Annotated in this window: 183 protein-coding genes, 1 tRNA gene and 3 pseudogenes (2 of these 187 only partly in view); 118 read left to right on the forward strand and 69 right to left on the reverse strand. The window is 61.8% G+C overall.

The window, feature by feature from the left end; all coding sequences use genetic code 11:
- Together ACN9M3_RS15585 and ACN9M3_RS15590 are read right to left on the reverse strand one after the other, a co-directional pair.
- Positions 1-175, reverse strand: the start of a protein-coding gene (locus tag ACN9M3_RS15585; protein ID WP_426323644.1) for an ABC transporter substrate-binding protein. The gene continues 824 nt to the left of window position 1, outside the view; 175 of the gene's 999 nt are visible here — the first part of the coding sequence; it begins with the start codon at positions 173-175; its stop codon lies off the left edge, out of view.
- Positions 176-177: 2 nt separating this feature from the next.
- Complete coding sequence (locus ACN9M3_RS15590; protein WP_426323646.1) at positions 178-2,577, reverse strand: penicillin-binding protein 1A; 2,400 nt, start codon at positions 2,575-2,577, stop codon at positions 178-180.
- A gap of 107 nt (positions 2,578-2,684) precedes the next feature.
- Here ACN9M3_RS15590 and ACN9M3_RS15595 point away from each other — a divergent pair, with 107 nt between their 5' ends.
- From ACN9M3_RS15595 to glpD, 3 genes are read left to right on the forward strand one after another with little or no spacing between them, the layout of a single operon-like run.
- Positions 2,685-4,916: an OPT family oligopeptide transporter gene (locus ACN9M3_RS15595; RefSeq protein WP_426323648.1), complete on the forward strand. Its 2,232-nt coding sequence runs from the start codon at positions 2,685-2,687 to the stop codon at positions 4,914-4,916.
- A 13-nt stretch (positions 4,917-4,929) separates the two neighbouring features.
- On the forward strand, positions 4,930-6,207 hold the full coding sequence (locus ACN9M3_RS15600) for an amidohydrolase family protein (RefSeq protein WP_426323650.1): 1,278 nt from the start codon (positions 4,930-4,932) through the stop codon (positions 6,205-6,207).
- A gap of 11 nt (positions 6,208-6,218) precedes the next feature.
- Complete coding sequence (gene glpD / locus ACN9M3_RS15605; RefSeq protein ID WP_426323652.1) at positions 6,219-7,730, forward strand: glycerol-3-phosphate dehydrogenase; 1,512 nt, start codon at positions 6,219-6,221, stop codon at positions 7,728-7,730.
- Between the two features lie 65 nt (positions 7,731-7,795).
- Here glpD and ACN9M3_RS15610 read toward each other — a convergent pair whose 3' ends face one another.
- Positions 7,796-9,301 (reverse strand): peptide MFS transporter, encoded by a 1,506-nt coding sequence (locus tag ACN9M3_RS15610; protein ID WP_426323654.1) that lies wholly within the window; start codon positions 9,299-9,301, stop codon positions 7,796-7,798.
- Between the two features lie 181 nt (positions 9,302-9,482).
- On the opposite strand from ACN9M3_RS15610, the gene ppnN reads away from it, so the two are divergent.
- Positions 9,483-10,853 (forward strand): nucleotide 5'-monophosphate nucleosidase PpnN, encoded by a 1,371-nt coding sequence (gene ppnN / locus ACN9M3_RS15615; RefSeq protein WP_426323656.1) that lies wholly within the window; start codon positions 9,483-9,485, stop codon positions 10,851-10,853.
- A gap of 72 nt (positions 10,854-10,925) precedes the next feature.
- Here ppnN and lysS read toward each other — a convergent pair whose 3' ends face one another.
- From lysS to ACN9M3_RS15660, 9 genes and pseudogenes are all read right to left on the reverse strand, one after another.
- Complete coding sequence (lysS, locus tag ACN9M3_RS15620; protein ID WP_426323766.1) at positions 10,926-12,464, reverse strand: lysine--tRNA ligase; 1,539 nt, start codon at positions 12,462-12,464, stop codon at positions 10,926-10,928.
- A 111-nt stretch (positions 12,465-12,575) separates the two neighbouring features.
- Positions 12,576-13,130 (reverse strand): annotated as a pseudogene (locus tag ACN9M3_RS15625) (HAD family hydrolase); the annotation flags it as partial.
- Between the two features lie 3 nt (positions 13,131-13,133).
- Positions 13,134-14,238 (reverse strand): peptide chain release factor 2 gene (gene prfB, locus ACN9M3_RS15630; RefSeq protein WP_426172047.1). Its coding sequence is split into 2 segments (ribosomal slippage): positions 13,134-14,156 and positions 14,158-14,238, totalling 1,104 coding nucleotides; the frame shifts between segments, so codons are not numbered across the junction.
- A gap of 70 nt (positions 14,239-14,308) precedes the next feature.
- Entirely contained in the window at positions 14,309-14,695 is a 387-nt protein-coding gene (locus ACN9M3_RS15635) for a DUF6916 family protein (RefSeq protein ID WP_426317866.1), read from the reverse strand.
- Between the two features lie 3 nt (positions 14,696-14,698).
- Entirely contained in the window at positions 14,699-15,175 is a 477-nt protein-coding gene (locus ACN9M3_RS15640) for a GNAT family N-acetyltransferase (RefSeq protein WP_426317867.1), read from the reverse strand.
- A 6-nt stretch (positions 15,176-15,181) separates the two neighbouring features.
- Positions 15,182-15,703, reverse strand: a complete 522-nt coding sequence (locus ACN9M3_RS15645; protein ID WP_426317868.1) for a phage tail protein — start codon at positions 15,701-15,703, stop codon at positions 15,182-15,184.
- A gap of 14 nt (positions 15,704-15,717) precedes the next feature.
- Entirely contained in the window at positions 15,718-16,260 is a 543-nt protein-coding gene (locus ACN9M3_RS15650; protein WP_426317869.1) for a phage tail protein, read from the reverse strand.
- A 19-nt stretch (positions 16,261-16,279) separates the two neighbouring features.
- The gene (locus ACN9M3_RS15655; protein WP_426317870.1) at positions 16,280-16,789 is read right to left on the reverse strand and encodes a phage tail protein; all 510 of its coding nucleotides are present in this window, start codon (positions 16,787-16,789) and stop codon (positions 16,280-16,282) included.
- Between the two features lie 66 nt (positions 16,790-16,855).
- Positions 16,856-17,476, reverse strand: coding sequence for a PEP-CTERM sorting domain-containing protein (locus tag ACN9M3_RS15660; protein WP_426317871.1), 621 nt, complete (start codon positions 17,474-17,476; stop codon positions 16,856-16,858).
- Between the two features lie 230 nt (positions 17,477-17,706).
- On the opposite strand from ACN9M3_RS15660, the gene ACN9M3_RS15665 reads away from it, so the two are divergent.
- Positions 17,707-19,707: a bifunctional 2',3'-cyclic-nucleotide 2'-phosphodiesterase/3'-nucleotidase gene (locus ACN9M3_RS15665; protein ID WP_426317872.1), complete on the forward strand. Its 2,001-nt coding sequence runs from the start codon at positions 17,707-17,709 to the stop codon at positions 19,705-19,707.
- 756 nt (positions 19,708-20,463) lie between these two features.
- On the opposite strand, the gene ACN9M3_RS15670 is transcribed toward ACN9M3_RS15665, so the two are convergent.
- Genes ACN9M3_RS15670 through ACN9M3_RS15680 form a run of 3 tightly spaced genes read right to left on the reverse strand, consistent with a single transcriptional unit; the run spans position 20,464 to position 21,915 of the window.
- Positions 20,464-20,784 carry a DUF2288 domain-containing protein gene (locus tag ACN9M3_RS15670; RefSeq protein ID WP_426317873.1) on the reverse strand — a complete coding sequence of 107 codons (321 nt, stop codon included), beginning with the start codon at positions 20,782-20,784 and terminating at the stop codon, positions 20,464-20,466.
- 9 nt (positions 20,785-20,793) lie between these two features.
- Positions 20,794-21,477 (reverse strand): RES family NAD+ phosphorylase, encoded by a 684-nt coding sequence (locus ACN9M3_RS15675; RefSeq protein WP_426317874.1) that lies wholly within the window; start codon positions 21,475-21,477, stop codon positions 20,794-20,796.
- Complete coding sequence (locus ACN9M3_RS15680; RefSeq protein ID WP_426172061.1) at positions 21,478-21,915, reverse strand: MbcA/ParS/Xre antitoxin family protein; 438 nt, start codon at positions 21,913-21,915, stop codon at positions 21,478-21,480.
- 195 nt (positions 21,916-22,110) lie between these two features.
- On the opposite strand from ACN9M3_RS15680, the pseudogene ACN9M3_RS15685 reads away from it, so the two are divergent.
- The 4 genes and pseudogenes from ACN9M3_RS15685 to ACN9M3_RS15700 all read left to right on the forward strand — a co-directional run.
- Positions 22,111-22,257, forward strand: a pseudogene (locus tag ACN9M3_RS15685) (type VI secretion system baseplate subunit TssF); the annotation flags it as partial.
- 6 nt (positions 22,258-22,263) lie between these two features.
- Positions 22,264-23,490, forward strand: a complete 1,227-nt coding sequence (locus ACN9M3_RS15690; RefSeq protein ID WP_426323768.1) for a type VI secretion system baseplate subunit TssF — start codon at positions 22,264-22,266, stop codon at positions 23,488-23,490.
- Positions 23,454-24,263 (forward strand): type VI secretion system baseplate subunit TssG, encoded by an 810-nt coding sequence (locus tag ACN9M3_RS15695; protein ID WP_426317875.1) that lies wholly within the window; start codon positions 23,454-23,456, stop codon positions 24,261-24,263. The genes ACN9M3_RS15690 and ACN9M3_RS15695 overlap by 37 nt, the downstream gene beginning before the upstream one ends.
- Before the next feature lie 32 nt (positions 24,264-24,295).
- Complete coding sequence (locus ACN9M3_RS15700; RefSeq protein ID WP_426317876.1) at positions 24,296-24,748, forward strand: YybH family protein; 453 nt, start codon at positions 24,296-24,298, stop codon at positions 24,746-24,748.
- On the opposite strand, the gene recJ is transcribed toward ACN9M3_RS15700, so the two are convergent.
- Together recJ and ACN9M3_RS15710 are read right to left on the reverse strand one after the other, a co-directional pair.
- Positions 24,749-26,443 (reverse strand): single-stranded-DNA-specific exonuclease RecJ, encoded by a 1,695-nt coding sequence (recJ, locus tag ACN9M3_RS15705; RefSeq protein ID WP_426317877.1) that lies wholly within the window; start codon positions 26,441-26,443, stop codon positions 24,749-24,751.
- Positions 26,440-27,429 (reverse strand): hypothetical protein, encoded by a 990-nt coding sequence (locus ACN9M3_RS15710; protein ID WP_426317878.1) that lies wholly within the window; start codon positions 27,427-27,429, stop codon positions 26,440-26,442. Before ACN9M3_RS15710 ends, recJ begins: the two co-directional genes overlap by 4 nt.
- A 26-nt stretch (positions 27,430-27,455) precedes the next feature.
- On the opposite strand from ACN9M3_RS15710, the gene ACN9M3_RS15715 reads away from it, so the two are divergent.
- From ACN9M3_RS15715 to ACN9M3_RS15740, 6 genes are all read left to right on the forward strand, one after another.
- Entirely contained in the window at positions 27,456-28,745 is a 1,290-nt protein-coding gene (locus ACN9M3_RS15715) for a lipoprotein-releasing ABC transporter permease subunit (RefSeq protein WP_426172070.1), read from the forward strand.
- On the forward strand, positions 28,738-30,000 hold the full coding sequence (locus tag ACN9M3_RS15720) for a lipoprotein-releasing ABC transporter permease subunit (RefSeq protein ID WP_426317879.1): 1,263 nt from the start codon (positions 28,738-28,740) through the stop codon (positions 29,998-30,000). Before ACN9M3_RS15715 ends, ACN9M3_RS15720 begins: the two co-directional genes overlap by 8 nt.
- Entirely contained in the window at positions 29,993-30,670 is a 678-nt protein-coding gene (gene lolD, locus ACN9M3_RS15725) for a lipoprotein-releasing ABC transporter ATP-binding protein LolD (protein WP_426317880.1), read from the forward strand. The genes ACN9M3_RS15720 and lolD overlap by 8 nt, the downstream gene beginning before the upstream one ends.
- A gap of 10 nt (positions 30,671-30,680) precedes the next feature.
- Positions 30,681-31,484: a TatD family hydrolase gene (locus tag ACN9M3_RS15730; RefSeq protein ID WP_426172074.1), complete on the forward strand. Its 804-nt coding sequence runs from the start codon at positions 30,681-30,683 to the stop codon at positions 31,482-31,484.
- A 26-nt stretch (positions 31,485-31,510) separates the two neighbouring features.
- Entirely contained in the window at positions 31,511-33,997 is a 2,487-nt protein-coding gene (locus tag ACN9M3_RS15735) for a DNA internalization-related competence protein ComEC/Rec2 (RefSeq protein WP_426317881.1), read from the forward strand.
- Positions 33,998-34,102: 105 nt separating this feature from the next.
- Positions 34,103-35,554 carry a hypothetical protein gene (locus tag ACN9M3_RS15740; RefSeq protein WP_426317882.1) on the forward strand — a complete coding sequence of 484 codons (1,452 nt, stop codon included), beginning with the start codon at positions 34,103-34,105 and terminating at the stop codon, positions 35,552-35,554.
- Here ACN9M3_RS15740 and ACN9M3_RS15745 read toward each other — a convergent pair.
- Positions 35,539-37,005 (reverse strand): rhomboid family intramembrane serine protease, encoded by a 1,467-nt coding sequence (locus ACN9M3_RS15745; protein WP_426317883.1) that lies wholly within the window; start codon positions 37,003-37,005, stop codon positions 35,539-35,541. The two genes, ACN9M3_RS15740 and ACN9M3_RS15745, sit on opposite strands and share 16 nt — an antisense overlap.
- 159 nt (positions 37,006-37,164) lie before the next feature.
- Here ACN9M3_RS15745 and ACN9M3_RS15750 point away from each other — a divergent pair, with 159 nt between their 5' ends.
- Together ACN9M3_RS15750 and dcd are read left to right on the forward strand one after the other, a co-directional pair.
- Positions 37,165-38,004, forward strand: coding sequence for an alpha/beta fold hydrolase (locus ACN9M3_RS15750; protein ID WP_426172080.1), 840 nt, complete (start codon positions 37,165-37,167; stop codon positions 38,002-38,004).
- 41 nt (positions 38,005-38,045) lie between these two features.
- The gene (gene dcd, locus ACN9M3_RS15755; RefSeq protein WP_090443665.1) at positions 38,046-38,612 is read left to right on the forward strand and encodes a dCTP deaminase; all 567 of its coding nucleotides are present in this window, start codon (positions 38,046-38,048) and stop codon (positions 38,610-38,612) included.
- A 3-nt stretch (positions 38,613-38,615) separates the two neighbouring features.
- Here the strand turns inward: dcd and ACN9M3_RS15760 are convergent, their stop codons facing one another.
- Together ACN9M3_RS15760 and ACN9M3_RS15765 are read right to left on the reverse strand one after the other, a co-directional pair.
- Positions 38,616-40,127, reverse strand: coding sequence for a HAMP domain-containing sensor histidine kinase (locus ACN9M3_RS15760; protein ID WP_426317884.1), 1,512 nt, complete (start codon positions 40,125-40,127; stop codon positions 38,616-38,618).
- Positions 40,128-40,130: 3 nt separating this feature from the next.
- Positions 40,131-40,814 carry a response regulator gene (locus ACN9M3_RS15765; RefSeq protein WP_426172213.1) on the reverse strand — a complete coding sequence of 228 codons (684 nt, stop codon included), beginning with the start codon at positions 40,812-40,814 and terminating at the stop codon, positions 40,131-40,133.
- A 127-nt stretch (positions 40,815-40,941) separates the two neighbouring features.
- Between ACN9M3_RS15765 and ACN9M3_RS15770 the strand changes: the two genes are divergently transcribed.
- The 9 genes from ACN9M3_RS15770 to ACN9M3_RS15810 all read left to right on the forward strand — a co-directional run bounded on the left by ACN9M3_RS15770 (position 40,942) and on the right by ACN9M3_RS15810 (position 50,461).
- Positions 40,942-41,451 carry a Spy/CpxP family protein refolding chaperone gene (locus tag ACN9M3_RS15770; RefSeq protein WP_426317885.1) on the forward strand — a complete coding sequence of 170 codons (510 nt, stop codon included), beginning with the start codon at positions 40,942-40,944 and terminating at the stop codon, positions 41,449-41,451.
- Positions 41,441-41,965, forward strand: a complete 525-nt coding sequence (locus tag ACN9M3_RS15775) for a hypothetical protein (protein ID WP_426317886.1) — start codon at positions 41,441-41,443, stop codon at positions 41,963-41,965. The genes ACN9M3_RS15770 and ACN9M3_RS15775 overlap by 11 nt, the downstream gene beginning before the upstream one ends.
- A gap of 13 nt (positions 41,966-41,978) precedes the next feature.
- A complete protein-coding gene (locus tag ACN9M3_RS15780; RefSeq protein ID WP_426317887.1) occupies positions 41,979-42,836 on the forward strand; it encodes an intradiol ring-cleavage dioxygenase in 858 nt (285 codons plus the stop codon).
- Between the two features lie 151 nt (positions 42,837-42,987).
- Positions 42,988-44,160, forward strand: coding sequence for a hypothetical protein (locus ACN9M3_RS15785; protein ID WP_426317888.1), 1,173 nt, complete (start codon positions 42,988-42,990; stop codon positions 44,158-44,160).
- A gap of 5 nt (positions 44,161-44,165) precedes the next feature.
- Positions 44,166-45,425 carry a hypothetical protein gene (locus ACN9M3_RS15790; RefSeq protein ID WP_426172090.1) on the forward strand — a complete coding sequence of 420 codons (1,260 nt, stop codon included), beginning with the start codon at positions 44,166-44,168 and terminating at the stop codon, positions 45,423-45,425.
- A gap of 13 nt (positions 45,426-45,438) precedes the next feature.
- On the forward strand, positions 45,439-47,616 hold the full coding sequence (locus ACN9M3_RS15795) for an 8-amino-7-oxononanoate synthase (RefSeq protein WP_426161390.1): 2,178 nt from the start codon (positions 45,439-45,441) through the stop codon (positions 47,614-47,616).
- Between the two features lie 7 nt (positions 47,617-47,623).
- Positions 47,624-48,661, forward strand: coding sequence for an aminotransferase class I/II-fold pyridoxal phosphate-dependent enzyme (locus tag ACN9M3_RS15800; protein ID WP_426317889.1), 1,038 nt, complete (start codon positions 47,624-47,626; stop codon positions 48,659-48,661).
- Complete coding sequence (locus ACN9M3_RS15805; RefSeq protein ID WP_426161392.1) at positions 48,654-49,736, forward strand: hypothetical protein; 1,083 nt, start codon at positions 48,654-48,656, stop codon at positions 49,734-49,736. The genes ACN9M3_RS15800 and ACN9M3_RS15805 overlap by 8 nt, the downstream gene beginning before the upstream one ends.
- Positions 49,733-50,461: an amidohydrolase family protein gene (locus tag ACN9M3_RS15810; RefSeq protein WP_426161393.1), complete on the forward strand. Its 729-nt coding sequence runs from the start codon at positions 49,733-49,735 to the stop codon at positions 50,459-50,461. The genes ACN9M3_RS15805 and ACN9M3_RS15810 overlap by 4 nt, the downstream gene beginning before the upstream one ends.
- Here ACN9M3_RS15810 and ACN9M3_RS15815 read toward each other — a convergent pair.
- The 4 genes from ACN9M3_RS15815 to ACN9M3_RS15830 all read right to left on the reverse strand — a co-directional run bounded on the left by ACN9M3_RS15815 (position 50,458) and on the right by ACN9M3_RS15830 (position 55,297).
- A complete protein-coding gene (locus ACN9M3_RS15815) occupies positions 50,458-51,795 on the reverse strand; it encodes a sigma 54-interacting transcriptional regulator (RefSeq protein ID WP_426161394.1) in 1,338 nt (445 codons plus the stop codon). The genes ACN9M3_RS15810 and ACN9M3_RS15815 overlap by 4 nt on opposite strands.
- Positions 51,796-51,909: 114 nt before the next feature.
- Positions 51,910-54,165, reverse strand: a complete 2,256-nt coding sequence (locus tag ACN9M3_RS15820) for an Orn/Lys/Arg decarboxylase N-terminal domain-containing protein (protein WP_426161395.1) — start codon at positions 54,163-54,165, stop codon at positions 51,910-51,912.
- A gap of 83 nt (positions 54,166-54,248) precedes the next feature.
- Positions 54,249-54,812 carry a DUF4337 domain-containing protein gene (locus tag ACN9M3_RS15825; RefSeq protein WP_426161396.1) on the reverse strand — a complete coding sequence of 188 codons (564 nt, stop codon included), beginning with the start codon at positions 54,810-54,812 and terminating at the stop codon, positions 54,249-54,251.
- Between the two features lie 2 nt (positions 54,813-54,814).
- Positions 54,815-55,297: a dihydrofolate reductase gene (locus tag ACN9M3_RS15830; protein ID WP_426161397.1), complete on the reverse strand. Its 483-nt coding sequence runs from the start codon at positions 55,295-55,297 to the stop codon at positions 54,815-54,817.
- Between the two features lie 214 nt (positions 55,298-55,511).
- Between ACN9M3_RS15830 and carA the strand changes: the two genes are divergently transcribed.
- The 4 genes from carA to ACN9M3_RS15850 are packed head-to-tail and all read left to right on the forward strand — an operon-like array spanning position 55,512 to position 63,757.
- Complete coding sequence (gene carA / locus ACN9M3_RS15835) at positions 55,512-56,669, forward strand: glutamine-hydrolyzing carbamoyl-phosphate synthase small subunit (RefSeq protein ID WP_426317890.1); 1,158 nt, start codon at positions 55,512-55,514, stop codon at positions 56,667-56,669.
- Positions 56,662-60,480: a carbamoyl-phosphate synthase large subunit gene (carB, locus tag ACN9M3_RS15840; protein ID WP_426317891.1), complete on the forward strand. Its 3,819-nt coding sequence runs from the start codon at positions 56,662-56,664 to the stop codon at positions 60,478-60,480. Before carA ends, carB begins: the two co-directional genes overlap by 8 nt.
- 3 nt (positions 60,481-60,483) lie before the next feature.
- Positions 60,484-62,217 (forward strand): methyl-accepting chemotaxis protein, encoded by a 1,734-nt coding sequence (locus ACN9M3_RS15845; protein WP_426317892.1) that lies wholly within the window; start codon positions 60,484-60,486, stop codon positions 62,215-62,217.
- Positions 62,218-62,230: 13 nt separating this feature from the next.
- Positions 62,231-63,757, forward strand: a complete 1,527-nt coding sequence (locus tag ACN9M3_RS15850; protein ID WP_426317893.1) for a M48 family metallopeptidase — start codon at positions 62,231-62,233, stop codon at positions 63,755-63,757.
- On the opposite strand, the gene ACN9M3_RS15855 is transcribed toward ACN9M3_RS15850, so the two are convergent.
- From ACN9M3_RS15855 to wrbA, 10 genes are read right to left on the reverse strand one after another with little or no spacing between them, the layout of a single operon-like run.
- Positions 63,754-64,725, reverse strand: a complete 972-nt coding sequence (locus ACN9M3_RS15855) for a thymidylate synthase (RefSeq protein WP_426317894.1) — start codon at positions 64,723-64,725, stop codon at positions 63,754-63,756. The genes ACN9M3_RS15850 and ACN9M3_RS15855 overlap by 4 nt on opposite strands.
- 12 nt (positions 64,726-64,737) lie before the next feature.
- A complete protein-coding gene (locus ACN9M3_RS15860) occupies positions 64,738-66,288 on the reverse strand; it encodes a DEAD/DEAH box helicase (protein ID WP_426317895.1) in 1,551 nt (516 codons plus the stop codon).
- Positions 66,285-67,364 (reverse strand): threonine aldolase family protein, encoded by a 1,080-nt coding sequence (locus ACN9M3_RS15865; protein ID WP_426317896.1) that lies wholly within the window; start codon positions 67,362-67,364, stop codon positions 66,285-66,287. The genes ACN9M3_RS15860 and ACN9M3_RS15865 overlap by 4 nt, the downstream gene beginning before the upstream one ends.
- An 8-nt stretch (positions 67,365-67,372) precedes the next feature.
- A complete protein-coding gene (locus tag ACN9M3_RS15870) occupies positions 67,373-69,190 on the reverse strand; it encodes an ABC transporter transmembrane domain-containing protein (protein WP_426317897.1) in 1,818 nt (605 codons plus the stop codon).
- Positions 69,191-69,210: 20 nt separating this feature from the next.
- Positions 69,211-70,278 (reverse strand): lipocalin-like domain-containing protein, encoded by a 1,068-nt coding sequence (locus tag ACN9M3_RS15875; protein ID WP_426317898.1) that lies wholly within the window; start codon positions 70,276-70,278, stop codon positions 69,211-69,213.
- Positions 70,278-72,848, reverse strand: coding sequence for an FtsX-like permease family protein (locus tag ACN9M3_RS15880; protein WP_426317899.1), 2,571 nt, complete (start codon positions 72,846-72,848; stop codon positions 70,278-70,280). The genes ACN9M3_RS15875 and ACN9M3_RS15880 overlap by 1 nt, the downstream gene beginning before the upstream one ends.
- Positions 72,836-73,261 (reverse strand): DUF4124 domain-containing protein, encoded by a 426-nt coding sequence (locus tag ACN9M3_RS15885; protein ID WP_426317900.1) that lies wholly within the window; start codon positions 73,259-73,261, stop codon positions 72,836-72,838. Before ACN9M3_RS15885 ends, ACN9M3_RS15880 begins: the two co-directional genes overlap by 13 nt.
- Positions 73,258-74,670, reverse strand: a complete 1,413-nt coding sequence (locus ACN9M3_RS15890) for an FAD-binding oxidoreductase (RefSeq protein ID WP_426317901.1) — start codon at positions 74,668-74,670, stop codon at positions 73,258-73,260. Before ACN9M3_RS15890 ends, ACN9M3_RS15885 begins: the two co-directional genes overlap by 4 nt.
- A gap of 2 nt (positions 74,671-74,672) precedes the next feature.
- On the reverse strand, positions 74,673-75,074 hold the full coding sequence (locus ACN9M3_RS15895; RefSeq protein WP_426317902.1) for a DUF2069 domain-containing protein: 402 nt from the start codon (positions 75,072-75,074) through the stop codon (positions 74,673-74,675).
- A complete protein-coding gene (wrbA, locus tag ACN9M3_RS15900; protein ID WP_426161411.1) occupies positions 75,067-75,681 on the reverse strand; it encodes an NAD(P)H:quinone oxidoreductase in 615 nt (204 codons plus the stop codon). The genes ACN9M3_RS15895 and wrbA overlap by 8 nt, the downstream gene beginning before the upstream one ends.
- Positions 75,682-75,734: 53 nt before the next feature.
- On the opposite strand from wrbA, the gene ACN9M3_RS15905 reads away from it, so the two are divergent.
- Positions 75,735-77,087: a YihY family inner membrane protein gene (locus ACN9M3_RS15905; RefSeq protein WP_426317903.1), complete on the forward strand. Its 1,353-nt coding sequence runs from the start codon at positions 75,735-75,737 to the stop codon at positions 77,085-77,087.
- A gap of 9 nt (positions 77,088-77,096) precedes the next feature.
- On the opposite strand, the gene ACN9M3_RS15910 is transcribed toward ACN9M3_RS15905, so the two are convergent.
- Positions 77,097-77,885 carry an alpha/beta fold hydrolase gene (locus ACN9M3_RS15910; protein WP_426317904.1) on the reverse strand — a complete coding sequence of 263 codons (789 nt, stop codon included), beginning with the start codon at positions 77,883-77,885 and terminating at the stop codon, positions 77,097-77,099.
- 2 nt (positions 77,886-77,887) lie between these two features.
- Positions 77,888-79,198, reverse strand: coding sequence for an O-acetylhomoserine aminocarboxypropyltransferase (locus ACN9M3_RS15915; RefSeq protein WP_426317905.1), 1,311 nt, complete (start codon positions 79,196-79,198; stop codon positions 77,888-77,890).
- A gap of 145 nt (positions 79,199-79,343) precedes the next feature.
- Here ACN9M3_RS15915 and ACN9M3_RS15920 point away from each other — a divergent pair, with 145 nt between their 5' ends.
- The 8 genes from ACN9M3_RS15920 (at position 79,344) to ACN9M3_RS15955 (ending at position 85,074) form a co-directional block, all read left to right on the forward strand.
- Entirely contained in the window at positions 79,344-79,802 is a 459-nt protein-coding gene (locus ACN9M3_RS15920) for a CBS domain-containing protein (RefSeq protein ID WP_426161414.1), read from the forward strand.
- A gap of 91 nt (positions 79,803-79,893) precedes the next feature.
- On the forward strand, positions 79,894-80,412 hold the full coding sequence (locus tag ACN9M3_RS15925) for a GNAT family N-acetyltransferase (RefSeq protein ID WP_426161415.1): 519 nt from the start codon (positions 79,894-79,896) through the stop codon (positions 80,410-80,412).
- Positions 80,413-80,554: 142 nt separating this feature from the next.
- Complete coding sequence (locus ACN9M3_RS15930) at positions 80,555-81,196, forward strand: DUF6000 family protein (RefSeq protein WP_426317906.1); 642 nt, start codon at positions 80,555-80,557, stop codon at positions 81,194-81,196.
- A 145-nt stretch (positions 81,197-81,341) separates the two neighbouring features.
- Positions 81,342-82,343 carry a hypothetical protein gene (locus tag ACN9M3_RS15935; RefSeq protein ID WP_426317907.1) on the forward strand — a complete coding sequence of 334 codons (1,002 nt, stop codon included), beginning with the start codon at positions 81,342-81,344 and terminating at the stop codon, positions 82,341-82,343.
- Positions 82,344-82,459: 116 nt separating this feature from the next.
- Entirely contained in the window at positions 82,460-83,509 is a 1,050-nt protein-coding gene (locus ACN9M3_RS15940; RefSeq protein WP_426317908.1) for an IS481 family transposase, read from the forward strand.
- Between the two features lie 227 nt (positions 83,510-83,736).
- Positions 83,737-84,039, forward strand: a complete 303-nt coding sequence (locus ACN9M3_RS15945) for a cyclic-phosphate processing receiver domain-containing protein (protein WP_426161418.1) — start codon at positions 83,737-83,739, stop codon at positions 84,037-84,039.
- Positions 84,040-84,098: 59 nt separating this feature from the next.
- Positions 84,099-84,662, forward strand: a complete 564-nt coding sequence (locus ACN9M3_RS15950) for a DUF4303 domain-containing protein (RefSeq protein WP_426161419.1) — start codon at positions 84,099-84,101, stop codon at positions 84,660-84,662.
- 103 nt (positions 84,663-84,765) lie between these two features.
- Complete coding sequence (locus tag ACN9M3_RS15955; RefSeq protein ID WP_426317909.1) at positions 84,766-85,074, forward strand: hypothetical protein; 309 nt, start codon at positions 84,766-84,768, stop codon at positions 85,072-85,074.
- Positions 85,075-85,645: 571 nt separating this feature from the next.
- Here the strand turns inward: ACN9M3_RS15955 and ACN9M3_RS15960 are convergent.
- A protein-coding gene (locus ACN9M3_RS15960; RefSeq protein ID WP_426317910.1) for an IS3 family transposase occupies positions 85,646-86,814 on the reverse strand; the annotation gives its coding sequence in 2 pieces (ribosomal slippage) (positions 85,646-86,547 and positions 86,547-86,814; 1,170 coding nt in all).
- 130 nt (positions 86,815-86,944) lie between these two features.
- Between ACN9M3_RS15960 and ACN9M3_RS15965 the strand changes: the two genes are divergently transcribed.
- Both ACN9M3_RS15965 and ACN9M3_RS15970 read left to right on the forward strand, forming a co-directional pair.
- Positions 86,945-87,358 carry a hypothetical protein gene (locus ACN9M3_RS15965; RefSeq protein ID WP_426161421.1) on the forward strand — a complete coding sequence of 138 codons (414 nt, stop codon included), beginning with the start codon at positions 86,945-86,947 and terminating at the stop codon, positions 87,356-87,358.
- A 185-nt stretch (positions 87,359-87,543) separates the two neighbouring features.
- On the forward strand, positions 87,544-88,968 hold the full coding sequence (locus tag ACN9M3_RS15970; protein WP_426317911.1) for a hypothetical protein: 1,425 nt from the start codon (positions 87,544-87,546) through the stop codon (positions 88,966-88,968).
- Between the two features lie 318 nt (positions 88,969-89,286).
- Here the strand turns inward: ACN9M3_RS15970 and ACN9M3_RS15975 are convergent, their stop codons facing one another.
- Positions 89,287-91,548, reverse strand: coding sequence for a GGDEF/EAL domain-containing response regulator (locus tag ACN9M3_RS15975; RefSeq protein ID WP_426317912.1), 2,262 nt, complete (start codon positions 91,546-91,548; stop codon positions 89,287-89,289).
- 213 nt (positions 91,549-91,761) lie between these two features.
- Here ACN9M3_RS15975 and aroC point away from each other — a divergent pair, with 213 nt between their 5' ends.
- A complete protein-coding gene (gene aroC, locus ACN9M3_RS15980; RefSeq protein ID WP_426317913.1) occupies positions 91,762-92,862 on the forward strand; it encodes a chorismate synthase in 1,101 nt (366 codons plus the stop codon).
- Entirely contained in the window at positions 92,817-94,001 is a 1,185-nt protein-coding gene (locus tag ACN9M3_RS15985) for an MFS transporter (protein ID WP_426317914.1), read from the forward strand. Before aroC ends, ACN9M3_RS15985 begins: the two co-directional genes overlap by 46 nt.
- A gap of 3 nt (positions 94,002-94,004) precedes the next feature.
- Here ACN9M3_RS15985 and ACN9M3_RS15990 read toward each other — a convergent pair whose 3' ends face one another.
- Both ACN9M3_RS15990 and ACN9M3_RS15995 read right to left on the reverse strand, forming a co-directional pair.
- Positions 94,005-95,483: an HDOD domain-containing protein gene (locus ACN9M3_RS15990; RefSeq protein WP_426161426.1), complete on the reverse strand. Its 1,479-nt coding sequence runs from the start codon at positions 95,481-95,483 to the stop codon at positions 94,005-94,007.
- Positions 95,480-97,213 carry a putative bifunctional diguanylate cyclase/phosphodiesterase gene (locus tag ACN9M3_RS15995; RefSeq protein WP_426317915.1) on the reverse strand — a complete coding sequence of 578 codons (1,734 nt, stop codon included), beginning with the start codon at positions 97,211-97,213 and terminating at the stop codon, positions 95,480-95,482. Before ACN9M3_RS15995 ends, ACN9M3_RS15990 begins: the two co-directional genes overlap by 4 nt.
- Positions 97,214-97,460: 247 nt before the next feature.
- On the opposite strand from ACN9M3_RS15995, the gene ACN9M3_RS16000 reads away from it, so the two are divergent.
- The 4 genes from ACN9M3_RS16000 to ACN9M3_RS16015 all read left to right on the forward strand — a co-directional run bounded on the left by ACN9M3_RS16000 (position 97,461) and on the right by ACN9M3_RS16015 (position 100,600).
- A complete protein-coding gene (locus ACN9M3_RS16000; protein ID WP_426317916.1) occupies positions 97,461-99,143 on the forward strand; it encodes an isovaleryl-CoA dehydrogenase in 1,683 nt (560 codons plus the stop codon).
- A 45-nt stretch (positions 99,144-99,188) separates the two neighbouring features.
- Positions 99,189-99,839, forward strand: coding sequence for a uracil phosphoribosyltransferase (gene upp / locus ACN9M3_RS16005; protein WP_426161429.1), 651 nt, complete (start codon positions 99,189-99,191; stop codon positions 99,837-99,839).
- 3 nt (positions 99,840-99,842) lie between these two features.
- Positions 99,843-100,196: an Hpt domain-containing protein gene (locus ACN9M3_RS16010; RefSeq protein ID WP_426317917.1), complete on the forward strand. Its 354-nt coding sequence runs from the start codon at positions 99,843-99,845 to the stop codon at positions 100,194-100,196.
- Between the two features lie 200 nt (positions 100,197-100,396).
- A complete protein-coding gene (locus tag ACN9M3_RS16015; RefSeq protein ID WP_130314543.1) occupies positions 100,397-100,600 on the forward strand; it encodes a cold-shock protein in 204 nt (67 codons plus the stop codon).
- A 111-nt stretch (positions 100,601-100,711) separates the two neighbouring features.
- On the opposite strand, the gene ACN9M3_RS16020 is transcribed toward ACN9M3_RS16015, so the two are convergent.
- Entirely contained in the window at positions 100,712-101,617 is a 906-nt protein-coding gene (locus tag ACN9M3_RS16020; RefSeq protein ID WP_426317918.1) for a LysR family transcriptional regulator, read from the reverse strand.
- Between the two features lie 124 nt (positions 101,618-101,741).
- Between ACN9M3_RS16020 and aceB the strand changes: the two genes are divergently transcribed.
- A complete protein-coding gene (aceB, locus tag ACN9M3_RS16025) occupies positions 101,742-103,331 on the forward strand; it encodes a malate synthase A (protein WP_426317919.1) in 1,590 nt (529 codons plus the stop codon).
- 159 nt (positions 103,332-103,490) lie between these two features.
- Here aceB and ACN9M3_RS16030 read toward each other — a convergent pair whose 3' ends face one another.
- Complete coding sequence (locus ACN9M3_RS16030; protein WP_426161433.1) at positions 103,491-104,141, reverse strand: 2-hydroxychromene-2-carboxylate isomerase; 651 nt, start codon at positions 104,139-104,141, stop codon at positions 103,491-103,493.
- 13 nt (positions 104,142-104,154) lie between these two features.
- Positions 104,155-104,940, reverse strand: a complete 786-nt coding sequence (gloB, locus tag ACN9M3_RS16035; RefSeq protein ID WP_426317920.1) for a hydroxyacylglutathione hydrolase — start codon at positions 104,938-104,940, stop codon at positions 104,155-104,157.
- A 20-nt stretch (positions 104,941-104,960) separates the two neighbouring features.
- Between gloB and ACN9M3_RS16040 the strand changes: the two genes are divergently transcribed.
- From ACN9M3_RS16040 to ACN9M3_RS16070, 7 genes are all read left to right on the forward strand, one after another.
- Positions 104,961-105,740 (forward strand): class I SAM-dependent methyltransferase, encoded by a 780-nt coding sequence (locus ACN9M3_RS16040; RefSeq protein ID WP_426161435.1) that lies wholly within the window; start codon positions 104,961-104,963, stop codon positions 105,738-105,740.
- On the forward strand, positions 105,733-106,173 hold the full coding sequence (gene rnhA, locus ACN9M3_RS16045) for a ribonuclease HI (protein WP_426161436.1): 441 nt from the start codon (positions 105,733-105,735) through the stop codon (positions 106,171-106,173). The genes ACN9M3_RS16040 and rnhA overlap by 8 nt, the downstream gene beginning before the upstream one ends.
- Positions 106,174-106,218: 45 nt before the next feature.
- Positions 106,219-106,920: a DNA polymerase III subunit epsilon gene (dnaQ, locus tag ACN9M3_RS16050; protein WP_426161437.1), complete on the forward strand. Its 702-nt coding sequence runs from the start codon at positions 106,219-106,221 to the stop codon at positions 106,918-106,920.
- A gap of 12 nt (positions 106,921-106,932) precedes the next feature.
- Positions 106,933-107,007, forward strand: a tRNA-Val gene (locus ACN9M3_RS16055).
- Positions 107,008-108,069: 1,062 nt separating this feature from the next.
- The gene (locus ACN9M3_RS16060) at positions 108,070-109,104 is read left to right on the forward strand and encodes a sensor histidine kinase (RefSeq protein ID WP_426317921.1); all 1,035 of its coding nucleotides are present in this window, start codon (positions 108,070-108,072) and stop codon (positions 109,102-109,104) included.
- Positions 109,101-109,853 carry a LytR/AlgR family response regulator transcription factor gene (locus ACN9M3_RS16065; RefSeq protein WP_426317922.1) on the forward strand — a complete coding sequence of 251 codons (753 nt, stop codon included), beginning with the start codon at positions 109,101-109,103 and terminating at the stop codon, positions 109,851-109,853. Before ACN9M3_RS16060 ends, ACN9M3_RS16065 begins: the two co-directional genes overlap by 4 nt.
- 18 nt (positions 109,854-109,871) lie before the next feature.
- Positions 109,872-110,966 (forward strand): S41 family peptidase, encoded by a 1,095-nt coding sequence (locus ACN9M3_RS16070; RefSeq protein WP_426317923.1) that lies wholly within the window; start codon positions 109,872-109,874, stop codon positions 110,964-110,966.
- 151 nt (positions 110,967-111,117) lie between these two features.
- Here ACN9M3_RS16070 and ACN9M3_RS16075 read toward each other — a convergent pair whose 3' ends face one another.
- On the reverse strand, positions 111,118-111,846 hold the full coding sequence (locus ACN9M3_RS16075) for a hypothetical protein (protein WP_426317924.1): 729 nt from the start codon (positions 111,844-111,846) through the stop codon (positions 111,118-111,120).
- A 348-nt stretch (positions 111,847-112,194) separates the two neighbouring features.
- On the opposite strand from ACN9M3_RS16075, the gene ACN9M3_RS16080 reads away from it, so the two are divergent.
- From ACN9M3_RS16080 to ACN9M3_RS16170, 19 genes are all read left to right on the forward strand, one after another.
- Positions 112,195-113,346, forward strand: coding sequence for an FHA domain-containing protein (locus ACN9M3_RS16080; protein ID WP_426161442.1), 1,152 nt, complete (start codon positions 112,195-112,197; stop codon positions 113,344-113,346).
- Positions 113,343-113,597 carry a hypothetical protein gene (locus ACN9M3_RS16085; RefSeq protein WP_426317925.1) on the forward strand — a complete coding sequence of 85 codons (255 nt, stop codon included), beginning with the start codon at positions 113,343-113,345 and terminating at the stop codon, positions 113,595-113,597. Before ACN9M3_RS16080 ends, ACN9M3_RS16085 begins: the two co-directional genes overlap by 4 nt.
- Positions 113,598-113,718: 121 nt before the next feature.
- Entirely contained in the window at positions 113,719-113,949 is a 231-nt protein-coding gene (locus ACN9M3_RS16090; protein ID WP_426161444.1) for a hypothetical protein, read from the forward strand.
- A 14-nt stretch (positions 113,950-113,963) separates the two neighbouring features.
- Positions 113,964-114,458, forward strand: coding sequence for a tetratricopeptide repeat protein (locus tag ACN9M3_RS16095; RefSeq protein WP_426317926.1), 495 nt, complete (start codon positions 113,964-113,966; stop codon positions 114,456-114,458).
- A 16-nt stretch (positions 114,459-114,474) separates the two neighbouring features.
- Positions 114,475-114,855 carry a hypothetical protein gene (locus ACN9M3_RS16100; protein WP_426317927.1) on the forward strand — a complete coding sequence of 127 codons (381 nt, stop codon included), beginning with the start codon at positions 114,475-114,477 and terminating at the stop codon, positions 114,853-114,855.
- Positions 114,856-114,869: 14 nt separating this feature from the next.
- Positions 114,870-115,712 (forward strand): type III secretion system inner membrane ring lipoprotein SctJ, encoded by an 843-nt coding sequence (gene sctJ, locus ACN9M3_RS16105; protein ID WP_426317928.1) that lies wholly within the window; start codon positions 114,870-114,872, stop codon positions 115,710-115,712.
- Positions 115,709-116,479 (forward strand): SctK family type III secretion system sorting platform protein, encoded by a 771-nt coding sequence (locus tag ACN9M3_RS16110; RefSeq protein ID WP_426317929.1) that lies wholly within the window; start codon positions 115,709-115,711, stop codon positions 116,477-116,479. Before sctJ ends, ACN9M3_RS16110 begins: the two co-directional genes overlap by 4 nt.
- Positions 116,476-117,111: a type III secretion system stator protein SctL gene (sctL, locus tag ACN9M3_RS16115; protein WP_426317930.1), complete on the forward strand. Its 636-nt coding sequence runs from the start codon at positions 116,476-116,478 to the stop codon at positions 117,109-117,111. Before ACN9M3_RS16110 ends, sctL begins: the two co-directional genes overlap by 4 nt.
- 13 nt (positions 117,112-117,124) lie before the next feature.
- Entirely contained in the window at positions 117,125-118,447 is a 1,323-nt protein-coding gene (locus ACN9M3_RS16120) for a FliI/YscN family ATPase (protein ID WP_426317931.1), read from the forward strand.
- 14 nt (positions 118,448-118,461) lie between these two features.
- Complete coding sequence (locus ACN9M3_RS16125) at positions 118,462-118,965, forward strand: hypothetical protein (RefSeq protein WP_426161451.1); 504 nt, start codon at positions 118,462-118,464, stop codon at positions 118,963-118,965.
- Complete coding sequence (locus ACN9M3_RS16130; protein ID WP_426317932.1) at positions 118,958-119,686, forward strand: hypothetical protein; 729 nt, start codon at positions 118,958-118,960, stop codon at positions 119,684-119,686. The genes ACN9M3_RS16125 and ACN9M3_RS16130 overlap by 8 nt, the downstream gene beginning before the upstream one ends.
- Positions 119,683-120,738 carry a FliM/FliN family flagellar motor switch protein gene (locus tag ACN9M3_RS16135; protein ID WP_426317933.1) on the forward strand — a complete coding sequence of 352 codons (1,056 nt, stop codon included), beginning with the start codon at positions 119,683-119,685 and terminating at the stop codon, positions 120,736-120,738. Before ACN9M3_RS16130 ends, ACN9M3_RS16135 begins: the two co-directional genes overlap by 4 nt.
- A gap of 32 nt (positions 120,739-120,770) precedes the next feature.
- Entirely contained in the window at positions 120,771-121,418 is a 648-nt protein-coding gene (sctR, locus tag ACN9M3_RS16140) for a type III secretion system export apparatus subunit SctR (protein WP_426161454.1), read from the forward strand.
- Positions 121,419-121,427: 9 nt separating this feature from the next.
- Positions 121,428-121,694, forward strand: a complete 267-nt coding sequence (gene sctS / locus ACN9M3_RS16145) for a type III secretion system export apparatus subunit SctS (protein ID WP_426317934.1) — start codon at positions 121,428-121,430, stop codon at positions 121,692-121,694.
- A 2-nt stretch (positions 121,695-121,696) separates the two neighbouring features.
- On the forward strand, positions 121,697-122,494 hold the full coding sequence (sctT, locus tag ACN9M3_RS16150) for a type III secretion system export apparatus subunit SctT (RefSeq protein ID WP_426317935.1): 798 nt from the start codon (positions 121,697-121,699) through the stop codon (positions 122,492-122,494).
- Positions 122,487-123,569 (forward strand): EscU/YscU/HrcU family type III secretion system export apparatus switch protein, encoded by a 1,083-nt coding sequence (locus tag ACN9M3_RS16155; protein ID WP_426317936.1) that lies wholly within the window; start codon positions 122,487-122,489, stop codon positions 123,567-123,569. Before sctT ends, ACN9M3_RS16155 begins: the two co-directional genes overlap by 8 nt.
- The gene (gene sctV, locus ACN9M3_RS16160) at positions 123,566-125,665 is read left to right on the forward strand and encodes a type III secretion system export apparatus subunit SctV (RefSeq protein WP_426317937.1); all 2,100 of its coding nucleotides are present in this window, start codon (positions 123,566-123,568) and stop codon (positions 125,663-125,665) included. Before ACN9M3_RS16155 ends, sctV begins: the two co-directional genes overlap by 4 nt.
- A 50-nt stretch (positions 125,666-125,715) precedes the next feature.
- Entirely contained in the window at positions 125,716-129,762 is a 4,047-nt protein-coding gene (locus tag ACN9M3_RS16165) for a hypothetical protein (RefSeq protein WP_426317938.1), read from the forward strand.
- A 381-nt stretch (positions 129,763-130,143) separates the two neighbouring features.
- Positions 130,144-132,798 carry a LuxR C-terminal-related transcriptional regulator gene (locus ACN9M3_RS16170; RefSeq protein WP_426317939.1) on the forward strand — a complete coding sequence of 885 codons (2,655 nt, stop codon included), beginning with the start codon at positions 130,144-130,146 and terminating at the stop codon, positions 132,796-132,798.
- Between the two features lie 67 nt (positions 132,799-132,865).
- Here ACN9M3_RS16170 and ACN9M3_RS16175 read toward each other — a convergent pair whose 3' ends face one another.
- Positions 132,866-133,627 carry a hypothetical protein gene (locus ACN9M3_RS16175; protein ID WP_426317940.1) on the reverse strand — a complete coding sequence of 254 codons (762 nt, stop codon included), beginning with the start codon at positions 133,625-133,627 and terminating at the stop codon, positions 132,866-132,868.
- A 6-nt stretch (positions 133,628-133,633) separates the two neighbouring features.
- Here ACN9M3_RS16175 and ACN9M3_RS16180 point away from each other — a divergent pair, with 6 nt between their 5' ends.
- On the forward strand, positions 133,634-134,053 hold the full coding sequence (locus ACN9M3_RS16180) for a hypothetical protein (RefSeq protein ID WP_426317941.1): 420 nt from the start codon (positions 133,634-133,636) through the stop codon (positions 134,051-134,053).
- A 39-nt stretch (positions 134,054-134,092) separates the two neighbouring features.
- Here the strand turns inward: ACN9M3_RS16180 and ACN9M3_RS16185 are convergent, their stop codons facing one another.
- Positions 134,093-135,334, reverse strand: coding sequence for a glycosyltransferase family 4 protein (locus tag ACN9M3_RS16185; protein ID WP_426317942.1), 1,242 nt, complete (start codon positions 135,332-135,334; stop codon positions 134,093-134,095).
- Positions 135,335-135,465: 131 nt separating this feature from the next.
- On the opposite strand from ACN9M3_RS16185, the gene ACN9M3_RS16190 reads away from it, so the two are divergent.
- Both ACN9M3_RS16190 and ACN9M3_RS16195 read left to right on the forward strand, forming a co-directional pair.
- Positions 135,466-155,718 (forward strand): calcium-binding protein, encoded by a 20,253-nt coding sequence (locus tag ACN9M3_RS16190; RefSeq protein WP_426317943.1) that lies wholly within the window; start codon positions 135,466-135,468, stop codon positions 155,716-155,718.
- Between the two features lie 67 nt (positions 155,719-155,785).
- Positions 155,786-156,214: a hypothetical protein gene (locus ACN9M3_RS16195; protein ID WP_426317944.1), complete on the forward strand. Its 429-nt coding sequence runs from the start codon at positions 155,786-155,788 to the stop codon at positions 156,212-156,214.
- Between the two features lie 300 nt (positions 156,215-156,514).
- Here the strand turns inward: ACN9M3_RS16195 and tnpC are convergent, their stop codons facing one another.
- The 3 genes and pseudogenes from tnpC to tnpA all read right to left on the reverse strand — a co-directional run.
- The gene (gene tnpC, locus ACN9M3_RS16200; RefSeq protein ID WP_426317945.1) at positions 156,515-158,062 is read right to left on the reverse strand and encodes an IS66 family transposase; all 1,548 of its coding nucleotides are present in this window, start codon (positions 158,060-158,062) and stop codon (positions 156,515-156,517) included.
- 30 nt (positions 158,063-158,092) lie between these two features.
- Positions 158,093-158,440 carry an IS66 family insertion sequence element accessory protein TnpB gene (gene tnpB, locus ACN9M3_RS16205; RefSeq protein ID WP_426317946.1) on the reverse strand — a complete coding sequence of 116 codons (348 nt, stop codon included), beginning with the start codon at positions 158,438-158,440 and terminating at the stop codon, positions 158,093-158,095.
- Positions 158,437-158,736 (reverse strand): annotated as a pseudogene (tnpA, locus tag ACN9M3_RS16210) (IS66-like element accessory protein TnpA); the annotation flags it as partial. The pseudogene tnpA and the gene tnpB, both read right to left, overlap by 4 nt.
- 915 nt (positions 158,737-159,651) lie before the next feature.
- On the opposite strand from tnpA, the gene ACN9M3_RS16215 reads away from it, so the two are divergent.
- Positions 159,652-162,930, forward strand: a complete 3,279-nt coding sequence (locus ACN9M3_RS16215; protein ID WP_426317947.1) for a hypothetical protein — start codon at positions 159,652-159,654, stop codon at positions 162,928-162,930.
- Here ACN9M3_RS16215 and ACN9M3_RS16220 read toward each other — a convergent pair.
- Positions 162,917-164,070, reverse strand: a protein-coding gene (locus ACN9M3_RS16220) for an IS3 family transposase (protein WP_426317948.1) whose coding sequence is annotated in 2 segments (ribosomal slippage) — positions 162,917-163,809 and positions 163,809-164,070 — 1,155 coding nt in all. Because the reading frame shifts where the segments join, the coding sequence is not laid out codon by codon here. The genes ACN9M3_RS16215 and ACN9M3_RS16220 overlap by 14 nt on opposite strands.
- A gap of 167 nt (positions 164,071-164,237) precedes the next feature.
- On the opposite strand from ACN9M3_RS16220, the gene ACN9M3_RS16225 reads away from it, so the two are divergent.
- The 3 genes from ACN9M3_RS16225 to ACN9M3_RS16235 all read left to right on the forward strand — a co-directional run bounded on the left by ACN9M3_RS16225 (position 164,238) and on the right by ACN9M3_RS16235 (position 167,210).
- A complete protein-coding gene (locus ACN9M3_RS16225; protein WP_426317949.1) occupies positions 164,238-165,071 on the forward strand; it encodes a hypothetical protein in 834 nt (277 codons plus the stop codon).
- Between the two features lie 526 nt (positions 165,072-165,597).
- Positions 165,598-166,755 carry a polymorphic toxin type 43 domain-containing protein gene (locus ACN9M3_RS16230; RefSeq protein ID WP_426317950.1) on the forward strand — a complete coding sequence of 386 codons (1,158 nt, stop codon included), beginning with the start codon at positions 165,598-165,600 and terminating at the stop codon, positions 166,753-166,755.
- Positions 166,752-167,210, forward strand: coding sequence for a hypothetical protein (locus ACN9M3_RS16235; RefSeq protein ID WP_426317951.1), 459 nt, complete (start codon positions 166,752-166,754; stop codon positions 167,208-167,210). Before ACN9M3_RS16230 ends, ACN9M3_RS16235 begins: the two co-directional genes overlap by 4 nt.
- A 128-nt stretch (positions 167,211-167,338) precedes the next feature.
- Here the strand turns inward: ACN9M3_RS16235 and ACN9M3_RS16240 are convergent, their stop codons facing one another.
- Positions 167,339-167,731 carry a helix-turn-helix domain-containing protein gene (locus ACN9M3_RS16240; RefSeq protein WP_426161470.1) on the reverse strand — a complete coding sequence of 131 codons (393 nt, stop codon included), beginning with the start codon at positions 167,729-167,731 and terminating at the stop codon, positions 167,339-167,341.
- A gap of 114 nt (positions 167,732-167,845) precedes the next feature.
- Between ACN9M3_RS16240 and ACN9M3_RS16245 the strand changes: the two genes are divergently transcribed.
- The 8 genes from ACN9M3_RS16245 (at position 167,846) to ACN9M3_RS16280 (ending at position 175,666) form a co-directional block, all read left to right on the forward strand.
- The gene (locus ACN9M3_RS16245; RefSeq protein WP_426317952.1) at positions 167,846-170,785 is read left to right on the forward strand and encodes a CHC2 zinc finger domain-containing protein; all 2,940 of its coding nucleotides are present in this window, start codon (positions 167,846-167,848) and stop codon (positions 170,783-170,785) included.
- Between the two features lies 1 nt (position 170,786).
- On the forward strand, positions 170,787-171,905 hold the full coding sequence (gene xerC / locus ACN9M3_RS16250; protein ID WP_426161472.1) for a site-specific tyrosine recombinase XerC: 1,119 nt from the start codon (positions 170,787-170,789) through the stop codon (positions 171,903-171,905).
- Positions 171,906-171,952: 47 nt separating this feature from the next.
- Positions 171,953-172,210 carry a hypothetical protein gene (locus ACN9M3_RS16255; RefSeq protein ID WP_426161473.1) on the forward strand — a complete coding sequence of 86 codons (258 nt, stop codon included), beginning with the start codon at positions 171,953-171,955 and terminating at the stop codon, positions 172,208-172,210.
- A 40-nt stretch (positions 172,211-172,250) separates the two neighbouring features.
- Positions 172,251-172,406, forward strand: coding sequence for a YhfG family protein (locus tag ACN9M3_RS16260; protein WP_426161474.1), 156 nt, complete (start codon positions 172,251-172,253; stop codon positions 172,404-172,406).
- On the forward strand, positions 172,396-172,989 hold the full coding sequence (locus tag ACN9M3_RS16265; protein ID WP_426317953.1) for a putative adenosine monophosphate-protein transferase Fic: 594 nt from the start codon (positions 172,396-172,398) through the stop codon (positions 172,987-172,989). The genes ACN9M3_RS16260 and ACN9M3_RS16265 overlap by 11 nt, the downstream gene beginning before the upstream one ends.
- Positions 172,990-173,786: 797 nt before the next feature.
- Positions 173,787-173,948, forward strand: a complete 162-nt coding sequence (locus ACN9M3_RS16270) for a hypothetical protein (RefSeq protein ID WP_426161476.1) — start codon at positions 173,787-173,789, stop codon at positions 173,946-173,948.
- Between the two features lie 14 nt (positions 173,949-173,962).
- Positions 173,963-175,213 carry a hypothetical protein gene (locus ACN9M3_RS16275; RefSeq protein ID WP_426317954.1) on the forward strand — a complete coding sequence of 417 codons (1,251 nt, stop codon included), beginning with the start codon at positions 173,963-173,965 and terminating at the stop codon, positions 175,211-175,213.
- 3 nt (positions 175,214-175,216) lie between these two features.
- Positions 175,217-175,666, forward strand: coding sequence for a hypothetical protein (locus tag ACN9M3_RS16280; protein ID WP_426317955.1), 450 nt, complete (start codon positions 175,217-175,219; stop codon positions 175,664-175,666).
- A gap of 105 nt (positions 175,667-175,771) precedes the next feature.
- Here the strand turns inward: ACN9M3_RS16280 and ACN9M3_RS16285 are convergent, their stop codons facing one another.
- Entirely contained in the window at positions 175,772-176,164 is a 393-nt protein-coding gene (locus tag ACN9M3_RS16285) for a helix-turn-helix domain-containing protein (protein ID WP_426317956.1), read from the reverse strand.
- 114 nt (positions 176,165-176,278) lie between these two features.
- On the opposite strand from ACN9M3_RS16285, the gene ACN9M3_RS16290 reads away from it, so the two are divergent.
- The 7 genes from ACN9M3_RS16290 (at position 176,279) to ACN9M3_RS16320 (ending at position 183,580) form a co-directional block, all read left to right on the forward strand.
- On the forward strand, positions 176,279-179,215 hold the full coding sequence (locus ACN9M3_RS16290; RefSeq protein WP_426317957.1) for a CHC2 zinc finger domain-containing protein: 2,937 nt from the start codon (positions 176,279-176,281) through the stop codon (positions 179,213-179,215).
- Position 179,216: 1 nt separating this feature from the next.
- Positions 179,217-180,335 (forward strand): site-specific tyrosine recombinase XerC, encoded by a 1,119-nt coding sequence (xerC, locus tag ACN9M3_RS16295; RefSeq protein ID WP_426317958.1) that lies wholly within the window; start codon positions 179,217-179,219, stop codon positions 180,333-180,335.
- A gap of 47 nt (positions 180,336-180,382) precedes the next feature.
- Entirely contained in the window at positions 180,383-180,640 is a 258-nt protein-coding gene (locus tag ACN9M3_RS16300) for a hypothetical protein (protein WP_426317959.1), read from the forward strand.
- 40 nt (positions 180,641-180,680) lie between these two features.
- Complete coding sequence (locus tag ACN9M3_RS16305; RefSeq protein ID WP_426317960.1) at positions 180,681-180,836, forward strand: YhfG family protein; 156 nt, start codon at positions 180,681-180,683, stop codon at positions 180,834-180,836.
- Complete coding sequence (locus ACN9M3_RS16310; protein ID WP_426317961.1) at positions 180,826-181,419, forward strand: putative adenosine monophosphate-protein transferase Fic; 594 nt, start codon at positions 180,826-180,828, stop codon at positions 181,417-181,419. Before ACN9M3_RS16305 ends, ACN9M3_RS16310 begins: the two co-directional genes overlap by 11 nt.
- A gap of 797 nt (positions 181,420-182,216) precedes the next feature.
- Entirely contained in the window at positions 182,217-182,378 is a 162-nt protein-coding gene (locus ACN9M3_RS16315; protein ID WP_426161476.1) for a hypothetical protein, read from the forward strand.
- Positions 182,379-182,392: 14 nt separating this feature from the next.
- Complete coding sequence (locus tag ACN9M3_RS16320; protein ID WP_426317962.1) at positions 182,393-183,580, forward strand: hypothetical protein; 1,188 nt, start codon at positions 182,393-182,395, stop codon at positions 183,578-183,580.
- 27 nt (positions 183,581-183,607) lie between these two features.
- Here the strand turns inward: ACN9M3_RS16320 and ACN9M3_RS16325 are convergent, their stop codons facing one another.
- Positions 183,608-184,840, reverse strand: a complete 1,233-nt coding sequence (locus ACN9M3_RS16325) for an ABC transporter substrate-binding protein (protein WP_426317963.1) — start codon at positions 184,838-184,840, stop codon at positions 183,608-183,610.
- Between the two features lie 149 nt (positions 184,841-184,989).
- Here ACN9M3_RS16325 and ACN9M3_RS16330 point away from each other — a divergent pair, with 149 nt between their 5' ends.
- The 3 genes from ACN9M3_RS16330 to ACN9M3_RS16340 all read left to right on the forward strand — a co-directional run bounded on the left by ACN9M3_RS16330 (position 184,990) and on the right by ACN9M3_RS16340 (position 188,638).
- Entirely contained in the window at positions 184,990-186,777 is a 1,788-nt protein-coding gene (locus tag ACN9M3_RS16330; protein WP_426317964.1) for an ABC transporter ATP-binding protein/permease, read from the forward strand.
- Between the two features lie 432 nt (positions 186,778-187,209).
- Positions 187,210-187,605, forward strand: coding sequence for a PEP-CTERM sorting domain-containing protein (locus tag ACN9M3_RS16335; protein ID WP_426161487.1), 396 nt, complete (start codon positions 187,210-187,212; stop codon positions 187,603-187,605).
- The gene (locus ACN9M3_RS16340; RefSeq protein WP_426317965.1) at positions 187,598-188,638 is read left to right on the forward strand and encodes a CAP domain-containing protein; all 1,041 of its coding nucleotides are present in this window, start codon (positions 187,598-187,600) and stop codon (positions 188,636-188,638) included. Before ACN9M3_RS16335 ends, ACN9M3_RS16340 begins: the two co-directional genes overlap by 8 nt.
- Positions 188,639-188,688: 50 nt before the next feature.
- Here ACN9M3_RS16340 and ACN9M3_RS16345 read toward each other — a convergent pair whose 3' ends face one another.
- Positions 188,689-189,723, reverse strand: coding sequence for a flavodoxin family protein (locus ACN9M3_RS16345; protein WP_426323770.1), 1,035 nt, complete (start codon positions 189,721-189,723; stop codon positions 188,689-188,691).
- Between the two features lie 165 nt (positions 189,724-189,888).
- Between ACN9M3_RS16345 and ACN9M3_RS16350 the strand changes: the two genes are divergently transcribed.
- Positions 189,889-190,095, forward strand: a complete 207-nt coding sequence (locus tag ACN9M3_RS16350; RefSeq protein WP_426317966.1) for a DUF3079 domain-containing protein — start codon at positions 189,889-189,891, stop codon at positions 190,093-190,095.
- A gap of 7 nt (positions 190,096-190,102) precedes the next feature.
- Here ACN9M3_RS16350 and ACN9M3_RS16355 read toward each other — a convergent pair whose 3' ends face one another.
- Complete coding sequence (locus tag ACN9M3_RS16355; RefSeq protein WP_426161491.1) at positions 190,103-191,458, reverse strand: TonB C-terminal domain-containing protein; 1,356 nt, start codon at positions 191,456-191,458, stop codon at positions 190,103-190,105.
- A 1-nt stretch (position 191,459) separates the two neighbouring features.
- Positions 191,460-193,172: a molecular chaperone HscC gene (locus tag ACN9M3_RS16360; RefSeq protein WP_426172217.1), complete on the reverse strand. Its 1,713-nt coding sequence runs from the start codon at positions 193,170-193,172 to the stop codon at positions 191,460-191,462.
- A 195-nt stretch (positions 193,173-193,367) separates the two neighbouring features.
- Here ACN9M3_RS16360 and ACN9M3_RS16365 point away from each other — a divergent pair, with 195 nt between their 5' ends.
- Complete coding sequence (locus ACN9M3_RS16365; protein ID WP_426161492.1) at positions 193,368-193,814, forward strand: Hsp20/alpha crystallin family protein; 447 nt, start codon at positions 193,368-193,370, stop codon at positions 193,812-193,814.
- Here the strand turns inward: ACN9M3_RS16365 and ACN9M3_RS16370 are convergent.
- Positions 193,811-195,748: an ATP-binding protein gene (locus ACN9M3_RS16370; protein ID WP_426161493.1), complete on the reverse strand. Its 1,938-nt coding sequence runs from the start codon at positions 195,746-195,748 to the stop codon at positions 193,811-193,813. The two genes, ACN9M3_RS16365 and ACN9M3_RS16370, sit on opposite strands and share 4 nt — an antisense overlap.
- Positions 195,749-195,847: 99 nt before the next feature.
- Here ACN9M3_RS16370 and ACN9M3_RS16375 point away from each other — a divergent pair, with 99 nt between their 5' ends.
- Positions 195,848-196,495, forward strand: a complete 648-nt coding sequence (locus ACN9M3_RS16375; RefSeq protein ID WP_426317967.1) for a hypothetical protein — start codon at positions 195,848-195,850, stop codon at positions 196,493-196,495.
- Here the strand turns inward: ACN9M3_RS16375 and ACN9M3_RS16380 are convergent.
- Positions 196,492-196,752, reverse strand: a complete 261-nt coding sequence (locus ACN9M3_RS16380) for a TraR/DksA family transcriptional regulator (protein ID WP_426161495.1) — start codon at positions 196,750-196,752, stop codon at positions 196,492-196,494. The two genes, ACN9M3_RS16375 and ACN9M3_RS16380, sit on opposite strands and share 4 nt — an antisense overlap.
- Before the next feature lie 174 nt (positions 196,753-196,926).
- On the opposite strand from ACN9M3_RS16380, the gene ACN9M3_RS16385 reads away from it, so the two are divergent.
- The 5 genes from ACN9M3_RS16385 to fnr all read left to right on the forward strand — a co-directional run bounded on the left by ACN9M3_RS16385 (position 196,927) and on the right by fnr (position 201,430).
- Positions 196,927-198,417 carry a sensor histidine kinase gene (locus ACN9M3_RS16385; RefSeq protein ID WP_426317968.1) on the forward strand — a complete coding sequence of 497 codons (1,491 nt, stop codon included), beginning with the start codon at positions 196,927-196,929 and terminating at the stop codon, positions 198,415-198,417.
- Positions 198,414-198,827: a response regulator gene (locus tag ACN9M3_RS16390; RefSeq protein WP_426161497.1), complete on the forward strand. Its 414-nt coding sequence runs from the start codon at positions 198,414-198,416 to the stop codon at positions 198,825-198,827. Before ACN9M3_RS16385 ends, ACN9M3_RS16390 begins: the two co-directional genes overlap by 4 nt.
- On the forward strand, positions 198,824-199,927 hold the full coding sequence (locus tag ACN9M3_RS16395; RefSeq protein WP_426161498.1) for a response regulator: 1,104 nt from the start codon (positions 198,824-198,826) through the stop codon (positions 199,925-199,927). The genes ACN9M3_RS16390 and ACN9M3_RS16395 overlap by 4 nt, the downstream gene beginning before the upstream one ends.
- Positions 199,920-200,555: a response regulator gene (locus ACN9M3_RS16400; RefSeq protein WP_426161499.1), complete on the forward strand. Its 636-nt coding sequence runs from the start codon at positions 199,920-199,922 to the stop codon at positions 200,553-200,555. The genes ACN9M3_RS16395 and ACN9M3_RS16400 overlap by 8 nt, the downstream gene beginning before the upstream one ends.
- Before the next feature lie 101 nt (positions 200,556-200,656).
- Positions 200,657-201,430: a fumarate/nitrate reduction transcriptional regulator Fnr gene (fnr, locus tag ACN9M3_RS16405; protein WP_426161500.1), complete on the forward strand. Its 774-nt coding sequence runs from the start codon at positions 200,657-200,659 to the stop codon at positions 201,428-201,430.
- A gap of 60 nt (positions 201,431-201,490) precedes the next feature.
- Here fnr and ACN9M3_RS16410 read toward each other — a convergent pair whose 3' ends face one another.
- The 4 genes from ACN9M3_RS16410 to ACN9M3_RS16425 all read right to left on the reverse strand — a co-directional run bounded on the left by ACN9M3_RS16410 (position 201,491) and on the right by ACN9M3_RS16425 (position 203,662).
- Positions 201,491-201,862 carry a carboxymuconolactone decarboxylase family protein gene (locus ACN9M3_RS16410; RefSeq protein ID WP_426161501.1) on the reverse strand — a complete coding sequence of 124 codons (372 nt, stop codon included), beginning with the start codon at positions 201,860-201,862 and terminating at the stop codon, positions 201,491-201,493.
- Positions 201,816-202,265: a MerR family transcriptional regulator gene (locus ACN9M3_RS16415; RefSeq protein WP_426161502.1), complete on the reverse strand. Its 450-nt coding sequence runs from the start codon at positions 202,263-202,265 to the stop codon at positions 201,816-201,818. The genes ACN9M3_RS16410 and ACN9M3_RS16415 overlap by 47 nt, the downstream gene beginning before the upstream one ends.
- 45 nt (positions 202,266-202,310) lie before the next feature.
- Positions 202,311-202,697 (reverse strand): bacteriohemerythrin, encoded by a 387-nt coding sequence (locus ACN9M3_RS16420; RefSeq protein ID WP_426161503.1) that lies wholly within the window; start codon positions 202,695-202,697, stop codon positions 202,311-202,313.
- Between the two features lie 65 nt (positions 202,698-202,762).
- On the reverse strand, positions 202,763-203,662 hold the full coding sequence (locus ACN9M3_RS16425) for a LysR substrate-binding domain-containing protein (protein ID WP_426317969.1): 900 nt from the start codon (positions 203,660-203,662) through the stop codon (positions 202,763-202,765).
- Positions 203,663-203,758: 96 nt separating this feature from the next.
- On the opposite strand from ACN9M3_RS16425, the gene ACN9M3_RS16430 reads away from it, so the two are divergent.
- Positions 203,759-204,613, forward strand: coding sequence for an aldo/keto reductase family oxidoreductase (locus ACN9M3_RS16430; RefSeq protein ID WP_426317970.1), 855 nt, complete (start codon positions 203,759-203,761; stop codon positions 204,611-204,613).
- 8 nt (positions 204,614-204,621) lie between these two features.
- Here the strand turns inward: ACN9M3_RS16430 and ACN9M3_RS16435 are convergent, their stop codons facing one another.
- Positions 204,622-205,086: a DUF1854 domain-containing protein gene (locus ACN9M3_RS16435; RefSeq protein WP_426161505.1), complete on the reverse strand. Its 465-nt coding sequence runs from the start codon at positions 205,084-205,086 to the stop codon at positions 204,622-204,624.
- Positions 205,079-207,358 carry an ABC transporter ATP-binding protein gene (locus tag ACN9M3_RS16440; protein ID WP_426317971.1) on the reverse strand — a complete coding sequence of 760 codons (2,280 nt, stop codon included), beginning with the start codon at positions 207,356-207,358 and terminating at the stop codon, positions 205,079-205,081. Before ACN9M3_RS16440 ends, ACN9M3_RS16435 begins: the two co-directional genes overlap by 8 nt.
- A gap of 105 nt (positions 207,359-207,463) precedes the next feature.
- Here ACN9M3_RS16440 and cphA (ACN9M3_RS16445) point away from each other — a divergent pair, with 105 nt between their 5' ends.
- Positions 207,464-209,641, forward strand: coding sequence for a cyanophycin synthetase (cphA, locus tag ACN9M3_RS16445; RefSeq protein WP_426317972.1), 2,178 nt, complete (start codon positions 207,464-207,466; stop codon positions 209,639-209,641).
- Between the two features lie 12 nt (positions 209,642-209,653).
- On the forward strand, positions 209,654-212,224 hold the full coding sequence (cphA, locus tag ACN9M3_RS16450; protein ID WP_426317973.1) for a cyanophycin synthetase: 2,571 nt from the start codon (positions 209,654-209,656) through the stop codon (positions 212,222-212,224).
- 172 nt (positions 212,225-212,396) lie between these two features.
- Here cphA (ACN9M3_RS16450) and ACN9M3_RS16455 read toward each other — a convergent pair whose 3' ends face one another.
- Positions 212,397-213,488, reverse strand: coding sequence for a LacI family DNA-binding transcriptional regulator (locus ACN9M3_RS16455; protein WP_426161509.1), 1,092 nt, complete (start codon positions 213,486-213,488; stop codon positions 212,397-212,399).
- 169 nt (positions 213,489-213,657) lie between these two features.
- Here ACN9M3_RS16455 and ACN9M3_RS16460 point away from each other — a divergent pair, with 169 nt between their 5' ends.
- From ACN9M3_RS16460 to ACN9M3_RS16475, 4 genes are all read left to right on the forward strand, one after another.
- Entirely contained in the window at positions 213,658-214,908 is a 1,251-nt protein-coding gene (locus ACN9M3_RS16460) for an Hsp70 family protein (protein WP_426323773.1), read from the forward strand.
- Between the two features lie 19 nt (positions 214,909-214,927).
- A complete protein-coding gene (locus ACN9M3_RS16465) occupies positions 214,928-215,284 on the forward strand; it encodes a hypothetical protein (protein ID WP_426317974.1) in 357 nt (118 codons plus the stop codon).
- Positions 215,285-215,365: 81 nt separating this feature from the next.
- On the forward strand, positions 215,366-217,345 hold the full coding sequence (locus ACN9M3_RS16470; protein ID WP_426317975.1) for a TonB-dependent receptor: 1,980 nt from the start codon (positions 215,366-215,368) through the stop codon (positions 217,343-217,345).
- Positions 217,346-217,420: 75 nt separating this feature from the next.
- Entirely contained in the window at positions 217,421-218,392 is a 972-nt protein-coding gene (locus ACN9M3_RS16475; protein WP_426317976.1) for a tetratricopeptide repeat protein, read from the forward strand.
- Between the two features lie 6 nt (positions 218,393-218,398).
- Here the strand turns inward: ACN9M3_RS16475 and ACN9M3_RS16480 are convergent, their stop codons facing one another.
- On the reverse strand, positions 218,399-218,965 hold the full coding sequence (locus ACN9M3_RS16480; protein ID WP_426317977.1) for a hypothetical protein: 567 nt from the start codon (positions 218,963-218,965) through the stop codon (positions 218,399-218,401).
- A 14-nt stretch (positions 218,966-218,979) separates the two neighbouring features.
- The gene (locus tag ACN9M3_RS16485) at positions 218,980-220,746 is read right to left on the reverse strand and encodes a GGDEF domain-containing protein (RefSeq protein WP_426323775.1); all 1,767 of its coding nucleotides are present in this window, start codon (positions 220,744-220,746) and stop codon (positions 218,980-218,982) included.
- Between the two features lie 180 nt (positions 220,747-220,926).
- On the opposite strand from ACN9M3_RS16485, the gene ACN9M3_RS16490 reads away from it, so the two are divergent.
- From ACN9M3_RS16490 to ACN9M3_RS16505, 4 genes are all read left to right on the forward strand, one after another.
- Positions 220,927-221,559 (forward strand): methylamine utilization protein, encoded by a 633-nt coding sequence (locus ACN9M3_RS16490; RefSeq protein WP_426161514.1) that lies wholly within the window; start codon positions 220,927-220,929, stop codon positions 221,557-221,559.
- A gap of 2 nt (positions 221,560-221,561) precedes the next feature.
- Positions 221,562-223,937: a putative bifunctional diguanylate cyclase/phosphodiesterase gene (locus ACN9M3_RS16495; protein WP_426161515.1), complete on the forward strand. Its 2,376-nt coding sequence runs from the start codon at positions 221,562-221,564 to the stop codon at positions 223,935-223,937.
- Positions 223,938-224,027: 90 nt separating this feature from the next.
- Positions 224,028-226,199, forward strand: coding sequence for a prolyl oligopeptidase family serine peptidase (locus ACN9M3_RS16500; protein ID WP_426317978.1), 2,172 nt, complete (start codon positions 224,028-224,030; stop codon positions 226,197-226,199).
- 2 nt (positions 226,200-226,201) lie between these two features.
- Positions 226,202-228,607 (forward strand): zinc-dependent metalloprotease, encoded by a 2,406-nt coding sequence (locus ACN9M3_RS16505; protein ID WP_426317979.1) that lies wholly within the window; start codon positions 226,202-226,204, stop codon positions 228,605-228,607.
- Between the two features lie 16 nt (positions 228,608-228,623).
- On the opposite strand, the gene ACN9M3_RS16510 is transcribed toward ACN9M3_RS16505, so the two are convergent.
- Entirely contained in the window at positions 228,624-230,003 is a 1,380-nt protein-coding gene (locus ACN9M3_RS16510; RefSeq protein WP_426317980.1) for a hypothetical protein, read from the reverse strand.
- 82 nt (positions 230,004-230,085) lie between these two features.
- Positions 230,086-230,686 carry the 3' end of a hypothetical protein gene (locus ACN9M3_RS16515; RefSeq protein ID WP_426317981.1) on the reverse strand. The gene runs 797 nt beyond the window's last position, so 601 of the gene's 1,398 nt are visible here — the last part of the coding sequence; the start codon falls outside the window, past its right edge; its stop codon occupies positions 230,086-230,088.

Below are 230,686 nucleotides of genomic sequence, written 5' to 3' on the forward strand. Positions count from 1 at the left end.
TGAACCATTGGAGAAAGCCGGCTTCAACGTCGGTCTCGCCGCGGAACAGGATCATGTAGATGCGCGGGACATGCGGGCTCGCGCTGTGCGCGCAGGCTGCGGGGGCGAAGGCCAGCGCTGCCGCGGCGCCGAGCAGGCGCCGGCGCCGGAACGATGGAGCCCTTTGGCCCGGCATGTTCAAGTACCTGCCGGGGCTTGCTGTTGCGGGACCTGCTGCAGCGCGGGCTGGTTCGGTGGCGCTGGCTGCGTTGGTGCAGCCGGCGCGGCCGGTTGCTGCGGGGCGCCGTCGGCCGGGGCTGGTGGCTCGCCTTCCGCCGGAACGTCGCCCATGTCGATCGCCAGCACGGTCGGGTCGCTGGCATATTCTTCCAGCAGCCAGTCGCCGTTCAACTGCACCACGCCTTCGGGTACCGGACGGTCGAGCGCTGGATGCTTCGGCAGCGCCGAGCGCATATAGTCCATCCAGATCGGCAGCGACAGGGTTGCGCCAAACTCGCGGCCGCCCAGCGACTTCGGATCGTCATAACCCATCCAGGCCACTGCCGCCACGCCGCCCCCGTAGCCGGCGAACCAGCCGTCGAAGGAGTCGCTGGTGGTGCCGGTCTTGCCGGCCAGGTCGGGGCGGCCCAGGCGGCCGGCCGCTGCGCCGGTGCCGCTGCGGGCAACGTCGCGCATCATGCTGTCCATGATGAACACGTTGCGCTCGTCAAGCACGCGCTCGCCGGCAGTGGCCGGCGCGGGCGGCTCGATATCCATGACGAGCACGCCCTTGGCGTCGGTCACGCGGGAGATCAGGTAGGGAGTAGCCTTGTAGCCGCCGTTGGCGAAGACTGCATAGGCGCCCGCCAGTTGCAGCGGCGTGACGGCGCCGGTGCCGAGCGCCATGGTGAAGTTCTTCGAATGGCGCGAGAGGTCGAAGCCGAAGCGGGCCAGGTAGGCGTGCGTGTCGTCCAGGCCAGAGGCGCGCAGGATGCGCACCGAAGGCACGTTCTTCGATGCCGCCAGCGAGCGGCGCATGGTGACCTGGCCGTCGAACTTGCCATCGTCGTTTTGCGGCTTCCACGGCTGTCCGATCGAGCTGCCCGGCAGTTCCAGCGGTTCGTCGGCGATTACCGTGCCGGGACCGAAGCCCTTGGACACTGCAGCGGAGTAGATGAATGGCTTGATCGAGGAACCGGGCTGGCGCCAGGCCTGCGTCACGTGGTTGAACTTTTGCAGGCCGTAGTCGAAGCCGCCGACCATGGCCTGGTAGGCGCCGGTATTGGCATCCAGCGCCACGAAGGCAGCCGCGACCTGCGGCACCTGGGTGATGGCCCAGCCTTTCTTTTCGGTCTGCATGACGCGGATCACCGCGCCGGGACGGATCGCGGAAGCAGGCTTGGCCTTGCTGGACAGTGCGGACGCGGCCAGTTTCAGGCCCTCGCCGCTGATCGACAGCACGTCGCCGTCCGACGTTTCGGCCTTGACCAGGGTAGGGCTGGCTTCCAGCACCACGGCCGGAACCAGGCCGTCGCTGACCACGCGCTTGCCCAGCACCTCGTCGATGGCGTCGCCGCGTTCTTCTTCGTCGGCGGGCAATTCAATATAGGTTTCCGGGCCGCGGTAGCCGTGGCGCTGGTCGTAGGCCAGCACGTTGCGGCGCACGGAGTCGTAGGCCGCTTCCTGGTCGCGCGACTGGATGGTGGTGTAGACGTTGATGCCCTTGGTGTAGCTCTCTTCCTTGAACTGCGCGAAGACAGCCTGGCGCGCCAGTTCGGCCACGTATTCGGCGTGGACGTCGAACTCCTGGCCGCGGTGGTTGATGTGCAGCTGTTCCTTCTTCGCCTTTTCGTACTGGGCTTCGGTAATGTATTCGAGTTCGAACATGCGACGCAGCACCACCTGCTGGCGCGAGCGCGCTTTCTTCGGATTGACGGCAGGGTTGTTGCGCGAAGGGTTTTGCGGCAGGCCTGCCAGCATCGCCGTTTCGGCGATCGACAATTCCTTCAGCGATTTGCCGAAGTAAGCCTGGGCGGCGCTGGCGAAGCCATAGGAGCGCTGGCCCAGGTAGATATTGTTCATGTACAGCTCGAGGATCTTGTCCTTGTCCAGCGCATCCTCGATGCGGTAGGCGAGCATGGCCTCGGCCAGCTTGCGGGAGATGAATTTGTCCTTGCTGAGATAGAAGTCGCGCGCCACCTGCATGGTGATCGTCGAGCCGCCCTGGCGGAAGCTGCCGCGCAAGTTGGCGCGGGCGGCGCCCAGCACGCGCTTCCAGTCAATGCCGCCGTGTTCATAGAAGCGCGAGTCTTCAATTGCCAGCACGGCCTTCTTCATCAGCTCCGGCACCTGGTCGATCGGCGTGAAGTCGCGGTGTTCCTCGCCGAATTCGCCGATCAGCACCTTGTCTGCCGTGTAGATGCGCAGCGGGATCTTGGGGCGGTAATCTGTGACCGCTTCCAGCGTTGGCAGGTTGGGGCGGATCACGAAGGCGGCATAGCAGGCCAGGGCGATGCCGCCGGCCAGGGCGACGAGGCCTGCGCCGATGCTGGCGCGGATGACGTTACGGCGGTTCAGCCAGGAAGGACGATTGATCAAATCAGCTCTCTCGATTGCTAAGTCGGGGCATTATAGACTACTCGATAGTTGGTACTTCATTGCTATTTATGCCATAGTCCTAGGTGTTTTAGTCTAAAAGGATTCACGTGTTCCGTCCCTATATCCCCGACGAGGCGCGGCTGCCGGAAATGACGTTCCGCGCCTTGTTCCTCGGAACCTTGCTGGGCATGGTGTTTGGCGCTTCTTCGTTGTACCTGGTCCTCAAGGTGGGCCTGACCGTCAGCGCTTCGATTCCCGTCGCAGTCATTGCAATCACTTTCTTCGGCCTGGCCAAAAAACTGGGCGGCAAGGATGCCAGCATCCTGGAAAACAGCATCGCGCAGACCGCCGGTTCTGCCGGCGAATCGATTGCGTTCGGCCTGGGCGTGACCATGCCGGCCATCCTGATCCTGGGCTTTGAACTGGAAATCTGGCGCGTCATGCTGGTGGGCGTGCTGGGCGGCCTGCTGGGCATCCTCATGATGATTCCGATGCGCCGCACCATGATCGTGGACCAGCACCACGAGCTGAAGTTCCCCGAGGGGACCGCTTGCGCCGAGGTGCTGAAGGCCGCGGCCAGCGATTCCTCGCGCCAGGCGGCCGGTGAACCGGTGCAGGGCGAGTCCGACGCGGCGCGCGACGCACGCCGCCGCGCACGGCTGATCTTCGGCGGCTTTGGCATCGGGCTGCTGTACAAGGCGCTCAACGTGTCCTTCAAAGGCTGGAAGGACACGCCGGAAGTCGTGCTGGGCGCGCCGCTGAAGGGCGGTTCGATCGGCGCCGAAGTGTCGCCGGAGCTGCTGGGCGTGGGCTACATCATCGGCCCCCGCATTGCACTGACCATGACAGCGGGCGGCGTGCTGTCCTACCTGCTGCTGATCCCGATGATCAGGTTCTTCGGCGACCCGCTCACCACCATCCTGGCGCCGGCCACCATGCTCATTTCCGACATGGGGCCGGACGATGTGCGCGGCGCCTATATCCTGTACATCGGCGCCGGTGCTGTGGCGGCGGGCGGCCTGATCGCGCTGCTGCGTGCAATGCCGATGATCTGGCGCAGCCTGGCGGCCGGCCTGTCCGGCGTGGGCAAGGGCAGCAAAGCCGACGCTACACGCCGCACCGAGCAGGATATCCCGATGAAGTGGGTGGTGCTGGGTTGCCTGGGCCTGATCGCGGTGATTACGGCGTCCGCGCCGCTGCATATGAATTTGCTGGGCGCCTTGCTGATCCTGGTGTTCGGCTTCCTGTTCTCCACGGTTTCCTCGCGCCTGACCGGCGAGATCGGTTCTTCTTCCAACCCGACCTCCGGCATGGCGGTGGCGACGCTGCTGTTTACCTGCCTGATTTTCCTGATGGTCGGCTGGACCGGCGGCCAGTATTACGTCACGGCGCTGTCGGTGGGGGCGATCGTCTGCATCGCCTCGGCCAACGCCGGCACGGTGTCGCAAGACCTGAAGACCGGCTTCCTGGTCGGTTCCACGCCGCGCCTGCAGCAGTACGCCATGCTGGTCGGCTCGCTGGCATCGGCCCTGCTGCTCGGTCCCATCCTGCTGCAACTGAATAATTCCAGCACGGTCTATGTGCCGGCGGCCCAGGTTGCGCCGGGACTGGCGACCGATGCCTCGCGGCTCACGGCGAGCGCGCGCCTGGAGGGGCCGCAGGCGGCCGGCGACAGCACTACCTACAAGGTGTGGCAGAAGCCGGATGCGCAAGGCGGGCCGGAGGGCAAATACCTGGTCGCGCCGGACGGCAAGGCGGTCTGGTTCGTCGATCCGGGCATCAACGGCACGCACCACAAGCGCCCGGACGGCACCGAGGTGCGCAAATACGATGCGCCGAAGGCGGTGCTGGTGTCGTACATTATCAAGGGCATCCTCGACCAGCAACTGCCCTGGACGCTGGTGATGCTGGGCGTGATGATTGCGTTGGTGCTGGAGATGTCGGGCGTGCAGTCGCTGTCGTTTGCCGTGGGCGTGTACCTGCCGCTGTCGGCCACGCTGCCGATTGCGGTGGGCGGCGTGCTGCGCTGGCTGGCCGACCGCCGCAACAACAGGCTGCCGCAATATGCAGGCATGAACGAGGAAGAGCTGCAGGCGGCTGGCGACCGCAGCGAAGGCGTGCTGCTGGCCTCCGGCTACATCGCCGGCGGCGCCCTGGCCGGCATTGTGATCGCCATCACGGCAGGCGTGATGCCCAATTTCGATGCCGCGGTGACCGCGTGGGCCGAAAACAGCAATCCTTTCTTCAGCGGACCGGCGGCCGATTTGCTGTCCTTGCTGCCTTATGCTGTAATCATGGCGCTGCTCCTGTGGGCGGCGCGAGAAAAATCCACACCTTAAAGGAGACTGGGCGATGAGGAAACTGGGTGCGGCGGGCCTGCTGTTGACGATGGGAGCGGCCAGCGCCGCCACGCAAACGGTCGACTGCGGCCGCCTGCTGGACGTCAAGGCCGGTGTCTGGCGCGAGAAGGTCACGGTGCATATCGAGAACGGCTCGGTGAAGGCGATCGAGCCCACCCAAGGCAAGGGCGACGTGGACCTGGGAGCCATGTCCTGCATGCCGGGCTTCATCGACATGCACGTGCACCTGACCAGCCAGACGCAGCCCCAGGTCGAAGCCTTGCGCGGCCAGATGACGCTGGACGCCATCGACCGCGCCTATGACTCGGTCGCCTTTGCCGAACGCACGCTGAAAGCCGGCTTCACCACGGTACGCGACCTTGGCGCCAACGAGGGCCTGAACATTGCGATGAAGCGCGCCATCAATACCGGCGCCATCGTCGGCCCGCGCATGTTCACCGCCGGCAAAGCCATCGCCACCACCGGCGGCCACGCCGACCCAAGCAACGGCCAGTCGCGCGAATTGCGCCACCTGCATGGCACGCCGGGACCGGACGAAGGCGTGATCAACAGTCCCGATGAAGCGCGCCAGGCGGTGCGCGCTCGCTACCAGGAAGGTGCGGACGTTATCAAGATCACCGCCACCGGCGGTGTCCTCAGCCAGGCCAGCAGCGGCATGAACTCGCAGTTTGACGACGCTGAACTGAAAGCGCTGATCGCTGCCGCCAGGGATTACGGCTTCAAGGTCGCCGCGCATGCCCACGGTGCGGATGGCATGAAGCGCGCACTGAGGGCGGGCGTGGACTCGATCGAGCACGGCACTTTCATGGACGACGAAGCGATTGCCTTGTTCAAGAAGACCGGTGGCTGGTATGTGCCGACCATCAGCGCCGGCCGCTATGTGGCGGACAAGGCGAAGGAGCCGAACTACTATTCGCCGCTGGTACGCCCCAAGGCTGCAGCCATCGGGCCGCAGATCCAGGGTACTTTTACCCGGGCCTACAAGGCTGGCGTGAAGATCGCCTTCGGCACCGACGCTGGCGTGTTCCCGCACGGCGAGAACGCAAAGGAATTCGCCTACATGGTGGAGGCGGGCATGCCGGCGCTGGAAGCAATCCGTTCGGCCACGCTCGGCGCCGCCTCGCTGCTGGGCCAGTCCAGCCGCCTGGGGGCGCTGGAGCCGGGTTTCGCGGCCGATATCGTGGCGGTGGCCGGCGATCCATTGAAGGACATCACCCTGCTGCAGAAGGTAGGATTCGTGATGAAGGAAGGCGTTGTTTATAAACTGTAATCGGGGAGCGCATGGCGGACGTAGATTGCGATGTACTGGTAGTTGGCGGCGGGATCAATGGGGCGGGCATCGCCCGCGACGCGGCGGGCCGCGGCCTGTGCGTCGTCCTGTGCGAGAAGGACGACCTGGCGTCGCATACCTCGTCTGCCTCCACCAAGCTGATTCACGGTGGCCTGCGCTACCTTGAGTACTATGAATTCCGGCTGGTGCGCAAGGCGCTGGCCGAACGCGAAGTGCTGTTGCGCAGCGCGCCGCACATCATGTGGCCCATGCGTTTTGTGATGCCGCACGACGCCGGGCAGCGTCCCGCGCTGCTGATCCGTGCCGGACTTTTCCTCTACGATATGCTGGCCAAGCGCGAGCTGCTGCCCGGCTCGCGCGGCATCAACCTGCGTTGCCATCCTGCGGGGCGGCCGCTGAAGGAAACCTACACTGCCGGCTTCGAATACTCCGACGGCTGGGTGGACGATGCCCGGCTGGTCGTCCTCAATGCCGTTGATGCCTGTGCCAAAGGTGCATGCATCCTGACCCGAACCAGTTGCGTCGGCGTCGAGCGTCATGCCGATCACTGGGTGGCGACGCTGCGCAAGGCCGACGGCACTGAAAAGCGGATCACCACCCGTGCCGTGGTCAATGCAGCCGGGCCCTGGGCGCAGTCTTTCATCCAGTCGGCAGGCGGCAAGCAGCAGTCGCGCCATTTGCGGCTGGTCAAAGGCAGCCATATCGTGGTGCGCCGCATCTTCGAGCATGACCAGGCGTATATCTTCCAGAACAAGGATGGGCGCATTGTGTTTGCCATCCCGTATGAACGCGACTTCACGCTGATCGGCACCACCGACCTTGAATACAAGGGCGACCCGCAGCGCGTGACGATCGACGAAAGCGAGATCCGCTACTTGTGCGAACTGGCCAGCGGTTACTTCCGCGAGCCGGTGCGCCCGGCCGACGTGGTGTGGACCTACGCCGGCGTGCGCCCATTGCTGGAAGATGCCGCAGCCGACGCCAAGGCCGTGACGCGCGACTATTTCCTGGAGTTGGACAAGGAAGGCGCGCCGCTGCTGAACATCTTCGGCGGCAAGATCACGACGTTCCGCAAGCTGGCCGAGGATGCGGTGGACATCCTTTGCAAGACGCTTGGCCGGCCTGAAAAAGGCTGGACCGAAAGGGCTTGCCTGCCAGGCGGCGACCTGTTTGGCGCCATGCCGCAGAATCGTTCAGTGCAGGAGTTTTGCGCCTGGGCCGCCGCCGTGCAGGTGAAGTACGACTGGCTGCCGCAGGAGCTGGTGAAGCGGTATGTGCGCGCATATGGCACACGGGTGCACACCCTGCTCGAAGGCTGTGCATCGCTGGCGGACATGGGGGAGGAAATCCTGCCCGGCGTGTACGCGGCGGAAGTAAACTACCTGCGCCGCAAGGAATGGGCAGTGACGGCTGCCGACATCCTGTGGCGCCGTTCCAAGCTCGGCCTGCATTTGCCGGCAGGAGCCGAAGCCCGGCTCGACGCCTGGCTGGCAGCGAACTGAAACAAAAAAAGGCAGCCGAAGCTGCCTTTTTTGTTGCCTGATAAATGGGGTGCGTCCCCATTTATTTATTTGACGCCGTGCATCAGTTTCTGGATGACCGGGGCGAGGACGAACAGCAGCACGCCGCCGCCGATCAGGATCCAGAAGCCCTGGGTGTAGCCGGTCAGCGCCGATTCCACGGTCATGCCATGTTCGCCGGACATCATCGATGCGACGATGCCGGACAGGTTGTTGCCGATGCCGGTGGACAGGAACCAGCCGCCCATGCCCATGCCGACCAGGCGGGTCGGAGCCAGCTTGGTCACCATCGACAGGCCGATCGGGGACAGGCACAGCTCACCGATGGACTGGATCACGTAGACCATGAACAGGGTCCAGAACGGAATCATCCTCTTGTCGTCGACCAGGTGGGTCAGCGCGTACATCAGCAGGCCGAAAGCCAGGCCGTTACCGATGATACCGAGGGCGAACTTGCGCGGGATCGATGGGTTCTTGCCGCGTTTGCCCATCCAGACCCATACCGCTGCCACGACTGGCGCGAAGAAGATGATGGCGAGCGAGTTCACGGACTGGAACCAGGCGGTCGGGAAGATCATGAAGCCCAGGTCGCGGTTCACGATCTCGTCAGCCAGGAAGGTGAACGAGGAACCTGCCTGTTCGAAGAAGCACCAGAACATGATGTTGAAGGCGAAGATCACCATCATGGCGATGGTCTTGTCGCGGGACACGGGACCGTTGCGCACACCTTCCACGATCAGCATCACAACCAGGATCAGGAACAGCACGGTCAGCACGCCCTGCAGTTTTTCCGCGCCCAGCGCCAGCAGGGAGTACACGACAGGAATCATGGCCAGCGCGCCCAGCGCCACGTAGGCGATGCGCATCGGGCTCTTGGCTTCCGGTGCCGGTTCGCCAATGCCCTTCAGGCCGCGGCGGCCCAGGTAGAACCAGAACAGCGAAATGATCATGCCGACGCCGGCGGAAATGAACACGATCTTGTAGGCCGGCGTATTGCCGGTGTTGAAGACCTTCTGCGCCAGAAGCTGGGTAACGATCGGGGCCAGGAAGCCGCCGACGTTGATGCCCATGTAGAAGATGGTGAAGCCGGAATCGCGGCGGGTATCGCCCAGCGAATACAGCTTGCCGACCATGGTCGAGATATTCGGCTTGAACATGCCGTTACCGACGATGATCGTCGCCAGGCCGAACTTGAAGATCGTCGGATCGGGAATCGCAATCATGAACAGGCCAGCTGCCATGAAGCTGGCGCCGACCAGGATAGAACGCTGGTAACCAAGTATGCGGTCGGCAACGTAGCCGCCGAACAGCGCACCGGCATACACCAGCGCCAGGTAGGAACCGTAAGTCAGGTTGGCTGCTGCCTGGCCCGACTTGTCGCCATGGTAGAACTCGGAAACGACGTACAGTACCAGCGCCCAGCGAATCCCGTAAAACGCAAAGCGTTCCCAAAATTCGGACATGAACAGCATCCAGAGCGGAGCAGGGTGACCCATGATCTGCCTGAATTCAGGGATCTTAGCCTCAGTGGTTTGCGTGATAGGACCGCTCATGCGGTTTCTCCTGGTCGAAAAAAGCCGAATTGTAATCCACCCCGCACGGTTAAGGGCAAATTCGCGTGCTGCAAAGCAGCATTGTGGTATGTTTGCCAAGCTTGCGTCTGTGAATCGGCATACCAAGAGCGTATATTGAAGGTGCGGCGCCCCAAAAGTTAAATAAAAGGATTTACGTATCATGGACAGCAACGTTGTCGATACTCTCATTGCTCCGGAGGGCAGGCTGGAAGTCCTGTCCAAGGCGGAGGTGGTCCAATTGCTCGACTCGGGCAAAGGCGGCCTCTATAACATCTTTCGCAACTGCGCCCTGGCGGTGCTGAATTGCGGCAGCACGATCGACGATGGAAAGGAATTGCTGGATCGCTTCAAGTCGTTTGACATCAACATCCTGCAGCGCGAGCGCGGCATCAAGCTGGAAATCAAGGGCGCCCCGGCGATCGCCTTCGTCGACGGCAAGATGATCAAGGGCATCCACGAGCACCTGTTTGCGGTGCTGCGCGATATCGTCTTTGTCAGCAACGAAGTCACGGGCAATCCGAAGTTCGACCTGGCCCGCAGCGAGGGCATCACCGATGCGGTGTTCCATATCCTGCGCAATGCCAATGTGCTGAAGCCGCAGCTTAACCCGAACCTGGTGGTGTGCTGGGGCGGGCACTCGATCAATCGCGCCGAATACAACTACTCGAAGGAAGTGGGCTACCAGCTCGGCCTGCGGGGACTGGACATCTGCACCGGCTGCGGCCCGGGGGCGATGAAGGGGCCGATGAAGGGGGCCACCATTGGCCATGCCAAGCAGCGCTTTACCGGCGGGCGTTACCTGGGCATTACGGAGCCGGGCATCATCGCCGCGGAATCGCCAAACCCGATCGTGAACGACCTGGTGATCATGCCCGATATCGAAAAGCGCCTGGAGGCTTTCGTGCGTGTCGGCCACGGCATTTGCGTGTTCCCCGGCGGCGCGGGCACGGCGGAGGAAATCCTGTATATCCTCGGCATTCTGCTGCATCCGGACAATGCGGAAATCCCGTTCCCGCTGATCTTCACCGGGCCTGAAACTGCGCGCGAGTACTTTGTGCAGATCAATGAGTTCATCGGCCTGACCCTCGGCGCCGAGGCGCAAAAGCGCTACAAGATCATCGTCGATGACCCGGAGCTGGTGGCGCAGGAGATGCAGGAAGGGATGAAGCAGGTGCGCGAATTCCGCAAGGCGCGTTCGGACGCCTATTACTTCAACTGGGCGCTGAAGATCGACGACGAGTTCCAGCGCCCGTTTGCGCCGACGCACGAAAACATGCGCAACCTGAGCTTGCACAAGAACCAGCCGGTGCATGTGCTGGCGGCGAACTTGCGCCGGGCTTTCTCCGGCGTGGTGGCGGGCAATGTGAAGGAAGAGGGCATCCGCACCATCGAAAAGTATGGCCACTTCGAGATCCACGGCGACAAGGAAATCATGGGGCCGATGGATGCGCTGCTGGCATCGTTCGTGGCGCAAAGCCGGATGAAGCTGGCGGGCAAGGCGTACACGCCTTGCTACCGGGTGATCCAGTAAAACAGCTGAGCCCGTGTCACACCCTGGGGTCTGACCCCAAGGTGTGACACGGGCTCGTGCGTATGGCTGGTTTTAGTCTTCTTTACGCAGGTGCGGGAACAGCAGCACGTCGCGGATGTTCGGCGAGTCGGTCAGCAACATCATCAGGCGGTCGATGCCGATGCCGCAGCCGCCGGCTGGCGGCATGCCGTATTCCAGCGCGCGGATGAAGTCGGCGTCGTAGTACATCGCTTCGTCGTCGCCGGCTTCCTTGGCCTTCATCTGGGCCAGGAAACGTGCCGACTGGTCTTCGGCGTCGTTCAACTCGGAGAAGCCGTTGGCGATTTCGCGTCCCACCATGAACAGTTCGAAGCGCTCGGTGATGCCTTCGCGGGTGTCGGAAGCGCGGGCCAGCGGCGACACTTCGATCGGGTAGTCGATGATGAAGGTCGGTTCCCAGAGCTGCGCTTCGGCGGTTTCCTCGAACAGCGCCAGTTGCAGCGCGCCCAGGCCGGCGGTGGCGAATGGCTTCACGCCGAATTTCAGCAGTTCGGCCTTCAGGAAGGCGACGTCGTTCAGTTGCGCTTCGGTGTAGCCCGGCGCGTACTTGTTGATGGCGCCGCAGATGGTCAGGCGCTGGAACGGCTTCGACAGGTCCAGTTCACGGCCGCCGTAGGTCAGCACGGCGGTGCCCTTGGCGTCGATCGCCGCCTGGCGGATCACCTTCTCGGTGAAGTCCATGATCCATTCGTAGTCGGTGTAGGCCGCGTAGAACTCCATCATGGTGAATTCAGGGTTGTGACGGACCGACACGCCTTCGTTGCGGAAGTTGCGGTTGATCTCGAACACCCGGTCGAAGCCGCCCACCACCAGGCGCTTCAGGTACAGCTCGGGTGCGATACGCATGAACATCTGCATGTCCAGCGCGTTGTGGTGGGTAATGAATGGCTTGGCCGACGCGCCGCCCGGGATCGGGTGCAGCATCGGGGTTTCGACTTCCATGAATTCGTTCGCTTCCATGAAGCGGCGGATCGAGGAGATCGCAGCGGTGCGCGCCTTGAAGGTGCGGCGGGTTTCTTCGCTGGTGATCAGGTCGACGTAGCGCTGGCGGTATTTGGTTTCCTGGTCGGCCAGGCCGTGGAATTTGTCCGGCAGCGGGCGCAGGGCCTTGGTGATCAGCTTGATCTCGCTGACTTTCACGGTCAGTTCATCGGTCTTGGTCTTGAACAGGGTGCCGGTCACGCCCAGGATGTCGCCCAGGTCCCAGCCGCGGAAGGCTTCCATTGCCTCTTCGCCGGTGGTGTCCACGGTGACGTAGATCTGGATGCGGCCGTCGGCTTTCTGGCCGGAGGCGTCCTGCAGGGTCGCGAATGCGGCTTTCTTGCCGGCTTCGCGGCGCAGCATCATGCGGCCGGCGATGACGACGGGAACCGGCTCGGCTTCCAGCTCTTCACGGGTCTTTTCGCCGTACTGCACGTGCAGGTCGGCAGCTTTGTGCTGAGGGCGGAAATCGTTAGGGAAGGCGACGCTCTGTTTCTCGCGGATGGCGGCCAGCTTGGCGCGGCGCTCGGCGATGATCTTGTTGTCGTCCTGGCCTGGTGCCTGGTCTTGCACTTGGTTTTCCGTAGTCATGTTTTTGGTGGTGGTCAGTTTATTGATATCGATTTCGCTGAAGTCGCGTGCAATGCAGATCACATTGTCGAACGCCTTAAACGCTTCAGCAGGCAAAGTGGTTGTCAGGACGACGCAGCGCATGCCGGCTCGGCGCGCTGCTTCCACGCCCAAAGGCGCGTCCTCGAACACGATGCAGTGCGCCGGATCGGCGCCGCAGCGTTCGGCCGCCAGCAGGAACACGTCGGGTTCCGGCTTGCCGCGTTTGACGTCGGCGGCGCCGACGACGGTGTCGAACTGCGGGCGCACACCCAGGCCGTCCAGCGTGAAGTCCACGTTGCAGGGCGGGGCGGCGGTGCCGACCGCCAGGCGGATGCCGGCGGCTCGCGCTTCGTTCACCAGGGTGACGAAGCCTTTGACCGCACGCAGGTGCGGCCCGTAGATTTCGCGGTACAGCACTTCCTTCTCGTCGATCAGCGCGGTCACGTCGTCATGCGCCAAGTCCTCGCCGAGGTATTGGCGCATGATTTCGTGGCCGGTGCGGCCGGCGGTGGCGGCAAAGAATGCCGCTTCGTCGACAGCATGGCCGCGGCGGCTGAAGAATTCCAGCCACGAGCGGGTGTGGAAACCCATGTTGTCGACGATGGTGCCGTCCATGTCGAAGATGAAGGCGCGCTGCTGCGTCATTGCTTAGATGCCTTGCTTCAGGGACGCGGAGATGAAGTCGTCCAGGTCGCCGTCCAGCACGCCCTTGGTGTTGCCGGTCTCGAAGTTGGTGCGCAGGTCCTTGATGCGGGACTGGTCCAGCACGTAGGAGCGGATCTGGTGGCCCCAGCCGACGTCGGTCTTGGAGTCTTCCAGCGACTGCTGTTCGCTCATGCGCTTGCGCAGTTCCAGTTCGTACAGCTTGGCCTTCAGCATGTCCATCGCTTCGGCCTTGTTGCGGTGCTGCGAGCGGTCGTTCTGGCACTGCACGACAATGCCGGACGGGCCGTGCGTGATACGCACCGCGGAGTCGGTCTTGTTAATGTGCTGGCCGCCGGCGCCGGATGCGCGGTAGGTATCGATGCGCAGGTCGGCCGGGTTGATTTCGATCTCGATCGAGTCATCCACTTCCGGATAGACGAACAGCGACACGAAGGAGGTGTGGCGGCCGCCGGAGGAGTCGAACGGCGACTTGCGCACCAGGCGGTGCACGCCGGTCTCGGTGCGCAGGTGGCCATAGGCGTATTCGCCGTCCACTTTCAGGGTGGCGGTCTTGATGCCGGCAACTTCGCCCTCGGACTCTTCCATCACTTCGACCTTGAAGCCCTTGCGTTCGCAATAGCGCAGGTACTGGCGCAGCAGCATGGAGGCCCAGTCCTGGGCTTCGGTACCGCCGGCGCCAGCCTGGATGTCGATGAAGCAGTTGTTCGGATCCATCGGATTGCTGAACATCCGGCGGAATTCCATCTGTTCGATGGTCTTCTGGATTTCTGCGGTATCCGCAATCACGGCTTCGAGCGTATCGTCGTCGCCTTCTTCCTTGCCCATCGCGAACAGTTCGTTCATGTCGCGCAGGTCGCTTTCTGCCTTTTGCAAGGTCAGGACCACGCCTTCGAGGGCTTTCTTCTCGCGGCCCATATCCTGGGCTTTTTTCGGGTCATTCCAAACGGCCGGATCTTCCAGTTCGGCGTTCAGTTGTTCCAGTTTCTCCGACTTCTTATCGAAGTCAAAGATACCTCCGAAGTTCGGCTTCGCGGGTGGTCAGGTCCGCGAGCAGGTTGGCGAGGGAATTGATGCGTTCAGCTTCCATGGTTTTTCAGGTCTGATAGTTGTTAAATCGAACCTGAAATTATACCTCAGAGGCTGGCGCATCGGGCAGCTCACACAAGCAGGCTGAATTCGGCGCGGTAGAGGGCGCCCCGGCCGCTCGCCGGGCCGCGGCCAGCCGGTTCCATGAAGATGGACAGGCGTCCGGAAAGTGGGTTGTCGATTTCATAAATCCCGGCGTCCAGGCCGGGCGCGCCGCTGAAGAGCAGGGTGAACTGCTCCTGGTGGGGCGCTTCCTTGCCCGGGCGCACGGCGTGCAGGTCGAGCGAAGTGCCGCGCATGCCCTGGTAGGCGATGAATTGCTGGCCAACCAGGTCGCGGAAGCCGGCCATGCGCAGGGTGGACGGCGTAGGCGGCAGGGTGGCCAGCGATGCGGCGCGGGCGACGGCCGGGGCGCCGACCAGGCTTCCGGCGGCGAGGATGAAGTTGCGACGTTCCATGACTTATTCCTTTAACAAGATAGGTTGCCATTCCATGGACAGGTGCATGCCCTCGGTCGCGCCAGGCTGGAATCCGAGCCGGCGGTACAGATCGCCCGCTGGATTGCCGTGCAATACATGCAAGCGCAAGGGCAGCCCTGATTGCTGGCTCTCGTCCTGCAGCCGGGCCAGCAGGCGGCTGCCGATGCCCTGGCCGCGGCAGGAGGGACTCAGGCTGATGTCGACCAGGCGGATCTCGTCCCGGCTGCGCGCCACGTACAGGCGGCCGGCCGCAGCGCCGTCGGCCAGCACGATGTTTTCTTCCAGGCCGGGGAAGCGGCGGCGGTAGTCGGTCACCTGGGCTTCGTTTTGCATGCAAACCAGCATGGCCCTGACATTCGGGTCGAGGACGGCAAGGTCCTCGCGTGTGCTTTCCACCAGCGCCAGCAGGAAGGGCTGGTCACCGGCTTCAACGGGCCGCAAAGTGAGCTGGCTGTGCATGTTCAATCAGCTGCGTGGAGGGTAAATGCCGGTGAGGGCAATGATGAAGTTAACCACCAGGTAAGGCTGCAAATTGTTGTGGGGGCTGCTGCCGCCGGCAACGCCGAGAGGTCCTTCCGGCGATGGCGCCACGGCGGCGGCATCGTGGTAAGGGGCGCTGACCGTGATCGGCTTGGCAAGCAGGGCGTTTGCGGGCGATTGCACCGTGGCGCTCGTGTTGGAGGCTGACATGCCGTGGCTGTGCGACGGCATCTGAAGCGCGGTCAGCGCAGTGCTTGCCTCGCCGCCTTGTTCACCCAGGTCGCGCGGGCTCAGGCCAGGACCGGCCCCAGCGTGCATCGGGATGCGCTGGCGCAGGTCCGGGAGCGCGAAGTTGGTCTTGCCATTGCCGCCGTAAGTGGTGCCGAGAATGGAAAACAGTGCCGTGTTCTGCGCAATGGGAAGAAGCTGGCCATTGCACATTGCCCAGCCCACGGGTGCGAAATTCCCGCTGAACATGCGGACTTCGCCGATATAACGCTCTGCCATGCTGGACTCCTCGACTAGCTCTGCGAAGGGAAGATGCCTTCAATGGCGATGATGAAGCTGAGCGCCAGGAAGGGAGCCATATTGTTATGGGACTGGTTGCCGCCGGCCGGCTGGATCGCCTGGGGCGACATGGGCACCATGCTGGAGCCGGCCGGCGCGTAAAACTTGGGCTTGGCCGGCGCGGCCGGAACATAGGTTGTTGGCCCGGTCAGGTTGATGCCGGTCCCGGTGGCGGGCGGCACGGCGGTGCTGGCACTGGCGCTATGGTTGTGCGATGGGAGCTGGTTGCTGGCCAGGGTCACTGTCTCGACGCCCGCCTGCTGGCCCATGACATAGGTGTTGGCGGTTCCCGGTTGCGTGCCCTGGTGCAGCGGCACGCGGCCGCGCAGGTCCGGCAGCGCAAAGGTGGTTTGACCGTTACCGCCATAGGTGGTGCCGATCAGGGCAAACAGGGCTGTGTTCTGTGCGATCGGCAGCAGGCTGCCGTCGCAAAAAGCCCAGCCAAGGGGCGGGAAGTTACCCGCGAACAGGCGAATCTCGCCGATGAAGTTGTCCATGTGCCGGCTCCGGTCTGGTTCAGCTCTGCGACGGGAAAATGCCCTGCAGCGCGATGATGAAGTTGACAGTCAGGTAGGGCTGCATGTTGTCGTGCGGCTGGCCGGCGCCGGCATTGCCCACCGTGGCGGGTGCCAGCGTTGCGGTGCCGTCCTGCGGCGCGTAGTAGTTGAGCGCCCCGGCTTCGACGTTGCCGAGCACGCGCCCGGAGGGATCGGCCTGGTGGCTGACGGCTGTGGAAATGCCCAGGGCGTGGGTATGCGCCGGCATTTCACTGGCGATCAGGGTGTGGCTGGCTTCGCCTCCCTGCTGGCCCAGGTTGAAGCTGGCGTGCACGTGGGCCGGAACCCGGCCGCGCAGGTCGGGCAGGGCGAATGTGGTCTGCCCGTTGCCGCCGTAAGTGGTGCCAAGTATGGAGAACAGGGCCTGGTTCTGGTTGATCGGGAGGATCTGGCCATTGCACAGGGCCCAGCCCTTGGGCGCAAAGCTAAATCCCGTCATCCTGATTTCTGCGAGATACGGTTCAGACATGCAGCCTCCTTGCAGGTGCAGACGCCCCGGCCGGGGCGTTGCGGCCGATTCAGTGGATGGAAGGGGTCAGGAGCGGATGGCGCGCCGGCGGCTCAAGCGCATGGCCATCAGGCCGCCCGCCAGCAAGGCCAGGGTGGCGGGTTCGGGTACGCCAGGGCCGCCCGGATCATTGGGGCCGCGCAGGAACTCAAGGCTGATGTTGTCGAGCTGGTTCCAGAAGATCGGGTCGTTGTTGAAGTTGCCGAACTCGAGGATCGTGCTGTTGCTGAGCGCAGTGACGATCAGGGTGTGGGTGCCCCAATCGCCGGTAATATCCGATTCATTGAAGACGGTGGATGCGCCGAATTTGACCTGGGCCTGGTTATCGGGCGGGAATTGCGGATCTGCAGTCCAGCGCTGCAAGTCGAACTTCAACTGGTAGGTAGCGCCCGCGATCGTGGCGATGGTTTGCTGCAGGAAGCCAAGCTCGGTGGTGTTGAAGTCGCCGAACACGCGGTTGCTGGCGTTTGACAGCGGCGAACCTGTGGGATCGGTGCCGAAGGCCTGGCCGCCGCCGCCGGGGCTGACCAGCGTCCACATGCTGTAGTCGAGGTTTTCGAAATCACCGTTCGTGACCAGGTTGGGGCCAGCTTGCGCAAGTGATGCAGTCAGGAGCAGGATGGCGGTCAGTGCGGCACGGATTTTCATGGCTTGTTCCTTTTGGCGGATGGCTGAAGGTTGAGGTGGATCATACGACTGCGTATTGACAATCGAACATTTATTTGCGTCAACGTGGCGCTTTTGCAAAGATTCCATATAATTTTGCAAGCCGGTCTGCCTTGACCCAGAGTGCAATCTGCAATTCTTTAGATTGCAAGGGCTATAACAATGGCGCGTGGCAAATATTCATCAGTAAATTTCAGACTAAAAGACAGTTAATGCGCATCCAATTCCTCGCGCCCGCAGCCGTCCTGCTGGCGGGCTGCAGCAGCATTCCAGCGATACCGCCGCAAGGTTCGCAAGCCACTTTCGTGATTCTCGAGACGACGGACTTGCACGCCAACGTGCGCAGTTACGACTACTACAAGCTGGCGCCCGACGCCTCGCTGGGGCTGGAGCGCACGGCGACCCTGATCCGCCAGGCGCGCAAGGAATTCCCGAATACACTGCTGCTCGATAATGGCGACGCCATCCAGGGCACGGCGCTGGGCGACTACCAGGCATTGGTGGCGCCGGTCGGATGCGGCCAGACGCTGGCCATCTACAAGGCCATGAATGCCCTGGGCTTCGAAGGCGGCTCGGTTGGCAACCACGAATTCAACTGGGGTCTGGATTACCTGGGGCAGGTCACCGCCAGCCGCTTCGGCGCGGCAGGCGCTTCGGTGCGCGCCCAGCCTTGCGCGGGCCCGGCCTTTCCGGTGGTGCTGGCAAATGTGGTCGACGCCCGCACCGGCATTCCGCTATTCGAGCCGTACCGCATCCTTGAAAAACGCGTTAGCGCGACCGGGCCGGATGGCAAGCCGATTGCCGCGACGGTGAAGATCGGCATCATCGGCTTTACCACGCCCGCCATCATGGGTTGGGACAAGCGCTGGCTGGAAGGCCGCGTGCGCACGGAAGGGTGGCGCGAGACGGCGCAACGCTACATTCCCGAGATGCGCGCCAAAGGGGCAGAGGTGGTCGTAGCGATCTCGCATGCGGGGCTGGATGGTGCTGCCTATGTGCCGTCAATGGAAAACGGCAGCCTGCACCTGGCGCAGGTGCCGGGCATTGACGCGCTGCTGCTGGGGCATTCGCATGACGTGTTCCCCAACGCGGCGAGCAAGACAGCCGCCTTCAACCTGCCGGATGTCGATAAAGTGCAGGGGCGGGTGCATGGCGTGCCGACAGTGATGCCGGGCCTGTGGGGCAAGCATCTCGGCGTGATCCAGCTCGCGCTGCGCCATGACGGCAAGCGCTGGGTGTCCGACGCCGGTGCGGCGAAAGTCGACACCCGCAGCATCCAGCGTCCCGACCGCAGCTTCGTCGAACCGGACCCGGAAATCGCCGCGCTGGTGAAAGCCGAACATGAGGCGACCATCGCCTACGTCAAAACGCCGATTGGCGATACGGACTTCCGCATGTCCGCTTACTTTGCCGATGTCGGCGACGTATCGGCGATCCAGGTAGTGAACCAGGCGCAGGCCGATTATGTGCGCCGCCATATCCAGGCCAGCATGCCCCAATATGCCCGGTTGCCGGTGCTGTCGATGTCAGCGCCGTTCAAGACTGGCGCGGCTGGCGTGGCCGATTACACCGACGTGGCGCCGGGCAAGCTGGCCCTGAACAACGCGGCAGACCTTTACCTGTACCCGAACGACCTGCACGCCGTGAAGGTCGACGGCGCGACGCTGAAGGCCTGGCTGGAGAAGGCCGCCGGCCGCTTCAACACCATCGATCCAACCCGCAGCGAGCCGCAGGAGCTGGTGAACACCGGCTTCGCGGGTTTCAATTTCGATATGCTGACGGACCCTGATGTGCACTACCAGATCGACGTGACGCAAGCTCCCGGCCAGCGCATCAAAGGCCTGACATGGCGCGGCCAGCCGGTGCGGGCAGACCAGGAATTCATCGTCGCAACCAATAACTTCCGGGCCAGCGGTGGCGGCGGTTTCCCGGGACTGGATGGTAGCAAGACCATTTTTGCGTCACCGGACAACAACCGTGCGGTACTGATCGACTACATCAAGTCGGTACAGCACTTGACCCGCCGGGCCAATGGCTCGGCGCGCAGTTGGCACTTCGAGCCGGTAAAGACGAATGGGCCAGTGCTGTTCCGATCCGGCCCGCACAATTTGCGTCTAGCGCAAGAAATGGGTCTCGTTGGTATTTCTTATTGGCGCGAAGATGATGGCGGCGGAAAGGGGTATTTTATCTATGCAATTGACTTATCAAAGTGATACTTTGCATTAGGTGCATGAATAGAGAGAAAGGATGAATTTTTGTATATTGTATTCGTCTATTTCGATATTTTCGTACTTGAGGCAATAATCAGCAATTTTTTTAACCATCAGAACATTCGTGCTATGCATCCATTCCGTGCTACCGACCTGAGTCATAGTTTTCGCTTTTAGTACCGCCTGCAATACTTTCCCTAGATCGGACGTGATGGATATCTGAATTGACATTGCGCTGGGGCCGAGAGTAATTGGCTTCACTTTTATGATGTCGTCGTCATATCTAAACTTAATGAATCGGAACGATGGGTTGTGGGTCGTGTACCCGACTCTGACCTTCTCCAGGTCTGAGTTGGTCGTAATTCCGAATTTGCAAAATGCGCCCCGCGAATTGTCCTCGTGAACCACGGAACTCAAGCCCTTATCGCCAATATCCGGAGAAATAACAAAATAGCAATACCCCATAGCCAGCCTCGCAGATGATAAAATTTGAAGGATTCAAGGCGAGCGGAAAGCTCTTGCGTCTTGACTAGGTCGTTCTTGCGACTAATCAAGTTCGCCGAAATTCAGGGTACAGTTTGATCTCCGCGTAACACAAGTAACAGCGTGTGCAGTCGGGGCGCTTATGGAAGAATGTTGTACGCTGTCGGGGGAGTGTCACGTCTGCAGGATGGTCATGGTCGCAAATGCGACCGACCGTTGGCGTATTGGTGATTCATTTGGAGCGTCGGCTGGCGAATTGGCATCGCACTGCCAGATTCAGTGATGTTTCCGCTTCTCCTGCTGGACGAGAATAAACGGGCTGACGACGCTGGCCCACAGGTTGGCGTTGCTGGCGATCCATTCCTGGCACTGCTGGTCGGAGACCTTGGCAAGCTGGCCGGCCTCCATCCATGCCGAAATGCTGGCCTTGTCGTCGTGGGCGATGCGCACGGCGACGTCCACCAGGTCCAGTTCATCGGCCACCCACACCACATTGCCCTGGGCGAAGTGCTTCAGCAGTTCGCTCCACGGGATGCGTGCGGTTTCGCGGTTGACTTTGGCGCGGAGTTCCGCGTCTTTTTCTGGTTTCAGCTGCATTTTCAACTCTTAAATCGTGGGAATCTGCTCGACGATGGCCGTCGGCGAACCCCGCCATGTTAACCGATACGCCGGGCCTTTGCGAACATTGCCCACCAGCGCTGGGCGGAAGCACGCCAGGTTGGTCCCGCCAGCGCGGCGCACGCTTGGATAGATGATGCCGGTGGAGCCTTCGGTCAGCAGGCTGCGCGCCAGCCGTTGCGAGGCGACGTAGCTGTCCGGGTCCAGGCAAGCGGCATATTCGGGCTGGCCGCAGATGTCGTGGAACTGGGCGCTGAAGTCCGAGAGCAGGGCCTGATAGCTGACGCTGTCGTCGAAACGGTCGATTTCGGCGTATTCCACGGTCTTGTGGAAGATCACTTCCGCCAGCGCCGTTTCGTGCTCGAAGGCGCAATACCAGGCGCCGCGCTGCCCGTCGTTGAAGCGGCTGCCTTGCGGACGGGCGTAGGTAAAGGCCGCATTGATGCTGCGGTAATTGGGGACGTAATAAACCAGTTCTTCGATACCGATACCGATAGCGCCGCCGTGTTCGGCGCGCAGGCGGGCATTGGTGGCGTTATCGAGTTCAAACAGCTGGTGCAGCTCGGCGTCGTTATCGGCGAGGGCGGCCAGCACGGAATCTTCTTTATAGACGAAGCGCGACGGAATCAAGCGCACGGTGTCGAATTGGCGCAGCAGGCGAAATGGCGGCAATTACAGGCCTCCGCGACGAGCGTCGAGCAACTGGCGCACGGTTTGCATGGCGAGCAGGCCGCCGGCTTCCATGTAATCGAGCGGGGTTCGGCCGCCGAAAATGCTGTTGCGGTTGGCAAGGCTGACCCACTCGTCAGCCAGCTTGTCGCCGTAAATGATGTGCAGCGACTTGTAGATGCCAAGCAGGTAGGAAATACGGGTAATGCGGTCGACTTCAAGCACGCGGTCGGGGTGCTTTTTCCACTCATAGAAGGCGCTGCTGGACAGGCCGCCCAGCAATTCGCGGGCGTCGTCGTCGCGTAACTTCCAGGCGGCGACCAGTTTGAAAAAGCCCTTGAGGGCGGCGTGCGACAGGCGTTCACGTTCTTCTTTGCGACTCAGGTCGACTGGTTGAGGAATCGTGTATTCGCTGTCGGGGTAGGCAAATGCGGGATTCATATGTCCTCCGTTTGTGGATTATTTATACTCCATTTCCGTATTTGTTTCAAGTTGAATGTGTTTGTGCAGTGTCAAAACGCGGTTTGCTGCCCGCTGCCAATATTGCATTAAATCATCGAACAAGGGCGCGCGATGGAGAAAATGCTTGCTGCGCTGGAGGGCCAACTGCGACGATTCGCGACGAATGCCGGCAGCATGGCTGAGCGGCATCCCGGCTTGGCGGAGCAGCTTGGCTTCCGCGATTGGCCGCAGGACGCCCATGTCGACCGGTTGGTGCAGGGCGTTGCCACCCTCCACGCGCGGACGGCACTGGCCTTGCAGAGGGCGCGTTGCCAGCAGGATGAGCATTTGCTGGAATTGCATTTCCCGGGGCAGTTGCAACCGTTCCCGGCGTGCTGGATTGGCTTGGCGCCTGCTGCAGGGCCGGCCGCAGCAATCGTCTCCGCCAGTTACCACCACGGCCCGCAGGCCTCGGTCGAATTGGTGCTTGATCTCGGCAAGGCCATTCGCCCGGGCGGCCCTGCCAACGCCCTGGACATCTTCATTGACGGTGACGCCGCTTTCAGTGCGGCCTTGCGCAGTGTCTTGCTTGGCGAGACAGGCTCGGCGCCTGCCCTTCGCGGGAATGATGCCGGCGAGTGGCTGCCGATTGCTCGCTGGCCATTCGAGCCATCAGGCCTTGATCCTGTGGAAGCGCTGCTCCACCGTGCGCCTGGCGCGCATGCCGGGCTGGCGCTGCTGCGCGAGTACTTCACTTTTCCCGCGCGCTTCAATATCCTGCGCCTTGACCTGTCGCCCTTTGCAGGCGCCAGGAGCGCGAAACTGAGGCTGCCGGCGCCCCCGGCGCGCCTCCTGCAGGCACTGCAAGCGGGCCACCTGCGCGCCGGCTGGACGGCGCGCGCCTGTCTGCAGCGTGTCGCCGCTTCGCCCATCCGCATCGATGGGCGCCGAACCGAATACCTGCTGTCGGTCCCGCCCGAACTGGAGATCTTCAGCATTGACCGGGTCCATGTCGGCGGTGCGGAGGACGTGGGATGGAGCGTGCGCAATGTCGACGATGCACCGGCAGGCCATGAATGGCGCATCGCCTTCCACGGCGCGTACGCCTGGCCGGCCGGCACAGTCGCATCGGTCGACGTGACCTGCTGCGAGCGCGACAAAGTGCTGGCACGGCCGGCTCGAGGTCCCGGCTGCCGCTGGCAGCTCAACGCCTTGCTGGCGCTGGACCGCCTGCCGCTTGATGCCGATGCCTTGCGCGAACTGATGGCCAGCCAGGCAATCGATCATTCCCCGGCGAGCCGCGCAATCATCAGCGCAGTGAGAGGGCTGGAGTTGCGGCCCGCGCTGTTGTGCCCCGGCCGCGCCTCGCCGCTTGCTGGCACTGAAATCCGATTGCAAGTCGAGGAAGGGGCATTCGCAGGCTGCGGCATGCTGCTGTTCGCGCAAGTCATGGACCGCTTCTTCGGCGAGTGCGCGCACATGAACACATTTAGCCGGCTGGTCCTGGTGTCGGCCGCCACCGGAGAGGAGCTGATGCGATGCAAAGCGAGGAACGCCGGCAAGCTGATGGAATGATCGCGGCCGATGCAACCGGATATGCCATCTTCCAGCTGGCAGGAATGCTTGGCGCGCCGGAATGGCGCAACAGCCTGTCCCTGGCATTCCCCGCCTGCGACGTGGTTGCGCTGGACAGCAGAGCGGTCACTCCAGGGTGCATAGGCTTGCTCGGCATGGCGGGCGCGCTGCCGTACTACTACACGGAGGCCGTGGCGCGCGCCGCCGGCGCCGAGGCACGCGCCTTCATCGACCTGTTGTCGGCGCCGGCAATCGATGCATTTTGCGCCGCATGGCGTGAAGGCCGTCCTGAATACACACCCTTGCCGCAATTGCCGCTCCAGCGCGGCCCGCTCAGGGCAAGGGCGCTCGGAGAGCGGCTTTCGCATGCCCTCGGCGTGCCGGTATGGATCGAGCAGTTTGCCGGGCGCTGGGAAATGCTGCCGCCAGGGCAGGCCAGCGCCCTCGGAAGCGGCAAAGCATGCTGCGGCGACGGGGCGCTCCTCGGCGAACGCCTGTGGCGGATCGATAGCGCCGTGCAGGTCCATGTCGGCCCGCTTGACGCGCAATCGGCCCAGGCATTCCTGCCCGGCGGCAGGGACGCGCTGGCATTGGGCCGGCTATGGCGGGCCTCCGCGGAGGATAGCGGCATCCAGGCCGAGGCTCGTGTACACCTTGGCGCTGGCGTGAGCGCAGTTGCGCAACTGGGTGCCGTGGCACGCCTGGGACATGACGCGCTGTTGGCCACGCAGCCGCCCGGCGAAAGGGATGACTTGCGCTACCGGCTTTGCTAGTATTTGGCCAGAAAACAAAGCGAGGAGGCAGAATGAAGAAGATGATCCCGCTGCTGGCGTTTGCGGCGACGGCTGCGTGCACCACCATCAAGGCACCGCCCAGTAACGCGGAGTTGAAACAGCAGGTCGCCGATACCGAGCGCGCCTTCGCGGCCACCATGGCCAGGCGCGATCATCAGGCATTCGCCTCCTTCCTGGCGGACGAGGCGATTTTCTACAGCGGCCCCAAGGTCTTGCGCGGCAGGGATACCGTAGCCGCCGAATGGAAAGCGTTTTATGAAAAGCCGGAAGCCCCGTTCAGCTGGGAGCCGGACCAGGTCGAAGTACTCGACTCCGGCACCCTGGCGCATTCGTCCGGCCCGGTGCGCGACCAGCAAGGCAAGGTTACCGGCCGATTCAACTCCGTCTGGCGGCAGGAAGCGCCAGGCAAATGGCGCATCGTGTTCGACAAAGGCGAACGTGTTTGCGATTGCAGGAAGCCGTAATCAAGCCGGTTCGGCGTGCTCCACCAGCAACTGGACGCGGGTCACGCCGTTGTATTCATTGGCATCCAGGCGGAAGGCCACGCGCGCCCGTTCGCCCAGCGCATCGGTATGGCCGAACCAGATGGCGTCGTAGCGTATGCCTTTCTTTTCCAGCATCAGCTTAAGGTGGCGGTCCTTCAGGATGCGCTGGCTTAGCACGCGGAATTCATCGCAGAAGACCGGCGGCGCAAAGCCCTGGCCCCATACCTGGCCATCCAGCAGTTCAATGAACTGGGTGGTGTAGCAGTTGTCTTCCAAGGGACCATCGGTTTCGACCACCCGCTCCAGTTGCGATTCGCTCAGCCAGGCCTGGCCGACCGCTTCGAAGGCGGCGCAGAAATGCTCGAAGGCTTCGGCGCGCAAGCTAAGGCCCGCTGCCATGGCATGGCCGCCGAACTTGTCGATCACGCCAGGCGCCCGCTTGGATACCAGGTCCAGCGCGTCGCGCAGGTGGAAGCCGGGGATCGAACGGCCGGAACCCTTGATCATGCCGTCGCCCGCAGGGGCAAAGGTGATGGTGGGGCGGTAGAAGCGTTCTTTCAGGCGCGAGGCCACGATGCCGATCACGCCCTGGTGCCAGCTATCGTCGTAGACGCAAATCGTGGTGCTGTCTGCGGGCTGGAAATCGTCCAGGTGCAGCAGGGCGGCGTCCTGCATCTCCGCCTCGATCTCGCGGCGCTTCAGGTTGATGTCGTTAAGCTGCTGCGCCAGTTCCCAGGCGCGCGTCTCGTCGTCCGTCAGCAGGCATTCGATGCCGAGCGACATGTCTTCCAGCCGGCCTGCTGCGTTCAGCCGCGGGCCGAGAGCGAAGCCGAGGTCGAAAGGAGAGGCGGTGCGCACGGCGCGTCCGGAAACGCGGAACAGGGCAGCCACGCCGGCATGCATACGGCCGGCGCGCATGCGCTTCAGTCCCTGGGCGACGAGGATGCGGTTATTGGCGTCCAGGCGCACCACGTCGGCGACCGTGCCGAGGGCGACCAGGTCCAGCAGTGAATCGAGCTTTGGCTGCGACTGTGCGTCGAACACGCCGCGGCGGCGCATTTCGGCGCGCAGCGCCAGCAGCACGTAGAACACCACGCCCACGCCGGCCAGGTGCTTGGACGGGAAGCCGCAAGCGGGCTGGTTGGGGTTCACGATGACGCGGGCGTCGGGCAGGCTGTCGCCGGGCAGGTGGTGGTCGGTCACGACGACGTCGATGCCGCGCCGTTTGGCTTCTGCCACGCCTTCGATGCTGGCAATGCCGTTATCGACGGTAATGATGATGTCGGGCGCTTTCTCACGCGCGGTCAGGTCGACGATTTCCGGCGTCAGTCCGTAGCCGTATGCGAAGCGGTTGGGAACGATGAAGTCCACCTTGGCGCCCATGGCGCGCAAGCCGCGAATGGCGGTGGCGCAGGCAGTGGCGCCGTCGCAGTCGTAGTCGGCAACGATGACCATGCGTTTGCCGGCAGCGATGGAGTCGGCCAGGAATTCGGCGGCCCGGTCGATGTGCAGCAGGCCGGAGGGCTGGATCAGCGCAGCCAGTTCGCTGGAGATTTCTGCCGGGTTGTTCAAGCCCCGCGCGGCAAACAGGCGGGCCAGCACAGGGTGGATGCCGCCCTGGCGCAGCAGTTCGGCTTCCTGCGACGGGCATGGACGGATGGCGATACGGGTCATTGCGTGAGGTTCTTCAGGTTCTGTGCGCGCCAGAATTTGCGCAGCGCGGCTTTGCTGGTGCGGATTTCAGTCCAGCCTTCGCGGCTGGTCAGGATCATTGTCAGTTCATTTGTGCTGCCGTTGCGCAGGGCGGCCAGCAAGGGGGAGAACCATTCGTGTTCCAGTTGCTGCATGGCGCCCAGCCAGGCGCCCCAGTCATTGCCGGCGCCCATGGGAATCAGGTGGGGCAGGACGACCGGTCCATGTGCCCCGGGCGCGGCCGCAGTGCTGCCCGCCGAGAGGGCTTTCAGCCAGGAAGGCACGGCCGCCGCCGCGGGCGTGGCTACGGCCATCGGCTGGTGCTCGGCCATGGGGGCTTCCGCCTGTGCGCCGCCCCACATCCAGAACGAATTCACGGGCGCAAGGCCGCGCTGCTGGCGGGCTTCGTTGACGGAATGCTCGTGCCACAGCATCTGGATCTCATTTTGCAGCTTCTTGAAGGCCAGGGCGTTCGGGCCGGCCGGCATCCAGTCGGCCAGGTTGCTGCCCATGGCGGCATCGGGCGAGGCGGCATCCAGGCCTTGCCAGCCATCGGCGCGCATGAACCAGGTCTCGGCGTCGCCCCAAAGCAGTTCATCGAAAAACGGCCTGGCCAGGTCGAACAGCACGCGCGAATCCGCCTCGTCCAGGCGCAAACGGCGCGAATCGGCCAGGACCAGGTGGTTGCGGGCGAGCTGGATGTGGACCGGATGGACGATGAACCAATAGCCTTCCTTAGGCGCCAGGCCGAAGCCGCGCATGACGGCTGCGGCAAGGCCGCCGCGCGCACGGGCCAGCCATGCTTCATGCGGCAATATGCGGCTATCGTCGGCGATAACATGCTTTTCCAGCAAGCTATTGCGTGAAAGTAACATCGCCAGGGACGGCGCCTGCAGGTTGCGGGAGAGTTCCGGGGCCAGTTCGGCGGGCGGCAATGCGAAGGGGAGGACGACGGTCGTGGAAGCCATGCGGCATTGTAGTGGAAACTCTTTATATGGCAAACTGCGGGCTTTACTGTGTCAATTTATTAAAAATGCCGTTTGAATGGCTGGTTGGCTTGCGCTACACACGCGCTGGCAGGCGCAATGGGCGCAATAGCTTTATCTCTTTTATCTCCGCGATTTCGATGGCAGGCATCGCTCTTGGCGTCACGGCCTTGATTGTCGTGCTATCGGTCTATAACGGCTTCCAGACGGTGGTGACCGAGCGCATGGTTTCCGTGCTTGGGCATGTGGAAGTCTATGAAGTGAGTGGGGCCGGCCTGGGCGACTGGCGTGCCACCGCGGCTTTGGCGGCCCGCAACCCGCAGGTGAAGGGGGCAGCGCCGTTCATCGAATTGCAAGGGATGCTCGTGCATGGCGGCGACTTGATGCGTCCTTCCATCGTGCGCGGCATCCTGCCGGGCGAAGAACCCAGGGTTTCCGATATCGGTAAGCAGATGAAACAAGGCGCGCTGGAGCTCTTGCAGCCCGGCTCTTCCCACATCATCCTCGGTGCGGAACTGGCCAATGAACTGGAAGTGAAGCCGGGCGACAAGGTGGCGCTGGCGATGGCACAGGGGAATTCCACCTCCAACATGGCGCCCACTCTGCACTCCTTCACCGTGGCGGGCACTTTCGAATCCGGCCACAACGAGTTCGACTCCGCGCTGGCGCTGATCCACCTGGCGGACGCCCAGGAACTGATCAACGTTGCCGGCCCGTTCGGCATGCGCCTGCGTTTGCAGGATATGCAGAAGGCTCCAGCCGTGGCGAATGAACTGCGCACCGTTTTGCCGGGCCAGTTGGTGATTCGTGACTGGACCAAGCTCAATGCCGGCTGGTTCGCAGCTGTGAAGTCGCAAAAGAACATGATGTTCATAATCCTGACCTTGATCATCGCGGTAGCAGCCTTCAACCTGGTCGCCACGCTGGTGATGACGGTGACCGACAAGCAGGCCGATATCGCCATCCTGCGCACGCTTGGGGCATCGCCGTTTTCCATCATGAAGATCTTCGTGGTCCAGGGAGCCCTGGTGGGAGTGGCCGGCACGGCCATCGGCGTTGTCTGCGGCGTTCTGCTGGCACTGAACGTAGGGACTATCGTGGGCGGGCTGGAAAGCCTTTTCGGCGTGCACTTCCTGTCCAAGGAAATCTATTTCATCAGTGCCGTGCCTTCGGACCTGCGCTGGGGCGATGTCGCCTCGATTGGCGTAACGTCCTTGCTGCTGGCACTTGTCTCGACCCTCTACCCAAGCTGGTGGGCCGCCCGCGTCAAACCTGCGGAGGCCCTGCGTTATGAGTAAAAACCTGCCTTTCGAATGGATCGTCGGCCTGCGCTATACCCGTGCGGGCAAGCGCAATAGCCGCAACAGCTTCATTTCCTTCATTTCGCTGATTTCAGTCGGCGGCATCGCGCTTGGCGTCGGCGCCATGATCATCATCCTGTCGGTGATGAACGGCTTCCGCAAGGACGTCACGGGCCGCATGTTGTCGGTACTGGCCCACGTGGAGGTCTTCGAACGGGGCACGAGCTTGCCGGACTGGCAAGACCTGGCCAAAAAGCTGCGAGCCAATCCTGAAGTGAAGGGCGCCGCGCCGTTCGTGCAGGCCGAGGCCATGCTGTCGCACGGCGGCGAGGCGCTGCGGCCCGCGGTCGTGCGCGGCGTGCTGCCCGAGGTGGAGCCGAACGTGTCCGACCTGGCAAAGACTACCCGTTACGGCAGTTTCAACGACCTGAAGGCGGGTGAGTTCCGCATCGTCCTGGGCATCGACATGGCCCGCGCCTTGCAAGTCAATCTCGGCGACAAGGTCACCATGGTGCTGCCGCAGGGGACCGTGACCCCGGCCGGCATCGTGCCGCGCATGCGCACCTTCACCGTGGCCGGCGTTTTCGTGGCGGGGCACCAGAAGTTCGACGAAAGCATGGCCTTCATCCATCTCGAGGATGCCCGGAAGCTACTGAGACTTGAAGGCCCGGCGGGCCTGCGCCTGCGCCTGGCGGACATGCATCGCGCGCCTGAAGTGGCTGGCGAGCTGCAAAAGCTGGTGCCAAAGGAAATGACTGTACGGGATTGGTCAAAACTCAATGCGACCTGGTTCGCAGCGGTGCAAACTGAAAAGCGCATGATGTTCGTGGTGCTGGCGCTGATCGTGGCGGTAGCGGCTTTCAACCTCGTCTCGACCTTGGTCATGACCGTGACCGACAAGCAGGCCGATATCGCCATCCTGCGCACGATCGGCGCTTCGCCGCGCTCGATCCAGAAGATCTTCGTGATCCAGGGCGCGTTGGTCGGCTTGCTCGGCGCCGTGCTTGGCGTGGCCGGCGGCGTCTTGGTGTCGCTGAATATCGACGTCATTGTTCCATTTATTGAAAACCTCCTGGGAGTGCAGTTCTTGCCTAAAGATATATACACAATCAGCTCCGTGCCATCGGACATGCATTGGTCCGATGTTGGCGTGATCGGCGTGGTTGCCGTGTTGCTGGCGTTCGTGGCGACCTTGTACCCGAGCCGCTGGGCGGCCAACGTCAAACCTGCGGAGGCGCTGCGCTATGAGTAATGTGTTGACCTGCCGCGACCTCGGCAAGACCTTCACCCAGGGCAGTTACAGGGTCAAGGTGCTGGAAAAGATCAACCTGTCGGTCGCGCGCGGCGAACGCGTGGCGATTGTCGGGGCTTCGGGCTCAGGCAAGTCGACGCTGCTGCACCTGCTGGGCGGCCTGGATACGCCAACCAGCGGCAACGTGGTACTGAAAGGGAGCGACTTCGCTTCGATGAACGAGGCGGCGCGCGGCGACCTGCGCAACCGCGAGTTGGGCTTCGTCTACCAGTTCCATCACCTGCTGCCGGAATTCTCGGCACTGGACAACGTGGCAATGCCTTTGCTGATCCGTCGCGTCAAGCGCGCAGAGGCGGAGCAGGCGGCGCGTGAAATGCTGGCGCGCGTGGGCCTGGAAAAGCGCGTAACGCACGTGCCGGGCGAGCTCTCCGGCGGCGAACGCCAGCGCGTGGCCCTGGCGCGCGCGCTGGTAACGCAACCCGCTTGCGTGCTGGCCGATGAGCCGACCGGCAACCTGGATCATTCGACCGCGGAGAAGGTGTTCGACCTGATGCTCGAGCTGTCGCGCACGCTGGGCACGGCCTTCATCATTGTCACCCACGACGCAAGCCTGGCGGAGCGCTGCGACCGCATGCTGCGCCTGACCGACGAAGGCTTGAATCCTGCCTGAGGACCGCGCCATGTGGATCGATACCCATTGCCACCTTGACGCGCACGAATTCGGCGGCCAATCGCTGGCGCTGGCTGCGCGGGCGCAGGAACGCGGCGTGGGGATGGTGGTGATACCTGCGGTCGACAGCGCCAATTTTCCGGTGGTGCGCGAGCTGGCGCACCAGGCGCCGAATGCCAGTTACGCGCTGGGCATCCATCCCATCTACGTGCCGCATGCCGTGGAGGACGACCTGGCGTACATGCGCGAGGCCGTAGCGCAGGCGATGGACGATCCGCGCTTCGTGGCGGTCGGCGAGATTGGCCTGGATTTCTTTATTCCCATGCTGTGCGAGCCGGATATGCGCGAGAAGCAGGTGTTCTTCCTGCGCGAACAGCTCAAGATCGCACGGGATTTCGAATTGCCGGTGCTGTGCCATGTGCGCAAGTCGCAGGACCAGGTGCTGAAGCATGTGCGGCAGGTGGGGCCAGCGGGCGGCATCGCACACGCGTTCAACGGCAGTTTCCAGCAGGCGCAGGCCTATATCGATGCGGGCTTCAAGCTGGGGTTTGGCGGCAACCTGACTTTTACCCGCGCGCTGCAGATCCGCCGCCTGGCGGCTGAATTGCCGCTGTCCTCCATCGTCGTTGAGACGGATGCGCCGGACATTGCGCCTTCCTGGGTGCACCCGGGCGTGAACACGCCGGCCGAGGTCGCAGGGATCGGCGAAGCGCTGGCGGCCTTGCGTGGCGAGGAGCCAGCCGGGGTCGCTACGGCGACAACGCAAAATGCGTTGGATGTGATGCCGCGCTTGCGGGCCTTGATGGCCGCCTGACCGGCCAGCCAGCCGGGGAGGGGGAGATGCGCTGCGCAATCCTCGGCCTGATCGGCGGCGTGGCGTGGCTGCAGGGGCAGGCAGCCTTGCCGGGAGCGGGCGTCCAGCTGGCCTGCGTGCTCGGCGCGGTGCTCGCTGCCCTGGCCGTCCTGGTGCCTGCGTGGCGCGCCCGCCTGGCCTTTTCCTTCCTGCGCGCAGGACTTGCCGCTACGGCCGGTGCACTGGCCGGTTTCGCCTGGGCCGCCCTGGTCGCACAAGGCGCCCTGTCCGATGAACTTGCAAAGGCGGACGAGGGCCGCGACTTCGAGATCGTCGGCACGATCGACAGCCTGCCAAGCCGGCAGGACGGCAGCATTCGCTTCAATTTTGCCGTTGAATCGCCATCGGCCGTTCCGCCCCGTATCGTCCTGTCTTGGTATGCCGGGCCGCGCGCTGGCGGCGGCGCGCCGCCGCCCGAACTGCTGCCGGGCGAGCGCTGGCGCCTCAAAGTTCGCCTGCAGCGGCCGCATGGCAATGCCAACCCCTTTGGATTCGACTATGAATTGTGGCTGCTGGAGCAGGGTATCCGCGCCACAGGGTATGTGCGGGCCGAGGGCAGCAACGAACGGCTGGCCGGTTTCATGCCGACCGCGCACAACGCCGTCGGGCGCGCCCGTTACGCAATCCGCGAGCATATCAACGCTGCGTTGCCGGATGCGCGCTATGCGGGCGTGATAGTCGCGCTGGCAATGGGCGACCAGCGCGCGATCTCGCCGCAGGACTGGCAAGTGTTCAGCCGCACGGGGATTTCGCATCTCGTTTCCATATCAGGTTTGCACATCACCATGATCGCCGGCCTGGTGGCATGGCTGGCCGGCTGGCTTTGGCGAAAATCGTTTTTCATGCCGGAATGGCAGTTGCCGTTGCTGCTGCCTGCGGCGCGGCTGGCAGTGATTGCCGGCTTTTTTGCAGCGTGGGGCTACGTGGCGCTGGCGGGTTTCGGGGTGCCGGCGCAGCGCACTTTGTACATGCTGGCCGTGGTGGCGCTCGCGGTATGGCTGGACCGGCTGTCAGCCATTTCGCATGTGCTGGCCCTGGCCGCAGCCGTGGTGGTAATTCTCGACCCTTGGGCGGTGATGTGGCCGGGATTCTGGCTGTCGTTTGGCGCAGTCGCTGCGATCCTGTACGCGACGGTGGGCCGGTTGTCGCCTGGAGGCTCCGGGCCGGCCGCCGAAGTCGCAACGGGTGCAGCGTCGGCGATGCCCATTGATGGCGATTCGAAGCCCGGTGGCAGGTGGAAAGCGGCATGGTTCATCCGCCTGCGCGAGAACCTGCGCCTGGCTGCCGTAACGCAGGTCGCAGTGACTGTCGGCCTTGTTCCGCTGACGATGCTGCTGTTTTCTCAAGTCTCCTTGATCAGCCCACTGGCGAACGCCATCGCCATCCCCGCCATCAGCCTGCTGGTCACGCCGCTGGCGCTTGCGGGCAGCGTCTTGCCGGCCCCTTTGGCCGCGCCGGTGCTGCAATGCGCGCACTGGCTGCTGGAGTCGCTGCTCGACGTGTTGCAATGGCTCTCGGCCCAGCCACTGGCCGTGTGGTCCGCCCCCACGCCGGCCTGGCCCATTTTTGTCTTCGCCCTTGCCGGAACGGCCTGGATGCTGGCGCCTCGCGGCTGGCCCCTGCGCTGGCTCGGCCTGGCCTGCTGGCTGCCCCTGCTGTCCGCACAGCCGGAAAGCCCGCCGGCCGGCGAGTTGCGCGTCATCGCCTTCGATGTAGGGCAGGGCATGGCCATGCTGGTTGAAACGAGCGGTCATCGCCTGTTGTATGACACCGGCCCGGCCTACACCCCCGAAACTAACGGCGGCAACCGGGTAATTCTCCCTTACTTGCGGGCGCGCGGCATCAACGCCCTGGACGGAATGATCGTCACCCACAGCGACACTGACCATTCCGGCGGCGCCCTGGCGATATTGCGCGACATCCGTACCGGCTGGGTGCTGTCATCGCTGCCGGCCGGTCACCCGATCGCGGAAGCGTCGCCGCGGCACGCGCACTGCCTGGCGGGGCAACAATGGGAGTGGGACGGCATCCGCTTCGAAATGCTGCACCCGTCGGCCGCCAGCTATGAAGACCCGGGCCTGAAGCCCAATGCCCGCGGCTGTACGCTGCGCATCGCGGCGAGGAGCGGCAGCTTGCTGCTGCCGGCCGATATTGAAGCCAAGCAGGAAGCAGCGCTGGTAGCGGCTGTGCCGGACAAGCTGCGTGCCGATGTGCTCCTTGTGCCCCATCATGGCAGCGGCACCTCGTCGACCCCGGCCTTCCTGGCTGCGGTACGGCCGCAGCACGGGATTTTCCAGCTCGGTTACCGCAACCGCTACCACCATCCGCGTGCCGACGTGCTGCAACGATACGTGGACCTGGGCGCCGGCATCTGGCGCACCGACGAGGCGGGCGCAGTGTCGCTGGCGTTCGGTGATCGAACGGACGTCAGCGCATGGCGCGCGCAACATCCGCGTTACTGGCATGGGCGCTGACCGATGCCGGGATGTGCTTGATGACAACGTTATTATGGTATTTGCCACAAATCAATGTTATCATCTTGACTATTTGACTATCGTTCGAGCGGAAGGTGCAGCATCGTGGCAACTGATTATTGCGGGTATCACGCGGACAGGGCAGCAAACTGGAATTGCGTCGCTTGCGACACGCTCCTGTGCCAGGAGTGCTTCCCGGCCTCGCCCCAGGCGACCCATTCGCTGTATTGCACGCTGTGCACCGGCAAGATGCGCTACCTCGGCGTCGGCAATGCGCAGCCCTCGTTCTGGTCGCAGATGCCCCGCTTCTTCGCCTATCCGTTTGCGCTGAACGGATTGATTTTCCTCGCCTTGCTCGCCGGCCTGGCCAGCGCATCGGCGAAACTGTTCGACCCGCACAGCATCCTGATCTTCCTGCCGATTTTCATCGTGGTTGCGCTGGGCATCCGGCAAAGCCTGCGCGTGATCGAGTTTTGCAGCCAGGGCAGGACGCGGCCGCCCAGCATTGCCGACCTGTTCGACGGCAATCCCACGACGCTCAAGATGCTTGGATTGATGCTGGCCTATGGCATCCTCGTGGTCTGCCTGGGGCGCTTCGGCTTGCCCGGCGCCGCCATGATTATCTGCCTCTCGGGCTTGCTGCCGGCCAGCATCATGCTGCTGGCGATCCACGGTACCTTGCGGGACGCCCTCGATCCCATCCAGGTAGTGCAACTGGCATGGCGCATCGGCTGGTCCTATCTCGGCCTGCTTCTGGTCTTGCTCATCACCGCGCAAGGCCCGGAACGGGCGATTGGACTCATGCCTGCTGCAACACTGACTCACCTGGCGGAGCACTATCCCTACGTGCTCATCGCAATCCTCGTCGCAAGCACTGCCTATTTCAACATGGTCATGGGCGCGATGATGGGATACCTGCTGTTCCAGCACCACGAAGACCTGGGCATCGAGCCGGACGACGAGCATGCGGCCGGTCCTGCGGACGATCGCGCCCTGGAGCTGGCCCGTGCGGTGATACTGGTGCGGGAATCGCGTTACCCGGACGCGCTGCGGCACATGGCCGGCATGGTCGCCGACTACCCGAATGACCTGCATGTCCTCGATTATCATCACAAGCTGCTCTGCCAGTCGCGCGGCGACCCGGACCGCGTGCAGCTGCATACCGAGCGCTATCTCCAGGCCTTGCTCGACATGCAGCGCAAGAGCCGCATGATCGCCGTCCTGGAAGCAGCATGCCAGGTGGTGCCGCAGTACAAGCCGAAAAGCATCGCCGTGCGGCGGGCCTTGGCGGAGGAGTACTTTATCCAGAAGCGGTTCAAGCCGGCGATTGCGCTGATTGGCATGCTGCACAAGGAGGCGCCGACCAGCGACGAGCTGCCGGCGGCCTATTACCTGCTGGCGCGCATCTACTCGGAAGGCTTGCGCGACGATGGCAAGGCCGTCATGATCCTCGATTTCCTGCTGAAGCAGCATGCCGGCCATGCCATCGCCGGCGAGGTCGAGAAATACCGCAAGGTGGTCCTGTCGCTCGGGCAGATGAGTCAGGCGACCGTGTGAGTGGCCAATTGGCGCGCTTCTTCCGAATCGGGGAAGCGCTCCCGTAACTGGTCGCGGTAGCGCTGCGCCTGCGCCGTCAGCCGTGCCTTGGCGGACAGGTTGGCCACCGACTGCAAGATTCTTGGCATCATCTCGTGCCGGCATTGCCGTTCCAGCAGGCGTTCGGCCAGGACGGCGAGCGGCTTGATATGCTCGACGCGTCCGAGGCGCGGCGCCAGCAGGAGCGACACCGACTCCGTCAGCGCGGGTGTCGCGCCACCGTTCCCGGTGTATGCATGCGCCACCTCTTCGATCAGTTCTTGCAGCGCCGGATCGCGGGCGGCATTGCCGGCCTGCTTGAACAAGGCGTGCACGGTCTCATGATATTGCCGGCTCTCGGGCGAGATTTTCACGACGCCATACAAGGCGCGCCACGCACGCGCATCATGCGGGTGCGCCTTGACCAACTGCGCAGCCGCCTGTCGCGCTTCATCCAGCTTCATCTTGACGACCAGCTCCTGAATCCGCGACAGCGCGGACTTGAATGGCGCGTCGTGGTCAATCTTCTCGACAAAATCGCGGTTGTACTTGAGGCCCAGGCGCATCCAGAGGGCCAGCAGCACGTAGCCGAACAACAGTCCGCCCGTATGGGCCCAGTGCGCTATCCCGTCATTGCCGTTGCTCGCCCCGAACAACTCATAGCCGACCCAGATGGGAAAGACGATGAGGGCCGGTGCCCGCAGCTGTCCGGTGAAGAAAATCACGTTGTAGAAGAAGTTGATTTTTCTCAGGCCGTACACGGCGATATACATGCCCATCAAGCCCGATATCGCACCCGACGCACCCACGACGCCGTGATCGGTACCAAGGTTCGACATCCAGAACAACAAAGTGCCGCCCAGTCCGCTGCACAGGTAGAGCAAGAGGAATACACCGCGCCCGATCGCGATCTCCAAGGCAAAGCCGAACAGGAACAGGAATACCATATTCCCCAGCAGGTGGCCAAAGTCGCCGTGCAGGAACATACTGGTGATCCAGGTATCCCAGCGCGCTTCCCTGGCATTGAACGCATACGCCTTGCCGCTGACAGAATTGACCACTTGTTCGAAGCGGCTGCGATCCTCCCGCCATTCAGGGTCGCCGTCCAGCTCCTGGTGCAAAGCCTGGGAGAATTGCGAATCGTAGGCCGCATACTGGAACTGCGCGTCGCGCAGCTGCGGCGTGGCCTGGTCACCAGCCGCATCGAGATCCTCCCGCAACTCGGGTTTTGTACGGCTCAGGTAGTGGCGAAATGGCTCTTTCTCGCGCTCATAGAGGCCTGATTCGACATACCACCGATAGGACTGCTCCACCCGTTGCGGGTCTTTGCTCTGATAGAAAAAGAAGATCAGGACGTTGACGAGGATGAGCAGCAGAGTCGCAACGGGCGGATTTTTCCAATCGGGCCGGTTTTCTACGGGGACAATAATCATGAAAGGGGCGCTATGCTGTACAAGAGGCACATTTTATTGCTATTTGGATATTTCTCAAAGGTGTGCGTCCTTGTCCGCTACTGGCATGGGAGGTGATCCTGAGCGATAATTACATGCTTTGCACGAAACACTTGTTGCCATTGCTTTTAGTGTAAGTAAATGACGAAACCGAAAGTCCATTTCGCCCACGCGAACAGTTACCCGGCAGGGACCTACCGCCAATTCTTCGAGTACCTCGGACAGGATTTCGATGTGCAGGCGCTCGACATGCACGGCCATAACCCTCGTTATCCGGTGGAAGATGGCTGGGCCAAGCTGGTCGAGGAACTGATCGCAGAGCTCGAAACACGCTACCAGAAGGAACCGGTGATCCTGGTCGGCCACTCGCTTGGGGGGCTGCTTAGCCTGATGGCTGCGGCTCAGCGCCCTGAGCTGGTGCGCTGCGTGGTGATGCTCGATTCCCCCGTGGTTGCCGGCTGGCGCGCCCAATTCTGGCGCCTGTTCAAAGGCACCCGCTTCTCCGACCGTTATTCCCCGGCGCGCTTCTCGGCCAAGCGCCGCAACGTCTGGGCGAGCCACAAGGAAGCATTGCGTCACTTCGCCAGCAAGGAAATCTTCGGCGCCTGGGCGCCCGGCGTCCTGCTCGATTACCTGGAACACGGCCTGGTCGAACATCCGGAAGGCGTTCAACTGCGCTTCAGCCGCGAAACCGAAACCGCAATCTACCGCAGCCTGCCGCACCATATCGGCACGCTGGTGAAAGGCCAGTTCCCAGTGCCGGTGGGCTATGTGGCGGGCGACAACTCCATGGAGAACCGGCAGGCCGGCCTGGAACACACGCGCAAGCTGGTGGGGCGCAATTTCCGCATGATGCGCGGTTCCCACCTGTTCCCGATGGAGATGCCGCGCCTCGCGGCCGAAATGACACGCGATCTGATCCGCCAGATGCTGGGCAGCGAGCTGCAGGCCGGGGAAGCGCCCCAGCGCATGCGCGCCTGATGTAAAATCCGCACCATTATTTAAACCAGAAAGCACCTGCGATGACGATTAAAAGCGACAAATGGATACGCCGCATGGCGGAACAACACGGCATGATCGAGCCGTATGAGCCCGGCCAGGTACGTGCCGTGGACGGCCGCAAGGTGATTTCCTACGGCACTTCCTCCTACGGCTACGACATTCGTTGTGCCGATGAATTCAAGGTGTTCACCAACATTAACAGCACCATCGTCGATCCGAAAAACTTCGATTCGAACTCCTTCGTCGACGTGAAGAGCGATGTCTGCATCATTCCGCCGAATTCCTTCGCGCTGGCCCGTACCATCGAGTATTTCCGCATTCCGCGCAATGTACTGACCGTTTGCCTGGGCAAGTCGACCTATGCGCGTTGCGGCATCATCGTCAACGTGACCCCGTTCGAGCCCGAGTGGGAAGGCTATGTAACGCTGGAATTCTCGAACACCACCCCGTTGCCAGCCAAGATCTACGCCGGCGAAGGCTGCGCCCAAGTGCTGTTCTTCGAGAGCGACGAAATCTGCGAAACCTCGTACAAGGACCGCAACGGCAAGTACCAGGGCCAGCATGGCGTGACCCTGCCGAAGGCTTGAGCGTCAGGCACTGAGCAAAGGGAGCGAGAGCTCCACACAAAGCCCGCCGCCGGTTCGATTGGCGGCGGCGATGCGGCCGCCGTGCTGCTGTACCACCTGCTGGGCGATTGCAAGGCCCAGTCCATGTCCATCCACGTCCTTTTCCGTGTTGCTGCTGCGGTAGAAGGGCTGGAAAATCTTCCCCAGGTCTTCCTGTGCCACCCCCGGCCCGTTGTCCATGACGCGGATGCGGATGAAGCGCGCATCGAGCGCGGTTTCCACTTCTACCTTGCCGCCGGCGGGGCTGTGCTTGATCGCGTTGCGGACCACGTTTTCGATGGCGCGCGCCAGCAATTCGGGCTGGCCGGTCAGCTGTGCGTCGGCGGTGCCGCTGAAATGCACTTCGCGGCCGTTGGTGGCAGCTTCGAATTTTGCATCCTGCACGATGTCGTCGAGCAGTTCGCCGATGCTGAATTCCTGCTTTGGCGCGTCGAAGGCGCCGGCTTCCAGGCGCGACAGGGTCAGCAGTTCGCCGACCAGCTTGTCCATTCGTACGCTTTCGCGCTCGATGCGCTCCATCGAGGCGGCCGTCTTTTCCGGCTGCTGGTGGGCCAGGCCGATAGCCGCCTGCAGGCGGGCCAGCGGTGAGCGCAGTTCGTGCGAGACGTCGTGCAGGAGATTCTTCTGGCCGTCAAGCAGGGCGCGCAGGCGGCCGGTCATGCGGTCGAAATCGCGGCCCAGGGTGGTGAGTTCGTCGCCGCCGGCGCGTGGCTTGGCGGTGAAGCGCGGCGCGAGGTCGCCGCTGGCTGCAGCGTCGAAGGCCTGGCGTAATGCGCGGATGGGGCGCGCAAAGTACCAGGCGAGCAAGGCGGCGAACAGCAGGCTTGCCAGCACGGCGGCGCCAATGGGGATAAAGGGCGTCAGTGGCCGGAAGCGGGGTGGGGGAGCGCCTGCACCGGCGCCGGGTGGCGGCTCGGGCGGCTGCTGGCCCGCGGCGTGTGGAATCGCCGGCCCGTCCGGTGGAGGCGCTGAAGGGCGGCGGCTGTCCGGGCGGCGGAAGGCGCGCGGGTCCAGGCCGGGGATGCCCGATCCTGCAAGCAGGGTACGGGAGTCGGGCGCGTCCAGCGTGCCCTGGTGGCGCCGCGAAGGCAGGAACAGCAGGTAACGCTGGCCGTCTGGCGCAGTCACCTGGCGCACGCCGCGCGGGTCCGGGCTAACGAGCATTTTCTGCGCTTCGGACAGCATGCTTGGCGTCGTGATGCGCCCCAGCAACTCCTTGCCATCGTCGCCAACGGCATACACGCGATGCCGCGGCATATTCTCCAGCAACTGGCGCAAGCCGTCGGTGCCGCCAAAGGCCAGGGTCGCGGCGGCGGATTCGATCGACATCTCCGCCGGCGGACCGGTCTCGATATCGGAAGGCCGCGCTTCAGCGGCAGCGCGCGCCTTGAGCCACACGGCGCCGCCGATTGCGGCGGTGGCTGCGACCTGGGCGAGCAGGATCGAAAAGAAGAACTTCCAGAAAAGACGGCCCACGGCTTACTCCCGGATCAGCTGATAGCCGAGGCGGTACACGGTTTGCAGGCAGGAGCGCCCGTCCGAAATGGAACCGAGCTTGTGGCGCAAGCTGCTCATATGGACGTCGATATTGCGGTCGAAGCGCGCCATCGGCCGCCCCAGCCCCTGCTCGGACAGCACGTTCTTGCTCACCGGCTTGCCGGCATTGCGCGCCAATACTTCGAGCAGGTTGAATTCGGTGCTGGTCAGCTCCAGCGGCACGCCGCCCCAGGCAGCGCGGCGCTGCTCGGGCCACATGGTGAGCTGGCCGACAACCAGCGGCCCGGAGCCCGTATCCGGCACGGCCTGCGTGCGGCGCAGGATGGCCCGGATGCGCGCCGTCAGTTCGCGCGGCGTGCACGGCTTGGTCACGTAATCGTCCGCGCCCAGTTCGAGGCCGACAATGCGGTCGGTATCGTCGCCGCGCGCGGTCAGCATCAGGATCGGCATCTGGCTCACGGCCCGGATCCGGCGCAGCGTTTCGAGGCCGTTCATGCGCGGCATCATCACATCGAGAACGGCAATGGCGAACGCCCCGGTCAGCGCACGGGTGGTGCCGGTTTCGCCATCGTGGGCGGTACTGACCTCGAAGCCTTCCTGCTCCAGGTATTCCTGGAACATGCCGACCAGTTCGACGTCATCGTCAATCAACAGGACCTTGTTCATGGCGCCCATGATAACAAAACGCTCCTGCCGGGTTGCTCCATCTTTACACGTTTTTACCTGCCACTTACGGCGCTTTACAGGCTGTAGCCAGAGAATGGAATCTCACCATCACCACTGGAGATTCACAATGAAGAAGAGCAAATTGACCCAGCTGCTGCTGGCCGCCGCAATGACCCTGCCGCTGCTGGCCGGGGCGGAAGAAAACCTGCCAGCTGAGGGCGAACACCCGCAGCTTGCAGGCCCGCAGCCGGAAGGCCCTCGCGGAGAATTTCCTGGCCGCCATCGCGGCGGGCACTTCGGCGCCCCCGGTTTGCCATTCCTGCATAGACTCGAACTGTCCGAGAGCCAGGAAGACAAGCTTTTCCAGCTGATGCACAACCAGGCGCCTTACCTGCGCGAGCAGCAGCGCGCCCACGAGAAGGCAATGCGCGCCCTGCATGACATGCGCAATGCCGAGAAATTCGATGACGCGGCCGCGGCCAAGCTGGCCCAAGCCGCGGCACAGGCGGAGGCCAACCTGACCCTGGCCCATATCCGTACCCACCAGAAGGTGCTGGCCCTGCTGACCCCTGAGCAGCGCAAGCAGCTGGACGAACGCAAGGCGCGTCGCCAGCAAGGAGGCTTCAATGAACGTTAATTCGATCAGCTCCAGCAGCTTTGCCGGCCAACTGGCCGCCAGCGGCAGCGGGCAGGCGCGCCAGGCGCCACCGCCTCCGCCGCCCGGACCGCCGCCGGGAGAGGGCGGTTTCGTCAACGCGATCGGCTCGGCGCTGGAATCGCTCGGCGTAACCGATGTCGCCGCCACCGACAAGGAAAGCGCCGCTTCGGCCCTGGGCAGCTTCCTCCAGGAGCTGATGTCGTCCCTGCACGAACAGGGCGAGGCAAATGGCGGACAAGGAGAGGAGCACGGTGGCCCGGGAGGCCCCGGCCGCCTGGCCGAAGACCTGCAAAGCCTGATCTCGTCGCTGCAAAGCGACGATACCGAAAGCGGCGAGGCTTCGCCGCTGGAGACTTCGTTCTCGTCCCTGCTGTCCGCGCTTGGCGGCGACAGCAGCGATTCGCAGTCCAGGCTGACGACGTTCCTGCAAGCGCTGGCCGACAAGCTGCCGCAAGCAGGCAGCAGCGGCAACCTGATCAACACCACGGCATAAAAAGGAGAATCTTATGGACGCGCATGACCACGGCCTGGCCGCAGACCTGGAAGCAATGATGAACATGGGCAGCACCCGGCGCCGCTCGCTGCGTTGGCTGCTGGCCGGCGCGGCCACGCTGCCGCTGATCGCCTGTGGCGGCGGCTCGGACAGCACGAGCACTGGCAGCAGCGCCAGCAGCGGCAGCAGCACGGGCGCCGGCAGCACCGGCACCACGACCGGAAGCTGTACCGTCATTCCTGAAGAAACCGGCGGGCCTTATCCTGGCGACGGCACCAACAGCAATGCGAGCGGCATCGTCAACGTATTGACGCAGACCGGCGTGGTGCGCAGCGACATCCGAAGCAGTTTCAACGGCGCCAGCGGCACAGCCGGCGGCATCCCATTGACGATCAAGCTGAAGATCGTCAATGCGAACAATAGCTGCGGTGCTGCCGGCGAGTTCGCGGTCTACCTGTGGCACTGCGACCGCGAAGGGCGCTATTCGCTGTATTCGAGCGGGGTGGCGGACCAGAACTACCTGCGCGGCGTGCAGGGAGCGGACGCCAATGGCGAGCTGTCCTTCACCACCATCTTCCCGGGATGTTACGACGGCCGCATGCCGCACGTGCACTTCGAGGTATATCGCAGCCTGGCGCAAAGCAGCAGCGCCGCCAATCGCATCAAGACTTCGCAATTCACCTTCCCGATGGCGACGTTGAACGAAGTGTATGCCACGTCGGGTTACAGCAGTTCCGCAAGCAACCTGTCGCGCATCAGCTATGCCACCGACAATATCTTCAGCGATGGCCATTCCCTGCAACTTGTCACGATCAGCGGCAACGTCACCGACGGCTACGTCGCCACGTTGACGGCGGCTGTCGCCGCCTGATCTTCCCTCGGGGCGAAGCCGGCTTCGCTCCGCATCCCCGTTTTTCGCCATTCCCCGAAACCGCTTTCGCCGCGGCCAGCGCTTCCCCGAGGGGGAGGCGCTGGCACACGCCTTGCAATGCTCCCAGCATGGTTTAGGCAATGGAGAAAGCATGGACCGTCTGCTCAGCTATCGGCCGGAACTCGAACTGTCCCCGGCGGCGCCACAGGCAACATGGCGCGATGAAAGCCTGCCGCAAGCAGCAGAACTGCTGGCGGCGCGGCGCGAGGGGCGCCTGCCGGCCTGGTTTCGCCATGTGGCGCCCGGCCTGGACGGCGTGCTGCCCAAGCTTGCCGACCAGGTGCTGTCGGCGGGTCCCAGGGCCGGCCGCATGCTCGGCATGGAGCTTGAGGGCCTGAGCGCCGAGGACCGCGAGTTCGAAACGGCACGCCAGTTCATGCGTTTTGCCGGGCTGGCAGCGCGCCGTGCCAGGCAGGCTGCCCGCGGCGATCCCCGCCAGGTGCGGCGCGCCGCGCTGAACATCGCGGCCAAGCAGTACGCACCAGGGCTGCTGCCCACCATCGTATCCATCATGGAACGGCATCCCGTTCCACCATCCGCAGCATCACATCAAAGGGGGCTAATCATGCATGACATCGACCGTACCACCCTGGAATTCGGCAACGAAACTTCCTATGAAGGCGAGTATGAGTTTGGCGAATCGGAATGGGGCGGCGAAATGGGCCAGCAAGGGATGCTGACCGAAGCCGAGGAAATGGAACTGGCCAGCGAACTGCTGTCGGTGACCAATGAAGCGGAACTGGAACAGTTCCTGGGCAGCTTCCTGAAGAAGGCGGCATCGTTCGCCGGCAACGTGATCCGCTCGCCGGTCGGCAAGGCCATCGGCGGCGCACTGAAAGGCGTGGCCAAGAAAGCGCTGCCGCTGGCCGGCGGCGCGATTGGCGGCTACTTCGGCGGCCCGCTGGGCGCCAAGATCGGCAGCGGCCTGGCGTCGGCTGCCGGTAGCGCCCTCGGGCTGGAGGCCGAAGGAGAGGTGTCCGGCGAGGACCGCGAGTTCGACGGCGCACGCACCTTCGTCAAGGTGGCTGCCGACACCGTCAACCGCGCAGCCCAGGCGCGCGGCGGCGATCCGCGCCAGATTGCCATGCAGGCGGCGACGGCGGCCGTCCGCCAGCACGCACCGGGCCTGCTGGCGCGTGCCGGGCAGCAGGGCGCCCAGCAGGGGGCAGCCGGGCGCGGCATGGGAGGCATGGCCGGCGCGATGCACGGCAATTCCGGACGCTGGGTGCGCCAGGGCCGCAAAATCGTCCTGTACGGAGCTTGAGCCAAATGAGCCCGTACGCCGCCTGGATGCTGGCACAGGAGGCGCGGTCCTTGCTGACGCGCCTGGCCCGGGTGCTGCCATTCGCCCTGATCGAGCCGATGGTGCCGGCTGCCGCCTTGCTGCCGCGGGCGCAGCTTGGCATCGATCGCCAGCTCGTGGCGGGGCGGCGCGAGCTGCGGGCGATGGTGCGCGGCTTCCTGCACTGGTTGCGCAGCCCCGCCGGGCGGCGCGCCAGCCCGGCGCATGCCCAGCGCCGCTTCACGTTCCTGCGCATGAAGTTCAATGCGGCGCTGATCCAGTTCGACATGTTCAACGACGTGGTGACGCAGCGCAGCGAACATCGCTACGGCGTATGGCTGGCAGGACTGGACGTCGCGTCGGCCGACGCCCTGGCCCTGCGCGGCGGCTACTACACGCCGCCGCCGGTGGTGTGCTACCTCGATCGCGGACCGGGGGCTGCTATCCGCCGCGCCCGCACGCGCCTGCCGGGCGGCGGCGACAATCCCGTCGCCATCATTCGGGTACCGCGCGAACGCATGGTTGGCGCCAGCATTGCGTCTTCCTTGTTCCATGAGGTGGGACACCAGGGCGCGGCGCTGCTGGACCTTGTGAACTCGCTGCGCCCGGTCCTGCAATCGCTGCAGTCCGGCGCCACCGGGCCGGCGCAGGTGTGGAAGTTGTGGGAGCGCTGGATTTCCGAAATCGTCGCCGACTTCTGGTCGCTGGGCAGGGTCGGCGTGGCTGCCACCCACGGCCTGATCGGCGTGGTCAGCCTGCCGCGCATTTTCGTCTTCCGCATCAATATCGACGACCCGCATCCGGTGCCCTGGATCCGGGTGCTCCTGAGCTGCGCAATGGGCGAGCAGCTCTACCCGCATCCGCAGTGGCAGCGCATGGCGCGCTTGTGGGAATCCTACTATCCCCTCGATGGCGTGCCGGAGGCCGACCGGCAACTGCTGATGGCCTTGCGCGATTCGATGCCGGCGCTGGCCGGCCTGCTGGCCAATCACCGTCCGGCCTTGCTGCGCGGTGCTTCGCTGCCGCAGGCGCTGCAGGTGGATCTGCGGCAGCCGGCCTACCTGGCGTTGCTGTTCCGGCTGTGGCAGCGCAAGCCCGAGCGCATGTACCAGGCTTCGCCGGTGCTGGTGTTCGCCGTGATCGGCCAGGCGCGTGCGGACGGCATCCTGAGCCCGGAACACGAAAGCATCCTGCTGGGGCGCCTGCTGACGCACTGGGCCCTTCGCAATACCTTGACTGATATTTGAGGAGAGTTCCATCATGACCAAAACGAGTGCGGCGGCCGCAGGAAAAAGCGGCAAAATCGATGTCAACGTGCGGGCCCGGATCTCGGACAATCGCTGGGTCCCGGTGGTGCATGCGCACCTGCTGCTGATGCAGCCTTCCGATGCGCAGGTGAAGCAGCTGCAATTGCTCAATGAGGACAAGGGCACGCCGGAAGAGGCGCGCAAGATGATGGCTGCCTGGCCCGTGCTGCGGCCGACCCATACCGGTCCGAATGGCCATGCGCGCTTCGACGGGCTGGAGATCGGCACCTACTACGTGGTCTTCAACAACGCCACCCCCTTCGACAAGGACTTCATGCGGTTCAACCGGGTCGACATCCTGGCCACCGACACGCGCGGCGAAACCGAATTCCTGCTGGACCCGCCATTCCGGCTCGAACCGGTCTTCTTTGCCAACGGCGACAACCAGGACCGGCCGCACGGATTGGTGGGCGATACTGTCTGGGTCTCGGTGGCGCACAGCGTGGCAGGACTGGGCAACCCGATGGAAGGCATGTATTACGTGCCGGAGCCGCCACTGCAAAGCCAGGCGCTGAAAGGCGTCAAGTCGAGCATGCGCCTGAACGCCACCGGCTCCACCGAGGTGGCGGTCAATGTCTACATGGCTGCGCTGGAGCCGGACGGCGTCACGCCGGACCCGAATGATGCCGCCCACTACCGCGCCTCGGAACCGATCATCGTCGACGAAGGCAGCGCGACCCAGGTGAGCGGCACGATCACCACCCAGGCGTCGCGTACGGAAGCGGAGTTCCGTCCCGTGCTTGCGCACTGGACCCTGATCCGCAACAGCGCCGATGCACTGTCATTCAATACGTACAAGCTGTTCATCGACCACCTGTTCTGCAACGATGCCGGCGGCGACGTGCCCGAGTTCGAGCGCAGCCGCTTCGACGAAAAGGAACGCGCATTCCGGCTGCTGGAGAAGCGGCGCACCCTGCCTTTCAGCGACTCGGATTCCTACCGTGTGCTGAAGGCCGCCACCGAAGCCTTCGTGATGGTGAACTGCGGCGTGCTGCGCACACCGTATGCGTTCCGGCCGCAGGAAGACGCCGATTACCTGGACCGGCGCGACCTGCCGGGGGACCGCAAGCTGGAGGATGAACTGGTCAAGCGCTACCTGACGTCGCTGGATCCGAAAACCCGCATCCTGCCTTACCTGGCGCTGATCCGCAGCAAGCTGCCGGACGTGCGCATCCACATGGACCACAAGGACCACCACGATGCCGAATTGTGCGCGGGCTTCATCCGTGACCGGCTGGTCAACCCCTGCATGATGGAGCTGATCTGGTCCTATTGGCAGGAAGAGGGCATGCTGGTGCAGACCATGAACGCGATCACGCGCCGCTTCCAGAACGTGCGCTCGCCGGCGCACGGCAACGGCCTCGACCCGCTGGCCAATATGGAAGTGGACATGCTGCGGCCCTTGAACAACCTGCTGTGGGGTTATGTACAGGATGAACAGCACCGCCTGAGCGTGGTGCGCCGCAATTACGAGTACGACCATCACTACGGCATCCACCTGGATGGAAGGGCGGTACGCGATTTCCGTCCGGCCGACAGCCGCTCCAAGTTCGTCGAGGCCTTCCACAACCTGCTGCGCCAGCTGATGCCGTTCTACCGCCAGGACGACGACACCACCGTCAAGGCCGACGCCTTCCCGATCCTGAATGCGCTGAAGGAAGTGCACCTGATCCTGTCGCAGGGCGCGCACAACCAGTTCGGCGACCTGCCGTCCACCGCGCGCATCGAAATGCTGATGCAGCAATGGATGCTGGCGCGTCCGGAATTCCGCGAATTCCTGCCGACGCGGCTGATGGTGGCGCATCCCGAACCGTGGATGGACCGCGTCGATGCAATGAAGAAGGTGCAGGGCTGGAGCGACACCAGCATCGCCCATTTCCGCGACCTGGCCATGTTCGGCGAACAGTTGCTGCTGTCGATCCGCTATACCCACTGGAGCGACGTGTACGACCCCACCGAGGCGTTTGCGTGGGCCCGCTTCTGGCGTCCGCAGGCGCAGGGCTATATGCACGCCTACCGTGCGGTGACAGGTGTCGACCTGACCTCGGAAGTCGCCAACCCCAAACTGGAAGCAACCATGCCGTCGGTGCTGCTGCGGCAGCGGCTGGAGGCCATGCCGCGCTCGGCGTGAGGCGGCGGTGCGCACCGACTTCACCAGTGCGCTGTACCTGGGCATGCGGCATGCCGCGCAGACGCTGCCTGCCTGGGACGAGCTGACTTTGGGAAAGCCGGCGGCGCTGGAGCCGGTGCCGGGCGAGACGGAACTGGGCGCCAGCCTGGCGCGCCTGATGGACTGCGAGGCCGCCTGCCTGCTGACTTCCAGCCTGCACCTGTTCTGGGACCTGTTCGGCTGGCTGGCGCCGGCACGGGTGGCGCTGCTGGTCGACAGCGCGGCATATCCGGTGGCACGCTGGGGCGCCGAGCGCGCGAGCGCACAGGGCGTGCCGCTGCAATGCTTCAGCCACTGCAATGCGGCCCAGGCCGCGGCGCTTGGGCGGCGCTGGCGCGAAGCAGGGCGCAGGCCGGTGATCCTGTCGGATGGCTATACGCCGGGCGATGCCGCCGCACCGCCGCTGGCGGCGTATGCCGACATCGCCGATGCATACGGCGGCTTGCTGCTGCTGGACGACACCCAGGCGCTTGGCGTCGCCGGCCTGGATGGGGGCGGATCGGTGGCCGAGCATGGCCTTGGCGGCGCACCGGTACTGGTGGGCGCCTCGATGGCCAAGGGCTTTGGCGCGCCGCTGGCGGTGCTGGCGGGGCCGCGCAAGCTGCTCGGCGGCTTCTTGTCAGCCAGCGAAACGCGGGTCCATTGCAGCCCGCCTTCGGTGGCGGCGATTGCAGCCGGCCGCTGTGCGCTGGACGCCAACCGCCGGTTGGGCCGGGCCTTGCGCGAGCGGCTGCGCGAGCGGATTGCGCAATTGCAGGCGAACCTGGCCGGTTTCGGGATCGCCTGCATGGGAGGCGATTTCCCGGTCCAGCGAATCGCGCTGCCGCCCTTGTGCGATGGCGAGGCGTTACGCAGCGAGCTTTCGCTGGCAGGTATTGAAGTGCTGTTGCAGGGGACACCGGCAAGGCAGGTCCTGACGTTGCTGCTGCGGGCTGACCACAGCGCACAGGAAGTCGCCTATGCCGCCCGCTCGATCGGACAACTGATGGAGGTGCTGCATGTTTGAGACAATGGAATTCGAATGGCGGCCCAAAGGCGGCCGCTCAATGGGTCGGGGCCGCACCCGTCCCGCCCGCAAAGTCCGCCCGGCGCCCGTGGTTGGCGGGGCCTGGCCTTACCGCGTGCCGGTATTCGAGCCGCTGCCGCTGCTCGAACCGCCAGCGGGCGACGAACCTGGTCCCGATGAAGGAGACGGCGACGGTGAAGTGCCGCCGACCATCGCTGCGGCTGTGGGGCGGATGCCGCCCGCCCTGCAGCCTGCCTATGCGCTCGTCGCTCCGCTCGATCGGGCGCCCAGCGACCCGCGCACGCACGGGCCGGGGCTGTACTACCTTGAATTCACGGTCAACGGCCAGCGCCGGGGCTATAGCGGACAGGCGCGCCACATGGGCCAGCGCCTGGCGCAACACCGGATCTGCGCGGGCATGATGGGCATCCGGCCATCCGAAGTCAGCGTGTATGTCGCGGCCAACCTGGCGGACGATGCGGACCGCCGCCGGCGCGAACGGACCCTGCACGACACGATGTTCAGGCACCACCAGGGCGTGCTGACCAACCAGCGCCGCGAACTGGAGTTCGAGGTGCTGGGCGAGGAGCACGAAGCGCCCTGCGGCTGCAAGCGCTGCCAGCATGGTCCGTTCAGCTCCGAGCAGGAAATGGAACTGGCGATGGAACTGCTCGGCGTGCAGAGCGAGGAGGAGATGGAGCAATTCCTGGGCAAGATGTTCAAGGGCGTCTGGAACGGCATCAAGAAAGTGGCGAAGCCCTTGGGCGGCATCCTGAAAGGGATCGCGAAAAAGGCCTTGCCCTTTGTCGGCGGTGCGCTCGGCTCCTTCATTCCGATTCCGGGCGTCGGCACGGCCCTGGGCCGCGCGCTGGGCGGGGCGCTGAGCAATGCCCTGGAAATGGAAATGCAGGAGATGCCGGAAGTGGACCGCGAGCTGGAAATGGCGCGCCGTTTCGTGCGCATTGCCGGCAGCGCCGCGCAGGCTGCCGGCGACAGCGATGGCAGCCCGCAAGCGGTCCGGCGCGCCGTGCTCGATGCCTTGCGGTCCCATGCCCCGCAGTTCGGCAAGTCATGATCATCGACTGCCATTGCCACGCAGGCCCCGGCGACGGCTTGACCGGCCCCTGGGACAGCGACGCCGCGCTGGGCCGCTACGCCCGGCGCGCGCGTGAAGCCGGCATCGATCGCACGGTGCTGCTGGCCGCCTTCCATTCCGATTACGGCGCCGCCAATGCCGGCGTGGCGCGCCTGGTGGCGGCGCACCCGGAACGCTACCTCGCCTTTGCCTTCGTGCACGCCCGTCGCGATGCCGGGCGGATTGCAGCGCTGGTACGCAAGGCGGTCGAGGAATACGGATTCGTCGGCATCAAGCTGCACCGGCATGACGCCCCGATCACGGGCGAGGTCTGCGAGGTGGCGCGGCACTTCGGGCTTCCGGTGCTGTACGACCCGGTCGGCGTGACTTCGGTGGCCGAACTGCTGGCAGGACAATATCCCGACGTGAACTTCATCTTGCCCCACCTTGGCAGCTTTGCCGACGACTGGGCGGCGCAACTGGCGCTGATCGACCACCTGGCGCGCCATCGCAACATCTACACCGACAGCGCCGGCGTGCGCCGCTTCGACCTGCTGGAGCAGGCGATCCGCCGCGCCGGCGCACACAAGGTCCTGTTCGGGACCGACGGGCCGTGGCTGCACCCCGGCGTGGAACTGGAAAAGATCCGCTTGCTGCGGCTGGGGGCAGGGGACGAAGGCCTGGTCCTGGGCGGCAACCTGCTGCGCCTCATCGGCCGCGGCTAGGCCGGCGCACTGCGTGCCTTGCGGCGCAATTGCAGCGTGCGGTCGGTCACGCCCAGGCGCAGGGCGGCGCGCTGGTTGTTGTCGCCCTCCTGCTGCAGCACCAGCTGGATGGCCGTGTCGGTAGCCGCCTGGCCGATGCGCGAGAGGCTGACGCCAAGGTCGACGGCGCGTCCAATGGCGTTGATGAAAGCCGCGTCGGGCCAGCAGGCGCCGCCCCCGGCGGGGCGTTCCTCGGGCGGCACATCGCCGATGGTGATCGGCCCGGGTCCGATATGGCGATGCCAGAGCCGCGCCACCGTCTGGCGCAGGTCGCGCACATTGCCGGGATAGCTGCGCGTAAGCAGGTATTGGCGCACGGCCGGATCGAGTTCGACATCCTGCCCGCCAAGCTGGCGCAGGAAGTGCTGCACCAGCGGCAGGATATCGCCTTGCCGTTCGCGCAGCGCCGGCGTCCGGCAGCGCCATGCGGCGATGCGGTAATACAGGTCGGCGCGAAAGGCGCCGCGCTGGACCTCCGCCTCCAGGTCGCGATTGGTGGCGCACACCAGGCGAAAGCGAGTCGGATGCCAGTCATTGCTGCCGACACGCCGGTATTGCTGTTCCTGGATGACGCGCAGGAGCTGCGCCTGTAGCGCCAGCGGCAATTCGCCCACTTCATCAAGGAACAATACGCCGCCGTTGGCTGCGGCAAAGGCGCCGTCGCGCGCGCTGTAGGCGCCAGTGAATGCGCCGCGTTCATGCCCGAACAATTCGCTGCCGGCCAGCTCCGGCGACAGCGTGGTGCAATCGACGACAGTGAGCGGCCCGGGGCCGCCATGCAGGCGATGTATGGCCTGGGCCAGCAAATCCTTGCCGGTGCCGGTCTCGCCGGTGATGAGGACCGGGGAATCGGTGAAGGCCGCCACTTCCACCAGGTTTTGCAGCATGCGCCGCCAGGGCGCGCTTTGCCCGACCAGGCAGGCGCGTATGCGGTCGGAAGACATGAGCTGGGCCACTTCGTGCCAGCGCTGCAGGCGGGCCAGTACCTGCGGCAGGATTGCCTCGCCAGTGCGCCACAGGATCAGGTCGGAAGCCCCGGCCGCCAGCACTTCCCACATGGCGTCGGCCGCCAGTTCGGCAGGTTCGCAGCAGATGGCCAGCATTTGCGGCGCGCCCGCCGCTTGCAGGTTGGCGGCCAGTTCGCCGTCCCACTGCCTGAACAGGAAAATGGAAGCGTCGCTTTCCTGCGGTGCTTCGATGAGGGATACGCCAGCGTCGGACAAGTCTGTCCGCAGCCTGTTGCTGGCATTTGCCGGCGCCTTCGCGGTCGCCAGGATGCAAGCTGAAAGCGCCATTTAGTCGCCCCTCCTGAAAGGACAGGACGTCAACTATAGTGCGAATTCAGGAAGCGTAGCGTTGAGCTTGCTCAATCGTGCGCCGCGGTGCGGCGCACGATCCACAGTGCAGATTTATTGCTTGACGCAGTCGACGAAGTAGTCTTTGCGGCCATTTACTTCGCGCTTCACGAGGCCGTGCACGTCGGTCTCGAAACCTGGGAAGCGTTCATTGAAGTCGCGCGCGAAACGCAGGTAGTCCACGATGGTCTTGTTGAAGCGCTCGCCCGGGATCAGCAGCGGAATGCCCGGCGGGTAAGGCGTCAGCAGGATCGACGTGATGCGGCCTTCCAGGTCGTCCAGCGCCACGCGTTCGATTTCGCGGTGCGCCATCTTGGCGAATGCGTCCGACGGTTTCATGGCAGGCACCATGTCCGACAGGTACATCTCGGTGGTCAGGCGCGCCACGTCGTAGGCCTTGTAGAAGTCGTGGATCTGCTGGCACAGGTCGCGCAGGCCCATTTGTTCGTAGCGCGGGTTGGCAGCCGAGAACTCCGGCAGGATGCGCCACATCGGGGCGTTCTTGTCGTAGTCGTCCTTGAACTGTTGCAGCGCGGTCAGCAGAGTGTTCCAGCGGCCTTTGGTGATGCCGATGGTGAACATGATGAAGAAGGAGTACAGGCCGCACTTCTCGACGATCACCCCGTGTTCCGCCAGGTACTTGGTCACGATCGAGGCCGGGATGCCGGTCTCGCCGAACTGGCCGTCCAGCGACAGGCCCGGGTTGACGATGGTGGCCTTGATCGGGTCCAGCATGTTGAAGCCCGGCTTCAGGTCGCCGAAGCCGTGCCACTTCTTGCTCTCTTCGGTGAAGATCCAGTCTTCCTGCGAGCCGATGCCTTCTTCGGCGAAGCTGTCCGGGCCCCAGACCTTGAACCACCAGTCCTGGCCCCATTCCTCGTCGATCTTCTTCATCGCGCGGCGGAAGTCCAGCGCTTCCAGGATGGATTCTTCCACCAGGGCGGTGCCGCCCGGCGCTTCCATCATGGCCGCCGCCACGTCGCAGGAGGCGATGATCGAATACTGCGGCGAGGTCGAGGTGTGCATCAGGTAGGCCTCGTTGAAGGCATCCTTGTCCAGCTTCACGGTCTCGGAGTCGCGCACCAGAACCTGCGAAGCCTGGGACAGGCCGGCCAGCAGCTTGTGGGTCGACTGGGTCGAGAAGATCATCGACTCCTTGGCGCGCGGACGGTCCTTGCCGATCGCGTGCATGTTCTTGTAGAAGTCGTGGAAGGTGGCGTGCGGCAGCCAGGCTTCGTCGAAGTGCAGGGTGTCGATCTTGCCGTCCAACATTTCGCGCAGGGTTTCCACGTTGTAGACCACGCCGTCGTAGGTCGACTGCGTAATGGTCAGGATGCGCGGCTTCTTGTTGGCCGCAGCCTGGGCGAACGGGTTGTTGGCGATCTTGCGCTCGATGCTCTCCATCGAGAATTCTTCCAGCGGGATCGGGCCGATGATGCCCAGGTTGTTCCGGGTCGGCATCAGGAACACGGGGATCGCGCCGCACATGATGATCGAGTGCAGGATCGATTTGTGACAGTTGCGGTCCACCACGACGATGTCGCCCGGCGCCACGGTCGAATGCCACACCATCTTGTTGGAGGTGGAAGTGCCGTTGGTGACGAAGTAGGCGTGGTCGGCGTTGTAGATGCGGGCGGCGTTGCGCTCGGACGCGGCGACCGGGCCGGTGTGGTCCAGCAGCTGGCCCAGTTCCTCCACCGCGTTGCAGACGTCGGCGCGCAGCATGTTCTCGCCGAAGAACTGGTGGAACATCTGGCCGATCGGCGACTTCAGGAAGGCCACGCCGCCGGAGTGGCCAGGGCAGTGCCAGGAGTAGGAGCCGTCGTTCGCGTAGTGCACCAGGGCGCGGAAGAAGGGCGGCGCCAGGCTGTCCAGGTAGGACTTGGCTTCGCGGATGATGTGGCGCGCCACGAATTCCGGGGTGTCCTCGAACATGTGGATGAAGCCGTGCAGCTCGCGCAGGATATCGTTAGGGATATGGCGCGAAGTGCGGGTTTCGCCGTACAGGTAGATCGGGATGTCGGCGTTCTTGTGGCGGATCTCGGAAACGAAGGCGCGCAGGGAAGCCAGCGCGAAGTCGGTTTCTTCCGGGGTGCCGCCGCCGAACTCTTCGTCGTCGATCGACAGCACGAAGGCCGAGGCGCGCGACTGCTGCTGCGCAAACTGCGCCAGGTCGCCGTAGCTGGTCACACCCAGGACGTCCATGCCTTCGTTTTCCATCGCCGCGGCCAGGGCGCGAATACCCAGGCCGGACGTGTTCTCGGAACGGAAATCCTCGTCGATGATGACGATGGGGAAGCGGAATTTCATCGATGTTCTCCAGGCGCGACCAAGCGCCTCAAAAAAATAAGACCGGGAGTATCGCAGAAAACATTCCCCGGTGGTGGATTTTTTTACAGCATTGCCAGCACGCCGAGGCCAAGGCCTACCGCGGCCACGCCGTAGGTGGCATACATCAGCCATTTACGGTTGGTCAGCAGGGTGATTGCGGCCAGCGCAATAGCAATTTGTTCAGCCGTGGTAGCCAGCGCCCATTGGTGGTGCTTGTGCAGGGCATGGTCGGATTTATGGTCCCATTCGGCCGACTTGGCTTCCCACTCCTCGGCATCTTTCTTGATTGCCGACTTTTCTTCCTTGTAGCGCGCCACTTCCGCTTCGTAACGCTTCGGATCGACGTTCGGCAGGGTCATGGCCAGTTCGGCCAGGTTCTGCTTGGACGACTTGGCCTGGTAGTAGTTCCAGCGGTTGGACGCTTCGGTCTTGGCGATGGCCGCATTGTTCTTGAACAGGGCGGCATCGTTCTGCGTGGCCCCGCCCTGGTAGCCGAAGATGGCGCCCACGGTGGCCAGGATAGCCGTCGTCACGGCGATATTGCCGGAGAATTTGTCGTTGCTATGTGCTGCGTGTTCCACGGCGTGGTCGTGCGGGCCGTGGACGTGGAAACCGTGTCCGGACATGTTTAGTTCCTGCTAAAGCTAATGAATGAATAAGGCAGCCCGGCTGCCGAAACGTGATCCTCGCGCGCCACTTCCCGCCATTGGCCGGCAGCCAGCGCGGGGAAGAAGGCGTCGCACTCGTAGCTGCGGCCGATGCGGGTGATGACAAGCCTGTCAACCAGCGGCAAGGCTTGCTGGTAGACCTGCGCGCCGCCGATCACGAAAGCCTCGTCGGCGCCGGCGACCAGGGCCTGCGCTTCTTCCAGCGAGCCGACGCGTTCCACGCCCTCGTGCCGCCAATCGGCATTGCGGCTGATGACGATATTGCGGCGGTTGGGCAAAGGCCGGCCGATCGAATCGAAGGTCTTGCGGCCCATGATAATCGGATGGCCGGAAGTGAGGCGCTTGAAGTGCGCCAGGTCTTCCGGCAAGTGCCATGGAAGAGTGTTGTTGATACCTATGCCATTGCTGGAGTCAGTGGCAACGATGATGGTCAATTTTGTCATGGCCGACATTATATATCGGAGCACTTTGCACTTCGGTCACGTTGCGGAATTGCGCCACCGCAATTTATTTTCGCGCCCGAACAGGGCCTTGTGAAATTTGGATAGTTTTGGCGGGGGTGTGCCGGCGTATCGTAGCTTCCAGCGCGCTAGGAATTACTGCTGAGTAATTCTGTTTATTGGTTTTATAACGATATGGACCCCAGGAGAACCCCTGATGAAACACCCACTCAAGCATCCCAATGGGAATGCCGGGCGCGCTATTCTCGCATTGGCTGATGGCACCCTGTTCGAAGGCATCTCGATCGGTGCCAACGCGTCGACAGCCGGCGAAGTCGTATTCAATACCGCCATGAGCGGGTACCAGGAAATCCTGAGCGACCCAAGCTACAGCCGCCAGATTGTCACGCTGACCTATCCGCATATCGGCAACACGGGCGTCAACCGTGAAGACGGCGAAGCGCCGTTGATCCATGCGGCCGGCCTGGTGGTGAAGGACCTGCCTTTCATGGCCTCGAACTTCCGCAGCGAGCAGGACCTGTCGAGCTGGTTGACGGAGCAGGGCGTGGTGGCGATTGCAGGCATCGATACCCGCAAGCTGACCCGCATCCTGCGCGAGAAGGGCGCCCAGTCCGGCGCCATCATCGCCGGCGGCGCGGCGGAGGAAGCGCTGCGCCTGGCGCGCGAATTTCCGGGCCTGTCGGGCATGGACCTGGCGCAAACCGTCAGCACCGCCGCCCCTTATGAATGGACCGAGACCGAATGGATGCTGGGCCAGGGCCACGGCCGCCAGATGCAGCCGCGCTGCCACGTGGTCGCCTACGACTTCGGCGTGAAGGCGAATATCCTGCGCATGCTGGCCCAGCGCGGCTGCCGCGTCACGGTGCTGCCCGCGAAAGCCGGCGCCGCCGCCGCGCTGGCACTGAACCCGGACGGCATCTTCCTGTCGAACGGGCCGGGCGACCCGCAACCCTGCGATTACGCGATCGAAGCCGCGCGCGAACTGATCGAGCGCGGCGTGCCGACCTTCGGCATCTGCCTTGGGCACCAGATCATGGCGCTCGCTTCCGGCGCCCGCACCATGAAAATGAAATTCGGCCACCACGGCGCCAACCACCCCGTACAGGATATCGAAACCGGTCGCGTAATGATCACTTCCCAGAACCACGGCTTTGCCGTCGATCCCGATTCGCTGCCGAATAACTGCGCAGTCACGCATATTTCCCTGTTCGACGGTTCGTTGCAAGGCTTCCGCCGCACCGACAAGCCGGCGTTCTGCTTCCAGGGCCACCCCGAGGCGTCGCCCGGGCCGCACGACCTGGCGCCGCTGTTCGACCGTTTCGTGAGCATGATGGAGGGCGCACGCCATGGCTAAGCGTACCGACATCAAGCGCATCCTGATCATTGGCGCCGGCCCGATCGTGATCGGCCAGGCATGCGAATTCGATTATTCCGGCGCTCAGGCTTGCAAGGCCCTGCGCGAAGAAGGCTATGAAGTGGTGCTGGTCAACAGCAACCCGGCTACCATCATGACCGATCCGGGCATGGCCGACGTGACCTATATCGAGCCGATCACCTGGGAAACCGTGGCACGCATCATCGAGAAAGAGCGCCCGCAAGCCGTGCTGCCTACCATGGGCGGCCAGACCGCGCTGAATTGCGCGCTGGACCTGCATCGCCACGGCGTCCTGGAAAGCTTCAACGTGGAGCTGATCGGCGCCACGCCGGAAGCCATCGACCGCGCGGAGGACCGCGCCAAGTTCAAGGCAGCCATGGAGCGCATCGGCCTGCAGTCGGCCCGTTCCGGCATCGCCCACACCATGGCCGAAGCCTGGCAGGCGCAGGAACGCCTCGGCTTCCCGGTGATTATCCGTCCGTCCTTCACCATGGGCGGCAGCGGCGGCGGCATCGCCCGCAATGCCGATGAATTCACCGCCATCTGCCTGCGCGGCCTGGAGCTGTCGCCGACTTCCGAATTGCTGATCGAAGAATCGCTGATCGGCTGGAAGGAATTCGAGATGGAAGTGGTGCGCGACCGCAAGGACAACTGCATCATCGTCTGCTCGATCGAGAACCTGGACCCGATGGGCGTGCATACCGGCGATTCGATCACCGTAGCCCCGGCGCAGACCCTGACCGACAAGGAATACCAGATCATGCGCGACGCGTCGCTGAACGTGCTGCGCGAGATCGGCGTCGATACCGGCGGATCGAACGTGCAGTTCGCGGTCAACCCGCAAGACGGGCGCATGATCGTGATCGAGATGAACCCGCGCGTGTCGCGCTCCTCGGCGCTCGCTTCCAAGGCCACCGGCTTCCCGATCGCCCGCGTGGCCGCCAAGCTGGCGGTGGGCTTTACGCTGGACGAGCTGCAAAACGATATCACCGGCGGCGCCACCCCGGCTTCGTTCGAACCTGCGATCGACTACGTGGTCACCAAGATCCCGCGCTTCGCCTTCGAGAAATTCGCCGGCGCGAATGACCGCCTGACCACGCAGATGAAGTCCGTGGGCGAAGTGATGGCCATGGGGCGCACTTTCCAGGAATCGTTCCAGAAGGCGCTGCGCGGCCTGGATATCGGCGTGGACGGCCTGCAGCGCATCGCCACCGGCCGCGACGTGATCGAACAGGAACTGCGCCTGCCGGGCCCGCAACGCATCTGGTACGTCGGCGAAGCATTCGCGCAAGGCATGTCGCTGGCGGAGGTGAACCGCCTTTCCCATATCGACCCGTGGTTCCTGGCCCAGATCCATGACCTGGTGGAAGTCGAGGAATGGGTGGCTTCCCAGCAGCTGGGCGGTTTCGACCGCGACGTGCTGCGCCGCCTGAAACAGCAAGGCTTCAGCGACCGCCGCCTGGCGCACCTGCTGGGCGTGCATGAAGACGCGGTGCGCAAGCAGCGCCACGCCCAGGGCATCCGTCCGGTGTACAAGCGCGTCGACACCTGTGCCGGCGAGTTCGCGACCCGCACCGCCTATATGTATTCGACCTACGACGAGGAATGCGAGGCACAGCCGACCGGCGCTCGCAAGATCATGGTTCTGGGCGGGGGCCCGAACCGGATCGGCCAGGGCATCGAATTCGATTACTGCTGCGTGCATGCCGCGCTGGCGATGCGCGAGGATGGCTACGAGACCATCATGGTGAACTGCAACCCGGAAACCGTGTCGACTGATTACGATACCTCCGACCGCCTGTATTTCGAATCGTTGACGCTGGAGGACGTACTGGAAATCGTCGCCATCGAAAAGCCCGAAGGCGTGATCGTGCAGTACGGCGGCCAGACCCCGCTCAAGCTGGCCCTGGCGCTGGAGGCGAACGGCGTGCCGATCATCGGCACCTCGCCCGACATGATCGACGCCGCCGAGGACCGCGAACGCTTCCAGAAACTGCTGTTCGAGCTGGACCTGCGCCAGCCTTCGAACCGCACCGCCCGCAACGAGCAGCAAGCCGTGGCCATGGCCGAGGAGATCGGCTACCCGCTGGTGGTGCGCCCATCGTACGTGCTGGGCGGCCGCGCCATGGAAATCGTGCACGAACGGGCCGACCTGGAGCGCTACATGCGCGAGGCGGTCAAGGTCTCGCACGACTCGCCGGTGCTGCTGGATCGCTTCCTGAACGATGCCATCGAGGTGGACGTGGACTGCGTCAGCGACGGCGCCGACGTGGTGATCGGCGGCGTGATGGAACACGTGGAACAGGCCGGCATCCACTCGGGCGATTCGGCCTGCAGCCTGCCTCCCTATTCGCTGTCCGAGGCCACCGTGGCCGAGATCAAGCGCCAGACCGTGCGCCTGGCGCGCGGCCTGAACGTGGTCGGCCTGATGAACGTGCAGTTCGCGGTGCAGCGCCAGAAAGCCGACGGCCGCATGCTGGACCGGATCTTCGTGCTGGAAGTGAATCCGCGCGCTTCGCGCACCGTACCGTTTGTATCGAAGGCGACCGGCGTGCAGCTGGCCAAGGTCGCAGCGCGCTGCATGGCCGGCCGTTCGCTCGCTGAGCAGGGCGTTACCGCGGAAGTGATTCCGCCTTATTACAGCGTCAAGGAGTCTGTATTGCCATTTGCGAAGTTCCCGGGCGTTGACACCATCCTTGGGCCGGAAATGAAATCCACCGGCGAAGTGATGGGGACCGGAACCACCTTCGGCGAGGCTTTCTTGAAGGCTGAACTGGGCGCCGGCGTGCGCATCCCGCTGGCGGGCTATGTCTATATGCGCGTGCGCAAGGCCGACCAGGCGCGCGCTGTCGCCTTGGGCCGCGAGCTGGCCGATGCCGGCTACCAGCTGTGCGCCAGCGAAGTGACTGCCGCAGTGCTGGAAGCAGGCGAGGTGCCCGTCAACACCATCGAGGACGAAACCCTGCTTGGCCTGCTGGCCCTGCGCGAGATCGCCATGGCCGTGGTCACGGTGGACGAGAAGCGCATCGCCATTGCGGCCACGCGCAGCCTGCGCACTGCGGCGCTGGCCTCGGGCACCGTGATGTTTACCACCATTGCAGCGGCCGAGGCAGCGGCGGAGGCGCGCAAGCACGCCGGCAACACCGCCGTGCGTTCGCTGCAGGAGCTGCATGCCATGGGCGGCAGCGAACGGCGCGAGGTGCCGCCGCCCGCGCCGCGTCCCGTGCCGGGCGCCGCGGACCTGGCAGCGGCAGCCTGGCAAATGCCGGAGCGCCGTGCGCAATCGCGCCAGCGCAGCGTCGGCGTGGAGCCGCTGAAAGTCTTCATCCGCCAGCCCTTCACGGAATCGGACGAACGCCAGCAGCGCATGATCGGTGAAATCATGCAGATGATCGACAGCGCCAACGGCCTGCCGCACGTCTTCGACTACCTCACCGGCTTGCAGGCCGAGAGCGCGGAAACCTTCCGCTCCTCGTTCGAGCGCAAGCAGGGCCTTCCTTTCACGCCGCAGAATTTCCGCCGCCACCGGCTTGCATTGCTGGACCAGGCGGACGTCATGGTCAACATCCGCGTCGGAATGAGCGAAAGCAGTGCATTCGAGTTGAGCTATCACATATTCAAGGGCCGCCGAACGCCTATCCTGTTCCTGGTGTGGAAGGGCGCGCCGATCAAAACCACGCTGCTGCGCGAACTCGACGACCTGGTGGATATCACCTACATCGAGTTCGAGGACGTCTCGGAGTTGCGTGGCCGTTTGCATCAGTTTTTCAAATGTTTGGTAAAGGAGTGAGCGATGTTCAATAATTTCAAGATCAAGACCCTGCTGGTTGGTGTGCTGGGTTTGCTGATTGGCCTGCTGGCGATTATTGGCGGCCTCGGAATCCTGAGCGCGGAGCGCTCGGTCGGACTGGTGAAAGACGTGACGGTCTCCAACCAGAAGAACATCGCGGAGCGCAATGCTATTCGCCTGGACATGGAAACGGGCCGCAGCCAGATCCTGCAGGCCTTGCAGCACAATCCTGAACTGGCCTGGAGCAAGCTGCACGACCACCCGCTGACCAACCACTTCAACATCGTCGACGAAGTCACGGCGCGCGTGAACAAGCGCTGGGAAGGCTACCTGGCCAGCATCAAGTTGCCGGAGGAGCGCAAGCTGGCCGAAGACTGGTTCGCCAAGAGCGACGGCCTGGGCGTTGAGCACGTCCGTGCCGCCACCGCCGCCGTCAGGGAAGGGCGCTGGGACGATGCGGAAACGGTGCTGATCAAGAAACTCAACCCGTCCTACCGCCTTGGCGACGGCGCACTGAAAGCGCTGTCCGAGCACGCCGACAAGCGCATCGAGGCCGATGCCGCCGCGGTCGCGGCCGGCCTGAGCCGCAACAGCACCACCGTCACCGTGGTCCTGGCCGGCGGCCTGGCGTTGAGCGTGTTCGCCGGCCTGGTGCTGCTGAAGGCGATTTCCGAGCCGCTGGCGGAAGCCATGGACGTGGCGCACCGCGTCGCCGATGGCGACCTGAAAGGCCAGGCCACCAAGCATGCGGACAACGAATTCGGCGAATTGCTGCGCGCCCTGGACAAGATGCGCGACAACCTGGCCGCCATCGTGGCCGAAGTACGCGGCGGCAGCGACACGATCTCCAGCGCGTCGGCGCAGATCGCGGCCGGCAATATGGACTTGTCCGACCGCACCGGCGAACAGGCCGCCTCGCTGGAAGAAACCGCCTCCTCGATGGAAGAACTGACCAGCACCGTGCGCCAGAACGCCGACAATGCGCGCCAGGCCAACCAGCTTGCCGTTTCGGCATCATCGGTGGCGACCAAGGGCGGGGAAGTGGTTGAACAGGTGGTGGCAACCATGGGCTCGATCAACGAGTCGTCCAACAAGATCGTGGACATCATCGCGGTCATCGACGGTATCGCCTTCCAGACCAATATCCTGGCCCTGAATGCGGCCGTGGAAGCTGCCCGGGCCGGCGAGCAGGGCCGCGGCTTCGCGGTGGTTGCCAGCGAGGTGCGCAACCTGGCGCAGCGTTCGGCCGCTGCCGCCAAGGAAATCAAGCAGTTGATCGACGATTCTGTTGGCAAAGTGGAAAGTGGCGCCAAGCTGGTCAACCAGGCCGGACACACAATGAAGGAAATCGTGTCGAGCATTCAGCGCGTGACTGATATCATGGGGGAAATTACCAGTGCTACGCAGGAACAAACTGCCGGCCTGGAACAAATCCACCAGGCCATCACCGAGATGGATACAATCACCCAGCAGAACGTGGCGCTGGTGGAAGAGGCAGCTTCGGCGTCGACGGCCCTGCAAGACCAGGCCAACAGCCTGTCGAAAGTTGTCAGCGTGTTCCAGATCGACAGCGAGCGCCGCGAGCATCCTGCCGCCGTGCAGGCCCGCGCCGTGATCCAGGCAGTACGCACCAAGCCTGCATTGCCAGCCAAGGCCAGGCCGGTGCAGCGCGACGGCAAGGGAGCCGCATCGCGCAAGGTTGCCAATAGCGAGGTAGGAGACTGGGAAGAGTTTTAATGAAGGAGCATGATTGGAATACAAAGCGTTTGAGCACTTAGTCCGACGGCTGGAGCTGGATTCAAATTCCAGCCCGGAAGCCTTCCGCCGCAAGGTATTTGCCATCAGCCTGGCCGCCTATGCAACCCTGTTCGGGTTGCTGGCCGGGCTGCTTGCGTTATTCGCCATGCTGGTGCAATGGGCAATCGAGTCGCACCGTGCCTTTGCGATGATCAAGGCTGGCCTGGCCGGCCTGTTCCTCCTTTCCCTGATCTTTGTCATCCTGCGCGTGATGCTCATGCGACTGGACCCGCCGACCGGGCGTGAACTGGTCCGCGATGAAGCGCCCAAGCTGTTCGATATCCTCGAAAAGCTGTACGGCAAGCTGAATGGCCCGCGTATCGAGCACGTGCTGATTACAGACGAATACAATGCGGCGATCGTGCAGCATGCCCGATTCGGCATTTTCGGGGGCTACCGCAACTACCTGCTGGTTGGGCTGCCGTTCCTGCTCGGCTCCACGCCGAAGGAGATGCTGGCCGTGCTGGCCCACGAATACGGCCACCTGTGCGGCGACCACGCCAAAGGGTCCACCAGGATCTATCGCCAGCGCCGCCTGTTCGTCGCCATGTACCAGCACCTGGAGAGCAGTGCGGACGACAATGTCGTGAGCGCGGCGATCGTGCGCGCCCTGAAGCGCTTCTTCCCTTATTACAGCGCCTATACCTTCGTCCTGTCGCGCCAGGACGAATACGAGGCCGACCAGACCGCCGTCGACATGGCTGGCCACACGGCGACCTCCCAGATGCTGGTACGCGCCCGCCTGCTCGGCGACTGGATTGCCCGCGACTTCTGGCCCAGCATGTACGAGAACGCGGATCGGCTGGAGCGTCCGCCGTTCATGCCGTTCTCCTCCATGCGCCTGGCGATCAAGGCCAACTACGACGAATGGGCCACCAGGAAGGCGCTGGACGCCGCCTGGGCCACGCGTTCGGATCTTGACGACACCCATCCCTGCCTGCGCGAGCGGCTCGATGCCATCGAAATGGCGCCGGTCCTGCCGCCGCCGGTCGATACCTGCGCTGCAGACGTGATGCTGGCCTCCGGCGTCGGCAAGAAACTGGAAGCGGAGCTGGACCAGGATTGGTGGGACGTCAATTCGCGCGGCTGGGTTCACCGCTTCCGCCAGGTGCAGAATTCCCGTGTCCGCATCGGCGAGCTGTCGGCATCGCCGCTGTCGAAACTTTCGGTGCAGGATTTGCTGGAGCTGGCGTCGTTGAAGCTGGACTTCGAAGACACCGCGTCCGCCAAGCCGGCGCTGGTCGAATTGATGAAGCGCGGCGGCGGCCCGTATCCGCGCGCCTCGCTGATGTATGGACGCGTGCTGGTGGCCGAAGGCGACCGCCGTGGCGTCGACCACCTGCGCGAGGCCGCGCTGAATGAGCCGCGCCTGCTGGAGGAAGCCGCACAACGCGGCTACCAGTTCTTGCTGGAGAGGGACGGCGAAGCCGTTGCCAACCGCTGGTGGGGCAGCATCGTGCCCCAGGACGAACCGGCTTAAACGGCCATCGGCGCCGTCAGCGGCGCGTGGTGCTGGTAGCCTTCCAGCGTGAAGTCGGAAGGCTCGATCTTCTCCAGCCACTCCGGTTCGTACTTGCCGGTCTCGGCGAAAGCGGGTACGCGGCTATTGATGTGCAGTCGCGGCAGCGGCAGCGGCTCGCGCTTCAACTGCTCCTGCACCATGTCCATGTGGTTCTCGTAAATGTGCGCATCGCCGATAAAGTAGCTGAACCAGCGCGGCTGGTAGCCGGTCAGGCGGGCCACCAGGTGCAGCAGGGCGGCGCCTTCTGCGATATTGAAGGGCGTGCCCAGGCCGATATCGTTGCTGCGCACGTACAGGCACAGGGAGATCTCGCGCGTCGTAGCGTTCGGGATGAACTGGTACAGCAGGTGGCAGGCCGGCAGCGCCACCTGGTCCAGCACGGCCGGGTTCCAGCCGTGGAACAGGATGCGGCGGCTGGAGGGGTTGTTGACGATGGTGTCCAGGCATTCGCGCAACTGGTCGATGGCCTTGTACATCAACACTTTCTGCACGCCGTCTTCGTCCAGCGGGGCGACCTGGCGGAAGCCGTTGCGTTCTGCGTCCGCAATCTGCGCGGCGGCGGTGGCGTCCAGCACCTTGTAGCCCGGCCACTGGCGCCACTGCACGCCGTACACCGGGCCCAGGTCGTCAGTGCCGGTACGGTGCGGGTTGGCCAGCCATTGGGCGTTTTCATTGGCGTTCTGGTCCCACACCTTGCAGCCCAGGGCGCGGAAGTCGGCGGCGCTGCGCGAGGCGCGCAGGAAGGCGCACAGCTCGCCAACCACCGATTTGAAGGCCAGCTTCTTGGTCGTCACGGCAGGGAAGCCGTCGTTCATGTCAAAGCGCATCATCGCGCCCGGCACGCTGAGGGTGCGGATGCCGGTGCGGTTGTCCTGCCAGCTTCCTTGTTCCAGCACGGTGCTGATCAATTCCTTGTACTGCTTCATGCGATTCTCCGTTTATCGTTTGTTGCCGCGGCCGCCGGGCTTGGAAGCTGCGCGGCCGGCGGCGCGTGCTGCCGACTTGGCGCCGCGCGTGGCGGTCACCACGACTTTGCCGCCGCCACTCGGGCCCACGGCGCCAGCGCCGCCGCGGTTTCCGTTAGCGCCACTGCCGGCGCCGGGGCTTCCGGCGCGTGCGCCATAGATTGGTCCGCGCGAGCGTTCTTTTTCCTTTGGCGGCAGTTCTTCTTTCAGCCCGCCGAAACCGCCTGCCGGACGAGGGGTGTCATCGCGGGCTGGCTGCTGCTTGGCGGCCGCTCGCTGCGTGGGGCCGGTTGCCGTCCCTTTGGCCGGCCTGGTTGCGCCGCGGGCAGGCCTGGCGCCGGCGGTCCGTGATGCGGGCGCGCTCGGCGTGCCGGTCGAAGGCACGCGATGGTCCGCCTCGAAGCCCGCTTCTTCCTGACGCGGCAAGACCGCGCCTGTCAGCTTTTCGATTGCACGCAGCAGTTCGACTTCGTCGGCGCAAACGAGCGACACTGCCTCACCCTCGGCGCCGGCACGGCCGGTGCGGCCGATGCGGTGGACATAATCCTCGGCCACGGTCGGCAGGTCGAAATTGACCACCAGCGGCAGGGCTTCGATATCCAGGCCCCGGGCTGCAACGTCGGTCGCCACCAGGATCTGCACATCGTTGGCCTTGAAGCGCTTCAGCGCCTTGATGCGTGCCGGCTGCGGCTTGTCGCCATGGATTGAATCGGCCGGGATGCCTTGGCCCTGCAACAGGCCAAGCAACTGCTCGACACCCTTGCGTGTCTTGACGAAGACCAGGACCTGGCCCCAGCCCTCCTTGCGCAGCAGGTGCACGAACAGCTCCGGCTTGCTGCGCTTGTCGGTGGTGAACACCAGCTGGCGCACGGTGCGCGCTGCCGTGTTAGGAGCGCTGGCCTGGACGGTGAGCGGGTCGCGCAGCAACTGCCTGGCCATCGCCCGGATTGATTCCGGCATGGTGGCCGAGAACAGCAGGGTCTGGCGCTCGACCGGGAGTGCGGCAAACAGCAAATCCAGGTCGGCTGCAAAGCCCAGGTCCAGCATGCGGTCGGCTTCGTCCAGCACCAGGGCGGTCAACTGGCCGAACTCCAGCGCACCTTTGCGATGGAGGTCGAGCAGGCGGCCGGGCGTGGCCACCAGCACATCCAGTCCCTTGCGCAGTTTTGCCAGCTGCGGCTCGATCGGCACGCCGCCATAGGCGACAGCGGAACGCAGCGGCAAGTTGAAGCCGTACGTATGGAAGCTCTGGTACACCTGGTCGGCCAGTTCGCGCGTCGGAACCAGCACCAGGCAGCGCGCGTGGTTGGGGGCGGCCTGGTCGCCTTCCATGGCCAGGCGCTGCAGCAGGGGCAGGGCGAAAGCGGCGGTCTTGCCGGTACCGGTTTGTGCGGCGGCCAGCAGGTCGCGGCCGGCCAGGATTGCGGGAATGGCTTGTTTCTGAATTGGCGTCGGCGTCTTGTAGCCGATCGAATCGAGTGTGCGAAGGAGCCCGTCAATCAGGTCCAGCGAAGCAAAACTCATAGCGCGTCGCTCCATAAAGTGAGGGCGTGGCGGACTTGTTCGTCCGATAGTGCAAGCAGGTTATCGCCGACATACCATTCGGTATAGCTGGCGCCGGACAGTTGCGCGTGGGTTGCGCGGTTGAGCAGCCACACGCCATGCTGCGCAGCGATCTCGTTGCGGATCTGCAGCAGGCGGTCGCGCTCGACCGGCACATGGATATGCAACATGTTCGCATGCGGCCGCGCAGGATTGGCGCGCAGCCGGGGGTAGTCGCGCAAGGTGTCGTACAGCCATTGCGTACGGCGGAAATATTCGGGCATGGCCGCCAGCCGTGCATCGAACTCCATGGCAGCGCTGACCACGTAGGGCGTGCGGTGGATCACGTTGCCGCCCTGGCGGCGGAACCATTCCTGCGCACGGGCGATGAAGTCACGGCTGCCCAGCAGCATGGCGCCGCCCAGGCCGCCGATGCCCTTGTAAAGCGAAACGTAGACGCTATCGAAGCCCGCCGCCACCTCGGCCGGCGCTCGGCCGTAGCCGGCAGCAGCCTCCCACAGGCGCGCACCATCCATGTGCAAGTGGATGCCATGTTCGCGGCAGTGGGACTTGATCGCCGCCAGCTCGTCCCAGCGCGGCGACTGGCCGCCCAGTTCACGCGCCGGCAGTTCGAGCGCCACGGCTGCCAGCCGGTCGGGCACGGCCTGCAAATCTGCGAGCGTGAAGGGGCGGTGCAGGTCGCCCAGCTGGATGGCCTGGAAGTGGTCCAGCAGCTGGTGGTTGCTGCGTTCATGCTTGAAGATGTGCGCTGTCGGGTGCAGGCCCACCAGGCGGCTGCCGCGCTCCATGCAGGCCAGGCGCAGTGCCGTGACCTGGGTCATGGTGCCGGTGATGCAGAAGGCCGCGGCCTCGAAGCCCAGCAGCTCGGCGACTTTCTGCTCGAAAGACTGGATCAGTTCACCCTCGCCATACACGTCATGGGCGATGCCGTTGGCTTCGCACCAGGCGGACATGGCGCCAAAGACCTGCGCCGGCGAAGGCTGGCGATGGCCTGGCAGGATGGTGTGGCAACCCTGGCGCAGTTCGGCGTCGCTCACGTCGCGCCTCAATGGGTCACGTGGACATGGTGGAACTGCAGCGCCGCCAGGTTGGCGTAGATGCCGCCCAGCGCCACCAGCGACTGGTGGGTGCCGGTTTCGACGATCTTGCCGTCTTCCATGACGATGATGCGGTCGGCGCGCTGCACGGTGGCCAGGCGGTGCGCAATGATGATCGTGGTGCGGCCCACCATGGCTGCCTCGAGGGCGCCCTGCACCAGGCGTTCGGATTCGGCATCCAGGGCGCTGGTGGCTTCGTCGAGCAGCAGCAGCGGCGGGTTTTTCAGCAGGGCGCGGGCAATTGCAATGCGCTGGCGTTGGCCGCCGGACAGGCGCACGCCGCGCTCGCCCAGGAAGGACTTGTAGCCGTTAGGCAGGCGTTCGATAAATTCGTGGGCGGCAGCCAGGCGTGCGGCCTGGATCACTTCCTGGTCGGTTGCATCGGCACGGCCATAGCGGATGTTTTCCATCGCGTCGGCCGAGAAAATCACCGTATCCTGTGGAACGATGCCGATGGCGCCGCGCAGGGTATGCAGGTCCAGCAGGCGGATGTCGGTGCCGTCCAGGCGGATCGCGCCCGATTGCGGATCGTAGAATCGCAGCAGCATCTGGAACAGGGTGGTCTTGCCGGCGCCGGAGGGGCCAACCACGGCAACGGTTTCGCCCGGCTTGATATCGAGCGTCACGTGGTCCAGCGCCAGCGTGTCGGGGCGCGAAGGATAGCTGAACGATACCTCGGACAAGCTCAGGGCCGCGCCATTGGCGGCGCGCGGCGGCAGGGCTTGTGCTTGCGCCGGGTTCTGGATGTCGGAGCGCACGGCCAGCAATTCGAGCAGGCGCTCGGTCGCCCCGGCCGCGCGCTGGGCTTCTCCCATGACCTCTGACAGCGCGCCGATCGCGCCTGCGACGATGGAGGCGTACAGGATGAACTGGCCCAGGTCGCCGCCCGTCATGGTCCCCTCCAGCACCGCATGGGCGCCCAGCCACAGCACGAAAACGATGGTGCCGAATACCAGCACGATCGCCAGCATGGTCAGGAAAGCACGAGCCTGGATGCGGCGCATGGCGGTGCTGAACGCACCTTCGACGGAGCCGCCAAAGCGCTTCGCTTCCAGCCCTTCATGGGTAAAGGCTTGCACGGTCGGCATGGCATTCAGGATTTCGCCGGCCATGGCCGAAGCATCGGCCACGCGGTCCTGGGAGTCGCGCGACAGCTTGCGCACGCGGCGGCCAAACATCACGATCGGCAGCACGGTCAGCACCAGCAGGCCGATGATGATGGAGGACAGCTTGGGGCTGGTAATAAACAGCATCACCAGGCCGCCGAGGAAGAGCAGCACATTACGCAAGGCCATCGAAATGCTGGTGCCGACAACGCTCTGGATCAGGGTGGTGTCGGTGGTCAGGCGCGACAATACTTCGCCGGTCTTGGTGGTTTCGAAGAATTCGGGGCTTTGCTGAACCACGTGGGAATACACGGCGTTGCGGATGTCGGCGGTGACGCGTTCGCCGAGCCAGGACACGCTGTAGAAGCGCGCCGCCGTCGCCAGCGCCAAGACCGTAGCGACTGCGAACAGGGCCAGGAACACTTCGTTAACGTGGGTTGCGCTGCGCACGCCGGCATTGGCGCCGAAGCCCAGGTCGATCATCTGCTTGAAGGCGTAGGGGATCGCCAGCGTGGAGCCGGCAGCGACCACCAGCGCAATGCCGGCAATGACGAAGCGGTTGCGGTAAGGCTTGAGGAAGGGCAGCAGGCCCTTGAAGGCGGCCAGGCTGCCTTTCTTGAGTTCTCGGGCTTCAGGCTGGCCGTTGTCGGTGGTGCTCATTGCGTATTCTACGTTCTTGTTCAAAGTTTCATCGGACGGACATAGCCCGTCAACTCCAGGTAGCCGCGCCCCGCCGGTTTGCCGCCGCGCGTGACGGTCACCGCGCCCTCCCAATACACGGCGCCGGTCGAACGGCGCGAATCCAGTTCCTGGTCCTGCTGCAAAGGACTGACCTGCCACTGTTCGGGGCCGGTGGATATCAGGGTGGCGACGGGATACTCGGCGTGCGTGTGCGGCGATTTCCATCGCTGCTGCGGAGTAAAACTGACCTGGTCCTGCGAATAGTGCGTGATCTTACCGGATGCATCGCGCCATGTCGCGTGGGCCCACAGTTTACCACCTTGGCGGTCCCTGATCTGGAATGCCATCAGGGCGCCGCCATCATCGAGGTTGATGCCGGTCCAGTCCCAACCTGCGGCTGCGGGATCGAGCACCTGGCTTGACCATTCGTGATCGAGCCAGGTGACGCCTTGCACGGCCTGTGGCGCGGCTCCGCGGCGGGTGAGGGTGCCGCTGGTGCGCAGTTGCGGCTTGCTATAGTAATAACTTGCCTGTTCCGGCCTGGGGCCTTTGCGGGAAAAGCCGGCGTCGCCTTGCAGCAGGACTGGCTGGGTGGGCTGCAGCTTCAGCGCCAGCGTGAAAGCCGCGGCTTCGATGTCGATCTGATAAGTGCCGTCTTCGGCGCGCTCCATGCGCCAGCCATCCAGGTGCACGCTGGTGTCCGCGGTGGAGGCGCCGGCGAGGCCGAAGCCCGCGCGCGCAGTGCGCTGGTCGTGCAGCAGCTTGCCTTGCGCCGGATCGGACAGCGCGACGTGCGCGACGATGATGTCCTTCGGTGCAAACCGGCTCGGGTTGTCGCGGCCATGTCCCGTGCTGCTGCGGAAGAAGGTGACCTGGTAGCCGAGCTGGCGGCCGTCGGCGGTGCCGAGCCAGCCGGTGGCGTACCACCATTCGGTCTTGAAGCCGGGGTGGGCGCCGAAGTCGCGCGGGAACTGGAGCTGGACGCCAGGCGTGACCGGCGTGAAGTCGGCTGCCTTCAACGGCAGGTTGACAGCCAGCGCGAGCAGGAGGCAAAGCAGGGCGCGCATCACCAGTCCTCCCTCACGGCGCGGATTGGACCGCCGGACAGGGCCTGCCGGCCTGCGATGAGCGCAGTTGCTGCCGACGACAGCAGCAGGGCCAGGGCGACGGTCGCCAGCAGCGGCCAGGGATAGTGCATCTGCATCGTCCAGTGGAAAGATTGCGGGTTGATGACGTGGACCAGCACCAGGCTGATGACCCAGCCGAGGGCGAAGCCGGCCAGGATGCCGAGGGTGGTCAAGGCGGCACCTTCCAGCGCGAGGATGCCCAGCACCTGGCCGCGCGTGACGCCAACATGGCGCAGCATGCCGAACTCGCGGGCCCGTGCCAGCGTCTGGGCCGAGAATGTGGCGGCGACGCCAAACAGGCCGATGACGATGGCGATCGCTTCCAGCAGGTACGTCACTGCGAAGCTGCGGTCGAAGATTTTCAGCGTCAGGTTGCGGATCTCGGAGGGAACGCTGGTTTCGACCAGTTCGCCGAAGGGCAGCTTGCGGATGCTTTGCTGTACCTGGGCTGCGCTGGCGTTCTTGGCCAGCCAGATGGCGGCGTCGCCGGCGTCGCGGTCGCCGGTCATGGCAATGTAATCGGAGCGGCGCACGATGACGGCGCCTCCGGCGCGGGCGTAGTCGCGCCAGACGCCGGCGACGTGGAACTCGCGCAGCTTGCCCTGCAGCGGCAGGCGCAGCGTGGCGCCGGGGCGCAGGCCGTACAGGTCGGACATGGCTTCCGAGACCCAGGCCGGCGGCAGCGCGGTAGCCGCATGCGCCGTCCCCTCGACGAGGACCATTGCGCGCCCAGGGTCGGCCGGGTCGACTTCGCGCGCCAGCACGGCGACGTTGGCCCGGTCGGGCGCCAGGGAGACCGAGCGTACGCGCAGGAATTCGATGCGGGCGATGCCGGGAACGGTGCGCAACGCTGCCTGCTCGGCGGGCGAGAGGCCGCCGGTGGCGCCGGCCGATGCGCTGCGTGCGTACACGTCGGCCGGCAGGATGCGCAGCACCCATTCATCGACCGAGGTACGGAAGCTGGCTACCATGATGGCCATTGCCACCATCAGGCTGAAACTCGCCAGCACCCCACCCAGTGCTATGCCGGCCTGGCCTGATGCATTGGCAAGCCTGGCCAGCGCCAGGGTGAACACGGGACTTGCCGCTGCCGGGCCGGCGGTCGGGCGCGGGGCCGCGCGGCTGGATGCCGCATGGCGGGAGAGTGCGGCGAAAACAATGCCGGACAGCCGCGGCATCAGGGCAATGGCGCCAATGAGAAGCAGGGCAATCGACAGGTAGCCAAAGACCGGCAACTCCAGCACCGGCGGCGCGAAGGTCATGGCGCCGGCTGCGCCAAGGCAGGCCAGTCCGGGCCAGGGACGCGACAGCGGCCGCAGCGCAGTTTCGTCCGTGCCGGCCTTGAGCGCCACGGCAGGCCGCGCGCGGGCCGCGTCGAAAGCCGGCGCCAGGCCGCCAAGCAAGGCCACGCCCAGTCCCAGCCCGAAGTAGGCCAGTGCCGCAACCGGCACCCACTGCACGCTTGGCTGCACGCCGGCAAAGTAGCCTGCTCCAAGGTCGCCGCCAAACAGCCGCAGCACGGCAGCGGCCAGCGCGTAACCGCCAGCCACGCCGAGCACCGAGCCGATGCTGCCCAGCAGAGCGCCTTCCAGCAGCACCTGGCGGATCAACTGCCGGCGTTCCAGCCCCAATACCCGCAGCAGCGCAAACTCGCTGCGACGCCGCAGCACCGACAAGGCCTGCGACGAAAATACGAGGAAGGCGCCGGTGAACAAGGCGACCAGCGCCAGCACACTCAGGTTGACGCGATAGGCCCGGCTCAAATTCGCATTGCGGCTTTCCTGCTCCGCATCATTCGGTTGCCCTACCCGGAAGCGGCCCGGGAACTCGCGCTCCAGCTGTGCGGACAGCGAGCGTTCAAATGCGCCGCGATCGACGCCATCGCGCAACTTCAAATCGACGCGCGACAACTTGCCCAGCCGCTGGAAATGCCACTGCGCCGCAGCAATATCCATGACCGCAAAACGCTGCCCCACGCGTGCACGTTGCAGCGAACCGGCGACGCGCAGCACGGCGACCTGGCTGCCTGCCTGGAGCCGAAGTTCGCCGCCGGGCCGCGATTGCAGCCAATTCATCGCCGCGGGCGACAGGAAGATCGCGTCGTCAGCCAGCGTGTCGTAGGGCAGGTCTTCTTCCGGTGCGCCGATCAGGTCCGGCGTGATAAAGCCCGCCCGGAACACGTCAAGGCCGATAATTTTCAGTGCTTGCCGGGCACCGGGCAAGGAAGCGTCGAATTCAAGCACGGGCGAGGCCATAGCCACTTCCGGCAGGCGCGCGAGGATCGGGTAGGCCGCCTCATCGAACGTGGCTTCGGTCCCGCTGACCTGGATATCTGCCTGCCCCGACAAACTGTGGACAGCGGTAGTGAACTCGTTCAGCGCAGCTGCGTTGACGAGGTGGATGGCAAACCCCAGCGCCACCCCGATTGCAATCGCTGCAATAGCGGTCAGCGCCCGCACCGGGTGCGCGCGCCACTCGCCAATGGCCAGCCAGCGCGTCAGCCGCCGCATTCCAGGTGGTACATGTCTGCGGCGCGTTTCGCTTTCAGCCTGGCGCGTTCGGTGTTCTGGAGCGTGGCGCCGCGCGCATCTTCCTCCGCCCATTTGTGCTGCATCTGGAGTTTCTTGCATTTCTTGTTATGGCTGGCCACGGCCCGTGCCTCGGCCCGGCTTTCACGCTCCTCGCGCGCCTCCTTTTTGCGGCGCTGGCTGGCCATTTTCTCGGCTTCGCGTTCCTGGCGCTTCAGGTCCGCTGCGGCAGCGGGATCGGGCGCCGGCGCCGACGGCACGGCGATCGTGCTGGCGACTCCTTTCTCGCATGGTTGCTGCGAGTAGCTCACTTTTCCATCGACGGTGCACTTATGCAGGGCTTGCGCGCCTGCGGGGAGCACCGTCGCCAACAGCAGCAAGAGCAGGATTTTCATAGGATTTTCCCGGGATTCATCAGGCCCAAAGGATCCAATGCGGCCTTGATGGCCCGCATCAGGTTCAACTCTACCGGCGACTTGTAGCGCGCCAGTTCGTCACGCTTCAAGGCGCCAATCCCGTGCTCGGCCGAAATCGAGCCGCCATAGGCTGCCACGGCATCGTGCACGACGCGGTTGACGGCCTCCTGGCTATGCAGGAAGTCTTCGTTCGCTACACCAGCCGGCGGCGCGACGTTGAAATGCAGGTTGCCATCGCCCAGGTGGCCGAAGCACACCAGCTGGCAACCGGGGAAAGCGGCCTGCAACTTCGGTTCCGTGCCGGCGATGAAGTCGGCAATCGAGGAAACCGGCAGCGAAATATCATGCTTGATGTTCTTGCCGTCGGCTGCCTGGGCCAGTGGAATATGCTCGCGCAGGTCCCACAGCCCGCGCGATTGCGCTGCGGAGCTGGCAACCACCGCATCCTGCACCGCGCCTTCGCCAAGCGCCGCGCCAAGTGCGCGCTCGAGCAGCGCCGCCGCATGGGCCTCCGATTCGCTGCTGGAGAGTTCCAGTAGGGCGTATTGCGCATGTCCGTCGGCCAGCGGCTGCGGCAGTGCCGGGAAGTGCTTGGCCACCAGGCGCATGCAAAACGCCGACATCAGCTCAAAGCCGGTCAGGCTCGCGCCGCAATGGTCCTGCATGACCGACAGCAGCCGCAGTGCGGCCGCCGGCGATTCCATCGCCGCCAGCGCCGTGACCGAAGCCTTGGGTTGCGGGTATAGCTTGAGCACTGCGCCGGTAATGATGCCCAGCGTGCCTTCGGCGCCGATGAACAGGTCGCGCAGGTCGTAGCCGGTATTGTCCTTGCGCAGGCCGCGCAGGCCGGACCAGACCTCGCCCTGCGGCGTGACGACTTCCAGCCCCAGGCAGAGTTCACGCGTATTGCCGTAGCGGAGCACGCCGGTGCCGCCGGCATTGGTGGACAGGTTGCCGCCAATGGTGCAACTGCCTTCCGCCGCCAGCGAGAGCGGGAACAGGCAGCCATGTTCGGCCGCTGCTTCCTGCGCTCGTTGCAGGATCACGCCGGCGTCGACCGTCATGGTGCGGTTGACCGCGTCGACCTGGCGCACCTTCTGCATGCGCGCGAGCGACAGCACCACGGCGCTTCCGCTGGCGTCAGGCACGCTGCCCAGTACCAGTCCCGTGTTGCCGCCTTGCGGCACGATCGGAATGCGCGCTGCCACGCACAGCTTGACCGTGGCGGCGACTTGTTCGGTATCGGCCGGCCGCAGCACAGCCAGCGCGCGGCCGGTGAAACGTCCGCGCCAGTCGCGCAGAAAGGGCGCCATATCCGCTTCGCCGGAAATGACGTGGGCGTCGCCGAGCAGGGCGCGGCAAGCGCCCAGGAAAGCGGAATTATCCATGTTTACTTGGTCTTGCTGGTGTTGACCTTTTCCAGCAATTCGCGGGCGGCCTGCCTGGCCGCCTTCTTATAAGGCTGCACATAAAGGATGGCGCACAGGAAGTACACCACGACAATGGCAACTTCGCCCCAGCCGAGCCACGGCGTGACTTTGTCGCCGTAAGCGCGTACCACGCCTTCGATGAAGTAGACCAGGATCATCATCGAGGTCCACTGCAGCGTATAGATATCGCGCTTGATAACGCCCAGCAGCGGGAACAGCAGCGGTACCGCCTTCAGTACCAGCCAGGAGCCGCCCGGTTTCAACGGAGACAACCACATCTCCCAGGCCACGCTCCACATGATGAGCAAAGCCAGGCTGGCGATGGCGCCCCAATGGAAAAGTTTATGCTTCGTGCTATTCATTTCGTCCCCGCAGCTTGATGGCCGCTTCGGCCAGCCGGCGACCCATCGCGATCGCCAGGCGTTTCTCATCTTCCGTGAACGGCTTCTTGCCGTCCAGTCCCGACCAGTGGCTGGCGCCGTATGGCGAGCCGCCGCTAGTCGTCGTCATCAGTTCGGGATGGGTGTAGGGCAGGCCCATGACCATCATCCCATGGTGCAGCAACGGCACCATCATCGTCAGCAAGGTCGACTCCTGGCCGCCGTGCTGGCTGCCGGTCGAGGTGAAGACGCAGGCCGGCTTGCCGGACAGGGTGCCGGACAGCCACTGCGCCGACGTCCCGTCCCAAAAATACTTCATGGCCGCTGCCATGTTGCCGAAGCGGGTGGGGGAGCCCAGCGCCAAGCCGTCGCACTGCTCCAAGTCCTGCAATTCCACATACGGCGCGCCATCCAGCGGCACTTCCGGCTCGGTCGCTTCCGTCACGGTGGAAACGGCCGGCACGGTACGCAGGCGGGCATCGCAGCCCGGTACGGATTCAACGCCCTGGGCAATCATTTCCGCCAGTTTGCGCACGGATCCGTGCCTTGAATAATACAAAATGAGAATTGTGAGGTTAGTTCTGTTCATCGTTGCTATTATATGGCCCTTTACACAAGTTGCATGACTAATAAGCTTCACTGATGGTTTTTAAGTCTCTCTATACCAACGTAGCACGCGCCTGCACAAAAGGCGTGGCTGAACTGCGTGCGCTCTCGTGGAACGAACTGCATGACCTGATCCAGTTCGGGCGCCGCCGCCTGCGCGAGGAAAGCCTGCCGCAGGTGGCTGGCGGCCTGACATTTACCACCGTTTTTGCGCTGGTGCCGGTCCTGACGATCGCGTTGGCCATCTTCACCACATTCCCGATGTTCAATACCTTCCGCACTGCGCTGGAAGCGTATTTCATCAAGAGCGTGATGCCCAAAGCGATTTCCAGCACCATCCTGGGCTACCTGACGACGTTTGCAGCCAAGGCGACGCGGCTGTCGGCGGTGGGCGCGGTAACCCTGGTGCTGACATCCGTCGCGATGATGAGCATGATCGAGCGCGCCTTCAACCGCATCTGGCGCGTCAAGACCGAACGCCGCCTGGTGCGGCGCGTGCTGGTGTACTGGGCGCTGATCACCCTTGGCCCCTTGCTGATCGGCGTGTCGATCAGCCTCTCGACCCACCTGTTCGATGCCACCAGCGGCCTGGTTGGCACGGTGACCGGGCCGGTTTTCTATACGCTGCTGTCGGTCCTGCTGACCACCCTGGCCTTTACCTTCCTCTACATCACGGTGCCGAACCGGATGGTGGACTGGCGCGACGCGATTTGCGGCGGCGCGCTGGCGGCGGTGTCCTTTGAGTTGGCCAAGCGCGGCTTTGCGATCTTCATTACGCAGGCGCCAACCTATTCGAAGATCTATGGCGCCCTGGCGGCGCTGCCCTTGTTCCTGCTGTGGATCTACGTTTCCTGGCTGATCACGCTGCTGGGCGCCTTGCTGACCGCGGCGCTGCCGGTGGTGAAGTACGAGCGCTGGTGGCACGAGGCGGTGCCGGGCGGTGAATTCGTGGATGCCATGGCGGTGCTGAAAGTGCTGCACGAGGCGCGCGAGCGGGGTGATAACGCCGCCGTCAGCTCGGCCGAGATGCGCGGACGCACCCGTCTTGGCTTCGACGAAATGGACTCTTTGCTGCAAAAGATGCTGGTGCCAGGCTGGGTGGCGAAGGTGAAGATGGCGCCGCCGCCGCGCGTGCAGTTCGGCAAGCGTGTCAGTGAAGGCGCGGACAATTGGGTGCTGCTGGCCAACGTCCACAAGATCACGGTGGCGGACGTCTACCGCCTGTTCGTATTTGGCGGCATGTCGCTCAACGCCGGCGTGCTGGCCGATTCGGACGATGAAGCGGACCGCCAGGCCAGCCGCGATGCCGCCGCCCTGGCGCGCCAGGTCGAATCCGCGGTGGAGTCGGGCCTCGGCAGCACGCTGGCGGCGCACTTCGGCGCCGCCTGAGGACGGGGTTTAGCGCAGGAAGGCCAGCAGCGCGTCGAGCACGGCATCCGGCTGCTCGGCCATCATCTGGTGGCCCGCATCGACCGTCACGGTTTTCGCACCCGGCAGTGCCGCCAGCAAGGCCTTGGTGCTGCGTGGGGGCGTCATCATGTCCTTGCTGCCAAAGATGAACTGCACCGGGCAGCTGACACTGGCTGCCGCCGAGTCGCCGTTCGCATAGTTGTTGCAAGCGGTGAAATCAGTGTGGAACAGCAGGTCTTCGCCTTGGGCAGAAATGCGCTCCATCAGCCGCTTCGACATTCCACTGACATAAAAGCCCGGTCCAGGGCAGGACGGTTTCTGCGCGTACGAACTGTGCGACCAGATGTTGACCATGTCGATGGCGTCGCCTTCGGCTTCGCGCGCGGCCCCCAGCAGCGCATCGGAAACCTTCATGGGATAGGTGGCCCCCAGCAGCGCCAGTCGCGTAAAGCGCTGTGGCGCGCGATAGGCGGCCTCCAGCGCGATCAGGGAACCCATGCTGTGCCCGACCAGCGCGGCCTTTTCGACGCCGGCAGCGTCCAGCAGGGAAAGCAGCCAGGCGGCCATTTCCTCAACGCTGCGCAGCGCGGCGCCACGGCTGCGGCCATGGCCTGGCAAGTCGACCGCCAACACGCCAAAGCCGTGATGCGCCAGGTAGCGCGATTGCAGCGCCCAGACCGAATGATCGTTCTGCGCACCATGGATCATGACCACCGTCGGCAGTCCCGGATCAAAGGCCTTGCCGCCCGTATAGCAATACGAATCGCCGAACATCATGCTCAAGCCCCTTTCTGCGAGGCTTTGAGCCCGCGCGCCAGGTCCTCGAGCAGGTCGTCGGCGTCTTCCAGTCCAACCGACAACCGCATGGTGCCTTCAGCAATCCCCGATGCCGCCAGCTGGTCGGCCGGCACGCGGAAATGCGTGGTCGAAGCAGGGTGGATCACCAGCGAACGCGCATCGCCGACGTTGGCCAGGTGCGAAAACACCTTCAGGCTGTCGACAAAGCGCTTGCCGGCCGCGCGGTCACCCTTCAAGGTGAAGGAAAGGACGGCGCCGGCGCCCTTGGGCAGCAGCCGGGCCGCCAGCGCGCGGTCGGGATGGCTGTCCAGTTCCGGGTAGATTACCGACTCGATAGCCTGGTTGGAAAGCAGGAATTCCGCCACGCGCCGCGTGTTGGCCACGTGCCGGTCCATGCGCACCGCCAGCGTTTCCACGCCCTGAAGGATGGCAAAGGCATTGTGCGGGCTCATGGCTGCTCCAAAGTCGCGCAAGCCTTCGCGCCGCGCCCGCAGGGCAAACGCAGCCACGGTCGATTCTTCGGCAAACACCATGCCGTGGAAACCGTCATACGGTTCGCACAGCTCGGCGAAACGCCCGGTTGCCTCGTAGGCCGCCTGCCAGTCGAAGGTGCCGCCATCGACCAGAACGCCGCCGATCGCTGTGCCATGCCCGCACAGGAATTTGGTGGCGGAATGGAAAACCAGGTCGGCGCCGTGCTCGAAGGGCCGCAGGAGGTAGGGCGTGGTGAAGGTGGAGTCGACCATCAGCGGCAGGTGCGCTTCGTGGGCGATTGCCGCCACGTTGGGAATATCCAGTACATCCAGGCCCGGATTGCCCAGGGTTTCGCCGAACAGCACCTTGGTGTTGGGCCGGATCGCAGAGCGCCATGCGTCAAGGTCGCGCGGATCGACAAAAGTGGTCTCGATCCCGAAGCGTTTCAACGTATAACCGAGCAGGTTGTGCGATCCGCCGTACAGCGCCCGCGACGAAACAATGTGCGACCCCGCGCCGGCAATCGTGGCCAGGCCAAGGTGCATGGCCGCCTGGCCGCTGGCGGTGGCAATGCCTGCCACGCCCCCCTCCAGCGCCGCCATGCGCTCCTCCAGCACCGCATTGGTAGGGTTGGAGATGCGCGAATATACGTGGCCGGCCCGTTCCATATTGAACAGGGCAGCCGCATGGTCAGAGTCGCGGAAAGCGAAGGATGACGTGAAATGGATGGGAGTCGCGCGGCTGCCGGTGGCCGGATCTGGCGTGGCGCCCGCATGCAGGGCAAGGGTATCGAACCCGGGATAATTTGGCGTTGTCATGGTTGCCATGCTATCGTGTTATTTAGCTCGTGAATACTGTTGCGTTTTGATTAATCCAACTCTGGATTTTTCACTTGGCATACGCTAAATTCGATGGTAAGGCTTACAATAAAACCATAATCACCACCGGACAGGACGGCCCAAAATGAAAGTATCTGAAATCCTCCAAGTCAAAGGGAACATCCTCTATACAATCACTCCGGACCAGCCGCTGGTCGAAGCGGCGAACACCATGGCCGAAAAAGACATCGGTTCGCTGGTGGTGATGGAATATGGTGACCTGGTCGGCATGCTCACGTTCCGCGAAGTGCTGAAGGCGCTGCACGCGAACCAGGGCTCGGTCGGCGGCGGCACCGTGCGCAAGCACATGGACGACCACCCGATCACCGTGACCCCGGACACCGAAGTCAATGAAGTGCGCCGCATCATGCTGGAAAAGCATGCGCGCTACCTGCCGGTGATGAACGCCAAGACCCTGCTGGGCGTGATTTCGTTCTACGACGTGGCCCGTGCCGTGCTGGAAGCGCAAAGCTTCGAGAACCGCATGCTGAAGGCGTATATCCGCGACTGGCCGGCCGAAGAAGAAGAAAAGTCGGAAAGCTGACACTGGCATCAGCAAGCGAAGCCGCCTGCGGGCGGCTTTTGTTTTATGAGTTTGCCGCCATGATCATGTGACCCATTAAAGGATGCCCCAGATGAATCACGCGTTCACCACTTCCGTACCGCACCTTCAGACAGAAAGGCTTACTCTTCGCGAATATCGGCGCGCCGATTTCGACTTATTTGCAGACCATTTGATGAATCCGGAGAGCTCCGTTCACTTGGGCTCGGCTGACCGTCAGACGGCTTGGAGAATCTTCACTTCACATGCTGGATTATGGCTCGTCCACGGAGCTGGATGGTGGGCTATAGAGGATAAGCAAACTGGCCAGCTTGTAGGCAGTGTTGGAGCTTTCTTTCGCGAACAATCAACTGTGATGGAAATGGGATGGAATACCTATCGAGCATTCTGGGGGAAAGGAATTGCGAACGAGGCGGCTGCGGCGGTCTTGAAATATGTTTTCGAGGTGCGGCGCGAACCGAAAGTGCGGGCTCTTATCAGTTCTGGCAATGAATCGTCGCGTCGCGTTGCCGAGCGCTTAGGAATGACCTTCGAAATGGAAACTGAGCTGAACGGAAAGGTAATCGGTAGTTACATGCGCGAGTGCATGTGACTCGGCCCCAGTCGGCCAGGAGCGGCCAGGCCGCTTCTAGCATAAAATTATGACCGGCCTCAAAGGCAGCCTGGGTGCGAGGTTCCTAACGTCGGTCTCGACCAGGAGCCGACTCACAATTTTTGAAGGAATAACTGCTCCTATGAATCCGGTGCAACTTCACACCGCTGGTGCTACGGTCGTGCATTCAAGTCCATTCAGCACACTTGAGGTACCAGTGGATAGCGAGATTCTGGCAGCTGAGCTCAGGGAAATTTGGGTACGGCCACTATATTTTGGTATTCAAAAGGTAGATGCTCAGGACTTTTTGGTCAAGAATTTTCCCCTCGTTTCAGTCGAACTGATATCGAAATTGCTAGCTAATTTCGACTGGCGCCCGCGATCGGTTGCAGCGTACCTCGTTGCGGTTTCAGGGAAAGCGGAATTTACGGCCTTGATAGGCCGCCTCTTGCTAAGAAGCGACGTGTGTTATGCCGGCGTAGCGTATTGCGTTGCACTTGCAGCCCTCAATTCTGACGAATCGGTTGGGTATCTTGAGGAATACTTGTCCTACTACCTGACTCAACCTAACCTTTGGTTCGATCAGGCGCAGGCGATGGCTGCGCTTTCCTACCTTGATAGACTCAATGAAACGGAACGCGCTTCTCGCTTTCAAGCGGAATGGGAAAAATTTATTGCAAACAAGATAGACTGGAATCTCGATGAGAGCATAGTTCGCTTTTCGCAGACCATGAAGAACGTCGAAAATCTTAAAGGGCGCATAGCCTTAGTTGCCGCCACATAGTTGGTTCCCGGCCAGAAGCCGAGCTTTCCTCCACCACGGATTGTTAATGAAGCGAGACGAACCAGCTTGCCAGCAGCTTGAAGCCGACCTTCTGGACCGTGGTGGCTAGGTCCGAAGCGTTGAGCAATCGCACTAGGAATTTTAAATGCAATTGAAGTTGATTCGAGTATGCCTGGCGACGCTGTTGTTGCCGTTGGCAGTTCAAGCTGAAGCACCAAAGCGCGCAAAGTCGCTCGACCAGGTTTCTGCACTAATTCAGAACAAAGGCGGTTCCGAGCAATACGCTGAGCAGATGAACGGTACGCCGAAGCCCGATGGTTTTGGAACGACTCTTCCTTCGGGGTTCTCTGCAAAAGACATTGCCGGCCTGTTGGCGCCGCGAGAAAAGGCGTCGCTCGCGACCTTGATCGGCGTAAAGGCCTGGCCGCATCGCGCCAACACTTACATCGCGTTGGCGTGCTTCGCGCAGACCCAGAAAGAGTACGACAGTGACAAACGCTACGAAAAGGGACCGAGCTGCACGAAGTATTACAACCCGGCTCCTGGAAATAGCCGTGTGTACATCGACAAGCCTGTGTATCTGGGCGTCCTGGAATACAAGCCTGGTGATCCAAAGCCAATCCTGATCGCTAGCTATGGCAAACCATTGGACGTAAAAACCAGCTGGAAGGAAAGTCAGCTGGTCGGCCCCCAAGGAAAATTCGATACACCTGGCAGCGACGAAAGCGACCTGATGCCGGAAGAATATTTGAAGTTCGACTTTGCGCCCTACAAGATCACTGAAGGGGAGACCGCATTCGGCCTTCGGGTTGGCTGGAACGATAGCTACGCCGGTGGCGGGGGTTTTTTCGAAGCGCTTTCGCTTTTCAAAATCGAAGGGAGCAAGCTCGTTAATGTCCTATCAGAGCCAATCTATTTCTATCAGAATATCGCAGGGGACTGGAACAAGGACGGCACCCGAAATCATGAATTGGAAGAGGGCCAGAACGTGCTTTCCGTTTTGCCGGGCAAATCCCAGGGCTATTTTGATTTACAAATGCGAACGCTTAAGAGCAAGTGGAAGAAGGTCTTCAAGTGGGATGCCTCAAAATCGAGGTATATAGCGGTGCCAGCGAAGCCCAAAACCATGTCGGCGGGCAGGTCATAAGGTGTAGTAGTTCAGATCTGATCGTACAGTAAGGCCTTGCCAAGGGTGGGGTTACCCGGTTTGATAGAGGTGCGAATCTTTATTAAACCTGCGCGTTAGCGCAAAGGAGTAACCCCATGCGTAGTGTTCCTCAGAACGTCATTAAACACAAGGTCGGCCTGCTGAATCTGGCCGCCGAACTTGGCAACGTGTCCCGCGCCTGCAAGGTGATGGGCTTTTCCCGTGACACTTTCTATCGCTATCAGTCTGCCATGGAGACTGGCGGCGTGGACGCGCTCATCGACGCCAATCGCAAGAAGCCCAACGTCAAGAATCGCGTCGATGAAGCCATCGAGACGGCCGTAGTAGGCTTTTCGTTGGAACAGCCGGCATTCGGTCAAGTTCGGACGTCCAATGAGCTACGCAAGCGCGGCATCTTCGTCTCGGCATCGGGCGTCAGGTCAATTTGGCTGCGGCATGACCTGGAGTCCTTTAGGAAGCGCCTTTCTGCGCTTGAGCGGCACGTTGCGGAAACCGGGGATGTACTGACAGAGGCGCAGGTGGTAGCACTCGAGCGCAAGCAAGAAGATGACGTTGCCTTTGGCGAGATTGAGACTGCACATCCTGGCTATCTCGGAAGTCAGGACACGTTTTACGTCGGCACGATCAAAGGCGTCGGACGGATTTATCAGCAGACCTTCGTGGACACTTACTCCAAGTGGGCTGCCGCCAAGTTGTACAGCACGAAGACCCCGATTACTGCGGCAGATCTTCTTAACGACAGGGTCTTGCCGTTTATGGAGGAACAAGGGATGGGCGTTATCCGGATCCTCACCGACCGAGGTACCGAATACTGCGGGAAGCCGGAGAAGCACGATTACCAGCTGTATCTGGCGCTGAACGAAATCGAACACACCAAGACCAAAGTCCGACACCCTCAGACCAACGGTATCTGTGAGCGCTTCCACAAGACCATCCTGCAGGAGTTTTACCAGGTGGCGTTTCGACGCAGGATCTATCGGAGCATCGATGAACTGCAGGCGGACGTCGACGAATGGCTTCGCTACTACAACAACGAGCGCACGCATCAAGGGAAGATGTGCTGTGGCCGGACGCCGATGCAAACTCTAATTGACGGAAAGGAGGCGTGGCGCGATAAAATCATCGCACTGAACGACGGAATTTGATCTGACAGCGCCGATGTCCAAACCGGGTCACTGTCCGATCAGATCGCGACCACTACACATAAGGAAATTCCAGCTTCTGATTTTCGCAGTTGCCCTGATCGCGATATCCGAATGTTCCGAGTTCCCCATCTCTGGCGAGCCATTCTCTTCGTTTTGACGACATGAAAAGTTGACTAAATTTTGCCGAATTTGGCCAATAGCAGACGGACTCACTCGATTAACTGACCATGCGAGTATTTTTAGATGACGAGCGCGCCACTCCTGACGGATGGGTGCGTGTTTATTGGCCAAATGAAGCCATAACGCTCTTGGAAACGGGAGCGGTAGATGAATTGAGCTTGGACCACGATCTTGGTGATGATGGGCGTGGTACCGGATATGACGTTGTACTATGGATTGAAGAAGCAGTTGCATTGCGTGGGTTCCGGCCGCCCAAGATAACTGTTCATTCAGCAAACTCATCGGCGCGAGAAAAGATGGTCGCAGGAATTCGAGCCATCGAACGAATTGTCGCCGAGCGTCAGGGGTAATCTGACGCTACCTGCCAAAAGCCGAAGCCAATCTACGAACGAGGAATTAGGAGCTATATTTGAAGATCAGCATGGTGAACTCGTTATTGGCGGAAATCCAGCCTGCATTGATTGCAGCAGTAGTTGAAGACGTAAAAACTCATCTGACAAGATTGGCTGCAACTGGAAGGGAAATTTACGGGTATGCGCTTCTTCCCGGAGAGTTTTATGACATCCATAGCGTTGTAGTTGCGACCAACAGCGAAGGTGAAATCGAGATACCTTGTTCAGATGATCTTTACCGCTATTACAGATACTCTGTCGATGAGTGGAGGAATTACGACCAGAAGGAATTTGCAAAAACCAATGCTATTTTGCTTGTAGCGAACGAACGCTTCAAGGCCTTGTACACACGTGAGGATGGAAGCTACCAGATGGACGAATGCGAAGTTGCGTTCGCGAATGGGGTCTTAGACGCACTTGTCGATGGCTTGGATGCTGCAAAGAAGGCCGGCGAGTTTGGCAGCAGGGAAAAATTTCTTGTCGTTTGGATTGCTGATTCTGATGTGCCGATCATGTCCGAGTCATCGCGACGCTTGAACTCTGCCGCAGTCGCCGCCGATTTCTCCGCCGAATTTGGCTGACACGGTGATAATGGCCGGCCAATGAAAGTCGTTTGTCGGCCAGAAGCCGTCACTCAATATTTCTGATTCGACACTTATAAGATGCCCTATTGCCCCGTTAAAAATGATGCTGCCAACTGATCTACCTCACGACTTTGTTCCGATCTTCGATTTTGTAAATAGGCAGTCGAAGCCGATCACTCTTGCACTTGAACTAGCTCCGCAAGAAATTGAATTGGTACCAGGTGATGAGGTAAACGTATTCGTTTACAAGGACGACATTACTCTGCCGATTCATATGGAACTTGGGGACGACTATCTTCAAATTCATCCAAATCAGAGCTGGGGGAATTGGTACGTGTACAAGAACGGTGAGGATGTCTCGGGAGAACCGTATCGAACACCCTACACCAAACCATTTATTGGTGGCTGAAGTATTCACCGTAGGAACGTTATGAGCTTCGCCCTTATCGCTGATTTGAGCGCCAATAAGCTGCTGCGAAGACGCTGTGAGAGGGTACAATCGGCCAGAAGCGGACCTCGGTCGAATATTTGAAAGAAGCTTAGTGGCCTATCATGTGTTGATTTTCACAGCGTCGACGACAGTTGAACCTACGGTCGACCTCTACTTAGGGTCTGCACAAACCGTCGATCTCTATTGGGAGTCGGCTGGCCGCGAAATCGGTCTGCCAACCATAAGTACAATCACGGAACGCGCTGATTATGAGCCGGGTTTTTGTTTATCTGGCAAACCGCTCAGGGACTTCAGGGATGAGCTGGGATTGCTTTTGAAATACTGGGAACAATCGCATTGGGGCTACGCATTGTCATCTCATCATCTTAAAGCCATGACCACAATAATTGCCACGCTTGACCACGAGTCTGCCGTAAACGCCACACTCATTATTTGCTAGCGCGCGGCAACAATGCCGCTTCGGGGCGGCAGTTTGCCAAGGCGCCAAACCGCAACCTGAGGTGTACTGTCAATAGTGGACACTCTCGTCTCAAGCTGCCAGCACTTCCTTGTTGAAGTCTGCCGCAAAGCGTGCCGGCGATTTGTAGCCAAGGCGCGAATGACGCCGTTGGCGGTTGTAGAAGATCTCGATGTACTCCGTAATGGCCGCCTGCGCTTCAGACCTGCATGCAAAGCGACGATGATGAACCAGCTCATTTTTCAAGCTGCCCCAGAAGCTCTCCATCGGCGCGTTGTCGAAGCAGTTTCCCTTGCGCGACATCGAAGTCTTCATTCCGAATTGGTTCTGCAGTTTCCTGTATTTCTCGGCGCAGTATTGACTGCCGCGATCAGAATGATGGATCAATCCCGCCGCCGGTCTTTTGTTGCGCACAGCCCGCCACAAGGCTTGCGCCGTCAAGTCCTGCGTCATGCGTGGCCCCATCGCATACCCCACCAGCTCGCAGGTGAAAACGTCCTTCACGCCGGCCAGATAGAGCCAGCCTTCCTCAGTCGCGATGTAGGTGATGTCTGCCACCCAGGCTTCGTTTGGCCGCGTCGGCAGGAACGTTTGGTTCAACAAGTTCGGCGCGACCGGCATGTCATGCCCGGAATTGGTGGTGGCCTTGAACTTGCGCTTTTGTCTGCAGCGCAGACCAAGTTCTGTCCGCAACCTGGCGACGCGATCACGCCCGGCCTCAAATCCTTGCTCCTGGAGTTCAGGATGAACGCGCAGCGTGCCATAGGTTTCGCGCGATTGCTGATGCACGGCCTGAATCGCCACCTTCAGCTTGGCGTCCTCCTGAGCGCGGCGCGACGGCTTGCGCCCCTGCCATGCGTAAAAGCCGCTGCGAGAGACATTGAAGACCCTGCAAAGCAAATCCGTCGGGTATCCGTCGAGTCGCACCGACTTCATGAACGCGTACCTGGCAGCGACTCCCTTGCAAAGTACGCCGTTGCTTTTTTTAGCACTTCCTTCTCCATGCGTTCAACGGCCAATTCTTTGCGCAGCCTAGCCACTTCCGCTTCAAGCTCCGCCACGCTGCGACTACCGGGAGCAGCCCCAGTATCATTGCTTCGCTTTGCAGCGTTAACCCAAGTCCCCAGTGTTCCCTTAGGAATGTCAAGCCGCTGCGCGGCTTCCTCCAGTGTCAGTCCCTGTGCGAGGACTAGTTTGACCGCCTCTGCCCGGAACTCCGGTGTGTATGTCTTCGATTTCATAAATGCTTCTCCCGTTGCTAAGTTTAACAAACGAGAGTGTCCGAAAAAGTCAGGTTACCTCAACCGTCGAGTACAATCGGCAGAGATCGGCCACAAACGGACACTCGGGACAAACAAGTTTAGGATGAAAATGGAAGAACTCTGGGGGCTACTGCATGATGCTGGAATTGATTCGATCACAGGAAGTGTCCCTGGTACTGTTTCATTAGAGGTCTCAATTCGCTACTTGCGAAAGCAATTTGCCGGCGAAGGCACAGGATTCAAAGTCGTCTTGTCAGACTGTAACCAGTTCGTTTATCAAGAATATGATTCGCCGGCGGTCAAAAATTTCGAGGAGATAGTTAGCCTCGCGCCTGAGATCGTGGGTGTTGAAAAAGGGACTCATCCGGTCGTTGTAAGCTGCGTTATGGGGGAGCTCAAAGTATCCTACGGCGCTGCATCGATTCATCTCGATTCAGGTGATAAAGTGTCACTCGATGAGCTCACCGCAGCGAGCAAAGCCTATTGGGATGCGTGGGCAGCGAACATGCCTCAACGCCGATAACGGCCAATAGCTGCACGCGGCGAGCGCATAAGTTTTTAGAGCTTTCATGGGGCCTCATAGGGTCAACATCATTAACCTTTTGAACCTTATAGCATCACGCAGCGAGCAGCTTGAGTATCAAGAATCTGCACCAGTGTAGATTCCTTGTCTTCATAGGGAAGATCTATAATGAACCTGTTAATTTGGTGAGCCTCTCCGTCAACCCCGCACCTATACAAGATTTACAAATATCAAATATGACTTCGCAAGATTCGTCAATTACGCGTTTCGATGTATTCGTTCCTGGCGCATTCCCTCAATACAGCTACGTTAAGCGAGTATTTTCCCACCCGAGAACCAAGGTTATATTTGATCCTGAGGTTCAAATCGGCAATGTCCTCAAGCAGCCGGGCATGATTGCACAAATCGTTGGACCGTCTAAGAGTGGAAAGACTCGGGCTGTTGAGAACTGTGTTGGTTTAGCAAACTTGGTGTTGGTTGCTGGCTCGCAAATTGGCGAACAGTCTTCCCTATGGGATGTGGTTGTCCGAACCCTAAAATCTGCCACCAGTGAGGAAATTGAGCGAACGCAAGGCAGCGTGGTCGGTGGAGAAGTTAAGGCGTCAGGGGGGCTGAACGTCCCGATGCTGGCAAAGGCAGAAACCGAATTTTCCGCGTCGACCGAGCGAAGCAACGAGGTTACGGAGAAAAGCACTTACGAAAATGACCCTTTCCAACTTGCGACTAGTCAGCTGCAAGCTCAGAAAAAGGTATTGTTCTTAGATGACTTTCATACGATCCCAGAAAGTATGCAAGCGACGGTGGCTGCGCAGCTGAAGGCTGCAGCACAAGTCGGCGTCAAAATTTGTTTGGCGGAAGTACCTCACCATAGCGACTCGACGATATCTGCACTGCCTGATCTTACCGCTCGCGTTTCAAAAATCGAATTCCAATACTGGTCAAATTCAGACTTGATCGCCATTGGTTCTGAGGGTTTCGCCAGCCTAGGTGCAACAGTATCCGCAGCGACGCTGAACGCCTTAGCACTTGAGTCCGCTGGGTCGCCGCAATTGATGCAGCTTATTTGCTTAAACGTCGCTGAATTTCTGCAGCTGGATCTAAAGTTAAAGTCGCCGGAATCATTCCAGTTGGACATCAGCCAAATTCGTCATGTCCTTGTAACGGCTCACGCCGCAATTGACAGGGATAAGATCTTTCGGATCTTAGATACAGGTCCAGACGAGCGTGGAAGCCCGCGAAATCGATATCCAATGGTGGCATTGGACGAAGGGGATAACTATGAAATTACGCTCGCGGCGATTTCACTATCGCCTCCTACGGCACATTTGACCTGGGGCTCAGGTATGGACAACCTGTACGATCGAATCGATCGAGTGTGTAAGGATCCAAATAAAAAACCAGCGAAAGGGCAAATAACGAGGGCGTTGGAGCAAATGCAGAGCCTTGCCGAAAAGCATATGCCTCGACAGCCGATCATCGAATGGTCCGACTCTACAGGTCTGCACATACTTGACCCATATTTCTTGTTCTATCTGAGGTGGAGTGAAAAATACGAATCAGTTAGGGCACAATTGCCATCACCGGCAGACCTTTTTTCCGCCCGCAAGTGAGGCATCTAGCAGTCGCAATTCATGCGACGTGGCTAGAATTATTTGGTGGCGGAGGCAGATTAGATATTGGCCGAGCTCCCGCCCATTCCTGTATCTCACCTAGCAAACACGCAACTCGGGCCGTCTCGATGTCTTCAACTTCGGAGTGACCTATGGCAGTGATGACCAGCCGATCTGCCCGCCATCGCGTCTTTAATAGCCGTCCGTGAATCGGCATTCCTATCGGATTAATCGCCCTGGCGAGAATAAGGAATGCCCGGTTTGGGGTGGTAGCTGCCGTTCAGCTCAAGCTCAAGCTCAAGCTCGGACTACTGAGTATCAAGCAACACCGGCGAGGGCGTCGTCACTTAGCCAGCCGACCAGCGCTTCGCCAGTCATTGGCCGGGCGAACAGGAAGCCTTGGCCAAGCGGGCACCCCAGGGCGTGCAGGATTTGGGCCTGGCGTTCGTCTTCCACGCCTTCCGCAATCACTGCCAGGCCAAGGTTGCGGCCCAGTTGCACCACCATTTCGGCAATGCTGCTGCCGCGCGCTGAGTTGGTGATCTCAGTGACGAAGGCGCGGTCGATCTTCAGGCGGTCGACCTGCAGGCGCTGCAGGTAGGACAATGAAGAAAAGCCTGTGCCGAAGTCGTCGATCGCAATCGTCACGCCGGTCTGCTTGATCTGAGCCAGCATCTTGATCAGCATGTCCGGTTCTTCCATCGCCATCGATTCTGTAATCTCAAGTTCCACATACTCCGGCGGTGCGCCGGTATCGTGCAGGGCATTGCGCAGCGTTTCCATGAAGTGCGGGTGGCGGAACTGCACCTGCGACACATTGATCGACATGGTGAACTCGGTGTGGCCGGCTGCGCGCAGGGCGACCAGTTCCTGCATCGAGGTGCGCATCACCCATTCACCCAGGTCGATGATCAGGCCGGAATACTCTGCGATCGGGATGAAGCGGTCAGGCGAGACGAACTTGCCGTCCGGCGTTTGCCAGCGCAGCAGGGCTTCCGCACCCATCGGGCGGCGCGTTTCCAGGTCGACTTGCGGTTGATAGACAACAAAGAGTTGGTTCTGGCTGAAACCGGTGCGCAAGGCGTGCATCATGCGCACGCGCTCGCGGATTTCAACGCCCATGCTGCGCGAGAAGTAGAAGTGGCCGGCGCGTTGCTGGGTCTTGGCGCGCTTCAGGGCGATATCGGCGTCCTTCAGCGCATCCGCGCCGCTGCCATCGTGTTCCAGCAAGCGCACCAGGCCGAGGGTGGCGGACAGCTGCACGTCCTGGCCATCGATGCTGAATGGCGTCGTGAACAAGGCGATGATATTGGCGGGGTTGACCTGGCCGGCATCGCCCAGCACGCAGAAAATATCGCCGCCGATACGGGCGACGGTCAACTGCTTGCCGAGGCTATTTTGCAGGCGGGCCGCAACCGCGGACAGCAGCAAGTCGCCGAATTCGTGGCCCAGCGCATCGTTGGTCTCGGCAAAGTGATCGAGGTCGACCAGGCAAAGCGTGGCGTCCTGCTTGGCAGGGCCGGCCAGCGTGGCATCGAGGATCTCGACCAGGCGGGTGCGGTTCGGCAGCTTGGACAGGTTGTCGTAGAAGGCAGCTGTGTGCAGGTGCGAGACCAGCTCCACGTTGTCGAGCCCCACGGCCACATTGCTGCAAAAGACTTCGAGCAGGCTTTCTTCCAGCGGGCTCGGTGCGCGCGAGACATCCATGAATGCCACAAAGGTGCGGCTCGCCTTGCCGGCAAAGTAAAGCGCGATGCTGTCGCCACAATAGATGTTGCGGCGCGCAGCCAGGCATTCCTCCATCGCCTTGTGTACGCGCGGATCTTCGCTTGCCGTGAGGTGGGAATTGGACAGGTTATGGTGGCTGCCGGTGGCCGCCATGACAACCAGCTCGTGGCAGCCAGCATCCGGGCATTCCTGCACGCACAGCACGCCATGCGCTTCCTGGCCGAGCAGTTCAGCGATCTGCGACAAGACGCCTGAGGCAAAATTCTGCACGCCGTGCAGCGCCATCAGCTCCGTGCTGGAATGGACGATGCGCGCCAGGCCGCGCCGGCTTTCGTTGATATTGCGGATCTGTTCATAGGAGCGGATCGCGGCCGTCACGGTGGTGAACAGCTTGATGCGCGTCAGCTCGGACTTGGTCTTGTAATCGTTGATGTCGAAATCGCGGATCGCATCGATCTCGGGCGCGTAACCGGGCTGGCCGGTGCGCAGGATGATGCGCACGTCGGCAAGCTTCAGTGTTTCGCGAATATAGCGCACCAGGTGCAAACCGGCGTCATCCTGCTCCATGACTACGTCAAGCAGGATCACGGCGATTTCCTGTTCGTGCTTGAGCATCTCGCGCGCCTGCGCGGCGGAATAAGCGTGCACGAATTCCAGGGGGCGGTGCTGCATGTCCAGGTTGCCGAGGGCGAACGTGGTCGTCGAATGGACGTCCTCGTCGTCATCGATAATCATCACGCGCCAGACATTGCGCTGTGTGGGGAGAGCTGGCTGAGCCGTATGCTCTTCTAAGAAAACCAGATCGTCCTGATCGTCGTGGCCGCCATCCGGCGCCGTGATCGAAGGGGGCATTTGTCGCTTCTCCAAGGGGTCTCGGTGTTCTTACAACCTAGTATATAGCGAATTATTCCTGAGAACGACCATTAAAACACTTTCATGGATACTAACGAAATAGCGGCGTGCTAGTTTCGCAAAAGTTGTAGCTTAAAAAGCTACTTCCTGCGAGTTTTGCCATATCGGGTTAGAATGGGGAGTTTCTCCCAGCTACTACTCATCGTCCTCATCATGTCCGGCAATTCCTTTGGCAAGCTGTTCACCGTCACCACTTTTGGCGAATCCCATGGTCCTGCAATTGGCTGCGTCATCGACGGCTGCCCGCCGGGAATGGCGTTGAGCGAGGCAGACATCCAACCGGAACTGGATCGCCGCAAACCTGGCACTTCGCGCCACGTGACGCAGCGCCAGGAGCCAGACACGGTCCAGATCCTGTCCGGCGTGTACCAGGGCGTCACGACCGGTACCCCGATCGCGCTGCTGATCAAGAACGAAGACCAGCGCAGCAAGGATTACGGCAATATCGCGGAGAGCTTCCGTCCGGGCCACGCCGATTACACCTACTGGCACAAGTACGGCGTGCGCGACCCGCGCGGCGGCGGCCGTTCTTCTGCGCGCCTGACCGCGCCGGTGGTGGGCGCGGCGGCCATTGCCAAGAAGTGGCTGAAGGAGAAGTACGGTACCGAATTCGCCGGCTGCATGAGCCAGTTGGGCGAGATCGAAGTGCCGTTCGAGAGCTTTGAGCACGTGCCTTCCAACCCGTTCTTCGCTGCCACTTCCGACGCGGCCCTGATTGAACGCATGGAAGACTATATGGACGGCCTGCGCAAGGACGGCGATTCCATCGGCGCCCGCATCGACGTGGTGGCGCGCAACGTGCCGGTTGGCCTGGGGCAGCCAATCTACGACAAGCTGGATGCCGATATCGCCTACGCGATGATGGGCATCAATGCAGTGAAAGGCGTCGAAATCGGCGCGGGCTTCGACAGCGTGGCGCAGCGCGGCTCCGAGCATGGCGATGAACTGACTCTGGAAGGCTTTGTCGGCAATAACTCCGGCGGCGTGCTGGGCGGCATTTCGACTGGCCAGGACATTACGGTGTCGATCGCCATCAAGCCGACTTCGTCGATCCGCACGCCGCGCCGTTCGATCGACAAGGAAGGCAACCCTGTGATGGTGGAAACCTTTGGGCGCCACGATCCGTGCGTTGGCATCCGGGCTACCCCGATTGCGGAAGCAATGCTGGCCCTGGTGCTGATGGATCACGCGCTGATGCACCGCGCCCAATGCGGCGACGTAAAGGTTTCCACGCCGGATATCAGCAAAGCGTGATCCCCGCGCAAGCCTTCGGATTCGCGCTTTTCCTTTTCTGTTATTACGCATACGCCGGGACATTTTCGACTTACGCCAGCCTGTATTTCCAGGGCAGGGGGATGTCGGTAGCGCAGATCGGCGTCCTGATGTCGCTGATCCAGGTGTTGCGGATCTTCGGCCCCAATCTGTGGGGCTATGTCGCCGACCATTCCGAACGGCGCGTCTTCGTGCTGCGCCTGACCGGCGTTGCGGCGCTGGTGACGTTCTCCGGTTTCATCTTCGGTTCCACCTTCGCGCATTTCTTCGCCGCGATGGTCCTGCTCAATCTTTTCACCAGCGCGCAAGGGCCGATGTGCGAAGCGCTCATGCTGTCAGAGATGCGCGGCGACCTGACCTACTACGGGCGCATCCGCCTGTGGGGCTCGATCGGCTTCATTGTCACCGTGATGCTGGCCTCGTTCCTGATGGATTGGCAAGGGACGGGCGCCCTGGTCTGGTTCTGCGGGGTACTGCTGGTATGCGTGCTGGGGGCGGCCTTCCGGCTTAAGGACGTGCCGCGCCTGACCCATGCGGGCAAGCCGCCGGCCTTGCTGGCAGTGCTGCGCAAGAAGGAAGTGCTGGCATTCTTCGCCTCTACCGCGCTGATGGTTTCGGCCCACGCTTCGCTGTACACCTTCTACTCGCTGTATCTTGAAAAGCAGGGGTACAGCAAGACCGTCACCGGCTTGATGTGGTCGCTGGGCGTGGTGGCCGAGGTGCTTTGCTTCTATTTCCAGGCGCCGCTGTTCAAGCGTTTTGGCGCCAGGCGCCTGATGTATGCCTGCTTCGCTTTCGGTGTGCTGCGCTTCGCCATGATCGGGGCAGGCGCGCAGTCTCTGGCCTTGCTGGTTACGGCGCAGCTGATGCACGCGGCGACCTTCGCGCTGCACCATTCGGCCTCGGTGCAGACCATGCAGCGCTGGTTCGGCGGCGCCTTGCAGGCGCGCGGGCAGGCGCTGTACATCAGCATTTCCTATGGCGTCGGGGCCAGCGCCGGCAGCCTGGCGCTGACCCAGGTCTGGCAGGGCGCGGGGCCGCAAACCATCTACTACGTTGCGTCGGGGCTGGTGGCGACGGGCGCCATCGCTGCTGCGCTGAGCTACCGCTGGCAGCGGTAGGACTCAGGCGGCGCGATTGACGGTGCCGACCTGGTGGCGGCGCTCGGCCGCCTTCACAATCATCGAACGGATGTCGTTCAGCAGTGAGAACTCGGTCGGGCTGAGGTGGATGGCCGGGAAGGAGTCGTCCCAATCGCCGTACAGGAAGCCGGTCGGCTGGCCGTTGGAGCATAGCGGCAGGATCACGAAGCTGCGCGCATCGTTCAGCGTATCGCGCCACCAGGCCGGCAGCTTCGCGGCGAACTTCGGATCGGCCGCATTTTCAATGAAGATCACACGGTCGCTGCTCAAAGCGGCGTGGAACACGTTCGGCTCGTAGGCATCGGCAAAGTGCATGGCGTCCAGGTGCTCGCGCACGCCTTCGCCGAGGCACATGCGCGCCGCGTACTTGCTTTCGCGGCGGTTGCGCACGAATGCCACTGCACGGCTGAACTGCAAACCCTTGAATACGGTTTCCAGCGCGATCGAGACCATCTGGCCCGGGCTCGCGGTGTCGAGCGAATCGCGCATATCGGACAAGCCGCTGAGCAGGATATTGTTGCCGGCGACGCGCTGGCGGGTTTGCGCCAGGGCTTTCGCGCGGCGTTCGGCCGGCTTGGACAAAGGCGCGATCGACAGGTCGCTTGCCGCAACGACCTTGGCCTGCTCGATGGCCCGCGCCAGTTTGTCGGGGCTGACGCCGATCATGGTTGAATAGCGGGCGGTGATGCGCTTCACTTCCGCGGCGCCTTCTTCGCTGTCATGCCACAGTGCACCGGCACAGATGCAAGACATGGTGGAAACGCCTGCCACCCAGTCTTCAGGGCCGAGCGGTTCGGCCGGCATATCGTCGGCAGGCGGCACCAGGGTGCGCATGCCGGACAGCAGGTTTTCAGGCAAGCCCCAATGCACGGCGGCGGCGCGGCCGATATCCTGCAGGCTCAGGCCCAGCATCCCGACTGCCGCACTGTCTTCCTTGCCTTCGCCCGTGGCGCCCTGCAGGGCCGACCAGCGCTCCGGCATGTAGAAAGTGACCAGCATGCGGCCCAGGGTCTGCAGCATCGAGCAGACTACAGCTTCCTCGCCGTGGCGGTTTTCCGCGGTGGCCGATACTTCGCGTGCGACGATGCCGGCCAGTACGGCCTTTTCCATTTCAATGTGGGCCATGCCGGAATCGGGAGACACCACGGACAATTCTTCGATCAGCTTCAGGCCCAGGGCCAGGTGCCCGATCGCTTCGGTGCCCAGCACCAGCATGGCTTTGCTGACGGTATTGATTTGCTGGCCGAAGGCGGAATACATGCCGCTGTTCGCCAGGCGCAGGACCTTCTGGGTCAGCACAGGATCCGACAGCACGGTGCGCGCCATGTCGAACTCCTTGTCGTCCTCGCCGCGCATTGCGCCAAGGATGGCGGTGATTGCTTTAGCAAAGCCAGGCATGTCGCCTTGCTGGCGCGTGCGCTCCCAGAGCGTTCCCAGGGTCTGTTCGGCCAGGGCGTTCATTGGGCCACCTGCCGCGGTTCTTCAGTCATCAGCGACGCGTAGGTGCGCTCCCTGAGCGCCGCCACGGCCGTGTGCGCGGCCATCGGACGGCCGGTGAGGAAGCCCTGGACGTACTGGCAGCCGCGCTGCTCGACGTAGTGCATTTGTTCTTCGGTCTCGACCCCTTCGGCCACCACGGACAAGTCCAGGTGCTTGGCCAGGTCCAGCACCGCATTACAGATGGCGCCATCCTTTTCCGAGCCGGGCAGGTCGCGGATGAAGGTGCGATCGATCTTCAGTACGGAAATCGGGAAGCGCTTCAGGTAGGAGAGCGAAGAATAGCCGGTGCCAAAGTCGTCGATTGCGATGCGGGCGTTGCGCTCGGCCATCCTGGCAAGGATTGTCTCGGCGTGGGCCGGATCGATCATCAGCGTGCCTTCGGTAATCTCCAGCACCAATTGTTCACCAGGCAGGCCAGAGAAGGCCAGGGCATCGTCGAGCACATCGAGGAATTTGTCGTTGCGGAATTGACGGGGACTGATATTGACGGAAATGTATAGCGGCCGTTTGGCCACTTCCTGGAACTGCTTCAGCTGCACGCAGGCCGATTTCAGCGCCCATGCGCCGAGCAGGTTGATCAGGCCATTGGTTTCCGCGATTGGAATGAAGCGTGCCGGCGGCACCATGCCCAGGGTAGGGTGCTTCCATCGCATCAGGGTTTCGAATCCTTCTATTTCGCGCGTGATGGAATTGACGATAGGCTGGTAGTACAACAGGAATTCGCCCTCGCGCACGGCCTGGAACATGGCCGCTTCCAGCGAAATGTCGTGTTCAGGCGAGCCGCTCTGGCGCTGGCTGTAGATCACGCAGCGGGCCTTGCCGGTTTCCTTGGCGCGCGACATGGCGGCATCGGCCAGGGCGACCAGGCGCACTTCGTCTTCCGCGTGCTCGGGATAGACCGACACGCCGAGCGAGGCGCTGACGTAAATCGTGTGCCGGTCCACTTCGAACGGCGACTGCAGCGTGGCAAGCAGGCGGCCGGTGACCAGCCTGATTTGCGCCTCGTTGTAGGTGCCGGGCAGCACCGCGACGAATTCATCTCCGCCGACGCGGGCCAGGGTATCGCTATCGCGCAGCGTTTTGCGCAAGCGCGCCGCGGCCATTTGCAGGACGGCGTCGCCAACCGGGTGGCCAAGGCCGTCATTCACTTTCTTGAAGCTGTCCAGTCCAATGGTGGCTACGGCAAATCCCTGTCCTGAGCGGCGCGCCTGGGCGATGGTCATGCGCAGGCGATCCGACAGCAGCAGGCGGTTAGGCAGCTCGGTCAGGCCATCGTGGGTCGCCATGTGGCGCAAGCGTTCTTCTGTCGCGCGCTGGGCCGTCATGTCGCGGCCGACCACCAGTAATTCGTAGGCCTTGTTTCCCGTCGCGTAGCTGCTGACGCGTAGTTCAAACCAGATTTCCTGCTCGGGAGTCTTGAGGCGAATCTCGGCGCGGTGTGCACCGCGGGCCTGGACCGATTCGGAAAGCGCGGACTTCAGCGCAGCATGGTCCAGGTCACAGATAAAGGCGAGCAAAGGCTGGCCTTCAAGTTCCTGCCCGTTGCGTAACAGGTTGGCGGCGCGCTGGCTCGCAAACAGAATTTGACCCATCAGATTCAGCCTGAACACCACATCGCCCGCTTCCTCTAGCAGGAGGTCTGCCTCATGGTGTGATGTCGTTACGGGCACTGTTGGGGAGCTGGAAAGCATTGTTGCGCTCGATTCTTTCTCTTCGGGTCGAAACCAGTGAGAAATGTATCACTTAAACCTCATGTTTCACATGAAAAAGAGCAACATTAGGCTATGTTTTTAGGAAATTTGTTGCCCAAAATCAGTTTTGGATGAAATCAGAAGAAGTTTGATGCTTTACTAAGCAATCTTTCATTTTTACGCTAACCTTGCTACTGCTGAAAGTTTGCGCTAGCCTCGCGTTACACAGGAGGCCGAGGAGGGCGAAATGAACCGTTTCGACACGCACGAGGTTTTCAACCAGGTAAGCCCGTTTGTGAACGTCAACCTGTTCACATGCGACACCGCCTTGCGCGAAGCGCTGGAGCGCGAAGGCGGCGCTTTCGCCACTGCTTCGCTGATGGAACTGGGCGCCGAACTGGGCTCCGCGGAAATGCAGGAGCTGGCGCGGCAGGCCAACGAACATCCCCCCGTATTGAAAAACTTCGACCGTTCCGGGCACCGGGTTGATGAAGTCGAATTCCATCCCGCCTGGCACAAGCTGATGGAGCTGATGATCGCAGCCGGCGCCCACGCTTCGCCATGGGAAGGCAAGCATCCGCACCACGGCGCGCAAGTGGCGCGTGCGGCCCGCTACATCCTGTTTGGGCAAGTCGAAAACGGCGCGCAATGCCCGATCACGATGACCTACTCCAGCGTGCCGGCTTTGCGCCAGAGCCCGGGCCTTGCCGCGCGCTGGCTGCCGAAGATCCTGTCGCGCGTATACGATCCCAGCCCGTTGCCGATTGACGAAAAACGCGGCGCGCTGATTGGCATGGGCATGACGGAAAAGCAGGGCGGTTCCGACCTGCGCGCCAACACGACGCAAGCCGAAGGCGTGGCTGCCGAAGAAGTGCGTGCGCTGTTCGGCGACGACAGTGAAGCGGTCTATCGACTGACCGGCCACAAATGGTTCTTCTCCGCGCCGCAATGCGACGCCCATCTGGTGCTGGCCCAGGCCGGCGATGCGGGCCTGAGCTGCTTCCTCGTTCCGCGTTTCCTGCCAAATGGAGTTCGCAACCAGGTGCGCGTGCAGCGCTTGAAGGACAAGCTTGGCAACAAGTCGAATGCCTCGTCCGAAGTCGAATTTACCGGCGCCTACGGCTGGCTGCTTGGCCCGCTGGGCCGCGGCGTGCCGACCATCCTGGAAATGGGCAATCACACGCGGCTTGACTGCGTGCTCGGCACGGCCGGCATCATGCGCGCGGCGTTGACCCAGGTGCTGCACCATGCGCGGCGCCGCAGTGCATTCGGCAAGCCGCTGGCGGAACAGCCACTGATGCAGAACGTGCTGGCCGACCTGGCGCTGGAATCGGAAGCCGCCACTGTTTTCGCGATGCGTCTGGCGCGCTGTTTCGACCGCATGGACAATCCTGCGGAAGCGCTGCTTGCGCGGCTGCTGACGCCAGCCGGCAAATACTGGATCTGCAAGCGCGGGCCCGGTTTTGGTGCCGAGGCGATGGAAGTACTTGGGGGCAGTGGCTATGTGGAGGAGAGCTCGCTCGCCCGCCTGTACCGCGAACTGCCGGTGAATTCGATCTGGGAAGGCTCCGGCAACGTGATGTGCCTGGACCTGCTGCGGGCACTGTCCAGGTCCGGCCAGGCCCTGGAGGTGCTGGCCGCCGAACTGGGCGAGGGCAGCCACGCCGATCCCGAGTACGTGCGCTACACCAGCCAGTTGCTGGCCGACCTGCCCAAAGCCCGAGAGGACGAGTTCGGCGCGCGCCAGCTGGCCGAGCGCATCGTTCTCGCCGTGCAGGCCGGGCTGCTGCTGCGCCACGCACCGGCCTTTGTCAGTTCCGCCTTCGTTGCCAGCCGCCTGGCACGCGAGCCGGGCGGCGCTTACGGCCGGTTGCCGGTGGGAACTAACTGTGAAGCCATTCTACAGCGGGCGCTGGTGGAAAACGCCTGAGGCTGGGATAATGCGCGCAATTGAACGAATTTATTCCTATTTGACATGAAACAAGATCCGCGCTTTCCCAACCTGTTCATTACCGACCATCCGCTGATCCAGCACAAGCTGAGCCATATGCGCGACAAGGCAACGTCGACGCGCACCTTCCGCGAGCTGCTGAAAGAAATCACGCTGCTGATGGGCTACGAGATCACCCGTGACCTGCCGCTGACCACGCGCGAAATCGAAACCCCGCTGCAAACCATCCAAGCGCCTGTGATCGCCGGACGAAAGCTGGCCGTGGTGCCGATCCTGCGCGCCGGCGTGGGCATGAGCGACGGCCTGCTGAATCTGGTGCCATCGGCACGCGTCGGCCATATCGGCGTGTTCCGCGACCCTGAAACCCACCAGCCGGTGGAATACCTGGTGCGCCTGCCGGACCTGGTCGACCGCACCTTCATCCTGTGCGACCCGATGGTGGCGACCGGCAATTCGGCCGTGCACGCGGTGGACGTGCTGAAAAAGCGCGGCGTTCCCGACGACCAGATCATCTTCCTCGCCCTGGTGGCGGCACCGGAAGGCATCGAGGTGTTCCAGAAGTCGCACCCGAACGTGAAGATCTTCTGCGCTTCGCTCGATTCCCACCTCAACGACCACGCCTACATCATTCCAGGCCTGGGCGACGCGGGCGACCGCATTTTCGGCACCAAATAAGCCATGGCTGAGCCGGTCGATCCCGCCTTCCAGGACCGGCTGCAAGCCTTGCGCGACAAATACGCCGCCAGCGTTCCCGAACGCATGGCGGCAATCCGCGACGCCCTGGTGCTATGCCAGGGCAACCTGATCCCCTCCCACATCGAGCAATTGCATCACGCGCTGCACAGCGTGGCCGGCTCGGCCGGATCGTTTGGCCTGGCCGCGCTCGGCAACGAAGCGCGCCGCATCGAACAGATGGTCCGAGGCGTCATGGAAGCCGGCGCACCGTGGCACGGCATCGATGCTGCCGTTCACGCATTGTTGCAACGGGCCGACAACGATTTTGGCGCGGGGAAAATTGCCGCGCACGATTGATATTTATCAAACAAGATTGATAAATCTTGTCTATAGTTAGCCATACATGTTCGGGACCTGTTGGCACGACGTGAATTAATTTTCGTCGCGGCGTGTTTTTAACAGGTATTTCGGTATAATGGCGGATCGTTTAGATTCAGGTGACTGGGTTCAAACGGTATCACGGGCGTAAAGCTCATTTAACTGTAATAGGAATTGTAATGGCAACTGGTATCGTAAAATGGTTCAACGACGCAAAGGGTTTTGGCTTCATTACCCCTGATGAAGGCGGCGAAGATCTGTTTGCTCACTTCTCGGCTATCCAAAGCACCGGCTTCAAGTCGCTGCAGGAAAACCAACGCGTGTCCTTCGACGTGACCTCCGGCCCAAAAGGCAAGCAGGCGTCGAACATCCAGCCTCTGTAATCGAGACGGATCAAAACGATAAAAAATCCTCCAAATCGGAGGATTTTTTTTCGCCCCTACACATCAGCCCGTGTCACACCATGGGGTCAGACCCCATGGTGTGACACGAGTTCAGCCTTTGCGCCAGTAGCCGGGCTGGGCGTAGGCGTGGCGCAGGAAATCGACGAAGGCGCGGATGCGAAATGGCAGGTGGCGCCGTTGTGCAAATACGGCGTAAATATCATTCCCTGGCGCCGAAAATTCGTTGAGCACAGGCTTTAAACGTCCTGCTTCAATATCTGCGCCCACTTCCCACATTGAGCGCCAGGCCAGGCCTTTGCCGGCCAACACCCAATCGTGCAAGACCGCGCCGTCGTTGCAGCTCATATTCCCCGCAATTTTCAGCGTCACGTTTTTATCGCCTTCGCGGAAAGTCCAGCCGCGCTGGCTGCCTTCGCTGCTGATCGTCATGCAGTTGTGCCTGGCGAGGTCGTCCAGTGTTTTCGGCACGCCGTGGCGCTTGAGGTAGGCGGGCGTGCCAACCACCACGCGATGATTATCGGCCAGCTTCACGCTCACCAGGTTGGAGTCGGACATCGAGGCAATGCGGATCGCCACGTCCACCCCTTCGCCAATCAAATCCACGACGCGGTCGTTCAGGTTCAATGTCACCGCCACGTCACGGTGCTCCGCTAAAAAGGAGGGGACCAGGGGGGCCACATGCAGCCGTCCAAAGCCGGCTGGCGCGGAGATAAGGAGGTGTCCCGTGGCGCGCGCGCTACGTTCTGCCACCGCGGCTTCCGCGCTTTCCAGATCCACCAGGATGCGTTGGCAATCCTCAAGGAAGGCTGCACCTTCGTCCGTCAGCGCCAGCTTGCGCGTGGTACGCTGGAGCAGTTTGACGCCGAGCCGTTGCTCCAGCGCGTCGAGGCGGCGTCCGATAACGGCGGGCGCAATGCCTTCCGCGCGGGCCGCCGCCGACAGGCTGCCGCGGTTGACCACTTCTACAAAGGTGGAGATTTGCCTGAACTGACCCATAAGACCTCATTTATGACTAAAACGCACAGATGAAGTGCTTTTTAGTCTTGTTTCTCTATGTTTTTAGTCAATATACTGGAAAACATCGAATCACAACACTAATCATCATTAACGGAGAAAGACCATGAGCATCACTCTGCCAGCAGGTATGCAAATCACAGGAGAAATCAAGCCAGGTTTCGAGCGCGTGCTGACCCCGGAAGCGCTGGCCCTGGTGGCCAAGCTGAGCCGCGAATTTGAGCCGCGCCGCCAGGAACTGCTGGCCAAGCGCGTCGAGCGCGCCAAGCGCCTGGATGCAGGCGAGCGCCCGGACTTCCTGGCCGAAACCGCCCATATCCGCAACGGCGACTGGAAGATCGCACCGATTCCTAAAGCCCTGGAATGCCGCCGCGTGGAGATCACCGGCCCGGTCGACCGCAAAATGGTCATCAACGCGCTGAATTCCGGTGCGGACTCCTACATGACCGATTTCGAAGATTCCAATACCCCGAACTGGGACAACCAGATCTCCGGCCAGATCAATATGCAGGATGCGGTCCGCAAGACCATCTCGCTGGAACAGAACGGCAAGTCCTACAAGCTGAATGAAAAGACTGCCACCCTGGTGGTGCGTCCACGCGGCTGGCACCTGGACGAAAAGCACGTGACCGTCGATGGCAAGCGTGTCTCGGGCGGCATCTTCGACTTCGCACTGTTCATGATCCACAACGCGAAAGAGCAACTGGCACGCGGCGCCGGCCCATACTTCTACCTGCCGAAGATGGAGTCGCACCTGGAAGCCCGCCTGTGGAATGACATCTTCGTCATGACCCAGAATGAACTGGGCCTGCCACAAGGCACCATCAAGGCCACCGTGCTGATCGAAACCATCCTGGCCGCGTTCGAGATGGACGAAATCCTGTACGAACTGCGCGAGCACAGCTCGGGCCTGAACGCCGGCCGTTGGGACTACATCTTCAGCTGCATTAAGAAGTTCAAGCTGGATAAGGACTTCTGCCTGGCCGACCGCGCCAAGGTCACCATGACTTCGCCGTTCATGCGCGCCTATGCGCTGCTGCTGCTGAAGACCTGCCACAAGCGCAATGCCCCTGCAATTGGCGGCATGGCAGCGCTGATCCCGATCAAAAACGATCCGGAGAAGAATGAAGTGGCCATGGGCGGCGTGCGCAACGACAAGGCGCGCGATGCGACCGACGGTTACGACGGCGGCTGGGTGGCTCACCCTGGCCTGGTGGAGCTGGCCATGGGCGAGTTCAAGAAGGTGCTGGGCGATGCGCCGAACCAGATTTCCAAACATCGTCCGGACGTGGAAGTGACCGCAGCGGAGCTGCTCGACTTCAAGCCTGAAGCACCTATTACTGAAGCTGGCCTGCGCTACAATATCAACGTCGGCATTCACTACCTGGGTAGCTGGCTGAATGGCAACGGCTGCGTGCCGATCCATAACCTGATGGAAGATGCGGCGACCGCAGAAATCTCGCGCTCGCAGGTGTGGCAGTGGATTCGTTCGTCGAAGGGCGTGCTGGAAGACGGCCGCAAAGTGACTGCCGATATGGTTCGTGCGATGATTCCGGAAGAACTGCCGAAGGTGAAAGCCGCCGCTCCGGACGGTTCCACTCCAGCCTACGATCGCGCTGCCCAGATTTTCGAGAAGATGTCGACTTCGGAAGCGTTTGAGGAATTCCTGACGCTGCCGCTGTACGAGGAAATCTAAACCGGTAAACCAGGGTCAGACCCAAGGGTCTGACCCCGTCAGCGCAGCCTCCACGGGTTTGGTTCCAGGCCTTTGACCTTCTCCAAAAATCAAGATCCTTGAACCAATTGGTTGGCCGGGAAGTCATTCAGGGTCTGACCCTGTGGGTCAGACCCTGGTTTACCGGTTTTGCCGCGAAGCCAACGACGGCCTGTCGAGAAACTCCTGCAAGCGCCCCTCATCGATACGATGGCCCGCGATCCTGCGCAACAGGCTGTCGATCCGATCCGCCCCCCAGAACAACTCTCCCTCATAGACAAAACTCGGCACGCCAAAGATGCCATCGTTAATGGCCTGCTCGGTCGCCCGCGCCAGTTCCGCCTTCACCTCTGGCGTCCCCGCCGCGGCAACCAGCGCCTCGCCATCGAGCCCGCAATCGCGCGCCACCCGTGCGAGGACGCCGAAATCCTGCGCATCCTGCCCCTGTTCCCAGGTTGCCGCCATCACTGCGGTGACGAATGCGATCCGCTCCGCACGTCCCTCGATAGCGGTCGCCATTCGCAGCATCGGCAAGGGATTGAACGGATGGCCTGGCGGCCCCACGAACTCCAGGCCCTGCGCCGACGCCTGCCGCATCACATCGCGGAACGTCAGTACACGTTTCGCCGGGACCTCGGCCGGGCCCACCAAGCCATGCTTGTTCAGCATCGCGGCGAACAAGACAGGCACGATTTCAACCTGCACCCCCGCCGCCTCAATGCGGGCAATCTGCTTGGTGGCCAGCCAGACGAAAGGGCTGATGGGATCAACGTACATGCGGACGGTTTGCATAAATCTCCTCAGGTCAGAAGTTGTTCTTCCACTCCCGCAGCGCCGCAAAGACGGCAACCGGTGGCTCGCCGCCACGCAATTTGCCGGCCTCGTGCAACTGGGCAGCGATTTCGGGCTCACGATAACGCAGGAAAGGGTTGGTGGCACGTTCCAGTGCGATAGTGCTCGGCACGGTCGGCAGCCCACGCTCGCGCGTCGCGGAATCGGCCGCTACCCGGGCGCGTAGCGCCGTATTCCCCGGCTCCACCGCGCTGGCGAAACGCAGGTTGGACAGCGTGTATTCATGGGCGCAGAACACCTTGGTGGCCTCCGGCAGTGCCGCCAGCTTGCCAAGCGATTCGGCCATCTGGTCCGGCGTGCCTTCAAACAAGCGCCCGCAACCGCCGGCGAACAAGGTATCGCCACAGAATACCCATGGCTCGGCACCATCGCGGACATAGGCGATATGGCCGAGGGTATGGCCCGGCACATCCAGTACCCGCAACGACAGGTCCAGCCCCGGAACCTGAAACCGGTCGCCTTCGCCCAGCGGCACGGTCACGGCTGCGATACCATCATGGCGTGGGCCGAAAACCGGCACCTGGAAGCGGGCCAGAAGCCCCGGAACGCCCCCAATATGGTCAGCATGGTGATGGGTGAGTAGAATGGCGGTAAGTGTCAGCCCGTGCTCCTGCAGGGCGGCCAGGATGGGCGCGGCGTCGCCGGGATCGACTGCTGCAGCGTTGCGGCCATCGTGGACCAGCCACAGGTAGTTATCCCTGAAAGCAGGGACGGTCAGGACAGAAACAGGTTTGCTCATGGGCTCAGTAAAGGGAATGCATGGATAGCGCAACATCCGACGAATCCATTATAGCGTTCGACAAATGGCTGGAAACACCGCCGGGTGCATACGTGCGCGCCTGGGAGCAGGCATGCCTGGACAAGATGGTGGCGGATATCTTCGGTTTCAACGCGGTGCAGATCGGCATGCCGCAACTTGACGCCTTGGCGGCCAACCGCATGCCGCACCAGTGGCTGGCCGACATCCGGCTGCATCCGCGCCAATCCGGCAGCAGCCGCGCGGTAGCGGTGACCCTGGACAGTGTTGAACTGCCATTCGCCACCAACAGCATGGACCTGGTGGTGCTGCCGCACGTGCTGGAATTCTCCGCCGAGCCGCACCAGGTGCTGCGCGAAGTCGAGCGTGTGCTGATCCCGGAAGGCCAGGTCATCGTCTGCGGCTTCAACCCGGCCAGCCTGTGGGGGCTGCGCCAGCTAAGCGGCCGCCTGACCGGATCGCACTACCTGCCCAAGGCCGGTGAGTTCATCTCCATGCCGCGCATCAAAGACTGGCTAAAATTGCTGAATATGGGCGTCAGCCACACGCACCTGGGCTGCTATGCGCCAGCCTGCCGCACCGAACGCTGGCTGCAACGCTACAACTTCATGGACCGCGCCGGTCCCAATTACTGGCCGTATTTTGGCGCGGTCTATATGGTGCAGGCGATCAAGCGCGTGAAAGGCATGCGCCTGATCGGCCCGGCCTGGAAACAGAAAACGGCCAAGGCGGGTGTACCTGTCCCGGCCACCAACAAACACAAAGAAAGACTCGATGGATAAAGTAGAGATTTATACCGACGGTGCATGCAAGGGCAATCCCGGCACCGGTGGCTGGGGCGCGCTGATGATCGCAGGCGACGCCAAGAAGGAACTGTTCGGCGGCGAGCTGAATACCACCAACAATCGCATGGAACTGACCGCGGTCATCGAATCGCTGAAGGCCCTGAAGCGCCCGTGCGAAGTGGTCCTGCACACCGACAGCCAGTACGTCCAGAAAGGCATTAGCGAATGGATCCACGGCTGGAAGGCGCGCGGCTGGAAAACGTCGACCAAGGAGCCGGTCAAGAACGCCGACCTGTGGCAGGCGCTCGACGCCGCGCAAGCCGTGCACACGGTCGATTGGCGCTGGGTGCGCGGCCACAACGGCCATCCGGGCAACGAACGCGCCGACCAGTTGGCCAACCTGGGCGTGGAATCGGTCCGCCGCAAATAAGGCCTGTTATACTTCGCCGCTTGCTACGAACACATTCGTGAATTTATGCGTCAAATCGTCCTCGATACCGAAACCACCGGCATTAACCCGAAACAGGGTAACCGAATCATTGAAATTGGCTGCGTTGAGCTGTTCGAGCGCAAACTGACCGGGAATAACTTCCACCGCTACATCAATCCAGAGCGTGATTCGGAAGAGGGCGCATTGGCGGTGCACGGCCTGACCACCGAATTCCTGCGCGATAAACCACGTTTCCATGAAGTGGTGGAGGAACTGCGAGAGTATATCCAGGGCGCGGAAGTGATCATCCATAACGCGCCGTTCGACCTTGGCTTCCTGAACCACGAGTTCAACCTGCTCAAGCTGCCAACTTTTGACTCCCACATCAGCGGAGTGATCGACACCCTGGTGCAGGCAAAGGAAATGCGTCCAGGTAAACGCAACTCGCTGGATGCGCTGTGCGAACACTTCGGCATATCCAACGCCCACCGCAAACTGCACGGCGCGCTGCTGGACGCGGAATTGCTGGCCGATGTCTATCTGGCGATGACCCGTGGCCAGAACAGCCTGGGCATGGATATCGTAATCGAGGAATCCGGCAGCGGCATCGCCATGGCTGAAATCGCACTGGCCGACGTGATCGTGTTGCGCGCAAGTGAAACGGAAGAAGCCGAGCACATTGCGTTGCTGGATGGCTTGGACAAAGCGGTCAAGGGAACTTGTGTTTGGCGCAACCCTAGTCTATAATAGCGCCACTTCGGGAGGTTAGCTCAGGGGTAGAGCACTGCATTCACACTGCAGGGGTCGCAAGTTCGAAACTTGCACTTCCCACCAGAAATACTCAAACAAATCAAGGGCTTGCGAAATCACTTCGCAGGCCTTTTTTGTTTGGTGTGGAAAAAATGTGGAAAAATGATTCCCGCCGCTTTTTGCGGCTCGGAAAAAGGGTGTCGGCGGACACCTTCCCGCTGTATCAAGAAGTAGGGACATTCGCCCCAAATGTTGCCGCCGGTGCGAATACCAGTCGGAGTGTCGCGACTTATCTCGGCACATGCAGGCCAAGCGAATTGAGTGCTCTATTCGGCGGCCCGCTTTTGCATCAGTGGCCCAAACATCACAAGCGACGACGCGCCCGCAGCGCGAAACATGAAGTACTGCTTCCACGATTTCAGGTGGTGCACCCGGCCTCGGAACCGACGTCAGCTAACAGGAATGCATGCCGGTGAAGATTGGGCGCGCTCCGGACCCTCTATATCAACCAGGAACTCGAAGATTTCGTGACAGTCATAACCTTGATGAACAAGGAACGTCCAAGCTCGAAGGGAGCCCGCGAAACGGTTGACGATAGCAGCTTGGGCCGCGGCGTCAGCGGCAATATTGGAGACCTGCATGGTGATTTCTTTCGTGGGCCGGCGGGGCAAGGCCGACGATCAGAGAAGCGCTGCAGACAATTAGGCAGCGTCGACAAATTCTCACACATTTTCACAGACGCGGCGATACGCGCCTTGATTAATGATGCAAATTTACAACTACAGTGGCATCTTTGGTAACAACCGAAATCATCGGACAAGATTTAATTTCGATAGCCCGCAGACTTAGAAGAGTGGCAATCTAAGAGACTTTTTCAGATGAGCTACAACACAGATCATGCCGCAAACGGCCAGCGGCAGACGCAAGTGGTCTCAAAGCCTGCATTGGCTCTAGTGTCCACTCGCTCCATCTCCGACCGACTCACCGCAATATAGGCACGGGTCGCCGCAATTGACTCGACCGCCGCCAAGGCATCACTTAAGGTCAAGGCTTCCCTACTTCTGGACCTTCCATGGGTGTATTGCTTTCTATTCGTTGGGTGAATGAAACGCTACAATTCCAGAATTGCATTTATAGAAACTCCGCGTGAAAATCGAAACCCCTTTGCTCGTTCCCGTGCTGGCCGCACTGCCGGTATCGGCCTGCATGGTCATTCTGGGACTGCCTGCCGTCAATGATCACTATATCGTAGCTTTTCGTACGCTGTTCCTGGTCGCCTGCCTGCTATGGCTTATTCCGCTGACGCTGCTTCAGCGGGCCATGTGGCGTCGCGATTGGTCCTGGCTGCGCATGGGATCGATACTGCTGGCGGCCACCTATGCCATGGCGATTACGAACGCCTTTCTAGGACAGAGCTTTGGTATCGCGATAGGACGAGAGACGGGCTACCAATGGGAATATCTGGCACGGGGCCTGGATAGCTGCTGGCTGGCACTGGTCGCGTTCTGTGCGGTCCATGCGGTGGCGGCCTATTACCTGTCGCTGCAACAGGTTCGCCTGCATCTGGCCCAGGCGCAAAGCGCCGCCCGCGATGCCGAACTGCGCGCGCTGCGCCTACAGGTCAATCCGCACTTCCTGTTCAACTCCCTTAACGCGATCTCAGCGCTGGTGTCGGCCCAGTCCAATCGAGAAGCTAACCGCATGCTTGCGTGCGTGGCCGACTTCCTGCGCGCCACCCTGGCCCATGATGGCCGTCATGAGCATGCGCTGGCCGATGAACTGGCCCTGCTCGACGCCTACCTGGCCATTGAAAAAGCACGCCTCGGCGAGCGCCTACGCCTGACGATGAAAACTGGCCCAGACCTGCTGGGCAGCGTCGTGCCTTACCTCATGCTGCAGCCGCTGGTTGAGAATGCGATCCGCCACGGCATCGCACCGCTCGCCACGCCCGGCCAACTCGATATTTTGGTCGAGCGCATCGGCACGCGCTTGCTGATCGGCGTGCTGAACGACGGCCAGCCCGCGGCGCACAAGGGGAGCGGCATCGGCCTGGCCAACGTTCGGGAACGCCTGCGCCACCTATACGGCGCCGAGCAAGAAGTCGATGCAGGTTGGCGTGCGGACGGTCGCTTCCACGTGCACATTTCGATTCCGCTGCGCGCGAACGAGGTGCCGGCATGAACATCAGAGTGGTGATCGTCGACGACGAGCCGCTGGCCAGGCTGGCGGTCAAGGTCAGGCTGGCGCAGCGCGGGGTGTTCGAGCTGGTGGGTGAATTCGGTGACGGCGACAGCGCTTACCAAGGGATTGTGACACTGAATCCCGACTTGGCGTTCGTCGACGTCGAGATGCCGGGCAAGAGCGGACTCGACGTGCTTGCCGCACTGCCGCCGGCGCAGCGGCCGATGACGATCCTGCTCACCGCCTATGAAGGCTTCGCGCTGCAAGCGTTTGAACTGGCCGCCATCGATTACTTGCTCAAGCCGGTCGATGACGAGCGCTTCGACGAAGCCCTGGAGCGCGCGCAGCAGGCGTTTCCCTATCGCTGCCAAAGTCGTGCCGCAGCACCGGTGGCCATGGCGATGCGCAGCTTCAGCGTGCGTGTGGGATCGCGCACGGTGCTGGTGCCGGTGGCTGATGTTGAGCGCATCGAGGCCGACGGCGACTACGCCTCCTTGCATGCGAAGGGCAAGAGCTGGCTAGTGCGGGAGCGCCTGCAGAATCTGGCCATGCAGCTCGATCCGCGTCAGTTCCACCGCGTGCACCGCTCGTCCATCGTACGGCTGGACACGATCGCCGAACTGCGTTCGCTAACCAACCGGGACGCCATGCTGCGCCTGCGCGACGGCACGGTGCTGCGAGCCAGCCGCTCCTATATGCCGGCGCTGACGGAAGCGTTGCAACAGCTCAAAACAAACACCGATTCGTAGTCCAAACTGGAGGAATGCATGTTAAGTAGCAAGAAGCTTGGTTCAATGGCCCTGTTGGGCGCGTTATGCTCGTCGCCCGCCTTGGCGGCGAAGGACACCCCGTTGAGCGCGTCCGATCGCGCCGCTATCGTGCAGACGCTCGCGGCGAAAATCAATGCGAATTACATTGATCCAACGCGGTCCGCACAGGTTGGCAGTGCGATCATCAGGAAAAATGCCGAAGGCGGGTATGCTGCCGCCACCAGCGCAACGACGCTCAGTGCGGCGCTAAAGCAGGACTTGCGCGAACTCAGCGGCGACATGCATTTCAGCGCCGGGCGTTACGAGGGCTTCACGGAATCCAGCGGTCCCGAGGAGCCGCCGAGCCACGCCCAGATTGACGAATGGCGCAACGCGGCCGCGCGGCGCGGCTATGACATCGAGAAGATCGAACGCCTCCCCGGCAACGTCGGCTACCTCGAGCTGCGCCGCTTCGCCGGCGTGGAATTCGTCGGCCCGGCCCACACGGCGGCGATGTCGCTCTTGGCGGGCACGGATGCGCTGATCCTCGACCTGCGCCGCAACGGGGGCGGCTCACCGGCCGGCGTGGCTTACCTGATGAGTCATTTCCTACCGGCGGGCGACGTGCACCACCTGACCGATATCTATGATCGCCAGACCGACACGACGCGGCAGATCTGGACCGTGCCGTCGATCGTACAGCGTTACGACAAGCCCGTATATGTGCTGATCTCCGCTCGGACAGGTTCCGCAGCGGAGGACTGCGCCTATAACTTCCAAGCGCTGAAGCGTGGCACCCTGGTCGGCGAAACCACCATCGGCGCTTCCAATCCCGTTAGCTGGTTCAGTTTGGGACACGACATCGCGGTCTCGATCCCGACGGCGCGCGTGATCAATTTCGTCACTAAAACCAACTGGGAGCATGTCGGCGTGAAACCGGACGTAGCCGTGCCCGCAGCGCAGGCGCTGCAGGCGGCGCATGTCGCCATCCTGCGCAACTTGGTGTCATCCGCCAAGGAGGGCGACGAGCGCACGGAACTGCAACGCCTTCTCACCATGGTGGAGAAGGGAGAAACTGAGAAGCCAGTCTACACCCTCAAGGGGGAGCGTTAATCTTCGCATTATTGGTTCACACTGCAGGGGTCGCAAGTTCGAAACTTGTACTTCCCACTAGAATTCTGCGATCAAAACAAGGGCTTACGAAGTTCGTAGGCCCTTAGTCTTTCCCAGTCCGGAAAAAGTCCTCAACGGCCCATCGGCGCGATCATCGTGGCAACCGCTGGTACTGCTCGACCAGGTCCACAAACCGTTTGTGGCCATGTACGCCGATCCAAGCCCACATTGCCTCCACCTCCGAGCGATTATCCTCGTAGTAGCGCCTGTTGAATGCGAGCCAGAAATGGTGAACGCGGAGCGGCGTCCCTAAACGCACCAACTGTTTGCCAAATGTCGCTCCGATGAAGGCATCCATCTGCGTAGGAGAGACCATCGTGGCTGCATAGCCGTCAATTCTTCCGCGTACCAGCTTTTCCAGATTGCGTGCGCCGTCCTGTGCGCCATCATCGACCTTCGCTCCCTGTTTTCTCAACTGCTCCGCGAGCGTTGCGCCATTATTCATGCCCAGCCGGTGGTTAATAAAGTATGAGTTCGGATCAGTGTCCGAAGGAATCCCGTCGCCGGCACGTACAAAGACGACGGTGTACATCGGGATTGCGCGCTTGGCGTCGAGCTCGCCTTCGTGGGATTGGGGCAGCGCGTAGCGAATGAGATCGCTGTCGCTGGCATCCATCAGCATGGCGTCGATAACAGCGTTGCTCAACGCTTGACGCAGGCGTAACGGAGGCAACCGGACCGAAACCACCGTGCAACCGGCCGATGCAGCGATGTCGCGAACCAGCTGCACCGTTGCCCCAGGGTTGGGTGCTTCGACACTGCCGGCACCCAGAAAGTAGGGCGGGCGGTGCAGGTTCACATAGCCCAACTTTATAGGCATGCAGGCGCACCTGGCATAACCGAATGCCAGCAATATTGCCAAGAAGGTCAAAACGCGGGCTGTGCGCATATCCGAGCTCAGCTGATTCTGGAATCCATTGTATTCCAATATGAAATCAACTCTATGCTTTTGGAGATGTCTCATGACAACTTAGTCAATTATGTTGTCCAAAAAATCACCAAAAAATCACCAAAGAATCACATGCTTTGGTGATGTGCGGCCCCAATCGTCCCCGGTATATTTTGCTTCGCGCTTGCCAACATTGACAAATCTGAACAGTCGGTTGGCCTGTCGTTCCCTCGTTGCGTTTTGTTCGTGGCAGCACATTCCGATTAGGTGGTGCACATCATGGCGGAAACACTCAAAAGCAAAACAGTCCGCATAGTGCAGGGCTTGCAGGAAGGGGCGGAGTTCTCCCTCGACCCGGGTTTTCCCTGCGTGATTGGTTCGGACCCATCTTGCACGGCCGTCTTGCTGGATGAGAATGTAGCTCCAAGGCATTGCCTGCTGTCGATCGATGACCGCATCGTGCGCTGCACCGCGCTGGAAGATTCCGTGCGTATCGGTACCAGCACGCTGGAGGCGGGCGCGACAGCCAGGGTTTTTGATTACCAGACCATTGAAATCGGCAACGCATCGTTCGCGGTGCGGCCGGCAGATGAAGAGTGGGAAAAGGGCCTGGCCAAAGCGGGCTCGCCGTGGGCGAGTTTTGCGCCGGGTGGAAGCATGCGCAGTCCAGGTCGTTTACTGAGCAGCGCGATCCTGGTCGTCATCGGATTCGCCGCCAGCCTGAGCCTGGCCTACGCCATGATGTCACCGGACCGGACGGAAATGACGGAGGCCCGTACGCGCGAGGCGCAGCAATGGCTCAAGTCGGTAGCGCCGGTGGGCAGTCAATTGCAGCTGGAAGTCGACAGTGATCACCACCTGTCGGTGTCGGGCTACGTCAATACCATTTACCAGCGCGACCTGCTTGCCATGTCGCTGCACGATTCCGAATACCAGGCGCGCAGCGACATCCACGCCACCGAAGAGATCGTGGCCGCGGTAGCGCGCCTGGCCCGGCTGGAAGGCATCAGCTGCCTCGCCAAGGATGCCGGCGCCGGCATCGTCAGCTGTGCCAACGAAGTAGATACCCCCGAGGCTGCGTCCAAACTGACATCGCTGGCGCAGCAGGTGCCGGGCTTGAAGGCCTTGAACGTGCAGGTGAAAAAAGGTGAGCCTATTGCGCCGCCCGGCCGGGAGGTTGCGGAAGCTGCCCCGCCTGCCGCGTCGGCCGTGGTGGCGATGGAGCCGACGGTTGCTCCGCTGCGGATGTCGAAACGCTTTTCATCGATTCTGATTTTGAAAAAGAACAAATGGCTGATTGGCGCATATGGGGAGAAATTCGCGGAAGGCGATGAGTTCAACGGTATCCGGATCGTCAAGATTGAATTGGACCAGGTCGAGTTTCAAAAAGGCGACCGGCACTACATTTTCCCGCTGGCGGCACTGCAATGAATACTCTTCCCCAAGACGATGTGCTGCCACCAAGCGAGTTTGCCACGCGCCTGCTGGCCGATAGAAGCGGCGCCGTGTGCGCCGAATACCGGCGCCTGATGGAGCAGGCCGCCGCAACCGGGGCCGAGCGTTTGCGGCACCCCCTTGAGCAGCGCGAATATGCGGCAACCAGGGCACTGGTCGAGAGTGCCGCTGTTTCGGTCGAGGTCTTGCAGAACATCTGGGACAGCATGCATTTGAATGCCCGATAGCGAAACGGGACCATGCAGGATTGCACCGCCTCAGCCCAGCTGGAGGCGGAGGTAGCAGGATGCGGGGTGATGCTGGGAGAGCAGCTGATGCGATGTTTCTTAACCTTTCACGGAGATAAAAATGTCAAACGGATTTGATGGTGCAATTTCAGGTGCAGGCGGTCTGTTGCAAGCTGCGTTCGACGGTCTGGCGAATCTGCCGGATGCGAAGAAGGATCCTGCCGGATTCGCAACTGGCATGCAAAAGGTCGCGCTCTCGATGCAGGTCGCCAGCACGGCGCAGAGCGCAGTCTCCGAAACGATCAAGGCGTTCGGCGAAGGCACCAAAGGCGCTGCTCACAATATTTCGTAAGCGCTGGCGCGCTGATGCGATATGAGTACATGGAGATTGGAATGTCTGATTTGGAAAAATTGAATATCTTTTCTCCATGTGTTCTACAGCGCATTGCCGAGATCGGGTTCCTGGCAAGCGAGTATGGGTTTCACGAGAAGGCCGAGCAGATTTTCCTGGGCATGGCCCTGGCAAAACCCGATAGTTCGGCGCCTGCGGTCTCCCTCGCGGTGGTGCATGCGCGGAGCGGCCGCCTGCAGGACGCCATCAATGGATTGAAGCATGCTGCCGGGGTTTTTCCCGCCAGCGAGATGGTGAAAGCGATGCTTGGCGCCTTCCTCGTGGAAGCCAAACAGGATGGCGCACTGGAACTGTTTGAGGCCGTGCTTGCCAGCAGGCAGGAGCCGGGCGCCGTGAATATTGTCGAATGCTGGCTGGACCAGGCGCGCAAGCTGAAAGAAGAGGGCGCGGCGCGCAGGACCGATACGGGGTCCCTGGCATTTTTCCGTCATCACAACATACGGCCCTAGTGACCAAGGAGAAAACATGGATCTTACCTCCCTCTCATCGCTGCAGGCCTTGCAGTCGTCGACGCAGGCCGGTGCCAACGGAGCGCCAGCGCCGGACCAGGCCTCCGTCAGCCGCTTTCAGCAACTGCTCGGAGAGCCGCAGTCGTCCACCCTGGCGGCCGACGGGCCGGGGGATGCTTCGCAACTGATCCGCAGCCAGAGCGAAAACATGTCGTCGATGTGGAGCACCGCGCAAGATGCGGTGGAAAACCTGTTGAAGAAAGATGGCGATCTTTCGATGAAGGACGTATTGCAGCTCCAATATGACATGGTCAAGACGTCGGCGGCCTTTGAAGTGGTGTCTAAGGCGGCGGGGATGACGGAGAAAGGTGCGGAGTCCCTGTTCCAGCGCAATTGACCTTGAAACCGTCCATGGAAAACAACCATATGTCGACCCGATATGATCGGCGCCTTGCTTATGCACTGCTCCTGGCGGGCCTGCTGTTCCTCTCCGGCTGCGAGCAGGCCGTGTACAGCAACCTGTCCGAGCAGCAGGCCAACGATGTTCTGCTGACCTTGCTGAAAGGCGGTATCAGCGCCGAGAAGCGTGCTGGCGAAAAGGGTTACAGCATCTGGGTCGACAGCGCCAAGATGGCGCCAGCCATCAGCCTGCTGAATTCGAACGGACAACCGCCGCAGCATTACGCGGACATGGGTGAAATCTTCGCGCGTAACAATCTGATTTCGTCCCCCACGGAAGAACGCATCCGTTTTACCTATGGGACTGAGCAGGCGATCGCCAAGACCCTGTCGCAGATCGACGGCGTGCTGAGCGCCCGTGTGCACATCGTGCTGCCGTCCAACGATCCGCTGGCGTCGCCGGTCAAGCCGTCTTCTGCCTCCGTGTTCCTGAAATATCGGTCCGATATCAATATGAAGGCCGTGATCCCTGAGGTGAAGGAACTGGTGATCCGCAGCGTGGAAGGGCTGACGGTGGACAAGGTGTCGGTCAGCCTGTTCCCGGCGCGTGCCACCGGCACCACTTCCGACCAGGTGCCGACGGCACGGTTCTTCGGCGCGATCGTCGCCAACTCCAGCGTGGCAACACTCTGGACCATGATGCTCTTGCCCTGGATCGTGGTGGCGATCCTGCTGATACTCCTGCTGAATGCGGCGCACTTGCGCAGCTGGCTCAAGGAAAAATTGGCAGCACGGGGGGCGCCGGCACGCGGCGACGGTCGGGAACGTCCAGCGCGCCAGAGGGAACGGGCATGAGCGCCGTCACGCTGGAGGCATCACCACCTGGCTTCACAGACGCTGCCAAGGCCGATAGCCCCGCTGGCGATACGCCTGGCCTCACCTGGCAGCCGCTGGTGCGAGACCGCGCTTTCGATCTTCGGCTTCGTTTCAATCTGTTTCCAGCAACCTATGCGCATGCCAGCTGGATCGCCCGCCTGGGCCGGCATCTTCCGCTTGCCGATGGACTCGATGCTTCTCCGTTCTGGCTGCGCCGCCTGTCCCTGGCGTTGCTGCAGGCGTGCCAGCTGGACCAGGACTTTGATTTCGACTTCTCCGAGCCCATGAAAAGCATCGCCTTGCTGGATGCAGCGGTGCTCGAACGTTGCGCAAGATTGATGGCCGGCTTGCTGGTGCGGGACCAGATCAGGCATGCGGTGCTTGGCGCCGACATGATAGCGATTGAACGCACGCTGGGCCGCGAGGCGCATCGGTTCGCGTTGGGATGGACTGCGCCGCTTCCGGTACTCGGCTACGTCTTCCATCCGCACGGCGCGGCATTTCCGGATAACGAAGCCTGGACCCGGCGCGCGGTCGGCCTGGCTGGCGCCCTGCTGGGCGATGCGTCGAGGGCAACGCTGGCCCGCATGCAGTTCAGGTTTCCTTGCGACTGGGCTAGCCTCCAGCGGCCGGTCTTGGAGGAGCATGACCGCAGCAGGCTGGCCGCGCTCTTTGTCGCCGTCCTGAACAAGGCGGCGCCGGAACATGCGTGGCTGTTCGCGGCGCCTGGGAGGACTGCGCAATGATGATATTGATGGATCGCGGCAAGCTCGCCAGCGCCGATGGAAAAGTCATCAAGGCGAACGATTTCGCGCAGCTGGCCACCGCGCAGGAAACGCTGGCGGCGGCCAACCGCCGGGCCGCCGAGATCGTGGCGCTGGCGGAAGCGCAACGCGAGGCCGCGATTCGGCAGGGACGCGAGCTTGGCATCGAACAGGGACGCGCGGAGTATGCGGCGTCGATGGTCGAAGCCACCGCAAGAATGGATTCGTCGTTCATCTGCCTGGAGGCGCGGCTGGTCAAAACGGTGATGGACGCGTTGCAGGCCATCCTGCACGAGATTGGCGACCGCACCGTGATGGAACGTCTGGTGCGCCGCACGATAGCCAATTCAAGCCGGAAGAATTCCTTTCGCCTGATCGTGGCGTCGCAACAGTTCGACACCGTCAATGCGCTGCTGTCGCCCGTGCTGGCCGAGTTTCCCGAGATTGAATTTGTCGACGTGGTGCAGGATCCCGCCGGCGTGCCGGGCATGTGCGTGCTGGAGAGCGAATTCGGCATCGTTGACGCCAGCCTCGATACGCAGATCGCGGCGATACGCGCGGGCCTGACCCGGGCATTCGTCGGCAAGCGGCGCTCCGGCCCGGCCGGTCAATGAGGGGCGGAGCGACATGGTAAACACGGACTATCTTTCCGATGCACTGGCAGATGCGCTCAGTGGCTTTTCCGCGATCGAGACGCGCGGCCGAGTGCTGGAGGCGGTGGGAACATTGATCAAGGCCAGCGGCGTCAGTGCCCGGGTCGGCGATATCTGCGAGCTGCGCAATCCGGGTACGCCGTGGCGGATGCAGGCCGAGGTGGTCGGCATCGTCCGCGACCTGGTGCTGCTGATGCCTTTCGGCGAGCTGGCCGGTTTGTCGACCCAGACAGAGGTGGTGCACCTGGGCCGCACTCAGGGGGTGAAGGTGGGGCCGGGTGTGCTGGGCCGGGTGCTGGATGGATTCGGCGAGCCGATCGACGGCCTGGGGCCGATTGACGCGGTGCAGGAATACCCGGTTTACGCGCCGGCGCCCGATCCGCTGCGGCGCAAGCCGATCCTGAGCGCCCTGCACACGGGCGTGCGTGCGATCGATGCATTCCTTACCTGCGGCGAAGGGCAGCGCATGGGGATCTTTGCGCCGGCCGGCACCGGCAAGAGCAGCCTGCTGTCGATGATCTCGCACGGCGCTGCAGCCGATGTCACCGTTGTAGCGCTGGTGGGCGAACGCGGGCGCGAGGTGGGGGAGTTCTTCCGTACCGCAGTGCCAGCTGCCCGCCGGGACCGCACCGTCTTCGTGGTGGCGACCTCGGACCGGGCGGCCGGGGAGCGGGCCAAGGCGCCCTGCGTGGCGACGGCGATTGCCGAGTATTTCCGGGACCAGGGCCGTTCGGTTTTGCTGCTGGTCGATTCGGTCACGCGCTATGCGCGCGCATTGCGCGAGATTGGCCTGGCGGCCGGTGAGCCGCCAACACGGCGCGGTTTTCCTCCCTCGGTGTTTACGGTGCTGCCAAAGCTGTTTGAACGGGCCGGACAAAACGAGAAGGGCGCGATTTCCGCCTTCTACACGGTGCTGGTCGACGATGACGAGGCAGGCGATCCGATCGGCGAAGAAGTGCGGTCGACACTCGATGGCCACATCATCCTGTCTGCCAAGCTGGCCGCCGCCAACCATTATCCGGCGATTGATACGGCGCAGAGCCGCAGCCGGGTGATGAACATCGTGGCATCGGCTGAGCACCAGGCTTTGGCGGGAACACTGCGCGAGCTCAGCGCCAAGTACCAGTCGATCGAGATGTTGTTGCAGATCGGCGAATACGAGGCGGGGTCGGATGCCGTCGCGGATCGGGCGATTCGTAGCCGTGAAGCGTGTTCGGCGCTGCTTCGGCAGGCGCCGGGAGAATCGTCCGGCCTGCGGGAAACGCTGGCAGCCATGCGCAATATAGCGGCGAGCTAGAGGACATGGAAACCATGGAACAGCACGAAAAACTGGTCGAGGTTCGGGACGCGCAACTCCAGAGCGCACACGCCGAACTCGCGCGCAGGGCGACGGTGCGCAACCGTATCCGGCAGGAGGTCGAACGCGTGGAGGAAGCGCTGCAAGCCCTGGCCGCCCAGAGGGCTGCCTGGGACCAGCAGTGGCAGGCGTGGATACAGCAGGGCGGGGCACTGCAGCGAGGCAAAGACTATGCCGATCAGCACCTGAAAATCGCCGCGCTCGAGAACGATCTCGAAGAAGAGCGCGCCAGCATCGTTGAATGCCTGCTGGAAGCGCAGCAGGAAGTCGATGCGGCCCGGGCCAGGACCAGGAAGCAGTATGAGGCCCTGACGCAAATCATGGATGTGGTCGGCCAGATGAAGCAAAAGCGGCGCCAGGAGCAGGAAGCGCGTAACGTGCAGCGGTCGGAAGACGCCGTGGCCGCGAGCTGGTACCTGGCCAGGAAGGCCGCCGCGCCGGAGGCAAGGCATGAATGAATTTTCCACGATCGATGGCGGCGAGCGGAACCTCCCGGAATTTGCGCAAGCCGGTGTGTCGCCATACCAGCCCACGTCCGATGCGGCTGTCGCAGCCTTTCGCGATCTGATGCTCAAGCGGGCGCCGGACGCGGCGTCGGCGCCGCCGGCCAAGCCGAATACGCAGGCAAGCGACGCGTCCGCGCATGCGCTCCGCGCGGACTGGTCCGACCCGGTATCCGAAGGGGGGGAGGTCATTTCCTGGCTTGCGCCAGCACACCCGCGGGCGGCGCCTGGCGGGGAGGGCGGCGAGTCTTCCCTGCCTTTCGCGATACCCGCCGAGTTGATGGCGGCCGGCGTGCAGCGGCCAGGCCAGCACGCTCCCGCCGCGCTTCAGGAGGAGGTTGCGTCGGCCGCTGCGGCTCATGCCGAGGTTGTCCAGAACGATGAAGTGGCGGCGCTGCTGCAGCATTTCAGCGCCAACTTGTACGTTGCCGACCGCCCCAAGGCGGGGACGGGGCACATCATGGTCGACCTCGGCGCATCGCTGCCTGGCTCTTCGGTGGAAATGTCGCGTGACGGTGTCTTCCTCAACGTGCGGCTGCACGCGGCGGACGAAGCGATGCTGCGCCAGATGCGCGGCGGTAGCGCGCGCTTGCTGGACGCGCTGAACAAATCGACGGGCCTGGTGGTTCGGCTCGACCTGGTCCAGCGTAATGACACGGCCGGAGACGAGGCATGATGCCTGATTCCACCTGCCTGGCACTCGATCAGCTCGAGCCTGACGTCAGCCGCCTGATGAATGCCTGGCTCGCCGTGCGGCAGCATACCGAATGGCCGATGGCCGGCCGGCGCCTGCGCATCCAGTGGGGCTATGTGCCGCCGCATTCATCGTTTGCTGTCGCGGTCGAATGCACGTTGGCGGGCCAAGCCGTGCTGGTCAAGCTGGACGGGCTGGCCGGAATCGACCCGCGCCTGGTCGGCGAACCATTTTCCCGTCTGCCAGCGCCGATGCGCAATCTGGTCATCGAACGGGTTGCCGCGGACTTCTTCGCGGCGCTGCCGCCGGCCTTCATGCATGACGCGGACATCCGCGCGGTGCATTGGTCGATGCCGGACAGCGAGGCCTGGCCCTGCGCGATCGGCTTTGTCGCGACGCGCGAAGACGGTACGCAGTCGCGCGGCACGCTGGCGGCCAGTGCGCTGCAGACGCTGGAATGGCTGCACCGGACCATGCCGCAAGGCGCCCCGGCGCCGATGTTGGCAAGGGACGACTTGCCGGTCGCGGTCCGGCTGCGCGTGGGACGCACTGTGCTGGCCATGTCCACGGTACGCGGCCTGGGCGTCGGCGACGTGGCGTGGATCGATGAAGGCGGGGCGATTTCGCGTCATGGCGTGACGCTGGTCCTCATTCCCGGCAACAGCAGCCAGCGTGCGTGGTCGGCTCGTCTCAAGCACCGCACCGTGGCGCTACAGGCGCCATATTCCGGAATCCTGGCGCCCGAGCAAGGCCTGGTTGTCAACCGAGGAGAGCAAAGCACCATGCACAAGGACCATACCGATATCGAAGTCCCGGTCGTGTTTGAAATGGGCCAGATGGTATTGCCGCTGGCGGAGATCGAACGCCTGCACGCCGACCAGACGTTCGAGCTGGAGCAGGATGCCGGCCTGGCGACAGTGACGCTGAGCGTGTTCGGCTCGGTGATCGCCGAAGGCAAGTTGATCACCATCGGCCGCAAGCTGGGCGTGCGCATCGTGCGCGTTGCCGGCGGCGGCAACGAACAATCCGCTTAGCTGTTGCAGGGGGAAACGTGCTACCACAGGGAATGCCGGATCCGATCATCGTCATCACCACACTGGGCTTGCTGGGGCTGGCGCCCTTCCTTGCCGTGATGGTGACGTCCTATTCCAAGATCGTGGTGGTGACCAGCCTGGTGAGGAATGCGCTGGGCTTGCAGCAGGTGCCGCCCAACCTTGTCCTGAACGGGCTGGCGATCATCCTGTCGCTCTACATCATGGCGCCGGTCACCAGCAAGATCAGCGACACCGTGCAGGCGCAGGTGAAGCCGGGCCAGCAGATGAACGCGGGCAGCTTCTTCGACATCCTGGGCCTGGCGCGCGAACCGCTGCGGGCGTTCCTGTCGAAGCACACCAATCCGCGCGAGCGCGAATTTTTCGTCCGCTCGGCCGGCAAGATATGGCCGGTGGAGCGGGCCGAGGCGCTTACGGGCGATGACTTGCTGGTGCTGGTGCCGGCATTCACGGTGACCGAGCTGACGGCCGCGTTCAAGATCGGATTCCTGATCTACCTTGCCTTCGTCATTATCGACCTGGTGGTGGCCAACATACTGGTCTCGATGGGCATGATGATGTTCTCGCCCACGGTGGTGTCGGTGCCGCTCAAGCTCCTGCTGTTCGTCGTGCTGGACGGCTGGTCAAAGCTGGTGCACGGCTTGATCCTTACTTATCAATAGGCCGGCGCCATGGAATTTTCCGTCCTCATCACCTATGTCAACCAGGCGCTGCTCCTGATCCTGATCCTGTCGCTGCCGGTGATCGCGGTGGCCAGCATTACCGGCCTGGCGCTGGCGTTCCTGCAGGCGGTCACACAAGTGCAAGACCAGACGATATCGTTCGGCGTCAAGCTGATCGCAATCATTGTCACGATCGCCCTGACTTCATCGTGGCTGGGCAGCGAGCTGTATATGTTTGGCGACCAGATGTTTGGCGCCATTGCGGGAGTACGCTAGCAATGGGCACCATGATGCACCAGGGAGAAGCCATCCTGATCGTGACCAGCCTGCTGATGACGCGCATGCTGGTGGCTTTTTCAGTCTGGCCGATCTTCATGGGGCAGACTGTCCCCGTCATGGTGCGCATGGCGCTTGCCGTGGCCTTGAGCAGCCTGATGCTGCCGGCCGCATTGCATGATCCGGCCATGCTGTCGATTTCCACTCCCCAGGTCGTGTTCGTACTCCTGAAGGAAGCGGGCATCGGGCTGGTGCTGGGTTTTCTGTCGGGTATAGGATTCTGGGCCCTTTACACCGCCGGCACGATCATTGAATTCCAGGCCGGCATGAGCATGGCGACCGTGGTCGACCCGACCACGGGACAGGACGATTCGATGGTGGGCGGCCTGATGATGCAGATGTTCACCATGCTGTTCCTCGTGACCGGCGGCCTGCTGTCGATGATCGGCACGCTGTATGAGAGCTACCAGGTGTGGCCGATCCCGAGCATGGCGCTGTCGATGGGCAACGCGAGCCTGGTGGAAGTCGGGCTGCGCGCGATGGGCGAGATGCTGGGCCTGGCACTGAAGGTTGCGGCGCCGTTCCTGCTGTTGATGCTGATGCTGGAGATCGGGCTGGGCCTGTTGTCGCGGTTTGCGCCGCAGCTGAACGCCTTTTTCCTGGCGATGCCGCTCAAGGCGCTGATCCTGTCACTGCTCATGTTGCTGTACGGGGCCGGCATGTCGGAGAGCTTGCGCGCTCTGCCCATTGCCGATTTTCCCGGGATGCTGAACGCACTGCGCGGGGTCTGGCATGAGTAGCGAATCGTCCAGCCAGAGCAAGACCGAGCAGCCGACCAACAAGAAGCTGCGCGACGCGAGAAAGAAGGGCGATGTCTGGCACAGCAAGGACCTGGCCGCGACGGCCGCGATCGTGCTGGCCTTGGTCCTGTTCACGCTTGGCGGCGTGAGCCTGGTCGAGCGAATGGGCGCCATGCTCACGCGCACAGCCGGCGCCAGCTTCAGCACCTTGGACGATCCGGCGGTGTTGCTGGCATGGACCCGCGACCTGCTGACGGAAGCGGCGTGGATTTGCGGCGCCGTCGTGCTGCTGATGGCCGCGCCGGCGGCGCTGCTGGGTTCGATCCAGGTCGGCGCGGTGTTTTCTCTGGATCCGGTGATGCCACGCCTGTCGCGCCTCAATCCGATCGAAGGGACCAAGCGCCTGTTCTCGCTGCGCAACCTGGTCGAGCTGGTCAAGCTGATCGTCATCTTGATCGCGCTGGCCGCCGTGCTGTGGTGGGTGGCGCGCGCAACCCTGCCTGCGCTGGTGCGCGCGCAGTGGCTCCCGGTTGGCGGCCTGCTGCCGCTGGCCGGCAACGTTATCGGCCAGATGGCATGGATGGTCACGGTGGCGTTCGTAGCCATGAGCGTGTTCGACACCTGGTTCCAGCGCATGGACTACCTGAAGCGCCACAAGATGACGAAGGATGAAGTGCGGCGCGAATCGCGGGAAATGGAAGGCAGTCCGGAAATGCGCGGCATGCGCCGCCGCCTGCATCAGGAAGTGGGCATGGGAAACATGCTGGAGAACGTGCGCAAGGCGAATGTGGTCGTCGTCAACCCGACCCATATCGCCGTCGCGCTGTACTACGAAGCCGGCGTGACCGACCTGCCGCTGGTGGTCGCAAAAGGAGAGGGGCATATTGCGCAGGCGATCCGCGACATCGCGCAGGAAGAGGGTATCCCCATCATGCGCAACGTCAAGCTGGCGCGCGGCCTGAATGAGGCGGTGCAGTTGAATGCTTATATACCGGACGAATTTCTGGAGCCCGTTGCCGAGGTGCTGCGTTGGGTACGGGATTTTCATGGACGACTTGGCGAGGGATCAGAGTGAAAAATAACCCGATGCATGGATTGGGAGCCCCCGGATCGTGGTCGGTGCTTGCGCGCCATGCGGATCTGCTGCTGGTGGCCCTGGTGGTGGCCGTCATCATGCTGATGGTCTTGCCGCTGCCGCCCTTCATTCTCGACAGCCTGATCGCGCTCAACCTGACGATCTCCGTCGTGCTGCTGATGGTCGCGCTGTATATTTCCTCCCCGCTCGGCCTCTCGACATTTCCATCGCTGCTGCTGTTTACCACCTTGTTCCGGCTGGCGCTCAACATCGCGTCGACGCGGCAGATCCTGCTGAACGCGAATGCCGGCGAGATCATCGCAACTTTTGGCCAGATGGTGGTGGGCGGCGACGTGATCGTCGGTGCGGTGGTGTTCCTGATCGTGGCAATCGTCCAGTTTATCGTGGTGGCCAAGGGTTCCGAGCGGGTGGCCGAAGTGGCGGCTCGCTTCAGCCTGGATGCGATGCCGGGCAAGCAGATGAGTATCGATGCCGACCTGCGGGCTGGCATTATCGACAAGGACGAGGCGCGCCAGCGCCGCGCCAAACTGGAGAGCGAGAGTCAGTTGTATGGGGCGATGGATGGCGGGATGAAGTTCGTCAAGGGCGATGCGATCGCGGGCCTGATCATCGCGGCGGTCAACATCCTGGCCGGGCTGGCGATCGGCGTCTTCCGCAAAGGGATGGATGCCGGCACGGCGCTGCAGACCTACGCGGTGCTGACCGTCGGCGATGCCCTGGTGTCGCAGATACCGTCCCTGTTTGTGTCGATCGCGGCCGGTATCGTCATCACCCGCGTTTCCGATCCGGGCCGGGTCGGCAGTCCGAACCTCGGCAGCGAAATCGCTGCGCAGATCAGCAGGCAACCCAAGGCCCTGCTGGTGGGCGGCGCGATGGTTTTCCTGCTGACTTTGGTACCGGGTTTTCCCAAGTTCCAGTTCATCCTGCTCGGCATTGCGGTTGCCTCGCTTGGTTTTTTCCTGGTGCCGGCGCGGCGGCGCTATGCCAACGCGGCACAGACGCCGGTCCCGTCGATGCAGAAGGAAGGCCATGACGTGACCCGCACCCTGCTCGACGCCGAGGAGCATAGCTTGACGATTCCGCTGGTGGTGCAGGCTTTTCCCGGCGTTGGCAGCGTCCTGTCACCGGTGCATTTCGAGACCGAACTGGCCGAGGTGCGGCGCTACTTCAGTGTCGAACTGGGCATCCCGTTTCCAGGCCTCGTCATGCGCGAGAATGCGCGCCTCGCGGAGGGCGAATACCGGATCTATGTGGATGAAATTCCCGTGCTGGCCGGGCAGTTGGCGGAGCACGAGGTACTGGCACTGGCGTCCCGGCAAATGCTGGACCTGGCGCGTATCCCCTACAGGGAGGGCGGCACGCTGGTCCTTGGACATGCTGCGCTGTGGGTCCCGGTGGAGGAGATCGACGCGCTGGAAGCGGCAAACCTGAAGTATCTGGAGAATGAACAGATCCTGGCCCGCAGCCTGCTGAGCGTAATGCGCCGCCACGCCGGCGAATTCATCGGCATTCAGGAAACCCAGTACCTGCTGAAACGCCTGGGCGAACAGTATCCCGACCTGGACAAGGAACTGCAGCGCAATGTGCCCTTGCCGCGCCTGGCGGAAGTGCTCAAGCGCCTGGTGCGCGACGAAATTCCCATCCGCAATCTGCGGGTGATCGCGCAGGCCCTGATTGAATGGGCGCCGCGGGAGAAGGACACGGTCCTGCTGACCGAATACGTGCGGATCGCGCTGACGCACTACATTTCGCACCGCTTCGCGCTGGAGGACGGTTCGCTGCCGGCGATCGTGCTGCATCCCCGCGTGGAAGAACAGTTGCGGCAAGCCCTGCGCCAAACCTCGGCGGGCTCGGTGCTGATGCTTGATCCGGAAATCGGCAACCAGTTGGTTGCCAATATCAAGCAGGCGGTGGAAACCCATGTGGAGAAAACAGCAGTTCTGCTGACTTCGCTTGAGATCAGGCCCTATCTCAGGAAGTTGACCGAGGTGGAGCTGGCCGATCTCGCCGTGGTGTCGTACCAGGAACTCAGGCAAACGGTAAGGGTAGTGCCGGTCAGTTCAGTGGAGATCTAGGCACAGACCTGCATCGCATGAACGGTAGCCAACCAACAAAGGAGAACAATATGTTAGGGATCGACTTCGGTGGCATCATCCACCGCGCAGTACAGTTGCTGGACCTTGACCCGCCGCCGCCGCCCAAGCCCGTGGACCCGCCGCCGCCCCCGGCGCCCAATGTGGTCAATGCCGACTACGTCACCAAGGGGCCGCGGGCATCGCCGCTGCTGGTGACCAAGCCGCAGATCGATTTCGTCAAGGTGCCGGCGCCGGCCGTGAAGGCTGCCGAGGAGTACACCGATAAGACGGTCGCCACCGCGAAAGAGACCAAGCAGGCGGCGGACAAGCTGCAAGCCGATTTCGGCGATGCGGCGCCGGAAGACAACCAGGCCGACTGGGAAATGTACGTGGCCCGGCGCACCGTCGCCAACGGCGACCAGGCCAAGGCCGAGCAGGCGATCGCCGCCGAACTGCGCCTGACCTACCAGGGCGACCCGAATAACAAGGAGGCGGTGCAGAACGCAGCGCACGATATCGCGAACCGCTACCGTGACGACCCGGCTACCCAGGCGGCGGTCAATAAAAGCCTGGACACCGTCCTGACGGAAACTCCCACCGAACGTGCGACCAATACCAAGCTCAATGAAGTCAACCAAGCCGGCACCAAGCTCGACGACCTGACCGCACAGCAGCAGGACGGCGACAAGTCTGTCACAAGCGCGCAGATCATCAGCGCGCGCGAAGACTATGCCGCAAAGCAGAAGGAACTGCTGGCAGCGACCCGCAAGGAATTGAGCGCGACCTATGCCGACTTGCCTGCCGGTGTAAAGATCCGTGAACTGGACCCGCTGGCTTACGCGGCCACGCAGATGAACGGACGCTACGCCAATGATCCCGAGTTCAAGACCGTGATCGGGGCGGCCACAATCCTGCAACGGGTGGAAGACAGTGCCGTGCTGGGCAACGAGGCGCAAGCCGATTTGCTGGGCAAGGCCCTGCCGAAAGGTGTGGACCCGACGATCAAGGGGCTGGTGATGGCCGACCCCGGCGTGCAAAAAATCATCGACAACTACGTCAAGGACGGTGTCAAAGCGGTTGAAGATGCGTATGCCCAGAAGGGCACCGTGGCGGGCGCCGAGGCCTTGCGCGACGTGACCGACCCGTCCAAACATTCGGCTGTATCGCCCGAGATCGCCGCCAGGATCATCAACCAGTCGAAACCGACGGTGGAAAAGATCGTCGACGATATCGCTACCCGGCAGGCAAAGGGCAAGGACGGCCAGCGGACCATCACAGATATCGGGTCGGGTATCAAAGTAGCCAAGGCGCTGTCGGCGGCGGTGGACGTCGCAGCTGCCGGCGGCGACTGGGAGAAGAAAGAATACAGCAACCCTGAAATCAAGGCTGCGGTGGAGGGCATCGCGCACCTCATCGCCACCAAACCCGCGTCGGATATTACCCAGCTGGGCTTCAAGGATGCGGTGGCCGACGGCCACGCGACACTTGCCCTGGAAACCGTGCGCCAGGTATCGACCCTGAAAATGGATGAAGTTGATATGGGCGCGGCCGGGAAGTTCCACGATGCGGGCCGCTTTGAAAAGCAGCAGGGGGTGTGGCGCGATGCGACGCTGCGCGCGATCAATGACGGCCTTAACGGCTTGAAGAAAAATAACGAGGGCATGCTCGACAAGGCGACCAAAGGCATGGCGCCCTTGCTGGTCCAGGGCAAATACTCGCAACTTCTGACGGAGGACGATTTCGTCAAGGGTCAACGGGCGATGATTGAAAAATTCCCGGGACTCAAAAAAGACATCATCGACGGCCGCAAGGACATCGACGATATGGGATACAGGCTGCTGCGCACCAGCGAGGCCGTTGATTTCTACAGCAAGGACCTGGGCGGGATGGACGGCTACAAGAAGGCCGATGGCACTCGCAAGTCCCTGATGGCCGATGAGAAGGTGACCTCGACCATCCTGCTGAGCGATAGCGCTTCGATGCGCGCGAGTACCCAGATTGCCCGCAAGATGCTCTCGGACGATCTGAAAAACGGCGGCGGCGAGGCGCAGAAATTCGGTATTGGCGCGCAGTTGACCGGTGACCTGGCGGAATTCCTGGCCGAGACTTATGTCATCGGAAAGGTGAACGGCGGCGTGAATTTGCCAGGCGCCGCGATCAACGCCTCGCGCGCGGCCCACCTGCCTTACTTTGGCGGCACTGTGATCTGGGGTGTCGGCGGCGCCTTCCAGGCAGCCTTGACCGGGTATCTCTTCGACAACGTGCAGGTCGGTGACGTCGGCGGGCCCTTGCGCAAAGCCTTGTTGCTCGGCCTGGTGGGCGGTTTCGCCGGTTTCCACCTGATGCAGGCCGGCATGGGCGCGGCGCGCATCCAGCCGCATTCGCTTGGCGACGGCCTGCTGGGGAAAGGTGGCGATAAGCTCGACACCAAAATCAAGAATTTCGGGACGAAATTCTTCGATGCCGCCGAATCCGGCGAGAGCAGCTGGGGTCTTTATGTCAAGGAAGGCTCGGTGCGCGACCGCTGGACACGACTCGCGACCGAGGCGACACAGCCGCTGGTCAAGCAACTGGTTGGCCTGATGACGATAGCCACGGCATGGGATGGCAGCGGCGTATTCATGAATCTCAACGGAACACTGCCCTTCAAAAACCCGGATGGCACGGCGGCCACCGATACGCAACAGTTTAAGCTGGGCACGCAATCCGTCAATCTCGCCAGCGACGCCATGCTGTTGCGCCTGCAGGTGCGCGAGATGACCTTGCGTTCCCTCGGCGCCAAGGTCATGGCCGATCCGGCGCTCAAGGCTGCCGCCGAAACCCGCTGGAAGATCGAACGGTTTGCCTTCGCTGCGTCGGAAGGAAAGAAGGTCGCCGAATTGAAACCGCATGAGTTCAGCTTCAATACGCGGCTGGCAGGCAAGTATGCGCTCGGCGAATCGGGAGTCGACGGTGCCACCGCCCGAACTGCGCTCGGTGAAGCAAGTGCGACCAGGAAGTTCCTTGGCACGAGCAAAATGCTGGATGTGTTCGAGCATCTGTTCGGCACCGGATCAAAGGGCAATGCGGCGAAGTGGGCAGAGACGCTCAGCCCGTCGGTCAGGGGCCTGCTGTTCAGAAACATCGTCAAAGAGGGCGCCACGAAAACTGTGGGGCGTTTCGCCGTATTCGGCAGTAACCCGATCGGCTGGGTTGTCAACATCGCCTACCTGGGCACGACGGTCGCCAATTGGGCCTGGGACCACAACAAGAACATACAGAACTTCCAGAACTATGATCGGACCTTCATGGAAGGCGTCGGCCTCGACAAGGCGCATGCCGACGTGATGGCGGAGCACGATTGGTGGAGCAGCAACGCCAAGGTCGACGGCTTCCTGAAAGCCTACGCAACCACCGGCGGCGACCCGGAAAAGTTCATCGACTACATCAACAAGACCGACACCAAGGTGCTCGGGAAGATGCTGGAGGCCACCGAATCGCTCACCGATCATCTTGACGGCAACGGTAATGTGGCCGATGCCAACCCGTTCTATGACAGCTACCTGGCCCTGCCGCCCGAGCCGGCCGACGTGGACCTGTCCAAGCATCCGACGATCCATTTCAATGCCGAGAAAAACCGCTATGAAGATTCGGCCACAGGCATGTTCCACGAAAAGGGCAAACTCGACTGGCGCCTGGATCGCAATGGCAACATTACGTCCTACTTCCCTGAGGAACGCAAGCTGACGTTCTATTCGCTGGCGGGTCCGCACACCACGACGATCCATATCAGCAGTGCCGCCGGGTGGAAGAACTGGCTGGCAGCGCGCGATCTGCCGCTGCCGCCGCAGGCGCCGCCGCCGTCGACCGTGCCACCGGATTTGCCGGCCGCGCCGCCGGTATCGACCCAAAATGTGTATACCGTCAAACCCGATGACAACGTCTGGGATGTCGCGGGTAACGATCCAGGCATCGTCGCCAAGATCTATGATCTGAATCCCTGGCTGAACGAACGCCTGGAGGCTAGCGCCAAGGACAGCGGGCATGGCCGGAATCCAAACATCCTCAATGCTGGGGAAATTCTGATCTTGCCAGAAGGCTTCAAGGCGCACGGGTGATCTAGCGCCGCCAGCCATCGCTTTCCCTGACCCTGCCGCCGGTGACCTCGTCCGTCACCGGCACAGCGGCCCCGTCTCATCCGGACCCGACCTCTGCCTAGTCATTTGCAATAAATTGTATCGGGACAACCTCCCGTACCGCTTTCCGGTATTCTGGTCAACCGTCACCGCGCGGTCGTGCGTCGGGACCCCCGGTAAAACCTCTAAATCACCAAGCGCTCACCATTTGAGGTGATTTTCAAACCGGTTTGAATTCGTTAAGCTGTATTTATTGTTGTTTCCAATGCAAGAGCAGGCGGGGACATTCATCGTTGCTGTCCCGGCCGCCTAGAATGGATCAGTAATCAGATGAGCGATTTGTCCCACCATCCCTGCCAAGTCTTGCTGGCCGACCAGATTCTGTCGACCAAATTCGTGATCCCCGCCGCCACTGCGCACTTGCTGGCGCGGCCGCGCTTGCAGCAGCCGGAACAAGCGCCGCGCGTGGTGCTGGTCTGCGCACCCGCCGGCTACGGTAAGACGACACTGGCCGCGAGTTGGGCCGCCGCCAGTTCCACGCCTGTCGCATGGCTGTCGCTGGATGCCGGCGACAACGACCCACTGCGCTTCCTGGTGCATTTCATCCGCGCGATTCAAGGCCAATGTGCCGAGTTCGGCAAAGTCCTGGCCGATATGTGTGCCTTGGTTCCACCGCCCCCGATCGATGTCCTGATGCGGCCACTGATCAATCAGCTGTGTGCGCTGCCGGAACGGCTGTGCTTCATCCTGGATGACTTGCAGTTGGTGACTGAGCCGGCCGTGCACAAAGCCATTGCGTTCCTGGTCGACCATCAACCGGCGCGATTGCAGCTGATCTTCGCGAGCCGCAGCGAGCCGCCATTCTCGCTGGCGCGGCTGCGCGGCCAGGGGCAGATTGCGGAATACCGCAGCGAAGACTTGCGCTTCAGCCTGGAGGAAACGGAAGCGTTCTGCAACGATGTCATGCAGCTCTCTTTACCGCATGAGCAGGTCAGCATACTGGCTGAGCGCACTGAAGGCTGGATCGTCGGCCTGCAGCTGGCGGCAGTGTCCCTGAGCCATCATCCCGACAAGGCCGGTTTCGTCCGGAACTTCGCCGGCGACAACCGGCACGTGACCGATTTCCTGCTGGACGAAGTGTTGCAGGGCCATGCCGCTGATATCCAGAACTTCCTGCAGCAAACCTCTGTGCTGGAACGCTTCAATGCGGCGCTGTGCGATGCGGTGACCGGGCGCGACGATAGCCGCGCCCTGATCAGCGAGATAGAGCGGGCCAATATGTTCATCTTCGGGCTCGATGAGCAACGCATTTGGTATCGGTATCACCATCTGTTTGGCGCCTTGCTGCAAAGCCGGCTGCGCCTGGCCGCGCCGGACTCGATCCGGCTGTTGCACCGGCGTGCCAGTCAATGGTTCAGCGAGAACGGTCTCATTACGGAAGCGGTCCACCATGCGCTGGCAGCGCGCGATCACGAATGGGCTGCCGATTTGATGGAGAAGCACCACAGCGAACTCTTTTCCCACGGCCGGATGGGCAGTGCGCTGGCCTGGTCGAGACAGCTGCCGGAGACTGTGCTCGCGCAGCGCCCCTTGCTGTCGATGGTTTGCGCCTGGGGCTATCTGTACCGGGATGACTTGGCCGAGCTGGAACGCCACCTTTGCCTCGTGGACAAGTGCCTGGCCGGACTTCACGACGCGCCTTTCGGCGGCAAGGAGCGCGCGATGCTGGGCCAGCTTGCGCTATTGCGCGGCTGCCAGTCGGCGTACGAGGGCAATATCGACGAGGGCCTTGCCCATCTGGACGAAGCGCAGGCGTCGCTGGCGCCAGCCCGGACCCTGTATCGCGCCGCAGCCGTGGCACGCGGCGTGTTTTACTTTGTCAGCGGGCGCCTGGATGAGGCGCAACGGCTACTTGAGAACAACATCCTGGTCCGGGAAGCGACCCACAACGTCCAGGTGCCAATCACCGCCGCCCTCGCGCTGGCGCGCAGTCATTTGCTGCGAGGCCGACCGTTGGCAGCGAAGCAGATCTACGACAAGACCATCCAAGCCCTGATGGTGTGCGGTTGGCAGGACCTGCCGGCGTGCGGCATGCTGCATATCGGCCTTGGCGAGGTCGCCTACGAAATGAACGAGCTCGTGTTGGCGGAACAGCATCTGGCGCGCGGCGTCGAGATGACTGCGGCCGGGATGCAGTACGCCAATGCCTGGGGCCGGGTGCTGCTGGCGAAGACGCGCAAGGAACTGGGGGCGGCCGTGGAAGCTTGCGACCCCCGGTTCGAGGTCCTGTTGCTACGCTACGCAGGCCGCCTGGTAGTGGAGGTCGCGCCGCTGTCAGCCGTGATTGCGGACTATTGGCTGAGTCTCGGCCAGATGGATGCGGTCCAGCTCTGGAGCGAAGCCGCGCGCTTGCCGCTCGAGGAAGCGCTGGCCCCTGGCCGCGAGGCAGAATACCTCGTGCTGGCGCGCTTTTTCATCCTCGCCGAACGGCGCAACCAGGCGCTCGACCTGTTGGACCGCTTGTGGTATCCGGCTCTGCAAGACCAGCGTCTGGCGGTGATGACCGAGATCCTGGTGCTCAAGGCGATCTGCCTGCAGAAAGACGGCCGCAGCGACGAAGCGATGACGGTGCTGCAAGAGGGGGTCAGCCTGGCCGAAAGCACGCATCTGCTGCGTGTATTCATCAATGAAGGTGACGCACTGACCGGAATGCTTAAAAAGCTGGCGCGCGGCGCTGATTACAAATCCTATGTTCATACCTTGCTTGGTCATATGGGCGCAGATGCCGCCCAGGACTCGACGCAGACTTTCGAGCGCCTGCCCCAGTTGTTCAGCAAAAAAGAAAAGCTCGTCGTCAGTCATATTGCGCGAGGTGCGACGAACCATGAAATCGCCGAGAGCCTGTTTATCTCATTGAATACGCTGAATTCGCACGTGAAAAAAATCTACGTGAAATTGGGCGTGAACAGCCGGCTGCAGGCAGCCGAACGCCTGCGCCAGCTTGGCCTTTCCGATTAGCTTGTCCGCGCCGCCGGACGCACGCGTGGCGCTTGTCAGCATCGACCCGCCTGCAAAGGCTATAGCGCTAGTTCGCTGGCACGGCGTCGAATTCAATCAGCGTGCCGTCGGACCAGCCGTGCTGGTCCGACGGCAGGGACAGCGACAGTTGAGGGGTTGGCCAAGTACGGCGCTCTGTGCGGTCGCCGTCGTGGAATGTCACGGCCTGGAAGGCGAAGGGAGCCCGCACGGATTGTCCGCCATGGCGTCCGACAACGCACCAGTCGCGCTGGCCCGCCATGACCGATAGGGCCGCGCTTTCCCAGAAGCCCAAGTTCTTCTTGAGGATGGCCATGTTAACCTGGCACGCCAACCTCAAGTCTCCGATTCGCAAGACGTGGGATGACAAGCCAGGGGTACGTACTGCGGCCGTCGGCCAGTGCTGGTCGAACAGATCCTGGTGCTTGTTCACCGAAAGAACAGCGTCGTCCGGGTCATACCGGGTAAGACGTGGTAAAACGAAACTCGTCTTTTCCGCGTCCAGCACCAGGCGCTGATCGCCATGTTCGATGACGATTTGAACGTTGTCGAGAGCTAGACCTGGATCGTTTGGCACCAGATGAAAATGCAGCTCGCTCTTTGGCGCCAAATGCCTATGCTCCTCAAAAGCATCCAGGCCGGCGCGGAATGGATCATAGGGCCAACTCGCGGGATTGCGCAGCGCCGTGACGTGGACAACGGCGTCCTGTGCCAGGACCGGGCCACAAGGGCCGCAACTGGCAGCGATTAGAGCAGCAATCAGCAGGGAGGTCAGGCGCATGAAGCAATAGTACTGGCCGATGGAATGCAATTTAATTTGGATGCGATCGAATGCCGATTGGAGCGGACGAACGGTAAAATCAGCCAGTGGAGCAGTTCTATGGGATGCGGAGTTATGGAAGCCATTGCGACAAAAGTCGAAGCAATTACGGACGATGATGATGACCTCTCGTCTTTGTGCATTTGGTTTGACAGAGGGGGGTATATCGCCCTTGCAAGGGAAATGGGTGATCGCGATATCGAGTGCGAATTTCTGGATCAGATGAATGGCTTCAAGCCGAAGCGGCTCGAGTACGAGTTAGAGAAACGGGTACTGCAGTTGACGGTATTCGATGACGAGTACTTTGATAGAGAGCGGACGCTGCAACAGTTGAAGGTCAATCTTCCTGAAGGGCTCTTTAAACTTGATCACGTCATCGAATGCCTTGAATCAATCTTTGCCGGGTGTGCGCTTTGATCGTTGATCCTGCAAGTTGCCGAATAATGAAAGGCAAGCTCAAGCCGCTATCACGCTGTAGTCTCCCTGCCGGACCCGATCCAGCATCGTCAGCTGGGCAGGCAGGCAGATGGAGTGCAGGTCATACCGTTCAATAATGGTCTGGCGCGCGCGCAGGCGAATCTTTGTGAACGCTTCGGGATCGGCCAGGACCTGTATTGCGCGCTCTGCGATCTGTTCAGGGGAAAAGAAGTCGACCAAGAACCCGTTGTCGCCATCCCGAATAACTTCTTCCACCGGCGGCGTGCGCGAGCCGATGACTACGCAGCCGCTGGACATCGCCTCCAGCATCGACCATGACAGTACAAAGGGATAGGTCAGGTAGACATGGGCGCGCGACAGCGCCAGGATGCTGGTGAAGTGGGAATACGGCACCTTGCCAAGGAAGTGCACTCGGCTCCAATCGACTGAATCGCCCAGCTCCTTCAACATGACGTCTTTCCAGGAGCCGCCTCCAGCAGGCGCCGCGCCATAACTGACGCCATCGCCGCCGACAATCAACACGCGCGCATGCGGCCGGCGGCGCAGGATCTCGGGCAGGCTGCGCATAAAGCTTGGGAAGCCGCGATGCGGTTCCAGGTTGCGGCCGACATACGTCAGGACTTCGTCGCCGGCCTTGACGGTAATGCCGGCACCCGGAATCTGGTAGCTCGCGTTGGGATTCGGGCGTATGCGTGCCGTATTGACGCCTTCGTGCAGCACGTGCAAGCGTTCGCGATAGGGCTCCGGGTAGAGCGATTGCTGCCAGCGCGTCGGTGTCATGCCGGCATCGGCCGCGTCGAGTGACAGCAGGTTCACCGTGTTGCGGGCACGCAGGCGAGGTGCGGTGTCCGGCGTGACAGGTTCGTCGGGTGCAAAGCCGACGTCGCCCTTGCTGATGTGGTAGAAGTACTCGAAGTAGCCGACCAACGGCACGTGCGGAAATACGTCCTTGAGGAACAGGATCTCGCCCCAGCCGCTATGGCCGACAATCAGGTCGGGCTTGAAGCGGTTGTGGCGAAGCCGCATGGCGACGCGCGCCACTCCTTGCCCATAAAGCACCGCCGATTCTGCGCTGCGCAGGTAGTGGTGGGTCTGGCGGGACGCCCCACGCTCTGGCTGGTAAACCATCGTGCGCACCCCGGGCACTTTCATGCCCTTGCGTTGTGTTATGAAAATGACATGATGGCCGGTGGCTGCCAGGTGCTGCATCAGGTGCAGGAATTGGCCGGGCATGTTCTGGTGGACAAAGATGATATTCATGGCGGCAGCACTTTACACCGAAAAAAAAGTTCATACATCCCTAAATTGTTGCGGAAATCGATGGATATATTGATATGAGGTTGGCGCGGTGCAGGCCGTGGACAACGAAAAATATCAATTGGGAGTGGTGGATGGTTGCAGTAGTTAGCGGTAGCGGTGCGGGTTTGTCGAATTCTTCGCTGGGTTTGATGGGGCAGGGCGGCGTGGCGGGGCGCTGGCCGCAAGGGGCGGCAGGCGAGGCTGGCTACCTGAATATCGCTAACGGTAACCTTGTATTACAGCGGCGCGATGACTTTGTGGCGGCCGCCGGCGTCGACCTGAAAATGGTACGCACCTATAACTCCCAGGGTGCTTTCGACGAAGGCGCCGGGCGCCAGTGGAAAATCGGCCTGCACAAGCAGGTCGGATCGCTGATCGGCACATTGAACGCTTCCGGCAGCAACATCACCCGCCTCGAGGGCGATGGCAGTTCCTCTGTTTTCGTTTTCGACTCCACCAGCGGTCGTTACCTGAACGAGAACGGCAGCCAAAGCCTTGTCTTCGGCTCTTACCAGAAATGGACGTGGCGCGACGAAACCGGCACGGGTCTGTACGAGGTTTATGACGAGGCTCACAATGGCCGCCTGCTGCTGGCCGGGGACCGCGAAGGTGTGCGCCTGAACTACGAGTATGGAGAAAGCGGCCTTGTCGCTGCCATCCGCACGTCTTCCGGCGACACTACCCATTTCGACTACGACTCCAACGGCAACCTGACCCAATACCGAACGGTGACCGGCGATAGCGCACGGGAGTTGATCCGGGTGCGCTACGCTTACGACGGCCTTGAACGCCTGGCCAGTGTGACGACCGATTTGAGCCCGGAAGACAACAGTGTCGCCGATGGCAATACGTACGTGGTGCAGTACACCTACGATGGCGACAGCAACCGCGTAGCAAGCATTGCGCAAACAGATGGCACGTTGGTCAGGATGAGCTACGTGTACGCGGACGATGCGTGGAAGGTTGCGAGTATTACAGATGCGCAGGGCACCCTGGCCATCGAATACAAGCAAGGGCAGACGGTGCTGACGGATGCGGCTGGCAAGGCCGTCGCCTATAGCTTTGACGGCGAAGGCCGCCTGCTGGCAGTCGGTACTCCTGGCAGCCTGCCGCAGGCAAGCTTTGAATACGATGCGAATGGCAACGTGGTTCGCGCAGCTTCTGCCGATGCCGCGACCATGTCTTACGAGTATGATGCACGCAGCCAGCGCGTCGCCATCCGCGGCGCGGACGGCATGCTGGTCCTGCAGCGTGGCTTCGCGCCCGATGGCCGGTTGCTGGCGGAAATTTCATACGATGCCACTTACCAGGCGTCGTTGACGAATTATGTTTACGATGGCGCCAGCAGGCTGGCGTTCGTGGTCGCGCCTGACGGTCAGGTACAGCAATATCAATATGACACTGCGGGCCAACGCATCGCAACGGTCCGCTATCCGGACTCGCGCTATGGCAGCGGCCCGCGCACGGAAACGGCCCTGCGCGCCTGGGCTGCCAATGAAGTGCAGCAAAAGCATGCGGTACAGCGGACGAACTATACGTATGACGTGCGCGGCCTGGTTGCGACCCGAGCCGACGAGCACGGCACAACGTCATTCGTCTACGACCAGGCAGGCCAGCTGCTGCAGGTGATTTCCCCTGACGGCAGCACCACCCAATACACCTACGATGGACTGGGCCGCTTGCTGACGACCACCACCGCCGCTGGCCAGGCAGAAGTGACGGACCTCGATGCCACTGCCAACGTAATGGCCACCTCCTACGACAAGGGCTTGGCGAGCAGCAGCGTGATGAGCGGAGCCGACATGATGTTCATGGGCGCCGTAGCGATGAGTGCGCCGGTATATGCTTCGATCGTCACCGGCACTACCAGCGACGAATCGTTGAAAGGCAACTCCGGCGACGACTATATCAACGGCGGTGAAGGCCGCGATTCGCTGTCTGGCGGCTACGGTAATGACGTGCTGGAAGACGCCTTCGACGCCAACATATTGCATGGAGAAGCCGGCAACGACACGCTTGCGGGCATCAGCGCCTCTGACGACACCCTGTACGGCGAGGCAGGTGCTGACACCTACCTTTACAGCCTCGGATATGGCAACGACATCATCTACGGGCAGCGCAACGAGGATACGTTGCGCCTGGGCGAGGGAATCAGTCCTGCTGACGTGACGTTCGAGCGTTACAGTTACGATAGCCTGCAGCTTGTCATCCGCCAGGGTGGCCTGGAAAGGGGCCGCGTTGCCCTGATGGGCATGGCGGCCGAAGTCACTTCCGGCTCCGGCGGGGTCATGCAGCTCATTTTTGCGGACGGAACAGTATGGGATGCGGCGACGATTCGCGCGCGCGCCCTGATCGGAAGCGATGGGATCGACGACAACCTGACCGGCTACAGCAGCAGCGATTTCATCGCCGGCAATGCCGGCACGGATACTTTGGCCGGCGGCGCCGGAGCCGATACCCTTGATGGGGGGGCGGGTGCCGATTCGATCGATGGCGGCTCCGGTAACGACAGCGCTTTCGGCAACTCTGGCAACGACACCCTTACCGGAGGCGATGGCAACGATATCCTGGATGGCGGCGAAGGTGCTGACGACCTGTCGGGAGGCATTGGTGATGACACGCTCAGTGGCGGCCTTGGCATCAGCGCGGGCGACGACACCCTGAGGGGCGACGCCGGCGCAGACACGTACGTCTATGAGCTGGGTAGTGGCAAGGACTGGATCTACGGCCAGCGCAATGAAGACACGCTGCGGCTGGGCGCTGGCATCAATCCAGCCGACGTCTCGGTGGAGCGAAATGGCAACGACCTGGAGTTGGCGATTCGACAGCAGGGAGTTGAAGTCGGGCGCGTTGTGCTGGTCTACCAGGGATATGACTCTGCCAATGCCTACGACGGCGTCAAGCAGGTCGTCTTTGCCGATGGATCGGTATGGGATGCCGCCTCTCTTCGCGTGCGCACCCTCTCCGGGTCCGCGGCCAGTGAAGCAAGCCTGAGCGGGTATGGCAGCAACGATGCGATCCAGGGCAATGGCGGCAGCGATACCATCTCTGGCGGTGCGGGAGATGACACCATTGACGGCGGCGCAGACTCCGACCTGATCTACGGTGACGCGGGCAACGATTCCTTGCTCGGAAACAGCGGCAACGATTCACTGTATGGTGGGAACGGCAACGACGTCCTGAACGGCGGCCAAGGCAATGACGAACTGAGCGGCGGAGCGGGCGCCGACACCTATGTCTATGAACTGGGTGACGGCAATGACTGGATCTATGGCCAGCGCAATGAGGATACCCTGCAATTGGGGGCTGGTATCAATCCTTCCGATGTCAGCTTCGAACGCGTCTATCATGGTGTCTCCGGCCCCTGTCTTGATGTCGTCATTCGACAGAGTGGTGTGGAAGTCGGCCGTATCGTGCTGTCGAACCAGGCTAACGATTCCGACACCACCAGCGGTGTCCAGAAAATGGTCTTCGCCGACGGCACAGTGTGGGATGCGGCAACGATCCGTGTACGTTCATTGGTCGATGATGCCAACCGCAACAACGGCGAACTGCGGGGATATAACGGCGACGACATAATCCTGGGCAATGGTGGTGCCGATACACTGTACGGCGGTAACGGCAACGACTTACTGAATGGCGGCGCTGGCGACGACTTCCTTGACGGAGAAGCCGGAACCGACACCTATGTCTACGAGCTGGGTGACGGCAATGACACCATCTTTACCAGGCGCTATGAAGACACGTTGAAGCTGGGTGCTGGCATCAGTACAGGCGACGTTACCCTGGTTCGGCGCGGCAACGACGTAGAGGTGATGGTGCGCCCAAATGGCACTGAGGCCGGTCGCATCCTTTTGCAGGGCCAGGCCTACGACGCTAGCTACGGCATCGGCATCAAGCAGATCATCTTTGCCGACAATACGGTGTGGGATGCGGCGAAGATTTTGTCGATTGCCGCGATTCCACCGGCAGGCGAAACGCGAAATGGAACAGAGTATGGAGGTGTGGTACTCGGCACTCCAGGCGACGACAAGTTGAATGGCGGTGCCAGCACCGATTCCATTGACGGTGGCGCTGGCAATGACAATATATCTGGATATGCGGGTAGCGATTCCTTGCTCGGAAAGCAGGGCAATGACTACTTGTATGGCGGCGATGGCAACGACCTGATCGACGGCGGCGAAGGCACTGATCGATTGTACGGCGACGCCGGCAACGACACGCTCAAGGGCGGCACTGGCTACAGTGATGACACTTTGCAGGGCGGTAGCGGTTCCGATACTTACATCTATGAGCTTGGTGGCGGGAAGGATGAAATTAATGGGCAGCGTGATGAAGATACGCTCCGGCTAGGGATTGGTATCGATCCGGCCGACGTGTCGATCGTGCGAAATGCTGCGAACCTTGAGCTGGTGATCCGCAAAGACGGATACGAAGCCGGCCGTGTCGTCTTGATCAATCAAGCGTCGGACGCAACAACCGACGTAAGCGGTGTCATGCAGGTTCAATTTGCGGACGGCACGTCCTGGGATGCTGCGGAGATCCGGACGCGTGCGCTGACCGGTTCAGTATATGACGACGGCAACCTGGACGGGTACAGCAGCAGCGATTTCATTTCCGGCAGTGCCGGTGACGATCGCCTGTCCGGCGAAGCTGGTGACGATATCCTTGATGGCGCAGCCGATACCGACACCCTGTACGGCCACGCAGGGAACGATGTTCTGCTTGGTGATTCCGGCAACGACTTCTTATACGGCGGCGATGGCGACGATACGCTGGACGGCGGGACTGACACGGACAGGATGTATGGCGACTCCGGTAATGACGCCTTGTTCGGCAAAGGCGGCAATGACGACCTTTCTGGTGGCGACGGCAATGACCTCCTGGATGGAGGGGAAGGGGGCGACAACCTGCACGGTGGCACCGGCAACGACACCCTCGCTGGCGGGACTGGCAACGATTATTTGTACGGGGAGGCCGGCGCCGATACTTATATCTACCAGCTGGGTGATGGAAAAGAGACGATCTACGGCCAGCGCAACGAGGACATCCTGAAGTTTGGCGCAGGGATCTCGCCAGATGATGTGACTGTCGTGCGAAACGACATTCACCTGGAACTTGTGATCCGCCAGCGCGGGATGGAGGTTGGCCGCGTTGTACTGCACTACCAGGGCGCTGATTCCCAATATAGCGAGGACGGTGTCAAAGAGGTGGTTTTTGCTGATGGAACGGTGTGGAATGCCGCGAAGTTAAGAACCCTGTACCTGGCTGGCACAGACGCCAACGATCGCTACTACGGCTATGCCAGCGGCGATTCCATACTGGGTGGTGCTGGCAACGACTTGCTGTCGGGCGGTGCAGGCGACGACCTGCTTGACGGCGGTGGTGACGCCGACAATATCTCGGGCGAAGCCGGCAACGACACGTTGCTTGGGGGCGGTGGCAAAGACATATTATACGGTGGAGACGGCGACGATTCCCTTGATGGCGGAGAGGGCGGCGATTCCCTGTACGGTGGCAATGGCAATGACACGCTCAGGGGCGGCACAGGTTTTGGCGGCGGCGACGACGAGCTGACAGGCGGCGCCGGCGCAGATACCTACATCTACGAACTTGGCGGTGGCAGGGACAAGATCACTGGCGAGCGCAATGAAGATGTCCTGCAACTTGGAATCGGCATCGATCCAGCCGACGTATCGATCGAGCGATACAGCGATAACCTGGACCTGGTCATTCGCCAGGCGGGTTCAGAGGTCGGGCGCATTGTGTTGGTTAATCAAGCTTCCGACTACTATGAATCTGGCGTCAGGCAGGTCATTTTTGCCGACGGCACGGTGTGGAGCGCGGACATGCTGCGTGCCCGGGCATTGATCGGCACGGAATTTAGCGAAAGCAACCTGCGAGGCTACAACAGCAACGACTCCATCGTTGGCAACGCGGGCAACGATTCCCTCTTCGGAGGAAGTGGGGCCGATACAGTTGAAGGCGGACGCGGCAACGACTCCCTGGACGGCGGCGATGGTGACGATTACCTGGACGGCGGTGAAGGCAACGACACGTACACGGGCGGGAACGGGGCAGATACCTTCAACTATGAACTGGGCGATGGCAACGACACGATCTTCGGCCTGCGCAACGAAGATACGCTGAGGCTGGGGGCGGGCATCAATCCAGGTGACGTCAGCTTTGTGCGTCCGATCGACAGCTACAACCTTGAATTGATGATTCGCCAGGGTGGGGTTGAAGTCGGGCGCATTGTGTTATCCAACATGGCGTCCGATACCACAGCCAGCAGTACCGGTGTGAAGCAGATTGTCTTCGCCGATGGTACGAGCTGGAGTGCGGAAACGATCCGGGCGCGGGCCCTGATCGGCACGGAAGCCAATGACCCTAACCTGCGCGGCTACAACAGCAATGACAGTATTGTTGGCAACGGCGGCAATGACTTTATCAATGATCCGGGCGGCAGCGACACGACTGATGGCGGCGCGGGCAACGACACGATCAGCGACGCGGGTTCCGGCAGCAATCTGATATTGGGTGGCTCGGGCAACGATTCCATCACCTACAGCAATTCGTCGAACAATACTATTTTCGGCGGCGCTGGAAGCGACACGGTGACCTTTTATAGTCCCGGCAATTTTGCCTACGCAAACCAGCTTGCCGGAGGCCGCGGGAACGATCGCCTGGTTGGCTCGAACGCGGCGGACTCGTACATGTTCTACCGTGGCGACGGACAGGACACGATCTCCGACTACGATGTCAATGCATATGGAAAAATCGACCGCCTGGTGCTGGGCGAGGGCATTTTGCAAAGCGACATGGGCTTCAGCCGCGTCAATGCCTATGACCTGCTGATTTCAATTGGCGACGCGGGCAGCCCAACCCTGGATACCATCCTGGTCGAAAACTGGTTCAATTCAACTGGCGCCTACCAGTTGGAGCGGATCGAATTTGCCGATGGCGCCAGCCTGTCGAAGGACCAGGTCAACGCGCTGGCAAACGTGCGCAACGGCACGGAGTTAAATGACGGGTCGCTTGGGCCGATCGCTGGCGAGAACAGTGCGACTTATGGACTGGGCGGCAACGACACAATCACTGGCACCTCCAGCGGGAACGACACGATCGACGGCGGCAGCGGGAATGATTCGATCAGCGACTCCGGCGGCACGCGCAATGTGCTCCTGGGGGGAGACGGCGCCGACACGATCCAGTTCGCGTCCACCAGCGACAACACGGTCAAAGGCGGCACCGGAAACGATTGGGTGAAGATTTCCTCGGCTGGAGCCGGACAGGGCAAGACCAATGAAGTGGAAGGTGGCAAAGGCAACGATCGCCTGGAAAGCGGTTCCAGTACCGACACCTACCTGTTCAACCGGGGTGACGGCCAGGATACGATCTACGATTACGACAGCGCGAATGGCGGCGCCACGGACCGCGTGCGCTTTGGCATGGGCATCGCCCCGTCCAACCTGAGTTTCATGCGGATGGGGAACGACCTGGTGATACTCGTCGGTGGCGACGGCAAGCCGGGGCGTTCCGACCAGGTCACCATTGAGAATTGGTTCACGAACGCACAATACCAGATCGAACGCTTCGAGTTTGCAGATGGCAGCTCCATCGCAAGCAACGCTCTGCCGGCGCTGGTGAACTTCATTGCCGGCACCAGCGTTTCCGATACGCTGACCGGCGACTCCGCCAACAACACCATCCTTGGCGGCGCCGGCAACGACAAGATCACCGATACGTCGGGCGACAACAACCTGCAGGGCAATGGAGGCACCGACACCATTAACTTCAGTGGCGGCAGCAATTACGTCGATGGCGGCGCGAACGATGACCAGATCAGCGGTAGCGGTGTGGCCGGCAGCAACAATGTCATTGTCGGCGGCACCGGCAACGACCGCATGGTCAGTGGCGCCAGCAACGATACCTATCTCTTCGCGCGCGGCGACGGCATGGATACCATTGCCGATAGCAGCAATGCCGACCTTGACGTGCTTGAATTTGGCCCAACGATCACGTTGGCACATTTGAATGTTACCCGTAACGCTAACAATCTTGTCGTGCGCGTAGTCGACCCAGCGAACTCCTCCCAGGTCGACCAGGTCACGTTCGAAAACTGGTTTGTCGGTACCAGCAACATCATCGAGAGATTCCGCTTTGCCGATGGCACGGAAATCGCCACCGCGCAGATTGTTGCCATGATGAGCAACGGCTCCAGCTTTGGCGGAATGGGTATCGAGAACCTCGATGCGGGCGCACTGCAGGCAGCAGGCAGCGTCGGTACTGACGCAATGCTGACGCTGGTAAATACCGGCAACGGCAATTTTGTGCTGCGGGAGCAGGATGCAGCGCTGGCGTCGCTCGGCCTGGATGTGAGTCTCGGCCGAACCTATAACTCGCAGTCCCAGATTGGCCTCACTGGCTGGACCAACTGGCAACTGAGCACCGGCAGGACGGTGCGCCTGGATTCCGCCACCAATACCGCCTATCGCAGCAACGGCGATGGGTCCAGCGGTAAATACACTTGGGATGCCTCGATCGCTGCCTATCGCTCGCTGGACGGGCAGGGCGCCTACGACAAGCTGGTATTCAATGCGAGCTTGCAGCAGTGGATCTGGACGGACGGCGCTAGCGGTGTAATTGAAACATATGACGCGGCCAACAATGGCCGTCTTATGAACTCGCGCGACACGAGCGGCAACGTCACTACGTATGCCTACCGGACCGACGGCCAGTTGGACTACATCGCCGGCGCTTCCGGCGAAAAAGTGGTGATGGTATATAACAACGCGGCCCAGCTGATTTCGGTGCGCGTGGACTACACCTCGAACGGCCTGGCGAAGAACAGCACCCGTGTTTATTACGACTACGACGGTCAGCGTCGCCTGACGATGGTGCGTACCGACCTGACACCGGACGACAACAGCATCGCCGATGGCGACGTCTACTGGACGATGTACAGCTACGACGGCGACAGCGGACGTATCGCCCGCATCTCGCAAAAGGATGGCAGTTCCTTGCGCTTGACGTACAAGCAGGACCCCGTGAGTGGCGCATCGTGGGTTGATACGATGACTGATGGCACAGGACTTATGACGCGCCTGGTTCGCGGTGCGGACGGTACTGTTATCGAAGACCCCGCAGGCCACCAGGTCAAGTACACGTATGACAGCGCAGGCAAGCTCGATAAGGTGACCGACCTGACGACCCTTCAATCGTCGGACTACGCCTACGACGCTAACGGCAACATCCTCAGCGTGACCGACGCCAATGGTGTCGTCAATCAATTCGCCTACGACAGCGACGGCAACCAGGTTCTCGACCGAATTGCCGGCGTGCGTGAGATCAGCCGCACTTTCGCAAAACCCGGCCTCGTGCAAACCCAGACGGTTAACGGCGAGACCACCCGCAACGTCTATGATGCCCAGGGCCGCCTGCGCTTCCAGGTATCCCCGGAGGGACGCGTCACCGAATCGCTCTACAACGCCAAGGGCGAGGTGGTAACGACATTCGAATACGCCGGTGAAAAATTCAATGTGTCCACCCTGGGGGCGACGGAAGCGCCGTCGGAGGCCGCGCTGGCGGCCTGGGCTGAAGGGATTGATCGCCGCAACAGCGTGCGCACCGATTTCATCTACGACAGCCGCAGCCAGGTACGATCCTCGACCACCTATGCCGCGCTGGCGGCCGACGGAAGCGGTGTGGTGGATGGCACGGAGTCCGTCCGTCGCTATACCTATGACCAGAACGGCTTGCTCCTGCAAACCATCGACACCAATAACAAGCAGGTCAGCTACAGCTACGACGGCCTTGGCCGCGTCATCGCGACGCTGGATTCTCGTCCGGAGATCGCACAAGCCACGGCAACGGTGTACGACGATGCAATTCGCACGGTAGTCACGACAGGCGTCAACGGCAACACGGTCAGCGAAGTCCTCAACCGCGCTGGCCAACTGCTCAGCAGGACCGCCAGCTCGGCCGTGGCAACCGGCACCTCGCGCATTTTCCATGATGCTGCTGGCCGCCCGGTCATGACCGTGGATGCTGCCGGTATGCGCAGTTTCGTCATGTACGATGCCGCAAGCCGCAAGATCGCCGACATCGATGGCGACGGCAGCCTGGTCGAATACCGCTATGGATCGAACGGCCAGCTGACGCATAGCATTGCCTACGCCACGCCGGTCGATACGTCGGCACTGGTCGATGCCGGCGGCAAGCCGGTTGCCAGGACGCTGGCGAGCGTAAGGCCCGACGCGAAAGCCGCTGACCGTCATGCCTGGAACATTTATGACTCCGTGGGGCGCCTGGTTCAGGCTGTTGACGCTCAGGGGGAAGTCACGGAAACCCTGTACGATGCGGCCGGCCATATCGCATCGGTAGTGCGGCACGCAGAAACCGTAGACGCGTCTGCACTGAAACTCACCGATGCGCCGGCTGCATTTGCGCTGGCAACCGACCCGGCCGACAGCGTTACGCGCTACTTCTACGACAAAGACGGAAACCGGCTGGGCGCGCTCGATGGTTCGGGCAATCTTACGGAATTCGTCTACGGCGCCACTGGTGAACTGGTATCGAGCATCGTCTACCGCCAGGCAACCAACACGGCTTTGCGCACGACTGGCAGCCTTGCCGATCTGCGTGCAGCAGTCGCAGCCAGCGCCGTAACGACGAACTACTTGTATAACGGCAAAGGCCAACAGGTAGGCACGGTGGATGCTGGCGGCACGCTGACCGAGACCGTCTACGACAAGGAAGGCAATGTCTCGCGCAAAGTACGCTATGCCACGACTGTGAACTGGCAGGCTGGCGCAACCATCGCTACCTTGCGCCCTGGAGCGTCCATCGCCGACCGCACCTGGGACTACACCTACACTGCGCTGAACCAGCTTGCGACCGAGACCGCACCTGACAAGACGGTGACCCAGTACAAGTACGACAAGCTGGGCAAAGTCACTTCGGTGATGCGCTTTGCGGGTACCCCTGTAGCCGAATCGGCATTGGCGCGCTATGACGTAGAAGGCCGCCTGACCGCAGAACTGCCGGCCAGCGCAGCATGGCGCATCATTGAAGCGGGCGCAGCTCCCGCCGCGATCGATGCGGTCTGGAATACCTACGGCGTAAGCTACCAGTACGATAATGCTGGCCGCCGCATCAGTATGACTGCGCCGGGCGGAGCGCGTACGCTGTACTTCTATGATACAGATGGCCACCTCGCGCATACGGTCAACACCCTGGGCCAGGTTGTCAGTACGGAGTACAACGCCTTCAACCAGGTTGCGCGAAATGTGACCTATGACGGCGTGATCGATGCGTCGACGCTGGCAACGCTCAACGGCGGCAATGTATCTGCCCTTGCCGGGGTCCTGCAAGCCCTGGCGCCGGTTGCCATCGCCACTCGTACCTTGTACAACGAGGACGGCCAGGTTGCCGCCACCGTGGATCCGATGGGCGCGCTTAAGGCCTATCGCTACGATGTACTGGGGAATGTGAGCGAGACCTTTGCTTTCGCCACCCCGATCAACCCTGCCATGACGGAAGCCGACATCCTGTCAGGCATTGACGCCGGCAGGTTTACCAACGCCGCACACGACCAGCACCAACGCTTCGTTTATGACAGGGCAGGCCGCCTGGCTGCCACCTTCACGGCGCTGGAGGCCGGGCAGAACGGTCAGCAATGGTCGGTCTCCACTCGCAGCTACGACGGCGCCGGCAACCTGGTCGGCACCACGTCCTTCGCAACGCCGCTCACCCACGGTGCTCCCACGGCAGATCAACTGGCTGGCATGAGCCCTGCCGCAGGCGACGAGCGCGTACGCATTGTCTACGATGCAGTAGGCCGCGTTGCAGCCACGGCGACCGCCCAGGCCTGGGATGGCGACAAATACACCTGGACACTGCAAACCCGGGAATATGATGCCAACGGCCTGCTGGCCGTGCAGCGCACATTGGCAACGCAGATTACGTCGGCCGAACCGAGTGCCGCTGAATTGTCGGCGGCCTCATTGAAGTACAGCATCAACGATGCCATGCAGCGTTTCGCCTACGACGAGATGGGCCGGGTGACGCATACCGCCACGGCGCAAGGCGTGGTGGACGGCGCGTTGCGCTGGGCCGTGTCGAGCGCAGCCTACGACAAGGCAGGCAACGTTACCGAACGCACGGCTTACGCGGCGGGCTTGACCTCCGCCACGCTGCCTGCCAACCCAACGCTCGCCGACTACACGGCCTGGCTGAAGAGTGGCCAGGCCAATGCCACCCGCGACTGCACCACACGCTATGTCTACGATGCCGGCAACCGTCTGCAATACACCATCGGCGCCCAGGGCAATGTCGTCGGGCAGGAATACGATGCACGCGGCAACGTCGTGGCGGTGACGGAATACGTCACGCAAGTCTTGGGTGCTGTACCTGTCAACTTCACGCCCGGTGCGGCGTATAGCGTTAGCCGCACGATCTATGACGCCGCAGGCCGCGCGCAATACACGATCAACGCGGAAGGTGGCGTGAGTGAACTGCGCTACGACGCGCTGGGACGTGTCGCCACGACGATCGCCTACGCAACCCCGATCTCGGCGGACTTGTTGTCGGGAATGAATAGCGCCAAACTGGTCGGCGACTTCATCAAACTGCACCTTGATGCCGACAACGACCGGACCAGCCGCAACGTCTACGACAAAGACGGGCGTGTGAGCTTCAGCATCGATGGCAAGGGCTATGTTAAGGAAATGCGGTACGACGCCCTGGGGCAGGTGACCGATACCTACGCCTACCAGGACCAGATGACCCTGTCCGAGGCCGACCAGACGCTGGATAAACTGGCAGAGTTTGGCACCGCGCAGATCGCGGCTGGAAAGAGCCGTCACGAATCGTTTGATTACGATTCGCAGGGCCATCTTGTGCGCTCGACCGATGGCGAGAAGCATTCGGAGGTCTTCCATTACGATGGCGCAGGCAACAAGATCTCCTTCACCAACAAGCTTGGCAAGGAATGGATCTATCGCTACAACGCAGCCGGCCAACTGATGGAAGAAGTGGCACCGCCGGTGCAGGTAATGGGCAACGATCATGTCACGGCCAACGTCTCGCTGACGACGCGCCTGGCTTACGACGCGTTGGGCAATCTGGTATCGCGCACAGAAGCCGCCGGCGTGGCTGGCTACGAGCGCACTACCAGCTATCGGTACGACCTGGCCGGGCGCCAGGTGAAGACCATCCTGCCGCGCTTCAGCATTTACAATTCTGCCGAAACACCGTCCACCGAAAAGGATGCCGGCATGGCGGAGATGGACTCGGGTGAAGTCGCTGTTACGGTAACGTACGACCTGATGGGCAATGCCATTTTGAGTCGGGACGTCGGCGGCGGGATCAGCCGCAAGGTCTATGACCGCATGGGCCGCGTGAAGTACGACATCGATGCGAAAGGCCAGGTCACTGGATTCGAGTACGACGCTTTTGGCCAGCAGACGGCGTTGACGCGCTATGCAGTGGTGCCGAACTTGACGGGTAGTGACTTCAGCGAAGCGGACGTCAAGCAACGCCTGGAAGCGCTGGATCACAGCCAGGATCGCACGATCAAGACCAGTTACGACCGCCTTGGCCGCGTGGCTACCGTTTCCGAGCCGGGCAGCTACGTCTTCGATAACGTGAATGGCGCGCCAGGCTACCGCATGCTGGTGCGTGTCACCGCCAATGAGTACAACGCTTTTGGCGAACTGCGCCACAAATTCGTCTACGGTGCAGATCCCGCAAACATCAACGCAAAACTTACCACGCCAAGCGAAGAACGCTACTACTACAACCAGCGCGGTGAGCGCATTGCGCAGTTCGTAGCGGAAGACGCAGCACGTGGCTTCCTGACCACGACGGAATACAGCGCATTCGGCGAAATTGACAAGGTCATCGAGTTCTCCAACCGGGTCAATGCAAGCTCCATGACCGATTCCGCCTTTGGTGCCGCGGACGTGAGCGAACAGGACCGCGTGACCAGCTATGGCTACGACAACGTCGGCCAGAAGACCGCCCAGACACGCCACAATGTTGACGTTGGGGCGTGGGCGAACAACGCCATGGCGACTGACCATGTCCTGGTGACCACCCGCTATGAATACGATGCCGTCGGCAATTTGCTCTCAACCAAGGATGCCAGCGGCGCCGAGACCCGTAGCTACTACGATGCCACGGGACACGTGGCCGCGATTACGGTCAAGGGAAGCAAAGACGGCAAGTTGGCACTGACCACGTTCGACCGCGACGTCTACGGCAATGTGGTCAAGCAGACTGCGTACGCCACGGCAGCTTTTCTGGACGCGGCCGGGAACTACATTGTCCCCGCTTCGGATAGCGCAGATCGTACTACCTGGACGACTTACAACATCAACGGTCATGCCATCGCGCAGACGGATGCTGAAGGGAAGACTTCCTATACCTCGTACGATATTTATGGCCGCGTAGCCAAGCAATGGCAGAACGTGACCAGCATGTTGTCGGCCAGTGAGTCCTTTGTGCGGACAACCTTCACGATCACACAGTACGACCAGCTGGGCCAGGTGCTGAAGGTCATCACCCCGGGTGTTGCAGTAAAAGCAGAGAACAACCAGGTACTAAGCTCAATTGAGTTGAGTGCGCCGAATACTGGTTATCCCACCCTTGCGAGGGAACTATCTTCCTCGTATACCGGAACCAATAGGGTACGGTTGAATTATCCGGACCTGGGTAATGGGCCAGTCAAAGTCGAGCTGAATTACAAGACGAAGATGGGCTATTTCCAGGAGGCGAGAGAGCAGGGCGGTGTGGCCCCGCCCAACTATGTCGAAGAAGGTATCGACCGCGTCAAGGTGCTGGAGGAGACGGAAAATGGACCAGGCCTCTGGACGCCCTTGTCTGGAACTACAGGTGTCACCGTTTCCTGGAGCGACTCTTCCGAAGCCTTTGGCGGTATTGAATCTATCAACAGCGTTAAGGTCTATATCCGTGACGGGCAAGGCCAGTGGGTGCTGAAATATGACAGCACAGGTACGGACCCATCTCGCGCAGCTTCGGTTACCGATCATATGCGCGGCGATGTCGGCACGACTGTCAACGAGAACGAATTCAATGCCTTCGGCGAACTCGTAGGCAAGAGCCTCAACGGAACCCTCTACGAGACTGCCTCGTACGACAACGCCGGCAATATGTGGCGCACCAATGCCGGCGACCGGGTCGAAAAGGTTATGTTCTATAACGTGGCGGGCCAGATGACGGTCCAGATCCGCAGCGCAAAGGACATCGACCTTAAATCGTACGATTCCGCCAAGGCTGTAGCGGAAAAACTTGATCGCAACCTGGATACAGCCAACGGTATCATCCGTAACGAAACCAGCTATGACCTGATGGGCCGGGCTGTCAGCCAGACCGGCACCGCGCACGGCACAGGCGCTCCCGCCAACATACCCGCAAACGGCTCGGTCGTTAATGCCAGCGTTTCTGCGGAGGAGAAGGAAACCTCTCGGGTTGCTTGGAGATATCATTCTCCTGACGGTTCGGACATCGTCGAGGTAGACGGGCCGAACTGGAGCTACTACTGGTCAGGCAGCAACGTCGTTAACGTCGGATTCACCCTGCCGGATGGCCTGGGCAGCGGCGATATCAAGATCGAGGTCTCTTACTACAACGGTGGCGTTTCACCGCTGGATCGCGGCACCAGCTTTGCAGAGCCAAGCTCGCCGACATTCGAGCAGATTCTGCGAGTTGACCAATTGCCTGAGCCCGATAAAGATAGCGGCGTTCGCCACACTACCCTGAGTATGTATGGCTGGCCGTCAATCGATGGATGGAACGCGGTCCGCATCTATAAGAAAGACGTGACCGAGGGCTGGGTGCTCCTGAGTGAAAACAAACAGGTAGACAACCCTCAGGCCGCACGCGGCGGGCCATACGTGACAATGCCGATGCCTGCCGATGGCCTGGCGACGCCACGCATGGAATACACGCTGCCAAACGGACAGCTTGTCTCGTCGAGTGGCGACCAGGTCCACAACTTCGGCGACCAGGCCCTGTTCGATATGTCAGCGGCGCCTGCAGGTCAGTACGATGTCCGCCTTTACTACACCCCACAGACAGGGACATCGGAGATACTGAAGGAAACCGTCCGGGTGCTGGTCACCATCGATGATGCGGGCAAACGCACTGTCAAATACCTTGGCAGCACGGCCGGGCCGGTCGAGCAGAATGTGCGCGCCACCAGCATGCAGCGCCTGGACCGCTGGGGCAACGTGCTGGAAGTGACCGATCCCCGCAATCCAGACTGGTTCATCCGTTATAGCTATAACGACAATAACCAGATGGTCAAGCAGGAGGCAGTGGACAGTGCCCTTGGCGAAGTGCGCTATCTGGGCGAAACCTATTTCGATGAAGCAGGCCGCGAAGTCGGCCAACGGGATGGCCGCCTTAACCTGCAGCGCAAGGTCTATGACGCCGATGGCCAGCTGGGTGAAGAACATCACGCCGACGGTGGCCTGATCGAGTACAAATACAGCATGTTTGGTGACCGCACCGACATGTTTACCTTTACCAGTGCAGACCGAAGCGTCCACACCCAATACGCCTATGATCACCTGGCCCATTTAAGCAAAGTCTCCAACTTTGCCGAAACCTGGCATACCTACGAAGACAGCAATGGCAGCTTGTGGGCTGGACAACTGAACGCAGAAGGCGAAGTGGCCGAGTCGTATGCATACGATGAGCTTGGCCGCCGCACGGTGACCACGGACGGCATGAACGGCAAGCGTGTGGTGCGTTACGACCACGCCGGCAATATCCTGGCCGAAGTCGACCAGGTAGGCGTGACCACCTCCTACGCCTATGACGCCTTTGGCCACAAGACCGCCATGGTGATGATGGACGACGGCGGCCCGCGCATTCAGTACTGGGAGTACGACCCGCTCACCGGGCGGCTTGCCTCGCATACCAACGGCGGTAACGTCAGGACGACCTACACGTACACCGGCCTCGGCCAGTTGGCGACACAGACTTCGCCCGAGCGCGGCACGCTGCCGGGCCAGAACCTGAAATACACCTATGATGGCGACCGCCTGATGCGGATCGACGACCTTACCAACAACAAGGTGACCAGTTACGCCTACGACCTGGCCGGCAACCACCTGCGCGAAAGGACGGAAGCAGGTGGCCGGGTGGTGCAGAACAATTCCATCGAATACGACCAGCTGGGCCGTATGGTCCACGTCGGTGATGGCCGTTTCGACCTGCAGATCACTTATGATGCGGCTGGCAACAGGGAGACAGTCCGCACGACGTACACGAACGACAGCGGGCAGGAAAACGAGCGCTGGGTAATGAACAAGTTCGATGCGATGAATCGCCAGACCCTGGTCGATGGCATAGTCACGTTCGAACTCCTTCCAGGGAACACGCGCCAGATTGCCCAATTTGGCCAGGGCAGCCACGAAATCACTTACGACTGGGCCGGCAATCGTACCAGCGACAAGTACCACGCCTCGAACGCGGTGGTCACCGAACGATTCGAATATGACGGCGCGGGCCGCCTGCAGAAGACCTTCCGCGATGAAAACCTGATCGACCTGCGTTATTACGATGGCGCAGGCCGCGTGGTGCGCTCCGGCGTCGACGCAGACGCGACCTGGGGCTGGCTGATGGACGAATGGAAGCTGGCCAAGGAATACCGGATTACCGAATACGACGCCGCAGGCCGCATGACGCGCCAGAAGATGCGCGACCTGGGCAACAACGCCCTGGACGACATCTTCTTCAAGATGGTTACCGGCTACGTGATCGACGGGACGCATATCGGTTACAGCAAGGCGGGCAACCTGCGCGGCTACATTGTCGTGCCGCCTAACGGCGGACCGGTCACGCAGTTCACCACGGACTACCTTTGGTTTGATACGGCGAAAGAATCGCTCGCATCGGCGCGCAACGCAGATGGGATCTCATACACCACGACCCAATACGACAGCAATGGCTTCGCCATCAAGGTCATTGAAAAGCCGGACGACGCGGTAGAGAAGTCCCGCACCTTCATCAACGATGTCAACGGCCAGATGTTGATCAGGAATGACGGCGGGCTCGATACGTACTCCTTGATCGTCAACGGCCAACTGCTGGGCCGCAGCAAGGTGAACGATTACGACGCCAGCTTCGTCAACACCTACCAGCCAGCGACCGCCAGTGGCCTGTCGGCGCCGCCAAGCGCCTACGTGGTGCGCGGCAGCGGCGAGACGCCATCGAGCATCGCGCAAGCGCTTTGGGGTGACAGCAAGCTGTGGTACCTGATCGCCGACGCCAACGGCATGGCAGGTGACGAGCAGCTCGCTGTCGGCAAGACGCTGCGTATTCCAGCGCGCGTGAATACGGTCCGCAACGACTACCAGACCTTCAAGCCGTATGATGCGGCCGATGCGGTTGGCAACACCACGCCTGCAATGCCGATCCCAGCTGCCCCGGCGGGCAGCAAGGGATGCGGTGTGGTTGGGCAAATTGTCGCCGTTGTTGTGATCGTTGTCGCGACCATATACGGCCAGGAGTGGGCAGCGAAACTTGCAGCCGAGGCGGCGTGGACGGGGGCCGCTGCCACTGCGGCAAGTATGGCGGGGGCGGCGGCCGGCGCGATGGTCGGCAGTGCCATCACTCAAGGCGCCTCGGTCGCCATGGGGTACCAGTCCAAGTTCAGTTGGAAACAGGTCGCGGTTTCCGGTATCGGTGCTGCGATCACTGCTGGGATGAGCGGAGTGGGCGAGGGTATTGCCGGCGCAGCGATGAGAGGTGCGTTGAGCAATGCAATGACACAAGGCGTCAGCATCGTGCTGGGCCTTCAGAACGGATTCAAGTGGCGCGGGGTCGTAGCAGCCGCAGTCGGTAGCGCAGTGGGCAAGGCCATGGGGGATGGGCTGAACCTTAATGATAAAGTTGCCGTCGCCCAGATGGATTGGGGCGAGCGATTGTTCAAAGCCTCTCTTGTCGGATTTGCAGCGGGGACCGCAACCGCTGCTATGCGTGGAGGGAAGATAAGCGTAGCTCAGGTGGCGACAGATGCATTCGGCAATGCAATCGGGTCAAGCCTGGCGGAGCAATTCGATTCGGATCGGGAGCTGAACGCAGCCCGTGAACGAAGCACCGCCCGAGCAATGGCTCGTGGCGAGTCGATGCCTACAATCGAAGCGTTACCGATCAAGCCAATCATCACGCCGGAACTGGAAGCTTCTCTTGGTACGTTGCCAAATGTTGCATCGGAGTTGGATGAATTTAGGTTGTCGTTTAAAGAAGCATCGAGGCTTCAGATCGAGAACGATGCACTGGCTGCCGCTGGTATTGCCGCAGAGTTTGCGGCCGGCGATAGAACACGGGCTGCTCGTACATCTGCGTTAATTCGTCAGGCAATTGGGAATATTCCACCCGCGCCCGACTTTATGATTGCAGGCGGTTCAAGGCAGTATTCAGAAGCCGAAATCGCAGCGTTGTGCCGTCTGCCGTCGCGCGGGACAACGGAGTGGGTGCAAACGGCCAGCGAACAGGAACGGAAAGCGTATCTGAATGAGTTGGCGTTGCCAAAGGCAGTTGCAGTGGACGGTGCTGCGGAGGCTCGTCTCGAATATCAACGCCTGACCACCCGAAACTCAATTGGCATGAGTCTGTTGATAGGATTCCCTGGTGCCGCCTTGCCAGGGCAATTGAGTCGCTTGGCCGGAATGAATGAGTTTCAAGTTGCGTCTGCTAACGAATTTGGAGGGCTCCTTGCTGGTTTAGGGGCGATGGTTGCTGGCGCACCAGGTCGAGGATCGGTATCATTGTCACCTGTTGGAGATGTTGGGGCAAATACATTGGTCGGCCCACAACTCGAATCACCAGTGCAACGATTGCTATATGGTGGACGGGCAGGTGAAGGACTACCTGGCGCATCGGGAACCCCAATTGCAGGTCGACCTACGATTGCTGAAATCGAGAATCTGACGGCAAAACACGACGTTGAATTTGCTGTCACATACAAAATGGGGCCAGGGAAAAATGGCGGTGGTGGCCAATACTATTTGCATTCGGGTGAGGGAGGAAGTGTACGTTTCCCGTTGGAAGCAGATCGTATGCTTATCAATCATAGTCATCCTGGAATAAATGGGGCAGGTGGCGCTCGTTATGCTAGCGATGCCGATATGGCCGTTATGGAATACTTGCAAAGTATAGGATCTCCGCAAAGAAGTTCATTAATTATTCCAGTTGATAGGAACGTGACGGTAAGGTTTGGTTTGGGACGTGATCTGAGTAACGGAAATGGATTACTGTACTCTGATCCAACAAAGAGTATCTGGATTCCCAAAAAGCCGGGGCAATGATGGCTCTTGACTTTATTGTGAGAAATTGTGAAAAATCGCTACAAATTGTGCTTTGCAGGAGAATTTCATGAGTAAAGCAGAAATTGATAATTATTCGTATCTCTGGGATGGGTCTGCGCCAGAGTGGCATTTGAGACCGTTGCCGAAACAGATTGAAGCGGTGATATTTTTTGAAAATGGTGTCACTGGAAAAGATGTTTTGAAGTTGAAAAACATTTCGTCAGAGTACGCGAAAGTGCCAACAGCCGAACTGCTATTAAAATTGAAAGGTATGACGTCCGTCAGTTTGAATGTGATAAGTATGGATGTTGCCGTTAGTCTTGAGAAAAAATGCAAGGAGTCTGGAGTGGAACTACGCCTCATAGAAAAAGAGGCAAGGTATGTAATCGTTAATGGCGTGAAGAATTGTATTCTTGCAATTGAAGATAATGATATTTATCGTGAGGTAAAAGAGCGGATGCTGATGGCGGGTGTCCCAGTTATATCGACAGAATAAATGGGGCAAATAGCTCAGCACCAATGATCGCATCCAATCCCGCTACTGGTAACCCAGCTGCTATTGCACGCGGCATGGGAGACCTGAATGCGCGCCAACGTGCTGTACTGGATCAGCTTCCAGAGTTCGGCTCGAACACAATCGTCCATAAGTCCTTTGGTCAGAAGGCTTTGGCAGCGTTGACGGCTCAGACCGGAGATGAATTCGCGATGTTCTCCGTAAGCGTCCGTTCAATACCGTATTGAATGAAGCGCCTACTTCCCTGATGATGTGAACACACCGCTGGGAAGCGGCGTGTAGTTAATTGGAAGGTGCGAGCTGCGCCGCGCAGTTCCAAGGCAGGAACTCGTTAACGCGGTTGACGGGGTGGTCGGCGATGTGGGCCAGCACATAGCGCAGCCAAGCTTCGGGGTCGACACCGTTTAGCTTGGCCGTGCCGATCAGCGCATAGATGGCGGCTGCGCGTTCGCCGCCGCTGTCTGCACCGGCAAACAGGTAGTTGCGGCGACCCAGGGCAACGCCGCGCAGGGCGCGCTCTGCGGCCGAGTTGTCGATCTCGATCTGGCCATCATCGCAATAGCGGGTCAGCGCTGGCCACAGCTTGAGCGAGTACGTGATGGCAGCGGCCGTGTCGGACTTGTTCGACAAGGTGGTGAGCGTGGCGCGCAGCCAGCGTTCAAGATCGTCCAGCAAGGGGCGTGCGCGCAGCAATCGAGCGTCGCGCCGCAGATCCGGTGGCTGGCCCTGGATCTCGGCTTCAATGGCATAGAGCGCGCCGATACGCCGCAACGCCTCGGTGGTCACGGTCGATGGCCGTGCCACATGCAGGTCATGGAATTTGCGTCGCGCGTGCGCCCAGCACGCGGCTTCGCGTACCTGGCCGCTGTCGAAGATGGCATCGAAGCCGGCATACGCATCGGCCTGAAGGATGCCTTTAAATTGGGCCAGGTGGGTTTGCGGGTGGATGCCTTTGCGATCTGGGCTATAGGCAAACCAGACAGCCGGCGGCACCGCCGATGCGCTGGCACGATCATCGCGCACATAGGTCCACAGGCGTGCCGTGCGCGTTGTACCGTTTCCAGGTGCAAGCACCGGAATTGGGGTGTCATCAGCATGCAGCTTGGTGGCGGCAAATACGTGGCACCGAACCGCATCAACCAAGGGGCGCAGCAAGCTGCTAGCGGCGCCAACCCAATTGGCCAGCAGCGAACGATCCAACTCGATGCCTTCGCGCGCATAGATCACGCTCTGGCGATACAGCGGCAGGTGGTCAGCGTACTTTGCCACCAGCACGTGAGCCAGCAGGCCAGGGCCAGCAATCCCTCGTTGCACCGGCCGACTTGGCGCAGGTGCCTGCACGATGACGTCGCAGCAGCTGCAGGCCAGCTTCGGACGCACGTGGCGGACCACGCGGAAGCTGGCTGGCACATATTCCAACTGCTCCGATACATCCTCGCCAAGGTGGCGCAAGCCGCCGCCGCATGCCGGGCAGGCATCTACCTCCGGGGTATGCACGCATTCATCGCGTGGCAGATGATCTGGCAACGGCTTGCGCGCCGCCTTGCGGCGCGCTGGCGGGTTGGACTCTGGTTCGGCCTCTTCGGCGGCGCCCGTTTCAGCCTCCAGGTCTTCCAACTTCAACTCCAGCTGCTCGATCTGGCGTTCCAACTTTTCGGAACGGCGGCCAAACTGCATGCGCTGCAGTTTGGCGATCAACAGCTTCAGGTGTTCAATCTCTGCCGCGCGGGTGTCGAGCTGCGCCGTCAGGCGCTGCACTTGCTCGTCGCGCGCCAACAGCATTGCCTTCAGGGCGGCAATGTCGTCAGGGAGATCGGTGGCGGTCAGCATGCGTCTCAGTTTACGAGAATGCTGTCATGTTTACAAGGCCGACTGTGGGCGCCAAGTTCGCTCGGGCCGGCGCCAGTCAATGCCTTCCAGTAGCATCGACAACTGCGCCTGCGTCAGTGCCACACTGCCGCTGCTGGCCTGTGGCCAGATGAAGCGGCCATGCTCAAGCCGTTTGGCCAACAGGCACAAGCCGTCGCCGGTCCACCACAACAATTTGATCAAATCACCGCGCCGGCCACGGAACACAAACACGTGGCCGCTAAATGGATCTTCCGCCAGCGCGGTCTCTACCTTCGCAGCCAGGCCGTTGAATCCGCTGCGCATGTCGGTGGTGCCGGCCGCCAGCCAGACTTTGGTTCCCGCCGGTAGGCCGATCATCGCAGCACCCGATCCAGTATTTGCGCCAACGTAGAGGGATCTGCTTGACCGTCAATGCGCAATCTCACACGCCCAATCTCCAGCGTCATGGCACCGGTGTTGGGCTGTTCCGGCACTGGCGCTGTTGTTGGCGCCGCCAACATCACCGGCAGCAACGCAGCCTCCTGCGTTGACCCATCGGGCACCGGCAGTTCCGCCTCGAACAACTTGCGCCAACTGAACACCTGGTTTGCGTTCACGCCGTGTTCGCGCGCTATGCGAGCGACCGAGGCGCCAGGCTCCAAGGTCAACGCGACGAGCCTGCGCTTAAACTCCAGGGAGTGGCGCCGGTAATTACCTCTCGGCGCGCGCTGAATGACTGGTTGAAAATTCGTGTCCATAATCAAATTTGTGGGCACAACTGCTGTGCCAAAATTCAATCATGGCTGGGACCTGCTAGACGGTCCAGACGGTGGTGACTGTACGCTTACTGTTCTCCTTGGGGGCCGTAGTTTGATCTATCGTGGTGATGCGGAATCAGTTCCGATTACGCCGCAAATTGGAGCAGACCTGGCTGCACTGGGTTGGCGGTGGTCGTCACATGTTCACCCTGGTTTTGATGTAAGTGTTTTACGCTCATCGCCTGGCGATCGCGCTGTACTTGGTGCCATGGGCAGTCAGCGAAGTGCGATTTTCAACTCGACTGGACAACAGGGAGTATTTACACCAGCAGGTGATTGTTTGGATGGGTGGAAACCATGGTAATTGAAAGAAGGCGCAAGTTGAATCTTTCCGAGATGGAGGCGATAGCCAAGGAAGCCACCAAGGCGGCTTTGGTCGGATATGTACCTCCGACCCCGGAGGAAGAAAGGAATCTCACTCTAGGGTCGGGGATAACAGATACAGAGGGTGTTTTTGAACTATATATTGCAACGGATAGGCCTCAGGATGCAAAGGTGATAAGCTGCGCCAAAGTCGATCGATTAACTGGCGAAGTCGTAGTGGAAGTATTTTTGCCCCCAATGTAATTGGACAATAGCGGGGGCGCGAGAGGGGCTGCTGCCAAAAGCAAGCATGCTATTCGTGAGGGGGCGGCAAAGACAGTCCCGTATCCAGTTCGTGTCTTGCTCGTATCCTCTCGTAGTCTGTGAGCCAGTGGGCCAATGCCAGGTCTGTCTTTTGGACATCTGATCAAAAGGCGGGTCTGGCTGTTCTGAGCGGAAACTGCCCAGGTGCAGGTCACCATTGATGATGCGGGCAAACGCACTGTCAAATACCTTGGCAGCACGGCCGGACCGGTCGAGCAGAATGTGCGCGCAACCAGCATGCAGCGTCTGGACCGCTGGGGCAACGTGCTGGAAGTGTCCGATCCCCGCAATCCGGACTGGTTCATCCGTTATAGCTATAACGACAATAACCAGATGGTCAAGCAGGAGGCAGTGGACAGTGCCCTTGGCGAAGTGCGCTATCTGGGCGAAACCTATTTCGATGAAGCCGGCCGCGAAGTCGGCCAACGGGATGGCCGCCTTAACCTGCAGCGCAAGGTCTATGACGCCGATGGCCAGCTGGGTGAAGAACATCACGCCGACGGTGGCCTGATCGAGTACAAATACAGCATGTTTGGTGACCGCACCGACATGTTTACCTTTACCAGTGCAGACCGAAGCGTCCACACCCAATACGCCTATGATCACCTGGCCCATTTAAGCAAAGTCTCCAACTTTGCCGAAACCTGGCATACCTACGAAGACAGCAATGGCAGCTTGTGGGCTGGACAACTGAACGCAGAAGGCGAAGTGGCCGAGTCGTATGCATACGATGAGCTTGGCCGCCGCACGGTGACCACGGACGGCATGAACGGCAAGCGTGTGGTGCGTTACGACCACGCCGGCAATATCCTGGCCGAAGTCGACCAGGTAGGCGTGACCACCTCCTACGCCTATGACGCCTTTGGCCACAAGACCGCCATGGTGATGATGGACGACGGCGGCCCGCGCATTCAGTACTGGGAGTACGACCCGCTCACCGGGCGGCTTGCCTCGCATACCAACGGCGGTAACGTCAGGACGACCTACACGTACACCGGCCTCGGCCAGTTGGCGACACAGACTTCGCCCGAGCGCGGCACGCTGCCGGGCCAGAACCTGAAATACACCTATGATGGCGACCGCCTGATGCGGATCGACGACCTTACCAACAACAAGGTGACCAGTTACGCCTACGACCTGGCCGGCAACCACCTGCGCGAAAGGACGGAAGCAGGTGGCCGGGTGGTGCAGAACAATTCCATCGAATACGACCAGCTGGGCCGTATGGTCCACGTCGGTGATGGCCGTTTCGACCTGCAGATCACTTATGATGCGGCTGGCAACAGGGAGACAGTCCGCACGACGTACACGAACGACAGCGGGCAGGAAAACGAGCGCTGGGTAATGAACAAGTTCGATGCGATGAATCGCCAGACCCTGGTCGATGGCATAGTCACGTTCGAACTCCTTCCAGGGAACACGCGCCAGATTGCCCAATTTGGCCAGGGCAGCCACGAAATCACTTACGACTGGGCCGGCAATCGTACCAGCGACAAGTACCACGCCTCGAACGCGGTGGTCACCGAACGATTCGAATATGACGGCGCGGGCCGCCTGCAGCAGACCTTCCGCGATGAAAACCTGATCGACCTGCGTTATTACGATGGCGCAGGCCGCGTGGTGCGCTCCGGCGTCGACGCAGACGCGACCTGGGGCTGGCTGATGGACGAATGGAAGCTGGCCAAGGAATACCGGATTACCGAATACGACGCCGCAGGCCGCATGACGCGCCAGAAGATGCGCGACCTGGGCAACAACGCCCTGGACGACATCTTCTTCAAGATGGTTACCGGCTACGTGATCGACGGGACGCATATCGGTTACAGCAAGGCGGGCAACCTGCGCGGCTACATTGTCGTGCCGCCTAACGGCGGACCGGTCACGCAGTTCACCACGGACTACCTTTGGTTTGATACGGCGAAAGAATCGCTCGCATCGGCGCGCAACGCAGATGGGATCTCATACACCACGACCCAATACGACAGCAATGGCTTCGCCGTCAAAGTCATTGAAAAGCCGGACGACGCGGTAGAGAAGTCCCGCACCTTCATCAACGATGTCAACGGCCAGATGTTGATCAGGAATGACGGCGGGCTCGATACGTACTCCTTGATCGTCAACGGCCAACTGCTGGGCCGCAGCAAGGTGAACGATTACGACGCCAGCTTCGTCAACACCTACCAGCCAGCGACCGCCAGTGGCCTGTCGGCGCCGCCAAGCGCCTACGTGGTGCGCGGCAGCGGCGAGACGCCATCGAGCATCGCGCAAGCGCTTTGGGGTGACAGCAAGCTGTGGTACCTGATCGCCGACGCCAACGGCATGGCAGGTGACGAGCAGCTCGCTGTCGGCAAGACGCTGCGTATTCCAGCGCGCGTGAATACGGTCCGCAACGACTACCAGACCTTCAAGCCGTACGACGCGGCCGATGCGGTTGGTAATACCACGCCTGCAATGCCGATCCCAGCTGCCCCGGCGGGCAGCAAGGGATGCGGTGTGGTTGGGCAAATTGTCGCCGTTGTTGTGATCGTTGTCGCGACCATATACGGCCAGGAGTGGGCAGCGAAACTTGCAGCCGAGGCGGCGTGGACGGGGGCCGCTGCCACTGCGGCAAGTATGGCGGGGGCGGCGGCCGGCGCGATGGTCGGCAGTGCCATCACTCAAGGCGCCTCGGTCGCCATGGGGTACCAGTCCAAGTTCAGTTGGAAACAGGTCGCGGTTTCCGGTATCGGTGCTGCGATCACTGCTGGGATGAGCGGAGTGGGCGAGGGTATTGCCGGCGCAGCGATGAGAGGTGCGTTGAGCAATGCAATGACACAAGGCGTCAGCATCGTGCTGGGCCTTCAGAACGGATTCAAGTGGCGCGGGGTCGTAGCAGCCGCAGTCGGTAGCGCAGTGGGCAAGGCCATGGGGGATGGGCTGAACCTTAATGATAAAGTTGCCGTCGCCCAGATGGATTGGGGCGAGCGATTGTTCAAAGCCTCTCTTGTCGGATTTGCAGCGGGGACCGCAACCGCTGCTATGCGTGGAGGGAAGATAAGCGTAGCTCAGGTGGCGACAGATGCATTCGGCAATGCGCTGGGTAGTAGCATGGTGCAGTCGATGCAGGAGTCGGCCAATCAAAGGGCGAAGCTGGCTTGGATGGACAAGCGCGTTGACGAGGTGATGGCGGATGTTCAAGCCAATGGCGAGAGGTTTGTTAGTTTGGGTCCTGTCGGAAGCTCGAAGTCGGCTTCCACTTCCATCACAATTTCTGGCACCCCTTGGACCGATTCAGGAAGAACCCTGACTGATGGGACATTGATTTCCAAGAGCACGAATCCAGATGACAATCGGTTGCTGGTCTTAACGTCTCCGAACCAAATTCCTTCGATCGAGGGTTGGCATTCCCCCGATTGGACGGACACTTCACTTAGGCGCATTTAAGTGTGTGGGCTTCGAATTGTACCGGGCTGACGTAGCCCAGTGTTGAGTGTCTGCGTTTCTGGTTGTAGAACCTTTCAATATAATCGAATACGTCGGCGCGCAAGGCGTCGCGAGTCCGGTAGTGCTTCCTGTTTAGCCGTTCTGTTTTCAGTGTCGAGAAAAAGCTCTCCATCGCGGCGTTGTCCCAGCAATTTCCCCGCCGGCTCATGCTGCATATGATGCCGTGGGCTTCAAGCAGGTTCTGAAAGTCTTCGCTCGTGTACTGGGAGCCCTGGTCGCTGTGATGCAGCACTTCCTTCGGGCGGCCACGGCGGAATACCGCCATTAAGAGCGCATCCATGACTAACTGCGACGTCATTGTTGGCTGCATCGACCAGCCGACAACGCGACGCGAATACAGGTCGAGGACAACCGCAACAAAGAGCCAGCCCTCCCCAGTCCACACGTAGGTAAAGTCAGCTGCCCATTTCTGGTCCGGTGCGCTAGCTTCAAACTGGCGATCCAGCAGGTTCGGTGCGATCGCGTGAACTTCTCCAACAACTTGACCAGGATGCCGGCGGCGTCGATGGCGTGCTTTCATGCCGGCCTTCTGCATTAGCCTGGCCACGCGATTCTCGCTACACGTCTCGCCTTGGTCCCAAAGGTCTCGCACAACACGCGGCGATCCATAGGTGCTATCGCTTGCCTCATGGCTGACACGGATTGCATGCTGAAGCCTCTGATTCTCCATTTCACGTTTGCTCGGCGCCCGCTCCAGCCAATCGTAGAAGCCACTAGCTGAAACGCCAAGTAGGCGGCACATGGTCCGGGTTGGCCACACCGCCCGATGGCGGGCAATAAAGGCATACTTCACTTGGGCTCGGCAGCGAAGTACCCGAGCGCTTTTTTTAATATGTCTCGCTCCGTCTTCACCTTGGCCAGTTCACGGCGCATGCGCTCGTATTCGTCCAGCGATACCTTCTCAGTGCCTGCAGGTCTCGACTTACTGATGCCTGCAGCGTCACGGCACCAACGGCCAAGCAGGTTTGGCCCAATCCCTAGGTCTCGAGCTATACCGGCCCTGCTGGCTCCAGGCTGGCCGACCAACTTGACCGCTTCTCGCTTAAACTCTTCTGTGAAATTCCTGCGTTCCCGCTTCATACAAAACCTCCGTAGGTGACATCATACCTTTCCGAAGTGTCCGTCTAAACGGGGGAATGCCAGGTTACTCTGTTCAGACCGTTGAGCGGCTAACGTCGGACGTCGCGAGCTTCACCTATCGACCAGAGATCGGCGACCCGGAAGTTGCGGCACTGCGAAGTGCAGAGATGGCGCGCATCGTTGGTGAACTCAATGGACTTTCATCATCGAATCCAGGAAACGTAGCCAGAGGTGTGGATTCGGAGCGGGCTGCAATTGCTCCTGTTGTAACCGCGACAGGAGATGCGGCTGAAGCACCTAATCAAACCAGTTCGATCCCTTGGTATATCCCGCAAAATATGTTTAGCGGCGCAATGCAGTCGTGGGATTCATTCCAGCGCGCACGTTACACCAGCGCGATCAAGCAGGCATCGCAGCAAGCAATTCAGTCCATTAACAACGCATGGATCTTCAACGATGTACGTCATGCTACCGATGCGGCGTGGACGGCTTCAGAAACCCGAAACGCCGTCAGGCAGGCCACGCAGCAAAGGCTAACCTGGAGTGGATATCAAATTTCTAAGGCTTTAGATAAAACTAAAGAAGTTGCAGAGTATTTTGCAAACTATCGTAAGAAGGAAGCTGATCCAATTGAATTGGCGAGGCTAGTCGCGACTAAGGCTGGATCAAGCAACGCGTGGGCTACTGGATTCGCTTGGGCTGGCAGAGTCGTGGGGCCCGCAGGAATGGTAATTGGCGGATTGAAAGGGTATAACGCAGTTCAAAATGCACCAGAAGGGCAGAAAGGGTACGTAGCGGCACAAGAGGTATCCGGACAGGTTCTTGGCGCAGCGCTCGGAATGGCTGGGGCAGGACTGGCTGTTATGGCGCTTGGCAGTAATCCGCTCGGTTGGGCTGTAATTGGTGCATCCATCGTTGGTGGCGTCGCAGGTGGCTTGGCTGGCGATTATGCTGGACGTTGGGGGGCGCGACAGATGTATAACTTACCATGGCAGAGGTAATAATGAGTATGAGGTTCGAAGAAAGCACGCCAAATGGAAAGATCATTCAAGCTTGGATCGACGATTCATCGAGTCCTGGCTGGACGGGCGACTGGAAAAGACTACGCATTCGTCACAGTTCCGATAGTGGTAAGACGTGGCGTGATTTGCCAATGAGGTTATCTCTTGCTTCCAGGATTCTGACACTTTGGCGCGCAAGTTCGCCCCATTGGCCCCCCACTTGGGTGACAGCAATTGGAGTTGCTAGCGACGTGGTTTGGTTTGAATATAAGGATGAATGGCCTGAAGGGCGAACGACGTTCAGGCCAGCTCTTTGGCGCGCCGAGTTCGTACAAACACGCGAACATTGGCGAATCCGGAAACTTGGCCCACTTGATTCCGCTCACGATGGGCCACCCTCTGTAACTGATCCATCGGCCCGACCGAATCAAAAGTTGGATTGAAGCTGCGAATCGGGGCACGTCTGTCATTTAGTCTTTTCTAGGCAGATGACCCCAATGCATTCGGCAATGCGCTGGGGAGCAGCTTGGCGGCGCAGATGCGTGGCGAAGGTGAAAACCAGTCGAAGATCACCATTGGCGGCCGCAATGAGCATGGCATGGGGTGGCGCACCACTGGTGGTGGCTTCAACCTTGGCGGTATTCGGACGAGTGCCGGCCCAGTCAATGACACCATTGATCCAGATGTTGTCGTAGATCCTTCGGGAAGCCTTGGGAATACGCTCCCTGCCACTGTAAGACCGGCAGGCCCATCGAATGACGGCACGCCACTTGTGGCATATCCAGGTGGCATCGGCCGACAGGATCAAGGTGCCGATCGACAGACAACCACGACCTATGCAGACGGGACGATGGTTCCTGTGGTCACCAGAACGACCAACCGTATGTGGGCACTGGGGCAAATGCAGCTGGAGGAAAGCCGTCAAGCATCAGTCCATGAGCCAAGCGAGATTGCTCGCCAAGCATTTGATATGGCATTCGCACCGCAAGGCACAAAGTATGAGGGCGCTGCAGTCTGGGACATGCTGGGCCTTGTTGAGGCAAAGCAGAGGGACAAGAGTGTTGATCCGGCGACTAAGGCGCAACTTACCACCGCTTGGAGGAGCGTCTACCAACGGGGGCATACTGAGGGAGTTCTTGGTATGCCGAGCGCAGCACGGAATTTCCCTGCACAGTTCAAAGAGGATGCTCTTGGAGCGTTTGGTGGATCGAATGTGCGTGGACCACGCATAGCGACGAGTAATGTGCTGCCAACGACAAAGGCAGGTCACGCGGCATATCGGATTGGTGGTGGTTGGCCAGGAACTGGTGGTTCGGGGCCAGTCAAAGGAACCATCGGGATCACGAACGAAACATCAACTGCCGCGCTGAAGAATTACTACCCAGCTGGTGGTGGCGTTGAGTTCGTTTATGATCCTGCCACCAGTACATTTGTTGCTGGACGACCAGCCAGAGGTCAGTTCGATGGATCGCCGCACCAACAGCTTGCCCAGTCGATTAATGCATCGGATGAAAAAGTTGTTGTCGGAGGTACTTTTACACGTGGGCCGAACGGTGAATTCCTGACGACTGAGAATAGTGGGCATTATGGGCAGAATTGGACCGATCCTGTGCGAGCGCAGTTCCAAACCTGGCTCAGCTCGCGCGTAGGGAAACCTGTGAACCATCAGAATTGGGGGAAATGATGAATATTGAACTATTAGATCCGGCTGTTGCGGATGACCAGTACTGTTGGCTAGTTAAGCTAGGCGAGCTTCTGCTTGGGGTGGATACGCGTGGCGCGTGGTGTATGCGGCGATCGGATCGGGAAGTCTTTTATTTTGACTTTCCAAGTAGCTTCGTGCCGCTGGAACCGATCTTGGAGCTTGAGCACGGGACGCTGTTCTCATTCCTTCGGAAAGCGGCGGCAGCCCATCCTACGTTGGCCGATGCAATCTTAGATTTCCCAACGCTTCCACTTATCAGGCATACCCTGGGAACTGCTTTTTCGGAGTATTGGCCCACTAAAGCGTTGGCATGGCTTACTGTGGATGCAGGTATTCTTCCTCACTTGAAGGATGAGCTTGAGCGATTTTCGAACAATAAGGTGATGAGCCAAGCTGCCCGCCAACAAGCTAAGCGGCTCATGAGGGCAGCATAGGTCATGTGGCTGGTTTTATTTTGAGGCTACGTTAGTCCACTTCGTTCTGCATACTCTCTAATTCTGAGAGAAAAGCAGCCCCAAACCCCGCTCGTGCGGGGTTTTTCTTAGCTGCTAAGGGAAGATGCTCAGGCACCAGCCTGGGCCAGCACCGTTTCCAGCATCTCATTGACGAAGCGCTGCTTGCTCTTGGGGAGCTCGCTGATGCGTTCTATATTGCGTTCCAGTTGGGAGGCCGGTCCGCGCTTGCCTGAGCGCTGCTGGTGGGCCAGGCCCACCAGTTCATCAATCGAGGTGGCGAACAAGGTGGCCAGCTGCGGTAACACCGACGCCGGCATGCGGATGCGCGCCACTTCGTAGTGGGCCAGGGTCTGCTGGGCCACGCCCAACTTGTCCGCCAGCTCCTGCTGTGTCCAGCCGCGTTCCTTCCGGAGCTGCGCCATGCGCTGCCCCAGCGCCACGAAAAATTCCTTGTCGTCTGCTGCCATGTTCTCGAACCAGTGATGGTGTGCCGAGTGCATAGCTTATCTCCCGTTTTTCGAACAAGAGTTGACTGTACTCGTAATGAGAGTAATAATCAACTCAGTTATTTTCCCTTTTACCCTCTTGACAGGTTTTTCGCGTAGGCGGCTTCCATGGCACGTTTTTCAGATAGTGAGATCGATCAACTCAAGAGCGAGGTATCGGTCGAGCGCCTGGTGGAGGCGGCCGGCATCGTCTTGAAGAAAAGCGGCAAGGATCGGCTGGGCCGCTGCCCCTTCCACGCCGACGGCGAACCGTCGTTGGTGGTGACCCCGGCCAAGAACCTGTGGCATTGCTTCGGCTGCCAGATTGGCGGCGGGCCGATCGACTGGGTGATGAAGTTCAAGGGCGTATCGTTCCGGCATGCGGTGGAGTTGCTGAAGGCCGATCTTCCTTTAGCCGCTGGCGAGTCGCCGATCAAGCGCGCCACGGTGCGCAGCCTGCCGGCGCCGGTGGACCTGGATGCGGATGACCAGACGTTGCTGAACCAGGCCGTCGATTATTACCACGAGACCTTGCTGGCTTCGCCCGAGGCGCTGGCTTACCTGCAGGCGCGCGGGCTGGACCACCCGGAGCTGGTGGGCCGCTTCAAGCTCGGTTTCGCCAACCGCACACTGGGCTTGCGCCTTCCGAACAAGCAGCGCGTGGCCGGCGCCGATATCCGAACTCGCCTTCAGAAGGTGGGCATTTACCGTGAGAGCGGGCATGAGCATTTCAGCGGTTCGCTGATCGTGCCGGTGTTCGATGAATTGGGCAACGTGACCGAGGTGTACGGCCGCAAGGTGCGCGACGACCTGCGCAAGGGCACGCCGCTGCACCTGTACCTGCCAGGCCCGCATCGGGGCGTCTGGAACGAGAGCGGCTTGGCCAACGCTGGTGGCGAGGTGATTCTGTGCGAAGCCCTGATCGACGCCATGACGTTCTGGTGCGCCGGGTTTACCAACGTGACGGCGGCCTACGGCGTCGAGGGCTTTACGGACGACCACCTGGCCGCCTTTAAGCGTTACGGCGTAACGCGCGTGCTGATCGCTTACGACCGCGACGAGGCGGGCGACCGGGCTGCCGAGAAACTGGGCGAGCGCTTGATCGGCGAAGGCATCGAGGCGCTGCGCGTGCATTTTCCGAAGGGGATGGATGCCAACAGCACGGCGCGCAAGATGACGCCGCCCCAGCACAGTCTGGGCCTGATGCTGCGCCAGGCCGAGTGGATTGGGCGCTCGCGCGTGGAGCCCGAGCCGGCGCCGGCGGCCGACCCGGTTCTTCCTTTAGCCGCCGACCTGCCGGAGGTCGAGCCGCCGCCGGCCGGCGACGAGCTGCTGCTGGACCAGGGCGACCGCCAGTGGCGCATCCGCGGCTGGAAGAAAAACCTGTCGCCAGAGCAGATGCGGGTCAACCTGCAGGTGCGGCGCGTGATGGAGGGTGGCGAAGATGGCGGTTACCACGTCGACACGCTGGACCTGTACGCGGCGCGCGGCCGCGCCGCCTATATCCGCCAGGCCGCCATTGAACTGGGCTTGCCGGACGAGGCGATCAAGCGCGATATCGGCCATGTGCTGATGAAGCTGGAGAGCCTGCAAGACGACCTGATCACGCTGAACGCCGGCCCGAAGACGACCTTGCCGGCCATGTCGGCTGAGGATGAGCGCGCGGCGCTCGACCTGCTGCAGGGGCCGGACCTGATGCGGCGCATCGCGTCGGACATGGAACGCTGCGGTGTGGTGGGCGAAGCCAACAACCTGCTGGCGGGCTACCTGGCGGCCGTGTCGCGCAAGCTCGATACCCCGCTGGCGATCCTTATCCAGTCGTCCAGCGCGGCCGGCAAATCGAGCCTGATGGATGCGGTGCTGGCCATGGTGCCGCCCGAGGAAAAGGTGCAGTACAGCGCGATGACGGGGCAATCCCTGTTCTACCTGGGCGAGACGGATATGCAGCACAAGATCCTGGCCATCGCGGAAGAGGAAGGCGTGCGCCAGGCGGCCTATGCCTTGAAGCTGCTGCAGTCGGATGGCGAATTGACCATGGCCAGCACCGGCAAGGACGAGGCGAGCGGCAACCTGGTGACCAAGCAGTACAAGGTGAAGGGGCCGGTGATGCTGATGATGACCACCACGGCCATCGACATCGACGAGGAGCTGATGAACCGCTGCCTGGTGCTGTCGGTGAACGAGTCGCGCGAGCAGACCAGGCTGATCCATGAACGCCAGCGCATGAAGCAGACGCTGGAAGGCTTGCTGGCGTCCAGCGACAAGGAAGCCTTGATCGCCTTGCACCAGAACGCGCAGCGCCTGTTGAAACCGGTGCTGGTGGTGAACCCGTATGCCGATCAGTTGACCTTCCTCGATGACAAAACGCGTACCCGGCGCGACCACATGAAGTACCTGACCCTGATCCGGGCCATTGCCCTGATCCACCAGCATCAGCGGCCGATCAAGACGGTGGAGCATCGCGGCCGCAGCCTGGCTTACATCGAGGCGACCAAGGCCGACATCGCCCTGGCCAACCAGATCGCGCACGAGGTGCTGGGCCGCACGCTGGATGAACTGCCGCCGCAGACGCGGCGCCTGCTGAGCCAGTTGCAAGCCTGGGTGGTCGATAACGCCAAGGCGCAGGCGCTGCCTGTGCGCGAGGTGCGCTTTACCCGCAAGCAGGCGCGCGATGCGCTGCACTGGGGCGATACCCAGCTCAAATTGCACCTGGCCCGCCTGGCCGACCTGGAATACCTGGCGGTGCACCGGCGCGGCACTAGCTTTGACTACGAGCTGGTGTACGACGGCCAGGGCGACGGCAAGCACCTGTGCGGGCTGCTGGATGTGACTGTTTTGGGTAAAAAACATGGCTACGACGGGGATCGGTCGGGGTATCCGGTGGATCGGTCGGGGTCTGGTCGGCCCCCGGTCGGCCCTTGGTCGGGGGCTGGTCGGGGTCAGCTCCAGGGAGCGGAAAGCCTGCAACCACGGGCGCTCTTGCTCGATGAGGGGGCTGCTGGCGAGGCATTCGTGCAAAGCGCAATAATCTATGCCAACGGCGCCGGTCCTGTCGTAGCCGGAGAATGACGTGAGCGCCATCGGCACGGTCTATCGGAAGCGCGGCAGCAAAGGCTTCGCGAAGCCAGTGGGCGACCCGCGCGACGCGCGGGGCCTGTATGCCGCCATGCGCCGCTTTATCGAATACCGCGGCAGCATCGGCAGCACGGAATCGGGGCTGTACAGCTCGGAGCGCTACATCCGCGACTTCATCGCCTGGGCCGATGTGCGCGCCGTCACCCATCCCGAGCATGTCAGCCAGGCCGTGCTGGAGCGTTACCAGCGTTATCTGCACCACTACCGCAAGAAGGACGGCGCCCCGCTGTCGGTGGCGAGCCGGCGCAGCAAGATCATTCCCCTGAAAGGCTTTTTCAAGTGGCTGACCCGCACCGGGCAGATACCGGCCAACCCGGCTTCGGAGATCGAGCTGCCGCGTGCCATCCGGCGCCTGCCGCGCCATGTGCTGTCCGTCGCCGAGGTGGAGCGTGTGCTGGTCCTGGCCGACACCACCACACCTATTGGCCTGCGCGACCGCGCCATGATGGAAGTGCTGTACGCCACCGGCATGCGGCGCATGGAGATATCCCGCCTGGAGGTGGGCGACATCGACGTGGACAAGTGCGTGGTGCTGATCCGCGAGGGCAAGGGACGCAAGGACCGCTTGCTGCCATTGGGTGAACGGGCTTTGCACTGGGTGCAGGAATACCTGGACCGCAGCCGGCCGCAATTGGCCTGGAACACGAAAGATGCCACGCTATTTCTCGGTCAGGAAGGGCTTGGGCTGTCGCCGACCTGGCTGTCGTCGCACGTGGCCTCGTACGTGAAACGGGCTGAACTAGGCAAGCATGGCGGCTGCCACCTGTTCCGGCACACCATGGCCACGCTGATGCTGGAGAACGGCGCCGATATCCGTTTTATCCAGGCCATGCTGGGCCACGCCGAGCTGTCGACCACGCAGATTTACGCCCAGGTGGCGATCCGGCAGTTGCAGAAGGTGCACGCCACCACCCACCCTGGCGCGCTGAGAAGGCACAGGAGCGCGCCAGCGACGCCGGACGCGATTACCTCTCAACCCGAGGCTGAAGACGCGACAGCGGACTTCCTGGCCGCGCTGGACGCCGAGGGTGAGGACGAGGACAAGGATTTGTGACGCGCCACTGGCGCGTTACGCAGTAACAGACTTCGAAAGGACGCATCATGGCCGCCACCGCAGCCGAACGACAAGCCGCCTACCGAGCCCGCCGCCACAACGCCGGCCCCGCCGGTAACGGTGAACGACGCCTCAACACCTGGCTGACCACCGAGGCTTCGCTGGCCCTGGCCAGATTGGCAGCCCGTTACGGCGTAACGCAACGTGAGATCCTGGAACGCTTCATTACCGCCGAGGATGACCGCATTCTGGCCACAATGAAGCCCGATTCGCCTGAGTGGGACGCTTACTTCCGGCGCCGGTGAGTGCGCTACAATGACTTTATCGCTTCCCAAGGATGTTGCAATGCTGACAAAAGAAATGAAACTCCAGGCTTTTATGAAGCTGCGCACCGAGAATTACCGCGCGAGCCTGCGCCTGGAGGGGCTGACCCCACGCCCGGCGGCTACCACCAAGCCAGCGCCGACCACGGCCGCGCTCAAGACCAAACATGGTCGATAAGTACGGCACCGGTGGCGACACGCAGTATTGCTACCCCGGCTCCGACGTACTGATCAACAAGCTTGGCCTCACCGACGAGGCCGCCCTGGAAGCGGCTGAAGTCGAGCTGACCCAGGCGCGCATCGAGCAGTTCAAACCCGACTTCGACGATATTTCCCTGTCCGCCTTGCGCGGCATTCACCGCTTCCTGTTCCAGGACGTTTATGAGTGGGCAGGAGAGCTGAGATCGGTCGACATCAGCAAAGGCAGCACCCGTTTCGCCAACGTGAGCCGGGTCGAGCCGGAGGCGGACAAGCTCTTTCGACAGCTGGCGCAAGAGAACTACCTCGTTGACCTGCCGCGCGAGCATTTCGTGGCCCGGCTGGCGCACTACTACTGCGAACTCAATGTCGTCCATCCCTTCCGGGACGGCAATGGACGCGCCCAGCGCGTGCTGTTTGAAGTGATCAGCATCAATGCCGGCTACCAGCTGCGCTGGGCGCCGATTGGTCGCACGGAGTGGCTGGAGGCGAACATTGCTGCCTACAACTGCCAACTTGGGCCGCTGACGGCGCTCCTGGACCGGGTACTGACGCCGATCTGATCGGCGCGTTACCCAGTAACGGGACACGCCAACAGGACGCCACGGTCGCAGCTCCTTACCCGCCTGGCACGCAAGCCGCGCGGCGTGCAGTGGCGACATGCAGGGCACGGCAGCTTGCGCGCCAGGCTGGCGTTGGCGGACACGCTGACACCTCGACTCCGGACGCGCGCGAAACAACGACGACATCAGTCGCTGCGCGATACCGCCAGCCTTCGGGAGGAAAAAGCCACGCTTGGTTCGTTCGTGGGCTACACGGCGCGCGCCTACGGCGCTTGCCGCCGCGCTCCGCCGTCAGTCAGGTCAACACCAGCAAAGGCACAGCCGCTCCGGGGGGAATTGGGCGCTACGCGCCCAATTCCACATAACGCCGCATTCTGTCAAATCGCCCCGTTCACTACGCTGCGCTTCGTTCCTTGGGTCGATCGCTCCGGCTGCGCCTCCGCGCCCTGCGGGTTGACAGAATAGGCGTTATGTCTCGCGCCCCTGCGCGGCTGCCAAGCCAGTTAGTGCGCCTTGTGGGCGCATCAAGCGGTCAGCGCTACGGCGTGCACGCCTGCGGCGCTTACGGCCGCGCGCTGCCGTCAGTCAGTCAAGGGCTACGCAAAACCAACCCCAACCCCGGCACCGGGGTGGCAAGCCGCCCCGGTGCGCATACCGCTCACCATTGGTCCCACAATAGGATTGGGTAGCGGAAAACCCACCAGAGGAACTCGTCATCGGAAAGACCGAAACTGCAACCACGTCCTGCAAAAGCTTCTAGCATTTGGGCGCAACAACTTCACCGGAGCACGAAAACTATGCAATTTGTTATTGATCAAGACTGGCTGACACTTTTCAACACCGGACTGCGGCTGCTCGAACAGCTGCAGCGATACTGGGGTAAAAACCGCACATCGGCGCAAATTTCGAAAAAAATGCCGGCTCCGATCCGGCGCTGCTCCAAGAAACGCCGTACCTAAAGGCGCCACGCCCGATGCGACTACGACTTCGCATCGGGCCAAATGCATTCGGCAATGCGCTGGGTGAAAGTCTGGCTACTACCAACAAACCGCAGGCACGAGACCCATGGGCGGAGCTTGATAAATTGGGTGGCGAACTCGATTCGTTCCTTAGCGGTTCTGAGCGTACTGCCTATTTAAGTGACCCCGACAGAAAGCAGGCTCAGGATCGACTCCACTTGAGTTTTGGCGGGAAAGGAAAGGAAGAAGATGCAATTGCCGAAGAAATCCTGATTAAAGACGCAAAACGGAAGCTTGCTGAACTCGATAGGCTCGAAGCGAAATTTAACGACACAAAGCGACAATACATTTCGGCCGCAGCCCAGGCGAGCCGTCCTGAACCGGCACCGATCACGATAGAGGTATCCGATGTGGTGGCGGACGCCGTTACGGGAGTTGGCCATGGACTACAAAATCTCGCTTTAGGAGCAGCGGAGCCGATGTTGCAGGTTGCAGATGTAATGCAGGCCTCGCTGAAGATGCTGCACGGTTCGGTGACTGGTGACTATGAATCGCTTACTCCGTTGAGCGCTATGGGAACTCAGCTTGGTGAGACCGGAGTCGGGACAAGCGATGGCTTGCTTATGACTGGTAAGAATGTCGTGAGTATGTTGCCACCGGTTGCGGCTGCCCAGGTTGGCTGGGGAGTCGGATCTTCGCTTTACAAAGGAGATGTGGCTGGAGTCACCGAAAATATGGTTGGCGGCGCGGCGGTCTTCGGTGGGGCACGCGCTATGGGCCTAAACGAGTATGGTTTCAGAGAGGTTCCGGTAAGTTCTACCGGAAAACTCGGCCGCCAACAAGGAGCAATTGGCCTTCAACCGTATGGTCCTTCTTCTGCAGGAGCAAATGCGACTGCCGCAGCACAAAACCGGCCAGTTAATTCCACTCGAAATGGTGTGACTCGAACCAATGCGGCTGATTGGCGGGATCTCCGAGATCATTGGGATGATCTGGGGTACGGCGACATCCTTAGTGCAGCTAACCGTGGCAAAATTGCGAAAGGCCAGACACCTAAAGTGGATGATGCTTGGGTGAGTGTCTTCCCTGAGGATGCTGGCCTTATGGGGGAGCGTATCTCGATGCACCATATTGGCGGTAATCCGATCACTGTGCCGTTGGCAGCGACGCGCCACCTTAATGCACACATGCCTGGTGGTTTCCGCTACAACCCGGGCGGTCCTGGGTCTGCAATTCCATTCTATCCACCTAAGCCAGGAAACTAATGTATGGTTAATGAACTTGTATCAAAAGAACACCCGAGGCAAAGGCTTATATTCTTTGTCGCAGAAGATGTTGACGACGAAAAGCGAGCAGCCGTGAAGAAAATGATCACTGATCTTGCGCCGCAGAGGAAGTGGGTAATTGGCCCGCCAAGCTTCATTGATGTCGTAGACGACGCTACAAGCCGCGAAGGGGATGAGCAAGATGAGACCTTAGGCGGAATACACGAAATATATTCTGCGTATTCACCAAACGATTTGCCTCGTGAAGTTGACCTGCTTCATTTGGCGGAAGTGGAGCAGATAGTGCGGGCCGTCCAGCGCTTATCGCTTGAGCAAGGCATAGAGTTTGAATTTGAGCTCGATGGCCGCTTTGTAGGAGCGATTGAGAATGGTGATATGGACTCCACCCTGCAGCAGGGCTTGCTAGGGGAATGGCATAATCATCTGGCCTAGAGTCTCGCCGATTTTCTGCGCTTAGTAGACTTATCTTTAGATTAAGAAATAGCAGCCCCAACCCCGCTTTGTGCGGGGTTTTCTTTAGCTGCTAAGGGGAGATGCTCAGGCGCCAGCCTGGGCCAGCACCGTTTCCAGCATCTCATTGACGAAGCGCTGCTTGCTCTTGGGGAGTTCGCTGATGCGTTCGATATTGCGTTCCAGCTGGGACGCCGGTCCGCGCTTGCCTGCTCGCTGCTGGTGGGCCAGGCCGACCAGTTCATCAATCGAGGTGGCGAACAAGGTGGCCAGCTGCGGCAGCACTGATGCCGGCATGCGGATGCGCGCCACTTCGTAGTGGGCCAGCGTCTGCTGGGCCACGCCCAACTTCTCCGCCAGCTCCTGCTGCGTCCAGCCGCGTTCCTTCCGGAGCTGCGCCATGCGCTGCCCCAGCGCCACGAAAAATTCCTTGTCGTCTGCTGCCATGTTCTCGAACCAGTGATGGTGTGCCGAGTGCATAGCTTATCTCCCGTTTTTCGAACAAGAGTTGACTGTACTCGTATTGAGAGTAATAATCAACTCAGTTATTTTCCCTTTTACCCCCTTGACAGGTTTTTGGCGTAGGCGGCTTCCATGGCACGTTTTTCAGATAGTGAGATCGATCAACTCAAGAGCGAGGTGTCGGTCGAGTGCCTGGTGGAGGCGGCTGGCATCGCCCTGCGCAAAAGCGGCAAGGACCGGCTGGGCCGCTGCCCCTTCCATGCCGACGGCGAGCCGTCGCTGGTGGTGACTCCGGCCAAGAACCTGTGGCATTGCTTTGGCTGCCAGATTGGCGGCGGGCCGATCGACTGGGTGATGAAGTTCAAAGGCGTGTCGTTCCGGCATGCGGTGGAGTTGCTGAAGGCCGATCTTCCTTTAGCCGCTGGCGAGTCGCCGATCAAGCGCGCCACGGTGCGCAGCCTGCCGGCGCCGGTGGACCTGGATGCGGATGACCAGACGTTGCTGAACCAGGCCGTCGATTATTACCACGAGACCTTGCTGGCTTCGCCCGAGGCGCTGGCTTACCTGCAGGCGCGCGGGCTGGACCACCCGGAGCTGGTGGGCCGCTTCAAGCTCGGTTTCGCCAACCGCACACTGGGCTTGCGCCTTCCGAACAAGCAGCGCGTGGCCGGCGCCGATATCCGAACTCGCCTTCAGAAGGTGGGCATTTACCGTGAGAGCGGGCATGAGCATTTCAGCGGTTCGCTGATCGTGCCGGTGTTCGATGAATTGGGCAACGTGACCGAGGTGTACGGCCGCAAGGTGCGCGACGACCTGCGCAAGGGCACGCCGCTGCACCTGTACCTGCCAGGCCCGCATCGGGGCGTCTGGAACGAGAGCGGCTTGGCCAACGCTGGTGGCGAGGTGATTCTGTGCGAAGCCCTGATCGACGCCATGACGTTCTGGTGCGCCGGGTTTACCAACGTGACGGCAGCCTACGGTGTCGAGGGCTTTACGGACGACCACCTGGCCGCCTTCCAGCGTTACGGCGTAACGCGCGTGCTGATCGCCTACGACCGCGACGAGGCTGGCGACCGGGCGGCCGAGAAGCTGGGCGAGCGCCTGATCGGCGAAGGCATCGAGGCGCTGCGCGTGCACTTCCCGAAGGGGATGGATGCTAACAGCACGGCGCGCAAGATGACGCCGCCGCAGCACAGCCTGGGCCTGATGCTGCGCCAGGCCGAGTGGATTGGGCGCTCGCGTGTGGAGCCGGAGTTGGCGCCAGCCGCCCCGGTTCTTCCTTTAGCCGCCGACCTGCCGGAGGTCGAGCCGCCGCCGGCCGGCGACGAGCTGCTGCTGGACCAGGGCGACCGCCAGTGGCGCATCCGCGGCTGGAAGAAGAACCTGTCGCCGGAGCAGATGCGCGTCAACCTGCAGGTGCGGCGCCTGATGGAGGGCGGCGAGGATGGCGGTTACCACGTCGATACGCTGGACCTGTACGCGGCGCGTGGCCGCGCCGCCTATATCCGCCAGGCCGCCATCGAGCTGGGCCTGCCGGACGAGACGATCAAGCGCGACATCGGCCATGTGCTGATGAAGCTGGAGAGCCTGCAGGATGACCTGATCACGCTGAACGCCGGCCCGAAGACGACCTTGCCGGCCATGTCGGCTGAGGACGAGCGCGCGGCGCTCGACCTGCTGCAGGGGCCGGACCTGATGCGCCGTATCGCGTCGGATATGGAGCGCTGCGGTGTGGTGGGCGAAGCCAACAACCTGCTGGCGGGCTACCTGGCGGCCGTGTCGCGCAAGCTCGATACCCCGCTGGCGATCCTTATCCAGTCGTCCAGCGCGGCCGGAAAATCAAGCCTGATGGATGCGGTGCTGGCAATGGTGCCGCCCGAGGAAAAGGTGCAGTACAGCGCGATGACGGGGCAATCCCTGTTCTACCTGGGCGAGACCGACATGCAGCACAAGATCCTGGCCATCGCGGAAGAAGAAGGTGTGCGCCAGGCGGCCTACGCCTTGAAGCTGCTGCAATCAGACGGCGAGCTGACCATGGCCAGCACCGGCAAGGACGAGGCCAGCGGCAACCTGGTGACCAAGCAGTACAAGGTGAAGGGGCCAGTGATGCTGATGATGACTACCACGGCCATCGACATCGACGAAGAGCTGATGAACCGCTGCCTGGTGCTGTCGGTGAACGAGTCGCGCGAGCAGACCCGCTTGATCCACGAACGCCAGCGCATGAAGCAGACGCTGGAGGGGCTGCTGGCTTCCAGCGACAAGGAAGCCCTGATCGCCTTGCACCAGAATGCGCAGCGCCTGTTAAAACCGGTGCTGGTGGTGAACCCGTATGCCGATCAGTTGACCTTCCTGGACGATAAGACGCGCACGCGGCGCGACCACATGAAGTACCTGACCCTGATCCGGGCCATTGCCCTGATCCACCAGCATCAGCGGCCAATCAGGACGGTGGAGCATCGCGGCCGCAACCTGGCCTACATCGAGGCCACCAAGGCCGACATCGCCCTGGCCAACCAGATCGCGCACGAGGTGCTGGGCCGCACGCTGGACGAGCTGCCGCCGCAGACGCGGCGCCTCCTGAGCCAACTGCAAGCCTGGGTGGTCGACAACGCCAAAGCGCAGGCACTGCCGGTGCGCGAGGTGCGCTTTACCCGCAAGCAGGCGCGCGATGCGCTGCACTGGGGCGATACCCAGCTCAAATTGCACTTGGCCCGCCTGGCCGACCTGGAATACCTGGCCGTGCACCGGCGCGGCACCAGCTTTGATTACGAGCTGGTGTACGACGGCCAGGGTGACGGCAAGCACCTGTGCGGCCTGCTGGATGTGACCGTTTTGGGTAAAACACATGGCTATGACGGCGAGCGGTCGGGGTATCAGGCGGATCGGTCGGGGTCTGGTCGGCCCTCGGTCGGGCCTCGGTCGGGGGCTGGTCGGGGTCAGCTCAAAGGAGCGGAAAGCCTGCAACCACGGGCGCCCTTGCTCGATGAGGGGGCTGCCGACGCGGCATTCGCGCAAAACGCAATAATCTATGCCAATGGCGCCGGTCCTGTCGTAGCCGGAGAATGACATGGGCGCCATCGGCACGGTCTATCGGAAACGCGGCAGCAAAGGCTTTGGCAAGCCGGTGGGTGACCCGCGCGATGCGCGTGGGCTGTACGCCGCCATGCGCCGCTTCATCGAGTACCGCGCCACTACCGGCAGCACGGAGTCCGGCCTGTACAGCTCGGAGCGCTACATCCGCGACTTCATCGCCTGGGCCGATGTGCGCGCCGTCACCCATCCGGAGCACGTCAGCCAGGCCGTGTTGGAGCGTTACCAGCGTTACCTGCACCACTACCGCAAGAAGGATGGCGCCCCTTTGTCGGTGGCCAGCCGGCGCAGCAAGATCGTTCCCCTGAAAGGCTTTTTCAAGTGGCTGACCCGCACCGGGCAGATACCGGCCAACCCGGCCTCGGAGATTGAGCTGCCGTGCGCCATTCGCCGCTTGCCGCGCCATGTACTCACCGTCGCCGAGGTGGAGCGCGTGCTGGCCCTGGCCGATACCAGCAGCCCCATTGGCCTGCGCGACAGGGCCATGATGGAAGTGCTGTACGCCACCGGCATGCGGCGCATGGAGATTTCCAGGCTGGAGGTGGGCGACATCGACGTGGACAAGTGCGTGGTGTTGATCCGCGAAGGCAAGGGCCGCAAGGACCGCTTGCTGCCGTTGGGCGAACGGGCTTTGCACTGGGTGCAGGAGTACCTGGACCGCAGCCGGCCGCAATTGGCCTGGAACACGAAAGACGCCACGCTGTTCCTCGGGCAGGAAGGGCTTGGGCTGTCGCCGACCTGGCTGTCGTCGCATGTGGCCTCGTATGTGAAACGGGCTGAATTGGGCAAGCATGGCGGCTGCCACCTGTTCCGGCACACCATGGCGACGCTGATGCTGGAGAACGGCGCCGACATCCGCTTTATCCAGGCCATGCTGGGCCACGCCGAGCTGTCGACCACGCAGATTTACGCCCAGGTGGCGATCCGGCAGCTGCAGAAGGTGCACGCCACCACCCACCCTGGCGCGCTGCGAAGGCACCGGAGCACGCCAACGGCGCCGGACGCCATTACCCCTCAACCCGACGCTGAAGACGCGACAGCGGACTTCCTCGCTGCGCTGGACGCCGAGGGTGAGGACGAGGACAAGGATTTGTGACGCGCTATCGGCGCGTTACGCAGTAACAGACTTTGGAGGGACGCATCATGGCCAGCACCGCAGCCGAAAGACAAGCCGCTTACCGCGCCCGCCGGCACAACGCCGGCCCACAGGGCAATGGCGAACGACGCCTCAACACCTGGCTGACCACCGAGGCTTCGCTAGCCTTGGCCAGGCTGGCCCGCCGTTACGGCGTAACGCAACGTGAGATCCTGGAGCGCTTCATCACCGCCGAGGATGACCGCATTCTGGCCACAATGAAGCCCGATTCGCCTGAGTGGGACGCTTACTTCCGGCGCCGGTGAGTGCGCTACAATGACTTTATCGCTTCCCAAGGATGTTGCAATGCTGACAAAAGAAATGAAACTCCAGGCTTTTATGAAGCTGCGCACCGAGAATTACCGCGCCAGCCTGCGCCTGGAAGGGCTGACCCCGCGCCCGGCCACCACCACCAAGCCAGCGCCGACCACGGCCGCGCTCAAGACCAAACATGGTCGATAAGTACGGCACCGGTGGCGATACGCAGTATTGCTACGCCGGCTCCGACGTACTGATCAACAAGCTTGGCCTCACCGACGAAGCTGCCCTGGAAGCGGCTGAAGTCGAGCTGACCCAGGCCCGCATCGAGCAGTTCAAACCCGACTTCGACGATATCTCCCTGTCCGCCTTGCGCGGCATTCATCGATTCCTGTTCCAGGACGTTTATGAGTGGGCCGGAGAGCTGAGATCGGTCGACATCAGCAAAGGCAGCACCCGTTTCGCCAACGTGAGCCGGGTCGAGCCGGAGGCGGACAAGCTCTTTCGACAGCTGGCGCAAGAGAACTACCTCGTTGACCTGCCGCGCGAGCATTTCGTGGCCCGGCTGGCGCACTACTACTGCGAACTCAATGTCGTCCATCCCTTCCGGGACGGCAATGGACGCGCCCAGCGCGTGCTGTTTGAAGTGATCAGCATCAATGCCGGCTACCAGCTGCGCTGGGCGCCGATTGGTCGCACGGAGTGGCTGGAGGCGAACATTGCTGCCTACAACTGCCAGCTTGGGCCGCTGACGGCGCTCCTGGACCAGGTACTAACGCCGATCTGATCGGCGCGTTACGCAGTAACGGGACACGCCAACAGGACGCCACGGTCGCAGCTCCTTACCCGCCTGTCACGCAAGCCGCTCGGCGTGCAGTGGCGACATGCAGGGCACGGCAGCTTGCGCGCCAGGCTGGCGTTGGCGGACACGCTGACACCTCGACTCCGGACGCGCGCGAAACAACGACGACATCAGTCGCTGCGCGATACCGCCAGCCTTCGGGAGGAAAAAGCCACGCTTGGTTCGTTCGTGGGCTACACGGCGCGCGCCTACGGCGCTTGCCGCCGCGCTCCGCCGTCAGTCAGGTCAACACCAGCAAAGGCACAGCCGCTCCGGGGGGAATTGGGCGCTACGCGCCCAATTCCACATAACGCCGCATTCTGTCAAATCGCCCCGTTCACTACGCTGCGCTTCGTTCCTTGGGTCGATCGCTCCGGCTGCGCCTCCGCGCCCTGCGGGTTGACAGAATAGGCGTTATGTCTCGCGCCCCTGCGCGGCTGCCAAGCCAGTTAGTGCGCCTTGTGGGCGCATCAAGCGGTCAGCGCTACGGCGTGCACGCCTGCGGCGCTTACGGCCGCGCGCTGCCGTCAGTCAGTCAAGGGCTACGCAAAACCAACCCCAACCCCGGCACCGGGGTGGCAAGCCGCCCCGGTGCGCATACCGCTCACCATTGGTCCCACAATAGGATTGGGTAGCGGAAAACCCACCAGAGGAACTCGTCATCGGAAAGACCGAAACTGCAACCACGTCCTGCAAAAGCTTCTAGCATTTGGGCGCAACAACTTCACCGGAGCACGAAAACTATGCAATTTGTTATTGATCAAGACTGGCTGACACTTTTCAACACCGGACTGCGGCTGCTCGAACAGCTGCAGCGATACTGGGGTAAAAACCGCACATCGGCGCAAATTTCGAAAAAAATGCCGGCTCCGATCCGGCGCTGCTCCAAGAAACGCCGTACCTAAAGGCGCCACGCCCGATGCGACTACGACTTCGCATCGGGCCAAATGCATTCGGCAATGCTATCGGGTCCAGCCTAGCGGAACAGATGCAACAAGGAGGACAGGATAAGGCCACACGCAAGAAGTTATACAGTGTCGGTGGAATGAAGTCGGGAATGAGATTAAAAAGCACGGGAGGCTTCAGTCTAGGCAATGTGAGGGTTGACTTTGACCCGGAATATTCTGCTGGCTCGGAAATCTCAGACGATCAGAAATTGGCATTGAGCGAGGGGGCGGGACCACTTGCCGCCGATGTGGCTAGAAACTGGCTCGCACTTGGAGACGACATTGGTCCGGCAGCTAATGGCCGTCAACTGCCTTCGTCCGATAAGCAAAAAGCTGAAAGTGCCGCCGTGCGCAGGCGCCTTGCCCAACTGGCCACTGATTTCGGTACGGGCACAGGAGAATTTGCTCCCACAACCAAAGATAACAAGAGTCTATGGAGCGCAGTGAAGGACTCTGCGAAAGTTCCATGGAACCTTGCAATGGATGCAGCAGAGTTGGGTGAATACACGCCACTGGGCATGATGCAACGCGGAGCGTACCGTGCTGCTGGCTGGGACTTGCCTCGTCCTGCCGAATTGCGTGCAGGGTATGAAACTCCGGCGTTTGGCTTGTCGCTAGAGTTCCTTGCTCCGTTAGTGCCTGTGTCTAGAATTGCTCGCATTCCTCGGACGCTCGGCGGTGCGGCGTTTGTTGAAGGAAAATTTGTTCATGACCTCAAACCGCTCACCAATTTGGAACTGTACGGGCGGGAGATTTCTCGGACGCCAGACGAAGCAGTGGCACTCTTACGCCGAGTTGGTCACGATGCCGATGAGTTGGCAGGTTATCGCTTTGTTAAACTGAGTGATGGACAAATCGACGAAGCTGAAGATGTTGAAGCGATGGGCCTGCTCATGCGTGGGAGCCGGGAAGACATTGAATTCGCGCGTGCTGCCTTCAAGGATCAAAAGGACATCACCGACGAATATCAATCGATGCAGATCGGCACCTACTTCCACGGCGAGGCGAATGCATGGCGGCGCGGAGACACCTTCATCATCATTGGAACCCACGAGCTAGGATACGATCCCGTGGAAATGGCCTTGCATCTGGAAATGGGCACCAAACGGGGCCTGGCCGACATGGGCAAAGACCTGAACTCCTGCGGCAAACCCAAATAGGTGCCGTACCGGGCACGCGCTATGCCGCTATTTCTGGCGTAGCGTTTCAATGGTGAGGACGGCCTTTTCCGTGTCATGCGGGAATTTCAAGAATTGTCGCAAGCCCTCGAAGACGGGGCCGACCAACTCCGAGTTCGCTTCCCGGTCGAAGAATGGACTCAAGCCGGCTGCGCTGGCCAGCACCTGGCGGGCTTCATCTCCCAGCCGGATATTCCCAAACGAAGCGTCGGCTTGCGCGGGCAAGGTCTGGTCCGCTTCGGCGATGTGGCGGATGGCGCCGGTTTCGGCGAGGAAGGTCAGGAAGCGCTTTCGACCGTGGGGATTTGCTGCTCGCGATGGCAAGACCAGCACGTCCAGCGGCGCGTCTTCATATTGCGGCATGTCGCGAACAATGCCTGGAAATGCGAAGAAGCCCATATCGTCCGCAATCGCCTCGGGAAATTTTGCGGCAACAAAGCTCCCCATCAACGTCATGCCCACCTGCTTGCGATAGATGTAAGGCAGTACGCGTTCGTGATCGAGCTCGATGGTCGGTTCGAAGAAGTAGCCTTTACGCAGCAGTTCACCCCAGGCATCGAATACTTTTCGAACGCGGGGATCGGTAAAGGGCACATCGCCGCGCAGTACTTTGCGATGGAATTCCAGGCCATTGAGGCGCAAATCGAAGTAGTCGAACCAGCCGGTGGCAGGCCAGTTGTGCGCTGCTCCCAAGCCGAGCGGGGTTACGCCAGCACCTTTCAGGCGTTCGCAGACTTTCAAGAAATCATTCCACGATGCCGGTGGTTCGATCCCGAGGCTTTGGAACAGCGATTTCCGATAGACGAAGCCCCAAGGGTAGTAATACATCGGGAATCCGAATACCTCGCCGTCGATCCGGGTTCCCTCCAGCGTGACCGGGTAGAACTTCTTCTTTTTCAGCAGCGCCACCATATCGGCATCAAGCGGCACCAGCAGCTTGCTTTGGACTGCGTCGCGCAGCCGCTCTCCCGCGTACCAGAATGCCAGGTCGACCTGGCCGCTGCGCAGCCGCGCGGAGAAACTGCGCTTGTATTGCTCCTGCGGATAACCGTGATGTACCACCTCTAGATCGGGGTTTGCCTTCGAGAATTCATTGATGATGCGTATCCATGCAGTCCTTTGGGCGCTGTGCGACACGATATAGTCGACGACCAATTGTTCGGCCCCTACAGCGATCGATGGCAGGCTGGATGACAGGCATAGCGCCACTCCCATCAGCCAAATTCGGCGACGGTCAACCATGTGGATCGATCGCTTCGTCTGCGTAGCCAGCATGAAACAAGTTTGTCCGCAACAACGAATCGTGTCAACGGAGGCCAGCGCGACGCACCGATTCGGGCTATGTCCGTTTCCGCACGGAGTGGCTTTATGCTGAGTCGTATGCTCAGGCTATGAAGATGACAGCAAATCCCTCTGCAATTCCGGATGAACCAGCGCCATCGAGACGGCGCCGTGTTCCCCCATTGTCGCTGGCCGCATGGAGGCAATTCATCAGCGTGGCAAAGCCGTACTGGCTTGGAGATGAAAAGAGGTCTGCCTGGGGCTTGCTGCTGCTGTTGATTGTGCTGATGCTTGCCGAAACCGAGCTTGCCGTGATGCTGAACAACCAGTCCGGCGAGATGACTTCGGCGCTGGCCGGTCGGGATGGCGACCGTTTCTGGCAGTCGGTGCGGGCTTGCCTGCTGATCCTGGTGTTTGCAGTGCCAATCTACGCCTTCTACTACTACATGCGGGACATGTTCGCCAACCAGTGGCGGCGCTGGCTCACCGGACGCTTCCTCGATGGCTATCTGCAGGGGCGCAAATACTACGAACTGACCTCGGAAGGCGAGATCGATAACCCGGACCAGCGTATCAGCGAAGATGTCAACACATTCACCGGCCGCTCGATCCATTTCCTGCTGATCTTTCTGGGCTCGATCATGCAGCTGGTGGCGTTCAGCGCGGTGCTATGGTCGATTTCGCATCTGCTGGTTGGCGTGCTGGCCGTGTACGCCCTGACGGGTACCGTGGTCGCGCTCTACGTCTTTGGCACGCCACTGATCCGTCTCAATTTCTCGCAATTGCGGCGCGAAGCGGATTTTCGCTTCGGCCTGATGCGTTTGCGTGAGAATGCCGAATCGATCGCCTTTTACCGGGGCGAGGCGCAAGAGCGTGCTTACCTCGACGGCAAATTCGACAAGCTGTTCCACAATTTCAGCAGGCTCATCAAGAAGCAGCGCACCCTGAATTTGTTCCAGCGCACGTTCAGCCAACTCACATTGGTGCTGCCCGGGGTGATTCTCGCCGAAGGCGTGCTTTCCGGCCAACTGGAAGTAGGGCGGGCAATCCAGGCGGCAGGCGCCTTTACTGCAGTGCTTGGCGCTGTGGGTGTGATCGTCGATAACTTTGAGAGCCTGAGCCGCTTCGTGGCGGGTACGGAGCGCCTGCAAACCCTGTCCAAGCTCGTGCTGCCGGTGCCGGAGGGCGAGGCAGTTAGCGGGAAAACACGTCCGCGGATCAGGATGCGGCCTGGCAAGCAGATCGCCGTCGATGCCCTGACGGTGTGTCCACCGCAGTCCGAGCGCGTACTCGTGAAAGACTTGTCTTTCGTCCTGGCGCCGGGCGATGCGCTGCTGATCACAGGCGATAGCGGTTGCGGAAAAAGTTCGCTGTTGCGAGCAATCGCCGGCCTTTGGGATACCGGCAGCGGCCTGATTCATCATCCGCCGCTGAAAGAGTTTTTCTTCCTGCCACAGCAGCCTTACCTGCAGCAGGGCACGCTGCGCAGCCAGCTCATCTACCCAAGCGTGCAGACGCGGCTGAGCGACGAGCAGTTGCTGGAGATCCTGGTGCAAGTACACCTGCCGCAGCTCGCCGAGCGTGTCGGCGGGCTCGATGCGGTACAGGATTGGGAAAAACTGCTATCGGTGGGCGAGCAGCAGCGGCTCGCCTTTGGCCGTGTGCTGGTGCATGAACCGAGCATCGTGATCCTGGACGAAGCGACCAGCGCGCTCGACAGCGGCAATGAGGCTTCGCTCTACAAAAGCCTGCGTGAAAGCGGAGCTACCCTGATCAGCATTGCCCACCGGGCAGCCGTCAGGCGCCACCATACGCATGTGCTGCACTTGAAAGGCGACGGTGGATGGGAATTGCGTGAGGTGGCTCACGCGTTTTCAAGGTCCCCGGGAACCCGATGAATGCGGATGATCTGGAAGTTGTACTGTTCGGCAGCTAACGGAGTGTCAGCGCTGCTTGCCTGTTGCTGCCGAAGGTAGTCGCTCACCAGCATGGCTGCACCTTGCTCAGTCAGCACGCCAGCCGCCTTTGCCTGTATCTGATGCTCAGACCGGTCGGCATTCCGGTAGGCAATTAACCAAGTTGACACCTGCTTTTCTTCCTGCTGATCTTTGTAAGGGAATCGCGTATGTTATCAAAACCGAACGCGTACTAGCGCCCGCCTGGCGGCTGCCGTTCATCATATTTCCTAAGTGCAAAGTTTGATGTCGTAAAATTTAACACATCCCTCGTAACAGATTTTGCTAACTCAGCATAATCAAGTACTTATCTCGTAGGCATGATTGATGCTTCGGTCAGCTTGTAGTTTTCTCAACCTAAATATGGAGCGCGATATGAAAGCTAATACGCTGTTCAAGTCTTGCCTGCTGGCCTGCTCCGTTCTGGCGGGTGCTCAAGCGATTGCCGGTCCTGGCACCGTAAACAGTATCGAATTTAGCTTCATGAACTACAGTAATACCGCTTCACAGTCTTTCAGCAGTTTGCCGTTGACGAGTTTCGACAATACGCCGTCGGTCTCGCCGATCTCCATCCCGACGCCACAGGAAATCCATCCGGTCGTTGAGGTATTCATCCCCTCGATGCCGGTCCAGACCACTGCACCTGAAGTTATTGCGGTGGTGGATTTGCCGCAAGCGCCAGCGGCCATCCCTGAGCCAGGCACCGCCGCCTTGCTGGGCTTGGGCTGTGCCTTGCTCTTCCTGCGTCGCCGTGGGGGATTCCATGCATAACTCGCGGAGTTTTCCGGCGCTTGCCCTGGCCTTGCTGCTGGCGGCTTGCGGTGGCGGCGGTGGCTCGGGGGGCGCGCCGGTAGTGTCTCCTGCTCCAACCACGCAGACGCCATCGCCTACCGAAGGCAACATCGTCACGTCGGTTCCGGCGCCGACTTACGCGGCAGGCAGCGGCAACCTGAGCATCTTCAACGCCATCAATGCCTTGCGCAGCAAGATCGGTTCCGGGTTGCTGGCCCAGAGCCTGTTGCTGGACAAGTCGGCGGGGGCGCACTGGAGCTACATCAACCAGAACGGCATCAGCGAACTGCATGGCGAAACGGCGGGCAAGCCTGGGTACACAGGCGTTCGCGCGGGGGACCGGATTGCCGCGGCGGGCTATACCGCCTCGGTCTCGGGGGAGGCGATCTTCAGCACAGTCGGTACGGACAAATACATGACCTGTGTTGCGGAGTGGGCCAATTCGGTTTATCACGCGGCCCTGCTGTTTGCCAGCACCATTGATATCGGTGTAGCGGCAAACAACTTCAACCCGGCGGAGGGCGCGTCGACCCTGTGCGTGGTGGACGTTGCGACGAGTACAACGCAAACGGCGCAGTTGCCGGGCGCGGGCAGTATTCGCGCATATCCCTACGCAAACCAGGCGGACGTGCCTTTTGTCTTCTTCAATCGCACCGAAACGCCAACGCCTGTGCCGGACCTGGCCGAAGCGGGCACGCCCGTAACGGTCAGTTTCGAAACCAGGGGAATGGCAGTGACGGCGCCGATTGCGATCAGCCAGTTCACGCTGACGCCTGCGGGCGGCACGGCAGTCGAAGCGCGCATCCTGGTGAACAAGGGAGGCAAGCTGGGCCCGGTCATCGCGAGCAATGGTCCTGCGCTGACGGATGACGGGAACATGCAAGGTTTCACCGCAACGCTGGTGCCGGTGCTGCGGCTGAAGGCCGCTACCGCCTACAACGTGGCGCTGATCGCTGTCGTGGATGGAAAGACCATCAACAAGTCCTGGACGTTCACAACCGCCGCACAGTAATGCTTGTACCGAGGGCCGGCAATCCTGTGCGGAATGCCGGCCCATTTCATTTACTTCGGGCGCGGCGATCGCACGCCTTTGTCGGGCCGGGCCAGGGTGCCTGAGCGCAGCATGCGCACGGCATGCCCGACGGCGCGCGCGACGTTGCGGACTTCTTGCTTGAGGGCTTCGTCCTTGTCCATCGCATCGTGGCTAGTGGCGTAAGGCTCGTAATAGCCAAGGTAGCGGTCAAGCCGGGCCTGCGCGCCGGCATCGATCAACTCCATCCAATCGAGCCAGTCGGAGAGATTGCACCGCAGGCTTTCCACGCCGGCGACGTCGCCATGCACCACAAGGCCATAGGCGCGCCCGGCCAGGTGTTTGGGGTAGGGCCAGCCGGCCAGCTCCAGGGCCTTAGCTTCCTCGGGCTTCTTGCCATGGGTGCTGGTCGGGTCGGGATTGCCGCCGTCTGCGCATACCAGGCGATCGATCATCAGCTTCAGCACGGAAGGCGCCTGGTACCAGTACACCGGCGTAAAGATGATGACACCGTGCGCGGACACCCACTTTTCATATATATCGTTCATCCAGTCATTGACCTGGCCAAGGCCGTGATTGGGGTAGCAGCTGCAGGGCCAGTGGCAAAGCGGCATGGCGGTGGAAACGCAGCCCTTGCACGGATGGATGCGCAATTCAAACTCGGAGGTCAGGCGGCTCAGGTCCAGGACGTCGGTATCGATTCCTTCGCTGGCCAGCGTGGCCTCCGCCAGCTTGAGCATGCGCCAGGTTTTCGACATTTCGCCGGGGCAGGTGCCGTCATTCCGCGCGGCGCCGCAGATCAACAGGACGCGTGAAGGCGTGGCAGGATCTTTCTGTCGCTGTTCGGCTGCTTGCAGGCGGGCAGCAGCGGCCTTCCATTCAACTGACAGCTCGTAGCCAGGATCGGCATATCCCGACCCGGCCGGTTCCGTCACCGGCGCCTTGCGGCTGTCGCTGAAATCTTGCCACGCCACTTCCTCCAGCTTCGCCACCTCGTCGCGCAGTCTGTCGAAGCGCGGGTCGGCAAAATTGCGCGTAAAGCGCAGGTGGAACTCGGCGCGTTCCAGCTTGGCGGGGGCCTGGCCCTTGCGGACTTAAGTCATGTTTGTCTCCCATACACGGGCAATGTGCCATGGCAGGATCAGCGGGTCAGTTCGACAGCGAACGCAAGGTCAGCGGAAACTTGATCTGGATTAAGGTTGAGGCGGGGGCGGGAGGGCTAGGATTGAAGCATGGCAAAGAAGTTTCCAATCATTTCCTTGCACCCGGAGCGGGTCTGCTGGGGTTGCGACAAGTACTGTCCCGCTGACAGCCTGGCGTGCGGCAACGGTTCCGAGCGAACCCAGCATCCATCGGAGCTGTTTGGACCCGACTGGATGGAGTGGGAATCGCCCCTCCTGGAACCTCAGCCGGAAGCCAAGGCGAAGAAGAGCATCTGACGCGGGCCTAATCAGGCAGCTTGTAAGAAAACGAGACCGGGAACTTGCGCTGCGTGCCCGGCGGGAATACCGTCGTGTGTTTCAAGGTCCGGGCAACCGCTTCGTCATACGCCTGGTCGCTGGATGACTGGGTTCTCTGCACGTTGATGACTTTGCCCATCCCGTCCAGCTCGATGTCGAAACTCACTTTCAGCACTCCTGACCCTTTGCCCGGGTCTGGTACATAGAAGATCTGTCGCCGAACTGCTTCCAGCTGCTCCTCGGTGGGCGGCGTCTCTTCCGGGGCGATCTGCAGCGTCCTGGCGGCTTGCAGTTCTTCGCGCATGGCCTGGTTGACCGCGTTCTGGTAGGCGACCGGGTCGGCTTGGCCCGTCGTGGAGGTATAGCTTGGTCCGTGGCTGCCGCTGGTAAGAAGCGCGGCGCATCCTTTCACCAGCAGGATGATCATGAAAGTGATCTGCCAGCCCGACCAGCTCCAGCCCGACTTGCCGCTGCTTTCCACAGGAGCTTCGCCAAGCGGAACGGCGCCCGTTGTGCCGTTGCGCGCGATCTCTGCCTGCGCTGCCTGGTGCCATTTCTGCAGGATCTCGCGATCGATGATGATTGAGAACCAGTGATAGAAGCGGTCCGTCAGCTGATGGAACAGAATCAGGTCGTCCCTCGCCGCGACGCGTTCGGGATTTGGCGTATTGCGGACCGTCTGGATCAACTGTTTGACGGTCCCCATGGCGTGTGCCGACATCGATTCATACAGTTTCCACTGGTCTATGGCACGGTCCACCATGGCGCCGGCCTCGCCAAACTGCTGGATGCGGCGGCTGTCGCGTGCCCAATCCAGTACTTCACTGGCGGCGACGAACAAGGTTTCGTGCCCGGGCTTCCAGCCGGTGGCCAGGAGATGGGCAATGCGTGCCTCGAAGATGGTGCGCGCAGTCAGATTGAGCAGGCTGTCGTGTGATAGCGATGCCTGCAGCGCTTCCCGCCAGCGGGACTGGTGCCTGCTCTCGTTTTTCGACACCAGTTCCTGTGCGCTGGACTGGAATTGTGTGAAAGCCTGGTCGGCGAGTTGGTATGGATCGTCGGGAGCCGGCTGCGCGACAATGACGGGCTCGGTTTCGGGGGCGGCGGCCAGCGGGGGGCCCACGTCGTCGACGCCGGCGGGAGCCGCTGCCTGGCGCTCGACTTGCAGGTGCGCTTGCCATTGAAGTGCTACTTCATAGGCCTGGCGAAGTTCCTGGAAACCGTCCGGGTCAGCCTCCTGGTCGATCTTTTTCAGCTCGCGCGCATAAGCACGGCGAATATCCTTGGCGTCCGCGCCGGCATCGAGTCCAAGCCGGAGCAGGAAGGGGAAAGTGTCGCGCATGCTAGGAATCCAGGTTCAGGAAACTCTGGTGCTCGAAGTATTCCAGCGCTTCGTTGAAGGTGCGGGCGGCCTGGCGCGAAACCCGCATGTCCTGCGCCTCCAGCGCGCGCTCGAACTGCATGATCTGGCGGCCCAGGTGTTCGCGGGCTTCGCCGCGCAATTGCTGGTACAGGCGTTCGCCGCGGGCCAGCATGGTGCGGAATTCGATGCGCTCGCGCGGGTGGATCTTCAGCTCGGACAAGGCGGCGAAGCGTTCCTTGATTTCTTCCTGGGTCAGCATGCCTGGATTACCTTCGATCACCAGGGCGTGGGTCTGCTTGGTCAGGAGCACCGTCGCTTCCACTTGCAGCAAGCCGTTGGCGTCGTAGGTGAAGCGCACGTCCACGCCGTTGTTCTGGCCGGGCACCTGCGAAATCGGTACTTCGATGGTTCCGAGCTCGATATTGTCGCGGGCCATGCGCGCTTCACCCTGGAAGACGTTGATGCGCAAGGCAGTTTGCCGGTCGCTGGTCGGATGGTAGTTCTTGACCTTGCTGACCGGGACCACGGTGTTGCGTTCGATGACCGGATCGAAGTGGCCGTGCGAATACTGGTCGCCACCCAGGTGCATCGATACCTCGACGCCCAGCGAGTAGGGAGCCACGTCGGTCATGACCACTTCGTCCAGGGCGGCATCGTTCATTTTCAGGCCGGCTTGCACGGCCGCGCCCAGCGCTACCACTTCATCCGGATTGATGTCGCAGGATGGGAATCGGCCAAACATGCGTGCCACCATGCGGCGCACGATCGGCATGCGCGTGGCGCCGCCGGCCAGCACGATGTTATCCAGGCTGGCAGTCTGCAGGTTGGCGTCACGCAGTGCGCGCTCGACCGGCGAGCGCAGGCGAGCCAGCAAGGGCGCGGTGATGCGTTCGAGGCCTGCCTCGTCCAGCGGCATGGAATAGGTGATGCCGGCGTGGTTGGTCTGCAGCAGCGCTTCCGGCGCTTCGCTGAGCTTGCGTTTGGCCTGCTCGGCTTGCGCCACCAGGCTTTGCATGAACCGGCCGTCCTGCTTCAGTTCGACGGGAATGGAAGCCTGCTTGAAGAACTCGTCGATCAGCAGGTTGACGAAGTCTTCGCCGCCCAGGAAGTTGTCGCCGGCGGAGGCCCGCACTTCCATCACGCCCTCAAACAGGTCGAGTACGGAAACGTCAAAGGTCCCGCCGCCCAGGTCGAACACCAGGAACTGGGTCTCCTTGCCGCGCTGGTGAATGCCGTAGGCGAGGGCGGCGGCTGTCGGTTCGTTCAGGAGGCGTTCGACCTTGAGGCCTGCCAACTGGCCTGCGGCGCGGGTTGCCTTGCGCTGCGCGTCGGAAAAATAGGCCGGAACGGTGATGATCGCTTCGGTGATTGGCTGGCCGAGGGCCGCTTCTGCATCCTCTTTCAAGGCGCGCAGGATCAGCGCCGACAGTTCCTCGGCGCGGAAGTTGCGCCCGCCGAGCGTGAACTGCTTGTTGCTGCCCATATGGCGCTTGAAGACGGAAGCGCTGTTGGTGGGGTGGGTCTGCAGGCGCTCGCGCGCCGCCTTGCCGATCAGGATGGTGCCGTCTTCGTCAACGCTGACGCAGGACGGGGTGAGGAACTCCCCCAGGCTGTTGGGGATCAACCGTGGCTCGCCGTTGTGCCAGGCGGCGATGAGGCTATTGGTGGTGCCGAGGTCGATGCCGACGATCATTTGCTGCTCCGATGTAAATTTCACAAAAGAGTAGCCTAGCATTTATTTCTGAATGAGAAAAGTCGTTGCCTTTTATGAAGGCTTCGGCGCCATAGATTAGTCATGAAAGCGACAGTCCGCCCGATTGCCAGAATCTGTGGCAAGCCGCCTGATCGAGGCCTAAAATATTGTCGCATTACGAGAAAGGAGGAAATCATGGCTAATCTGAGGCGTTACGATCCATTGACTGAGCTGGCCCGTTTCGATCCCTTCCGCAACTTTGAAGACCTGTTCCGCGACTTCAGGATGGCAAACATCACGCGCGAAGGAGAGGGGCAACAGCCGATCCGCATCGACGTGCACGAAAATGAATCCTCGTACACCGTTCGAGCCGACGTGCCGGGCGTGAACAAGGACGACATCAAGGTCGACATTTCCGGCAACCGCGTGACGATCGCCGCCGAGACCAAGCGGGTCGAGGAGGAAAAGCAGGGCGGTACCGTTGTGCGGAGCGAACGCTATTTCGGCGAGCAGTATCGCAGCTTTACCCTGGAACACGATATTGATGACAGCCGGGCCACCGCCAAGTGCGAAGGCGGCGTGCTGGAGCTGACTTTGCCGAAAAAGGCCAAGCAGGGTAGCCGCAAGCTGGAAATCCATTAAACCCTGACCGGCAAGGTCAGGATGAAACTGGTGCCCTCTCCGAGGGCACTTTTTACGTCTATGCGCCCGCCGAGCAAGCCATACACGATGTTGTAGACGATGTTGAGCCCAAGGCCGGAGCCGCCGCGTCCCAATTTGGTGGTGAAGAAGGGATCGTAGATCTTGCCCATGTTTTCGGGAGCGATGCCGATGCCGTTGTCGCGTACCGAGATCGCTACCGAGTCCGTGCCGATGGCGTCGGCCGTGATGACGATTTCGCCATGCTCCTTGCCTTCAAAGGCATGAATCAATCCATTGTTGACGAGGTTGATGAGCACCTGGCCGAATGGTCCCGGGTAGCTGGCCATGACGATCCCGCGCGGTATGGCGTGGCTGACCCGGATGCCGGACTTCTTAAACGTCGGCATCAGCACCAGCAGGATTTCTGATACCAGTTCATCCAGCTGGAATTCACGGCTTTGCGAAGTCGCCCGGTCGACGGCAACCTGCTTGAAGCTCGACACCAGGTCCACCGCACGATGAAGGTTGCGCAGCACGATCTGGCTGCCGTTGTTGACGTCGCCAAGATAGGCGGCGAGTGCGGAGCGCTTGACGCCGGATTCCACCGCGGAGGCAAAGGCCGTGGTCTGGTCCAGCAGGGTGCTGACGGCCAGCAGGCTGTTTCCGATAGGCGTATTCAATTCGTGCGCCACGCCGGCAACCAGAGAACCCAGCGCCGCCAGCTTTTCGCTGCGCACCAGCTCCTCTTGCGCGCGCTGGAGGCTGCCGAGGGAATCGGCCAGTTCGCGGTTGGTGTCGGCGATCTGGCGGGTGCGCACATTGACCAGGTCTTCGAGTTCCAGTTCGCTGCGCTTGCGGTCCGTGATGTCGGTGGAGACGCCGCCCAGCGCCCAGATATGGCCGAATTCATCGATCAGGGGGAATTTCTCTGATATATACGTGCGTGGGCCGCCCACTGTGCCGCCGGAGGTTTCTTCATGGCTGGAGGCCCGCCCGCTCGCCAACACTGCGCGGTCAGCCTGGCGGATCGAATGCGCCATGTCTCGGCTGAACAGCACTTCGTCGGTATTCCCGAGTGGCTCAGGCGACCCGGGAGGCAGCAGCATGCGGAAGCTGTGGTTGACCATCAGGTAGCGGCCGTCGAGGTCTTTGACGTAGATCACCGCTGAGGACTTCTCGACGATGTTGGTGAGCAGGGCCTGGCTACGGCGCAGGGCTGCATCGCGCGCTGCGATGGTGGCGAGCATGGCGTTGAAGGCCGTGGCCAGCCGGCCGACTTCGTCTCGGCTGCTGACCGGCGAGCGCAGGTCGAAGCGCTGCTCGCGCGTGACGCGGTCGGCGACGGCAGACAGCGCGAGCAGCGGCTGCGTGACCAGCCGGCGTGAACTGAAGGCATACAGGATGCCGCCAAACGACAGGGTGAGCAGCACCACGCCGAGCACCAGGCCGTACTGGCGCAGTCGCTCCAGCACCGACGGCAGGTGGTAAATGGTCGCCAGGTAGCCGACCAGCTCGCGCTCGAACCGGATGGGGGATAGCGTCGCCAATGCGTAACCGTCGAAGCGATGCCCTTCGCGTTCCAGTTCCTGCGACCATTCGCACCTTTCGGAGGGATCGCGGTTGAAGTGGCTAAACACGCGTTTGTCGGCAGTGAACAGGCAGGCCTGGGTAATCTCGGGACTGCTGCGCAAGGCTTCCAGCTTGCGCGCCGCGGCGCTGCTGTCGCCGAAGTTGAGGTCCGAATCGAGGCTCAATGCGAACAGTTCGCTGCGCACGGCGAGGTCTTGTAGCACGCGCGGGCGGGCGACCAGCAAGTCGTAGCTGGACAGTGCAAGCAGTGCAACGAGCATGGCCGCAATCGTCGTGAGGACCGACACCAGCAAGAGTTTGCGCTGGAGTCCTAGATCACGGAAGAAGCCCTGGAAGCTTTTCATGGGTGTGGCCCATTTGCACCGGAGTAATTATCTTAGCTCAAGCGTCACGTGAGCCACAAGCATGCGACATTCCCATGTAATTGTTGCTATGTTTGGCGTATGACAGAACAACAAGACGACAGCGAAAAGCCGCAGCCGCCGCCGGCGCAGGATGCGGGCGCGGAACCGCCTGTGCGCCCCGGCCGCCCGTCGCGGGCGCGGCTGCTGGAGTGGCAAGGGCCGGTGTTCTGGATGTCATGCGGAGCGCTGCTGGCCGGCCTGGCGGGTGGCGCGGTCGTCCTCGCGCAGCGCGTAGGCATTGAACGGGACCTGATGGCAGTCGCCACCACGCTTGCACCGGATGGCGGCAGGGCGCAGACGGCGCCAGGGCCACAGGCCGTGGCGCGGGCGCCGGCGCTTGCGGAACCGGGAATGCAGGCCGCCAGCAGGCAAGGCGGGTCGGCGTTGGAGGGTTCATCGGTCACGGAGCCCGCAGCAAGCAAGCCCGTCGCGGCTCCGCGCCACCGCGCGCGCCCTGGGAATGGCGCTACTGCGCGCTCGAAGCATCAGGCCAGCGCCAAACAGCCGCCACGCAAGAAAAGTGCACTGCGCCGCAAGCCTGTAGCCGAACCGGAGAGGTACGCGGAAGTCTTCAAGCGCTGCCCATGGCCTGGCGAGCCCGGCGCCGTGGAGTGCCGGCGGCATATCTGCAATGGGGCGGAAAGCGAAGGCCCGGCATGCAGGCCATACAGGTCGAAGCTGCGTTAAGCGGCAGGAAGCGAGATGAAGGAGCGCTGGCGTTCGGCGAGTTCCTGGCATGCCAGGCAAGTCGCGGCCCCAGGCTGGGCCTGCATGCGCCCCGCGGAGATCGCGCCCCCGCAGTGCAGGCACTGGCCAAAGGTCCCGGCCTGCAAACGCTCCAGCGCAGCATCGATCGCAGCCACTTCGGCGGAGTCGCGGCCAGCCAGCACCTCGCGCCGCTGGCGCAGGACGGCAGTCCAACGGTCAATTTCTTCAGGTAGCATGGCTAGTCTCCACTTTTGGGGCACTTTAACGGGCATCTTGCGCCGCGTCACCTGTGCCGCTTGACCTAAGTCAAGTTTGACCGACTTATTCTTGAGGACCCGCATTTGGCCTCTTGCCCCAAGGGACGCTACAATCTTAGGATGACAGGATTTGACCACCGACAGGACCAGGCTTTGACACATTCAACGATTGCGGAACGCAGCCTGCAATGGCTGCTGGCGTCGGCGACGGACGCGATGCTGATCATCGACAAGGAAGGCCAACTGATCTTGGTCAACCCGGCGCTGGAAAACCTGTTTGGCTATGAGCCGGGCGAACTGCAAGGCAAGTCGCTGGAATCGCTGATTCCGGAACGCTTCCGCCACGGCCACGTTGGCCTGCGCGGCAGCTATTTCGAACGCCCGCATCCGCGCGCCATGGGGGCCGGATTCGAACTGTTCGCCACCCGCAAGGACGGCACCGAGTTCCCGGTCGAGGTGAGCCTGTCGCCCCTGCAGGACAATGGCACCCAGCCGATGGTGATGGCGACCATCCACGATATCAGCGCCCGCAAGAAGGCCGAACACGCGCTGCAGGAAAGCGAAGCGCGCATGCGCGCGATCTTCGAAACGGCGGTCGATGCGATCATCACGATCGACGAGCACGGCATCATCGAACGGGTCAACCCGGCCGCAGAGCGCATGTTCGGCTATCCGGAATCGGAAGTCCTTGGCCGCAACGTCAAGATCCTGATGCCGGCGCCGCACCGCGAAGCGCACGACGGCTACCTGCAGCATTACATGACCACCGGCGAAAAGCGCATCATCGGCAAGGGCCGTGAGGTGCAGGGCCTGCGCCGCGACGGCAGTATTTTCCCGATGGACCTGGCCGTCACGGAAATGTGGCTGGGCGGGCGCCGCATGTTCACTGGACTGGTGCGCGACATCACCGAGCGCAAGCACGCCGAAGAAAAGGCGCAGCAACTGCTGCAGGAGCTCACCAGCGCCAACGAAGAACTGACCAACTTTGCCTACGTCGTATCGCACGACCTGAAAGCGCCGCTGCGCGGCATCGGCTCGCTGGCCGACTGGCTGGCGCATGATTACGCCGACAAGTTCAATGAAGAAGGCAAGGAGCACATGCGGCTCCTGATCAACCGGGTCCACCGCATGGGTGCCCTGATCGACGGCATCCTGCAGTATTCGCGCGTGGGACGCATCAGGGAAGCCGTGGTGCCGGTGCAGCTCGACCAGCTGGTGGCCGAGGTGGTCGACCTGCTGGCAGTTCCGGCGCATATCAAGGTTACCGTGATGCCCGGCATGCCGACGGTTGCCGGCGAACCGACCCGCATCCAGCAGTTGTTCCACAACCTGGTGTCGAACGCGGTCAAGTACATGGACAAGCCGGACGGCGAAATCGAAGTGGGCTGGGCCGACGAAGGCAGCCAGTGGCGCTTCCACGTTCGCGACAACGGCCCCGGCATCGCCGAGCGTCATTTTGAACGGATTTTCCAGCTGTTCCAGACGCTGGCGCCGCGCGACCGGGTTGAAAGCACGGGTGTCGGCCTGGCGCTGGTGAAAAAAATTGTGGAAATGTACCAGGGCAGGGTGTGGCTGGAGTCCGAGCTGGGCAAGGGCACGACCTTCTATTTCACCCTGCCAAAGAAAAGAAAGAATAACGCATGAATAATACGAGCAAGCCGATCCTGCTGGTGGAAGACGACCAGGTCGACGTGATGACCATCCTGCGCGCGCTGAAGGAAGTCCATGTCAGCAACCGTGTCGTGGCGACGGAAAACGGCGAGGCCGCGCTGGAATACCTGCGCGAGCCGGGCAACGAACAGCCATGCATCATCCTGCTGGACCTGAACATGCCGATCATGAACGGCATCGAGTTCCTGCAGAACGTCAAGCAGGACCCGCTGCTGCGCCGCATCCCGGTCATCGTCCTGACCACGTCGGAAGAACAGCAGGACAAGATGCGCAGCTTCGACCTGGGCGTCGCCGGCTACATGACCAAGCCGGTGGACTACCGCCAGTTCGTGGAGGTGGTCCGCTCCATCAACCTGTACTGGACCATCAGCGAGCTGCCATGAACAGGGTAAGGGTCCTTATCGTCGAAGACGATATCGTTGACCGTATCGCCTGCCGCCGCGCCTTTGCGCAGGCGCCGGGCTTCAACTGCGAATTGCTGGAAGCGGAAAGCGGCCAGGAAGGCCTGGATATCGCCTTGCGCGAAGAGCCCGACTGCATCCTGCTCGATTATCACTTGCCCGACCTGACCGGGCTTGAATTCCTAGCCCGCCTTGCGGCAGACCGCGGCGAGCCTCAGCCAAATATCCCGGTGATGATGCTGACCGGCGCCGACAGTGCCACCGTGGCGGCAGAAGCGATGCGCCGCGGCGCGCGCGACTACCTGGTGAAGGACAGCGACGGCCGCTACCTCGACTTCCTGGCTGGTGCCATCGACCGCCTGCTGCGCGAGCAGCGCCTGATCGACGAGAAACAACTGGCTGAACAGGTGCTGCGGCAGTCGCAGAAAGAGCTGCGTGAACTGGCCGCGTACCAGGAAAAACTGAAGGAACACGAACGCACCCGCATCGCCCAGGAAATCCATGATGAACTGGGCGGCCTGCTGACCGGCATCAAGGCCTATATCTCGGTCGCCATCGAGCGCGGCGGCGAGCAATCGGACCCACTGTTGAAGGATGCGGCCAAGCTGGCGCAAGATGCGATAGAGACCGTGCGCCGCGTGATTACCGACCTGCGTCCAAGCGTGTTGGACCAGCTGGGCATCTGGCCTGCGCTGGAATGGTATGCGGAACAGGTGGCGCAGCGCAGCGGCTTGCAATGCACCTGCAATATCACGCCGGAGGCGCAGGCGCTGGAGCTCGATGCGGAGCGCAGCACCATGTTGTTCCGCGTCGCGCAGGAAGCGCTGACCAACGTGGTGCGCCATGCCGAAGCGAGCGAGGCGCGCGTCATCGTGGACATTGACGGCGAAAACGTGGTGCTGCGGGTGGAAGACAATGGCAAGGGTATCGAGAGTGCCGGCTTGTCCGACCGCGAATCCTGGGGCTTGTTCGGCATGCACGAGCGCACGCGCCGCTTTGCCGGCGAACTGAATATCAGCGGCAAGGCCGGGCAGGGCACTACCCTGCAGCTGCGCCTGCCTTTGGAGGACAAGAATGGGTGACAGGATCACCGTTTTGCTGGTCGACGACCATGCGATTGCACGCAACGGCGTGCGCCTCATGCTGGGCACGGCGCCCGACATCAGCGTGGAGGGCGAGGCCGGCAACGCCGTGGAAGCGATGCAGCGCGTGGCCGAGCGCAGTTTCGACGTGGCACTGGTGGACATCAAGATGCCGGGCAAGAATGGCCTGGACCTGTTGAAGACCCTGCGCAGCGAATGCCCGCGCATGGCGGTGCTGGTGCTGAGCACCTATTCCGAGGAAATTTACGCGGTGCGCGCGCTGAAATCGGGCGCCTCCGGCTACCTGACCAAGGATGCGCCGACGGCGACCCTGATCGAGGCCGTGCGCAAGGCTGCCTCGGGCGGCAAGCACGTCAGCCCGGCGCTGCTTGAAAAACTGGCAACCCTGGTCGGCGGCGGCGCGAGCGGCGACCACGAAGAGCTTTCCAACCGCGAACTGGAAGTCTTCAAGCTGATTGCCCAGGGCGAGTCCCTGGTGCGCATAGGGGAAAAACTACACCTCAGTCCTAACACTGTGACAACCTATCGCAGCCGCATCCTCGAGAAAATGGGCATGTCCACGAATGCTGAGCTGACCCGTTATGCCCTCGAGCACGGGCTGATCTGAGCGGCTGTAGGGGAACCACTACAGCAACTGCACAGGATGCTTGATACCGGGAAATGACGCCGGGCGCGATACTGCTTCCATCGAAAACAAGGAGCAGCAAAATGAGCCCGGTCATCCCAATCACCCCTGCAAACGCCACCAAATCCTGCGCACCAGTCGCAGCCAAATGCTCGCTGTGCAGCTTCAACCGCCTTTGCTTGCCACAGGGCCTGGCCGACGAAGATGTTGCTCGCCTTGACCAGATCATTTCCCGCCGCCGCCGCGTGAACCGCGACGAGCCGCTGTACAAGACCGGCGACAGCTTCCACAGCCTGTATGCCGTGCGCTTCGGCCACTTCAAGACCGTGCAGGTGAACCAGCGCGGCGAACAGACGATTGGCGGTTTCCACATGGCCGGCGACCTGCTGGGCATGGAAGCCATCGGCAATGGCCAGCATTCTTGCAATGCCGTGGCGCTGGAGGACAGTGAAGTCTGCGAGATCCCCTTCAACCGCCTGCAAGAGCTGGTGATGCAGATTCCTGGCCTGCTGCAGCAGTTCCACCGCACCATGAGCCGCGAAATCCAGCGCGAGCAGTCGGTGATGCTGTTCCTGAGTCATATGCGTGCCGAACAGCGGCTGGCCATGTTCCTGCTGAACCTCGCCGGCCGTTACGCCCAGCGCGGCTACTCTTCGACCAGCTTCCAGTTGCGCATGTCGCGTGAAGATATCGGCGGCTACCTGGGCCTGACCGTGGAAAGCGTCAGCCGCCAGCTGGCCCGCCTGCGCCAGGATGGCTCGATCGTCCTGAGCAACCGCGATCTGCGCATTACCGACCGCGCCAGGCTCGAGGCCATGTCGTCCGGCGGCATGGCGCAGGAACTCGCTGTCGCCTGACCGGCTTACCAGTTTTCTCACCTGTAGGGGGTGTATGGGGCAGCTCTTGCTGCCCCTTTTTTATTGCGCGAACACTTCTTTGGCGGCCATCAGGCCGTTGAGCGCAGCCGGAAAGCCAGCGTAGACGGCCATCTGCATGATGGTCTCCACGATCTCTTCGCGGCTGACGCCGACGTTAAGGGCGGCGTGGATGTGCACCTTGAGCTGGGGCGCAGCGTTGCCCATGGCGGTCAGCGCGGCCACCACAGCGATCTCGCGTGATTTCAGGTCAAGCCCCGGGCGCGAATAGATGTCGCCAAAGGGGAATTCGATCAGGTAGCGGGCGAAATCGGGCGCAATATCTTCCAGGCTTTGAACGACGCGGTCGCCGGCCTGGCCGTCGACTTCACGCAGTTTTGCGAGCCCGCGCTCGTAGCGGCTTTCGGTGTTCATTGGCATGTGCTCCATCGGTGGTTGGATTCGACGCCAGGGACTGCTCCAGGGAGCGGTAATACTCGATCTTGGCCTGCAATGATGCTGCAGATTGTTGCATCGCCTCGATTTCGGCGAGCACGTCCTGCATATGCTCTTCTAGCATCCGGCGCCGTTCAGGCACCGTCGAGTCCCCAGCGCCGCGAAGTTTTGCGAATGACTGCATTTTGCCGATTGGCATATGGGTCGTTCGCAGACGCAGCAGGAATTCGATCCAGGCAAGGTCCGAGGCCGCGTAACGCCGCTGGCCGCCCGCCGCACGATTGACCGGGGCAATCAGCCCGATGCGCTCGTAATAGCGGAGTGTGTAGGCCGTGAGGCCGGTACGTTTGGCGACTTCGTCAATGCTCAGGTGCGATTCCATGGGGTGATCGTAAAAGTTAGAGTGCACTCTAAGTCAAGCACTTTATTACTCTAACCGGGAAGCCGCAACTGCGAGCGCAAGGTCCATGGTGTTGATGTGGGCTTCGAGCCAGTCCGGCAGCGTGCGGATGATGTCGCGTGCCGTGGCTTCCTCGTCGTCCTTCAGCAGGCGCAGGGTGCGGGCGACCTTTTCCAGCAAGTAGCCATGGGCTGCGCGGTGGGCCTGGGCAGCCGGGTAGGCGATGCGCTCCATCAGGCTGTTTTCTTCGCGCAGGTGTTCCATGAATTCAGTTGCCAGGTCGCGGCAGGCTGCGTCAAAGGCGGGACGGGGCAGGCTTTCCATGGCGTCGAGCATGTCGAAGACGATGCGGTGCGACTGGTCGAGAACGGGAATGCCCAGTGCGAGGTCCGGCCCGAAGACGATGGAATCCATGGGGTTCTCCAGTAGTGTCGAACCGCAATTGTGCCGCTGGAAAAAATTCGGGCACATGATCTATGTCAATTTTCACTTTTGACGAAGTCTATGAACGCGCGCAAGGGCGGCGGAACCAGGCGGCGCCCTGAGTAGTAGAGGAATGGGCCCGTAAAGGATTGCCACCAGGGTTCCAGCACCGCTTCCAGGGCGCCGTTGTCCAGGTGCGGGCGCAGCCAGTCTTCGAACAGGTAGATGACGCCGCTTCCTGCCTCGGCCGCATCCACGATCAGTTCAACGGCACCGGATGGCTCCACCAGCAAGGGGCCGTTGACATCGACTTTCACGGTTTCCCCATCGCGCCTGAATTCCCATGGTTGCACTGCGCGTCCGGAAAAACGCATGCGCAAGCAATCGTGCAGAAGCAGTTGTTGTGGATGGTCGGGCCGTCCGCGTTTGTCGAGGTAGGCGGGTGCGGCAGCGGCGGCAAAGCGCTGTACCCGTGGGCCGATGGGTACCGCGATCATGTCCTGCTCAAGGCGCTCGTCATAGCGAATGCCTGCGTCGCAGCCCGCGGCAAGCACGTCGATGAGGCCTTCTTCTGCAGTAATTTCCAGTTGTATGTCGGGATAGGCGGCCAGGAACGCCGGTACGATGGCCGGCAATATCAGTCGTGCTGCGCTGATGGGGACGTTCAGCTTCAACCTTCCGGCTGGCCGGTCGCGAAGGCCGTTCACTTCGGCGAGGGCGGCATCCACTTCGGACAGGGCGGGCTGGAGGCGCGCCAGCAGGCGCTTGCCCGCTTCAGTGGGGGTGACGCTGCGTGTGGTGCGGTTCAGCAGCCGCACTCCCAACTGGGCTTCCAGGCGGCGCACCGCTTCGCTGAGGCCGGATGCGCTGACGCCCATCGCACGCGCGCCCTCGCGAAAGCCTTGGGCGCGTGCAACGGCAATGAAAGCATTCAGGTCGGCAAGATCGACGCGCATTGTGCAAATTTTCGTACGGGCTGTTTTAATTATACCGGCTTATCGAACGGTCGATTCGCTTCTAGACTGGGAACCTCATTGAAAAGGAGCTCTACCATGTCCCAGCACACTTACTGCCTCGGAGACCTGATCGTCAATCGCATGGGATACGGCGCCATGCGCCTTTCAGGGCCGCATGTTTTCGGACCGCCGGCCGATACAGCAGGCGCATTGAAGGTCTTGCGCACGGCGGTTGAATCCGGTGTCGATCACATCGACACCAGCGATTTCTACGGCCCGCACGTAACCAACCAATTGATCCGCGAAGCCTTGCGCCCCTACCGCGATGGCCTGGTGATTGCCACGAAAATTGGCGCCCGGCGCGGCGCCGATTCTTCCTGGCTGCCGGCTTGTTCGCCTGCTGAACTGGAACAGGCCGTGCATGACAACTTGCGCAACCTGGGGCTCGACAAACTGGATGTCGTCAATTTGCGCCTGATGATCGATCCGATGCAGCCGGCTGAGGGCTCGATCGAAGGGCCGCTTGCCGCGCTGGCTGAGCTGCAGCGCAAAGGCCTGGTACGCCACATCGGCTTGAGCAACGTGACCCATGCCCAGGTGGCCGAGGGCCGGCGGATGTGCGAGATCGTGTGCGTGCAAAACCAGTACAACCTGGCCCACCGCAATGACGACGCCTTGATTGATGAACTGGCACGCGATGGTATCGCCTACGTGCCGTTCTTCCCCTTGGGCGGGTTCTCGCCGCTGCAGTCGTCTACCTTGTCGCGTGTCGCCGCCCGCTTGGGCGCGTCCCCGAACCAGGTGGCCCTGGCTTGGCTGCTGTACCGGTCGCCGAATGTGCTGTTGATTCCGGGGACCACCTCGATTGCCCACCTCAAGGAGAACCTTGCCGCGCAGGCGCTCGATTTGCCCGGCGAGGTCCTGGCGGAACTGGATGGCATGGCGCGCTAGCGGCGCGCTTAGAGGAATCGATCGAGGATCTTCTTGCTGTGCTTATCCAGCGCGAACTGGTCGCGGATCAGGAAGTGGATGCCGTGGCTGTCCGACACCAGCAAGGAAACGCTGCCGATGCGGCGAATATCTTCTTCGCCGCGCAGCACGAAGGTGGTATCGCCGCGGTCGGTTTCGACGCTCCAGGTGGAAGGGCAGGCATAGCTGCCCACGTCCACGATGCGCTGGATGACCGGCATGAATTCACGGCCGGCCAGTTCTTCGCGCACGATGTCCGCCAGTTGCGGCGACAGGTCGGAAATACGATCCAGCCAGGCCACTTCCTTGCCGTCGGTGTTTACCAGCGACAGGCCTTCATCCGGCGCCTGGATGGGAAACGCGCGTACCGGCGACACGCCTTCATGCAGCACGCCGTTGGCGTCGATCAGGTTCAGCTTACCGAAGCTGTCCCGGCTCAAAGTAAAATTAATCATCTTCACGGCTCTTTGCCTTGTCATCCATGTCTGTATCGACGTTACGTGCCTGCGCCTGGTAGAGGCGGTAGTAGGCGCCTTCCCTGGCCATCAGTTCTTCATGAGGGCCTTCTTCGACGACCTTGCCGCGGTCCATCACCACCAGGCGATTCGCACGCTGCAGCGTTGACAGGCGGTGCGCAATGGCAATCGTGGTGCGGCCGGCGACCAGGTTGTCCAGCGCCTTCTGGATTTCTTTTTCCGTTTCCGAGTCCACCGATGCAGTCGCTTCGTCGAGGATCAGGATGCGCGGATCGATCAGCAGCGCGCGCGCAATCGAAATACGCTGGCGTTCACCGCCCGACAGGCCCTGGCCGCGCTCGCCCACCATCGAATCGTAACCCTGCGGCAGGCGCAGGATGAAGTCGTGGGCGTGCGCTGCGCGGGCGGCCTTCATGATTTCTTCGCGGGTGGCTTCCGGCTTGCCGTAGGCGATGTTTTCCGCAATGGTGCCGAAGAACAGGAAAGGCTCCTGCAGCACCAGGCCGATATTGCGGCGGTAGTCCGACACCGCGTAGTTGCGGATATCCACGCCATCCAGCAGGATCGCGCCCTCCGCCACGTCGTAGAAGCGGCAGATCAGGTTGACCAGGGTCGACTTGCCGGAGCCGGAATGGCCCACCAGGCCAATCATTTCGCCGGCCTTGATCTCGAGGTTCACCCCGCGGTTGACGGCGCGGTTACCGTAGCGGAAGCCCACTTCGCGCAGCGTGATGTCGCCGCGGACCTTCTCGACCTTCACCGGCTGCACCGGATCGGGCACGCTCGACACGTGGTCCAGGATGTCGAAGATGCGCTTGGCGGCCGAAGCGGACTTCTGCGTCACCGACACGATGCGGCTCATGGAATCCAGCTTGCCATAGAAGCGGTTGGCGTACAGGACGAAGGAGCTCAGGACGCCGACGGTGATGTTGTGCTTGGAGATCATCCAGATGCCGAACACGTAGATCACCAGGATACCCAGTTCGGTCAGGAAGGACACGGTCGGCGAGAACAGCGACCATACCTTGTTCAACTTGTCGTTGACGGCCAGGTTGTGCTTGTTGGCGGTACGGAAGCGGGTTGCTTCGCGGGTTTCCTGCGCAAACGCTTTCACCACGCGGATGCCGGGAATCGTATCGGCCAGCACGTTGGTCACTTCGCCCCAGACGCGGTCGATCTTTTCAAAGCCGGTACGCAGCTTGTCGCGCACCAGATGGATCATCCATGCGATGAAAGGCAGCGGCAGCAGGGTGGCAATGGCCAGCCAGGGATCGATGGTGAACAGGATCACGCCGGTCATGATGATCATCAGGACATCGGAGGCGAAATCGAGCAGGTGCAGGGACAGGAAGACGCAGATCCGGTCCGATTCGGAGCCGATGCGAGACATCAGGTCGCCAGTGCGCTTGCCGCCGAAATACTCCAGCGACATGCGCAGCAGGTGTTCATACGTCGTCGTGCGCAGGTCCGCGCCGATGCGTTCCGAGACCAGCGCCAGCACATAGGTCTTGGCCCAGCCGAAGATCCACGCCAGCACGGCGGCGCCGGTCAACGCTGCCATGTACTGCACCACCAGCATGTGCTCCACCGGCTTGCCGTTCTGGTAAGGGATCAGCACGTTGTCCGTCAGCGGCATGATGATGTACGGCGGGATCAGGTGCGCGCCGGTCGACAGCAGCATCATGGCAAAGCCAAGCGCCAGTTGCCATTGGTAGGGACGCGCAAAGCGCCACAGGCGGAACAGGGTCCAGGTGGACGGCGGCGTGTGGGCGACTTTGGTGCAGACCGGGCATTCTTCCTGGTCGGCTTCCAGCGGCGCCTTGCAGGTAGGGCAGGAATTCTGTTCGACCTGCTGCAGCGGCTTGCCGTGCACGTGCGCTTCCAGCAGGCGCGGGAAGTTCTCGGACAAGCGGATGGCGAGCAGGTTCTGGCCAAGCGTAAAGCGCCACGCGGCCAGGCGCTGCTTGTCATCCACCAGTTCCAGGTGGCCGACACCGGCGTGATCGTGCAGTTTTAGCGACATGCCAGGACGATAAGTCCAATCTCGCCATACCGTTTCACCGGGTGCGCGTGCCATAATGCGGCGCTCCGTAAGGAGTACCAGGCCTTTGTTGAAGTGAAGCTTGGAGTCCAGGTCAACCTCCAGCGCGCCAAGTACGTTTTCTTCGGGTGCAAGCGCTGGCAACTCTGTGCGCCACCTGTCGGGAAGTTCTGTCAGGCTGAGCTCAGAGGAAAGTTGGTTTGTTATCATTGTGGATCAGACTCCGGCACTCTTTGCCAAGTGGCAAGAATTGCGAAACAGTGGGAAAATAGAAGGACGGGCGGAGTATACCGCAAGAGGTACAAGAGCTAAAACATGACAAAAAAGAAAGACATTGAGTTTCTCCGTGTAACACACCTGCGCGGACCGAACATCTGGACCTATCGCCCGGTGATCGAGGCTTGGCTGGATATCGGCGAGCTTGAAAACTACCCCTCGAACAAACTCCCCGGTTTTTATGAACGCTTGACGGCCTTCCTGCCTGGCCTGATCGAGCATCGCTGCGGCGTCGGCGAACGCGGCGGCTTCTGTGAGCGCCTGCGCGACGGCACCTACGCTGGCCATATCCTCGAACACGTGGTGCTGGAATTGCAAAACCTGGCCGGCATGCGTACCGGCTTCGGCAAGACCCGCCAGACCGCCGAAGGCAGCGGCATTTACAAAATGGCATTCCGCACCCGCCAGGAGCAGGTTGGCCGCGCCGCACTGGCCGCCGGCAAGGACCTGCTGATGGCGGCCATCGAGGACAAGCCATACGACCTGGCCGCCACCGTTGAAAAACTGACTTCGATGGTCGAATCGCTGTGCCTCGGCCCATCGACCGCCTCCATCGTGGACGCGGCGACCGACCGCAAGATTCCGCATATCCGCCTGACCGACGGCAACCTGGTGCAACTGGGTCACGGTGCGCGCCAGCGCCGCATCTGGACTGCGGAAACCGACAACACCTCCGCCATCGCCGAAGGCATTGCCTCAGACAAGGACATGACCAAGGACCTGCTGAAGTCCGTTGGCGTGCCGGTGCCGGAAGGCACCCTGGTCAAGAGCGCCGACGAGGCCTGGGAAGAAGCGCAGGACATCGGACTGCCGGTGGCCGTCAAGCCTTACGACGGCAACCATGGCCGCGGCGTGTCGCTGAACCTGATGACCGAAGCCGACGTGCGCGCTGCTTACGATATTGCCGTTGTGCGCGGCGGCAGCAAGAGCGTGATCGTCGAGAAATTCATCGTCGGTAATGAACACCGGCTCCTGGTGGTTGGCCGCCGCATGGTGGCAGCGTCCATGGGCGAATCGCTGTGGGTGACTGGCGACGGCAAGTCCTCTGTGCAGGAGCTGGTGGACAGCCAGATCAACACCGACCCGCGCCGCGGCACCACTGAAGAATTCCCGCTGAATATCGTTGAACCGAAGAAGTCGGAAGAAGTGCAGCTGGACCTGAAGCGCCAGGGACTGACGCCGGACTCGGTGGTGGAAGCCGGCCGCAAGGTCCTGATCCAGGTCAACGGCAACGTGGCCAACGACGTGACCGACCTGGTGCACCCGGCGGTTGCCGAAATGGCAGCGCTGGCGGCCCGCACGATTGGCCTCGACATCGCCGGCATCGACCTGGTTGCCGCCGACATATCCAAACCGCTGGAAGAGCAGGGCGGCGCGATCATCGAAGTGAACGCGAGCCCAGGCTTGCTGGCGCACCTGAAGCCTGCCGCCGGCGGCGTGGCGCGCCCGGTTGGTCACGCGATTGCCGACCAGCTGTTCGCGGAAGACGACGATGGCCGCATCCCGATCGTGGGCGTGGCCGGCAGCCGCCAGAACGCGCTGATCGCACGCCTGATCGGCTGGCTGCTGCAAATGAGCGGCCGTTACGTCGGCACTGCGACCGAGCAGGGTGTGTTCCTGAATGGCCGCAATGTGGCGCGCGGTCCGTTGACCGAATGGGAATCCGGCGAGCGCCTGCTCCTGAACAAGAATGTGGAAGCGGCGGTATTCGCCAATTCCGGCCGCATGATCCTGAGCGAAGGCTTCTCTTACGACAAGTGCATGGTGGGCGTGGTGACCGACGCCGCCGGCCACGAGGAGCTGGGCGAGTTCTACATCAACACTGCTGAACAGATGTACGGCGTGCTGCGTACCCAGGTCGACGTCGTGCTGCCGGAAGGTGCTGCCGTGCTGAATGCCTCCGATGCGCAAGTGGTCGAAATGGCCGAACTGTGCGACGGCGACGTGATCTTCTACGGTACCGACGAACATGTGCCTGCGATCGACTCGCACCGCCAGGATGGCGGCCGTGCCGTGTTCCTGCGCGATGGCGGTTTCGTCATGGCTGCCGGCCGCGACGAGCTGGCAGTGCTGCCGCCGTCCTGCCTGCCGGCCAGCGGTGAAGACCGCAAGGAAGCAGTGCTGGCTGCAATCGGCGCCGGTTGGGCCATGGGCCTGTCGCCGGACCTGATTGGTGCCGCGCTGCGCACCTTCGAGTGGAATACCAAGAAAAACTAAGGATTACCAGGAATGGAAGTTATTCGCCTCCGCGCACTGCGCGGCCCTAATCTGTGGAGCCACCATACGGCTGTTGAAGCCATCGTGTCCTGCACGCCGGAAGAACGCTCCGTCGACAAGATCCCTGGTTTCGAAGTGCGCCTGCGCACCCGCTTCCCGCGCCTGGCGCAGCTGCAGCCGGACGGACATGCCGACACCATCCCGATGGCGCACGTGCTGGAACTGGCGGCCCTGGGTCTGCAAGCCGAAGCTGGCTGCCCCGTCACCTTCAGCCGTACCACGCAGACCCTGGAAGATGGCATTTACCAGACCGTCGTGGAGTACACCGAGGAAGCGGTAGGCCGCCTGGCGATGGAATGGGCTGAAAAGCTGTGCAAAGCCGCCATGGACGACGCTCCATTCGATCTGGCAGCTGCCTTGCATGAGTTGCGCGAACTGGACGAAGATGTGCGCCTGGGGCCGTCGACCGGTTCGATCGTGTACGCCGCCGTGGCGCGCAAGATCCCGTTCCGCCGCATGACCGAAGGTTCGATGGTGAGCTTCGGCTGGGGCTCCAAACAGCGCCGCATCCAGGCTGCTGAAATGGACAGCACCAGCGCGATCGCCGAAACCATCGCGCAGGACAAGGAACTGACCAAGAAGCTGCTGGACGCCGCCGGCGTGCCGGTGCCCGTTGGCCGGACCGCGGTCGACGCAGAGGACGCATGGAAAGCCGCGCTGGAAATCGGCCTGCCTGTCGTGGTCAAGCCGAAAGACGGCAACCAGGGCAAGGGCGTAACGGTCAACATTACCACCCGTGAGCAGACCATCGCAGCGTACAACGCGGCCAAGGAATTCCGCGACGACATCATGGTCGAACGCTTCCTGGCCGGCCACGACTTCCGCCTGCTGGTGATCGGCAACAAGCTCGTTGCTGCCGCTCGCCGCGATCCTCCGCATGTTGTGGGCGACGGCGTGCACTCGGTGCGTGAGCTGGTGGACATCGTCAATTCCGACCCGCGCCGCGGCACCGGCCACGGTACCGCGCTGACCAAGATCCGTTTCGACGACATCGCCCTGGCGCGCCTGGCGCTGCAAGGACTGGCGGCCGATTCCGTGCCGCCGATCGGCCAGCGCGTCGTCCTGCGCAATAACGCCAACCTGTCGACCGGCGGCTCAGCCACCGACGTCACCGACGACGTGCATCCTGAAGTGGCGGCGCGTGCGGTGGAAGCGGCGCAGATGATCGGCCTGGATATCTGCGGCGTGGACGTGGTGTGCGATTCCGTGCTGCGTCCTATCGAAGAACAGAATGGCGGCGTGGTGGAAGTCAACGCCGCGCCTGGCCTGCGCATGCACCTGTCGCCGTCTTACGGCAAAGGCCGTCCGATTGGCGAAGCAATCATCAACACCATGTTCCCCGAGGGCGACGATGGCCGCATTCCGGTGATTGCGGTGACCGGCACAAACGGCAAGACCACCACCGTGCGCCTGACCGCGCACCTGATCGCGTCCTCCGGCCTGCGCGTGGGCATGACCAATACCGATGGCGTGTACGTCAACGGCCGCCAGATCGATTCAGGCGACTGTTCCGGCCCGCGGTCGGCGCGCAATGTGCTGCAGCATCCCGACGTGGATGCGGCCGTCTTCGAAACCGCCCGTGGCGGCATCCTGCGCGAAGGCCTGGCTTATGACCGCTGCAAGGTGGCCGTGGTGACCAATATCGGCGCCGGCGACCACCTGGGCCTGAACTACATCACCACCGTGGAAGACCTGGCGGTGCTGAAGCGCGTGATCGTGATGAATGTCGACGAGCATGGCTACGCCGTGCTGAATGCGACCGATCCGATCGTGGCTGCGATGGCCGCCAAGTGCAAGGGCAAGGTGATCTTCTTCGGCGCCGATCGTTACCACCCGGTTGTGGCGACGCACCTGGCGCAGGGCAAACGCACCGTCTACATCGAAAATGGCCAGCTGGTTGCGGTGGAAGGCAAGAACGAGCAGCGCATTCCGCTGGCCGATGTGCCGATCACCTTCAATGGCACCATCGGCTTCCAGGTGGAGAACACCATGGCGGCGGTGGCTGCGGCCTGGGCCGCCGGCATTGACTGGGATTCGATCCGCCGCGGCTTGCTGACCTTTACCACCGATAGCCATAATGCTCCGGGCCGCTTCAATATCTTCAAGTACCGCGGTGCGACTGTGATCGCGGACTATGGCCACAATCCGGATGCGATGCTGGCACTGGTGCAGGCTGTCGATGCGATGCCGGCCAAGCGCCGTTCTGTGGTGATTTCCGGTGCGGGCGACCGCCGCGACCAGGATATTCGCGAGCAGACCGAGATTCTCGGCAAGGCGTTCGACGATGTGATCCTGTACCAGGACGCTTGCCAGCGCGGGCGCGCTGACGGTGAGGTGGTGGGCTTGCTGCGCCAGGGGCTAGTGGGTGCGAGCCGTACCAGGAATATCGACCAGATTACCGGCGAGTTCATTGCGATCGATACGGCGATGGACCGGCTGCAGGATGGTGATCTTTGCCTGATCCTGGTGGATCAGGTGGAGGAATCGCTGCGGCATATTGCTGACCGGATTGCTGCGGGCTAAAACCGGTAAACCAGGGTCTGACCCGCAGGGTCAGGCCCTGTCAGATCGACTGCCGGCGGTGTTAGGCCTGGTCTTTTGATCTTCGACGAAAGTCCAAGGCGCACAACCCGAACCAGCGGCCTTCGAACAGACTGGGTCTGACCCTGCGGGTCAGACCCGGGTTTACCGGTTTTCAGGCAGCCAGAACAGCCTTCGGCAGCACCAGCCGCGCCGTCTCGCCTTCCACGAACTGCGCAGCAAACACCCGCTTCTCCGCCTCATGCTCCCCATCAGCTTCGATCAGGTTGCAGATCAGATCCGCAGTCGCCACCGCCATTTTGTGCAATGGCTGTTTCAGTGTGGTGAGCTCATAGCTCAACCAGGTTGACCCCTCAACCGCATCGCACCCCACCACCGACATCTGCGACGGCACGTCGATGTGCAAATGCTGGCGCGCCGCGTCCACGCAACCCATGGCCATCGCATCATTCCCGCAGATCACTGTATCGGGCACCGCGCCGATGCGCGCAATCAGCTCGTGCAGCCCGGCGACGCCGCTGGAATAGTCAAAGCAGCCATGGAACACCGGCGCGTCAGGCAGCCCCAACTCCGCGATCCGGTCCAGCGCGCCGCGCAAGCGTTCGCGCGCCACAGAGTTCTGGGCCGGCCCGCCAATCAGGGCAAACTGACGGTGCCCGGCCGCGGCCAGGCGAGTCACCAGCGCACGGCTGGCCTCATACTGGTCGCACAGCACCGTATTGACATCCAGGTCGCGCAAATGGCGGTTGAACACCACCAGCGGCACCTTCCTGCGCTTGAATTCCGCGACATGCGCCTCGGTCAGGCGGGATGCGGCCACCACGCCGTCGACCTGGAATTGCCAGATCTCGGTCAGGATGCTCTCGATCTCGCCCTCGTGCTGCATGGTGAAGAGCAGGGCGCGCTTGCCGCGGCGGTTAAGCTGCTGGCTAAGCTCCGACAAGGCCGCCGGGTTGTACAGCATGCTGGTGTGCGACACCACGATCGCAACGATATTGGTGCGGCGCGTGATCAGGCTGCGCGCCGCCGCGTTCGGGATGTATTCCAGCCCTTCGGCCGCCTTCATCACCCGCGCATAGGTCGCTTTCGATACGCTGGCGCCAGGCTTGAAGCAGCGCGAAACCGCCGATTGCGATACGCCGGCCACGAGCGCGACATCATAAGACGTGACGCGGCGCCCTTCCCGGAGGATGATGGCCTTTTGCTCGGCAAGGCTGATCGCAGGTTGTGGCTGGGTTTGGCGCATGAAAGCGATTTTGCGGCAAGGTTGCTTGCGATTTTGAAAATAAACCTCAATCTTACCACATGGCAATAGTTTCCCTCGGTTTATACGAGCCAGCCTGGCTTTGGTGTGGCGCCCAAGCCGCGCCGCGCTCTGGTAAAATATCGCCCCTTTTGGTTTTCGGATGATTAAGATGGCACAGGCTTGCGGCATCGACTTTGGCACTTCCAACTCCACCGCAGGATGGGTGCGCCCCGGCCAGCCCATCATGCTGGAACTCGAAGATGGCAAGATGACCCTGCCGTCCGTGGTTTTCTTCAATGCTGAAGACGAGGAAACCAGCTATGGCCGCGCCGCGCTGGCCGAATACCTGGCAGGTTGCGAAGGGCGCCTGATGCGTTCCCTGAAAAGCCTGCTGGGCACCAGCCTGATTGATGGCCAGACCGAGGTTGGCGGCCGTGCGCTGCCATTCCGCCTGCTGCTGTCCCAGTTCATCGGGGAAGTGAAGCGCCGCGCCGAAAGCGCCGCCGGCCGCCATTTCGACCATGTGGTGATGGGCCGCCCGGTGCATTTCATCGATGACGACAAGGTCGCCGACCAGCTGGCGCAAGATACCCTGGCCGACATCGCGCGCAGCGTCGGTTTCCGCGAGGTCGCTTTCCAGTACGAGCCGATCGCGGCCGCTTTCGAATATGAAGCGCAGATCGACCGCGAAGAGCTGGTCCTGATTGCCGACATCGGCGGCGGCACATCGGACTTCACCCTGGTGCGGCTTGGGCCTGACCGTGTGGCGCGTACCGAGCGGGTGGACGACATCCTTGCCACCGGCGGCGTGCATATCGGCGGCACCGATTTCGACAAGTACCTCAGCCTGTCAAGCGTCATGCCGCTGCTGGGCTATGGCAGCCAGTTCCTGAGCGGCGCCGAGGTGCCGTCCAGTTACTACTTCAACCTCGCGACCTGGCACACCATCAACCAGGCTTACACGCGCAAGATGCAGGCGCAGTTGACGGAAATGATCCGCGATGCGCGCGAGCCTGCGAAGCTGGAACGCTTGCAGCACCTGATCGTGGAGCGCGCCGGCCACTGGCTGGCATTGAAAGTGGAAGAGGCCAAGATCGGCCTGTCCACCGAGGACCAGGTGCAGCTCGGCCTGGAGCGCTTTGGGCCGCCGGTGCTGCTGGAGGTGACGCGCAGCGGTTTCGACAGCGCGGTGGAGCACCTGGTATCGAGCGTCGGCGCCACGGTGACCCAGTTGCTGGCCGATGCCGGGGTCCAGCCAGGACAGGTCGACACCATCTTCTTCACGGGCGGTTCCAGCGGCGTGCGGCTACTGCGCGAGCGCATTGCCGCGTTGGTACCGGGCGCCCGCCGCGTCGAGGGCGACCTGTTCGGCAGCATCGGGGCCGGCCTGGCACGTGATGCATTGCGCAAGTTTGCATAATCTGCTTACAATAGCCGCCGTGAAGAAAGCCAATCGCCATTTCCTGCACGTTTTGCTCGCGGTGCTGCTGGTCCTGTCCCAGCAGCTCGGGATGGCGCACGCGGTATCGCATTGGTCGGACTTCCGACATGGCAGCGAACAGCAGCAGGCAAGCGATGTCGACGTCGATGGCAATGGCCTGAGCGCCGGCCTCGCGCTGGATCACAACTGCAGCCAGTGCGCGGCCTTTGCCTCGCTGGCGACGGCGATCCACACGCCAAGCTTCACCTTCCCGTCTGTCGACTACAACGCGCCGCAAGCCGGCGCCGCCTTGCCGCAGCTGCACAGCGCGCGCACCGCACGCGCCTACGATTCGCGCGCGCCACCCCTGGTCTGACACAAACAACGTCGTGCTTTTGCTGCCGCCGCGGCCTTGCGCCGCGCGCTGCCTATTGTTTGTCGTATCCAGAGGTTAAATATGAATTTCAAGTACTCCTTGCTGGCAGGCGCCGTCCTGTCGGCCGTATCCGCCATTGCCTGCGCCGATGACGGCGAAGTGACCAAGGTCGTCGTGACCGCCAACCCTTTCCATAAAGGCGAAACCGAGCAAATCCTGCTGCCGGCCAAAGTGCTGTCCGGCGACGAATTGCGCGACAAGATGGCCAACTCGCTGGGCGAAACACTGTCATCCGAGCTGGGCGTGTCGTCCTCGGCCTTCGGCGCCGGCGCTTCGCGCCCGATCATCCGCGGGCTGGAAGGCGCCCGTGTGAAGATGCTGGAGAACGGCATGGCGGTTTCCGATGTGTCGGGCTTGTCCAACGACCACGCCGTATCTGCGGAAGGTTCGGTGGCGCACCAGATCGAAATCCTGCGCGGCCCGGCTTCGCTGATGTACGGTTCGGGCGCGATTGGCGGCCTGGTCAACGTGGTGAACGAGCGCATTCCGCCCGCGCTGGAGCCGAAGCTGACCGGCCAGGCGGAAGCGCGCTACAGCACCGTCGATGAGGGCAAGGCGAGCTCCGGCACCATCGACGGCGCTATCGGCAAGTTGGCGCTGCACCTGGATGCGAACACCCGCCAGACCGGCGACTATAAGATTCCAGGCAACCGTATCGAAGGCGATCCTGACTCGGCTTCCGGCCGCCTGCCGCATTCCGGCACCAAGGAAAAGGGTGCCGGCTTTGGCGGTTCCTACATCGATAGCTGGGGCTACGTCGGCGCCTCCGTCTCGGGCCTGGACAACAAGTACGGCATCCCGAGTGCGGAGGGTTCGACAATCGACCAGCACCAGACCCGTTACGATATCGACAGCCTGTTCAAGAACCCGCTGCCCGGCATCGAATCGGCCAAGTTCAAGGCCGGCTACACGGACTACCACCATGCTGAACTGGGCGACGATGGCCAGCCGGAAGTGCTGTTCAAGAACCGCACCGTCGAAACCCGTGCCGAGGCCGTGCACAAGGCGATCAGCGGCTGGCATGGCACTTTCGGCATGCAGACCGAATTGACGCACTTCTCGGCGCTGAGCGCGGAAGGCGGTCCGGATACCGTGCCGGTGACCCGCTCGAATTCCACCGCCGGCTTCCTGGTCGAGGAAAAGGAATGGGGACCGGTGCGCGTCAATGCCGGCCTGCGCCTGGAACGCATCAAGCGCGAACCGGTAAGCGGGCTGGATCGCTCGTTCTCGCTGCAAAGCGGCGCCCTGGGCGCCTTGTGGTCGTTCACGCCGGGTTATGCGACCGGCCTGACGCTGTCGCGCGCGCAGCGCGCTCCATCGACCGAGGAACTGTACTCCGGCGGCCCGCACGATGCGACCATCACCTTCGACCAGGGTGACCCGAACCTGCGCAAGGAGACTTCGCGCAATATCGAGTTCTCGCTGCAGAAGACCGCGGGCCTGATTCGCTGGAAAGCCAACCTGTTCCACAACAGCATCTCCGACTTCATTTACGGCCACGTTACCGGGCGCACGCTTGATGAAGAAGGAAATGACGGCGGCGAATTCCGCGAACGCCTGTTCAGCCAGGGCGACGCCACCGTGCGCGGCGCCGAGGCGGAGATCGAATACAACCCCTTGGCCATGGGCCTGAACGGCCGCCTGTTTGCCGACACCTCGCACGGCGACCTGAAGGACAGCGGCAGCCTGCCGTTGCAGCCGGCGTCGCGCGTGGGCGCCACCATCGGCTACCGCACGGCCAACTGGCGCGCTGGCGCCACGTGGATTCACGCACAGGCGCAAGATCGCCTGGCAGCTTTCGAGTCCACGCCAACCGGTTCCTACAACCAGTTGAACGCAAACCTGTCGTACACGCAGAAGCTGAAGGACATGGACCTGACCTGGTTCGTGCTCGCGAAGAATCTGTTGAATGACGAAATCCGCGTATCGACCTCGCTGCTGAAGGATGTTTCGCCTTTGCCAGGCCGCAGCTTTGTCTTTGGTGTGCGCGCCAAGTTCTGAGTTTGCGCAAAATCAAACGTAGCACGGAGTCGCTTCTTATACTTTAGATAACAATCCAGGGTATGGGAGGCGACGATGGGCAAACGTGTGGCAGACCGGGAGCGCATCTTCCGGTGGTTTCTTGGCCCCGCCCAGCGGGGCAATCCCTACGCCCAGTTCAACCTGGCGCTTCTTTACAAAAACGGGCACGGCGTCGAGGCCGACGCGCGCCAGGCATTCAGCTGGATGCGCATGTCGGCGCTCCAGGGCCTGGCCTTCGCCCAGAACCAGCTTGGAGCCATGTACTACAAGGGCCTCGGCATCGGAAGCAGCGATGCCGAAGCCCTGTACTGGTTCCGGCGCGCTGCGCGCCAGGGCGACCCCGCCGCGCAGCAAAACCTGGGGCAGATGTACCGGCGCGGCCGCGGCGTGCCGGTGAATGAGGAGATGGCGGCGCGCTGGTTCAGCCGCGCAGCCGAGCAGGGCGTCTCCAGTGCGCAGGCCTTGCTGGGCGAGGCCTACCTGAACGGACGCGGCGTGGCAGCGGACTGCAAGCTGGCGCAAGCCTGGCTGCGCAAGGCGGCGGTGCGCGGCGAAGTCCACGCGCAATGCCTGCTGGGCAGCATGTTCGCCCACGGTACCGGCGTTGAGCGCGACACGATGCAGGCGTTGATGTGGTACACCCTGGCCGCGGAAGGCGGTTCGGCCCAGGCCCAGTTCAGCGTCGCCGTGCTGTATGCCTGCGGCGACGGCGTGCAGCGCGACCTGGTGCAGGCCGTGCACTGGTATCGCAGCGCAGCTGAAAAAGGCGATGCTGCGGCCCAGAATAATCTTGGCGTGCTGTATGCAACGGGGCAGGGTGTGACGCAGGACCAAACCGAAGCACTGCGCTGGTACAGGCGCGCGGCCGCCCAGGGCCACGCCCTGGCGCGGCACAATCTGGCGGGCTTGCGTGGCGGCGCGGTGAATGCGGCGCTGCCTGACGAGCAGGCCCACGGCAATATTGATTTCGATGAAATCTTGCGCTCACGCCCCCATGTGCCGGAGGCGCGCAACAGCCCGCGCTGATGCGGCTTAGCGCTGCGCGGACAGGGGATGGTCGGTGCCCGGCGCCAGTACCACCGTGGTGGTCAGGCGTTCCAGCCCGGCTTGGGCCTCCACGTTCTCGATGCGCACGCTGTAGGCGCCCCGGGACAGGGGGAAGTTGCCAAGGCTGCGCGAACGCTGATTGGCCCATTTGCTGGCCACGCACAAGGTATTCACGGTGCGCGAATGAACCAGCAGATTGTCCGGTTTGTGGCGCACCTCCACCTTGAATGTCATTCGGCGGCCGAAGCTGGCGCGGTCCTGCCTGGCAACCTTGGCCAGGTCGACGTTCTCGTCGCATTCTTCCACGCGGCGGTCGCCGATGATCGACACTTCCTGCTTGCTCAGGGATTCGCCGGCAGGATTGCTCATTTCAAGCACCAGGGAGTAGTTCAGATCCACCGGCACTTCGACGTCGGCTGCGGCCACGCTGCCCGCTTCGCCGAGCTTCATCTGGACGTCCTTCATGAGCGGAGGGAATTCACACAGTGCGACAGTTGCCATCGCCAAGCCGACAATGGGTTTCTGGCACAGGTTGTAGATGAATGGGCTCATGAATCCAATATAGACTACGCCCCCTGCGTTTGCAGCCTTCGGTCAAGGAAAAGACTGTTGCCATGTATCTTTTTGGCCTGTTTCTTGGCGTCGGCTGCGCTGGCTGCGATCTGGTGGTGCGAATAGTACTGGTGCGGCTCGACCCGGATCACGCCCACCGACAGGCTCATGAGCGAATAGAAGACTTTTTTGCCCTGGCGGTCCTCGCTGATATAGCCGCCGCGCTCGCGGTCTTCGTTGCTGTAGAAGCCGGCGATGGCGGTGGCAAAATCTTCCAGCACGGCATGGCAGCGCTGCTCCCAGTCTTCGCTCTGGAACAGGATCACGAAGTCGTCGCCGCCGATATGGCCGACGAAATCGCGATTGCGGTCGCCGTGTTTAGCCAGGATATGGCCTGTCAGCTGGATCACGTCGTCGCCGCGGCGATAGCCATAGACATCGTTGAAGGGCTTGAAGTGGTCAAGGTCCACATAGCAGACCCAGAACCGCGTGCCGCTCTCCAGCAAACGGTCGATATGTTCGTTGATCGGCACATTGCCCGGCAGCTGTGTCAGCGGATTGGCGTAGCGCGCAGCGTTGATCTGCATTTGCGTGATCTCGCGCATCAGGTCATGGCCCGTGCCCATGCCCACATAGCTGCCGCCTTCGGTGATGATGAAACCATTGAACAGGTGGTGCGCATCCGATTCGGCCATGCGGCAGGACAGGTCCTGCAGGCTGGTGTCGACGTCGGCAATGATCGGTTTGGCATCCATGAAAAGCGTGCATGGTTTCTTGCCGTACAACTCACGCTGGTAGGGGCGCGCGAAGTGGTCGATCATGTCGAAGCGCGATACCAGGCCAAGCGGGCGGCCGGCGTCCACCACGGGAATGATCATCAGCTTGGGATCGGCCATGAAGATTTCATAGACGTCGTTGTTGTTCATGGACGGCGGCACGGCGGCCACGTCGTGCAACAGCTTGCGGATGGACACGGCATTTCTCTCGGCAGCGCGTTGCGGATAAACCGCCACGCCATTGCGGCCCAGTACCTTGACGACTTCCGCCGGCAAGGCCCGTGCCGGCTGGATGTGGGGGCGTCCCAGGTGGTAACCCTGGCCGTACGCGATGCCCAGGTCGCGCAGCACCAGCAGCTCCGCTGCCTTCTCGATGCCTTCCGCGATGACCAGGGTGTTGGATTTGTCGGCAATCTCCTGGATCGAGCGCACGAACTGCAGCTTGACCGGGTCGTGATCGATGCCCTGGATGAAGTGCATGTCGATCTTGACATACTCGGGGCGCAGCTCGGACCACAGGCGCAAGCTGGAAAAGCCCTCGCCCAGGTCGTCGATTGCGATCTGGAAGCCCATTTTGCGGTAATGCAGCACCGCTTGGCGCATCCGCTCGTAGTCGTAAGTGGGCTGGTTTTCGGTCAGCTCGATGATGACGTTGGCGGGATTGAGGCCGAATTGGTGGATGTAGCCGAGTGTTTCACCCTGGCTGCCGGCGTGCTGGCGCACCAGCGACTCGGGGCTGACGTTCAGGAACAGCTTGCCGGGCAGCTGCAGTTCGGCGAAGCGCTCCAGGACGATGCGGCGGCACAGGTATTCCACTTCGCGCGACAGGTTGTTGGCGCGCGCCAAGCGGAACAGGTTGAGGGGCGAATGCAGGGGGCTGTCGGAAGGGCCGCGAACCAGGCCTTCGTATGCGATGATCTCGCCGCTTTGCATGTGGACGATAGGCTGGAACAGTGCGTGCAGCTGGCGGCGCTGGATGATGTCCAGCAGGTGCTGGCCGAGCATGTCGGTTGGCGGAGGACGCAGGTAGCTTACGTTGTGCGGGAGGGTGGCGGTAGAAGTGCTCACGATGGTGGTCGCAAAAATGGCAACCCCATCATTGTGTGTCGCAATTGTGACGGCATGATGAACGCTGGAAACACTTTTTGGCGTTACAATAAGCTTCCACGTCCTTGACTGAGACCGATGCCGAGCCAGTTCTTGATCCGTTCCGCTGCATTGGCGGCCTGCTGTTTTTCCGGTGCCGCCGTCGCGGCCAGCGTTGCCGTGCACGTCGCCGATGGAAACGGCAAGCCGCTAGCCGATGCCGTGGTCTATCTCGAAGCCGATGGCGGCCAGCCGCTGCCCAAGCTGCAAAATGCCGGTGAAATCAGCCAGAAGGGCTTGAAGTTCATCCCCCTGGTAACGGTGATCCAGACCGGCAGCAAGATCTATTTCCCGAATAACGACAAGGTGCGGCACCATATCTATTCTTTTTCTGCGCCGCACAAATTCGACCAGAAGCTGTATTCCGGCACCACCGCCGACTCACAGACGTTCGACAAGCCGGGCACCGTGGTCCTGGGCTGCAATATCCACGACAAGATGATCGCCTACGTGCGTGTCGTCGACACGCCGTATTTCGGCAAGACCGATGCCACTGGAGACGTGGTGCTGGACGCTCCCGCCGGCAAATACATGCTGAAGGCCTGGCATCCCGATATGGCGGGCGGCAATCCTCAGGAGCAGGCCGTACGCCTGGCCGACGGCCCGGCTAGTGCCGCCTTCCGGCTCACGCTCAAGCGTCCTGCAAGCGATCCGGACGCGCAAGGCTACTGACCATGCGATTCCGCAGCCTCGAAAGCCGTATCGTCACGCTGTTCCTCGTGCTGCTGATCGTGGTGCAGCTGGTCGGGCTGGTCGTTATCCAGCGCGGCATCGATAGCAACGCACGGGCTGCGATCGCCTCGGAACTGGTCAACGGCAGCAAGGTCTTTGCGCGGCTGATGGACCAGAACGCGCAGAACCTGCGCAACGGCGCGCGCCTGCTATCGCGCGACGCCGGCTTCCTGTCGGCGATCGGGAATACGGACGACGATGATCGCGCCACCATCGAATCGGCGCTGGCCAACCATGGCCGCCGCATCAAGGCCGCCATGACCATGCTGGTGAGCCCGGAGCGCAAGGTTGTCGCTTCGACCAGCGATGCGCAGGCCGCGGGACTGGAGCACATGGTGATGGCCATGCTGGACAAGGCCGAGCAGGGCGAAGGCGCGAATGGCATTGCCATCGTCGAGCGGCTGCCGTACCAGGTCGTCGTGGTGCCGGTAAAGGCGCCGGTGACGATCGGCTTCGTGGTGATGACCTTCCCGCTGGATGAACGCCTGGCGCGCGACATGCAGGAAACCACGGCGCTGCAAACCCTGCTGCTGACACGCGATGCGAACGGGCGCTGGCTCCCCGTGGCGTCCAGTCTTGCGCCGGCCGCCGTGGAGCGCTTCATGCAGCAGCTGCAAGGCATGGGCGGCATGCCAGCCGAAGCGTTCGACGTCGACGTCGGCGGCGACAAGCTCAGCGTGCACATGACCAAGATTGGCGTGGACGATGGCAATGTCGCGGTGGCGATGCTGGGCCGCTCGATCGACGAAGCAACTGCGGAATATGCGCGCCTGGAGCGCTGGCTGCTCGGCTTGACTGTCGTTGGCATGGTGGTGTGCGTGGTGGCCAGCGTGCTGACAGCCAAGCGCATCGCGCAGCCGCTTCGCCAGCTGGCCGATACCGCCAAGAAGCTGGAGCAGGGCGATTACAAGGTCGATATCGGCTCTTCCCGCGCCGACGAGATCGGCGAACTGGCGCACGCCTTTGGCAGCATGCGCGACGGTATCGCCAAGCGCGAGCAGGAAATCCGCCGGCTGGCGTACTGGGATCCCTTGACCAACCTGCCGAATCGCGCCCAGTTCCTGCTGCTGCTGAACGAAGCCATTGGCGAAGCGCGCAAGCGCGGCGGTTCGGTGTATGTGCTGATGATGGACCTGGACCGCTTCAAGCATGTGAACGACGTGATGGGCCACAGTTTCGGCGACGCCTTGCTGAAGCAGGTGGCGGGCCGGCTGATGCAAAAGCTGGCCAATCGCCGCCAGCCGGCCCAGGTGGCGCGCCTGGGCGGCGACGAATTCGCCGTGCTGCTGGCCGGCTCCAACCTGGACCAGGCCGTGGTCGTCGCAGCGGAGATCCTGCAGGCGCTGGAATCGCCGCTGTCGCTGGACGAGCAGATGGTCGACATCGGGGCTGGCATCGGCATCGCCGGCTTCCCCGAGAACGGCGTCGACGGCGAAGAGTTGCTGAGCAAGTCGGAAATCGCCATGTACACCGCCAAGCAGCGCAACGAAGGCGCCGTGGTCTATGAGGACGCGATCGATAAAGGCAGCCAGCAAAGCCTGTCGCTGCTGACGGAACTGCGCCAGGCGGTGGAGGGCAATCAGTTGCGCCTGTTCGTGCAGCCGAAGGTGACCCTGGCCACCGGCCACGTCGTGGGCATGGAAGCGCTGGTGCGCTGGCAGCATCCGGTGCGCGGCAACGTTTTCCCCGACCAGTTCATCCCGTTTGCCGAGCAGACCGGTTTTATCCGCGTGATCACGCACTGGGTGCTGGAGCGCTCGGCGGAGTTGTGCCATGAACTGGCGCAACGCGGCATTCACCTCAAGGTCTCGGTCAACCTTTCCACGCGCGACCTGCTGGACCAGGAATTGCCATTCAAGTTCGGCGAGATCTTCATGCGCCACCACGTTTCGCCTGGCGCGTTCTGCCTGGAGATCACGGAAAGCGCGATCATGGACGACCCGGTGCGCGCCCAGCAAACGCTGGAACGGCTGCATGGCATGGGCTGCGATCTCTCGATTGACGATTTCGGCACAGGGTATTCTTCGCTGGCCTACCTGAAACGATTGCCCGTCGACGAACTGAAAATCGACAAATCGTTTGTACTGAACATGGCGAATGACGTGGGCGACGCAAAGATCGTGCGCTCGACCATCGACCTTGGCCACAATATGGGCCTGCGCGTGGTGGCCGAAGGCATCGAGAGCGAGGCCGCGTGGAACATCCTGGCGGAGATGGGCTGCGACCAGGGGCAGGGCTATTACATGAGCCGCCCGATGCCGGCCGGCGAACTGGCGGGCTGGGTCGAGAACTGGAAAGCGTCAGCATTGGCCGAATAATAGCTGGCGCCGCCGGCTTCGGAGAGTTACTTATTCGTCAAAGTTCACGTTATGATCGCTGCCGCATCATAACTACTCTACGGACGACCAATGCCATTCAAGCGCGCCACCCTAGCACTCTCGCTGTTCGCCGCCTTCTCCGCACCTGCCTTTGCCCAGACCTGCCCGTCGACTGCGCCGGCCGTGGCCTATCCGGATTCCAGGAAGGCCGACCAGCAGGACAACTATCACGGCACCATGGTCGCCGATCCATACCGCTGGCTGGAAGACGCCAACAGCGACGAGACCAAGGCCTGGGTGGTTGCGCAGAACAAGGTAACGCAAGCGTGGCTGGGTCAGATCCCGGAACGGGAGGCGATCAAGGCGCGGCTTACCAAGCTGTGGAACTACGAGCGTTATAGCGTGCCATCGAAGAAAGGCGGCCGCTACTTCTACAGCCGCAACGACGGCCTGCAGAACCAGGCGGTCCTGTACACGGCGAGGAGCTTGTCCGAAACCCCGCGCGTGCTGCTCGACCCCAACGCGCTGGCCACTGACGGCACTGTGGCGCTGGCGGCCACCGCCGTGAGCCCGAATGGGAAATTCCTGGCATACAGCACCGCCGCATCGGGCTCCGACTGGAACGAAATCAAGGTGCGCGATATCGCGACCGGCAAGGACCTGGCCGACCATATCAGGTGGGTCAAGTTCTCCAACACCGCATGGGCCGCGGATGGTTCCGGCTTCTACTACAGCCGCTACGACGAGCCGACCGAAGAGAGCAAGCTGGCCGGCGTGAACTACTTCCAGAAGGTCTACTTCCACAAGCTGGGCACCCGGCAAGACAGCGATGCGCTGGTTTATCACCGTCCGGACCAGAAAGAATGGGGCTTTGGCGCTGAAGTAAGCGACGATGGCCGCTACTTGGTGATCAACGGTTCGCATGGCACCGAAGCCAGGAACCGTGTCTTCGTCAAAGACCTGAAGGCCAGGGACGCGCAAGTGGTTGGCCTGCTGGAAGCCTTCGATGCCTCCTACAACTTCATCGACAATGAAGGCCCGGTGTTCTACTTCCTGACCGATAAGAATGCGCCGCGCTCGCGCATCATCGCTATCGATATCCGCAAGCCCGCCATGGAAAACTGGAAGGAAATCGTTCCGGAAGCGCAGCAAACCCTGGCCGGCGCCAGCATCGTCAACAAGCAGCTGGTGCTGAATTACCTGAGCGACGCGCATAGCGCAGTCAAGGTGTTCGACCTGAAAGGCCAACCGGTACGCGAGATAGCGTTGCCGGGCCTGGGCACCGCGTCCGGCTTCGGCGGCAAGGCAAGCGACACGGAGACGTTCTACGCCTACACCAGCTTTACCACGCCGACCACGATCTACCGCCTGGACATGAAGAGCGGCAAGTCGAGCGTCTATCGCCAGCCGAAGGTCGACTTCGATCCGAGCGCCTTCGACACACGCCAGGAGTTCTTCACCAGCAAGGACGGCACCAGGGTGCCGATGTTCATCGTGTCGAGGAAGGGGATGAAGCTGGATGGCAGCAATCCCACCTACCTGTACGGCTACGGCGGCTTCAATATTTCTCTGACCCCGAGCTTCTCGGTCTCGAACCTGGCATGGCTTGAAATGGGCGGCGTGTACGTCGTTGCCAACCTGCGCGGCGGCGGCGAATACGGCGAGGCCTGGCACAAGGCCGGCACCAAGCTGCAAAAGCAGAACGTGTTCGATGACTTCATCGGCGCGGCGGAATGGCTGGTGGCGAACAAGGTGACGTCGCCAGCCAAGCTGTCGATCGGCGGCGGCTCGAATGGCGGCCTGCTGGTTGGCGCCGCGATGACCCAGCGCCCGGACTTGTTCGGTGCGGCGGTGCCGGCGGTCGGCGTGATGGACATGCTGCGCTTCCAGAAGTTCACCATCGGCTGGGCATGGGCCTCGGATTATGGCTCCTCCGACAACGCGGACGAGTTCAAGGCCCTGCTCAAGTACTCGCCGCTGCATAACCTGAAGCAGGGCGGCTGCTACCCGGCCACCATGGTGATGACTGCCGACCACGATGACCGTGTGGTGCCGGCGCACAGCTTCAAGTTTGCCGCCGCAGCGCAAGCCGCGCAGGCAGGCGCCGCGCCAATCCTGATCCGCATCGATTTCAAGGCAGGCCATGGCGCAGGCAAGCCGACCACCAAGCAGATCGAGGAAGTGGCAGACCGTTGGGGCTTCCTGACCCGTGCGCTGGACATGCATCCCGCGGCAGCGGCAACGACCACCGGCGGCCAGTAAGCATGCGCGCGCTCCTGCCGCTGTGGACAGCTTTGCTTGCGCCGGCCGCTGCGGCGCAAGCGCCTGAATCATTCTCCGAGCAGACCCGGTCGCTCGCGGTGCAGCCGGGCTTCATCGAAGTCTGGCGCGACGCGGCGAAGGGCAGGGTGCTGCTCTCCGTGCGAGAACTGAACCAGTCCTTCCTGCTGGTCTCGTCCTTGCCACATGCCCTGGGCTCCAATGACGTCGGCCTGGACCGCGGCCAGCCGGGCAGCCCGAAACTGGTAAGTTTCCAGAAGTTCGGCAACCGCCTGTTCCTGGTGCAAGAGAACACGCGCTTTGTAGCGCGTTCCTTGGATGCAGACGAGCGCAATGCCGTGGCGGAGTCGTTTGCGGGTGCGGTGTTGTGGTCGGGCGAGATCATCGCCAGCGAGGGTGCACGCAACCTGGTCGACTTCTCCAGTTTCCTGCTGGCCGACCAGCACGGCGTGGTGCAGCGGCTCGACGAGACCAGGCAGGGCGCCTATCGCGTGGACGAAAAACGCAGCGCCGTGCTGGCGGCGGAAGCCAAGGCATTCCCAGACAATATTGAGCTTGAGTCCTTGCTGACGTTTGCCGGGCCAGGTACCGGTGAATACGTCAAGCAGGTGGCGGCCGATCCGGCCAGCCTGTCCATGCGCCAGCATATTTCGATGGTGCGACTGCCGGACAATGGCTACAAGCCGCGCCGCTACCACCCGTTTTCCGGCGGCTTTGACACGGCCTATTATGATTTCGCCACGCCACTTGCCAGCAGCCTTGACGTGCGCTGGCAAGTGCGCCATCGCCTCGAAAAAGGCGGCAAGCCTATCGTCTACTACCTGGACCGCGGCGCGCCGGAGCCCGTTCGCTCGGCGCTGCTCGAAGGTGCGCGCTGGTGGACAAGCGCCTTTGAAAAAGCGGGTTTCAAGGACGGCTTTCGTGTCGAGCTGATGCCGGAAGGGGCTGACCCGGCCGACGTGCGCTATAACGTGATCACCTGGGTGCACCGCGCCACGCGTGGCTGGTCGTATGGCAATGCGATTGCCGATCCGCGCACGGGCCAGGTGATTCGCGGCGCGGTGACGCTCGGCTCGCAGCGCGTGCGACAAGATATCCTGATTGCGGAGGCCTTGCTGGCGCCTTACGGCAAATCTGCCCCCGCCGAGCGCCGCAAGCTTGCAGAGGAAATGGCGCTGGCACGCCTGCGCCAGCTTGCAGCCCATGAGGTAGGACATACCCTTGGCTTTGCACACAACTTTGCGGCGAGCCGGCAGGGCAACGGTTCGGTAATGGATTACCCGCATCCAGTGCTGAAACTCGGCTCCGGTGGCGCGATTGACTTGCAGGACGCCTACGGCACAGGCGTTGGCGCCTGGGACGATTACGTGGTCAAGCACATTTATGGCGATTTCGGCAGCGGCGAAGCAGAAGCTGCCGGCCTGGCCAGGTTGCGCAGCGACGCTCGCGCCGCTGGCCTGCAATATGTCTCGGACGAGGACTCGCGCGCGGCCGGCGCATCGCATCCGAATGGGCTGTTGTGGGACTTTGGCCCGGACACCCTGAAAACCTGGGATCAGCTCGGCACCATCCGGCGCAGAGCGCTGGACAACTTCTCGCTTGACGTCCTGTCCGACGAGCGCCAGGCCGGCGAACTGGAGGCGCGCCTGGTACCGGTGTACCTGTTGCAACGTTATCAGGGCGAAGCCGTGGCCCGCTTGCTGGCTGGCGGCGAATACGAATCCGCCACCAGTGCCGACATCCGTGCCGGGCGCGCTGCCGCGGGCATCAAGGTTACGCCTGCCCCAACCCAGCGCGCCGCGCTGTCAAGGTTGGCCGATACGCTGCGTGCCGAATACCTTGCTTTGCCGGCGGGCGTACTCGACCAGTTGTCGCCGCCATCGACAGGCTTTGAACGCAACAAAGAGTACTTCGGCACCCGCATGACCGCGGTCTTCGACGCGCTGTCCGCAGCCGAAACGGCCGCAGCGCAGACAGCGAGCTTCCTGTTCGAAGCCGGCCGCCTGAACCGCCTGTACTGGCAGCACGCACGCGACGCTGCAATGCCAGGCGCCGACGAAGTCGTCGAAGCCGCGCTGTCGCGTGGCTGGAAGCGCGGTCCAATGCCCGTCAAAGTGGTCGGTGGCGAGGCCGTCCAACTGGCCGCAAACTGGGTCGTGCTCGATGCGCTCCTCCAGGCGCTGGACGGCGGCAAGCTCCATGCCAACGTCGACGCCGGGCTGCGCCAGCAGCTGCGTGAGTTCGCCGGCTGGTTGAAAGCAAATCCGGGCAAGGGCACCACCGCCGCCAGCCGCGCCCAGGCAGCCGACCATGTACTGCGCTACCTGGCCGATCCGCGCAGCGTCAAGCTTCGCGCTTTGCCGGCCATTCCGCCTGGCGCGCCAATCTGATTGAGGACCGCCGGGGTCAGGGCGGGGCCATCGGCGGCAGCTGCGGCATGACGGTGGAAAGCCAGCAGAGGATCTGCAGGCCTTTTACCTCCAGGGTGTCCTTGTTCAGGGTCGAATCGCGAATGTCGAAATAGCCCAGGGCAGTCGCCTGACCGAGGTTTTGCCGGTCCTCCTTCGACCAGTTGGCGGTAATCTTCAGGTCACGGATGACGATGAACGATGTGGGCAGCAACGGGAACATGCCTGGATTGTCGGTGCCGGAGCCATTGGAATATTCGCCGGCCTTGGTGCCGTACATGTACCAGTTTTTGGTTTTCAGCAGGGCGAGCTTGAACCAGCTGCGGTCGATGTTCACGCGGCAGTACCTGAAGGAGATGCTGAAGTTGTCGCTGGCGCCGGCGGGTTTGGTCTGCAATTCTTCGTTGACGAGGTTCACCAGGTGGTAGCGGTTGGCGACGTCAATGCGTCCGACGTTCAGGTCCTTCTGCGTCAGGTCAACCGCCTGGAGCTGCTTGGCCAGGTTATACCTGTTGTAGGAGCTTGCGGGCGCGCTTTTCTGCTTGAACAAGGTCTGGGCGTTCGCCTTGGCCAGGTTGGCGACGAATACGGGTGACTTGGTCACATCCATGACAGCCGGCTTGGCTCCGGCGAGGGGAGCGATGGCAGGCATTGCCTTGATTGCCGTTGCCGCATGCAGGTTCAAGGGCTTTGTCACCACGGGGATCGGCCCGATGGGTTTGGCGAGCGCCAGCTGTGCTCTTTTTACGATCAACTGGTTTGCATTGGCCTTGATCAAGTTGGCCTTCGTGACGTCTGCCGGCCGCAGTTTCCATACGCCTTTGTTGACCAGTGTCGGCCCGCCTGCCTTGACAAACTGGGAAGTCTGCGCCGCCGGCTTGATCGCCCCGGATTGCATGTTAAGCGTAGGCCAGAACTGCGCTGCAGCCTCGTCGTACCAGTTGGACGGTGTTGCAAGGCAGGGATAGTAGAAGGAATTGGGATCGGTTGCGCTGCCGGTCCTGGCTTGAAGGAACTCGTATTGCGAGTCACTGAACATCTTGTACATCGGATTGGTGCCGATGTTGTCCGGTGTTGCGCCGCCCGGGATTGCGCCGGTCAGCAGGATTTCGTACAGGTCATCCACTTCGAGCCCGGAGTTCTGGAAGTAGGCGTTGGCCAGCGATGGCGCGATGTTCGCTATATGCGAGAACGTTTCCTTTGCGACCTGGGGATCGTAGGGACCGTTCGGGTTGTTGGCCGGCTTGAAGTCCTGCGCGGAGAGCGAGAATCCCGGCCAGGCCATTTGCATGACGGTGGAGGGATTCGCGTCCGATATGTTCAGCAGCCTTGCCAGTTCGTCATACACCGCGCCGATAAAGTCGACGGTATTGGACATGGAACCCCCTTGCTGAAAGCAGCGTGCTCAAATGGCGGCTCCGTACGGAGCCGCCTCTCATGGCTTCAACCAGGGCGAAACACTAGGCCGGCGGGCTGTATGGCACGACCTGGCTGATGAAGCCGATGATCTGCACGCCCGGTACCGTGATCGTCCCCGCCGCCAGCGCCGACGAGAATTTCTGGTTGGTGCTGGAGTGGGCATAGTTGCCGGAGATGCTGAAAGGCCCGATCCCGAAACCGCCTCCGCCGCTGGTTTTCGAAGTGATCAGGTCCCAGTCCGCCTTGGCCCAGTTGGCGGAGATCTTCAGCTTGCGCACAACCACGAAGGAGGTTGGCAACAGCGGCATCAGCTCACCGTCCTGGTGTGCCTTGCTGCCGTTGGAAAGCGTTCCTTTCTTGTACAGGTTGCCGAGGTCCCAGCCCTTGGTTGAGAGCAGGCTGGCCTGCATCCACGGGCGGCGGATGGTGACCAGCGTGTATTCAAAGCTGACGCGCAGGCCGTTGGTCTCCGAGCTGGCGTGCTGCTGCGAGCTGCTATGCCCGGCCGAACCGCCAATGCTGAACAGGCCGAGGCTGAAGCCCGCCGAACCGCCATAGGACGTGAAGTCGGACGAGGAACTGTTTGCCACGCTGCTCGATGCCGAGTCGAAGGTGGTCCAGCCGCTGGATTTGCTGGTGCTG

It is taken from the genome of Pseudoduganella sp. R-43 (assembly GCF_049913255.1).
Lineage (GTDB): Bacteria > Pseudomonadota > Gammaproteobacteria > Burkholderiales > Burkholderiaceae_D > Rugamonas.

What these genes read in the sequence shown, in the direction of transcription:
- ACN9M3_RS16395 (WP_426161498.1), top strand. Translation starts at nt 198,824, where the DNA reads ATGAACAGGGTAAGGGTCCTTATCGTCGAAGACGATATCGTTGACCGT.
- ACN9M3_RS15905 (WP_426317903.1), top strand. Translation starts at nt 75,735, where the DNA reads ATGGTTTTTAAGTCTCTCTATACCAACGTAGCACGCGCCTGCACAAAA.
- ACN9M3_RS16015 (WP_130314543.1), top strand. Translation starts at nt 100,397, where the DNA reads ATGGCAACTGGTATCGTAAAATGGTTCAACGACGCAAAGGGTTTTGGC.
- ACN9M3_RS15815 (WP_426161394.1), bottom strand. Translation starts at nt 51,795, where the DNA reads ATGGCGCTTTCAGCTTGCATCCTGGCGACCGCGAAGGCGCCGGCAAAT.
- ACN9M3_RS16470 (WP_426317975.1), top strand. Translation starts at nt 215,366, where the DNA reads ATGAATTTCAAGTACTCCTTGCTGGCAGGCGCCGTCCTGTCGGCCGTA.
- ACN9M3_RS15860 (WP_426317895.1), bottom strand. Translation starts at nt 66,288, where the DNA reads ATGAGTTTTGCTTCGCTGGACCTGATTGACGGGCTCCTTCGCACACTC.
- ACN9M3_RS16020 (WP_426317918.1), bottom strand. Translation starts at nt 101,617, where the DNA reads ATGGGTCAGTTCAGGCAAATCTCCACCTTTGTAGAAGTGGTCAACCGC.
- ACN9M3_RS15655 (WP_426317870.1), bottom strand. Translation starts at nt 16,789, where the DNA reads ATGTCTGAACCGTATCTCGCAGAAATCAGGATGACGGGATTTAGCTTT.
- ACN9M3_RS16245 (WP_426317952.1), top strand. Translation starts at nt 167,846, where the DNA reads ATGGCACGTTTTTCAGATAGTGAGATCGATCAACTCAAGAGCGAGGTA.
- ACN9M3_RS16430 (WP_426317970.1), top strand. Translation starts at nt 203,759, where the DNA reads ATGTCCCAGCACACTTACTGCCTCGGAGACCTGATCGTCAATCGCATG.
- ACN9M3_RS15805 (WP_426161392.1), top strand. Translation starts at nt 48,654, where the DNA reads ATGTTTGAGACAATGGAATTCGAATGGCGGCCCAAAGGCGGCCGCTCA.
- tnpB (WP_426317946.1), bottom strand. Translation starts at nt 158,440, where the DNA reads ATGATCGGCCTACCGGCGGGAACCAAAGTCTGGCTGGCGGCCGGCACC.
- ACN9M3_RS16360 (WP_426172217.1), bottom strand. Translation starts at nt 193,172, where the DNA reads ATGATCGTCGGCATCGACCTCGGCACCACCAATAGCCTCATCGCCGCC.
- ACN9M3_RS16260 (WP_426161474.1), top strand. Translation starts at nt 172,251, where the DNA reads ATGCTGACAAAAGAAATGAAACTCCAGGCTTTTATGAAGCTGCGCACC.
- ACN9M3_RS15915 (WP_426317905.1), bottom strand. Translation starts at nt 79,198, where the DNA reads ATGACAACGCCAAATTATCCCGGGTTCGATACCCTTGCCCTGCATGCG.
- tnpC (WP_426317945.1), bottom strand. Translation starts at nt 158,062, where the DNA reads ATGCTGACCGCCACCGATCTCCCTGACGACATTGCCGCCCTGAAGGCA.
- ACN9M3_RS16165 (WP_426317938.1), top strand. Translation starts at nt 125,716, where the DNA reads ATGTTAGGGATCGACTTCGGTGGCATCATCCACCGCGCAGTACAGTTG.
- ACN9M3_RS16090 (WP_426161444.1), top strand. Translation starts at nt 113,719, where the DNA reads ATGTCAAACGGATTTGATGGTGCAATTTCAGGTGCAGGCGGTCTGTTG.
- ACN9M3_RS15730 (WP_426172074.1), top strand. Translation starts at nt 30,681, where the DNA reads ATGTGGATCGATACCCATTGCCACCTTGACGCGCACGAATTCGGCGGC.
- ACN9M3_RS16335 (WP_426161487.1), top strand. Translation starts at nt 187,210, where the DNA reads ATGAAAGCTAATACGCTGTTCAAGTCTTGCCTGCTGGCCTGCTCCGTT.
- ACN9M3_RS16070 (WP_426317923.1), top strand. Translation starts at nt 109,872, where the DNA reads ATGTTAAGTAGCAAGAAGCTTGGTTCAATGGCCCTGTTGGGCGCGTTA.
- sctR (WP_426161454.1), top strand. Translation starts at nt 120,771, where the DNA reads ATGCCGGATCCGATCATCGTCATCACCACACTGGGCTTGCTGGGGCTG.
- ACN9M3_RS15645 (WP_426317868.1), bottom strand. Translation starts at nt 15,703, where the DNA reads ATGGCAGAGCGTTATATCGGCGAAGTCCGCATGTTCAGCGGGAATTTC.
- aroC (WP_426317913.1), top strand. Translation starts at nt 91,762, where the DNA reads ATGTCCGGCAATTCCTTTGGCAAGCTGTTCACCGTCACCACTTTTGGC.
- ACN9M3_RS16310 (WP_426317961.1), top strand. Translation starts at nt 180,826, where the DNA reads ATGGTCGATAAGTACGGCACCGGTGGCGATACGCAGTATTGCTACGCC.
- ACN9M3_RS16365 (WP_426161492.1), top strand. Translation starts at nt 193,368, where the DNA reads ATGGCTAATCTGAGGCGTTACGATCCATTGACTGAGCTGGCCCGTTTC.
- ACN9M3_RS15650 (WP_426317869.1), bottom strand. Translation starts at nt 16,260, where the DNA reads ATGGACAACTTCATCGGCGAGATTCGCCTGTTCGCGGGTAACTTCCCG.
- sctL (WP_426317930.1), top strand. Translation starts at nt 116,476, where the DNA reads ATGATGATATTGATGGATCGCGGCAAGCTCGCCAGCGCCGATGGAAAA.
- ACN9M3_RS16340 (WP_426317965.1), top strand. Translation starts at nt 187,598, where the DNA reads ATGCATAACTCGCGGAGTTTTCCGGCGCTTGCCCTGGCCTTGCTGCTG.
- ACN9M3_RS15735 (WP_426317881.1), top strand. Translation starts at nt 31,511, where the DNA reads ATGCGCTGCGCAATCCTCGGCCTGATCGGCGGCGTGGCGTGGCTGCAG.
- ACN9M3_RS16375 (WP_426317967.1), top strand. Translation starts at nt 195,848, where the DNA reads ATGACAGAACAACAAGACGACAGCGAAAAGCCGCAGCCGCCGCCGGCG.
- ACN9M3_RS15965 (WP_426161421.1), top strand. Translation starts at nt 86,945, where the DNA reads ATGGAAGAACTCTGGGGGCTACTGCATGATGCTGGAATTGATTCGATC.
- ACN9M3_RS16275 (WP_426317954.1), top strand. Translation starts at nt 173,963, where the DNA reads ATGCGACTACGACTTCGCATCGGGCCAAATGCATTCGGCAATGCGCTG.
- ACN9M3_RS15790 (WP_426172090.1), top strand. Translation starts at nt 44,166, where the DNA reads ATGAGCCCGTACGCCGCCTGGATGCTGGCACAGGAGGCGCGGTCCTTG.
- ACN9M3_RS16495 (WP_426161515.1), top strand. Translation starts at nt 221,562, where the DNA reads ATGCGATTCCGCAGCCTCGAAAGCCGTATCGTCACGCTGTTCCTCGTG.
- cphA (WP_426317972.1), top strand. Translation starts at nt 207,464, where the DNA reads ATGACAAAAAAGAAAGACATTGAGTTTCTCCGTGTAACACACCTGCGC.
- ACN9M3_RS15985 (WP_426317914.1), top strand. Translation starts at nt 92,817, where the DNA reads ATGCGGCGACGTAAAGGTTTCCACGCCGGATATCAGCAAAGCGTGATC.
- ACN9M3_RS15855 (WP_426317894.1), bottom strand. Translation starts at nt 64,725, where the DNA reads ATGAAGCAGTACAAGGAATTGATCAGCACCGTGCTGGAACAAGGAAGC.
- ACN9M3_RS16010 (WP_426317917.1), top strand. Translation starts at nt 99,843, where the DNA reads ATGGCTGAGCCGGTCGATCCCGCCTTCCAGGACCGGCTGCAAGCCTTG.
- ACN9M3_RS16460 (WP_426323773.1), top strand. Translation starts at nt 213,658, where the DNA reads ATGGCACAGGCTTGCGGCATCGACTTTGGCACTTCCAACTCCACCGCA.
- ACN9M3_RS16440 (WP_426317971.1), bottom strand. Translation starts at nt 207,358, where the DNA reads ATGATAACAAACCAACTTTCCTCTGAGCTCAGCCTGACAGAACTTCCC.
- ACN9M3_RS15780 (WP_426317887.1), top strand. Translation starts at nt 41,979, where the DNA reads ATGGACGCGCATGACCACGGCCTGGCCGCAGACCTGGAAGCAATGATG.
- ACN9M3_RS16380 (WP_426161495.1), bottom strand. Translation starts at nt 196,752, where the DNA reads ATGCTACCTGAAGAAATTGACCGTTGGACTGCCGTCCTGCGCCAGCGG.
- ACN9M3_RS16110 (WP_426317929.1), top strand. Translation starts at nt 115,709, where the DNA reads ATGAGCGCCGTCACGCTGGAGGCATCACCACCTGGCTTCACAGACGCT.
- ACN9M3_RS16300 (WP_426317959.1), top strand. Translation starts at nt 180,383, where the DNA reads ATGGCCAGCACCGCAGCCGAAAGACAAGCCGCTTACCGCGCCCGCCGG.
- ACN9M3_RS16185 (WP_426317942.1), bottom strand. Translation starts at nt 135,334, where the DNA reads ATGAATATCATCTTTGTCCACCAGAACATGCCCGGCCAATTCCTGCAC.
- ACN9M3_RS16400 (WP_426161499.1), top strand. Translation starts at nt 199,920, where the DNA reads ATGGGTGACAGGATCACCGTTTTGCTGGTCGACGACCATGCGATTGCA.
- ACN9M3_RS15875 (WP_426317898.1), bottom strand. Translation starts at nt 70,278, where the DNA reads ATGCGCGCCCTGCTTTGCCTCCTGCTCGCGCTGGCTGTCAACCTGCCG.
- ACN9M3_RS16330 (WP_426317964.1), top strand. Translation starts at nt 184,990, where the DNA reads ATGAAGATGACAGCAAATCCCTCTGCAATTCCGGATGAACCAGCGCCA.
- ACN9M3_RS15720 (WP_426317879.1), top strand. Translation starts at nt 28,738, where the DNA reads ATGAGTAAAAACCTGCCTTTCGAATGGATCGTCGGCCTGCGCTATACC.
- ACN9M3_RS15895 (WP_426317902.1), bottom strand. Translation starts at nt 75,074, where the DNA reads ATGAATAGCACGAAGCATAAACTTTTCCATTGGGGCGCCATCGCCAGC.
- ACN9M3_RS15665 (WP_426317872.1), top strand. Translation starts at nt 17,707, where the DNA reads ATGCGCATCCAATTCCTCGCGCCCGCAGCCGTCCTGCTGGCGGGCTGC.
- ACN9M3_RS15795 (WP_426161390.1), top strand. Translation starts at nt 45,439, where the DNA reads ATGACCAAAACGAGTGCGGCGGCCGCAGGAAAAAGCGGCAAAATCGAT.
- ACN9M3_RS16290 (WP_426317957.1), top strand. Translation starts at nt 176,279, where the DNA reads ATGGCACGTTTTTCAGATAGTGAGATCGATCAACTCAAGAGCGAGGTG.
- ACN9M3_RS16420 (WP_426161503.1), bottom strand. Translation starts at nt 202,697, where the DNA reads ATGGATTCCATCGTCTTCGGGCCGGACCTCGCACTGGGCATTCCCGTT.
- ACN9M3_RS16505 (WP_426317979.1), top strand. Translation starts at nt 226,202, where the DNA reads ATGCGCGCGCTCCTGCCGCTGTGGACAGCTTTGCTTGCGCCGGCCGCT.
- ACN9M3_RS15825 (WP_426161396.1), bottom strand. Translation starts at nt 54,812, where the DNA reads ATGTCCGGACACGGTTTCCACGTCCACGGCCCGCACGACCACGCCGTG.
- cphA (WP_426317973.1), top strand. Translation starts at nt 209,654, where the DNA reads ATGGAAGTTATTCGCCTCCGCGCACTGCGCGGCCCTAATCTGTGGAGC.
- upp (WP_426161429.1), top strand. Translation starts at nt 99,189, where the DNA reads ATGAAACAAGATCCGCGCTTTCCCAACCTGTTCATTACCGACCATCCG.
- ACN9M3_RS15975 (WP_426317912.1), bottom strand. Translation starts at nt 91,548, where the DNA reads ATGCCCCCTTCGATCACGGCGCCGGATGGCGGCCACGACGATCAGGAC.
- ACN9M3_RS16350 (WP_426317966.1), top strand. Translation starts at nt 189,889, where the DNA reads ATGGCAAAGAAGTTTCCAATCATTTCCTTGCACCCGGAGCGGGTCTGC.
- ACN9M3_RS16065 (WP_426317922.1), top strand. Translation starts at nt 109,101, where the DNA reads ATGAACATCAGAGTGGTGATCGTCGACGACGAGCCGCTGGCCAGGCTG.
- ACN9M3_RS15925 (WP_426161415.1), top strand. Translation starts at nt 79,894, where the DNA reads ATGAATCACGCGTTCACCACTTCCGTACCGCACCTTCAGACAGAAAGG.
- ACN9M3_RS16500 (WP_426317978.1), top strand. Translation starts at nt 224,028, where the DNA reads ATGCCATTCAAGCGCGCCACCCTAGCACTCTCGCTGTTCGCCGCCTTC.
- ACN9M3_RS16100 (WP_426317927.1), top strand. Translation starts at nt 114,475, where the DNA reads ATGGATCTTACCTCCCTCTCATCGCTGCAGGCCTTGCAGTCGTCGACG.
- lysS (WP_426323766.1), bottom strand. Translation starts at nt 12,464, where the DNA reads ATGACTACGGAAAACCAAGTGCAAGACCAGGCACCAGGCCAGGACGAC.
- ACN9M3_RS16390 (WP_426161497.1), top strand. Translation starts at nt 198,414, where the DNA reads ATGAATAATACGAGCAAGCCGATCCTGCTGGTGGAAGACGACCAGGTC.
- ACN9M3_RS16410 (WP_426161501.1), bottom strand. Translation starts at nt 201,862, where the DNA reads ATGAACACCGAAAGCCGCTACGAGCGCGGGCTCGCAAAACTGCGTGAA.
- lolD (WP_426317880.1), top strand. Translation starts at nt 29,993, where the DNA reads ATGAGTAATGTGTTGACCTGCCGCGACCTCGGCAAGACCTTCACCCAG.
- ACN9M3_RS15945 (WP_426161418.1), top strand. Translation starts at nt 83,737, where the DNA reads ATGCGAGTATTTTTAGATGACGAGCGCGCCACTCCTGACGGATGGGTG.
- ACN9M3_RS16235 (WP_426317951.1), top strand. Translation starts at nt 166,752, where the DNA reads ATGATGAATATTGAACTATTAGATCCGGCTGTTGCGGATGACCAGTAC.
- ACN9M3_RS16195 (WP_426317944.1), top strand. Translation starts at nt 155,786, where the DNA reads ATGAGTAAAGCAGAAATTGATAATTATTCGTATCTCTGGGATGGGTCT.
- ACN9M3_RS16480 (WP_426317977.1), bottom strand. Translation starts at nt 218,965, where the DNA reads ATGAGCCCATTCATCTACAACCTGTGCCAGAAACCCATTGTCGGCTTG.
- ACN9M3_RS16315 (WP_426161476.1), top strand. Translation starts at nt 182,217, where the DNA reads ATGCAATTTGTTATTGATCAAGACTGGCTGACACTTTTCAACACCGGA.
- ACN9M3_RS16225 (WP_426317949.1), top strand. Translation starts at nt 164,238, where the DNA reads ATGGCGCGCATCGTTGGTGAACTCAATGGACTTTCATCATCGAATCCA.
- ACN9M3_RS15880 (WP_426317899.1), bottom strand. Translation starts at nt 72,848, where the DNA reads ATGCGGCGGCTGACGCGCTGGCTGGCCATTGGCGAGTGGCGCGCGCAC.
- ACN9M3_RS16130 (WP_426317932.1), top strand. Translation starts at nt 118,958, where the DNA reads ATGAATGAATTTTCCACGATCGATGGCGGCGAGCGGAACCTCCCGGAA.
- ACN9M3_RS15845 (WP_426317892.1), top strand. Translation starts at nt 60,484, where the DNA reads ATGTTCAATAATTTCAAGATCAAGACCCTGCTGGTTGGTGTGCTGGGT.
- ACN9M3_RS16135 (WP_426317933.1), top strand. Translation starts at nt 119,683, where the DNA reads ATGATGCCTGATTCCACCTGCCTGGCACTCGATCAGCTCGAGCCTGAC.
- ACN9M3_RS15715 (WP_426172070.1), top strand. Translation starts at nt 27,456, where the DNA reads ATGGCAAACTGCGGGCTTTACTGTGTCAATTTATTAAAAATGCCGTTT.
- sctS (WP_426317934.1), top strand. Translation starts at nt 121,428, where the DNA reads ATGGAATTTTCCGTCCTCATCACCTATGTCAACCAGGCGCTGCTCCTG.
- ACN9M3_RS15635 (WP_426317866.1), bottom strand. Translation starts at nt 14,695, where the DNA reads ATGGAACGTCGCAACTTCATCCTCGCCGCCGGAAGCCTGGTCGGCGCC.
- ACN9M3_RS15785 (WP_426317888.1), top strand. Translation starts at nt 42,988, where the DNA reads ATGGACCGTCTGCTCAGCTATCGGCCGGAACTCGAACTGTCCCCGGCG.
- dcd (WP_090443665.1), top strand. Translation starts at nt 38,046, where the DNA reads ATGACGATTAAAAGCGACAAATGGATACGCCGCATGGCGGAACAACAC.
- ACN9M3_RS16285 (WP_426317956.1), bottom strand. Translation starts at nt 176,164, where the DNA reads ATGCACTCGGCACACCATCACTGGTTCGAGAACATGGCAGCAGACGAC.
- ACN9M3_RS16325 (WP_426317963.1), bottom strand. Translation starts at nt 184,840, where the DNA reads ATGGTTGACCGTCGCCGAATTTGGCTGATGGGAGTGGCGCTATGCCTG.
- ACN9M3_RS16030 (WP_426161433.1), bottom strand. Translation starts at nt 104,141, where the DNA reads ATGCAAACCGTCCGCATGTACGTTGATCCCATCAGCCCTTTCGTCTGG.
- ACN9M3_RS16080 (WP_426161442.1), top strand. Translation starts at nt 112,195, where the DNA reads ATGGCGGAAACACTCAAAAGCAAAACAGTCCGCATAGTGCAGGGCTTG.
- recJ (WP_426317877.1), bottom strand. Translation starts at nt 26,443, where the DNA reads ATGACCCGTATCGCCATCCGTCCATGCCCGTCGCAGGAAGCCGAACTG.
- gloB (WP_426317920.1), bottom strand. Translation starts at nt 104,940, where the DNA reads ATGAGCAAACCTGTTTCTGTCCTGACCGTCCCTGCTTTCAGGGATAAC.
- ACN9M3_RS15920 (WP_426161414.1), top strand. Translation starts at nt 79,344, where the DNA reads ATGAAAGTATCTGAAATCCTCCAAGTCAAAGGGAACATCCTCTATACA.
- ACN9M3_RS16240 (WP_426161470.1), bottom strand. Translation starts at nt 167,731, where the DNA reads ATGCACTCGGCACACCATCACTGGTTCGAGAACATGGCAGCAGACGAC.
- ACN9M3_RS15765 (WP_426172213.1), bottom strand. Translation starts at nt 40,814, where the DNA reads ATGAACAAGGTCCTGTTGATTGACGATGACGTCGAACTGGTCGGCATG.
- ACN9M3_RS16485 (WP_426323775.1), bottom strand. Translation starts at nt 220,746, where the DNA reads ATGCTCGGCCAGCACCTGCTGGACATCATCCAGCGCCGCCAGCTGCAC.
- ACN9M3_RS16490 (WP_426161514.1), top strand. Translation starts at nt 220,927, where the DNA reads ATGCCGAGCCAGTTCTTGATCCGTTCCGCTGCATTGGCGGCCTGCTGT.
- ACN9M3_RS16425 (WP_426317969.1), bottom strand. Translation starts at nt 203,662, where the DNA reads ATGCGCGTCGATCTTGCCGACCTGAATGCTTTCATTGCCGTTGCACGC.
- ACN9M3_RS16255 (WP_426161473.1), top strand. Translation starts at nt 171,953, where the DNA reads ATGGCCGCCACCGCAGCCGAACGACAAGCCGCCTACCGAGCCCGCCGC.
- ACN9M3_RS15955 (WP_426317909.1), top strand. Translation starts at nt 84,766, where the DNA reads ATGATGCTGCCAACTGATCTACCTCACGACTTTGTTCCGATCTTCGAT.
- ACN9M3_RS15820 (WP_426161395.1), bottom strand. Translation starts at nt 54,165, where the DNA reads ATGAAATTCCGCTTCCCCATCGTCATCATCGACGAGGATTTCCGTTCC.
- ACN9M3_RS15940 (WP_426317908.1), top strand. Translation starts at nt 82,460, where the DNA reads ATGCGTAGTGTTCCTCAGAACGTCATTAAACACAAGGTCGGCCTGCTG.
- ACN9M3_RS15890 (WP_426317901.1), bottom strand. Translation starts at nt 74,670, where the DNA reads ATGGATAATTCCGCTTTCCTGGGCGCTTGCCGCGCCCTGCTCGGCGAC.
- ACN9M3_RS15660 (WP_426317871.1), bottom strand. Translation starts at nt 17,476, where the DNA reads ATGAAAATCCGTGCCGCACTGACCGCCATCCTGCTCCTGACTGCATCA.
- ACN9M3_RS16120 (WP_426317931.1), top strand. Translation starts at nt 117,125, where the DNA reads ATGGTAAACACGGACTATCTTTCCGATGCACTGGCAGATGCGCTCAGT.
- ACN9M3_RS15750 (WP_426172080.1), top strand. Translation starts at nt 37,165, where the DNA reads ATGACGAAACCGAAAGTCCATTTCGCCCACGCGAACAGTTACCCGGCA.
- ACN9M3_RS16305 (WP_426317960.1), top strand. Translation starts at nt 180,681, where the DNA reads ATGCTGACAAAAGAAATGAAACTCCAGGCTTTTATGAAGCTGCGCACC.
- glpD (WP_426323652.1), top strand. Translation starts at nt 6,219, where the DNA reads ATGGCGGACGTAGATTGCGATGTACTGGTAGTTGGCGGCGGGATCAAT.
- ACN9M3_RS15700 (WP_426317876.1), top strand. Translation starts at nt 24,296, where the DNA reads ATGAAGAAGATGATCCCGCTGCTGGCGTTTGCGGCGACGGCTGCGTGC.
- ACN9M3_RS15810 (WP_426161393.1), top strand. Translation starts at nt 49,733, where the DNA reads ATGATCATCGACTGCCATTGCCACGCAGGCCCCGGCGACGGCTTGACC.
- sctT (WP_426317935.1), top strand. Translation starts at nt 121,697, where the DNA reads ATGGGCACCATGATGCACCAGGGAGAAGCCATCCTGATCGTGACCAGC.
- ACN9M3_RS15600 (WP_426323650.1), top strand. Translation starts at nt 4,930, where the DNA reads ATGAGGAAACTGGGTGCGGCGGGCCTGCTGTTGACGATGGGAGCGGCC.
- ACN9M3_RS15770 (WP_426317885.1), top strand. Translation starts at nt 40,942, where the DNA reads ATGAAGAAGAGCAAATTGACCCAGCTGCTGCTGGCCGCCGCAATGACC.
- rnhA (WP_426161436.1), top strand. Translation starts at nt 105,733, where the DNA reads ATGGATAAAGTAGAGATTTATACCGACGGTGCATGCAAGGGCAATCCC.
- ACN9M3_RS15710 (WP_426317878.1), bottom strand. Translation starts at nt 27,429, where the DNA reads ATGGCTTCCACGACCGTCGTCCTCCCCTTCGCATTGCCGCCCGCCGAA.
- ACN9M3_RS16320 (WP_426317962.1), top strand. Translation starts at nt 182,393, where the DNA reads ATGCGACTACGACTTCGCATCGGGCCAAATGCATTCGGCAATGCTATC.
- ACN9M3_RS16085 (WP_426317925.1), top strand. Translation starts at nt 113,343, where the DNA reads ATGAATACTCTTCCCCAAGACGATGTGCTGCCACCAAGCGAGTTTGCC.
- ACN9M3_RS15885 (WP_426317900.1), bottom strand. Translation starts at nt 73,261, where the DNA reads ATGAAAATCCTGCTCTTGCTGCTGTTGGCGACGGTGCTCCCCGCAGGC.
- ACN9M3_RS15745 (WP_426317883.1), bottom strand. Translation starts at nt 37,005, where the DNA reads ATGATTATTGTCCCCGTAGAAAACCGGCCCGATTGGAAAAATCCGCCC.
- ACN9M3_RS15670 (WP_426317873.1), bottom strand. Translation starts at nt 20,784, where the DNA reads ATGCAGCTGAAACCAGAAAAAGACGCGGAACTCCGCGCCAAAGTCAAC.
- ppnN (WP_426323656.1), top strand. Translation starts at nt 9,483, where the DNA reads ATGGACAGCAACGTTGTCGATACTCTCATTGCTCCGGAGGGCAGGCTG.
- ACN9M3_RS15680 (WP_426172061.1), bottom strand. Translation starts at nt 21,915, where the DNA reads ATGAATCCCGCATTTGCCTACCCCGACAGCGAATACACGATTCCTCAA.
- ACN9M3_RS15935 (WP_426317907.1), top strand. Translation starts at nt 81,342, where the DNA reads ATGCAATTGAAGTTGATTCGAGTATGCCTGGCGACGCTGTTGTTGCCG.
- ACN9M3_RS16455 (WP_426161509.1), bottom strand. Translation starts at nt 213,488, where the DNA reads ATGCGCCAAACCCAGCCACAACCTGCGATCAGCCTTGCCGAGCAAAAG.
- carB (WP_426317891.1), top strand. Translation starts at nt 56,662, where the DNA reads ATGGCTAAGCGTACCGACATCAAGCGCATCCTGATCATTGGCGCCGGC.
- ACN9M3_RS16265 (WP_426317953.1), top strand. Translation starts at nt 172,396, where the DNA reads ATGGTCGATAAGTACGGCACCGGTGGCGACACGCAGTATTGCTACCCC.
- xerC (WP_426317958.1), top strand. Translation starts at nt 179,217, where the DNA reads ATGGGCGCCATCGGCACGGTCTATCGGAAACGCGGCAGCAAAGGCTTT.
- ACN9M3_RS16000 (WP_426317916.1), top strand. Translation starts at nt 97,461, where the DNA reads ATGAACCGTTTCGACACGCACGAGGTTTTCAACCAGGTAAGCCCGTTT.
- sctJ (WP_426317928.1), top strand. Translation starts at nt 114,870, where the DNA reads ATGGAAAACAACCATATGTCGACCCGATATGATCGGCGCCTTGCTTAT.
- ACN9M3_RS16435 (WP_426161505.1), bottom strand. Translation starts at nt 205,086, where the DNA reads ATGATTAATTTTACTTTGAGCCGGGACAGCTTCGGTAAGCTGAACCTG.
- ACN9M3_RS15640 (WP_426317867.1), bottom strand. Translation starts at nt 15,175, where the DNA reads ATGCACAGCCAGCTCACTTTGCGGCCCGTTGAAGCCGGTGACCAGCCC.
- ACN9M3_RS15870 (WP_426317897.1), bottom strand. Translation starts at nt 69,190, where the DNA reads ATGAGCACCACCGACAACGGCCAGCCTGAAGCCCGAGAACTCAAGAAA.
- ACN9M3_RS15910 (WP_426317904.1), bottom strand. Translation starts at nt 77,885, where the DNA reads ATGATGTTCGGCGATTCGTATTGCTATACGGGCGGCAAGGCCTTTGAT.
- ACN9M3_RS15830 (WP_426161397.1), bottom strand. Translation starts at nt 55,297, where the DNA reads ATGACAAAATTGACCATCATCGTTGCCACTGACTCCAGCAATGGCATA.
- ACN9M3_RS15995 (WP_426317915.1), bottom strand. Translation starts at nt 97,213, where the DNA reads ATGCTTTCCAGCTCCCCAACAGTGCCCGTAACGACATCACACCATGAG.
- ACN9M3_RS16415 (WP_426161502.1), bottom strand. Translation starts at nt 202,265, where the DNA reads ATGGAATCGCACCTGAGCATTGACGAAGTCGCCAAACGTACCGGCCTC.
- fnr (WP_426161500.1), top strand. Translation starts at nt 200,657, where the DNA reads ATGAGCCCGGTCATCCCAATCACCCCTGCAAACGCCACCAAATCCTGC.
- ACN9M3_RS16355 (WP_426161491.1), bottom strand. Translation starts at nt 191,458, where the DNA reads ATGCGCGACACTTTCCCCTTCCTGCTCCGGCTTGGACTCGATGCCGGC.
- ACN9M3_RS16280 (WP_426317955.1), top strand. Translation starts at nt 175,217, where the DNA reads ATGGTTAATGAACTTGTATCAAAAGAACACCCGAGGCAAAGGCTTATA.
- ACN9M3_RS16075 (WP_426317924.1), bottom strand. Translation starts at nt 111,846, where the DNA reads ATGCCTATAAAGTTGGGCTATGTGAACCTGCACCGCCCGCCCTACTTT.
- ACN9M3_RS16155 (WP_426317936.1), top strand. Translation starts at nt 122,487, where the DNA reads ATGAGTAGCGAATCGTCCAGCCAGAGCAAGACCGAGCAGCCGACCAAC.
- ACN9M3_RS16125 (WP_426161451.1), top strand. Translation starts at nt 118,462, where the DNA reads ATGGAACAGCACGAAAAACTGGTCGAGGTTCGGGACGCGCAACTCCAG.
- carA (WP_426317890.1), top strand. Translation starts at nt 55,512, where the DNA reads ATGAAACACCCACTCAAGCATCCCAATGGGAATGCCGGGCGCGCTATT.
- ACN9M3_RS16040 (WP_426161435.1), top strand. Translation starts at nt 104,961, where the DNA reads ATGGATAGCGCAACATCCGACGAATCCATTATAGCGTTCGACAAATGG.
- ACN9M3_RS16475 (WP_426317976.1), top strand. Translation starts at nt 217,421, where the DNA reads ATGGGCAAACGTGTGGCAGACCGGGAGCGCATCTTCCGGTGGTTTCTT.
- ACN9M3_RS16190 (WP_426317943.1), top strand. Translation starts at nt 135,466, where the DNA reads ATGGTTGCAGTAGTTAGCGGTAGCGGTGCGGGTTTGTCGAATTCTTCG.
- dnaQ (WP_426161437.1), top strand. Translation starts at nt 106,219, where the DNA reads ATGCGTCAAATCGTCCTCGATACCGAAACCACCGGCATTAACCCGAAA.
- aceB (WP_426317919.1), top strand. Translation starts at nt 101,742, where the DNA reads ATGAGCATCACTCTGCCAGCAGGTATGCAAATCACAGGAGAAATCAAG.
- ACN9M3_RS15775 (WP_426317886.1), top strand. Translation starts at nt 41,441, where the DNA reads ATGAACGTTAATTCGATCAGCTCCAGCAGCTTTGCCGGCCAACTGGCC.
- ACN9M3_RS15930 (WP_426317906.1), top strand. Translation starts at nt 80,555, where the DNA reads ATGAATCCGGTGCAACTTCACACCGCTGGTGCTACGGTCGTGCATTCA.
- ACN9M3_RS16370 (WP_426161493.1), bottom strand. Translation starts at nt 195,748, where the DNA reads ATGAAAAGCTTCCAGGGCTTCTTCCGTGATCTAGGACTCCAGCGCAAA.
- ACN9M3_RS15990 (WP_426161426.1), bottom strand. Translation starts at nt 95,483, where the DNA reads ATGAACGCCCTGGCCGAACAGACCCTGGGAACGCTCTGGGAGCGCACG.
- ACN9M3_RS16095 (WP_426317926.1), top strand. Translation starts at nt 113,964, where the DNA reads ATGCGATATGAGTACATGGAGATTGGAATGTCTGATTTGGAAAAATTG.
- ACN9M3_RS16270 (WP_426161476.1), top strand. Translation starts at nt 173,787, where the DNA reads ATGCAATTTGTTATTGATCAAGACTGGCTGACACTTTTCAACACCGGA.
- ACN9M3_RS15610 (WP_426323654.1), bottom strand. Translation starts at nt 9,301, where the DNA reads ATGAGCGGTCCTATCACGCAAACCACTGAGGCTAAGATCCCTGAATTC.
- ACN9M3_RS15695 (WP_426317875.1), top strand. Translation starts at nt 23,454, where the DNA reads ATGCAAAGCGAGGAACGCCGGCAAGCTGATGGAATGATCGCGGCCGAT.
- wrbA (WP_426161411.1), bottom strand. Translation starts at nt 75,681, where the DNA reads ATGAACAGAACTAACCTCACAATTCTCATTTTGTATTATTCAAGGCAC.
- ACN9M3_RS16510 (WP_426317980.1), bottom strand. Translation starts at nt 230,003, where the DNA reads ATGTCCAATACCGTCGACTTTATCGGCGCGGTGTATGACGAACTGGCA.